This window comes from Sphingobacterium anhuiense (genome assembly GCF_042686355.1).
GTDB lineage: Bacteria > Bacteroidota > Bacteroidia > Sphingobacteriales > Sphingobacteriaceae > Sphingobacterium > Sphingobacterium anhuiense.
Window position 1 is genome coordinate 57,672 of the sequence record NZ_JBHUPE010000004.1, and the last position, 230,686, is coordinate 288,357.

Genomic DNA, 230,686 nt, shown 5'->3' on the forward strand with positions numbered 1-230,686 from the left:
GGTTTCTTTGCTTTAACAATTTCACGTTGGTTTGCAACGATTCCTACTGCCCATCCGTCAATACGGGCAAGACCACAGACAATCGTTTTGCCATAATCCTGTTTATATTCTTCAAAAGTACCTTCGTCAACTAAAGCTTCTAAAAGCTTGTGCATGGAATACGGTTTTGTGCGATCTAAAGGCAATATTTCTGCAATTTCGGAGCTCTGACGTAAAGGCGCCTTGGCTTCTTTACGATTAAATCCTGCTTTTGGATGCGCACCAAGTTTATCCATAACACCTTTTATAGCATCAAGACAGCTAGCTTCATCTGGAAATTTATTGTCTGTAACGCCAGAAATAACAGAATGTGTGCTTGCGCCTCCTAATGTTTCGGCATCAACAGTCTCACCGATAGCAGATTTGACCAGATAGGGGCCAGCTAAAAATACAGAGCCAGTTCCTTCGACGATAAATGCATAGTCGGACATGATCGGTAGATAGGCACCTCCCGCAACACAACTACCCATTATAGCGGCTATTTGAGGTATGCCCATAGAGGACATTTTAGCATTATTTCTAAAAATGCGTCCAAAATGCTCTTTATCAGGGAATATTTGATCCTGCATCGGTAAAAAGACACCTGCAGAATCGACCAGGTATATGATGGGAATTTTGTTCTCCATAGCAATTTCTTGCGCACGTAGATTTTTCTTGCAGCTAATGGGGAACCATGCACCAGCCTTTACAGTTGCATCATTAGAGACAATGACGCATAATTCGTCTTTAACATACCCTAGAACACAGACAACACCTGCATTTGGACAACCGCCTTCTTCGGGGTACATATTGTCTCCCGCAAACTGGGCAATTTCAACATAAGCTTTGTGATCATCTAGGAGGTATTCGACACGCTCCCATGCGGTGAGCTTTCCTTTGGCTTTTAATTTTTTGATTTTATCTTCGCCACCTCCCAAGCGAAGTGCTGCTCTTTTTAGTTCTAACTCTACAATTAGTTCATTCATGTTATAATTGGATTTTAAGCATGTCAAATTCAGAATTTGATAATATGAGATAAATTTAACATTATATTTTGAGTTTCTCTAAAAAAAGATGTTATAATTTTGTTATTATTGTAAATAACAGAATTCCAATTATAAATTAAAGATTACATTTATGTTTATTGAAAATGAACAACAAATGATGATGATTCGCCAAAGTGCTAGAGACTTTGCTGAAACTCATATTCGTCCCTACATCATGGAGTGGGATGAAGCACAAACATTTCCTGCACCTTTATTTAAGAAGCTCGGCGAGCATGGCTTTATGGGCATTATTGTACCGGAAGCTTATGGTGGATCTGGCTTTGGATACCAGGAATATATAACCGTTTTGGACGAGATTTCCAAAGTTTGTGGTTCCATAGGACTTTCGGTAGCGGCACATAATTCATTGTGTACAAATCATATATTGAGTTTCGCAAATGAAAGTCAGAAGCAAAAATATCTACCAAAATTGGCAACAGGAGAATGGCTGGGAGCTTGGGGTTTAACAGAAACGGGTTCGGGGTCTGATGCTGGAGGATTAGCGACTGTTGCGGTTCGCGACGGTGATTATTTTGTGCTGAATGGTTCTAAAAACTTCATCACACATGCCATTAGCTCGGACGTAGCTGTTGTACTTGCCCGTACCGGTGAGAAAGGTGACAAAAAGGGTGTTACTGCTTTTATTGTCGAGAAGGGGACGGAAGGTTTTTCTGCAGGTAAAAAGGAAAATAAATTAGGGATGCGTGCTTCAGAGACCGCATGTTTGTTTTTCGATAATTGTCGTATTCATCAGGATCAGATGGTCGGTGAAGAGGGGCAGGGTTTTGTTCAGGCATTGAAACTATTGGATGGTGGCCGTATTTCTATCGCTGCTTTATCATTGGGTATTGCTCGTGGTGCTTATGAATGTGCGTTAAAGTATGCAAACGAAAGAGAACAGTTCAATCAGAAGATCTTTGAATTTCAGGCGGTTGGATTTAAGCTTGCAGAGATGGCTACAGAAATTCAGGCAGCAGAGCTGCTGACCCGTCAAGCGGGATTTATGAAAGATCGTGGTGAACGCATTTCTAAAATAGGAGCAATGGCAAAGCTATACGCTTCAGAAACGGCAGTTTCGGTTTCTAATGAATCTGTTCAGATTTTTGGAGGATATGGCTTTACAAAAGATTATCCTGCTGAAAAGTTCTTTAGAGACGCAAAATTATGTACAATCGGGGAAGGTACGTCGAGTATACAGAAGATGGTTATTTCTCGGGAAATTCAAAAAGATGCCTAAAAAAGAAGATATAATTTTGGTAGAATGTCCCAGGGATGCCATTCAAGGGATATCACATGTGATTCCAACGGAAAAAAAAGTTAAGTATTTGAACATGTTGCTTGAAAGCGAACTGTTTGACTGGCTTGACTGTGGATCGTTTGTTTCTCCAAAAGCTGTTCCGCAATTGGCGGATACTGAAGAAGTGCTTCGTCAGCTGAATACGTCCGGTAAAACGAAGCTGCTTGGGATCATTGCTAATGAACAAGGTGCTCTACGAGCTGTGAAATCGGATAATCTCACTTATTTGGGATATCCTTTTTCCATCTCTGAGGTTTTTCAGCAACGAAATACAAATGCTTCTATCGTTGATTCATTTGAACGTCTGAAAGGTATTGTGGAAATTGCACATCAACACAAAAAAGAAATGGTGGTGTATATATCCATGGCTTTTGGAAATCCATTTGGTGATTTTTGGAGTAATGAGCTCGTGCTTGATTGGATGGACAAGATTGCTGCCCTAGGGGTGGTGGAATTCTCTTTGGCCGACACAACTTCTGAAGCAACATTGCCACAGATAACACAACTTTTTGAACAGGCATTACAACGGTTTGCAACCTTAAATATTGGTGCACATTTTCATTCTCCTAAGGCAAGTAGTCTAGATAAAATCAATGCCGCTTACCTTGCTGGATGTCGAAAATTTGATGGTGCTATTTTAGGATACGGAGGCTGTCCGTTTGCCGAAGATGAGTTGGTAGGGAATATTCCGACGGAAGATTTGATATATTATTTTGAGCGAAATGGGCAGGATAAAATATTGACCTTTGGTGGTGAATTTATTAATTTAATAGCATAAAGTCAGAAGTTTATGAGTGGTCATTTGAATTATAAGTTTATTAAAGTGAAACAGGCCGATCATGTTTTTCATTTGACCTTGGCCCGTCCTGAAAAACGAAATGCTTTTACACCGTTGATGATCGATGAGATCTATCATGCCATACAAATGGCAGATTCAGATCCGGATGTTAGGGTGCTTATTCTCGACGCGGAAGGTCCTGTATTTTGTGCGGGCATGGATTTGAAAGCTTTTGAAAATCCAGATGTTTCGGAGCTGGCAAAGACGGTTCCACATGTTGATTTGTCTTTGGGAGAAGTCATGTCACAATTGAATAAACCTTCGATCGCAGTGCTCGAAGGAAATGTGGTTGCGGGAGGTTTTTTAATGATTCTGGAATGCACCTATGTTATTGCGAAGTCGACCGTTCAGTTCTCTTTACCAGAAGTGCAGTTAGGATTGTTTCCTTTTCAGGTTTTGGCGGGTCTGCTTAAGCATTTGCCCCATAACAAAGCAATGGATCTATGCATTCGTCCAGAGCTGATTTCGGCTCAAGAAATGAAAAATATGGGTTTAGTTTTTGAACTGATGGATCAGAAGCCCGATATGTTGTCCGATTTGATCAATAAGCTGACTTCTGTTGCGCCATTAGCAGTTAAGATGGGCTTTGAGTCGGCGAGGCAATTAGAAGGGCTTAGAAAGGCTGATCAGTATGCTTTTCTTCTTGAGCAGTTGCAAAAGCTGAGGACAAGCCATGATTTTAAAGAAGGAATGGCCGCACGTATAGAAAAAAGACCTCCAAATTGGAAAGGCGAATAGTTGTTTTTAAAACATTCTGAAGCTAGGTCTACTCGTTAAAGGTGAAAATTCCCACGGGATAGAAGTAAAGATAATGCATATAGCCCAAGCAGTGTAGATAAATATCGTTTTGAATTTAGCTACACTGCTTTGTTGTTTACGAGCCTTTATATATCCAATGGTAAACACTAAAATGCCAATAGTCATCATGGTGATGTGTTCCATTCCAAAAAAACGTACCTGACGCAGTTTGATGGATTCATTAAAATTTTCGATAAAATACTGTACGATCGGACTTTCAAAATAGAGTGTTAATCCTACTATAAACTGTATGTAAAGTAAGATTAACGTTACTATCCGAAGCATATAATCATACGGTTTCATGTGATACTTTTTTTTCCAGCCCATATAGGCACGCACTAATAATGCGGTGAGACAAACGACGATCATCCATCTGCTAGCCGAATGTAGGGCAAGAAAAAAATTGTAAAGCATGCTTTTTCTATTTTAAGATCGAAAATTCAATAAATGACGAATTGTTGTGATCATGAAAAATACGATGCGTTGCTTTCCTGTAGTCGCTTGCTTTGGCTTCATAATCTTCAAAAAACTGCTGTGGATTACGTTCTGCAATTGGAAACCACGTATTTTGTACCTGAATCATGATGCGGTGTCCTTTTTTGAACGTATGCGCTACATCTGGCATGCTATAGTTAACCGCCGTAACAAAGCCGGGTTGCATAGGTTCTGCCTTCTCAAATCCATTCCGATATTTTCCTGCCATAATTTCACCGCGGACCAGCATTTGGTAGCCATCCATTACTTTATTGTTGGAAGATGGGCTGTTTGCAGGGTAGACATCAATTAGTTTTACGACATAATCTGCGTCTGTTCCAGAGGTTGATACTTTTAGGAAGTTTTTAACGGGGCCAACTATTGTGATATCTTCGTTTAAAGGTTCTGTTTGATAAACCATAACATCGGGTCTAGATGAGGCGAAACGCTGGTCGTCGATCATGTACTCACGTGTCCTGCTCTCCATAACACCACCTTGATAAGGCACAGGTTTGTTAGGATCACTAACATATTCATCCCAAGAATCTGTACGTCCTACTTTTTCAAACCCAAGTTTGCCTTGAGGTTGTAGGTAGAGTTTTTTGTCCTCTACATCTTTTGGAGGCCATTTATCAAATGATTTCCATTGGTTGCTTCCTGTTACAAAGATATTCGCTTCTGCACCTTTAAAATCACCTTTCCCTTTCAGATAATAATTGAAAAAGGGTAGTTCAAATTTTTCCTGATACGTCACACTTGTTTTCTGGTCAAATTGAATATCACCAAAAGAGCTACCGTCACCACGCACCCAGCCTCCGTGAAACCAGGGGCCAGCCACGAGGATCGAATTATTCTTTGGGTTTTGTTTTTCGATCGCTTTGTAAGTTTCAAATGTTCCGTAGGCATCTTCGGCATCAAAAAAGCCTCCAACTACCATAACGGCTGGTTTAACATCGGTTAAATGCGGTAATATCTCTCTATCTTTCCAGAATTGATCATAATGAGGGTGTGCGAAAACATCATTCCAAAACTTGACGGAATCGGCAAAGTAGGTATCTTTCAAATCTTTGGCTGTTCCTGCGTTCATGTAAAACTGATAAACATCTTTCGAAGGATACTGAAAGGTCTTAGGCGCTTGATCTGGGGTAATGGGTTTAGGTCTAGGAATACCGAAGCTGGACATGAATTTAAATGCATCTCCTGTGAAAAGTACGCCATTATGATGAAAGTCATCGCCCAGGTACCAGTTTGTTACCGGAGCTTGAGGTGATACTGCTTTTAATGATGGATGTGTTTTCGTAAGACTTACTGTGGAATAAAATCCTGGATAAGAAATGCCGTACATACCTGCTTTACCATTGTAGTTCTTTAGGTTTTTGCTAAGCCATTCTAGTAAGTCATAGGTATCCGTACTTTCATCAATATCTTTTTTTCCTTTTTTTAAGTTTGTCGGTCTAATGTCTTCAAAGGTTCCTTCGCTCATCCATTTGCCCCGTACATCTTGGTAAACAAAGATATAACCTTCTAAAGTCATTGCCGGGAAATTCCCTAACGTCTCTTTGTATTTATCTTCACCATAAGGGCTTACGGTATAAGGGGTGCGGTTTAATAAAACAGGATATTGCTGGTTTTTGTCTTTTGGTGTGTAGATCGTGGTAAATAATTTGACCCCATCACGCATCGGAACTGAAATTTCCTTTTTATCATAATTCTTTTTAACATAGTCTGTTTCGAGGATTGCCTGAGCTTTTACTTGAAATGAAAAGGTTGTTGCAAGCGCTGAAAAAGCTAAAAATACTTTGTTCATGGTATTAGATTAATTTTACGATAGGACAAGATAAGAAAAATGAATAAAGACTGGATTAAAAAAAGGCCAGATTAAATATCATGATTTAATTTGGCCTTTTTTAATAACAGTTATCTGTTCTAGAGAGAGGAAAGGAATACCCTAGCTTCTCAATATTCTAATCTTTTTGCCTTTAATTTTACCGAGGTTAGAATGTTTAAGTATGGTGCTAACTAAAGAGCGTTTGACAGCAACGAAAGATTCTCTGTCTTTAACTTCAATAATACCGACATCACTTTTTTCTATTCCCTCGAGGTTAAGTAAAAAACCAACGAGATCAATTTTGTTGACTTTATCTTTTTTACCTGCTGAAAAGTATAGGGTAGCGAAATCAGAGTTTTCAGGTAGCTTATATTCACCATCGATTTCTTCGATTGCGATATCATCCGCCACATAGGGATAATCTTCGTCAGGTTTTAAGATGATAAAGACTTTTCCTTTTGCTTGCATACGTGCTGTTCTACCATTTCTATGTGTGAAATCATCTTCACGGTAAGGTAACTGGTAATGGATAATGGCATCGATCTCAGGGATATCAAGTCCTCGGGCAGCGAGGTCGGTCGTGATCAAGATATGATTGCTATTGTTTCTAAATTTCAAGAGTGCCAGCTCGCGATCACTTTGTTCCAGTCCGCCGTGGAATACATCATGTATGATATCACGGTTTTGTAGCAATTCGCTGATGTGGTCAACAGCATCGCGGTGATTACAAAAGATAAGTACTTTTTGATTACCTATTTTGCATAGCAATTGAAACAGCGCTTCTAATTTTTTATGGATTGGAGCGACAATCTTTTTTATCGTTAACGCTGGTGCACTTTGTATGTGACTTAGAAAATTAACCTCTGTTGCTGTAGAAATGCCTGTGAAATCAGGTATTTCTTTCATTGCGGTAGCCGATGTTAAGATGCTTGTCTCTAAGTTAGTTAAGTAGTCAATTATAAAAGACATTTGATCCTGAAAACCTAATTCCAATGATTTATCAAATTCATCCAAAACCAGCGTCTTGATTTGTGTCGGATCAAAGTGGTTCCCTTCAAGATGATAAACAATACGACCTGGTGTACCAATGAGGATAGCAGGAGGATTCTTTAAATTGTTTCTTTCAGTTTTGGTATCATGACCGCCATAGCAACAGGTGATTTTAAAACCGGTAGCGACTCTTTTTAATACGGATTCAATCTGCAAAGCCAATTCGCGGGTGGGTACAAGGATCAAAGATTGGACGTCAGCTACATCTTTGTTTAATGTTTTCATCAAAGCAAGTGCAAAAGCTAATGTTTTACCTGAACCGGTTGGTGAAAGTAAGATGAGATTTTCTTTTTCTTTGAATTTATCCATGACCTCATTCTGCATGTCATTCAGCGAAGAGATATGGAGTTTTTGTAATATGGCGTCTATTTGCATGTTGCAAAAGTACACAAAGTATTACATAAAAAAAGGTCTACTAAGAGTAGACCCGTTTTATATATGTGGATTCAATTATAATAAAAGAATTCCCTTATCCAGTAGGGATTGTTTTTCCTGTTCATCCCATATACTGACCTGAACTTCACCAATATGTGCTTTTTTTAGCATAAACATGCATACACGTGATTGTCCGATTCCACCACCGATGGCTTCTGGCAACTCATCATTTAACAACATTTTGTGGAATGATAATGCTGCACGTTCAGCATTATTTCTAATTTTAAGCTGTCGCTCTAACGCAGTTTTGTCTACACGTACACCCATAGAAGATAGTTCAAATGCAGTGTTTAAAATAGGATTCCAAACTAAGATATCCCCATTTAATCCATTTGTTCCACTTCCATTTTCAGTACTCCAGTCATCGTAATCTGCTGCACGTCCATCATGAGCTTCGCCATTCGATAAAATTCCACCTATACCATAGATAAATACAGCGCCATGCTCTTTTGCAATGGCATTTTCACGCTCTTTAGGTGTGAATGTTGGATATTTTTGCAACAATTCTTCTGAAGAAATAAAGGTAATCTCTTCAGGTAAAACAGATTTAATATCTGGGTATTGACGTTCTACTTGCTTTTCAGTGAAACGTAAAGCATCATATATTTTTAGAACGGTATCTTGTAGAAAAGAAAATGTCCGCTGTTCTGCGGAGATTGTTTTTTCCCAATCCCATTGATCTACATAGATAGAGTGAATCGGCGTATAGTCCTCATCAGGACGTAATGCGCGCATATCTGTCAATATGCCCTCTCCAACCTCAAGTTCAAGCTCTTTTAATCTTAAGCGCTTCCATTTTGCTAGTGAGTGAACAACAACAGCCTTACGTTCTTGTAGCGCTTTGATAGGGAAGGCTACTGGTCTTTCGATGCCATTTAAATCATCATTTATACCAGTACCATCAAGTACAACCAAAGGTGATGAGATAGGAATCAATCCTAAATTATTTCTAAGTTGTTGTGCAAAAGTATCCTTTACAAAACTAATAGCAACTTCAGTTTTTAATAACTTTCTTTTATCCATGAAATGTATATATATCAAAAAATAGCCTCTTAGTTATCTATTTTTTATTTGTATCTGTTAAGAATCTGTATAGAGTAATACTCAAAACAAATTCTGATTCCCTCAATTTTCCTCAAAAATAGCAATATTTCAGACATAACAAGGTATTGTTGGTAAATTTATTTCCAGATTGATATATTTTTGATGTGATGGCAAGAAATTGCCTGAATTGATGAGATCTTAAAAAATAAGGAGGTCGACATTTTGATATGGCGACCTCCAATATTTTTTATATGTTAGTTTTTTTAAACGGAGAAACTTTCACCGCAAGCACAAGTTCTTGTGGCATTTGGATTATGGAATTCAAATCCTTTACCATCTAATCCATCAGAATAGTCAAGCTCTGTTCCAGCTAGATATAAGAATGACTTGATATCTAAACATACTTTAACACCTTTATCTTCACAAAACTGATCACCTTTTTTTTCTTCGTTATCGAAATGCAGTTTATAGCTTAGGCCTGAACATCCTCCGCTTTCAACAGCAACACGCACAAAATAACTGCTGTCATATTTTTCAGTACTCATTATCTCTTCAATTCGAGATTTTGCTTTGTCTGTAACGGTTACCATATCGCTGAATAATTATATTAATATTGAATAGTACAAATTACGCTAACTTCTTTTTTATTTCCAATACAAATCTGACCCTAAATGTAATAATTAAGTAATAAGACCGGCTTGGAAGAGTTGCCAGATAGGAGAGTTTTGTCTAATTTTTGTCACGGCTTCTGTAATGAGTCTAGTGGTGGTTTCTACTTCTTCTTTTGTTGTCAATCTGCTTATACTGAATCGTACTGTTGCTAAGGCATCTTCTTTTGAAACCCCCATAGCAAGTAGTACGTGAGACGGGTCTCTGGTACCACTAACACATGCAGAACCGGAGGATAATGCTAATTGTGGACAATGGGTCATGAGCTCGCTCGCAAGTAAATGCTTGAAACAGATCGACGTGGTATTAGGTAAACGTGAAGCTGTCTTTGCATGAATATAAGTTGCAGGGATTTTACTTAATGCATTTTCTAAATATTCCCTCAATTGAATCGTATGCTCAAAATCTCTTTCATGATGCTGCATGTGGGTTATTGCTGATCCTAGACCAACAATATTGGGAACATTGTATGTACCTGCCCGAAAACCATTTTCTTGTCCTCCACCTGTAATCAGTGCACTGATTTGGATGGGTTTGGACTTGCGACGGATGAATAATGCGCCAATGCCTTTGGGGCCATGCATTTTGTGAGCACTTAAACACAATATGTCAATAGGGATCTGCCCAAGATCAAGCGGGATTTTGCCAATGTATTGTGTAGCATCACAAAAATATAAACAGTCTTTATCTTTGCATAACATCGCAATTTCCTGAATAGGGTGGATATATCCGGTTTCATTATTTGCGGCCATAATACAGACTAATATGGTCTGTGCCGTAATATGCTCTTCTAGAACACTTAAATCTATTTTTCCAGTGTGATCAACATCAAGGTAGGTAACGAAAGCCCCCTCTTTTTCTAATTGTAGCAGGGTTTCTAAAACAGCTTTGTGCTCTGTTTTGACCGTAATGATATGATTGCCTTTGGATTTATAATTTTTATAAATTCCTTTTAGTACTGTGTTAATGGATTCGGTTGCGCCTGAATTGAAAAAGATCTCTTTAGGTTGACAGTTAAGAGATCGGGCTACCTGTAGACGGGCTTTTTCTATTGCTCCGTTGGCTTCACGCCCCATGCTATGATACACACTGGAGGCATTTGCATAATTATGGATGAAATAGGGTACCATAGCATCCCATACTTCATCCATGATTTTAGTTGTTGCATTATTGTCGAGATAAATTAACTCCTTCATTTTATAAAGGTAAATATTATCTTGTTTATAAAGTCCTTGATGTGGGGTTGATTTCTTTTTGTTTGATATTCGGATTGTAATTCAATCCTGGACTCAACCAGTACATCAGTACCACTCTGGAATAACGGTAGTTGAAAGGACTCAATACAAAAACGGTTACAAGTGCCACAATGGAGTAAAGCCAAAAAGAACTGTCGTTTCCCGTTAGTATATAAGTTGCCACACAAGCTGTTATCATTTCAGCAACGGTAAATGCATAACTCACAAACATTGACACGTAGAAATATCCGGGTTCGCGTTCGTAGCGTAAACCACAATAATCACAATGTGTGTTCATTTTTTGTGTTTTAAAGCCATAAGTATTCCCTGTGAATATTTTTCCTTTACGACAGCGTGGACATAGTGCCTTGCTGGCGGCTTTAAATTCTGATAATTCGTAAGTAGTTTCCTTCTCTTTCATATCTAACTGTTGTTTTTTCTGAATTCATCGGGTGTTAATCCAGTAGCTTTTTTAAAAAATTTAGTAAAATAAGAGTTGTCATTAAAATTCAACTCGATGGCGATCTCATTAATATTGAGATTTTTATTGACCAATAATCGCTTTGCTTCAAGCAATACGCGTTCTCGTATTATTTCTCCTGCTGCACTTCCGATATAAGATTTACAGATGGCATTTAAATGATTAGGAGTAATAAATAGCTGTTCCGCATATGCTTTAGGTAATCTAATCTCTTTAAAATTCTTTTCCACTAAACGCTGGTAATTGTGGAATATGGTATAATTATAAGGATTACTCGTTTTCTCTGTTTTTGTACCATGCCAAGATTCAATCCAAAGCAATAACTGAAGTAAGCTCACCCGGATTAAATCACTAACAGTCGGATTTTTACTTGTCTGATAAAATGCCTCAAATATTTTTACAGCATCTTTTCGATTCGATTCGGGAATTGTAAATACAATCTGATCATTCTGACCACTTAAAAATGAGAAACGATTTAAATAATCTGTTCGTAATAAGAAAGATTGAAAATATTCCGGATCAAAGTTTACTACAAACCCTTCCTCATCACCGTTGAAATTCCAAGTATGAACTTGGCCAGGGGCCATAAAGTAGATTTGATATGCTTCTATTTCATGTTTTTCAAAATCGATCAGGTGATTGCCGGAACCTTTTGTAAAGAGCACAAAATGGTAGAAATTGTGTTTATGCGGAAATACCATATTGTGATGCATCGCGATGTAATCAGCAAGATGATCGACAAATAAGAGGCTGCTCGAATCATTATTGATGGAGCAGTTATCTAATACGGGTATGGTACTTTTCTTTATCACAGTACAAATTTACTTCAAAAATCACATTTGCAACTGATTTAATTATCGATTTTATGGTGTTTTTCAACGATTGATAATTTTATTGTCAATTCGTGACTCAATTGTTATATTTATGAGAAACAAAAACAGATAACAAATGAATAGATTAGAAAGCAGTCTGGATACGTTACTAGAAGTTGTACTTTTAAAGACACCAAGTATTATTACAGGGATTATTATATTAATCGTTGGAAGCTACATTGTCAAGTTTTTACTTGGCCTGATCAGTAGGAGATTTGAAAAGCGTAATGTTGACTTATCAATACGGGGATTTGCGATGAGTATCTTGCGTGTTGTATTTTACGCCCTATTATTCCTAACAGTCGCGAGTACTATGGGAATTGAAACAACTTCCTTTATTGCCGCTTTATCAGCGTTTGGTCTGGCAGCAGGTCTAGCATTGCAGGGCAGTTTAAGTAATTTTGCCGGCGGGGTACTGATTCTTTTATTTAGACCTTTCGAAGTTGGAGACTATGTGAGTAGCAGTAACGGTACATCAGGCACTGTGGAAAGGATTGATATTTTATATACGACGTTAATTGCTGGAGATGGTGTTCGTGTATTTAGTCCAAATGGTCCTTTAGCAAATTCTGTTATTCAAAATTTCACCAAAATTACCAATCGCCGTTTTGAGTATACGGTTGGTATTTCATATGATGCCAATATTAAGGAAGCGCGTGAGATTATTATGGACGTACTTCATAATGATTCACGTATTCTGAAAACTCCTCCAGTTGAGGTTTTTGTGAAAGGGTTGGGAGATAGTTCCGTTAATCTCACCATTCGTGCATGGACAAAAAAGGAAGATTTTTGGCCAGCGAACAATGAAAATCAAGAAGCTATTAAAAATGCTTTGGATAAACATAACATCAGTATTCCTTATCCACAGACCGAGATGCGTATTATTTCGGATCTAAAGGGAGGGCAGGACCGTATTATGAAATCTTAATCGAGTGATCGGACCAAAATAAAGTACCGATAAGCTAATATAGCTTGTTGGTACTTTTTTAGTTTTGAAGGATCTTTCTTTGCATATCGAGGTAAAATCAGTTTATTGATTTTATTGATCAATTTATATATTATTTTCATAAATTTCTCTATTTAAAATTTGAGGCATTTTGATGTGCTTATTAGCGGCGATCAAATTATGAGCTGCCATTAACGCCATATTATCCCTAGCTTCTGTTGTGGCAGATCCGATATGGGGCAATACTGCTACGTTAGGCAAGCTAAGCAGTGGATTGTCAAATGCCATAGGCTCAGGGTTAGTGACATCTAGACCAGCCCCCCACAGTTCTCCGCTTGTTAATGCCGTGTATAAATCTTCTTCTTGATGTAATCCCCCACGGGCTGTATTGATGAAAATAGCTGTGTTTTTCATTCTTTTGAAGGCTTCTTTATTAAATTTCCCTTTCGTCTCTGCTGTAAGATTCGAATGAACCGACAGCACATCACTTCGGGTTAATAATTCATCATAATTTACGTAAGTAGCATCCAAAAGTCGTTTTGCATTACTGTTTGGATGTCTATTGTAATAAATGATATCCATATTATAAGCAGCTTTGGCTTTCCTTGCGAGTTCAAAACCAATACGGCCTAATCCAAAAATTCCTAAAGTCTTTCCATCAAGCTCCACACCGAGATGTTCTGTTAATTCAAAATCTTTCCATTCGTTATTCATGATTTTTCGGTTCATGAAAAACGCTTTTCGCGACACTGCGAGCATTAATAGAAAAGCGATATCAGCAGTTGCATTGGATAACACATCAGGTGTATTGCTTACAGGAATACCATATTTGGTTGCGGCTTTAAGGTCAACACTGTCATATCCGGCACTCATCAATGCTATTCCCTTAAGATGACGACATGTTTCGAAAAATTTTTCATCTAGCAGATTATGTCCGGCGGCAAATAAATAATCTACCTGTTGACAGGCTTTAATTAAATCTGATTGAATAATATTTCCGGGTTCTGTGCGATAGGTGATGTCAAAACCAGCTTGCTGTAAACTATCAATCGCTTTTTGAGGAATTGTTCTGCAGATAAAAACTTTCATACGCTTAAAATCAATTTTCTATTATCAAACTTAGCTAAATTTGTTTTATTTATGATGTAATTATATATGTAAAACAAATCGATATCTCATTGGTTCATCATTATTTTATGGAGGCGATTAAAAAAATAGGGGACATATTATTCAATATGTCCCCTAAGTATTTGAATGTTTGCTTTATCTTATTTTTGAGAAAGTAGAAAATGGAAAATCGATAATCCAGTTGTCTCGATAGATTCGGCAGCATTGGAAAGTAAGACTACTGCTGTTTTTTTATCTGGTGCAATGGCTATGAATGAACTGCTGCCACCTGTACCACCTGTGTGATAACAGTAAGTAATATCATCCAATAAATCCATGTGCCAAGCTAGGCCAATATCTGTGCTAGGAGGAAGGAAATAAGTGAATTGACGCGTCAGTGCCATTGCATTTTCCAATTGCGTTTCCGGCATTTTGAACTGTTTCTGTGCGAAGGTCATTAAATCGGTAACAGTCGATTTTAGACCTCCTGCCGCACTAAAAATTTGAAAATCCCATGCTTTCGTTTCTTCTCCCTTGATGTTATAGACTTTTGGTAGATATTGTGTTTTAGGATTTAGAACATCAGTAGTCGATGTTAAGCCTAAAGGTTTTGCGATTATTTCCTGAATTTCCGTGTTGTAACTTTTTTTATGAAGAGATGTCAATATATCTCCTAATAATGCATAGCCAAGATTACTATATTCATATTTTTCTCCGCTTTCATTTTCGGCTTTGAAAGTAGTCAAATATTGATATAAATATTTTCTATCATAATTTTTATATGGGTTGTTGGGGTCAAAACCTTTTGTTTTCTCCAGATTATCTGGTAACCGAGGCAAACCGGAAGTATGATTTGCGAGGGCTTTAAACGTTATTTTTTGTAAGCTTGGATTTATTTTTAATGAATCGGGTAAGAAATCAATGATTTTCTGATCTAAGCTTAAAGTTCCATTTTGAACGAAATCCGCTAATAATGTAGCCGTGAAGATTTTGGACAGTGAACCTATTTCATAAAGGGTACTGCTTGTGGGTAGGATTTTATTTCCTTTTTCAGTTTCACCGTAAAAGTAGGTGTTTAACTGTCCATTTTTTATGATACCAATTGCTAAAGATTGTGTATTCCCCTTTTTGGTATAAATATTGGCCGCAGAATCAATGAAAAAATCAACTTTATTTTCGACAACGGTATTTGTTAATACAGGTGCCTGTTTCTCTGCAACAGGTTTGGTAACGGGTTGAAAACCTAAAGTGTGGTAATGCAATGTGCTATCCACACCGAAGGGAACCTGAAAGGATTTATCGGTGAAATCTACACGATACTGACTTACTCCATTACTGAAGTTTATTTTTTCAGCATGTTTGATCCTACCTAACGGATAAATTTCATTTTCCAGTAAGTTTTTTAAAGAAGAATAAGGTACTGCTCTCTTAAAATCTTCATTCGCCAGTTTATAAATGGAATCTGTCTGTTGTGAATTGATAAAAAATTCTATTTTATTATAGAACGTGTGATTAATTTGTTCTTGATTAGAATTTTGAGCAACAGCAGTCAATGAGCTACTGAGTAAAAGTGCAGCAATAAAATTTTTCATAATGATTATACTGCTACAAATTTACATAAACTTTATTTATATGCCAATCATTTGTTTTAATCTGGCGTATCCAGATTTACTAATGTTCAGCTTCTCACCAGTTATTAAAATTGCGACGAAGCTATCTTTTTCCCACGGTTCAATGCGTGCCAACTGATCGATCTTGATGATGTAAGAACGGTGTATTCTAACGAATGTTTGTTCATCTAGATGTTTTTCAAAGAAAGCCATTGTTTTATTTTTCAAATATAGGCCGTCTGCAGTATGGATTTTAACATAATCATCATAGGCTTCCAGGTATTTGATTTGTGGAACAGGTATAATTTTAATCTGTGTTCCTGTTTTTACAACGATGCGGTCTAGTTTTGATTCCTCTTGATGAATGACTGCTTCATAATTAGGTGCTGGTTCTGCATTTGGTTTTGAAAAACTTAATTTAAACTTCTCGAATGCTTGCTTAAATCTGTTCGGTGAAATTGGTTTCATCAAATAGTCAATCGCATTTTTTTCAAAAGCTTTGAGTGCATAGTCATCAAATGCTGTTGTAAAGATTACTGCGGGTGGGTTTTCGACTAATTCCAACATTTCGAAGCCTGTTAATTTAGGCATTTGAACATCTAGAAAGAGTAGGTCTGGTTGGTGTTGCTGTATTGCTTTTACTCCTTCAAATCCATCTCCACATTCTGCAACAATAGAAACTAACGGATCTTTGCTCAGGTACTCTACTAAGATAGAACGCGCTAGAGGTTCATCATCTATAAGGATAACTTTAATCATATTGCGGGATTTTGATACTGCTTGTAAATATATTTTGTTCGGTTTGTGTCGTTAGTAGGTCATTTCTTCCAAAAAGAAGAAATAAGCGCCGTTGGATACTGGTAAGTCCAAAGCCTGTTCCTTTAGATTGCACGGATTCACCTGGCTCAAAGGGATTTTCTATCGAAACATGTAATGTTTTATTATCTAAGAAACATTTAATGCTGATGGTTACATTTTCTGTTACATTGTATAGGCCATGTTTAATAGCGTTTTCAACTAGCGGTTGTAAAATCATCGCCGGTATTTTGGTCGACAAAACATCTTGATCATGATCAATGTGGATATTGAGTCGGTGACCGAATCTTACTTTTTCAATATCTAAGTATAGTTCAAGATGATTTAATTCCTCTTGGAGTACGATCAACTGGTTATTTTCTTTTCGGAGTGTACCCCTTAAAAAATCTGACAATTGAAAGGTCATATTGCGGGCCTCATCTGGCTTACTACCTATTAAAGCAATGATGGAATTGAGACTGTTAAAAAGGAAATGAGGCTGTAATTGCTGTCTAAGGTTGTACAATTCTGCTTCGCGCAGTTGATTTTCCGAATCTTGCTTTCTTTTGATGTTAGAAATATATTCTTCCTGTATATTCCATACAATAATGAAAATTGCTACAGATGTTAAGATTAAAAAATTAACAATATAGCGATAAGGAATAATAAGGTCATAGATTTTTAAATGCTCCTTCGGAAGATAATATTGAACGACCAGTCGGCTTCCAAGAATGCTTATGCCGCTCATAATGAAGCCTATAATAAGCACCTTCCAGATTTGGTTAGGTTTAGGTATATAGTAATTGAGCGTGGTGGAAATTGCATAGCAACAGAGCATCATCATTAAACTGTTGATAATGGAGTCCTTGATTGTTATTTCGCTGGGAAACCCGGACCTATACATTAAAGCATATTGCATGACAAAGTAGCCAAGCAATATGCTTAAACAAATGATTAAAATCAGTTTATTTTTATTCTGCAATAAAAGTTTATCCTTCATGTCTAGGCATTTCTAATGGTTAAATTTCCAAAAAGACAAGTACCTGTGATATATAATTTTTTAGCTGGATCTCTTGTTAGACCCACATTGAAACGTCGGTCATCAACATCACCGAATACGGATGATACATTAGAGTAAACAGTCCAATTAGCTGGAACAATAATTTTAGCACTTCCAAACATTTGGAAAGCATCAATAACGGCAATGTCGGTTATATCAGCCTGTGTTAGATCAATGGATACGCTACCGAACATACATGCTATGTTACCACCTCTGAAATTTTTAGATAGAATAAATTTTTTGAGGCTTGCAAAGATGGAATTGACATTTAAAACATCTTCAAAGCTATTTTCAGTCTGTGCATAATATGGAGTGGCAAAGGCCTGCTCATTAGGCAGACCTTGATTGCTATTTGTATTGCTGTTGGCGTTTCCGCTTGTCTCGTCATTTTCAGCTACTGTTTGTTGATCATTTTCAGTTGCCGGATCGATAACACGCTTATCCCAGTCAAAGTCTGCGGGAGGCTTTGGAGGACCACTCGGGTTGATAGGCATGGGAGGCATAGGAGGTAAACCTTTTTTTCTTCCCATGATAAAATATGCTCCTAATCCAATAATCAAGATCGGGAATATAATTCCGCCAAAATCGGTGTGCATGATTCTTCTAGCTAGAAATGCCAGACCAACCGCAATTAAGATGATAGAAGATTTTTTTTGAAAATTAGAATTGACACCTATTACAAGACCGATAATAATCAAAATCATATACCAGCCAAATATCCATGAAGGGAAGAAGAAGTCTAAATCTAAATTTTTTAATAGTAATAGAATACCGATGAGTATGATGATACCACCTATGATATTTTTACTGTTGTTGCTTTTTGGTACGAATGGCTCTTTTTCCATGACTTTTAAAATTTATACTTCAAAGGTATAGCTGTTATATCTTCTTGAGTAATTGAAATAGGTAATCGATCAATAATATTCGGTAAATGTAATAAAATCCTCGGTGAAAAAATATCGTTGATGAGCGATAGATGACATTTATCGATCAAATCTAAAAATCAAGTTCGTTAAAAGAGCTTAATATAGGTTCAAAATTTATTTTTTTTGAATAATATTTGGAAGTTACATGCTAAATATTATATATTTATCAAAGATTAAGATAACTTAAACTTAAATAATAACCAATGGGAGATTTTGAAAACAAAGAGCGAGAAGAGGTTTTTTCAAAAAAAGTGAGAGCGGGTAAACGTACCTATTTTTTTGATGTAAAGGCTACACGGTCTAACGATTACTACATTACCATCACTGAAAGCAAGAAACGTTTTGAAGACGGCCAGTTTATTAAACACAAAATATTCTTGTATAAAGAAGACTTTGAAAAATTTGCAGAGGGCTTGACTGATGTTGTTGAATACATTAAATCGAATCAGGAAGTTCTTGAAAAACGCTACGAGCCTAATTTTGATGACCCAGCATATGCTAGTGAATCATCTAAGGATGATTTTTCTTTCTAAGATTTTATAAATTATTTAAAGGCTGTAATACTCTTACAGCCTTTTTTATTTTTTACTTAACATGAAGACGGTAGCGATAATGCAGAAAGTTCCTATCCAATCCCACAAGGAAAAGGGAACATGAAGCCAAGATACGGCCAAAAGTGTTGCAGAAAGAGGCTCAGCTGATGCTAACAGACTCGCTTTCTGCCCACCGATTAATTTTACGGAAGTCAGATAGAAGTAAAATGGAAATACAGTTCCGAAAAGAATAATGAGTGCCGTAAATAAATAAGTTTTAGTATCCCAAACGCCCTGAATATCCCAAGGTGCTTTCATGAAACTGAAGGCAATACCACCACAAAGGAGAAACCAGCCAATCACTACAGAGGATTTATGTTTTGATAGTAATGTCATCGGCATTAAAGTGTAGATGGCTAATGCGACCGCAGAGGCTAAGCCAAAAAACAGCGCGGTATTGGATATGGCGAGGGTATTGATGTTACCATTTGTAACTAATAGAAAAGTTCCAATTATTGCCAGAATAATAGCAAATAATTCTAAAAGGCTGGGTAATCTTTTATGCTTAAAAGCTAAATAGATAGCGATTATGATTGGACCAGCATATTGTAGCACAGTAGCGGTAGCGGCATTCGAATGCTTAATGGCCGCAAAATAAGTATATTGTACAGCTAGCATACCAAAAATGCTAAAGGCAAGTAGTTGTAAACTGTCAATTTTAGTTTTCCAAATTTTAAATATAGGCGCTCTTTCGCTAGTTTTTGCAAAGCTTAGTAAGCAGATGCCGGATAGTAACATACGAACTGTAATCAACCATTCAACATTTATTTCCCTTTTTTGAAATAGAAATTGTGCTAATGTCCCAGATACTCCCCATAGGATAGCCGCTGCAATTGCTAAAGAAAAGCCTTTATAAATCGTACTTTTTTTTGTGGGCATAAAGGTAAATAGAAGTGAAATATGGATGTTGTTCGAATGAAGTCGGCTACGGGAGCGCTACATATTCATTATACTTAACATTTAAGTAGCAAGTTTATAGGTATGAGATACACTGCTTTCATATTCCTGGTATGAAAGCAGTTGTTGTATAGTAATAAGTTATGATGAAATATTGAATCTTTAATCAATAGATTTGTTATCGTATTGTTGTATACGCTGAAAGTGATTATCTAAGTGCTGGCGCATCGCATTTCTGAAAACTTCAGGAGTTCCTACCTTTAATATGTCCACCAAGCCACGGTGAGATATAAAATTCTTTGAATTTGACTTTTCAATGAGCATGCCACTCGAATGTACGAATTTAAAGACTGGTAAAAGAAGATTTTGAAAATCTTTAAGCATGATATTCCCACTGATCTCATATAATTTACCATGGAATGCAACTTCTGTTTCAATATCGAATATGCTGTTGTCATTATCATTTGATTCTTTAGCAACAATTACTTCTAATTCTTGAATATCTGCAGGGGTAATTCTTTGATAAAGTAAATCTGCCATTCCAAGCTCCAATATCAATCTCATTTCAAATAAATCACGCAGTGTCTTATCATCCATGATCGTTGGGTAAAGCGATTTTTTCATCGGACTGATCAGATCCGGACTGGTTAATACAGCACCTCTATGTTTTTTAGATTCTACTAAGCCTACTAGTCTTAAACGTAACATTGCTTCTCGGATCACAGTGCGGCTTACTCCTAAAGTTTCCGCTAATTCTAATTCCTTGGGAAGTGCATCGCCTATTTTTAATCCCTGACTAATGAATAAATTGATGATTTCTTTCTCCACTTTATCAACGAGTGAAGAGGTATCAATGGTGTTAACAAAATTGATCAATGTTGGATTTGTACTCATAAAAGTGCATTTATACGCCTAAAAACAAATATACATATAAATTTTTACAAGTATGTTGTACATAATATTAATTTAATGTTGTTTTTTACAAATTAAATTATATAAATTTGCTTTATGTAATACTTAATAATAACCAATATGTATTCAAACCGAAAATTAAAACATTTATTACTCTGGTCTATGCTAGCAGGAAATCTAGCTGTACTCCATGCGCAGGATCGAAACATTCAAGGTAAAGTCAGAGATGCCGTTACAGGAGAAGTTTTGGGAAATGTAACTATTAACGTGAAGGGAAGTAAGCAATCTTTACAAACAAAAGCTGATGGTTCCTTTATTTTACCGACTAATCCGAATGCGATCCTGGTCATTACTTCTACAGGATACAAACCTCAGGAAGTAAAAGTTGGACAGGCAGAATCCTTGGAAATTAAATTAGAATCTTCCAATCAACAAATTGATGAGGTTGTTGTTGTGGGCTATGGAAAGATGAAAAAATCCAATTTGACGGGCTCCGTAAGTCGATTGGATAAGAAAGTTTTAGAAACGGGTGTTCGATCCAATCCAGCTTCTGCATTAGCGGGAACAATTCCAGGTATTAGAGTACAGCAAACTTCAGGTAGGCCTGGTGCGGTGCCATCAGTAACGCTAAGAGGGGGGACTACATATGCTGGCGGTGGGAATCCATTAGTAATTGTTGATGGTTTAATTCGAAGCGGATTTAATGATATTAATCAAAATGATATAGAATCTATTGATGTTCTAAAAGATGCATCGGCTACAGCTATTTACGGAGCAAGAGCGGCAAATGGGGTGGTATTAATCACTACTAAAAAAGGAAAAGAAGGCGTATCTAATGTTACACTTCAATCTAAAGTTGGTATTAATACTTTAAACTCTCCATTTAAGTTTTTAAATGCACGAGATTATATAAATTGGAGTCGAAAAGGAGTTCAATTGTCAGGGCAGTATCAACCTAGCCAATTAGATCAATTAACGAAAGTTCTCCCATTTGGTACTGGTAATTTGTATAAAGATGCAAATGGAAACATTTTAGATGGAAATGTAACAAGTAATGCAGTTTGGAGCACAATGTTCTTAGATGATACAAATAGAGAGCTATTGCAGCAAGGCTGGCAGACAATGATTGATCCAGTTACGGGTAAAGAATTAATTTTTAAAGATTTCGATTACGCGGATTATGCATTACGTGATTTCAGCTTAACTCAAGACTATAATATTGCCGTTCAAGGTGGGAATGATAAGGGGAAGTATTATGGAAGTGTTGGCAAATATAATGAAAAGGGAATGCCAATCAGTAGTTTTTATGATCGGACAACCTTTGTATTAAATGGTGATTATAAAATTAAGCCGTGGTTACAGTCCTTTTCAGGAGTCAATTTTGCTTATACAAAATGGCGTGATGCTATTAATGGTGAAGGTAATTACATGACCCGTGCATTAGGAGCGCCTCCAACTATGCGCGGTGTTAATGCCAATGGAGAATTGCTTGTTGGAAAAGATTGGCAAGATGGTAATCCAGTTGTAAATGATGATAAGTTTATTCGGAAAAATATTAATCAAAAGCTTACATTATCACAGGCTTTTACCGTCAATTTTTTAGAAAATTTAAGCTTAAGAGTTAGTGGTAATTGGTTTTTTAATCAGTCAACAGCAGAATCATTTAATAAGGATTATTTAGCAAGTCCGGGAAATTATGTACGCACACGTAATTCATCTGCTTCCTATGATAAGATCTATAACCAAACTTATAATGCCGTATTAAACTACAATACGAACATTCGTGAGGATCATCATATTGATGCGATGATCGGTTGGGAATTTTTTGATGCATATAATAATGGTTTTTCCGCTTCAGGAACAGGAGCGCCAACAGATGATTTTATGGATTTGGGTTTAACAAGCCCAGAAGCAAATAAGAGAGCGATTGACTCGTATCATGATCGCCAACGTATAACTTCCTATTTTGGACGTGTCAATTATGATTATAAGGAAAAATATCTGATGACTTTGACAGCAAGACGCGATGGTTATTCTACTCTCCTTAATAATCGATGGGGAACTTTTCCTGGAATATCACTAGGCTGGGCTTTACATAAAGAAGATTTTTTAAAGGATTATTTAGGTGCTGATCATACTGTGAATTCATTAAAACTGCGTGCAAGTTATGGTGCAAACGGAAATGTTAGTGGAATAGGTTCATATACCTTACAAGGTTCTTATGGAACTAGTAAATATGATGGTCAGGTAGGATACACGATGTCAACTTTATCTATCCCTAACTTGAAATGGGAAAGTTTAATGACTAAAGAAGTTGGTTTAGAAACTAGACTATTCAATAAATTAGATCTTACGGTCGCTTATTATCATCGTACGACAAAAGATAAAATAGCTAACCTAACATTACCTGCTTCTGCTGGATTCACAACTATTACAACCAACAATGGTGATATGCAAAACCAAGGAGTGGAAGTTGATTTAAATTATCAATTACTCCGAAAGTCTAATTGGGATGTAAATGTTAGTTGGAACACCGCTTATAATAAAAACAAAATATTAAAATTACCATATAATGGTGTTGAAAATAATAGACAGGGCGGTTTGCAGGTGTATGATTCAAAAACTAAGGAATTGATCTGGGTTGGTGGTTTTCAAGAAGGACAAGATCCAAATGTCGCATATGCTTATGAAGCTACAGGTATTATTCGTACCCAGCAGGATCTAGATAATTATGCTTTACAACTAAAGGATTTGATCGGAGCAAGAACACTTGTTCATCCAGATGTATTTAATGCGCTACCAGCCGATCAGAAAGGACTATATTACCCATTAGCTCTAGGTGATGTTATGTGGAAAGATGTAAATGGTGATGGTATTATTAATTCTTATGATCGTGTTTATATGGGAAATACAGTTCCTAAATGGACTGGAGGTTTCGGGCTTTCTGTACGCTGGAAAGATCTTAGTTTAAATAGCCGTTTTGATTATGCCTTAGGTTATGTTGCCTATGATGGACCAAGGGCTTGGTTTCTAGGAATGATGCAAGGAACATTTAATACGACAACAGACGTATTTAATACTTGGACTCCGGAAAATCCCAATGCTCAGTACCCTTCTTATTACTGGGCAGATCAATTATTTAAAAATAATACAAGTCGGGAAAGTAGCATGTTTTACAATAAGGGAAACTATCTGGCATTTCGCGAATTAACCCTTGGATATAGATTACCTAAAACCTTAGCAAATAAGATAAAAATGGAAGATTTAAATGTTTCTTTAACAGGACAAAACCTTCATTACTGGACAAAAAACACTTTATTTTCAGCAGAAAGCGGTAGTGTCGGACAGGGAGGCGGAGGATATCCATTACCCCGAACATTTATATTAGGTTTACAATTAACATTTTAATGCAAAGCGATGAAAAATATATTTATTTATTTACTAATAGCATCCTCATTTCTTTCCTCTTGTAAAGAAATGGAATTAGATCTGGCCCCAGAAGATTATTTTGCTAGTGGATCATTTTGGAAAAATAACGATCAAGTTGCTGGGGCAATGCTGGGCCTTCATGGACAGTTGAGGGGACAACAACAAACGCTATGGAGTTTAGGTGAACTTCGTGGTGGAACTTTGAGAAATGGTACTGCAGATATTGGTACCTCTTCATTAAATTCTGCTAATATAATAATTCAGGACATTCGTGAAAGTTCACCTGGATTTAGTGCTTGGGCTGGTCTTTATGGACCTTTATTTCAAGTTAATAATTTCATTTACCAGGTAGAAAAAGCCGATTATCTTACTGAAGCACAAAAAGGCTACTATTTGGGACAGGCATATGGACTTAGAGCTTTCTATTATTTTTACTTATTCAGAACTTACGGACGTGTGCCACTGGTTACTGAACCTCAAGCAGCAGTTAATACACCTAGTTCAGCGGAAGAAGCGTACAAAGCTCGAACAGAAACAGAGCTAGAAACAATGGCTTTTATTAAATCAGAAATTGATAAATCTGAAAAATCATTTGGAATTGTTTATGATACAAAAAATCAAAAAGCACAGTGGTCTTTAGCTGCCACTAAAATGTTGAAAACAGAGGTGTACTTATGGACAGCTAAAGTTGATTTAGATGGTAAGGCTCCTCAGAATGTTAAAGCCGATCTCGATATTGCTAAAAGTGCAGTTGAAGATGTAATACCGCGATATTCTTTACAGAATAATTTTTCAAACGTATTTCAATCTGCTAGTATTCCGGCTATGAAAGGTAATTCTGAAATTATTTTTACGCTACGTTACATGAATCAGGAAGCTACCAATTTCTTTAATAATTTTATATATGCAGCTTCTGATGACATTTCGGGATATGTTGACGAAAATGGCATGGCTATACCGAAAGATCCACTACAGGCAGGCTCTACTGGTATCATCCGTTATCAATATAAAATTGATTTGTATAAATTATTTGAGAAAAATGATACTAGGGCAAATGCTACGTTTATAAATTTTAATAAAGGTAGTACCTCTGCAACATTCTTGCGAAAATTTTTAGGGACCTTAATTGACGGGGTACGTAATTATTCAGATGATTATCCTATTTATAGACTTGCGGACGCTTATTTACTTTTAGCTGAAATAAAAAATAAATTAGGTCAAGATCCAACTGATGAAATTATGAAAGTAAGAAATCGTGCATATAATGGAAAAGCGCCATTATTTGTAAATGGAACTTTTGAAAGTAATGAACTTGCCATTTATTACGAGCGTACTAAAGAATTTGTTTCGGAAGGACATCAATGGTTTGATTTGCGTCGCATGCAAGATGCTAGTGGCAAGCCTCTTGTGTTTCGCCGTGATTTGCCTTTAGTTGGTGTTTTGGATAATACTGAAAGTCAGAAACATAAACTTTTATGGCCTATAGATTTAGGGACGTTATCAGCAGATCCGAAATTAACTGGACAACAAAATCCCGGTTATTCCGGAACCTAACCACAAAAATTCTACTCCATAATGGAGTAGAATTTCACTTTAGAAAAATCTAATTATTATATATGATCACAAAAAAAATAGATGGCTTAATTGCCGCCCCTTTCACGCCATTTGACGAGAATGGAGCATTAAATTTAGCACAAATACCAAATTATTACCAGTCTTTAAAAAATAATAAGATTACGGGAGGCTTTATCTGTGGATCAACAGGTGAAGGAGTTTCATTAACTTTTCAAGAAAAAGTCGATGTCTTAAAAGCATGGACCAGGTTAACAAAAAACGATCCTGATTTTAGTTTAATGATACTCTTAGGCGGTACCAACATTAAAGAATGCCGAGAGTTGGCCACAATAGCTGAAGCAGAAGGCGTAGACGCTATTTCATTTACAGCACCATTTTATTTCAAGCCTGCAAATGTGGATCAGCTTGCTAAATGTTGTGCTGCTGTTGCTGAAGCAGCTCCCAATACGGCATTTTATTATTATCATATACCGGTGTTGACAGGTGGTAATTTTCCAATGATTGATTTACTGAAAGCAGTAGACGGCAAAATTCCGAATTTTGTAGGAATTAAGTATACGCATGAAGACTTTATGGATTTTCTATCGTGTATAAACTATAAAGATCGAAAGTACGATATGCTGTGGGGTAGAGATGAGAATATGCTATCTGCTCTAGTATTAGGAGCGAGGGGAGCGGTTGGGAGTACTTACAATTATGCAGCACCATTATATTATGACCTGATCAAAGCATTTGATGATGGTGATTTTGACAGAGCAAATGCTCTTCAGCAACAGTCTATTGATATGATTACCCTGCTTGGAAAATATGGCGGTATTTCAGTAGGTAAGGCATATATGAAACAGATTGGATTAGATTGTGGAGAGTTTCGACTACCAGTCAAAAATATGACTGCAGAGCAATATGAATCATTCAAATCTGATGTTGAAAAATTGAATTTTAGTTCTTTCTGTTCAAAATAGATTTTAACAGCAATTAAGTGGAAACAAATAATTATTTCCTAAATTTTTGCGAAAATCGACATCAAATTTAAAAGAAAAGAGCCCTTTTCCATTTGCTTTTTACAGATGAAAAGGGGCTCTTAGCTGTCTATTTATTGCAGTTTATTTGACAGGAACGAGACTGATTGAACTAATCTCAGGTAGTGAATTTCCCGTAATTTCAAGCGCTTTTAGTTCCACTTTTAAGGCGGTGTCTCCAAGGGCCTGTTGTGAAATTTCAAATGTTCCTGTTTCAACATCTACAAATTGGCTACCTTTGGTTGCCTTGAGTTGATAAGATAAGTTGTTCGTTCCGAGACTTAGCGAAATAGTTCCTGATTTTTGCTCGTGCGGAAGATAATTAACAACTATCTTATAGGTGCCAGGGCGTTGTATTTTTACATCCCAAGCCACCTGATCGGATTTTTTAGACCAGTCGCCAATTGCATTTGGACGATTCGGATCATGAGTCGTTGCGCCAATAAGTTTAATTCCTCCAGTACCGATTAATTTAGCATTGTTAGCCGTTAAGATTATTCTACCATCTTTTTGAGTTAATATCTGTTGCTGTATTACTTGAGGAGTTCCTTTGATTTCTGCAACGATAACCATTGGCATCTGTCCTTTAAAGTCCGCAGGTAATTGGATTGTTTTTCCCGAAGCAGATTTTGATATCTTTAATGATTTTTTGGAACTTCCTAATAAATAGGCTTTATGAATAGCACTAGCTAATGGTACTTCTATATTGCCATTTGATGGAATATCGAATACATGGAAATATAGTTTACCATCTTTTTGAGTACAATAGCCCCAATCTAATCCTTGAAACGGACTTGCAGTGGTTCCATATATGGATTCATTATTTACTTTCATCCATTGACCGATGTCCTTAAGTAGTTTGACGGCTTTCTCTGGAATAGCACCTTCACCATCCGGACCAACATTGAGTAGGAAATTTCCACCTTTACTTACTGTTTCGATAAATAGACGCATTGTTTTATCAAATGATTTCCAATTCTGGTCATGTGCACTATAGCCATAGCTTTCATTCATCGTGTGGCTCACTTCCCAGTCCATTCCCGGAAGACCTGTAGGTGGTATATATTTTTCGGGAGTTCCAATATCTCCATTTTTATTTTCAAGACCATCCCAGAAACGGTTATTGACAATAATTTGAGGCTGCCATTTAATTAAGTCAGTAAGAATACGTTTTGTACCCCAGCTCTCTCCCTGATGATTTTTACTGCTAAAGTCAAGCCATAGTACATCTAAACCTCCATAATTATTCGCAAGCTCTTTCACCTGCCCATATAAATAATCTTTATAGACTTCATGATTGGGCTTATAGCCAGTAGGGTTGGGGTTCAAATAGGAAAGACCTTCATAAGAGTCCGGATGTTGCCAATCCAATAACGAATAGTAAGCACCTGCTTTCAGACCTTTAGCACGAAATGCTTTAACGACTTCTCCATAAAGATCTCGTCCTTTAGGTGAAATATTAGTACTTCCTGTGATGTCATTTTTTAATGAATAAGGTTGCTGACTATTAAAAATTGAGAATCCTTCGTGGTGACGTGAGGTTATAATAACATATTTCATACCTGCTTCTTCTGCAAGCGATGCCCAGGCAGAGGCATCAAATTTTGAAGCTGTGAATTTTGGTTTTAAGACTTCGGAATACGGCTTGCTCGGTACTTTTGCCCATGCTTGAATCCATTCGGCATAATGTTGTGGATATTGTTTTCCTTCCCAGCTACCTCCAGCAGCACTATAAAGTCCCCAATGGATGAAAAGTCCAAATCGGGCCTCTCTGAACCACTCCATCCGACTGTCTTTTGTCTCCTCCCATCCAGATACTCCTTCGTATGGAACAGATTGCGCATTACTCGATAATACTGCTGTCGATAATAATCCTAAAAGAGCAATTTTCTTAATTATTTTCATTTAGTTTTTATGGTTTATGTTGATATTATCTATTTACTATAGAATACCCTTTAACTTTTATTCTTTATCAGTTCCAAAGAAAGCGAATTATTTTTTATTTGAAAACTTTGGAATATGAATGTTACCATAATTATTTAGAACATATTATTCGTTGTGAATGATACTAATCATTGGAAGAAATAGATTTAATTGGTGCGCTAAATCTACCAACTTCCATTTCTTTTCGATAGGTTCTCGGATTTTTATTCATAATTTCTTTAAAAAACTTATTGAAGTTTGTTAAATTTTGATAACCGCTAGCATAACATACCTCTGAAATATTCAGATTCTTGTCTTCCAGCAATTTGCAGGCATGTCCTATGCGTGTTTCATTTACGAATTTAGAAAACGATTTTTGAGTGTGTTTTTTGAAGAACCTGCAGAAAGCATTTGAGTTCATATTTAAGAGGCTAGCCGCTTCCTGCAACGAAACGGTTTCTCTAAAGTTTTGCATTACGTAAACATAAATAATGTTTATCCGTTTATTATCCTTTTCGCTGTAAACAGGTTTATATGTCCCTGATGATAAATGATCATATTCGGTACTTTGATGCAATAGTGCGATAAGATTTAAGAAACCGGTTATTTTTGAAAAAGAATCTTTATGGACTAGATCCCGCATGAGTGTCATTGCATTTTTTAATGTATTCCCATAAAAACGTAAACCATCTTTAGTCTTATCAATAAATTTTTGCATGGCTTGAATTGTCGATTGATCATCGGTCAATTGAATAAGAAAGTCAGCTGGAAAGTAAATGACAAGAGCTTTAGCACGCTCATGGTAATCTGGCTTTAAAAATGCGTCATCATTATGCCAAATATGTGGAATGTTAGGCCCGATTAATACCATATCTCCTGCACTAAATGAGTCAATATGATTACCAACAATACGTTTGCCGTAACTTTCTTCGATAAGGACTAGTTCGCATAGTTCATGAAAGTGCAAAGGATTACTAAAAAAAGCTTCGTCCACATGTTTGATATGTATTGTTTTCTTCGGAAGTGGACTGATTTCTATTAATTTAGCTTTCATTCGTCTAGATAATTGGCTTGTAACCTACGAATATATAAATTTCGGTATAATAAAACAATTTTTGATCTTTTGTGATCTTCCGTCGCTTTTTAGGGATATATAGTTGTAAAAGATGAACTGCTGATGTCGATGTATGCTAATTAGCATTACAACAATGTGATTGATGAACGACTCCCATAAGCTAGGTTATCAAATCGTGAATAGTAAAATTTTTGATATTGTAGATGGTCGCTAGTTTTAAAGGAAAAATTCTCCATGATAGCCATATCATTTCAAGTTATAAAGAGCATCATAAATTAAACATAGGATTATTATGACGCTGAAAGAAACAAATAAATTACACAAAAAAAGTATTAACGTCAATATACTGTCATTATTTGTTAATGAGGTTGTATTTTATGAGGTTGAAGATCCTTAATTTTATTTTTTATAAATGAAGAAGAACTTCTGTTAGCAAGATACATTATAAAACCTTTGTATTATTTTATAAACCTAATAAGCGAATACAACTAATTGGCTTTGTTTAAAATCGCTGTACAGCGACTGAAAATAAAAGCTTAGCAGTTATTAATCGTATTAAACATGAAAAAGAAAGTCGTCGTCGTATCCCTCTTATTGAGTGCCATTGTGGTCGTCGGATTGTTTACCTTTAAGAAGGAAGATCCTGTTGATTTTAGTGCTGAAGTGAAACCTATCCTTAATAAGCATTGCATTACTTGCCATGGTGGCGTAAAGAAAAATGGAGGTTTTAGTTTGCTTTTCGAAAATGAGGCATTTGCTAAGGCAGAGTCTGGTAAGCCGGCTATAATCGCAGGCGATGCAGATCATAGTGAATTTATTAAACGTTTGACCATTGATGATCCCGAATTAAGAATGCCATACAATGCGCCACGATTGAGTGATGATGAAATCGACATCTTGAAAAGATGGATCAATGAGGGGGCGAAATGGGGCAAGCACTGGGCTTATACTTTGCCTGAAAAAGTTGAAGTACCTAAACCATTTTCTTTTGCTGGTTTATTTGGAATGAATCCATCGGGTATATCCAATAATATCGATTATTTCGTTCAGGATAAAATGAAAGAGAAAGACCTGTCTTTTTCAAAAGAGGCAGATAAGGAGACCTTATTGAGACGATTGTATCTAGATGTGGTCGGTATTCCACCAAGTTTAACCGAATTGCAATCATTTGTAAATGATACGAGGGGAAATGCTTATGAGTTGAGAGTTGATAGTTTACTAGCTTCACAACAGTATGGTGAAAAGTGGGCTAGTTGGTGGCTGGACTTAGCCCGTTATGCCGATACTAAAGGTTATGAAAAGGATGGGTCAAGACAAATATGGCCTTATCGCGATTGGCTCATTAAAGCTTTTAATAAAGATATGCCTTTCGACGAATTTACGGTACAGCAATTAGCGGGTGATTTATTACCTGATCCAACTAAAGATCAACTTATTGCAACTGCTTTTCACAGAAATACAATGAATAATGATGAAGGAGGGACAGACAGTGAAGAGTTTCGTGTGGCCTCTGTTCTAGATCGGGTCAATACAACTTATCAGGTTTGGTTAAGTACAACTTTTGAGTGTGTACAGTGTCACAGCCATACTTACGATCCATTTAAATTTGAAGAGTATTATAAATCTGTTGCTTTTTTTAACAATACACGAGATGAAGATACCCAAGGTGATCATCCAAGGTTGCGGTTTTATAAGGCCGAAGATGAAAGTAGAGTGGATAGTATCAAATCCTGGTTGACTCAGAAAGGGAATCAAAAGCTGATTCGTTCTACAGACTTATTCTTGCATACCTTGGAACCAAAAATTCATGCACATTATAGTGATCAGGTTGAAAACGGCGCTTTGTATGATACTAAATGGCTCGGAATACGTTCAGGAGGAAGTGCTCGATTGAAACACATCACCTTGCAGGGTAAAAAGCAATTTTATATTAATTATTGGACATCATTAAATGGAGGTGCCATAGAGGTAAGAAAGGGCAGTAAAACAGGCCCCTTACTGACGACAGTACAATTGCCTAGTACTTCAGGAAGACAAGTTATTCAAGCAGATCTGAAAGAAGATACCGGAGTTCATGACCTTTATTTGATATTTAAGAATACAACAGCAGCAAAAGATCAGCCGATTTGTATGATTGAGTGGTTCGCATTGCGCGAAGGTTTTCCAGTATCTGCAGACCCGGAGTCCCAGCGTATGCAAAATAACTTTATGCAACTGATTAATGCAAATCCTGAAAGTGTACCTGTGATGATTGAAAACCCTGCAGAAATGCATCGTAAAACACATGTTTTTGAGAGAGGAAATAGATTGGCATTAGGTAAAGAGGTGCAGCCTGCAGTTCCTGAAACATTAAATCCTTTTCCAAAGGGAGCTCCTAACAATAGATTGGGATTTGCTAAATGGATTGTAAGTAAAGATAATCCTTTGACAGCACGTACTTTGGTAAATAGAATTTGGGCGCAACTATTTGGACGCGGGCTGGTGGAACCATTAGGAGATATGGGGACGCAAAGTACACCATCTATGCATATTGATTTATTGGATTACTTAGCGCTAGATCTCATGCAAAATAAAAAGTGGAGTATGAAAGCACTTATTAAGGATATTGTTATGTCTTCCACCTATAAGCAATCATCGAGTTTAAATCAAGGAGATGTGGAGAAAGATCCTGCCAATATATTTCTAGCGAGAGGACCTCGATTTAGACTTTCGGCAGAGCAGATTCGGGATCAGACATTAGCCGTAAGTGGGCTCCTAAGTTCTAAAATGTATGGACCTTCGGTGATGCCCTATCAGCCCGATGGTGTATGGATGACGGTATATAGTGGTGAATCTTGGGCAACAAGCACAGGTGAAGACCAATTTAGAAGGGGATTATATACATTTTTGAAGCGAACAAGTCCTTATCCTTCATTTATCTCTTTTGATGCATCGAGTCGAGAGGTCTGTTTGGTTGATCGGATCAGAACAAATACTCCATTACAAGCACTAACCACGTTGAATGATCCCGTTTATCTGGAGGCTGCTAAACATCTTTCGACGCTGATGCAGAAAGAAGGAGCAGGAGATTCTAAAAAAATAATTTCTTATGGTTATAAGAAACTGATGTTAAAAAATCCGAGTGCAGAAAAAGTGGTTGCACTGGAAAAATTATATAAAGAAGCATTACAAAATTTTAATAAAAAACCAGCAGAGGCAGCTAAGTTCATGGCTGTTGATGCGAGTGATTTAAAAGATCCATCTTTAACATCAAAGGCTGCCTACATGGTGGTAGCCAATGCTTTATTAAATCTGGATGAATTTCTTACAAAATCTTAAACGACATGAAAGATCTCGATAAATTATTTCGTGAATTGCAACAGCAGAAATTGCAGGCGGTAACGCGCAGACATTTTTTGAAGGATTGCGTGGCAGGTGTTGGAAGCATAGCATTAGCAAGTTTTTTAGCAAGTTGTGGAGGAAACTCCAGTGGATCTGGAGCTATAGATTTAAATGCATTGAATCCACTTGTACCAAAATCACCTCATTTTCCTGGAAAAGCAAAAAGTGTCATTTACTTGCATATGGCAGGAGCTCCTTCACAATTGGAACTTTTTGACTATAAGCCAGTGTTGCAGACATTACATAATCAACCTTGTCCTGAGTCACTATTAGCAGGTAAAACCTTTGCATTTATCAGAGGTACTCCTAAAATGCTAGGACCTCAAGCGACTTTCAAACAGTATGGGCAAAGTGGAGCTTGGGTTTCTGATCATCTACCGCATTTTAGTAAAGTTGTGGACGATGTCAGCTTTTTAAAGGCTGTACATACAGACCAGTTTAATCATGGTCCTGCACAGATGTTTATGCAAACGGGTAGTGCGAGATTGGGTAGACCTAGTATTGGATCTTGGGTAACTTATGGTTTAGGATCAGAAAATAGCAACTTGCCAGGTTTTGTGGTATTGACTTCAGGTGGAAAGACTCCCGATGCCGGAAAAAGTGTTTGGGGATCTGGATTCTTACCTTCAGTATATCAGGGTGTGCAATGCCGTTCGAAAGGTGATCCTGTTCTATATCTTGCCGATCCGGAAGGCATGAGCAGAGACTTAAAGAGACATGCTATCGATGCGATTAATGAAGTCAACAAGGACGAATATAATACCTATAAAGATCCTGAAACATTATCTCGAATAGCCCAATATGAGATGGCTTACAAAATGCAGGTAGCAGTTCCTGAGGTTATGGACATCAGTCAAGAACCAGCGCATATTCATGAATTATATGGTACGGAACCGGGTAAAGAGTCTTTTGCGAATAATTGTTTATTAGCACGAAAACTGGTTGAACAAGGAGTCCGTTATGTACAGTTGTTTGATTGGGGATGGGATAGCCATGGAACTAATGCTTCCGATTCTATTGATTATGGTTTCCGTAACAAATGTAGGGAAATCGACAGACCTATGACCGCATTGATTATGGATCTTAAACAACGTGGATTGTTGGACGAAACGCTTGTGGTTTGGGGAGGAGAATTCGGACGAACTCCAATGCAGGAAAATAGAGACAATAGCGATATGCCCTTTTTAGGACGTGATCATCATACTGATGCCTATACGATCTGGATGGCAGGAGGCGGTGTCAAGAAAGGGGTGACCTATGGAGAGACAGATGAAATCGGGTTTACCGGTGTAAGCGGAAGATCGTCCGTTCATGATGTACATGCGACAATGCTTCATTTGCTCGGTTTCGATCATGAAAAATTTACTTATGAATTTCAGGGCCGACCATTCCGTTTAACGGATGTTGAAGGTAACCTGATTAGTGCAGTTGTTTAATAAATAATTGGAATGAAATATATATACAGCATTATGCTTTTTATTTTATGGGCTCTACCAAATCAAGCTCAAGTGAATAATAATTTAAAAATAAAGTTCTATTGTACCAATTGGGGTATGTCAGAGTCATGGGACAGCTACTGTGCTCGAGTAAGTCAGGCTGGATTTGATGGTTTAGAGACTTGGCTTCCAGCGGCAGGAGAAGAGCGTACAGCCATGTTTAATGCTTTAAAAAAGCATAACCTCTCCTTGGGGTTATTAAGTGGAGGTGGCGGTGCCAGTTTTGATCAGTATCTGGCTTCCTTTATAAAAAATGTTGAGGATGCCGCGCAGCAAAAACCGGATTATATTAATTGTCATACTGGAAAAGAGTATTATACGTTTGAACAAAATAAAGCTCTAATTGATGCTGCTGAAGCCATTTCTAAAAAAACGGGTATCCCAGTTAGACATGAAACACATCGTGGCCGATTTAGCTTTGCCGCACATATTACAAAAAAGTATTTGGAAGAGATTCCGCATTTGCGTTTAACATTAGATATATCACATTGGTGTAATGTTCATGAGTCCATGTTGTCAGATCAAAAAGAAGCTGTTCAATTGGCGCTTCTAAAAACTGGACACATACACGCTCGGGTTGGTCATCCGCAAGGACCACAGGTTAATGATCCCGCAGCTCCAGAATGGAAATCTATTTTGGATCAGCATTTGGCATGGTGGGATGAAATTGTACGTATTCACAAAGAAAGTAAAGCAAAAGTCCTAACCATAACAACTGAATTTGGTCCCGCTGGATATTTACCAACTTTACCTTATACGCAACAGCCTGTAGCTGATCAATGGAGTATCAATGTCTTTATGTTAAATCTTTTAAAGACACGCTATAAATCATGATGTTGTTTTTTGAAGAGTTAATGAATTTTACAGGAAGATGGCACCCAGTTATGGTACATCTTCCCATTGGAATGTTAGTTATTGCCTGTATCTTGGCACTTTTCTCAAGAAAGGAAAATTATAAGAATATAGGTCCAGCAATATCATTATCCTTATTGTTTGGTAGTGTGGCGGCTATATTCGCTTGTTTTACAGGATATCTGTTGTCGTTACAAGGCGGTTACGAGCAAGATACTTTGAATTTCCATCAGTGGTTAGGACTTGCAGTTGCTGCTATTAGTCTTTTTTTATATTTTTTATATAAGGAAGGTGTTCGTAATTCCTTTATTGAAAAGTTTAAATCTAAGCGTGTTGCAATATTGTTTTTGATGTTTATTCTTATCGGTATTACTGGTCACTTTGGAGGTACTTTAACACATGGGAAAGGGTATTTTAAAGATGCACTTCCTACAGCGATTAAAACAGCTGTGGGGATAGAGGATGCATCTGAAGAACCTGTTTTACTGACTAATGCGCAACAAGCGCAGGTATATTCAGGAATTATTCAACCCATTCTTAAACAGCGGTGTCAAAGTTGTCACGGCGAGAAAAAGCAAGAAGGTGGTTTTGCTCTTCATGATCAAGCACATTTATTGAAAGGTGGTGATGGCGGGACAGTACTTGTTGCAAATGATTTAGAAAAAAGTGAATTATATGCGCGATTGATATTGCCAGAGGGGCATAAAAAAAGAATGCCTCCCAAAGGCCGTAAGCCAATTACTGCAGAACAAATTAAGTTGATCGGATGGTGGGTGAAAGAAGGTGCTGATTTTGCTAAAAAATCGAGTGACTTGGCGCAGACAGCAGAAATAAAAGAAATTTTAGGGAAGTTAGAAAAGGGAAGTGAACCGACTTCTCCATTTGAAGAATTACCGGAGGCAAAAAAGCTACCAGCTGATTTTGTACAGCAGTTACAAGCAAAAGGAATTAAGGTTTTGCCTATTGCAAGTACTAGTGAATATGTAACCATCAACGCAATTAACTATCCTGAATTTAAGGATCAAGATTTAAAAGATCTTTTAAAGATTAAAGATAACATTGTACAGTTGAAATTAGGAAATACCGCTATAACTGATCAAAGCCTCAAGATGATGGCCGAATTTCCAAACTTAATGAAGTTACATTTAGAAAATACAAAAATTACAGATTTAGGACTTGAACATCTGAATGGACATCCAGCTTTATCCTATCTAAATTTATTTGCAGTGCCAGTTACAGATAAAGGGTTAGAAAAGCTCAATAAAATGCCCAAATTGAAACAGATTTATGCCTATCAGACAAAAGCGACATTAGTAAGTGTTGAAAATTTGAGGAAGATATCAAAACAAGTTCTGATCGACACAGGATCTTATCAGTTACCATTTCTAGCTTCTGATACCGTTCGTTACTAACAACGATAGATCAATTTCGCTGATTGTTGGTATGTCCGTATAGCGCACATTTTAATGTTGTTTCTTGAGAATGATATCTTAAGAAACAACATTATTTTGTTTAATGCTGTTCTAGGAATCATCTTAATAATGAGTTTTTATGATTATATAATACATTGTTACTGGGTATTTTGAAGGATGATATGTATACAGGATATATCTTTTTAACTCCGCTTTAATATCAGCTTTTCGATTGTAGTACCATCTTCATTTCCTTTAAAATAGCTTTCAAAATTAAATTTTTCGAGTAGTTTTCTTGAAGCGATATTTTCTGGGTGAATGACAGCAATTACATCATTTTCTTTATTGACGGTCGACGCTTGGGATAACAGATATTCACAAATTTTAGTTCCTAGACCTTGTCTCCAATGCTCTTTTCGTACTAAATAACCGATTTCAAAAATATGGATGTTTCTTTTGTAGAAGACTAGTTTACAATCACCAATGATTTGACCAGTAGCTGTATCCAATACTTGGAAATAACCAAGAGCATTATGCTGTTGGCCTAGATCTAAGATAAATGCAAATCTTCTCTTAGCATCTGTTTCAGATAGACCTTTTCCGGTGATGTATTGCATCAGGTCATCTTCTTTAACAAGATTAAGATAGTCTGAAAAGTCTTCTTCGGTATATTTTTTAAAAGTTAGCTGGGTGGTCATATGATGTGTAAATATAAAGGTTTTTAAAATTAGTGCTATTACCTGGAAGTTTTAACTCCATTATAAGATCTACGCCAGAACAATGATTTTTTACTTTCTTTAAGTTGCTCTATACAAGATTTAAGTTATGTTATTTAATAAAAAAATACTAAATTGATAATGCATTTTCATGTATTTTACTTATTAAAATTGCCCCAAAAAGTTAGAAACTTTTTGGGGCAAATCCGAAATCAATGACTTAAAGTTAATTAAATTAATATCCGGGGTTTTGTTCCAGCATGTTATTTCCTGCAATGGCTTGATTTGGAATAGGAAAACGATTCAGATGACTGCTATTAGAAGGCGAGTGATCCCACCAATTTTCTGTTGTGAAGGCTTTCCATCTGATGAGATCGGTTCTTCTTCGCCCTTCTCCTATAAATTCAATACTCCATTCATCTAAAAAACGATATTTATCTATATTAGCGGTGGTGACCGGATTTAAATCGATGTTGTCTTTAAAATTTCTTTTTCTAACATTATTGATTAGGGAAACAGCTTTAGTTTTATCTCCGACACGGAACTCACATTCGGCTAACATATAATAGATTTCGGCCAATCGGATTACAGGCATATCAGCACCCCATCTTAATGTATTATTGGCTAGATTTGGAATAGGAACTTTTACCAAACGAATTCCGGTGTTTTCCTCACCCTCCGACATTTTTGACGGGAGTTGCGCGACAGAGCTATATTTCTTTCCCTGACCTACTTCTGAGAATCGTGCCACCTGATCTACAAAATTTAAGGGCTGTTTATTATATTCTTCACCGCCAAGAATGGCTTTTCCATCTGGAGATAGATGTGGCCCCACGATGAACATACCTTCATAGTTTTCAGTGCCTAAATAACGATAAGGGCTCTTTCGAAAGTCCCCTGCGCTAAAAGTTTCAAATGGCGATCCTAGTTTAAAATCACTACTATAAAGTGTACCATCTGGTTTTCTAGAAGGAGTGAGGTGAGCACCATTATTCCCGCCCATATCTTGGCTAAAATACTCTCTTGTATTGTAATGGTAGAAATCTGCATAAAACCAATTGTACTCTAGCATTTTAAATTCAGAAGGCATAGACCATATAATCTCAGGAGAATTGTTGTTTTTGAACCCATGAACACCATTCCATGTTGGATCCAGTTGATAATCACCATATTCTTTATTGATTAGCGCTTGACTTAATTGTCTACTTTCCTCATACATCGGTTTACCAATATAGGCTTCTGCATTAAAATACAATTGAGCAAGCATTGCCGCAACAGCCGCTTTTCGAATTGCCCCTTCTTCTTTGTCACCAGTTTTTTTTGCAGGTAAATTATTAAGTGCTGCTTTCAATAATTTTTCAATATGTAAAAACAGCTCTTGGTCGGTATTACGAGGAAGTGATTCTTGATCTAGTGATTCAAAAATGGGCATTCCGCCAAAATAGTCCAGTCCTCTCAAATAGAAATATGAGATTAAAGCATCGAGCTGAGCCATATCAGCTTGTTGCTGGTCCGCACTTAAAGCAAATTTTGTATAATCCAATTTAGAAAGATCATTTTTGGTATCCAGAGCAAGGGCAACCCCCATCAGGGTTCCACGCCATGTTCCCCAAATCCAACCGTCGTCTGCAGTCCATTTGTGATAATGATAGCGTTCATTTTCTCCGCCATTATACCAATGCCTGCCCTTAGTTGTGATCGCAAAGTTGTCGGCAGTATATTCCTGTAATCTCCAGCGATCTTCTCCGAGGTACCACTTAGCATGGGTAAAAGGTCTAAAAAGGGCCGCTTTGATATCTTTCTCACTTTTGTAAAATGTTTCAGGAGTTACAGAGCTATAAAATTCCTGATCTAATTTGGTACAAGCCTGAAAGAGTAGCCCTGCAGATAGTGTTAGTATCGATATGTATTTTTTCATAATCTTATTTTTAAAAATTTACTTGTAAACCCATCATAAAAGTTCGTGTTTTTGGATAGACATTTCTTTCTTCAAAACCAGGTTCAAGTCCATTGATGTTTACTTCGGGATCTAACCCGGTATAATTTGTGAATACAAATAGATCTCTAGCGGTAGCATAAATACGGAGTGATTTTATAGGTTTGATCAGATTTGCATTGAAAGAGTAACCGATATTAAGTGCGTCGACTTTTAAGAATGTTCCTTTTTCAAGCCAGTAATCACTCAATTCTTTTTCACCTTTGATATTTTTGTGTTTATCGTAGGCTTCTGCCAGGACATTCTGGCCTTTCACATTTGGTAAGCTATAGTACATATTGATCATGTTAAAGACATCATGGCCAATCCAGCTGCGCATATAGATACTTGCATCCCAGTTTTTATAAGTGAACTGGTTGTTCCATGATAATTGCAGCTTAGGGATGGCATTTCCAACGAAGGCTTTATCACCAACCGTTTTACTACGTTCCCGAACATCAAATGTATTTCCATCTTTATCGTATAATTGCCAATAACCATCATCTGTAAAGCCTGCAAATTTCCATAGATAAAACCGACCGATTTCTTCTCCGGGGAATAGTCTTACTGCAGATCCTGGAGAACCTGGTGCCGGAAAATCTTTTCGATCAGTAAATGTTTGGCTGCCCCAAAGTGTATTAAGCGTGCTTTTATTATGAGAAGCAATAATACCAGTGCTATAAGTAAAGTTCTCATTAGAGACTGCTTTGAAATTTAATTCAAATTCGTAACCTGTGTTTTGCATGCTTCCAACATTCATCGTTGTTTTGTCATGAATTGCCGGAGGCTGGGAGACGCTGATATCATAAATAAGATCATCTATTTTACGTTTATAGAAGTCAATTCTTCCGTTCAGTTTATTTTCTAGAATTGAAAAATCTAAACCCAGATTATACTCTTTTTTTACTTCCCACTTGATGTCAGGGTTTTGATTGTGCATGACTCCATATGTCCTGAACCAATTTCCATCTTGTAAGAACCAGGTATCAGCACTGTACATGCGACTTGCTACTTTAGCATCAAAACCTTCATTTCCGGTTTCACCATATCCTGCCCGTAATTTTAAATCGTTGATTAAAGTAACATCTCTTAAAAATGGCTCTTGAGATACGCGCCATCCTGCAGACAGACCAGGAAAGAAACCCCATCTATTCTTTGGAGCAAACTTACTTGAGCCTTCATAACGTGCTGTCGCAGTAAGAATATACCGATCCAAATAAGAATAATTGACACGTCCAAAAAAAGCTGCTAATTTTACCCAAGGATTGCGCCATGAACCCATACCAGCTCTTCCTTCGACTAAATAACTTCCTGTTCCCATATCATTTTCTTTAATGCCATCTACAGGGAAATCTGAGTTATTGGCTGAAAATCCTTGCCCATTAAAATCTTGATAACTGTAACCTGCTACTGCGTTGACAGTATGGTTATCCCATCGATTGTTGTAATTAAATGTCCATTCAAATACTCTGTCATTATATTTATTATAATATTGTGAGGCGTTTCCATCTACACCATCCTGTCTTGATAATCGATGTTGGGCAGATCGATAATATGAACCATGCTCTGAATTGTTTTTTACTCCAATTGTTGCGCTAGTGGTTAAATGTTCTGTTAAATTAAGTTTTAATGTACTATTGGCTAAGAGATATTTAAATTGTTTTAAATCTGACCGAAGTTTGACTTCAGCAACAGGATTCCAATAATCATATCCACCCACAAGTACATTAAATCCGCTAACATCATTTACATCATAAGGAGTTTCTGTTGGATTGAGTACCATTGCCATATTGAAAATATCATTATTGCTTCCAAAAGCTTTTGCTTCATTGTAGCTAACATTGGTGTTTAATTCAGCAAACCCGTCAAAAAATTTAAAGGAAGAATTGATACGTCCACCGATTTCTTTCCTTTTAGAGGTAATGGCCATACCGGTAGCATCTCGTTTTGTAAAAGTAGTGTATACATTGGCGTTTTCAGATCCACCACTAATGTTGACCACTTGTCTATGGCTAAATGGATTGTTATTTGTCACTTCATCATACCAATCTGTTTTGTGTCCAAGGTCATTACCAAGGCCATATTCGATAAATTTATCAGCAGAAAGGACTTCTGGTTTTTTTCGGACTGTTTCGAGGAAATATTCTGACGTAAAATTAACTTGTGCTTTTCCGATTTGTGGTCTTTTTGTTGTAATTAGAATAACTCCTCCGGAAGCTCTGGTTCCATATATTGCAGCGGCTGAAGCGTCTCGAAGTACGTTAATTGATTCAATGTCTTCTTTAGCAACCGAGTTGATATCACCTCCCGGTACACCATCAATCACAACTAAAGGACCTTGTGATGCATTTACTGAATTAACGCCTCGAAGTTGTAAGGAAATTCCGGCATTGGGATCAGTCCCATTGGTCGAGATAATACTTAGTCCTGGAACTTTTCCCTGTATCGAAAGTAAGGGCGAGACTGCACCTGCGATCATGTCTTTTTGTTTGATAGTAGATACAGCACTTGTGAGCTCTTTTTTATCGATCGTTCCATAACCGACTACAACAGCTTCCTCTAGGCTTTGTGCTACCGATATCAGCTGAATCTTTAGGTTGCTTTCGCCATTGTACGGAACTTCTTGTGTTGTAAATCCAATCATCTTGATTGAGATCACGTCATTTTTTTTGACATTATTCAATTTGAAAGATCCATTCTGGTCCGAGGCGGTACTGTTAGAAGTACCTTTTACATGAACAGTGGCTCCTGCCAAAGGATTGCCTGATTCATCAGTGATACTACCGTTAAGTACTGCCTGTACTTCATTACTGTAGTTGGTCATGGGCGATGCATGAGATGTAATCGCGTAGAAATTGGTACTAAACAGTAATAATTTGGTAGCTACTTTAAAATTGTTAATTTTAAATTTCATAAGCTAAAAGGTTTGTAAGAGATATTTAGGGTTATTATTAGTGATTATAATATGTTGGATCGATCAGAAGTTGATGTAATGCGGCATCGCAATAATAATAGCTTATTAAGCACATAATAATTATCATACTTGGTTTGGTTATAGACATTAAATTGAGAAATTTTTAAACCTTAAACCTTATGTTGAGACATTTTGATATTATTCTGAGACAATTTGATGATTAATTTTCTTTTTATGAAAATTAATTAGTGATATTGGAAAGGAGTGGAGCGTTCATCATTAGCAGTTGAAGTATTGGAGAACAAGTAGCTAAAATCGAATGTTTACTGTTGAAGTTTTTTTCAAAAACCGTTTTTTATCAGATGATATTAATAGTTGAGGTGTTAGGCAACTGTGATTGTGCAATTCTTTGATTAAATTTTCCTTGAGGTATCCATTTTGAAAAATCTATTTTTATCCAATAGATAGGCAATACCGGTACCCGCGATATAACCGAATAGATCTGACCAGAGAAAACCTTGCCCAAAAACAAGACGAAGAACTGGGTTGTTTCTGATATAAATAAAGAAGGGAGTTTGTATTAATTGCATGCATTCTATCGAAAAGCAGAAAACTAGAGTGAGTATAATTGAAAATGGGAGTGGACGCGTAAAAAATAGAAAACGAAAGATCCAATATACCATTATAGCGTATAACACGTCGCCTGTTATTGCAGGAACAAAATCAATTCTTCTAGAAACCAAACCAAGTATTATGGTGATAGCTACTAAACCAACGTAGGTTGTTCTTTTATTTTTACTGTTTTTTATCATGTATTAGCAACATTTCAAAATTTCATAAAACACTTTTAAAATATATTCTTTTAAAGCTGATGTTTTATAAATAGCGATCTAGCGAAAATAACTAAATATTTCGGGAAGCTGGTGGTAATTTATGCCAAGTGATTATTAATGCATACAGAATATAGTCTAATATTAATTTTTCATTACCTAATTTAGCGGATAGTAATTCAACTCGACATGGATGATTTTTTGAAACAGATAAATGCCTATTATTCACTATCTGAAGAAACAGCAGATGCTCTGAAGGCAATCTGCAAAATACACTCTTTTAAAAAGAATGATTTAATTTTAAGAGCGGGAGATATGGCACGTTATTATTATTTTGTTCGTAAAGGTTTGCTGGGTTATTATACTATTAATGAGAGTGGTGACACAATTTTTAAACTTTTCTTTGAAGAGAATAGCTTTGTAGCTTCCACAGCCGCAATTATTGAACATAAGCCAAGTTTATTCCACATCATAGCGTTAGAAGATTGTGAAGTAATTATGTACCCTGCTCAAGTTTTTCGTGAATTGCTGATCAAATATCACGATCTTGCATTGTTTCATATTCATTATTTAGAGAAAAATTGGGTTGTAAAAAAAGAGCCTTTGGAAATCGACCTGAAATGGGATACAGCAAAAATACGTTATATCAAGCTTTATGAAAATCAGAAATTGTTTAAAAGACTTAAGCAACATCATATTGCCTCCTATCTTGGTATTACGCCAACACAACTCAGTCGAATACGAAAAGAATTAAATTTTTAATCCCTCAACATATGTAAATGTTTTTCATCTTTTGAAACTTGACTTTTGTCTTGAATTAAAACAATAAGAAGATGAAAAAAATTGCAATGATGTGCTTTATTTTTACATTAATACTTCCTGTTTTTGGACAACACATAGTCCATGAACATGTTTATAGTGCGAAAATGAACAAGAAAATTCCAGTGGTCATTATCACACCTGATATACTAGCGGGGAAAAGCTATAAATCTGTTTATATTTTGCACGGTTATAGTGGCAATTCCGAAAGAACTCATCAGCAAGATATTCCAGATCTTGTAGCAAAGTCGGAACTTTACCAAACTATTTTTATTTTACCTGATGCTAATTTTAACAGCTGGTATGTCGATAGTCCCATCGACATAGGATCACAATATCAAACTTTTATAGGAGATGAATTAGTAAACTATGTAGACGCACATTATCCAGTCTTTGCTCATAGAGAAAGTAGAGGAATTCTCGGTTGGAGTATGGGTGGCTATGGCGCTATGAATATTGGTGTTACCTATTCAAAATCATTCTCATTAGTAGGCAGTTCATGTGGAGCATTGGATTTTACTCGATTTGGAGAAGCTTATCATGGATACCAAGTTGATCAAGTATTGGGTCAATACGAACAGTTAGATCGAGCATTTCTGACATCCAGTAAGATTGCAAAAATGCAAACTGCAGATCAGTTTTATATTTTGGACTGCGGTATTCAGGACGAGCAGATGATCGGTATGAATCGTGACTTTCATGATCAGCTGATAAAGGCTAATGTGGATCATATTTACCAGGAATCAAATGGTCGTCACGATACCGCTTATTGGAGCAGATCGCTTTCCAATCAATTGGCTTTATTTAATAACTACTTTTATTATGAAAAACTTTAAAGCAGTTATTTATGTACTTGCAGGTGCCATTAGCTACGGATTATTGGCGACTATCGTTAAATATGCGAATGGTTTGGGTATAGGGACAAGTGCCCTTACATTTTGGCAATTTTTTATTGGATTTATATTTCTATTATTTCTCGACCTGATCTGGAAAAAAAGAAGGGGGGAAAAGAAGGTTACTGTATCTTTCAGATCAAAGTCAAGATTGGTATTTTGGGGAACATCACTTGGACTTACAACCACATTATACTACCTTTCGATCCAGTATGTTCCTGTATCTGTAGGAATTATTCTTCTCATGCAGTCTATCTGGATTAGCCTTATTGTGGAGATTGTCGTCCATAAAAAACGACCGACTAAAGCTAAAATAATCGGTGTGATCATTGTTTTAATTGGTACAGTGCTTGCAACAAATATTTTTGAAACTGAATTTAATCTCAGCGTAAAAGGTCTTCTATTGGGGTTAGGAGCCGGAGCTTCATATACTTTGTCGCTCTTTGCTTCAAGTTCAGTCGCTTTGGATGTACCCAGTCATTTACGAAGTAAATATCTTGTCCTTGGTGGATTAATTTTAGTTATCTTATTCTGGAATATTCGGATAGTGGAACAAATGAGCGCGGTCAGTTTATATTGGGGAATTGTGATTGCAATTTTTGGAACTATTCTGCCACCACTTCTTTTCACCAAAGGTATTCCGCAAGTTGGAATTTCATTAGGTAATATCTTTGCCAGCTTGGAGATTCCTGTATCGATACTGTCGGCAGTAATCATATTAAATGAGTCAGTTCATATAATACAGTGGGGTGGAATTATATTGATTCTGTTTGCTATTGTATTAATCAATAAACAAGAAAAGCCTCGATAGAGGCTTTTCTTGTTATATCACGAGATTTTAAATAAAATCTATTATAAATAATATAAATAGGTAAGAATCTTAGAACGAATATTGTTTCGTTAAGTTCGCACCATCTCCTGTTAGTGTAGGATTTTCAGTTACTTTAACTTTACCATCTACTTCTATTTTATAGTCTACAGATAAAGGTGCGCCATAATTGATTATTTGTACACCGCCTGAAAATGCGCGAATCGGTTCTGTCGTTTCAATAATGTATGTTTTAGTAGCACCAGTGAAATCAGTATCGCCTAATCCAATAGCCGATTCACCTGTTTTCACGACACCATTAACTTTCCAGACATCTGTTTTTCCACCGGGATTTCCTCCTGCCACAGCAATCGAAACAAAATCCTGATCAGCGTTTACATTGTTAAGGGTTACTGTGATTTTATAGTGACTTCCCTTTTGTTCTGGTATTGTATTATCATCATCTTTGCTACAGCCTATTGTCAACATGCTAAATGTCAGTGCTGACAAAATCCCTAAAAGTGCTATTTTTACATTTACTTTTTTCATAATTACTAATTTTATCTATTTTGTGATAGCAAATTTCCATAGATTGGGTTATTTGAACAATCATCTTAAACCATGATTTAATTTCTAATGGTTTACCATGATTTTTATAGCAAATAAAAGATCAACTCTTTTTATGCAGATATTTGTCATTTAATTACAAAACCCATGTTAAAGCGATACTTTTTATCAATCATATTTTCGATTTTTATTTTTGCATATTATGCGAAAGCACAACAGCTCATCCCGTTGGATGAAGAGGCTTATGTAAGGCAAATTAATGATCAGATTAATCGTGGTAATAGCGATAGTACACGCCTCTACAACTATTTACTGCTTTCAGAATACTGGGCGCCAACAGACGCTTTAAAAAGCAAGCAGGCATTGGATGCAGTATTGCACGATAAGAATAAAAATGTTTTAAGTATGGGGCTTTTAAATTATTATGAGGCAGTGTATGAAACAAATCAAGGTGATAAAATTAAAGCTAAAAAATTGTACAATGATGCGATATCTATACTTGAAAAAGAATCAAAGAATAAGGGTACCTTAATCAAATCTTGGTATAACTATGCATACATGCAAGTGGAGGACAAAGGTTATGATTTTTTGGTCAAGACTTTGACTGAAAAATGCATACCCTTAAGTGAAAAAAGTAGAAATACAGAACTTTTAGCTTATTGCAATACCCAATTAGGTTTAACTTTTATGTCTGTTGGCCAGCTTAATACTGCTGAAGAATTTCAAAAAAAGGCGCTGGAGCAACTCCTTAATATTCCTGAAAAAAATACAGTTCATCTTATTACTTATCTCAATCTTGTTAGTAATTACTGTTATAAACCCGATAGTAAAACAGCAAAAATCTATCTGGACAAGGCAACAACACTTATTAAAAAATATCCCAACACACAGCATGCGGCTAATTATTATTACCAGGTGGCCATGTATCATACAACAAAACAGGAATTTACTCCAGCTTTGGAAAATCTAAGTAAGGGTATTGCATTGGCAAAAATAAAAAAGCAAGTAAAGATGTTGCAGATGTTAAATTTTAGGAAGTATAATGTTTATCTGATGCAAAAAGATTATGTGAAAGCTAAATCGCTGATGGAGGATATTTTAGATGAGGATATCTTGACGAAAGAAGGCATCAATCGTAAGATAATAATTACCCAATTGGCTACGGTTAATGAATTAATGGGCGACTATAAACAAGCTTATCAATGGTTAAAAAAGTCAAGCGCATTAAGCGATAGTCTGCAACAAAAAAAATTACTGGAGAAAATGAATGCGTTGGAAATCTCACATCAAACTTCAGTAAAGCAACAAACCATTAATCGTTTAGAGCAGGAAAAAAAGGAAAATGAGCTCTTAGCTAGAAATAAGAATCTACGTGCTATACTATTAGGCATTGCTCTTGGCTTAAGTTTGGTTATTGCATTCTTAGCCTATCTCAATTATACGAAACAAAGGAAATTGAATGAACAAATCAGTTTGAGTCATCAGCAACAGTTGTTACGTATTGAGAACAAAAGAAAATATGATGCAACACAAGCTCTTTTACAAGGAGAAGAGCAGGAGCGTCAGCGTATTGCCCAGGATCTACATGATAGTATGGGAGGAATGCTGGCCAACATCAGAATGTCCATCTCAAAGGATGGGATAGGGAATATGAATGAAACAAATGATATCGTCCAAAAACTAGATAGGTCTATTTCGGAAATGCGTCGTATTTCTAGAAATTTGATGCCTGAGACCTTAAAAAATCTAGGCCTTGAAACTGCATTATCAGAGCTTTGTGAATCCATGAGTTATAAAAATTTACACATTCAGTTTGAAGCTTTTGATTTATCGGAAAATATTCCTTTTGAGACTCAGCTCGCTCTTTATCGAATTACACAAGAAAGTATAAGCAATGTCATCAAATATGCACAGGCGAATAATGTAATTGTTCAGATCAGTCAGAATGACAATCTTTTGAACCTTACCATTGAAGACTATGGAATTGGATTCGATAAAAATCAAATTACAAAAGGATTAGGATTAAAGAACATTGAAAACCGTGTACAATTGATTAATGGAACGGTAGATATTACTTCTGCAAAAGGGGAAGGGACTACAATAAATGTCGAATGTTATGTCTAGTAAAAATACGTTAAATCTGGCAATAGTTGATGATCACCCGATGATTGTGGAGGGACTAAGATCTTTACTTCAAAATGAAAATAAATTTCAAGTGTTTTCATTTACAAAAGGTGCCGCTATATTGGATTTTATTCAGGAAAATACAGTCGATATTATATTATTGGATATTATTTTAAGTGATGGAAATGGATTGGACTTTTGTAAAAATATTAAACAAAAATCTCCACATTCTATTGTGCTTGGTATAAGCAATCAGGCCGAACGCAGTATTATCTTCCGGTTTTTAGAAAATGGTGGTAATGGTTATATCTTAAAAAATGCTGATTCAGAAGAAATCGTTGCGTGCATCGAAAAAGCATTGGGCGGTGAGATTGCTTTAAGTAAAGAAGTACAGCAGATTATGTTAAGGCCTTCGCTCAATACTTTCGAAATACCACGACTGACAAAGAGAGAACAGCAGATTTTAAAATCTGTAGCTGAAGGACTTACGTCAGCAGAAATAGCTGAGAAGTTATTCATTTCCATCATTACTGTAGAAACTCACCGCAGAAATCTACTGAAAAAATTTCAGGCAAAAAATATGATCGAATTAGTAAGGCTTGCTACAGAGAATAAATTGATCTAATCTAAATTATTTCGACAATTTCTTATCCTTAACTCATTTCATCTAACCAAACGACAACTATATTTAGCCTGTAAAAAGTACTATCAATATATGCATGATCTTATATTTTTTTTTAACTTTGACAATACAACTAATCAATTTTAGTAAACATAAATTCCATTGATGATGAGTCGCATATATCCTAGTTGCCTTTTAGCTATATTTTCAATTATATTTCTATTTGTTTCTTGTAAAAAATCAGATGTCAAACAGGAGCTCTTAAGTAATGGTCTATCCATTATCGCGACTGATGGCCACGTTGCGATTAGTGGCTATCGATCCTTTGTTGGTGAAGTTAGTACAGTCTATTGGTTAGATGATCTAAAGACAGATGCGACTACATTTATTAAAAATATCCCGAATGGAACTTTTTATCGTAAAGCTATTGATGATAAATCTAGAATAAATTTTGAATATAAAAATAAGTCAGGGGTAAAGGAATCCTATCAGATGGACCAAGGTAGTTTCCTCTTAGATACCGTTATGTATTATTATAAGAACAATGTGAAGGTAAAGATGAATAGTGATAGTGTGGGGGTCCTACGGACTATGACAATGTATAATGATAAACCATTGTTTGCAGGTATGTATGGAAAGGTTTCTGGAAATTTCGGAGGAAGCTCATTAGCTATAGGTAAACCTTTTTATTGGAATGGTGTATCTGCGCCAGAAGAATTACCGTTGCCGAGCAAAGGAGTATTTAAAGAAGTAACGACAATTTTTCAAGGTAGTGCAAATACAGTTTATATAGGTGGTAATTGTGGTTTTCCGGTCTATTGGAAAAATAAAGAACTTGTTGTATTGGATGAACGTTATGGTGAAGTTCTGCAGATTACACAATCGAACAATGATATCTATGCTGTTGGATTAATTAATAAACATCAATCAAACAGTACTGGTCATACTGCTTGTTATTGGAAAAACGGCGTTCTTCACGAATTAGAAGATAATGCTCAAGCTTCAGGAATTTTTATTAACGGTGAAGATGTTTATGTAACAGGCTCAACAGGAGACGTTCCTGTAAATTATAAGCCATGTTATTGGAAAAATGGTGTTCGTGTTGATCTGCCTACATCATAATTTTAACCTTACATTTTTTTTCTCTTTGGATTTGCTGTGATTAAATTTGAATATCTAAAAATAAGTGTAATTTAGGTCTTAAAATTATAACCCAATGCAATATTCAATACATTCTATTTTATTGCTTCTTTCTCTTTCAAGTACATGTCTATTGGCGCAGACTAAAGAAGAGCTTAAGAAAAAATATGAAAACAGTGATCTTCACAAGGAAACGGAGAAAAAAATGAGAAATTCTAGAGCCTATCCCGATAGTGTGATTCTAGCACCTCTTCATTTTACAAACTCTTTCGTTACTTTAGATAGCGCTGTAAATGACTTTCAATCTTTCAGTATCGATGTAGAAATATTGAATGACATTCCTAATGATTATGCGTTTTATATTTCACCTTTCAACATCAGCTTAAATGGTATGCCTATATATGGGGGCATCCAAACCCATTCTGATGGTTTTAGTGTGAAAGATAACTCCTATCAGCAAATAGGCCGAGGCGGGATCTTTTCGCGTTGGTATGAACGAAGTAAGGAAGCTACTCGCTCCAAAGGATATTACAATAGTAGTGATGGCGAAGGTGATTTCATCAGTGTTCGAAATAAACTTAATTGGAATAAAGGAAAATATCGCCTGAAACTTTCAAAAGCTGATTACGTTCCTGGAAAAGCAGTTGCAGAACACTATAATCCTAAAGATCTATATTTCGCCTGGGGCGATATGGAACATACGTGGGTGACCTACACGGTTGAAAATTTGGAAACTAAAAAAATTGATACCATAGGTTCCATGGCTTTTCCTGGCAAGAAGTTAGTGATGGGCAAAAGTATCATATACTTTACAGAGCAGTATCATAAAGCGTTTGATTTTGCTAGCCAAGATCGTAAACTTGGAAAGGGTTATCTCCGATATAAAGATATCCCGGTCATTGATATGACTTTAAGTAATTTGAGGATAAATGATAAAGAGTTTATTCCAAAGGAAATAAAAACTCATCATAACAGAACACATCATCCAGATCAGGATCAGATCAAAATGCCAATGCCGGTTCTGTCGACAGATAGCTATAATCCAACAACTGGAGTATTGACTTATCGGATCGGTGAGTTGGTGAAGTGGTAAATAATCAGTAAATAGTAATGTCTATAGGGCCATGGAATGTTCTGGTCTTATAGACATTACTATTTATGGCTTTATTACTTTTTAAATAGATTTTTAAAAAATGAACCTAATGTGTCTTTTCGTTGTTTATCAAGACCTAAGATTTTCAGATCTATCTCGATATTATTTTCTTCTGTATATGCATACCATTTTGCAAATTGAACTTCATTAGCATATTCTGAAGCAGGTCTATAATAATATAATAATTGGTTTACAGCATGATGGTAAACACCTATCTGCATTGCTTTTTCGTAATAGCTGATTGCTTTTTTTAGATTAATTTTTAATCCACCTAGACCACGTTCATACATAATTGCATAGTAAATAGGTGAAAATTCTTCATCGTAATCTTTTTTTAATAGCGGTAAAACTTTTTTATAATCTTCTTTTGTAAAATATATGTCGGCTAGTTTATCCGAATTGAAATAATATAATTTCTGGGCTTTTAAATAATAATCTAAGGCCTTGTCTTCATCTTTTTCTACCCAGTGGCCGTGGTAATAAAGATCTCCCAAATTAGCCCATCCTAATCCATTACCCAATTCTCCAGCTTTAGTATATGCGTTTACAGCTTTATCAATATCTTTCTCACAGCCCAGGCCATTTTGATAGTGATATCCTAAATTGTTCCAGGCATTCTTTTCGCCTAATTTTGCAGCTTTTTCATATAAGTCAAGACCTAAAGCTAGGTTGGCATGAACTTGATCTTCGGTATCGGTATAAATCATGGCTAATTCGGTCATCATTTGTGAATGCTTTCGTTGGGTACCTATTTTTAAAACTTCAATTGCCTCTTCTATTTTGTTGTTTTTTAAAAGATCAAGACCTAAGTCGTACAAGCTTTGATTATCGAAATAGTGAAAGTAATTTGCACCTGTTTGAGATTTCCAACCGGTGTAATATTTTAAGAAAAAAGCTAAGTCTTTACCCCTTAAATTCTCTTTTCGGTTATAGCATTTACCCATCTCCTCAGGTGTAATTTTTCTGATTTTCATCAGTTTGTCAAGACAAAACAATTCTTCTTTCTGATAGAGGAAAAGCTCATCGTTATGATGGTCAATTACTTCTGAAACATACTCGTAAATTGGACTTAATTGATTGGTCTGTCCATCCCAATATTGCATTCCCTCTTGTAAGTGCACTCTTAAAAAGTGTTTTTCAAGCTGTTCGATTTTAAGATATGAAGCATTGGGCTCAAGTAACCATCGGTTGTTAAAGGCATCAAAAATTCCATTACCAATTTCGGTATATAATATGTAGATATCTTTAAAGAAGTTTGCCAGATAATCAATTTCAATTTTTTGAATATTAACATCATCTTTTAGATAATTTTGATTTATTGGATTATAAATAAACCATTTTTTAGTCTTGCGGTAAACAAAAGTCTGGTAGTTCGACAGTGTGATTACCTGATCTATTTCTGTATCTAGAATTTCTCCGTCAGATTTGACAACTTCAATTTTCTTGTGAAATTTGTTTGCTTTTACATAGAAAAAGTTATGGGGCAGTACATGTAATACATCTTCGAGATAATCGCCAATATGGACCCCTCTATTATTAAAATACTTACGCTTTGAAGTTCCTGCAATTTTTATAAAGAAAAGTTCACTCCCGTCAAAATCAAAAGGAGTTTCACTATCTTGATTGATGACGTTTTCATTTTTATGATTGATTAACGTGTATGTTCTACCTGTTTTTGCATTAAAATAATTCCCATATAGATGTGTTAACTCCTCATAAATAGGTGGAATAAGCAATTGATGATCTACCATATTTATAAGCCCAACCTTAGCATCAGAAGTTACACAACCAACTAGATGCTTAAATTCGTAATCGTAATCTGAAACTAGTCCGTAATAAATTTCAAAAACATGAGATGCATCATCATAAGTTGGTAGAACTATTTCAGTTCCTTTTGTGTCTAGGTAACCAAATTTGTTGTTTTTTTGAATAACTGCAATTCCATCCTCAAATTCAGATATTTCATCATAGTAGGCAGGAGTAATGATATTACCTTTTATATCTTTTAATCCTTTTACATCATTTTCTATAAACACTTCAGCATAATCGTATTTATAAACATCTTCATTCCAATATCCTAATCCGTAGTTTATCCAATCTGTTTTCAGAGCCTCAAGAAAATTTTGATAACCTGATGCTTTCAATATACTATCGAGCGGTTTTAAGCTTTGAGATTTTGTTGCCTTTAGGTAACTTTTATTTTTTTGTTGGATTTCAGTAACCCAATCTTTGGCTTGTTCTGATTTTCTCTCCTCATTCATATTGAAGACATCCGTACCATCGATCAAGAACGTATCATAGGGTAAATTTTCTAACAAATCAAATAGCTGATTGACGGGTTCGTAATACGCCTTTTTATAGTGCAATTGGTATTCATCGGCCAATAGCGTGTAGAATTGCCTTAATAACACAATTCCCGCTTCTCGGTTTGCATATAATAGTTTTCCTTTTGCTCTGATTTCAGAAGCAAAAAGAGGTAATAAAAGAGGGGGTATTTCATAGTTCCATTCTCCCAGATAATAGGGATAGGTTTCACCAGATTGGGAGTCGATATTATAGATATAAATGCGATGTGCCATTTTTATAATTGTATTAAGATCCTGATCAAAGATAAAAAGATTAGTTTCTTAAAACATTCGCTGAAATTGGGGATTTTTAAGGAATGATATCCGCGTACAAGTTATATTTACTGTTTAATTTATTTATATGAACTTTTGAATCCAGTAATTAATTAATTTTATTTATGATGAGGCCATAATAAAATTAATGGAAATCGTACTTTGTGGATAAAAATCTGTTATATTTTTTTGCTATTTTGAGATTGTCGAAATAGTAATAGGATAATTCCAATGCCTAAAATCATTGTAATTGAATAGGCAATGAGTGCGTTAGATTCTGCCTGTTGTTCAAATCCTAAAGGTACAGTTTCATGGAATAAACCGGTATTGTTTTTATATCCCATTAACCAATGAGCGGTATTCCATCCAAAATGGAGTCCTAATGGTAAGACGATATTTTTTGTTTTTAAAGAAGCTAAACCGAACAAAATTGATCCCAATCCAGGGCCAAATATTGCCATTTTTAAATTAGTGCCTGTTAAAATATGTTCTCCGATAAAAACTAATGTAACAATTGATAGGGCTAGCCATGCTCTTAAATTGTCGCGCAATCGCCATAAAAGGTATGTTCTAAAAGCGAGCTCTTCACGACAGGATACAAAAAAATATAAAAATATATTAGCGGTAAGAAGTTTGTAATTAAAAGATCGTGATTTTTCGAATGTAACATCAGTAAAATATGTCAGTAGTGCTGTCATCGTCATTACCATCATAACACTTAGCAAAATACCTATTCCAAATTCAGTTATACTTTTCTGATTATATTGGATTCCGATTTTTGTTAAACTAGTTTTATCCCAGTAAGTAAAGAGGTAAGCAATTATGAAGGTAAGTGTAGCGGCAAGTCCTAGTGAAAATAGGTCAGGGTTGGTGCTATTTTTTGTTACACCAGAAGCTAGGGCAAATACAATGAGCGTAAAAAGATAGAAAATTATAATCTTAAAATATATTATAGCTCTTTTCATCAGTCGAATCATTTTTATGCGATGAATTTAATGAAAAATTTAAATAGATTTTGAAACAAATACCTAGTCAAATCTTTGGCAGCTAAAACATAATTGATGTTTTAATAAAATTTTAACTTTCCAATGCTTTTAAAAATACTGGATCTATAGGAGATATGCTCGACGCAAAATAATGGCTCAAGTTGCCGTTTTCATTGACTATGTATTTGCTGAAATTCCAATCAGGTACATGCTCATTCCATCCATTTTGGGAAGCTTGTGTTAGCCATTGAAATATAGGGTGCTGTTCACTAGATTTGAGCACTACGGCTTTTTTTGTAACGGGAAAGGTGACTCCGAAATTTACCTGACAGAACTGCTCGATATCTTTGTCTGTGCCTTTTTCCTGCTCGCCAAAATCATTAGCTGGAAAGGCGATGATCGCGATGCGGTCGCCCATTTTCTGATATAGCGCTTGTAATTCCTCATATTGACGGGTATAACCGCAATCAGAAGCGGTATTGACAAGGATCACTTTCTTTCCCTTAAAGTCTGAGAAGTCTATAGTCATACCATTGCTTTTCACTGCTGTTAACTGGTAAAAAGACTGTGGTGCTGTTTTGCCAGAAGGCGCATGCAATATTGTTCCCATTTTTCCGGATCTGGAAATTTTTTTGATTAGGGGATATAAAGTATGTAGTATTTTTTGTTTGAAATTCATAGTAGTGTAGCGTTGATGAAAAGTAAAAGATATTTATGTTAATAACTAGAAATAACGCGATGTAAATTACTTTTCTAAATATTGTAAAAAGTACTAAGTTACAAATTTTGATAAGCTTTTGCTTACCTATACATTCAACTTTAAATTAATGACGGATAAAATTCTTTTAACATACTAGGGAATTTATTAAAACAGGTTGTGAATGCCTTTTTGATATATTTTATTTTATGACAAACAAAAAAGTGTGATTATTTATTTATAAAGATGTTATTTGAATTTTGTAAAACAAATATAATGGTATGGAAAGGAATGATATAACAATTGTCTTGGTACATGGAGCCTGGGGAGATGGATCACATTGGAGTAAAGTAACTAAAATCTTATATGAGGCAGGATATAAGGTTAGAAGCGTGCAGAATCCTTTAACCTCCATGGCCGCTGATATTGAAAGAACGATCGATCTTATTGATAAAGAAGAAGGTAAGGTGCTACTTGTTGGACATTCTTATGGTGGCGCTGTGATTTCGGGAGCGGGGCATCATGAAAAAGTGGTTGGATTGGTCTATATCGCTGCATTTGCTCCTGATAAAGGGGAGAGCCTCGGTGGTATCTTTACTCGTCGGGAACAGCCAAGTGGTGCTGCTAATATTGTCCCCGATGCGAAGGGTTTTCTTTGGATCAAGTATGACAAGTATCATGAGAGTTTTTCACAAGATCTTGATCCTATAGAATCAATGGTAATGGCTTTATCTCAGAAACCTACTCATGGCAGTATTTTTGGCGCTGAGGCTGATGAACCCGCTTGGAAAGTAAAACCGAGTTGGTATCAGATTTCCAATAACGATCATATGATTCCACCTGAAACACAAAAGGAAATGGCCGAAAGGATAAAGGCAAAAGAGGTAATTGGTCTTGATGCCAGCCATGCTTCTATGGCTTCCCATCCTAAAGAGATTGCTGATTTCATCATAAAGGCAGTACAAGCTTTGTAAATTTTAAGTAAATACTGTTTAGAGTTATCTGTAAACCATTGAGATATAAGTAACTTAATTTAGAATGGAAACAAGACCAGAAGTTTTAACTTCTGGTCTTGTTTGTTTAAAAATGCATGTATTAGAGCGAGTCATTGGATACATTTTATTTCTAAGGGATAATAATCTTATAAAACTTATAATTTTGATAGTTCGTTATTTATTAAAATAAGTTCCTCTGCAGTAAAATTGATATCCATTGCCTGTGCATTGGCTATCGATTGTGACGCATTTCTGGCGCCTGCCAATACCACAGTGATGCCTGGTTGCAATGTTGTCCAGCGAAGGACCAATTGTGCTACGGTAACTCCCTTGTTTTGTGCAACAGGGGCAAGTGTTGCGATCAGGCTTTTTACTTTTTCGAGATCAAACTGTGAGAAATAACCGTTGCGGTGGTCATCTTGTTTTAAGGTGTTTTCTGTGAAGTATTTTCCGGTCAGTAGTCCTCTTTCCATCGGGCTGTAGGCGATAATGCCGGTTTGGTTTTCCAATGCATAAGGCACTAGATCCTGTTCAATACTGCGGTTGAGCATGCTGTATGAAACCTGATTGCTGGCTAGGGTAAGTGTTGCCGATGCTTCTTTTAATTGATCAACGCTGTAGTTACAAACGCCCGCTGCACGGATTTTTCCTTGCTGGATCAGAACTTCTAAAGCCTCCATCGTCTCGCTGATAGCAGTAGTCGAGTCCGGCCAATGGATCTGCAACAGATCGATGTAGTCGGTACCCAAACGTTTCAAACTTTCTTCCAGCTCTTTAATGATATTGGCTTTAGATGCAAATTTATATACCGGTATTGTTTTACCGTTCTCTGATGCATCAAAGAAAAATTCACCTTTTCCCTGGTTACTTCCATCCCAGACCAAACCAAATTTGGTCAGTAACTGTATTTTTGATCGGTCTTTTCCTTTAATGGCTTCGCCGATCATTTCTTCACTGAGACCAAATCCATAGAAAGGTGCAGTATCAATACTTGTCACACCGTGATCAAGTGATGCATGTACGGAAGCAATGGAGTCTTTTTTTTCATTTCCGCCCCACATATTGCCTCCAATGGCAAATGATCCATACGTGATGGCCGATAATTCTAATGCTGTATTTCCTAATTTTCTATATTCCATTGTGCGGTTGTTTTTAAATTAATGTTGTTGCAAGAATGATTGGTTTTTCCTGAAGCTTATCTGCTACAAGTTCACCAAATGCCTGGATGTAGGGTTGCTGATTGTGCGCATCTAAACCTTGCTGGCTCTTCCATATTTCATAAAAGGTGAACAGGTTGCTGTCATCGATTCCTTGATGCAGGCTATATAGTTCGCATGCATCCTCTTTTCGGGTTTGCTCTACCATATGCTGCAGTACGGAAAGAACTGCTGCTCTATGTTCATCTTTTGTTTTAATGATAGCTGTTAAATGTATTTTCATGATACTAATGCTTCTGTTAGTTGTGGGGTAAATACTTTGTCAAGGTGTTTTTGGTAGGCTTCCATATCACGTAATATGTCTGCGTTTTTTTCCACATCATGGAAATGAAAGCTTTCTAATTTTTCAAGGGATGCAAATGCATTCATACGATGAAAACCAAATAAAGGACCGTCATCTACACTGGTTTGATTGAAAAACTCTCCGGGTAAAGTGAAGGCAGTCTTTGGCGCATTCCAGCTGCTGGTCACCATATATTTGCGACCCTGCAACATACCACCAGTTCCGTAGTTGATGTTCGGGTTTTCAGAGCGGCGTCCGTCACTGTGGTATATTCCTGTACGGTGCCCTGCAGTAAACACTTCGTCAATATATTTTTTAAAAGCATTTGGAACCTGGAACCACCACATCGGGGTGTGGTAGATAATATAATCTGCCCAAACAAATTTCTGAACTTCTTCGTCATGATCATAACCGTTTGCAACATGGGTTACTTTGATTTCTACGGAGTCAAATTTTTCAAAAAAAGCGATTGTATTTTCCGTTACTGTTTTATTGAACCGTCCGCTTGAATGCGCGAATGATTGTCCGGCGTTGATAATTAATATATTTTTCATATGTAAATGAATTTTCTTTTAATGGGCATATGGAATATCCAGATTATTTTTATTGCTGTTAGGCTATCGTGGATATTTCATTTTGCTTTATTTTAAATTTACTGTTACAAAGGTATCGGGGTTTTTGTTATTACAGAAATAGTATAAATTATAATTAAGTATTATATTTATGATACTTGTATTTTCACATTATACCGTACATGATTTACCAAACTTAATATAGACGATTATATAGGAATTAGGGGGGGGAGCATTAATGAACTTTTTTAATATTCTGAAAAATAACGGTTTATGTTCTAGTGAAAATGACCGATACTAGCATTTATAATCTTTTTATTGTTATAGACGTATTATTTTTATGATACTTTTTGTATTTTTACATCATATTTTTGATACTATGGTTAATTTAGAATGGTACCGTACGTTTAAAGCGATCTATAAGACAGGGACATTAACAGGTGCTGCGGAAATCTTATTTATTTCGCAACCTGGTGTTAGTTTGCATCTAAGTTCGCTGGAAACCTATGTTGGAAATAAGTTGTTTGACCGTACAGGTCGTAAAATGATACCAACAGAACATGGAAAAGTATTATTCAATGCGTTGGTCGAGCCTTTAACAAAACTCGAGGAGGTGGAGAAAAACTTTCAGCGGTCAACAGAGAAACATATCCCGACAATAAGTGTAGGTATGTGTTTTGAAACTTTTCAGATTACTTTAGAACAGTATGTCTCGACACTTCCTTTTAATCTGATTATCAGTTTTGGAGAGTATCCTGAGATGCTTGATCAACTGGACAAAGGTATTTTAGATTTGATCATCACCCCTAAAAAGGGAGTGTCTGCCAATATTGAACATGAGCCGTTTTCATATGAAAAAATCGTGCTGGTAGGGGGAAAGGAGGTCGATACTGAGGCTTTTAAAGAGGTCCTGAAAACAAAAAATAAAGGTTTTATTGAGGAGTGGCTGAAGCAACAGAAGTGGTATGGCACAACTGGTGATATGGAACATCTTTTTAATTTTTGGAACTTAAATTTTGGTAAAAAACCAGATTTTAGACCTAATTATATTGTCCCCAATCTGAATTCTATCGTACGTTGTTTGAGTGCAGGTGGAGGTCTGGCTGTTGTGCCTGATTTTTTATGTAATACTGAGATTGATAACGGGCAGATCCAACTGGTGTGGGAAGGAGATAAAAAACTCAAAAATACATTATATTTTGGTTGTCGAAAAAAGACGCTCCATCAGGAAGAAATTGATCATATTAAAACCTTGTTTAGAAAAGTAATGGCCCGATAATTTTAAGCGTATTTTATGGAAACTAATAAAATAAAATGGGGAATAATAGGCTGTGGTGATGTAACGGAAAAAAAGAGCGGACCTGCATTTAATAAAGTACCGGGTAGTGAGCTGCTTGCTGTTATGCGTAGAGATGCTGATAAAGCTGCTGATTATGCGCATAGGCATGGAGTTCCTTTTTGGTATACTGATGTTGAGGGGATATTGAACAATCCCGAAATTAATGCCATCTATATTGCTACTCCACCATCTTCGCATCTGGAATACGCGCTTTTAGCATTGAAGCACGGTAAACATGTGTATGTTGAAAAGCCTGTAGCGCTTAATGCGGATGAAGCGAAGATTTTGGCAGATGCTGTGCAGAAATATGGAGGTAAACTGGTGGTCGCTCATTATCGCAGACAGCTTCCGCTATTTTTAGAAATTAAAGAAATGATCAATAATGGTCTTATTGGTAATGTCCGGATGGTGGAGTTGCGTCTTTGGCAGAGCCGTTCTCCGGCTTTAGTCACTAAGGGAGCTGCTGATTGGCGGACCGATCCGGCGGTATCTGGTGGTGGTTATTTCTTTGATCTTGCGCCACATCAATTGGATCTGATGATCTATTTTTTTGGCATGCCTTTGTCTTATCATGGTTTTAGCCTAATTCAATTTGCTGATAGTGCTGTTGCTGACCAAACAAGAGGCACAGTCGTATTTGATAAGCAGATCGTTTTTAATGGAAGCTGGTCTTTTAATGTAGCATCGTCGGATAACGTGGATTGCTGCGAAATAGTTGGAGAAACGGGGAGCTTAACATTTTCAATTTTTAGTAATAAAGTTGTTTTGAAAAATGAAAGTGGAGAGGAGGAATTTTCATTTGATCATCCCGAAAATATACAGCTACCTATGATTGCAAGCACAGTTAATTTCTTTAAGGATATGGGATCTAATCCAAGTTCCATTGAAGAAGCGGTAACGTTAATGCAGATTATTGATGCTTTTGCTACTGTGAAATAATGGCGGTATTGATTTAAAAAATAAGGGTTGTTCAATAATTGAACAACCCTTATTTTTTAATGTTTTTGTCTATTACAAAATAGACTGACATATTTTAAGCGACCTCTAGTGTTGCTTGAATTGTCTTCGTAATCGCATCCAATAATACTTCCTTATATGCCATGAAATGGATCTGACGATCTACTTCTTCAGATACTTTTAAAGCTGTCTTAGCTGTCTTTACAGCTTGCAGTTCATTTAAATAAAGATCGTTAAATGTTGCGGTATCTTTATTTTTTAGTATTCTTATCGTGTGTGAATATTGTTCAAATATATCCGTGATGACAGCTAAATTTGCACTATCAAAATGTTGAAGTTCATTTGTTTTTTCAGAAAGCTTCTCAAGCTTTTTTCTTTCTTTTGCGTAACCCATAATCCTGCGAAGTTACAGATTTTTCTACAGCTATTTGCAAATGATGTGGAATACTCCAGAAGAGGTTTATTCCATTGGGCAGCTACCACGTTGTAGGTGGTACGGTTCTAGCAACCAAATAAGGTTGATGTTGATACAATAGTATATTGTTTTACAGGATAGGCAAAGGAATAAAAGTAGAGTATTTATAAACTTTATGTTACAATAGCTGATCCATTTTGATTTTTTATGGGTAGCATATGACTCTCTTTAAGCCTACCAATTTTTTCATTTTGCTAGTATATGCATGCAGATTCATAATCATATAATAAGTTCATATTCTATTGTTTAGCTCATTTGTGCGCAAGTCTTTTATTGCTATATTTATAATGAATATACCTTATTTATTGTTATTTTAATAATTTAAATGCTAATTTTTTTAAATTGTTTGTGTATTTAGTGGTGTATGTTAAAAATATTTTATTTATTTGTTTTTGCGTATTCATTTGGAATCATGCACACTAACATATATTAACGAACTAAATTAAATGAAAAATTCTAAACTATTTCATGTTTTAGCCTTTTCTATGGTATTTGGATTTGGTGGTCTCAACCAATCGATCGCCAGTACGCTGTCTGAATATCAAAGCAACCAAGTTAAGATTTCTGGAGTTGTTAAAGATGCGACTGGTCCGATCTCAGGAGCATCTATTGCTGTAAAGGGCACATCGATCGCCACTTTTACGGATGCTTCAGGTCGATTTACTTTAGCGACTATTCCTGCAGGATCAAAAATTGTGATCAGCTATGTCGGCTATGCATCTAAAGAAATTGAATGGAAGGGCGAAAGTACCTTGAATGTGCAACTGGAGTCCACATCAAATGATCTGGATGAAGTTGTTGTCGTTGCTTACGGTACCGCTAAAAAATCAACCTTTACAGGATCTGCCTCGGTGGTGAAATCGGATCAGCTGGAGAAAATATCAGGATCGGGATTTGCAGAGGCATTGCAGGGGATGAGCCCAGGTGTTAATGTGGTGAATAATGAAGGTAACCCGGGCGGTGATACCCGTATTCAAATTCGTGGTATCAGTTCTATGTCGGGTAATTCTAATCCGCTATATGTGGTGGATGGTATGCCTTATGATGGACAACTGAATTCAATATCGCCTTCGGATATTGAGTCGGTTACAGTATTGAAAGATGCTGCAGCATCATCATTGTACGGTTCGCGCGCAGCAAATGGTGTGGTCGTGGTGACAACTAAAAAGGGAAAAACAGCTAAACCGCAATTGAATTTTAGATCGGCATGGGGTACTTCGGACAATGCAGTCAAAAATCCGACAAAAGCTTCTCCGCAGGAACAGTTACTGAATACCTGGGAGGCGATGTACAATGATCAGTTCTATAAATATAACTTAACATCGGACAAAGCTGGAGATTGGGCTTCGGACAATGTTCTGAGCAAACTGCTTAAACAGGTGACCAATTCGAAGGGGGAGGCCACTTATGTTTCTCCTTTTCAGCATATTAATGAAGACTATGTGTTGCATGATGGTAAGGGTAATCCCTATATCAATCCAAACTTGAAAATGATCTGGAATGAAGAAGATTATGATGTGTATAAGGCTGTTTTTTCTAGAAAACTAAGACAGGATTATGGCATGGATGTGTCGGGAACTGCTGGTGATGGAAAGACAAATTATTTTCTGTCTTCTTCGTACCTAGATGATAAAGGATATGCTTCCAATCAATATTTTAAACGTTATGGCTTCCGTGCGAATGTGACGACACAAATCAATAAATGGTTACAGGTGGGTGGAAATGTTTCTTACAGTGGGTCTAGACAGAATATTTCTGGTGCAGCACGTGCTTTAGTGTTTACGACATCGATGTATTCGCCTTATTTACGTAATCGCGATAATACAGATTGGGTTTACTCCGAAAAAACAGGTAAACGCATGTACGATTATGGCGATTATGTAAATAATTTCTTTGGAGCCAATGTGTTACAGAATAATGGCGATTATTGGAATAATGACAATGATGAAGATTTCAATAATTTTATGCGTACGATGATGGCATCTCGTTTCTTTGCTCAGGTTACCTTGCCTTATAACTTGAGTTTCAAAACGAGCCTCAGTATTGACGATAACAGTTCTAAAAACTTTTTGTACGGATCTGCAGTTCATGGAGCAGGGCAACTAGCTCCGTATGGTGTCACGGTGCTTACTAATGGTGGAAATGCGACTCGCTCGAATACGAACACAAAATCAGTGACGTTTAACAATATCTTAAGCTGGAATCAGGATTTTGGTAATCATAATTTTTCGGCATTGGCCGGTCAGGAATCGTATACCAACAACAGTCTTTACGACTATGGTTATGGTGAAGGCATTATGCAATTGGGGCAATATGAATTAAGTTCGACAACAAAGAATTGGCAGGTTAAATCCAACAAAGATCGTTTTGCTCTACTATCTTACTTCGGAAAGTTAGATTACAATTATAATAGTAAATACTATTTATCGGGTTCATTCCGTCGTGATGGATCTTCCCGTTTTCATCCGGATAACCGCTGGGGGAATTTCTTTTCCGCAGGCCTTTCCTGGCAGATCGCTAAAGAAGATTTCTTAAAGGATGTGAGCTGGTTGGATAACTTATCCTTCCGATCTAGTTATGGTACTACCGGTAATGATAAGTTAAGCCGTAGAGGTGATAATGGCGTTGGAGGTGGTGATATTTACTATGCTTACCAGGGTGTATATGAAGCAAGTGATCTTTATGGTCAAGCTGGTTTAAAACCATCAGCATTTCCTACGCCTGCTTTGATCTGGGAGAAGAACAAGCAATTTAATGCGGCATTTGATTTTGGTATTCTCAAAAACATCTACGGTACCATTGAGTATTACTCCCGTACTGCTTCCGATTTGCTTTACTACAAAGAGTTTCCACTGTCAGCACAGGTCGGTAATGCGAATGGTTTGAATACAAACTTAGGTGATCTGAAAAATTCGGGTTTTGAATTCTCATTGGGTGCTGATGCGATCCGTAATGAAAACTTTAGATGGAAAATTGATGCGAATCTTTCGACGTTGAAAAATGAGATCACTTATTTGCCAGGAGGTGAATTTACGTACAACAACCGTGGTGCTGGTTATAAACTTTCGGAGGGATATTCCTTGTATGAATTTTATATGGTGAAAAATGCAGGTGTTAATCCTGAAACAGGAAACATGCGTTACTGGATACGTGATGGTGAAAACTGGAAGATGACGGAAAACTATGACAAGGATGTGACTTCGAATGATTATCAACGTATAGGGTCTGCTCTGCCTAAGGTGTATGGTTCTTTGACCAATGCGTTTAATTATAAAGGATTGGATATGTCCTTCATGTTGTACTATTCGCTAGGTTCTAAAATGTTTGATTATGCTTATGTGGAGCGTACAGCAGTACGTGGTGGTGTTGGTGTGATCCAGGATCTCATAGAAGACCATTGGCGCAAACCTGGTGATCAGGCTTTATTACCTAAATTTTCGAATGATGACTATGCCAGTACCCGGAAAAATTCTGATTTCTATGTGTTTGATAACGATTATTTAAGACTTCGAAATGTTTCCTTAGGTTATACATTACCAACAGCTACAATGGCGAGACTGGGTCTGTCAAAAGTGCGCCTGTATATTTCTGGAGACAACTTACTAACGTTTGGATCCGCTAAGAATCACTATTCTGATCCGGAGACGGCTTTATCTGGTAATAATTATAATGGTTCTGCAGATAAAGATAATGGAATCCAGGGATCAAGAAGAGTCTATATGGCTGGTTTACAAGTGTCATTTTAAGAAAGAATAGAAAATGAAAAATATCGTTAAAAGTTTACAATATATTGCATTAGGAACGGTTGTTTTAATGCAAACAGGCTGTAAGGATTTCCTTGATGCTAATTCTTCAACAGCGACTTCGGAGAATGTTGTTTTATCAAGTGCTTCTCAATTGGAGCGTGTATTGACTGCTACTTATAGACAATTGTATTTCAATGATCAAGGAATGGATCGGGTATATGCTGGTTTACCGGGTTTGCAGATGTATGTTGATTTAGGGGGGGCTGATATTGTGAGTCATACCAATATGGGAGGCAATCAGGTAACAGCATATACCTATGAACCGCAAAAAACACAGACGACAGGTCTATCTAATGGAATTTGGACGATGATGTATAAAATCATCAATCAAACAAATATCATTATTGAAGCGTTGCCTGCCGCGCAAGGGGAAGAGACATTAAAAAACCAGATTATGGGTCAGGCAAAAGCGATTCGTGGTCTTTGTTATTTCCATCTGATTCAAAATTATCAGCAAACTTATATGTTAGCTAAGCAAAAACCAGGTGTTATTTTACGCTTGAGCCCTAAGGAAAGTGAAAATTTACCTCGTGCTACTGTAGAACAGACTTATGCGCAAATCGTCAAAGATCTGACGGATGCAAAATCGTTATTAGCTAATTATACACAGCCTAATAAATGGACCATTGATAAGTATGTGGTTTCTGGTCAGTTGGCACGTGTGTATTCGGTGATGAACAATTGGCAAGGTGCTTATCAAGAGGCGAAAACTGCTTATACAAATTATAGTCAATTGATGACCAAGACACAGTATCAGTCTGGATTTGATGATGTGATTACAAACAATTATGCTGAGGTGATGTGGGCAGTTCCATTTACAACGACTAATAACCTAGGTGGAGGAACACAATTTAACTTCTGGTATAACCAGGATGAAAGCTATGGCGAAGGTTATACGGATGGGCCTATTTACTCATTTTTGGATTTCTTTGCTGATGGTCAATATGAAAAACTGTTTGAAAAAACGGAAGATCGTTACCAATTTTGGAAACGTACTAAAAATGCTTCTAAAGAATGGTCGACAAAATGGGCGTATAATAAGTACAAACATTATGGTGATGCGAATGGTGCTAAACAGGGAAATACGAGACCTGAGGTTTCTTTAATGCGTGGATCTGAGATGTTATTGATCATGGCTGAGGCTTCAACTCAATTAAATAATGGTGAGGGTTTAGGTTATTTAAATAGATTGCAAACGGCTCGTGGAGTTAAAGGCTTGACAGTTGCTGCTTCTGGAACTCCATTGCTAGAGGCTATTTATGTGGAAAGACGTAAGGAACTGTTATGTGAGGGAGTTACTGGAATTTATGATTTATTGCGTTTGCAAAAACCACTTGTCCGTATTCGGGAAACGGCAACTTATGTAGAGGGGCACTACACTTGGGGAGTGACGAACTTGAACGGTTATGTTGCAAGCAGTCCAGCACCAACTGGAACTTTTCCTTCGAATGACTACCGTATGCTCTGTCAAATTCCACAATTGGAAATTGCCAATAATACGGCACTCTCAGAGGCCGATCAAAATCCTTATTCTGGAACAAACTAAGTAGTCTGTATCCTGCAAAAAAAGTTTTACAGGTACAAGCTATAAATATGAATATAAAATGGCCGAGTGTAATTCACTCGGCCATTTTTATTTTTTTACTGATTAAAGACGTCTTATCCAGATATTGCGGAAGTCAACAAGATCGCCATGGTCTTGCAATACGATTGGTCCTGGACCGTGAACTAATGTTTTTGGTAATCCGATGTACTCCGTAGTTCCTTCGATCTGCGTATTGTATTGTACCACAACACCATTGTGTAAAACGGTTACGATGCCTTTTTTGATTAATACACCATCGGCATTAAATCGTGGAGCGGTATACAAGACGTCGTAAGTATGCCATTGTCCAGCTGGTTTGGTTGCTGTGACCAAGGGTGGCTGTTGTTTATAGATCGATCCTGCTTGTCCATTTACATAGGTTGGGTTATTATTGTTGTCTAAGACCTGTAATTCATATTGACCCTGCAAAAAGATACCGCTGTTTCCTCTTCCTTGTCCTTCACCTTTGATGACTTCCGGACTTTTCCATTCGACATGAAGCTGGAAATCTTCAAAGTTTTCTTTTGTCTGGATATTCCCTGTTTTTGGGGTGGACGTTAAAACGTTATTTTGTACTTTCCAGGGTGCCTGCTCTTTTACGTTATTGGAACTTACCCATTGGTTCAGATTGGAGCCGTCAAAAAGAACGATCGCATCAGAAGGGGCTTTGTTCTCAGTAGTTGTCACCGTACGCAGTACTGGAGTATAAAACTCGGTATCCTGCGGTTGAAATTTCGTTTGGGCATAACTTAAAGAACCAATTAGGCTCATGCTGAGGACACAGCAAGATATATAAATTTTGTTCATTTTGTAATAGATTGATTTCACGTAAATATAAGTATTCAATGTTAAAATCTGACATGCTTTTATGTAAGACTATTGTGATTGAAGTTCAGAGTGATTGAAAATGACCATAGAAAAGAGGGTGTAACTCATGTTTTAAAGTTGGGACAAAAGGTTGTCCGCCAAAACTAACAAAATGATGCATTTAAGCGTTATAATTATAAAAGGAAACACTTTATCGTCACCTAGTTTTTCATTCAGTCAGGATAGAGCCCTTCGAGGGTTTCATGTACATCAATAACTAAAAACATGGATACACTAAAGCAATATCACGAAAAACGTAATTTTAAAAGTACAGAAGAGCCTAAAGGTAAGTTAAAGATTAAACGTGATAAAAAATTGCGCTTTGTTGTACAAAGACATCATGCCAGCAGATTGCATTATGATTTTAGATTGGAAGTTGCCGGTGTACTAAAAAGTTGGGCTGTACCAAAGGGACCATCATTGTTTCCTGCCGATAAGCGATTGGCTGTTCAAGTTGAAGATCATCCCGTCAATTACGCAAATTTTGAAGGAGCAATTCCGGAAGGTAATTATGGTGCTGGTACCGTAAGTGTTTTTGATAAAGGGTATTATGAGCCTTTAAATGGACCAGATGAAGATGCTTTTTTAAGTAATTTAGCGGATGGGTCTATTAAGTTTGTCCTACATGGAGATAAGCTCAAAGGAGAATTTGCTCTTGTCAGAATAAAAGGCGATCAAGAAGGTAAGTCGTGGTTACTCATTAAACATAAAGATGAATATGCAACCGAAGTATCCTATAATGCTGAAGATGCAGTTCCTGAAAAAATAAAAAAAGAAGGATTAGAATATAAAAAAGTAGGAGCAAAGAAGAAGTCAAAACGAATAGCTAAGCCATCGAATAATAGTGAACCAGAGCTGACTGAGCTGTCGCCAATGTTGGCGAAGCTAACCGATGCTATGCCCGAAGGGAATGATTGGTTATTTGAAAAGAAATTTGATGGTTTTCGCATTATTGCTGTAAAAGAGGATGAACATATTTTTCTTTATTCCCGAAATGGAAAAAATATGAATAAACTATTTCCTTCCATTGTGAAGGAGCTAATGGCTTTAAATAGGAATGTTTGGTTAGATGGGGAAGTGGTGATAGAAGATCGCACAGGTAAATCGTATTTTCAGATGTTGGCAACAGGCGAACCATTGGGTAGTTCCTATCAACTGCATTATTATATCTTTGATATTTTGAAATTGGATGAAAATGACTTAAGTCAATACCCTTTATCTGAGCGAAAAGAACTATTGACTTTGTTTTTTAAAGGATTCAAAAGTCAAATGATTGAGTTGGTTACCTCACTAAAAGGGACGCCTATGTCCATTTATCGTCAAGCGGAACGAAAGGGGTGGGAAGGAGTCATTGCCAAAGATCTTACCAGTCTTTATCATGGTGGAAAACGAAGCAATCAATGGCTTAAGATTAAAATTCGACAAAGCCAGGAAGCTGTTATTTGCGGTTTTACAAAACCGCAGGGAAACCGTTCTTCTTTTGGAGCTCTCGTTTTGGGTTGCTATGACAATTCGGAGTTAACCTATCTAGGTAACTGTGGTACTGGATTTAGTGATGAGTTGTTGGAAATATTAATGGATAAATTGAAAAGGCTTATAATAAGCAAGAAGCCGTTTCCTCAAGATGTATCTGTTGCGAAGGAAAAGGAAGTGACTTGGGTGAAGCCGGATCTCGTCTGCGAAGTTTATTATTCAGAGTGGACAATGGACCATCATTTACGTCACCCGGTTTTCAAGGGGTTACGTACAGATAAAAAAGCTAAGGAGATCGTCATGGAAGAGGTCAGAAATGAAAGGGTAAAAGAGAAGATAATTTCTATAAGCCGCCATCATGTAAAACTAACTAATCTTGATAAAATATATTGGCCAGATGAAGGATATGTGAAAGGTGAAATGCTCGAATATTATGAACAATATGGTGATTTACTATTGCCTTACTTAAAAGATAAGCCAATTTCACTTCATCGTTTTCCTAATGGAATAGGAGCTGATAGTTTTTTTCAAAAGGATGTCGATTTAAAACAAATTCCAGATTGGGTAAAGACCGTGCCCATATATGCTGAAAGTACGGATAAAAATATCGATTATATGGTGTGCAATAATAGAGCAACCCTCTTGTTTATTGCAAATCTCGGCTCTATTGAGATAAATCCATGGCTATCGACGTATAAAAAGATTGAAAATCCGGATTTTGCAGTTCTGGATATTGATCCAAATGGAGCAGATTTTGATTCGGTAATTGAAATAGGGCTGACTGCTCATCGAATTTTTCAACAAGTTGGAGTTGCAGATTATATTAAAACATCTGGTTCGACAGGATTACATATCTACTTGTATGTCAAACAACGGTATACTTATGAGGTTGTACGCGATTTTATCCAGCTCATCGGAGAAATGATTCATGAGGAGCATCCTGATACAACAAGCCTTATCCGGGATCCTAAGAAAAGAAAGGGTTTAATCTATCTTGATTTTTTACAAAATAGAAGAGGACAGACCATCGCAGCTCCATATTCTATACGTCCTAAACCTGGTGCTACTATCAGCACGCCTTTACATTGGGAGGAAGTAAAGAAAGGTTTGGACATCAGACAATTTAATTTAAAAACTATAACGGAGCGATTGAAGAAAGTGGAGGATCCATGGAAAACCTTTTTCGACACACCTAGTAATATTAAAGAAGCTTTAGCGAACTTATAACTATTGTCAAAGCGTGAACACTTAATTGATATTTGAATATTTTCAGATTTATAAATACCAATTTTTGTCTTACTTTTAGTAAATTGTATAGAGAAGTAGACGGTTTATTTGTTGAATAGCAATACCATAAAGAAATTTAACCATTTATGTGAAAAATTATGATCTTTCATTGGGGTTAAATACCCGCTCTTGCGTATAAATTCAATGGTTGAATACACATTTCTAATTGTTTGAAAATAGTGTTGATGATTTAACTTGTGGTTTAGGGGGTATTAATACTCTTTTTTTTGAAAAAATATTAAAGGATATAGCACAGCGATTGCTTTAATGTTATCAACAATGCATGAATATTAAAATGATCCATGCTAGATAAAATTAGATTAAGTGTTAACAAAAGATGTGCGCAAGTACAGCAATAAAAAACTATCCTTTATGACAAAGACAGAATTTAACACCCAAGTGATCGAGCAAACAAATGAGCTCAAAGTTTTTGCAAAGCGTTTTACAAATGATTATGACGAGGTCAATGATCTTTTGCAAGATACCATGTTAAAAGCAGTAAGCTATTTCCGTAATTTTCAAGAAGGATCTAATTTAAAAGCATGGCTTTATACCATCATGCGCAATACTTTTATTAATAATTATAGACGTACAACTAAAAGTCGTTCTTTTATTACCACAGAAGAAGAGATCAGTACTTCGCATTTGCAATATTCTTCGGTAAGAAATGGTGGAGAAGACAAATTCGTGATGGAAGATATTCAGAAAGCATTGGGAGAATTGGATGAAGGGTTCTACATACCTTTTACTATGCTGTACGAAGGATATAAATATAATGAAATTGCTGAACATCTTAACCTTCCTATTGGTACAGTGAAAACTCGTATCCATATTGCAAGAAAAAGACTAAAGGGAACTTTATCAACATATAAAAATTAAACAGGATTAATTTCCATTTTGTGAAAAGAAGGGCATTCCTTGGGTTTAGACCTTAGGAAGCCTTTCTTTTTTTGTTTTCAACTTTCCTGTTTGTATTTTTTATAATGGTATTTTCCTATTCCATAAAAGGAACATTTTTATGGATTTTGGGTTATTATAGAGGAAGCAGGCTATAAAAATTGTATATGAAGAATTTATTTAATGAAAAACATCGCTTGGGTTTAGGTGGCGTGGCTATAGGAACTGGTTTTGAAGTATTATCAGATAAGCAGTCATATGATATATTGCAAAAGGCATGGGATCTGGGTATTCGATACTATGATACGTCTCCCTGGTATGGCCTAACAAAAAGTGAAGCGCGATTTGGAGAGTTTTTAAAAGATCAAGATAGGTCTGACTATATCCTCTCTTCAAAAATAGGTCGATTATTTGATCCAGTGATACCCGAAGCTGTTCCGCCTACCATGTGGAAGGCACCCTTTCCTTTTGATTTCGAACATGACTATACAGCAGATGGAACTAAGCGTTCTATTGACGATAGCTTACTGCGGATGGGCGTTGATCATCTGGATATTGTATTTGTACATGATTTGTCCGAAGATCAGGTTGGTGACCGCTATGACTATTACTTTAAACAAGCAGCAGATGGCGCATTTAAAGTATTATCCGACTACCGTGACCAAGGTATAATAAAAGGCTGGGGACTTGGTGTCAATAAAATTGAACCTATTTTGGACTGTCTCGCAGTAGCGGACCCTGATATCTGTCTGTCTGCCACTCAATATTCAATATTAGAACATGAAGATGCTGTCGACCGCCTTCTACCTGCTGTGCAAAAAAGGGGAGTAAAGCTTGTTTCTGGTGCTGGATATAATTCAGGATTTATTGCTGGGAGGAACCGATATAATTACAAATCTTTTATACCAAAAGGCATGGTTGAAAAACGTGAGCGTATCGCACAAATAGGAGCTTCTCATGGCGTAGGAATTATCCCTATTGCCCTTCAATTTGTGCTTGCAAGTGAGGATTTCGTTTCAATCATACCTGGTGCTAGTACTACAGATCAAGTACGATCCAATGTTGAGGCATTGAATATCGTAATTCCCCCTCAACTTTGGGAGGAATTAAAAAATGAAGGTTTAATTTATAACAATGCTCCTGTGCCACAAATTTAGTGTTACAGAGATACTGTGTTACAGATAAATGATAAAAAATGATTTCTAGGCGTTTAACAAAGTGATCAGGACTATGGAAAATAAAAAAAAAGGATTTATAAGTAAATACATAAACATATTTAAATCGACAGTATCGGGATTTATGAATGAAGATTGTCTTAAATACAGTGCCTCACTTTCGTATTACACTATATTTTCAATCGGTCCGATTCTCGTGCTTATGATTTCCCTTGCAGGGATCTTTTTTGGAGAGGATGCGATTCAAGGGAAAGTGTTTTCAGAAATGAGAGGTTTGGTTGGTCCAAGCGCCGCGAGACAAATTCAGGAAGTGATCAGCAATCTGAAACTGTCAGGTAAATCAAATTTTGCATTGATTGCTAGTATCATCACCTTGGTAATTGGAGCTACGACTGTATTTGGAGATATTCAAAATTCCATTAATAGGATATGGCATGTTCGGGCAAAACCAAAACGAGGCTGGCTCAAGTTGATTACGGATCGATTGCTATCTTCCTCTCTGGTTGTTGGACTTGGATTTTTATTAATGGTCACATTGGTTGTCAATGGTATCATTCTAGCTTTTACAGATCGATTGCAGGTGTATTTCCCTGATATAACAGTTTTCTTTATGAATGCAGTTAATTTTGCATTAAGCTTTGGAATTATATTTATTTTATTCGGAATCATATTCAGAACATTGCCTGATGTTAAGATCGAATGGAAGACTGTACGCACGGGAGCTCTTTTTACAGCCTTATTATTTATTATCGGTAGGTATGCCATTGGATTATATTTAGAATCTTCCGGAACTGAGTCAACCTATGGTGCTGCAGGTGCACTTGTATTAGTATTATTATGGGTATACTATACTGCTGCCATCTTGTATTTTGGTGCTGTCTACACACGTGAAAATGCCATTGCAAACGGTATACCGATTAAACCTGCTGACTATGCGGTTTATGTAGAAGAAAAGGAGCGTGAGCGTGTGGTGGAAGAAATTCCCGCTAAACCCGCTGATCAAGGGGTGTCTTAATATAATATTGTTAGATGATTATCAGTTTTTTATGTTGTTATTTTGATTTTCATGAATAGGAGGTGTATGTATTTTTTGATAATACTATTTCGAAAAGGTTAAGATTAATGATAAGTTTGTTGTTATCAATGCTATTTTCTTTTCGATCTGCGGTAAAGATATCTGGCAGTTGAATTACTTTTCAATTAATAAATATAAATGATGATAAAGACATCTTTAATGGTATGTGTTATGATGATGGGAATTTCTGTATCGGCACAGCGGAAGGGTTATCTTCCGCAGGGAGAAAATCAAGAAAGATATAAAGAAATCAGTGGACGGTACGGGAGTAATGACGGCATCTGTCTTTTTGAAGATGGTACTTTTATGCTTTATGGCTATGCTACAGCAGTTTTTGGGCATTATGGTTTTGAAAAGGACTACTTACTTTTTTATACGGATAAACAAGATCTATTTGAGATCTATGCCCACCAAGATCCATCTCTAGGCGCGGGAACGAAAATGGCTTTTGTAGGTTTTGAAGATGGAAATACCTATGTCAAGTTTGATAAAGACAGTGTAAAGCAAGTGTTTAATGACGATGCGAACTGCTTTAGTAGCCCATTTGTATATGAAAAAAATACTTTTCCGAGAAGTATTAGTTTATATGCCGCAGAAAATAGTGAGGACGATTCTCTAGCTTTATGGAATTATCAGAATGATAAAGGCTTTAATAATTTTGTGCTCGTACACAATAAAGCCCGACGGGAATATGAAGATTTTTCCGGAGCGTTATATAAGAATGAAGATAATCAATTGGTGATCCAGCTTTCTAATTATGGAGGGGAAGACGGTTATAAGAAACAGGAAAGTGATCATGAATGGAACGATATCATGATGATGAAAAATGAATATCTTACATCGTTTAAATCACGCGATTTTATGCTTGTTAATAAGCATTATGGCACTTTTGAAAGGGATCTTTCTACCTATCGTCTGGACAAATCTACTAACCAGTATATGCGGCAGGATGACCCGGATAATGATGCCTATTATGAAGATAATGTGTATCAGGATGATCGTATCTTGAGTCAGTTTCTTAAACAGAATCTTGTGGATAGGGTTATGAAGGGACGAGAAGAATTAGTATTTTCCGATTCAACTATCTTCTTCAGTAGCTGTACTGAGATCGAAAAGTCATATCGTTATAAAGGAAAAGTATTGAAGAAGGTCGATGATGAAGAGCTTAAGGAGGTTGTGGCACCTCTTATCATGACATTGCCGGTCGAACAAACTGATACAGGGAATGAGAAAAATAGTAAAAAGATCCATAAATAATATAAACCTTCATAGACGATGTAATCCTTCTCTTTGTCCTAGATAGATCAATGTGTACATGGAATCATTTCTTTTTAATTGAGGCTATGCGCTAAAAATTCAGGTTGTTGCTTATATACTTTGATACCATACATTGATGATATTTTGAAGTCAATTGATAATGAGTAAAAAAAATAATTCTATCAGTATTTCGAAAAAAAAGTTTGGAAAGAATAATAGTGCCATGGCATTAATTTTTGTCATTATGTTTTCTCTTCTAGGAATCATTGGCATTTTAATAGATTGGAAAAGTGGACTTTCCGGACTTGCTTTAGTAACTGTACTATATCTTGTTCATAGCTTCGTCAAGTTCAACTATTTTCTCTACTTTATTGGCTTGTCCTTTGTTGCTATATATCTGTTGAGTGAATGGCAGGATATTGAATTTTTACAGATCGTCCTTTCTTCGATTTTTCTAACTTTTTTATTTTTCATAAAATCGAGTTATCAAACTTATAAGGCACTTGATAGTTTTGAAATTTTCTATCTGGATAGCAGAGAGCTACATTGTTTATCAACGGAGAATGATGCAGATTATAAAGGCTATGCACTAGATCCTAGAAGTTATTTAAAGAAGTATGCTGCAGAAAAAATTAGCGCTATCTCTTTCAAAAGAAAAGATATGACCATTGCAATAGATGATCTATTGATACGACCTAGAGCGCTAACAACAATTGATCTAGAACAGATTTACGATTTTGTAAAAATTAATTATCCAAATCTTTTAAATAGAGACGAGTTTATTAAACAAAATCTAAGTAAAGAAAATCAATATTACATTCATAAGATTTATGTTTTTAGTCCTATCCTCGTTTTGGCACTTGTTATCTATTTTTTCGGAAATAATGGTAAAGATCATATCCTAACGCTTTGCTGTTTAATACTAATGGTTATTCTGCCAGTTGTCATTAGTAAATATTTAGCAAGAGTATGAAGTGTACTTTTTATTATTAATATTTTCATAGCTAAATCATATACTAGTTTTTTCGTTTAAAATAATCGAACACGGATTGTAAGATCTCTTAAGCGAATTGTAAACCCATCACAATATTGTCGATGTTTAAGGTATTTTTGTAATAGTAACAATTGAACATCATCGAGATTGCTAATGGTGTCATTTTCAAATTATATAAATGAACTATTTATTATTATTTTTCTTTACGATTTTATCTGCCTGTACCAATAATACGATACAAAAGCAGGACATGCGAAAATCTAAAATAGTGCAATTGCCAGGACATTATAATGTGCAGGATAATGCATGGGAAAACAGCGATCCCAATTATGATGCTTATTCTTCATTTGGAGAAGATCTTTATGCCACATTCAGTAAGTTGGATAAAGATGGAAATAGTTTGGGTCTGGGTCTTATTGATAAGAGTGGGAAAGTTATTATACAGCCTATTTACAGCAGTGTAACGATGCGCATTAGGACGGAAAATGATTTTTTCGTCGTTAGTGATTCCCTCAATAATTATGGTATAGTCAATAGCGAGGGGGTTGAAATTGTAAAGCCTCAATTTGATGATATCTATTTTGGGAATAATGCGGCCGATTCGATGGATACAAAATTTGGATTGATAAAAGTCAGTAAAAATGATAAGAAGGGCTACATCAATGCCACTGGTCGAATTATTGTTCCGGTAAAATATGATGATTTATTTATGATGGGGAAGAATGGCTTCATCATGTTTCAAGTTTTGATTCCTATAGGTAATGGTAACAATACTGCTAAATGGGGAATTATGGATTTTGATCAAAAAATAATTAGCCCACCTCGTTTTTCTTATCCAAGTCGTTTTGAAAATGGTAGCGTAACACTTGTATCAGAAGGTATAGAATATGATGTCAATGAAAATGGAATAATTAAAAAAAAATAATGAACACCTTTTTTTAAGCCTTATTATGTATAATAATAACGCTGCGAAAATCTGTTTATTAAAGCTATTGAAAAATGAAAGATTTTTTTAAAAATAAAATAACGATCTTTTTTACGTTAAGTGCATTATCGATTTTGATCGGAATTTTAATTGCGATTGTATTAGCTACGGGGGTTTCTGCTCCAGATAAGTTAGCCGCGATGTACATTTTTTTTGGACTGATTCCTGTTTTGCTCATCATTGTGATTGACAGAATCTGTGTTTGGAAATTTGGAACAAGAAAAGTAAATAAAATTCAGCTTTATATCCTGATCTGTTTTATTGGTCTGTTTGTAATCAATTGGATAAGACTACGATTGGAGGTGTAAAAACCTAAGTAATATAAATAATTAAAACATAAGATAAATTTAAATGAAAAGTAAGAAAACCAAAATGATTCTTTTAGGAACAGTAGCTGTATTAATCGTATTGCTTATTGCTAGTAATTTTATATATATCACGCCAAATGAAACATTGCTCTATAAAGCGCAGCAATATGTAACCTATTCAAAAGCTGATTGGGAAAATTATGAAGAAAATAAAAGAATATTAGCAAATAATCCAACAGACGGTAATATTCAAACTGAGGTAGCTGCGGTAGTTTCTCCTGATGATATTTACTCGTTAGATACGAGCCGTGTGGCACCTGAAGTTGTTGCAAGTGAACTTGAAAAGATTAAAAAAGCAAATTTTGATCGTCTTGTTGAAGCTAAAATTAGACCTGATCATGAAGATGCACAGGCTGCGTTGATCCGCCATACTGATGGCCGATTAACGGACGTCATTATTAATCAAAAGATCAATATAAAAGTTGGTAAGTGTTACGATAACCCAAATACAGATGGCAATTACAATTGTGTAAGCTGTATGATTTTGTTATATAATAGAGATAAGAAAGATTGGCAGGAAGCACCTGATGGAGATAATTTTCTTAAGCCCGCGTATGATTTTTATCAGCCGTCAAAAGGCGATATTTGGGAAGCTAAAGATCTGACGATGCGTATTCCATTTGATTATGATCTGTACAAAAAGTTTGAAGGTAAAGAATAAATTTTTGAGCTCAATAATTGGAATGTAGTGCCATGATAGTCATGGCACTACGTGTCGTGATTGTCCACTTCATTTGGATTTGGCGGAAGCGGATTCGTGTCTTTTTTTGGTGGTGTACCGGTATTGCTTTTCACTTTGTTCTGAGATAAATCATTAGATTTCTCTTTGGGAATTTTTGCTATTGTTTTTAGAGCTTTATTTTTCATATAAACAAATCATTGTGGTAGTTTCATTATGAAGATAGTCTTTTATTGCTGTGAAATATGTTCGTAATGTTGTTTTGCTGAACAGTGTCATTGAAACAAATTGTTGAAGTTTTCGATGCTGTGCATAGCTCATTCAGTAACTGAAATTGTTTCTTTCCTACATTTGCCCAAGACATTTGTTTTCCATATTCTAAAGCATTGTTTCTGTAATAGTGCATTTTCTCAGGTTGATCTAAAAGATCATTGACAACTGACGAAAGTGCATGTGCGTCATTAAAAGGAAAGAATAACCCACGGTCATCTGCTAAGAGGTCTTTAGCATACCAATATGGAGTCGAAATACAGGCCGCTCCAGCGCCCAGTGCAAATGACAGTGTTCCACTGCTGATTTGGTTTTCATTTGGGTAAGGAGTGACATAAATATCGCAAGCGCTTAAATATTCCTTTAATAGTTTTTCGGATGCAAATTGATTGACAAATTGCACTTTATGACCAATATTAAGGGCCATCACCATATCCATCAAATCATGCCTGTACGCGTCACCTTCATGCTTTAAAACATTTGGATGTGTTGAACCTAATATGATATAAACGAAGTCGTCATCCTCAATTTCAGAAACTGCCTGAATCGCTGTTTCAAAACCTTTACTTTTACCTAAAAAGCCGAAACTGAGCATGACTTTTTTATTTTGAAATCCTAATTTTCTCTTCGCCATCTCTTGGTCGCAATCGAAGTTTGGAACACCGTGTGGTATTAGACTTACCTGATTACGATCAATTTGATATATTGTCTCTAGCATATTGATGGCACGACTCGTCATAACCGTGATTTTACTGCTATACTGCGCTAGTTCACGGAGGATACGGTATTCATTATGATGGGGATGTTCCAGCACGGTATGTAAGTTGGTAAGAACGGGTACATTTAAGTGTTGAAGTAAGTCAATAATGTAGCTCCCTGTTTCTCCGCCAAATATTCCGTACTCGTGTTGGATGATACAGGCATCAAATGCATTGTTGATGACATCGGCCGCCTGAATATAACTATCTAAATTTTCTTTCTCTATGATATAAGTTACTTCTTCAGGAAACACATATTCCGAACCATCAGATACCGCAAATATGTGATGATCATTCGCTAAAGATCGTGGCAGGGAGTGATATAGATCATGTGAAAACGTTGCAATTCCGCACTGCCTAGGTGGGTAAGTTCCAATAATAGCTATTTTCATTTTTTAGTATAAATTAAATCCACAAGAATTATTGAATGATATGGAATATTTCTGTACATTCTTCTTGTATTAAGAACAGGGTAAACGCTGTTAAGTTCAATTCGAATCGAATCCGGTGATGTAAACAGGCATTTATTCTTATAAACAGGTATAAATTACTGTTATCACCGAGGTTGTCTCTTTATTTGTCAGTAACTCATAGAATTATCGTTTAAATAATTCCTTTTTATTGTTCATAATTGGAAAATATCGCTTTTTGCAAAGTAATATTTTTGGACCAATATAGTTTGCTTTGTGTCTAGGTGTCATTATTAAAAAATAAAATACTATTTTTAAACTTTATCATTCGAATACCTGTGTTTACACGATTGTTGTTTACAGACGAATTGAACTAAACTGCTATGATTTTAATTGTTGACGATCAAGAAGCGAATATTTATTCACTTAAGAAATTACTCGAATCTCAAAATTTTTCAGTTGATACTGCGCTATCTGGAGAAGAGGCACTAAAAAAGGTTTTAAAGAATAATTATGCATTGATTATCTTGGATGTTCAGATGCCGGGAATTGATGGTTTTGAAGTTGCAGAAACGTTATCTGGTTTTAATAAAACTAAGGATGTTCCGATTATTTTTTTATCTGCTGTCAATAAGGATAAAAAGTTTATTACTAAAGGTTATGCATCAGGTGGTATAGATTATGTTACCAAGCCTATTGATCCAGATATTTTAATGCTGAAAGTGAAAACATTTTCTCGTTTATATGAGCAGACAGTGGCTTTGAATGATATGCAGCAGATACTACGATTGGAAATTGAAGAGCGAAAAAAAGCGCAGCAGGAGTTAAAAGAACAAGTTGAAAATTTGCATTCGACATTAGAGTCACTGCCACAGCTGGCTTTTACGGCAAATGGAGATGGTGAAATAGAATTTGTGAACAGTAAATGGCTATCCTATGCAACATCAAATAAATTTCCTGCAACGCATGCTGATGATCCGGATATACATGTATCTTGGGCAGAAGCATTAATTGCTGAAACACCAATAGAACTTGAAGTACGTATTAAAGAATTAAAAGCAGAGCTGTTCAGATTTCATTTATTACGAATCATTCCCATTAAAGAAAAGAATAATCAGGTTAAGTGGGTCGGTACCTTTACGGATATTGATGATCAAAAACAGATGGAAAAGAAAAAGGATGAGTTTTTAAGTATAGCCAGTCATGAATTGAAAACCCCATTAACAAGTATTAAGGCATATGCCCAGTTATTGGAGCGAACAATTAATACTGCTAAAGACGTCACAGCAGTCAAATATATCAATAGGGTACAAAGCCAGGTCACCAAACTTAGCGGACTTATTACAGATTTGTTGGACATCTCAAAAATTGAAAACGGGAAATTGAAGATTACAAAAAAGAATTTTGATTTTGAAAACTTACTAACAAATGCTATTGATATTATTTATCAAACCCATGAAAATAATACCGTTACTATTGAGAGGGAAGGTGATCGAATAGAAGAGCTCTTTTTAGGTGATGAAGTTCGTATCGAACAGGTTTTGATCAATTATTTGACAAATGCCATTAAATATGCGCCAAATACTGATCGGATCATTGTACGTACAGAAAAAGAGGATGATCAATTAATCGTTAGTGTTAAGGACTATGGAATCGGTATTCCTGAACATAAGCAAAAGAATATATTTGGTAAATTTTATCGGGTAGAAGAATCATCTGTGCGATTTCAGGGACTTGGTATAGGCCTTTATATCTGTTCGGAGATTATTAAACAACATAATGGTACTGTAGGTATCCAAAGTGAATTGGGTCAGGGATCTACTTTTTATTTTACTCTACCTTTAAATTAGTAAGAAAATGTCTAAACCATTTTTAAGAAATTTACAGATTGGCTTTGGTTTTTCCTTGGTTCTGTTATTGGCAAGTTCTACTGCATCTTATATAAGTATTAAAGAGCAGATCAATAACCGTACAAAAGTTGATCATAGTCGGCGCGTTATTGCATCAGCAAATAAAATCTTAAATGATTTGCAAAATGCCGAGACCGGTCAGCGGGGGTTCCATCTTACCGGAAAGGAAACTTTTTTAGAACCGTATATTAATAGTCAAAAATCTTTACCTCAAGCACTAATCTTGACAAGGGAACTTGTGACTGATAATCCTAAACAAAGTCAAGTAGCGGATAGTCTATCCTCTTTAGTAAACTCAAGGCTTGGGATTTTAGCTAATCTCATTACAATAAAAAGACAGGGGGGAGACGTCTCTTTAGCACAATTGGAAGAGGGTAAGCAATACATGGATAGTTGCCGTGCTATTATTGCCAGGTTTATTGATGCTGAAGAGGTTCTACTCAATAGAAGATCTGATGAACTTAATAAATCGTCGTTCTATACCTCAATTTTTGTCGTTATTGCGGCTATTGTTTCGCTATTGATCACCATAGTTTTTTATCTACGTATTCGGGAAGATTTTATCAAGCGAGAAGAGTTACAGAAATCACTGAAAGATAAAGATGAAGAAATTAGCCGTAGGCTAAAAATTACGCAAAGGATTGCAAATAAGATTGCAGGAGGAGACTATACCGTGAATGTGAATGATACGGAGCAAGATGATCTAGGGATTCTCGGCGGTTCGTTGAATCAGATGGCTGATGCTTTAAAACGATCATTTGATGACCTAAATAACAATGAATGGCGACAAACAGGGTTAGCTCAACTTAATGAAACTCTTGTTGGAAATAAAACAGAACAAATCTTAATATCAGATGCTTTAGATCAACTTATCACCTACGGTAATTGTACCAATGGTGCATTTTACCTGTGGGAGCAAAATCGTATAGTACTTAAAAATGCATATGGTTTAGAAGACCGTATGGTAAAATATTTTACTCCGGGAGAAGGTATGATTGGTCAGGTTTTTAAGGAAGGAAAGGTTAAACGGTTTGAAAATCTATCGAACAGTGATTATGTCGTGAGTTTTGCCAGTGGTCAGATTCGTATCGATCATGTGCTCTTATTACCTGTTTTTGCGGATTATAATTGTATTGGTGTTATTGAATTGGGATCTATCAATCCTGTTGAAAATGTAAAATTACCTTATTTCATAGAAGCAACCCGAAATATCGGGATTGCAATAGCTGCGGCTAAAAGCCGTGATCAAGTACAGCAACTTCTTGAAGAAACGCAAACGCAAACGGAAGAATTACAAGCACAACATGCTGAATTGGAGAATTTAAATACTGAACTTGAAGCGCAGACTCAAAAATTACAATCTTCGGAGGAAGAATTGCGGGTGCAACAGGAAGAATTAGTACAGTCGAATCACGAATTAGAAGAACGGTCCAAATCTCTTGAAGAAAAAAACCATCTTATCGCCGAGCGTAATTTAGAGATACAGCGCAAAGCTGAAGAACTGGCACTGAGCACAAAATATAAATCGGAATTTTTGGCGAATATGTCGCATGAACTTAGAACACCGCTTAATTCTATCCTTCTCTTATCCAGGTTGATGTCAGAGGACACTGATGGTAATTTGAATGATGATCAAATTGAATCAGCAAAAGTTATTCAGAGTTCAGGAACAAGTTTATTAAGTTTAATAGATGAAATCCTAGATCTTTCTAAGATCGAATCTGGTAAAATGGAACTGGATTATCAAGATGTAAAATTACACGATATAACGCATGATTTGCAGAATCTGTTTTTACCATTAATCAAGGAAAAATCGCTTTCTTTTGATATATCTATTGATTCGAATATTTCTCATACGATAGAGACAGATCGTTTAAGACTGGATCAGGTTTTAAGAAATCTGTTATCAAATGCGGTTAAATTTACATCTGAGGGTAAGATTAGTTTATCAATTTCTGAAGATAAAAACCATCCGGAGAATTTGATTTTTGAGGTTAAGGATACTGGAATTGGTATAGCTGAAGACAAGCAGAGAATTATCTTTGAAGCATTTCAGCAAGCTGATGGTTCAACACGGAGAAAATTTGGCGGTACTGGATTAGGACTGTCTATCAGCCGGGAGATAGCCCGCCTCCTTGGTGGTAAGATTTTATTGACTAGTAAAGAGGGCGAGGGTAGTGTCTTTAAATTAATTATTCCGAAAAGGAAAACTGCTGACATAATAAAACCGACGTCTGAGCGATTGATCGATATCATTGCTTCCGATATAGATGAAATGAAGAGTATTGTTGGTGAATCAGTTTCCCCAAATGTCGTTTATACTATTCCTGAAGAGGTCGAAGATGATCGCGATCATATTGTAAAAGGAGATAAAGTTATTCTTATTGTGGAGGATGATACTGCATTTGCGAAGGCTTTGCTCAAGTATACACATAAACAGAACTATAAAGGGGTAGTTGTGGTCAGAGGAGATATTGCGGCAGAATTTGCTGCTCGCTATTTGCCCTTAGCTATTTTGCTAGATATTCAGTTGCCTATAAAAGATGGCTGGCAGGTTATGGATGAAATAAAAAGCAATCCACTTACTAGGCACATACCTGTTCACATCATGTCTTCGCTTCAGGTCAAAAGAGAGAGTCTACTCAAAGGTGCAATAGATTTTATTAATAAGCCGGTTGCCGTTGAGCAGATCGGGGTTATGTTTAAAAAAATAGAGGATGCGCTAACGCGTTACCCGCGAAAGGTTCTGATTGTTGAAGAGAATCCAAAGCATGCTTCAGCACTTTCTTATTTTTTGAGCAATTTTAATATTACTGCTGAAATTAAGACAAATGTTGATGAAAGTGTTCAGGCATTAAGTTCGGATGGCGCAAATTGTGTAATTCTAGACATGGGGGTGCCCGATAAGATTGGTTATGAAACTTTAGAAGCAATCAAAAATAATAAGGGTTTGGAAAATCTTCCTATTATTATTTTTACAGGAAAAAATCTGTCACATGCGGAGGAGGTCAAAATTAAACAATATGCAGATTCCATTGTTATTAAAACTGCCCATTCTTATCAGAGAATTTTAGATGAGGTAGGACTTTTTCTTCACCTAGTTGAAGAAAATACTGCTGACGTACAGAAAAGAAAAGTGAATAAGTTGGGTTCTTTGAGTGAGGTATTAACAGGAAAGAAGGTTTTGATCGCAGATGATGATGTAAGGAACATATTTTCATTGTCAAAAGCATTAGAAAAGTATCAAATGAATGTTATATCAGCTACAAATGGGAAGGAAGCTTTGGTACAGCTTGAAAATAATCCCGATGTATCTATCGTTCTGATGGACATGATGATGCCAGAAATGGATGGTTATGAGACGATCAGGCTAATGCGAAATAATCCGAAATATTCAAAACTGCCTATTATGGCTGTTACTGCAAAAGCAATGACTGGTGATCGGGAAAAGTGTATTGTAGCAGGTGCATCTGACTATATATCTAAGCCAGTTGACACCGATCAACTGCTATCTCTACTCCGCGTATGGTTATATGATAATTAAGAGCATAAAATAGGTGATGAAGAAAGCTAAGTTAGTATTGATTATCGATGATGATAATCGCAACATCTTCGCATTGCGATTGGCTTTAAAGTCGCGAGGATATCAATCACTTTCCTGTAACAGTGCCCAAGAAGGGTTGGAGTTATTGGATAAGAATAGCGACATTGAGATTGTTTTAATGGATATGATGATGCCCGATATGGATGGTTATGAGGCTATTCAGGTGATTGGGGCATCCAAGACTTATGGTCATATTCCAGTAATTGCTGTAACAGCTCAAGCCATGCAGGGAGACCGTGAGAAATGTTTGGAGGCGGGGGCTCGTGCTTATGTGCCAAAACCAATAGATTTAGATCTCTTAATCCGTATAATTGAACAGAATAGTTAGATGTGGGAACCTAGTATTATAAAAAATGAGGATATCGAGCTACTTTTGACAGATGTGGCAGAACGGTATGGTTATGATTTTACGCAATATAGTAAAGCTTCATTGAAAAGACGGTTAAATCGACTGTGTCTTATCGATAAATTTACAAGCTTTGCAGAACTGAGATATCGGGTAATAAGTGATCCCGAATACCTGCAACGTTTTGTTGAGGAAATTACCGTCAACGTCACCGAAATGTTTCGTGATCCAAATTTTTATAAGGCTTTACGCGAAGATGTTTTTCCCCGATTAGGTACCTATCCTTTTATACGGATTTGGGTAGCGGGGTGTTCTACTGGAGAGGAAGCCTATTCAATTGCAATTTTGCTCAAGGAGGCTAATTTGTATCATAAATCATTGATTTATGCGACAGATATTAATCCAGGAGTCTTAGAGCGGGCGAGCAGTGGGATGTTTCCCATCAGTCAAATGCAACAATATTCGGAGAATTATATACAGTCTGGAGGTTTAGAGGATTTTTCTAAATATTATGCCGCTAATTATGATTCTGTAAAGTTTAACGGTGATTTAAAAGATAAAATCATCTTTTCAACACACAATCTAGTATCGGATACCTCTTTCAATGCATTTCAGCTAATTCTTTGCCGGAATGTGCTGATTTATTTTGACAAGGATTTACAGAATAGTGTTTTTGATTTATTTGATGAAAGCTTAGATACGCTAGGATATCTGGCATTGGGGTCTAAGGAAACTATTCGTTTTTCTAATTTGGAGAAAAAATATAAACAAATTAACGATGAACGAATCTGGAGGAAAACACGTTCATCATAATTTTCGTTTTAAATGAGTAATTCAATATTCGTAATCGGAGGTTCAGCAGGAAGTATTAAAGTATTACTAGAGGTATTGCCTCAACTTGATATGGGTTTATCATTTCCTATTGTTATCATTTTGCACCGTAAATCTTATCCTGGATCTGTACTCAATAAATTATTAGCCAATAGCAGTAAATTGCCGGTTATGGAGGTGGAGGATAAGATGACTATTTTGCCAGGGAGTATTTATATCGTTCCACCTGACTATCATATGCTGTTTGAAAATCAAACTCAGGTATCCTTAGACTTTTCAGAAAAATTAAATTTTTCACGTCCTTCTATTGATATTACATTTCGATCAGCTGCAGAAACCTTTAAGGAACATGCGGTTGCAGTGCTATTATCGGGAGCAAACGCTGATGGCGTAAATGGATTGAAAGAAATTAAAAAATATGGTGGAACTATTTTGGTGCAAGATCCAGAGACAGCAGAAATAGATTATATGCCTAAGCAAGCTCTATTGGCTATGGAGGTAGACCAGGTATTAAAACCGACCGAAATTGCGTCTTATATCAATCAATTGCGTATTTGACGCAACTAATCTTGCATTAGTTTTTTATTATATTAGCGCCTTATTAACGTTTTCCCATACTTTGATTTACGATGAAAGATAAGACTATATTGCTCTTTGATGATGATGTGAACATCTTGGAAGTTTGCACCATTATTTTAGAAAATTATGGATATCAGGTGGCGACATCTGAGACATCACATGATATTATTGAAAAAGTAACGGCTGTTAAACCTGATGTTATTTTAATGGATAACTGGATTCCTGAGATTGGTGGCATCAAAGCTACTCAACTTGTAAAACAGCATCCAGATTTCAATCATATTCCTGTTATATATGTATCTGCTAATAATGATATTCAGCTCTTAGCAGAAGAAGCGGGTGCAGACAGTTATCTCGAGAAGCCATTTAACTTGGATGATCTTGAAAATGCTGTTAAATCTATGTTGAACTTATCGAAATCAGATTTAAATGTTTAGATGAATTGATTATTGTATATGCATTAAAAAAGGATCCTGAACAGGATCCTTTTTTAATTTAGTTCTATATTTTTATACTTCAATTATTATAGTTCATCAGCATTTATCTCCTGCAATTTGGAAAGCCCTAATTTAAATGTTAATTTATGATTGCGGAACAAGAAACTCCAGTACGTTTTCTCTTACTTCCAATATTGCAACATTCTTGAGCGGCAGTACCAGTTCGTCATCTATATGCATGTAGGTACTCTCACAATCAATGGTAAGCTGTTTAGCTTCAAATGTTTTATAGTCAAATGTAACTTCTTCTCCGTTTAATCTTTTCTTAATAAAAGCAGCGAAATCTGATCTTTGTGTCTCATCTACATATACGACATTGAAAAGACCATCATCTGTCACCGCTTCTGGTGATAATATTAAATTGGGGCCAACAGATTGGATGTTCATCACTTCCAGTAATAAACATTTACCTTCGTAGATTTTATCATCCGCTTTTATCCAATATTTTTCAGCTTTGGCAGTTTTAATAATTTCATGCAGGACTTCTAAAGCTAATTTTAACTCATCTTTGGCATTTTCAACTTTACTTTTATCAACCGATTCCATTTTCTGGATTAAGTGTGGAAAAACACCGTATCCTGCTCCCTCCAAGAAAAAATCTGTAGAATCTGCATTTTTAATGACACCTACATCAAAACGTTGCCGTTTCGTATTTTTCCAATTTTTAATATGATCTAGGTTTTTTTTAGTACTGTCAATACCCAATGCTATAGATAGGTTATTGGCAGTACCCATCGGTAATATGGTAATAGGGATCTTTTTCTCAAGAGAATTTCTTTTAACCAATTCCTTAGCGACTCCTCTTACGGTCCCATCGCCACCGGCTACTACGGCAAAATCTGCTTGATCTATTTGATGAATCCATTGATCTCCATTTTTTACCGAAAAGTATACACAAGCATAACCTTCTTGCTCAATTAACGCTATTAAATCAGATTTCAGATGATCCTCATCGCCTGCTCCGGGATTGTGTAATAAAATTGCTTGTTCCATAGATTTAATTTATATAACAACATTTGGCTTATCCATTTGTTGTTATTTATATAAAATATTTATTTGCAGAAACGATAGAGACTATGAGAATTTTAATTACAAATGACGACGGTATTTACAGTCCAGGAATTGCCGCGCTGGCCAAAGTGGCTAGGAAATTTGGCCAGGTGAAGTTAGTGGCACCAGATGTTGAGCAATCTTCCATGGGACATGCAGTCACGCATTCTAGACCGTTGAGTTATAAAAAATCTCCCATCATATTTGATGATGTGGAAGCTTATCGGGTAAACGGAACTCCAGCAGACTGTGTGGCTATGGGGACTCATCTATGGAACGATGTTGATGTGGTTCTATCTGGTATTAACATGGGGCCAAATCTAGGTAATTCGATGTGGCATTCAGGAACTTTGGCTGCTGCAAAGCAGGCCGTTTTGTTTGGTATTAAGGGCATTGCACTGAGTACACCCGTGGGAAAAACAGAACCTGATTTTGAAGCATTAGAACCTTTTGTAGAAAAAACATTAGCGCTTCTTTTAGAGGACAAAGAATTGGCTCTCTATAACGTTAATTTTCCAGAAAAGCCAAAAGATATCGTTTGGACGAGACAGTCTGTACGTCTATATGATGGTACAATAATACCAGGAACTGATCCATTGGGGCGTAAGCACTATTGGTTTACGGTATCTCCACTTGAACCAGCTGATGAAGGTACGGACAGATGGGCTGTGGAGAATGATATGGTGTCTATAACTCCACTGAGATTAGACTTGACTGATGAAGCAACGCTATTGAAAAAGCTAGGAGCAAATAGGTGATATTTATGATAAATTGCTATAATTCTATAAATGCTAATTTCAATTAAATATACAAATGAAAAATTTAAATATTGCTTTAATACTGATCATCAATGCTTTTTTCTTTTCGTCTTGTCGCGATCGGACAAAAGCTAGTTCCGATGTAATTAAGACTCAAGATACAGTTCATCAGCAACTGAAAGGACTTCCTCTTGATAATCTTCATCGAAGTAGAACTGGGGACTCAACTGTTGATGTTAATGACAGTAAATCAGGTCTTCCTCTCAATAATCTTGAGCGCGATGATGCTACAGATACCGTCGGTCATTTATAAGTTTAGGCTTAAAGGAACTTTGATTTATAGTATACCCAGTTTAATCAGCCTCATCTCTGAGGGTACGAATCTGATCGTGTGCCTTTTTTTGCTTTTCTGCATGATTTCGAATTATGGTGACAATAGCAATAGGAAGATCTGGAGCCTCTTTTAAAGCTCTTTCATATGCTTTTTTACTAGCGTCTTCACCGCGCTCACATTCTTCGAGAATCTGTTTACGATCATGACCGCTTAGTGTTGCTTTGAGATCTAACCAGAAGCGATGCAATTTACCAGAAATTCGTGGCGGTACTATTGGAGTTTCGCCATCGACTACGGTAAATGGAGCAAGTTCGGAGTTAAACAAGATGGTTTCTTGGATATAACCTTCGAATAGGGAGCGTAAGTCATTATCACGGTTCGATTTTAGGTTTTCTAAAGCTAGCGTGTAGCCTTCGATTCTGTCGTTGTTAATCTGAATCAAATCTATTAGAATTCCTGCAGCAACAGTATCTGTATACATAATTTATTTTTTAGAAATATAACTACTGTAGAAACAAACTGTTCCTGCAAAAAGTTTTTCGACACCATCTCCGCGAGTTTATGTTCTTTTCTAAAACAAAAATTCAAGTTGCTGTCATTTCATACATTAGAAAGTAAATATAAATCTTTAACAAAAAGGGTCTAATGAAAAAATAGACCCTTTATCTGTGCGTTCAGTTGTTTCTTATTTCCTTATTAACGATACAACACATTAAGAGAAATATATCAGTCTTAATAGTTTAATGATAATCCGAATCCCCACCCCATATCACTATCATAATGCGTACGTATACCCATATTTTTATTGATCACATACGTAAGGTCACCCATATATTCTAGATCTGTGTTAACCATAAAACCTCCTCTTAATCTGGGTGAAATAGGAATGTCTTCTCTCATCAATTGTAGGCGTACTATTCCGTCATGATAAACTTCAGCTTGAAAATTTACAAGCATCGGAAGTGTATACATAAATCCGGCACTGACAGCTCTTCTGACATCTTTTTTATTAACTTGGCCAAAGATGTTTTTTTCATGCTCATCTTCGCCCATTCTCCTATATCTCCAATCGAAACCTACAAATGGCATCAACCATTGCATTTTTCCGATGTACCGTCCAAGATGGGTCTCTACTTCATATCCATGCATATCATTGTAGCCTAATCGCCACTCTGTTCCTAATGACCATCTTGCATTTTGAATCATTGCACTACCGTCATTACCATTTGTTGCGAAATCATTCTGCGCCATGAAGTGGGCCATATTACTTTCTTTCTGTAAGGCTTTATAGGCCTTTTCTTTATTTGGAAGTAAGGGGTTTTTATAATCTCCAACTTCAAAAACCCTGTTCATACCCGCCATCATGTGGTATAAAATATGGCAATGAAAAAACCAGTCTCCCTCTTCGTTAGCTAAAAATTCAATGGTGTCGACTTCCATTGGCATGATATCAATAACATTTTTAAGAGGTGCATTTTCTTTTTTACCATTAAGTACTCTAAAATCAAACCCATGTAGATGTATTGGGTGCCTCATCATGGAGTTATTGTATAGTGTGATGCGTAATACTTCACCTTTCTTTACAGGAATTTTATCACTTTCAGCCAGCACTTTATTGTCCATACTCCAGACATATCTGTTCATATTTCCGGTTAGGGTAAATTTAAGATCTCTTACCGGTGCATCTTTTGGGAGTGTAGTATTATAAGGAGATTTGAGCATGGCATAATTTAGCGTTACAATATCTCCTATAGCATTGGCATTATATCGATCTTTATCCTCGGTCATTTTATGTGAACCATGTTGACTATGATCTTCTTTTTTTGTCTTATCACCAGATATTTCAGGATACATGACTACGTTCATATCCATTTGGTTTAGGCTCATTTTCATGCCCATATCATCCAGATCCCCGTTCATTTTCATCATGTCATTCATCATCTTCATTCCTTCAAAATATTTAAGTCTTGGCAGGGGAGATATGAGCTGTTTTTTTCCGTTTCCTACAAAGTAGCTTGTTGATTTTGTTCTATCTTCTGTCGTCGCCATGAATTCATACGAAATGCCTTCATTAGGGATTGTGAGTACTATATCGTAGGTTTCAGATACTGCAATCATTAATCGGTCTACTTGTACAGGCTCTACATCGTTACCATCATTTGCAACTACGGTTATTTTACCTCCTGCATAGCGAAGCCAAAAATAGGATGATGCACCACCATTTGATACGCGAAGGCGAACCTTATCTCCAGCTTTCAAAGTTTTACTCTCGATTTTTTGCAATTCTGAGAACTCGTTGCCATTCATTAAAACCTTGTCGTAATACACATCACTTACATCCATAGCCATCATACGTTTCCATTCATTTTTGACTTTAGTTTTAAAGTGACCTTCTTTGATAGCTTCGGTATACGATTGGGTTGCACCTTTTTTGATGGCGGCCCAATCATTTGCATTGTGCAACATGCGATGTATGTTATCCGGATTTAGGTCAGTCCATTCACTTAATATAATGGGTATAGTAGGTAAATCGTCAATTCCTTTTCTGAAAGTTTTATCATCGCTTCTTTTTTTCATGATGAAACTGCCGTACATGCCGATCTGCTCCTGTAAGCCGGAATGGGAGTGGTACCAGTGTGTACCATGTTGGATAATAGGAAAGCGATAGGTATATGTGGTATTGGGTTTTATCGGCTCTTGAGTAAGATAAGGTACTCCATCCTCTTTATTAGGCAAAAATATGCCGTGCCAGTGTAAGGATGTATTTTCTTTTAGCTCATTATGGACCACAATTTCAGCAGTATCACCCTCTGTAAATGTAAGGGTGGGCATAGGAATTTGTCCGTTAACCGAAATTGCCCGTTTTTCTTTCCCTGTAAAATTGACAATCGTATCTCGAACATACAGGTCATATTTGACAACTTTTTGTGCAAACGCAGTTGTTGCACAAATGAGCATAATCAATGTCTGTAATGCTTTTATAGATACATGCTTAGCTATATACATTGTTTATTTATTTTTTAGTGGAAGTTATTCCTAGTTTTAACCAGTGAATAAGTATTTTTGTTTTTTCTGCATTTAATAGTTACATATAGCGTATAGGAATATGATATACGGTGTCTATGTTATTTTAGAATTGTATTTATTAATTCAACGTTTCCACTGTGCTACCACAAGTCAACATATTAGAACCAAAGTATGGGTTTTTGATGGCACTATCTTTACTTAACCAATGTGCACCTTTTCCCGCGTTAAACATGGGACAGTGCTGATAGTAAATGGGACTTTCCAATTTAGATGTTTTTGCTAGATCATAAATTGTTTTGGAAACGTTTGCAAATAGTTCACGTTGTTTTGCAACCGATTTAGATTTGGAAATATTTTCGACATTAACAGTTAAGCCATTAACTCCTTTCATCCATACCTGATGCTCTTCTGAAGATAGTGTATTCATATCTACTGCTTTGACTGCAGCAAGGAATGCCGTTGCTCGGGTGGAGGTAGCCGTCGCGTCAGTCTGTATTAAAGCATCTTTAACTAAAAAATAGCTGTTAAGAACAGTCTGTATTTGATTTTTGTTTGTGGTAGCAGTATGCGTTGCATGATTTGACACCTCGTTGTGATCTTTCAACTGTACGGCATCAGTTTTTGTACCAGTCTTTAATTCTCTTGTATATTGACAACACTCGGGAAGTTTCATATATACATCTGCGGGAGCTAGAAAATCTTCGCTGTCATAACCTGCTAAGGCAATACGTTTTAAGATTTCTTCTCTACTTGTTTTTTGAGCATCATAATTTATTACTGCTTTCTTTGTATCCACATCCCATTCCACCTGAGCGAGATTTTTACTATTTCCTGCTTTTTCTATGGTTGCTTTGCACATGTCACATTCACCATATATATTGACGGTTTCAGTTTTGGTATTATTAATTTGGGCATACGTATTTATGGATGATAATAATACAGTGATTACTATCAATATTTTTGATATTGATTTCATGATTTTAATAATTAAAATAAATTAAAGCTTTCCAAAAGCTAACTCTAGCTTTTGATATGACGTACTTTGGGCATTAAGAGCCCTTTTTAACCTATTTTGGGAGGTAGCCAGATGCTTGAAAATTCTGAGTAATAATTATTTTGCTGAAATCCGAATTTTTGTTTGGCAACAAAAGAAAACTCTTTCAGATTTATATCAAATGGAATGGTTAAGAAAACAGAACAAGAAGAAGAGAGGCATCTGCACGTGACATGGTCGCACTTGCTATGGTTGCAGTCTCCGTGATCAGCTTTCTTAGAAGCATTTTCTGAACAGGAATTATTTGTTTTTGAATGTGTGGACTGATGTTCTTGTGCGGAGGAAGCCTGCTGTGTGTTGGTATGATCCATATCACAGGAATACCCCGTACTTGGCAGGAATAAAAAGCCAAGACAGAATAATAAGATTATACCAATATGAGTCTTCAAATTCTTCAATATGACAAATTTATAAATTAATTGTATTATTTAGTGATATAATGGTAATATTTATTTACTACAATCCTGAAGTACTCACTTTAGACCCATATAAATGAATTATCGAGAAATTTATAATTTAATGTTAACATTGCCTTTTAATTTTTCTTTGAGATCACTGATATAGGAGCTACTTATTGGAATTATATGATCAGCGATTAAAACAAGATGTCTTTCGACTTTTTCAACCAGCTTTAGATTGATGATATATGACCTGTGTACTTGTAAGAACTGATGTGTTGGCAATAATTCTAGCGCTTCTTTTACGGTCATACGAACTAAAATACTTTTACCTCTTAAGATGTATTTTATATAATTGCCTGTTGCTTCTACGAATAAAATTTGATCAAAATCAATCCGCACCATATTAATTCCATCTTTAACAAAGATATGATTTACAGTAGAAACTGGTTGTTTTTGTTCGTTTGCTTTATTACAGGCTTTTAAAAATCTGGGAAATGAAAATGGTTTTAGTAAATAGTCAATTGCTTCTAGTTCAAACCCTGTTACGGCATGTTCTGAGTACGCTGTTGTGAATATTAACATCGGTTTTTTACTTAGGCTATTGAAAAAATCGATGCCTGAAATATCAGGCATCTTTACATCGAGAAACAAAAGATCAATTTGTTTTCTCCTCAAGTATTCTAAAGCATCAAATGCATTTGAAAATTTTGCTTCCAAAGTAATATAAGGGACTTTCTGTGCATAGCGATCGACAATATCCAATGCAATTGGTTCGTCATCTATTGCAATAGCTGTTATCATATTTATATTATAATCGATTTAAAGTTAATATACATAAAAAGACCTTAGGAATAAGCGTGCGTACTACTTTTTCCAATTTTCAAAGTCAGAAATGTGAAAAATTCAATTGGAGTTTCTTCAATATGCAATTCATAGTTGCCTTGGTATAGTAAATTTAATCGATGTTTGACATTATCTAAGCCTAACCCAGATTTGTTGCTTTCGGGATCGCGTTCGTTCAATCTATGAATGCTGTTGTAAACACTCAGTTTTAATACGTCTTTGTGTATATTTAAATGAATACGGATCCATGACGGCTTGTTAAGACTTATACCATGCTTAAAAGCATTCTCTATAAATGGAATTAAGAGCATAGGGGCAATAGCATGCGATTCGAGTACTTCAGGAATCTCATAAGTAATCTTAATCATTTCCACTGGCGCGGTTCTTAATGTTTGTAGATCGATGTATTCTTTTAGATATTCTATTTCTCTAGCCAATAGTATCGAATCTTGTTGATTTTCGTGTAACATAAAGCGCATCATATCTCCTAATTTTTGTATGCCTTCAGCAGTCCGCTCTGCATTTTCCTGAAGGGCAATCCCATATATCGTATTCATTACATTAAAAAGGAAATGGGGATTAATCTGAGCTTGTAAAAGTTTAAGATCTGATTCAGTCTGCCCAAGTTCATTACGAAGATTAACAAGTTGTCTAGATTGCTTACGCTGATTGAAATATAGGATGTAGGTCAATGGAATGATCATAATACTTATTAATACACCTGTGAGAATAATCTCATTGTGCAATCTCGCTCCTGAAGCTATCTTGATTATGGAGGCAAAAGGGATATAGGTTAAAATAGCGCTGATGATGGTAAATATGGTATACAGTGCGCGGTTTAATTTGCCGGATTCTAAATGTTCTAGTAGCAAATATTGCTGTAGAGCATATAGGCAGTATCCATAAGGAATTGCTAAAGTCAGATAAGCTAAATAACTGGAAAGGCCAAAAGATATAAAGGTTAGTAGAGCTCCTGAGATAACTACTATAAATGCCTCTTTTGCTATTTTTCTAATAAGAGTTTCTTTTTTATGAGAGAAGTAATAAAACCAAGTTTTTATACCTTCATAGGCAAATAAAGTTATGAAAGTAAACAATGAAATAGGAAAAGAAGGTGAATCAAAAAAATTATCTTTCCATGAATTATGGTTGATGTTAATATTGGAATAGCACCATGTAAGTGTGGACCATGACAGTATGAAAAGTAGTATTGTAGCACCAATTCCCCAATCTGTTTTACCTCTACCAAACAGGTAGGGCCGTAGATAACAAATAAAGATATTGTGGTCAAAAAGATGGTAAGACCGATGATTTGATAGACCATTGCATGGCTTTGTTCGTTAGCGGTTCGTGTATATATCAAGAGCATTAAAAATAGATATATACTTGTTAGTATGATAAATTCAATTCTTCGCAGATTCATTTTTTTTTGATTTTAAGGTTATTTATTTTGCCACTTCGTGATTATATCTTCAACACCAAGTTGAATAGCTTCTAGCTTGCCATCTGAATTAAAGATATAAACAGTTGGAATTGCCTGGCTTCCCATTGCTATTTTAAATTTGCTATAATAACCAGTCAGGTCACTGGTATATGCCAAATGATCGTTAAATTTAGCATTAATGTTTTTCAATGTATTTATATTTTCTGTATTGTAAAATAGATAAATCTTAGCCCGGCTAGAGAATTGTGCATCTTTAGCCAGTTTGTTCAATTCAGATCTATTGGATTCTCCCATGCAGTCACTCATTCCTGATCCATTATAGATAATGATATTTGTGATATTCTTTTGTAATCTTATAGGTAAATTTGCCGTATCGACTATCATCAGATGCTCTGGCCATAAATCTCCGATTTTTATCTGATCAATTTTAAGATGGTCTTGAATTGCTTTAAATGCTGAAGTTTTTCTTACTCTTAAGGAGGTGCTTTCTAAAACATTTTTGAGTTCAGTTTTTGTAAACTGTGCTCGGGTCATAAATATACGTTCTATTCCACCAATACTATTCTTGAACGAAATCGCTAATTCTTTGTTTTTACGATTTGTTTCATCTAGATTAGCAATAAGGTCTACTTTTCTTTTTTGTCTATCAGCAATATTTCTAACAATACTATCCATACGTTTTTCATATTCATTCCATAAGATACTATCCTTTTTTACGTAATCACGATCTAGATTCTTATGATTTTGCGCAGTCGCATGAAGATGATTTAGGATAATTACATATACGAGAAATACCATTATTAATTTCGTTTTCATATATTCTTTTATTAATTGACAATACAAGAATATCAACCTTTTATCAGTTGTCAAATTATATGTGACGAATGGGTTTATTTATGGGATAGATTCGATTCTGATCTTCATTTGTTGAACAATATATCTATGTAAAACAACTTTGTTATTTAAGTGTTTAGTCATAAACAACTGATCTGCAATGGTTAGTGTTTGTGTGTTAAATAAATTAAGTTGAACCGCCTAAAGATCACGTTATGCAGTTTGCTACTCTGACCAGATCCATCCTGTTAGACCTGCAGTCTAAAGGGTACAATATTTTAACATCTAAGAACAGGATTGATGATGAGAATCCTACTTGGTATCCGATTAGTGTACCCAATGTATGGGATTACCTGCTGCAACTAGATGGTAAAACAAAGGTATTGAGTTTTCAGGAACCGGCTGTGCTTGTTATTGAGGACGCTTTATTAAATGTGGAAGATGAACAGCTTGATGGGGAAGTATTTATTGAAGATGATCATTACTTAAGACTTAATCAACGGCTTCACATCTATAATCAATATTATCAATTTGTAGCCAATCCGGAAGTCTATGATTTTTCATTCGACCCGCAAAGATTGATTATCCGCAATTATGCCCTACATACTGGGGATCATAGCATGTATCTGGATTACCTTCAATTACATTACCCAGAACATGCTGCTGTAGGAATGAAAGATTTAGAGTCTTTGACCCGATCTTTAATCTGTCTTGATGCTACTCAAGCACATAAGTGGTTTATGATGCACAATGTCGCAGTCGTAGAATCTGATATTTGGGTCTGTGATGAAGATGCTATTTTAAAAGTATTGGCTGTTCGGGGAGATGATCATACCTGGCATATTTCTGGTGATACTGACGAATTAATCTACAATCTTATTGCGCCACAAGATGTCTTGCCTATGCATGATCTGTTTTGGATTGATACAAGGGTAAGATAGGGGATATTATGCTATCAAAAAAAAAGGATCGATTGTGTGTCGATCCTTTTTTTTTGATATGCTATAGTTATTTATTCAATTCCTCCACCCAATGCACGATAAAGATCTGTTGAAGCATCAAATTGTTCTTTTTGAATCGAAATGGCCTCTAGATCATTTTGAAGGGAGTTATTCTGTGCAGTGATAACTTCAAGATATGTCGCCATTCCACTTCTATACAGCAACATTGCATCACTAACAGCCTTTTGCAATGCCGTTTTTTTCTGTTCTATCAGTGTAATGCGTTGACTTGCGTACTCTCTTTTTGCTAAAGCATCAGATACCTCACTCACCGCAGTCATGACTGCCAGACGAAATTGTTCGGCAGATTTTTCCTGTTCGATTTTTGCTATTTCATAAGCTGTTTTTAACTTCTTATTTTGAAAAATAGGTTGGGTAATGTTACCAGCAATATTCTTTACTAATGAACCCGGTAAATCAAACCAATTTTCAAATTGGAATGAATTTGTTCCAATAGAAGGAGTTAATCTCAAAGAAGGATACATCTGAGCCTTTGCAAGACCAGTACCTGCGTTAGCAACTACCACAGCATATTCTGCAGCTCTAACATCAGGACGTCTACTGAGCATATCGGCAGGAACACCTATTGGAAAGCTTTCCACAAAGGGTGTCGTATCCATTGTATTTGCTCGTGATATGCTATCTGGAAAAGACCCACAAAGAATACTCAGTACATTCTCTTGTAGTGCGATGTTTTGCTTAGCAAGGGGTACCAATAATTCAGCAGTTTTCTTCTGGGCTTCAGCTTGATCCACCGCCAGTGAATTGGTTTGCGCAGACTCGAACTGAAGTTTTATGATGTGCAAAGTCGTATCGCTCAAAGCAATGTTTCGCGAAGCAACTTTAAGTTGCTCATCCAAAGTAATCAAATTGTAATAAGCCTGTGCGACTTGACTTACAATACGTGTTCGCAATGCTGATAAATTTTCACGTTGCATGAAGAAGCTTGCTCTTGCAGATTCTTTTTGCAACGCAACTTTCCCCCATATATCCGCTTCCCACGAAATATTAAGAGAAGCAGAATAATCGTCCATGTGTTGATTTCCTGTAAACTGCTCACTCAAAGAACCGTTCAAAGAGCTTTTTGATAAATAGTTCCTTGCCGCAGATATCGAAAGATCAGCTGTAGGAAGAAGTCCCAGTTTTGCCTGTTTATAGGAAAGATCCAGTTGACGAAGACTCATCATAGCGATCGATATATCCTTGTTCTTATCAAGTGCCTTATCGATCAAAGCCGTCAAATGAGTATCTTTAAAGAAGGTTTTATAGGGCAGACTAATGGTATCACCTGTCACCGCAATCGTATTCCTATAATGTTGTGGGGTCTCCAACTCTGGACGACTATACTTTTTGTTTACAGAGCAGGATGACAATAAAGTTGCCATTCCAACACCGTAAATTATATTATTTATAGATAATGCCATTATTCAACGCTTTGAATTTTTTGATTTTTATTTTTACCCGATACCTTTTCCTGCAGATATTGAAAGAGAATATAAAGGATCGGTATGACAAATACACCCAATATGACGCCTGAAAGCATCCCTATTGCAGCACCTGTACTGATCGATCTATTACCCATTGCAGATCCACCCGTAGCAAACATTAATGGAATCATACCAGCAATAAAAGCTAGAGATGTCATGATGATAGGACGTAATCTTGATTTTGCACCCTCAATAGCAGACTCTACAATAGAATAACCTGCAGCTCGACGTTGTACGGCAAATTCGATGATTAAGATTGCATTTTTAGCTAATAGCCCCACAAGCATAATTAATCCTACTTGTACATAAATATTATTATCCAATCCTATAGCTTTAATTGAAGCAAATGCACCAATAATACCTGTTGGAATAGATAGCAATACTGCTAGTGGTAAAAGGTAACTTTCATACTGCGCCGCTAATAAAAAGTAAACGAATAGGAGACACAACGATAAAATAATTAACGTTTGATTTCCTGCTGACTTTTCTTCTAAACTTAAGCCAGTCCATTCGTAACCGTAGTCTGAAGGCAATTTGCTCAATACATTTTTTTCCAGATTATCCATGATTTCACCATTACTGGCGCCGGGTAGGGGCACTACACTAATGGTCAACGCATTAAATAAGTTGTATCTGCTTAAGGATTCAGGACCATATGCTTTATGTAGAGTAACAAGTGATTTCACAGGAACCATTTGATTTTGGTCATTACGGACAAATATTTCATTAAAGGAATTTTCGTCTGTTCTGAATATTCCATCAGCTTTCACATTGACACGGTAGAATTTACCAAATCGTGTAAAGTTCATGGACTGATCACCTGCGAAATAGGTCTGGATTACGTTCATCATATTACTAATTTCGACACCCATTTGTTGTGCTTTATCCTCATCGACCTCAAGTTCAAGTTGTGGGAAATCTGTACGGAATGTTGTGTAAGCAAATTGCACCCCTGGTTGTTGCATAATTTTCCCAATAACCTCATCGGACATCTTTTTCAGTTTTTCTGGCGATTTTCCACTTTTATCCTGTAATACGATTTCGGCACCGCTTGTAACCCCATATCCGTCTATTGGAGGGCTTCTAAAGGCCATTATAGTAGCTTCTTTAACCGTTGCAAACTTTGTTGTTAGATTTCCTAAAATCACGTCAATATCTTTCTCCGCACCACGATCTTTCTTATCTTTCAACTTGATAAAACCCATAGCATATGCTGGACTCGCACTATTTGATAAAATATTGAAGCCTGTAATAATGGTACTATTCTGTACAGACTCTTCTTTCTCTAACATATCATCTATACGTGAGGCAGCTGCAGTTGTCCGATCTAAGGCGGTACCCGGAGGCATACTTAAACTGAAGATGATAAATGAATCATCTTCCATCGGAACAAAGCTTTTTGGTGTACTGATCATCATCCAACCAGCTAGTGCAGTAATTAGAGCAACTAAACCTGCACCAATCCACTTTTTAACAATTAAGAACCGTAATCCTTTGATATATTTACCTGTTAAATTCTCAAATCCAGCATTAAATGCGGTAAAGAATCGTTTTCCAAATCCTTTCTTTTCCGTTTCTCCATGATGACCCTCGGCATGATTATTTTTCAATAATAAGGCACATAGGGCAGGAGTAAGGGTTAACGCATTGACCGCCGATATAATAATTGCAATCGCCAATGTATAGGCAAACTGCTTATAAAAAATACCTGCAGAACCTGTCATAAATCCGATCGGTATAAATACCGCAGACATGACTAAAGTAATCGATACAACTGCACCCGTGATCTCACCCATTGCACTATGGGTTGCCTCTTTTCCGGTCATGTTTGTGCCTTCCATTTTACTATGGACTGCCTCGACGACCACGATGGCATCATCGACGACAATACCGATTGCAAGTACAAGTGCAAAGAGTGTCAATACGTTTATTGTAAAACCAAAAGCAAGCAGAAAGAAAAATGTTCCTATGATCGCTACAGGTACAGCAATTGCAGGTATAATGGTCGATCTAAAGTCCTGTAAAAATAAGAATACGACGATAAATACCAGAATAAATGCTTCAATCAAAGTAGATTTCACCTGGCCTGTTGCTTCGTCCAAACGCTCTTTTGTACTCATCAGACTGGTGTAATCTACCCCTGGAGGAAAGTTTTTGGAAGCACTCTTTAATACATCGCGTACACCGATTTCGATATCATTTGCATTAGATCCCGTAGTTTGCAGAATTGCAACAGTAACGGAGTTTTTACCACTCATAGTTGTATTTCCACTATAACTAAGAGAACCAAATTCTATACGAGCTACATCTTTTAAGCGTACCAAAAGCTCACCATCACGTTTAACAACTATATTTTCATATTCATGAGGTTGGCTCTTTTTACCTTTATAACGCATTACGTACTCCAGTGCCGCATTCGATTCTTCACCCAATTTACCGGGTGCCACCTCTAAACTTTGAGTGCCGATGGCTCTACTTACATCTGCAGGCTCTAAACCATAAGATGCCATTTTCTGCGGATTGAGCCATACACGCATTGAATAGTCCTTTAAACCAAAAACTTGTGCCTGACCTACACCAGGTACACGTTTAATTTGTGGTATAACATTGATGTTGACATAGTTTTGAAGAAACAACTCATCATATTTTTCATTATCTTCCGTATACACGTTGAAGATCATGATCATACTGTTCTGTTGCTTTGAGGTCGTAAGCCCCATCCGGATTACTTCTTCTGGAAGTATCGGCGTTGCTTGTTGCACTCTGTTTTGTACGTTTACAGCAGCCTGGTCTGGATTGACACCTTGTTTGAAGATAATGGAAATGGAAAAAGAACCATCATTACTTGCAGTAGACTTGATATACTGCATGTTTTCCACACCATTGATCTGCTCTTCCAGTGGTGTTACCACTGAGCGGATCACGGCCTCACTGTTCCCACCAGGATAACTCCCCGAAACCATTACGGTAGGTGGAGATATATCTGGAAATCTTGTTACAGGAAGTCTTAATAATCCTATAACGCCCAATATTAAGAGCACAACCGAAATAACGGTGGCCATTACTGGTCTATCTATAATCTTTTTTAACATGTTGATACTCGTCTAAAAATTAATTTTTCAATGAGTCTTGACTAATTACTTTAGGCTGAACTGCAATACCTTCTGTTAATTGGTCAATACTATTTACGGCTATTTTATCGCCTGCTTTTACGCCTGATTTAATGATATAATCTGCACCAGTTCTACCATTTATTTCAATAGCTTTCATTGCTACTTTATTGCTGTCAGCGAGCACATAGACAAAAAATTTGTCTTGAATATCTTTCACTGCTGCCATAGGCAACTTGATTGCACTGTTCAGACTTTTAGTTAAAACCACGCGTGCAGCACCACCTGAGCGTAAAATCTTATCTGGATTTGAAAATATTGCTTTTAGTGATATCGTACCGGTGTTACGATCAATGTTACCGCTTGCTATTTCAACCTGACCTTTTTGATTATAGCGGTTACCGTCTGCCATGATAATTTCTACTGTATTCATTCCAGCATCAGTTTTTCGATCATTCATAAAAGCAATGAATTTTGCTTCATTAAGGTTGAAGTAGACAAATACCTGATCGATTTCAGATAGACTTGTCAATGGATTGACATCAGAAGGTGTGACCAAATTTCCGACCCTACTCGGAATACGGCCGATGTATCCACTTACTGGTGCTTTGATAATTGCGAAAGCGGCGTTTAACTGTGAAGAGCTCACTGCCGACTTAGCTTGTGCCACCTGAGCAGTTGCTGCATCATATTGCGCTTGAGCAGTTTTTAACTGTAGATCTGAAACAACCTTTCCCTGAACTAGCGGTCTTATTTTTTCTAATTCAATCTGTGCATTTGCCTGTGCAGCTAGTGCCGATTGTAACGAAGCTTTACTGTTGTTCACCTGTTCATTAAAAACATCACTTTTAATTTTAAAAAGTGATTGCCCTTTTTGTACATATTGTCCTTCCTTTACATATGTTACTTCGAGGTAACCAGAAACTTGTGCTCTAATATCGACATTGACTGTCCCCTCTATTGTACCGGGATAAGTTTCTACGATCGTAGTAGGAGATTCTTTTAATTCAATGAAATCAGCAGGAACAGCTTGTTGTTCATACGATCCATCTTGTTTTTGTCCCCCACATGAAATGAATAATAAACCGAAAGCAAATACGGCTATATATAGATTGAAATTGTTTCTTGCTTTGAATTCTTGCTTTACCATTTTTTTATGATTAAAATTTCAAATACAAATAACAGAAGATTAGATTGTTTAATAAAGAAATAATTGACTGAACTGGTAAAAATAGCTTCTGAAGCGAAATAGTTATCTACTGAATCATCACCATGTAAATTGATAAGTATAGTCGATCGTTTTTATTTTGATACGATAAAAGGATTCGCGTTATGACATGGTGGCACAATATGAAAAAGAGCAGTGTTAATATGATTTTACAAAAACTAATACGGATGAGTAGATTTTGTTAATCTGTTTTAAATCTGTCTCAGATTTAACAAAAAAACTTCAGGAACCATATCTTTGTAGATCAAGTTCCTGAAGTTAATTAAGCACCCTCTTAGGCTGGAGTTGGTTTTTTGTTTATTTATTTATTCTAATGAGACATTTTCATCTCCTTCTTGATATGGAGCATAAATTAGTAAGAAAGTCAGCATTTCATCTTTTGCTGTCATATTACCAGTTGAATATACTTGCTTGGGAGGGGAGTTTGGATTTTGCGGATTGTTTGCAGTATTGTCATAAGTACCAACAATATTAATAGTCGATCCAGCAGGTATCTTAACGAGCTTTTTCATACGATACATTTCCTGCCATTCAAAATTCCAATTTGGGATATGAATTAATGGAATGGTATCATTCTGTGCTGTAACAGCAAAAGCAAGAAAGTCTTTTCCAAGGTAATGCATATGCGGCCATACGTATAATAAAGATTGATCCTCAGGAGTTCTGATTTTTAATGAAAAAGTAGAAACTTGATTCGGAGGTATAACAAATCTGGGGTAGATATCCCTTTCTCCAATCCCACCAGAACCTAAGCTAATAATTCTAACCTGCCTTTTAGCTGGTTTTTTCTTAAAATATAGATTCACGCCTACTACAGACTGTTCGTCAGTGGCAGTAGCAGAATAGTGGACTGTAAAAACCACGACTCCTCTTTTTGGAAGTGTCCAGCCAAAATCTTGTGGATAATATTCAACAGAAGCACCAGGAACCCATCCGGTATAAAATATAGGATTAGTCTGATAGGGCTCATATTGCATAAGCTTTTTTAAGTCTGTTTCCTCAGCATTGTCAATATATGGATCTCCTGCCTTAAGATCCATTGATATATCAGGAATGGAAGTGAACATGTAATTTACGTGGTGGACAACCTTTTTGTTGTTACTATAAAATTCGACACCTTCAATGGTATTTTCCTCCAACATTTCAAACGGAACCCTAAACAGCACGAAGCGCTCTTTGTTATTCCCTTTTACAATAAACGGTTTGTCGATTTTTAAGGTTAAGTCCGGCTTACGGTCTGTTAATAATGGCGCAGATGCAGCGACTTGTCGTTTAACTTTGTTTTTTCCTTCAGGAGCTCCTGAGTCTATCCATTTAATTATCATTTCCTTTTCAGTTGATGATAATTGGCGGTTGTTTGCAAAGTCTTGATAATGCGGATTTGGCATCCAGGGTGGCATGAAGCTGGTTTGAATTACTTCTTTCACCATTTTAGATCGTTTCTTGAAGTCTTGGTAGGTTTCCAATGGAAAAGGAGCCTCACCATCGGTACTCTTGTGGCAGACGGCACACTTGCTTATTAAAATTTGTTTAACATCTTGATAGGTTTGAGCATGCGTTTGCTGTACTGTTAAAGTAGCAAGCAGTATTAGACCTAATAAATAAAGGAGAGTGGATTTCATTGTTCGATATAGCATCCTATTGGTTTAACATAACGAGTTTCTACCGCGGTGTTGTTCAGTAATCCCTCTATTGCATTTTCTAAATAATTAACTGTTGCCTGCTGTTTTGTTTTTCCTAGTTTTATAGCCCAATCATCTATCGCGCCATGATACACAATTTTTCCATATGAGTCGATGAGAAAAACTTCTGGTGTAACAGTCGCTTTTAAAGTCGTAATAAGTTTTAATTTTTCATCCTTGATTAAGGGGTAGTTGATCTTATATTTAATTTTAAAGTTTTCAAACTGACCTACACTTTCTTCAGATCCAGGAAATACACCAAAAAACTTGATTTTGTTTCCAAATTTAGTGAAGAGAGAAGCTATCGTCAATGTATACTTTTGGCTTAGTGGACATTCTGGAGCATAAAAAATATAAACGTGAGGTATAGCGCTTAAAGCGGTATATATGAACTGCTTATTGTCAATGGTTACGCCTGTTGGAATCGACTTGTAATCGATCTGACTTGGTTGTGCCTGGCTGTTTAGACATCCTAAAAGTAAAATAAGTGCTATGCCGATATTCTTCACTTTATTAGTTTTTAAATGGTCTTGTTTTCAAATTATGAATATAGACAAAATTGCTTATATCCAACGTAAATTTTAAATACATTGGATATAAGCAATTAGTCATTTACTTATTATTGTCTAGGTATTATTTCATATCCCACCACACTCTTCCAGTTATCTCATTAGGATTACGGAATTCAGGATCTTTCATCATTTCATCAATTGCATTGTTCACATTTTGTGCATTCAAATCCGTGACTGAAGGACGAGTAATTGAAAACCGTCGTGGCATCTCAAGAGTTACACCTGAACTGATAAATTCCTCTGATTTCATAATATTTCCTGTTAACGAAGGGTAACCAGTACGTTTAATAAGGGCCCATGCTTCGCTGTTATTTTTGAAATAATTGATGTACTGTTGTACGCAGATTTGTTCAAGGGCATTAGCTGGGGTAAATACGACACCCGGTTTTGCTTTATATGCAGTTATTTCTTCTGGAGTCAATGCTTGGTAACCCGTTATTTTTGCAATTGAGGCTGCTTTATCATGCTCAGCTAATGCTGCATCAATGCCTTTGTAGTACCAATTCTGTGCATCTGCTGGTGTGCCGTAAATACCACGTTGAGCAAGTTCAGCACGCATGAATAATACATCTGAAAGGTTAATCAGCGGATATGTCATATTTCCATTGTTTGGTGTGCTATTGAAATAGCTTGGACGGATAGATGACGGTAATCTAACCCCAGTTACGTCTATATTATTAAACTTATAGGATATAGCCGCAAAATATGGTGCCTTAGTTGCGTCCTGTGAGGCGTCCGGACTAACATACTGTCCACGGTAAAGCTGACCATCCCAAGCAAAAGAAGCTGGAATTTTTCCCTGTTCCTGTGCCGCCTCAAAACGTTCTTTTGTAAAGTGTGATGGTTCATAGTAAATCCTTATGCGTGGATCACTTGTTTTCCACATAAAATCGACCATATTTTTCGATCCTGACACAGGACGTTGATTAGCTGGATTGTCATCACCTCCGGTACGTCCGTTTCCTGCAATGAACCTCCATGATTCAGCATCACTGCTAATAACACCAACATTATCTCCTAATACCTCTGCTGCAATGGTGCGTAATTTGGTCGGATTTCGTTTCATTAAACGCATCGCCATTTTGAGACGTAAGCTGTTTGCTGCTTTAATCCATTTGGTAGCATCACCGTCATAATAGATGTCGTAACCAGTAAGAGGGGTTTGGGTAACAGTTGTTGGAGCTTTAAGTCTTTCAACTGCAGATTTTAGCTGTTGATCCAAGATATCATACAGTTGTTCTTGTGTATCATATTTAGGTGTCAGTAAAGGTGGTGTTGTGTAACGCGCCCTAAATGCTTCTGAATAGGCCATGCTCCCATAGACATCTGAAGTATACCATGCAAAGTATGCCAATGGAATATCCGCAATGGCATTAAGATGTACATAAGATGCTTGCTTTTCAGCAGGTAATTTTTTAATAATTTCCTTAATGTCTACAAGACGATTCCCTACACCGTTATAAAACATGCCCCATCGAGCACCAATATTACCCGAGGCTTGATAGGAGCCCTCTGCATTTCCAGATCCAATAGAAAAGGTTTGTGACCAGTAGTAGATACCTAGATAAAGGTCATAATAACGTTCATTTCCATGGATAGCCAAGAGGCCAGTAGGTAATTCATATTCCGGGGGTATAGTTAATATTGCATCAGGGTCTGTGTTTAAATCAGCAAATTTATCCCTGCTGCAGCCAGCTGATAGTACAAAGACTAAAAGAATGGCCCATATATTGATTTTATTTTTCATTTCTGTAAATTTTAATTCAAAGATCATCCTATTAGAAACTTCCGTTTATACTAAAGCCGAAACGACGAACATATGGCATTGCCGAGCCTTCATTCATAGCACCCGACCCGCTGTCACTGACGCTATATGGATTAAAATTATCTGGTGCGCTGTTGTACAAGAAGAAAAGATCATTTGCATAAACACCAACACGCAACCCATTCATTTTTAGTTTTTTTGCGACAGTAGCTGGCAAATCATAATTTAAACCAACTTGCTGTACCGAAACCCATGAAGATGTATACATAGAACGTTCACGAATACCTCGGAACCAGGAATGTGAATTAGCATAATAAGCTAAGGCACTCGCAGGACGCACATAACCCGCATCAATAGCTTCTTGATGAGACATTCCAGATAGATCTACGGTTTTGCCTCCGACAGTTATAGCACTACCTTGTTTATAGACCCCATCGTAAACAATCCCATCTGTTCTTTGAACTCCAGCTGCTGTCGTATAAGGTACACCACCAAATTCAGCTGAACGTCCAGGAAGCGTACTTTCTAATGTTCCTAACCATGAACCTAAGTCTTTGGTCGAGGAATAGACCATGCCGCCAAATTTAGCATCTAAAGCGACAACCAATTGTACTGTTTTGTAATTGAAAGTATTGCGCCAGTTACCTAAAAATTTTGGAAGGATAGAACCTAATACAGGAGACTTATCTAGGCCTTCAGTATAGTTAGCGGCGCGTTCATATAATGTTGAAGCGCCACTTATTAGCAATACCTTCTGACCATTGAGTGGACTTTCAATAGGGTTTCGAGTACCGTCGACTGCTTGGTATCTTGCATATCCATAAGGAGCGATTACAGTTCCGTAATCACCACCTACTTTTGCAATAGCTTGATAGCCATCGCCTCCGCCGACTCCTAAGTATTCTAGCCCAAATGGCAGAGATAAAATAGTATTTCGATTTCGCGTATAGTTAAAACGAGTGTCCCATGAAAAGTTCTCTGTTTTGATAGGTGTGCCGTACAGAGATAATTCAATTCCTCGGTTTCGGATTACCCCACCATTGAGAAGAGCTGCGGTAACACCCGATGTTATTGGTGTTCCAAATGGAATAATTTGGTTTTTAGAGTCCTGAGAGTAGAAAGATATATCAGTACCTAAGCGATTATTCAGCATTCGGACTTCTAACCCAGCTTCATATTTTGCTGTTCGTTCCGGAATTAAGAATTGATTAGGAAGAGTGTTACTTGAATAGGCATAGTTAAGTACGGAAAGTCCTGCATAAGATAAATATGGACTTCCTCCAGAATATGCACCTGTATTTGTCGTGTAAGCATTTGTACCATTTCCAGCTTCCACATAAGAAATCCTTAGAGCCCCATAGCTAAATAAAGGTGAAAGTTTCTCCTTAAAGGTTTCGTTAAATTTCCAAATCGCGTCTACTCCTGGATAAAAATAAGAGTAGGTTCCATGCCCGTCATTATAAACTAGTGACGAGTTCCAGTCATTACGGCCATAAACGTTTAATGTCAGTTCATCGCGGTAATCGATGGAAGCTTGGTAAAATAATGAGCCTAAATTTCTTTTTTGGGGTTTATATTCACCTCCTTTGATAGGATTTCGTGAATTGCTAAGGCGATATATATCAGGATAAATTGCGCCATCGGTATTCGCAAATTGACCTTTGGATGTGAAACTGTAATATTCACCTCCCCCTAACACCATAAGATTAAAATCATTGAATTTTTTCGTGTAGTTCAATGTACCTCTAAACTGCGAAGTAAAGCGATTACTTGTGTTAGTCGCGTAGTAAGGGTTTGCATACGCGGAGTCACGTCCTCGAGTCTTATTTTCAAAGTTGCTACCGATGTAATTGATGTTAGCAAATCCTTGAAACTTCCAATTATCAGTAAAAGGAATCTGTACATCAACTACTCCTCTGAAATTATCGTCTTCAGAAACCCGATTGTTTTCGTATAAATTATATAAAACACTCGTGAATCCGGTTTGATCTGCCTCATTCCAACCACCGATTGGTGCAATATAATTGTTCTTCCAATATTTGGTGTCATAATATCGAGGTATACCAGAAGCAAAGTTCATTAAGATACTGCCTGCATCTGTATTTCCAGAGAGTAATGCGTTTCCTCCGCCTACGTCGGCAGGGTTTTTAGCTTTACTTTTGACATAACTTACATTTGCATCCACAATTATTTTACCTAAAACACGTTGCGTACCGCGAAAGTTTACACTATTTCTCTTGAAATCATTATTTGGGGTAATCCCTTTTGAAGAGTTATTCGAATAAGATAATCGGAAAGAGCCTTGGGGATTCCCGCCAGTTATGCTTACTGAAGTATTAGTGCTTGGTGCTACACGGTAAGCATCAAGCATGTTGTTTGGATTTGCTGAGAAAACAATTTCGCGACCATCATTGTCCAATACCGTTTGGCCTTGAAATCGTGGTCCAAAATTATATCCGGGAGCAGCAACCTGAAGCTTACCATCGGCTGTTTTTATAAAATCAAGATCACTACTGGTAGTTCCCGGACCAAAATGATTTTGAAAGTCTAGGGTTTTATACGCTTGATCCCATTGTGTATTTTGGGTAACGGATACACCTAATCCCTTTTGAGCAAATCCACTTTTAGTGGTGATTACAATAACACCATTTTGTGCACGGCTTCCATAAAGAGCTGTTACAGCCCCACCTCTTAGTACTGTAATGTTTTCGATATCATCTGGATTAAGATCTTTCAAGATATTGCCAAAATCCTGGTTACCGCCACGGTTTGGTAAAACCATATCTGTATCCATCAGAATATTGTCAATTACCACTAAAGGTTGATTATTGTATGGATCCAAAGAAGCACTACCACGTATACGGAAAACTGGTGTTGCTTGAGGACCACCAACGCCTGGTTGCACTTGAAGTCCGGGTACCATGCCTTGCAGTGCCGCAATTGGATTAATTGCGCCAGTTCGACGGATATCGTCTCCAGAAATTGTTGTGACGGCAGATCCGATCTGACTTCTCTTGCGTTGTGTGAAACCGGTTACAATGACTTCTTCTAAGGAACCCTCTTCAGGTTTAATAGTCATGTTGATGATTTTACTATCGCCAACTGATACTTCTTGTGCGACGTAACCAATAATGGTAAAACGTAGTGTTTCGCCTTTTTGAGCTTGGATGGTATAGCTACCATCTTCTTTTGACTGGGTGGCTCGCGAAGTACCTTTCACGGTAATGGTTACTCCTGAAACTGGTCCAGTGGCACTCGTCACTTTCCCAGTGAGAGCTTGTTGTGCTTGCAGATTGGATATCGAAATGAGGGATACCGAAACCGCCATACAACAGGAGGTGTAGAGTTTTTTCATGTTACTGTAGGTTAAAAAATAGGGGTTAGTAATTTTTGATAAAATAACATAAAAATGTTACAAGTTGCAAATCTTTTTAAAAAAAAAATTAAAGTTTCTTGAAGAAATAAAACATTATTAATAAATCAATAAAAGTAACTATTGAGATGGATCATATCTATTTTTAAAATACAACATGTTGATTATGTAGTGTTTATTGAGAATTATTCAATGTGATAATTAGAATGATTCAATTATTTTTTAACTGAAATTTATTTTTAAAAACAATAAACTACTGCTGTTTTTTCAATATTCAATGAAATTGTTCTAATTAATGACATATATGAAATTGTAATCTATAGAACAAGTATATATCCGAGGGGTATAAATTTTATCTTTAAAGAGAAAATTAAAAAGTGTCTAAAATTACTCTTAAATTTTTAAAAACTATCCATTATTGGAATTGTTGGATGATGTTTATATGGAGACATTTCTTAATAAAATATATCGTGGAATAACTATAAGAATGAATGTTTATATTTTATATCTTTGTTATGCTTTAGGGGTATTCTAAAAAAGAATTGAGAGAGTCCCTTTGAACCTGATACGGCTAATACCGACGTAGGGAAAAGCAATGCAGTACACTTGTGCTGTTTTGTAGGTGGTTTTTCTCCTAAGGCATTCAATCTTTTATAAAATGAAATGAATATGGAGAAAACACTTTGGAAGCATATCCAACAAGTAAGAGCGCAATCGCCACTCGTACATAACATTACTAATTTTGTCGTCATGAATAATACTGCCAATGCCTTGTTGGCTGTTGGTGCTTCACCCATTATGGCGCATGCTAAATCTGAAGTAGTCGAGATGGTCACGATCAGCGATTCACTTGTTATTAACATAGGAACGTTAGACGAAGTGTGGTCTGAATCTATGTTATTGGCTGCAAATACTGCTTCTCAATTAGGAAAACCTTGGATTTTAGATCCTGTTGGAGCGGGGGCGACATCTTATCGCGATCATATTCTAAAAGAATTGCTTCGTGAAAAACCCACTGTCATAAGAGGTAATGCATCTGAAATTATCGCACTAAACAAATCTAATCTTATAAAGACGAAAGGGGTGGATAGTACTTCTCAAAGCGGTGAAGCAGTTTTAGCAGCATTGGATCTTCATCAACATTATGGTTCCGTTGTTTGTATTTCTGGCGAAACTGATATCGTGATTTCTGGGAGTCAGGAGATTCATCTAAAAAATGGACATCTTTTGATGACAAAAGTAACCGGTTTAGGCTGTTCTGCAACTGCGCTTATTGGCGCATTTATGGCTGTAATCACCAATAAAACAGAGGCTGTAACTGCTGCAATGGCTCTAATTGGAGTAGCGGGAGAATTAGCTGAGAAGGAAAGTAATGGGCCGGGTAGTTTGCAAGTTAAACTTCTTGATAAACTATATAATATCACTGAGGCTGAATTTAATAATACATTAAAATTTGGCATATTATGAATTTAGATACATCTTTTCCTTATCAGCTATACCTCGTAATTTCAGAGCAGGATTGCCGTGGGAAAAATTTCCTTCACGTAGCAGAGAAAGCAATTCTGGGTGGTGTCGATGTCATACAGCTTAGAGAAAAAAATCTAACATCTGACCTATACTTAGCTAAAGCTAAACAATTGAAAGAGATTACTGACAAATACACAATTCCGCTAATCATCAATGATAATCTTGAAGTGGCTCAAGAATTAAATGCGGCTGGTATTCACGTAGGTAATCGTGATATATCTCCTAGTAATATTAGGCAAGTCTGGAACAGTCCAAGACCTCTGGTCGGTTATTCGATTGAAAATCTTGAACAGTTAAAAAATCCGCAAATTCCATTATCCGATTACCTGGGTATCAGCCCTGTATTTAATACTGAAACGAAAAAAGACACTATCACAGAATGGGGTTTAAAGGGTATTGTAGAGATTCGTCAACGTACAGACAAACCGCTGGTTGCTATCGGCAATATTCACATACAAAATGCGCGTCGTGTTATACAAGCAGGTGCCGATTGTTTAGCTGTAGTATCTGCGATATGTGGAAGTGAAGATCCGGAAAAAGCAGCTTATGAACTTAAAAATGAAATTTTGAAATGAAAAAATACCGTTATCCAAGTACGCTGACGATCGCAGGTTTCGATGGCAGTGGGGGAGCCGGAATCCAAGCCGATATCAAAACTTTTTCAGCATTAGGATGCTATGCTACTTCCGTATTGACAGCACTGCCTGTACAAAATACGATGGGTGTGCGCAAGATTTATCCCATAGCGCTGGAAGCTGTAGCAGATCAGATTGAATCTATTATGGACGATGTCTTTCCTGATGCCATAAAGATAGGAATGGTGCATACACCACAATTGGTTATTACGATCGCACAGACGCTTCAGAAATATAAAAAAGTACCCCTTGTATTTGATCCTGTTATGGTTGCTACCAGTGGCCACAAACTTATTGAGGAAGAAACTATTACGGCAATGATCGACCTACTATTTCCTTTAGCAGATTTGATTACACCTAATATGGATGAAGCAGGTATACTGGCCAAGGTGACAGTAGAAACATTAGAAGATATGTACGCTGCAGGGGAAAGAATTCTTGCATTAGGTTGTGAGCGTGTCTTGGTAAAGGGTGGGCATCTGGAACAAGATACGCTTCAATCTATATTATTTGATAAGAATAGCCAACCGGAAATATTTAAAAGTAAAAAAATTAAAACGAAGAATACCCATGGTTCCGGTTGTACACTATCATCTGCAATAGCCGCTTATCTGGCACAGGGGAATACAATATCTGAAGCCGTTTCTTTAGCACAAAATTATGTTTTTAATGCAATAGAGCAAGGGTCAGATGTACAATTAGGGATGGGCAACGGTCCTTTAAATCATTTTTTTAATCCTCAAAAACAAATTAAATATGAATTGGTCTGAACAGGTTTGGAATAGTATTTCAGATGAATATCAGTGTATATTAGACATGCCTTTTATAAAGGAACTTACGACAGGAAATTTGCCGAAAGAAAAATTTCAATTTTACATGGCTCAAGATTCGCTTTATCTTGAACATTTTGGTCGAGCATTAGCCCTTATTGGTGCTCGGGCACATGATGTTCAAGATGCGCTATCCTATATGCGTTTTGGAGAAAATGCAATTGTTGTCGAAAATGCCTTGCACGACTCTTATTTTAAAGATTTTGGTGTTACCGAGAAAGGTGATATTCAGCCTGTTTGCCATCATTATGTGCATTACCTAAAAAGTACAGCAGCGCTAGATCCTATAGAGGTTGGGATGGCTGCAACTTTACCTTGTTTTTGGATATATAAAGAAGTGGGAGAATATATTGCTAGACAAGAAAAAATACTTGATAATCCGTACCAAAAATGGATTGATACATACGGAGGAGAAGATTTTGCTATTTCTGTACGGCAAGCAATTGCTATGTGCGATCAAGTAGCCGCAAATACGACTGATGCTATTCGTAGTAAGATGAGTGAAGCATTTGTTTTAGCATCTAGACTGGAGTATCAATTTTGGGAAGCCGCTTACGATCAAAAGGTCTGGAATTAACGTGTTGATAAAAATGAGCAAACGTTTGTTCTTGTTTAGCATTTGTATACATCTTAAAATTTAATTAGTTTGCTTCATGTTGTGAAAATATATTTTGTGATTACTTATTAAATTTTCTTGTTTAAAAAGTAATCACATCCTTATGGTAAATCTGAATTGAAAAAATAAGTTATATAAATATGAGCTTTAAGAATAAAACTTTAGCGTCAGCACTTCTTGTCGGAGCGCTATGGAGTGTACAAACGGCAAAGGCACAGACACCTGCCTTTGAAATGGTGAATTTTCAAGAAATGGCGGATCCAACGAAAGATGCATTGTCTGACTGGTCCACGGTTAAAAAGGGCTTACATAGTTCGTTTGTAACAATAGATAAGCGTTATCCTAAATCCCTGGTTCCTGATTTAGAGAAGAAGTCTAGCGATGCTATAGTCGGATGGCGTGGAGAAAGGGTTTCATCACAAGTGTTATTATGGACGAAAGAGGCTGCGCCGGATGTCAAGGTGACTATATCAGATTTCAAAGGTACAAAGGGGGCTAAAATGTCTTCAAATGTTGCTTCAGCACGTTTCGTTCGCTATGTAATGACTGATGAATTTGCTGCTGGCTGTGGATATCGGAAGAAAGAGGATTTTGCTTCTTCATTATCACCAGATATGTTAGATGATCTAACAGCATTCGATCTTGAAGCTAGCAAAGCACGTCCTGTTTGGCTGACGGTGAAGATCCCGAGTGATGCTACCCCTGGAGAATATCAAGCAAACGTGCGCATCGAGAGTAAAGGAAAGATTACTGACCAATTAACATTGAAAGTTACTGTTTTAGAAAATATATTGCCAAAGCCTAGTGAATGGGTCTTCCATCTGGATCAATGGCAACATCCGTCGGCTGTAGCACGTGTGCATGGATTAGAAATGTGGAGTGATGCCCATTTTGAAGCGATGAAACCAGTTATGAAAATGTTAGCCGATGCAGGACAGAAAGTGATCACTGCAACCATGAATAAAGATCCATGGAATGTACAGACTTATGATCCATATGCTGACATGATTGTTTGGAACAAAAATGCAGACGGTACTTGGGCTTACGATTATAAAGTATTTGACCGTTGGGTTCAGTTTATGATGGACTTAGGCATTAAAAAGATGATTAATATCTATTCGATTGTTCCATGGAATAATGAAATACATTATCGCGATGTAGCAAAAAATGAAGTTGTCAATGTTGTTGCAAAACCAGGAACACCTGCATTTGAGGAATTATGGACCCCTTTCTTAAAAGACCTTGTAAAACATTTGGATTCAAAAGGTTGGTTGGGAATTACAAATATCGCCATGGACGAACGTACAAAAGAAGAAGTAGATGGTGCTTTGTCTCTTTTAAAAAAGGTGGCACCAATTTTAGGTGTTTCTTATGCGGATAATCAGAAAACCTATCAGCGCTATCCTGACAGTAAAGATATTAGTATTGCCGCAAATCATCCCTTTTCTCATGAAGATCTGCTCGATCGTAAAAAAAGAGGTTTGATCACTACTTTTTATGTGTACTGTGGGAATAATTTTCCAAATCAATTTACGTTTTCAGATCCTGCAGAGTCTGCTTACATGGGATGGTATGCTGAAGCTGCTGATTTTGATGGATTATTGCATTGGGCATTCAACTCATGGGTAGAAAACCCGATTTTAGATTCCCGATTCCGTACCTGGCCAGCAGGTGATACCTATATTGTGTATCCAAATGGGCGAAGCTCGATCCGTTATGAAAGAACACTCGAAGGTGTTCAGGATTATGAAAAAGTGCAAATCGTCAAGAAAGCGCTTAAGGAGAAGGGATTGACTGAGGATTTGAAGCGTTTCGAAGCTGCGATCCAGAAGTTAAATAGTGCAGAAAGAACTAAAGTTTGGAATTCAAATCTAAACGAAGCTAAGGCCCTATTGAATGAGCTATCGATTAAGATAACGAACTAATTGTAAATTCATATTAGCACTTGTTTTTGCGACTGCTATAATCATTATTTGTAACCCTCCGGAATAAAAGTTTCGGAGGGTTTTTTTTTATTTTTATAATTTCTAGAACTTGGAGATAGTATGATTATAAGAGAATAATGACTCTAATTATCATAGAGTTAGATTTATGGGATATTGCTTTCCAATAATAACTTGTAATTACAAAAGTTATGATGTAGTTCAGAACAGACATTCATGTATTCAAAGCTGTAGGTACTCTATTCACTTTGATCATTTTAATTAGGGATGTTAGTTTCAAAGGGAACATATAAGAAAAGAACCAATGAAGACTTCAATAAAAATAGGTTTAGTAACATTTTTAGTTATACTGTCATTTTGTACTATGGCTGACGGAAGACCTGTGAAAAGGAGCATAAACTTTTCAATGGCAAAGCTAGCTATCCATCATTACATTGATGTCATGACTGAGGGACAATCTCAAGGGATAGAAGAATTATTTTCTTCTGATTTTTGTCAACGCGTGCAAGGTTTAAAATATCCAAATCATAGCCGTTCAGAACTTATTAGTTTTTTGAAAAAGCAGAGTGGAGAGAAGATGAACTGTCAAACGACACTTCAAATTATTGATGAATGTGCACATTATATGATTGCTAAAGTTATCATGAAATTTGAGTCTTTTACGAAGACTGATCTGATTACCTTAATTAATGAAGATGGAAATTGGAAAGTTATAGCTTCTATTCATACTTATCAATAGAATTTTAGTTCAAATCAATTCTGGGGGTAGTTGATTGCTTCAATACATATCTAGCGAAACCCCCATAAGTATCATATGTTTATAAAGTAAAAAGCCCCGTCGTGAGATGCGGCTTTTATTGTTATTTTCAACTATGCCATTTTCATGGCATATAGTTTTAGTAATTATGTTATTGAATTGATCTTATAGATAATGTAGAGTTATTTACTACAGTAAGCTAACTCGTACAAGTGAATTTTCAATCATTAATTTTTGTTAATAAGATCGAAGACAACTCTTATATGTCGCTATCAAAGCCTCAGCTACTAATTTAGGATCCTGTTGATGTATACCATGACTGTACCGTGGTAATAAGATTAATTTACTGTTACGGTTATTTTTTATCATTTCCGCGTAGTGCTCTATACGAAGGTGATCGAGTGCTTTCCACCAAGGAATTAAGTTGATACCCAATTGCAACTCTTCATTCATTTTAGTTTCGTATTGTTCTATATGCTTATTGTATGCAATCATTACGGTAACCGGAATATCAGGTAGTGGTGGTAAAGAAGTATAATTTTTGAAAAAATTGGGGGTACTTTCATCCAACTCTCTCTTCAATTCATGTCGGAAACCTCTTGATATAGTAGGGTCTTTTAGGATATTTTGAAGGTTTATACTCAAAAGTTCCTGATACCCTGTTCTACTACCTGTTTTGGACTTTACTTCATCATCCTCTTCTTTGGTCAACATAAAATCTGTTGGATCTATGAAAAATAGACCGGCTATTTCTTCAGGATATTTTGAAGCGAACAAACGAATAAATGGTCCACCTATCGAGTGCCCAACTAGGAGGTAGGGTGGACTTATTTTTAAAGTAGTCAATAAATCGTGAAGTCTTTTTATGACATCCGCATCGCTTCTTATTGTACTATCCAATTCAGATTCACCAATTCCGTTTCTATCGTAAACGATACCTGCAAAATTATTCTGAATAAATGGAAATAAACTTCCATTACTTCCTCCAGAAGAACCAAGTCCACTCTCAAATACAACAATCGGTTCACCGGTTTTTCTACCTTCAAGTCCAAATGTGCTATAAGCCATATTTTTATTGTTAATGGATATTAATTTTCGCTCAGAGACTTGAGGATAAACAAAGGAGATCGTAAAAGATGTAATAAAGATTAAAATGATCATTAATTTCATGCTTCTATATTTAAAGTATGGTGCTATTCTTTTTTTATATTAATTAACTCAATATCAAATGATTATTTTATTTTTTTAAGCGGTATTCGGTAAATGCGCCCATATTAGCGGTAAGTGTCGGTATTGATTCCGTAAACGAAAGAAATGATCTAACCATTAATATAGATAATAAGTGAAAGATTCTTAATTTTTATTGCTAAAATTTCAGATATTTAATGGTTACCATTTTTAATCAAAAATAAGCATGACATTAAGCACTTTATATCCTGAAAGCAGGTCAGGTAAAGAAATTATTTTAACATCTTCATTGGTAGGTATTTCATTTTACATACTCTTGATTGTATATCAACCTTTTGGTACAAGTCAATTTGAACATACCTCTAAATATTTATTACTAGCTCCTTATGCAATTATTACCACATTTTCGTTTTACATTGTCAACTTCTTATCTATGCAATGGAAAAAGAAATGGACAACAGGTCGAGAAATTTTAAAGATTTTTTTAATTTTATTTCTGATTTCAATATTTGCATACTTCTACAATACTTTATTCTTAAGTAAAGTGCAGCTCTCATTTGAAAATTTTTTGTACATGTTTGCATATTCCGCGGCAATAGGAACTCCAGTTTCATGTATTTATATCTTGGCAAGGTATATTTATCTAAGCAATGAAAGCCAATGTAATGAAGAGGGAGAAAATTATGAAAAAGAAAATATTACAGAAACATATCGTCATTTCGATATAGAAAGTAATTTAAAACTATGTGTCGTTTCCGAATATTCTAATTTTTACAAGGAAATAGCTGTCGAGGATTTTGTTTTTGCAGAAGCTGCTGATAATTATTGTGTTCTTCATTTTTATGAAAATGATATCCTTAAAAATGAAATAATTCGAATTTCTCTGACTAAATTATTGAGCCAGATTCAGTGTGATACCATACGAAAAGTGCACCGTTCATTGATTGTGAATCTCAAAAAGGTCACGAAATTCAAAGGAAATACTTCTGGATATAGAATAACATTAAAGAATATAAATAGAGAATTAACGGTGTCAAGAAACTACGTTAGTTCGGTTATTCCTCTTTTAAAAGAGTTTGCCGTTCGTCCCTAATTGTTGTTAGCCGCCACTTTGTTTTGCTACGGTATTTTAGGTCTTTTATCTTCGTGATTATAAAAAAATAACAGCTATGGACAGATTAAGGTTTTATTTAGTTTTCATTATTGGATTTGTAATTTACTTTTACATCGACACCAATTTCTTTGCTTTAATATTAAAGCAAATATTCGTAATAACGCATTCAAAAGCCTTGGGACATGTTGCCACATATAGTATAACCTTAATACCTTTATTTATAACTGTCGCGGCTCTTCACAAAGACTATCGAAACATTCCTGAAAGACTGGGGATATCCAAAGGTATATGGACAGGTACTTTATTTGCTTTAATAACCACATTACCCATGTTAATCGGTTTTATTGCGAAATTTCCTTTAAACAAGGAACTATCTTTTGATACAATTATCGTTAATACAATCTCATCTGCTTTTTTTGAAGAAGTTATCTATCGAGCCTTTCTCTTTGGACAATTATACAGGTACACACGACTAGGTTTTTTTCCTTCTGTATTTATAGGTTCATTGTTATTTGGTTCCGCACATTTGTATCAGGGAAATGATATAAACGAATTAATCGGAATATTTGTAATGACATTTTCAGGCTCAGTTTTATTCGCCTGGATTTATGCGGAATGGAAATTCAATTTATGGACTGCTATTTTTTTACATTGCTTCATGAATTTATACTGGCTTATTTTTGATGTTGATACCAATGTTTTAGGAGGAACTTATTCGAACTTTTTTAGATTTTCAACCATTTTCATCGCGATCTTTTGCACAGTTATTTATAAAATAAATAAACAGTTTTCTTTCGAAATTAATAGAAAAACGTGGTGGATGAAACGTAGCGCTTAATGTTTTTTCATAATTAAAAATGAGTTATGATAAATCACAATTTAGTAAATGTATTGCAGTTTTTTAATTTGATAGTTTAAATTAAAGAGAGGTCTATTTTGGTCGCAGCTAGTTCTCATGAATGAATAGAGGGTATTTTTTATTGAACGAATCCTTTATATATTAGCAGAAAAAATATAATAAAAATACCAAAACATATGGAAAAATGAAGTTTTTCACTTTGAAAATAGAAACGATTGGGAAGATCTAGGCCAAGGAGTTAAAAGACAAATTGCAGTTCATAATCAAGTTATGATGCTCACTAAAGTTAAATTTGAAGAAGGCGCTAGGGGCGAATTGCATCAACATCCTCATACACAAATTTCATACGTTAAATCGGGTGTATTTCATTATACTATTGGTGATGTTGTACATGTCATGAAAGAGGGGGATAGTTGCATCATTCCTGGAAATATAGTACATGGTTGTGAGTGCATATCTGCAGGTGAACTTATCGATTCTTTTAATCCTCCACGAGAAGATTTCCTACTGCAATGAATTTAATTAATCAACTATGCTTTTGAATTTCATCATGATTCACTGTCTTATTTAAGTTTTTTCGACCAATAAATGTACCATTCCCCATTAAAAAATTTATTGCTTTTTCAACATTCCTGTTGATACTTTCTTCAGTTTTTAAGAATGAAATATATTTTATAATTTCTAATTTTAAGGATGGTGTAAGCTCATTGAACTTTTTTTCTGCAACCGAATTATTTTGTAGTGCCTGCATCAATTTAGGGTGGGGCGTTATGATTCTTGTTTCTGTATCGATCTGTATTGTAATTTGTAAAAGTTCACCAATTCTTTGGGGTGAATTTTTTAGTATCTTTGTGTTTATGTAAAGACGCCATTCTCCTTTATATCTTAACAATGTCTGTGTGTAATCGATGTTATTTACACGACCCTTTACCGGAATTTTTCCTTTTTCTTTTTTTGCTCTTTTCAAGATTTCAGATAAAGTTTCCTGGGGCAAATACACGAAGGGATTAATTCCTATGATCTCTAATTTAGCTTCAAATGAAAGCAATTGTTTAGTTTCATTAGTCATGATTTATTGTAAATTATATCGTAAGAACAAAAATCTATTCTTTTATTTACGTTTTAATCTAGATTCTTCTAGATCAAGTGTATATTCTAGATCTTTAATAATACTGCTATCGTAGTGCTTTTCTTGTCGTAATTTGTATAATCCATTTCTTCTAACAGCTACGATCTCTAACATGATCTTATTGTAAAGACTTCTTACAGCAGTCAATTGCGCTCGCCTATCTTCCAGCTTAGCATTTTCAGATACCGTAATACTTCTTATTAATTGTTCTCTGATTCTTGCAATAGTTTCATATTCTTCCATTTCTTTGCTGTAATGGCTATCCAGATAAGCAATCGAGTCTTTTGCCAATTGGACCCTGATTTCATCAATCTGATTTTCGAGTGGTTCTTCTAAATCAATTTCATCCATCTTGATTATTTTTATGAGAATAGGAAGGGTCAATCCTTGAAAAACTAATGTAATTAGGATAACAACGAAGGTGATAAATAGAATTAAATTACGGTGGGGGAAAGGATCTCCATTATTTAAAGTTAATGGTATCGCTAATGCTGATGCAAGAGAAACTACGCCTCTCATGCCTGCCCAACCTACTACAAGCGGTAATTTCCAGCCTGGACTTTTCTCTTTTGTTCTGATCTTTTTAGATAAGAACCGAGGTAAATATTCTGAAAGATATACCAGAATAATCCGTAGTACAATAACAATGGCACTAATAATAAGGGCATAATTTATGGCTTCTTCTTGTGAATATTGGCCTAGTCCTGCTACAATAACAGGTAACTCTAAACCAATTAAAATAAATACGAACCCGTTTAGTAAGAAACCTAGGGTAGCCCAGACCTCTTTTGTTTGGATACGTGTATGATAATTTAAATAATCGCCTGAACGGAATGATAAAAATAATCCACCGCTCACAACAGCAAGTACACCCGACCAATGAAAATGCTCAGCAACAAGATACATGATGTATGGGGCGATTAATGTGATCGGAGTCGAAATACTTGAAGATTTTGCAACATAGCGTAGAAATAAATACAAGATATGTGCTACTGCTAAACCTACAACAACACCCATAATTGATAATACAACAAATTCCGAAGCCGCCTTTTGAAATACAAATTGACCAGTAAGGATCACCGCTAGGGCAAACCTAAATACGGTCAGAGAGGCTGCATCGTTCACCAAGCTTTCTCCCTCTAACAATGTTAATCCCCGCTTAGGAATTTGCACACCTTTTAATACTGATGTAGCGGCAACAGCATCAGGTGGAGAAATAATACCGCCCAATAAAAATCCAAGCGCCAAAGTAAACCCCGGAATAATATTTACGGAAAAGTAGGCGATAGCAATAGATGTAAAAAACACTAAACCAAAGCCTAAGCTCATAATGGATCTGCGCCATTTCTTCAAACTATCCCAATTGGTGTACCAGGCAGCTTCAAATAGCAGTGGAGGTAAAAACACTAAAAATACCAAATCAGGATTGATACTGATCACGGGCATGCCTGGAATTAGCGAGATGCCTAAACCTCCAATAACCAATAAAATGGGATACGAAATTTTGATCCTTTGACTTACTACAAATAGCATCGCCATGACAAAAAATAGCGATAAAACTAATAGGACATTCTCCTCTACCATAAGTTCTTTTTAATAATTCTTAATGCACAATTGTATCCAGGTTATAAAGGTAAAACATTTCGTTTTATTGTATCTATTTAGACGCCTAAAAATAAACTGTATTTATATTTTGTTATAAAAGCGGGAGCTAGATTCCGCTATTAATAATTTATTTGATCCTGTTGAACACCTACAATTCTGAATTATTCGAATTTTATAAAGGATGTTAGAACTATGAAATTCTTTGATTCGCTATTTTAATGACGTTTTATTTAGTTAGATTGTTTTCGCCAATTAGTATGCTATTGTTTTTGAAATATTTCATAATTAAATTTCAAAACATTTAAATTCCATAAGGTTAGCGTTTGTGTTGCAGTCAATTGTTTATCAGCCTCGCTTATGATTAATTCATCACGGAATGAACGGATATATTTTGACCAATGCTCACCTTTAGAATCTTTTAGCAAAAAATAAAAACCTGCATCACCAAAACGTTGACCAGACGAATTTAATACTAATTCACCATTTACGCCAACTTTAGGAGCCATAATAACGGTGGCATTACCATGAGGTAATGGGAAAATAGCTTTTACACAATACCGGCCACTTGGCAATTGACAGATCCCATATGCTCCAGAATATATTCCTTTGCCAGTTGATGCGATTTTTCTGAGCCAGAATATATATTTAATTTGGTTCGTTTTGGCATCCAAAAGTCTTACTATTTCGCTTGTAATAGATTCCGAATTATGCATATCATAGATTGGGATATTTAATTGATTTAACCTATTACTGAATAATTTTTTTAACAGAAATCCAAAAACTTTAAAAAAAGAATTCCATTTTACTGAAACATTTAGATCATAATGTCCTGTTCGTTCATAAAAATCAATCACTTTAGCTGATAATCGGGCGTATTCATGCGGAGAAAAATGAAGTTGGCTCATTGTTGGTATCAATCCATGCATTTCGGATGGAGTATCAATTACTAGATTTTCTAGCTTAGCAAGTTTATCGATATAGTTCTTATCAATTGCTTCCAAATTACCAAATGGACCCATTAACCAGTTATCATTTTTTGAGTCAATTTTTCGACCGAATAGAATTACCCATTGTTGTGTAATCCAATCTTGAATCTTTTGCATCGGATGAGCGAAACTTATTTTGATCATAGAAGAGGTATGAGGTTATTACGTCCATTCCATTCACCAAATTCGGATAAAGGTTTAAATCGCAAAGTTGTAAATTCAAAGTGAAAATCTTTCCGGTTTCTTTCCTTCATTGCATTGACATGTCTTTTCGGAGAATGAACATTACTATGCCCTAAAACCATATCAGTCATTTCTTTTTGGGATCTCCAAATTGAAAATGTAGAAACGGTTCTCGGGTGTCTTATTGATGCCAAAGAAAAGGAAGTGCCAGGATGATCACGGACCAGTTTTTCTACAGGTCTGCCCCAGCGTATAAATCTTGGAATTTCAAATAATTTCATACGAGCTAAGGTTACTGCTACAACGGGGCTATCCAGAGGTTCGTATTCAATTGTTAATTCCGGAATCTGGAATTCAGTTATTTTTCCCCATTGCCTCAGAAAAATTAATCGTGTGTGCCATCCTGTCGACAATACTTTCCCAAATTTGTTTTCGATTAAGAATTGGTCAACCGATGCTTCATCGTTCCACTGTGCGAATACAGCAACCTGTTTAGAAAAAAGCCGAGAAGTAGAGGTTATGGCTGAGCCTAATGTCATGGCTGTCATACATTCCATATGAATTAATCCCGAATTATGAAATGGCTTAGGAGGGAATAAAATGGCTTTTAAAGCCCATAAATAAGTTGTCTTTACTAGATGGTATGTAAATATGCTCATATCCAAAAATAAGTTTAATTTATCATATTCCTGATGAGTATATATGTATGAGAGAAGATACTGAAAACCTTTCTCGCTGTCTGTGTTTGGGTCATCTTCTGTAAGAACTAAGTTAGCGTTCAAAAATTAATTGTAGCTAAGAATCGATAGGAAAACCAAAAAGGGTTTAATCGTTCGAATTCAACATTGTTTCAGTAATTTTTTAGTAATTTAGTCATAACCAAAGCAAAAAAATATAAACGGACATAAGTAATAATTTTTGAATGATTGTGCTTTTTAACAAATCTTAAATGGAAACTGAAAATAACTATATTGAAATAAATAAGCATTCATGGAATAATAGAACTGATACACATTTAAAATCAGAGTTCTACAATCTTGAAGGATTTTTAAAAGGAGCAAGCTCGCTCAATCCCATAGAATTAGAAATACTCGGAGATATTAAAGGGAAAAGTATTCTACATCTGCAATGTCATTTTGGGCAAGATACCATTTCATTAGGTCGACTTGGTGCGAAAGTTACAGGTGTTGATTTATCTGACAAAGCTATTGAAAGTGCAAAAAGAATTGCTTTAGAAACAGATTCAGATGCCCAGTTTATTTGCTGTGATTTGTACGATTTAGAAAATCATTTAGATAAGCAGTTTGATATTGTTTTTACAAGTTATGGTACCATAACATGGTTGCCTGATTTAGAGAAATGGGCAGCATTAATTTCACATTTTTTGAAGCCAGAAGGAAAATTTATTTTTGTTGAGTTCCATCCAGTTGTTTGGATGTTCGATGATAATTTTGATAAAATTGGCTATAATTATTTTAATGTGGCTCCAATTATAGAAATAGAAAACGGAACTTATGCAGACAAAGGTGCCGCTATTTCTCAGTCTTATGTAACTTGGAATCATAGTATGAGTGAGGTTGTGCGCAGTCTGCTCAATCACCAAATGGAAATCGTGGATTTTCAGGAATACGATTATTCGCCTTATGATGTTTTCAATAACATGATTGAGTTTGAAACTAAAAAATACCGTATTAAGCATTTGGACAATAAAATACCGATGATTTATTCTATCGTCGCAACAAAGAAAAGCAAACTTTAATTAACTTTTTCCCGTTATTCTTTTAATGTTTAGTTTAAAAGAATAGCTTTCATATATTCTCTAAATGGAAATACCTGGTTATTACTGTTTGAGAGTCCTGTTAACTTGTGATTATTAGCAGTAATTTCCGTTTGTAAAACCTAATTTATGATCTTTTAAGCCTTTTTCGATATTATAATATTTTAGCTATTATTAGTCTTCGAATAGCAGTTGTCTGAACCTGCTAGGAGCAACTGCTGTCCCCGGTAATGATTCATTCACTTATGTAGTTTAAATTATACTTTTACAATCCCTTTATCAAGCATTTCTAACATTACGGGTGAAGCATTTTTAAATGTGGGTATCTGTTCTGTAAGACTTCCTGCATTTTTTTTATTGATTTTAAATGTTAGATCCATTTCGGTATTGAAAAGTAAAGCAGTTATAAAAGGATTCTTAAGGTATGAACTTAAAACAGTAAAAGCTTCATCAAACGTGTGAAAGCTCTCAATTTCTTCTGTTTTGTATCGCAGTGTTAAGGCAAGTTTATACCCTCCGGTTTCTAAAATATGAAGTCGGACATAAATATTTTTAAGTTCAGTATCTCCAATTGTTTTGGCTAAGGTAAGTTTTGCAAAAGTTCCTTGATTGATACTTAATTTTACTTGTTCATAAAATTCAACAAAAACAGTTTGATATGGCATCTTTATTTAAAATTAAACTACAAAATTACACTTAGTAGATGATAAGTAGCCCATTTTTTTTCAAAAAGACAATATATTTAAAATTAGACTCTTCAATTTAGTTCTCCAATTCAAAAATTAGGAACGTAAAAATGTTTAATTTGTGATAAGGTCATGCGTTAAATTAAAATATTTCGTGTCGCTATTTCTATTAATGGTGGATCTTACTAATTGCCATATAAATAGTATATGATTGTTGATCGTACATGTCTCTTTTATACGGATCTAGATCAGTGGTTTAGACAAGCTAAAGCTATGACTAGACAGGCGAAAGTTACAAATGAAGCTAATGTCCTAATATTATTCCAAAACAACCAGGGCTTTTCAAAGATAGCTCTCATTTTCTGTACTGATTCTTCCGATGCTTTTGAGATATCAAATAGTTCTATTTGATTATTTAATGGCACATTCCGTATAGCTGTAATGCCGAATACACCGATTATATAACTTATACATGAAAAAAATATCAGAAAAAATTTAGGCGAATGAATATCGAAATATATGATCGAAGATATAACAAGTGAAAACAAAGTGCCAAAAAAGCTAATATAAAAAATTGGATTTAATACTTCTTTGTTAATACTTTGCATCGTTGTGAGGTATTCTTTGTTATTTAGTTTGGCAAGTCCCAGATTTACTGAAAATGTATATGCAAAAAAGAAGCCCGACATGAGACCAGAGAGGATAGTTGTCACTGCTAATAATTCTTGTGTTTTCATAAATGAGCTGAATTTGTTTAGATAATGTGTTTCTTATTGCAGTTTGATTTTGAGTAAGTTATGTTTGAATATATCCATTATAATTTGATTTCAAAAATTGAACCGGCAATTTCATGTCATTCCCAACTTTGATCGGATGGAAAATTTGAGATTTGTCTCATCATAGCGTGATTTAATATCGAATCGGGATCTTTACTTCTGCAGTTATTATTTTGCGAGTTATTATTAATAATTAAAAGGGCCAACTTTCGTTAGCCCCTTTATGCTCTCAGTTTAAGAGCAGAGTGATTTATTTGTTCTTGTCGTTCTTTTTTAGTTACCCATAATTTGAAAAATAGCGAAGCTGACGTTAAGATAATTCCCTTAAATAAACTCTGTTGAATGGTTTTTTTGTAGCTTTTAATTTCAATGTCATAGGGTTTATTGGCAGTAAATAATTTCTTTAAATATTTAGGTTAGAAATTAACGATTGTCTTAAAATAACTTAAAACCCAAAGTCAAATTCATTCATGTATTACTATTTGCACTTTTACTTACGAAAGAAATATAAGACTGCGATTAATACCATTAATGTAGCGGAAAATAAAAATGCGACTTCAAGATTGAATTGATGAGCAATTAATCCTAAGATAGCAGGCCCCATAAGTTGACCTGCATACCCCATTGTTGTTATTGCTGGAATACTTACAGATGTAGGGACTGTCGGTATTCTGCCAGCCTCACTAAAAAACAAGGGGACAAGATTTGCAGAACCTATTCCTAACAATAGAAAGCCGAAAAGAACGAAAGGCATCCAGATTGAATAAATAGCTATTATCAACCCTAGAGCTGCTAGCAGGCTACCGCCAATGACCATTGTTTTTGCATTTAATTTTTCAACCAAACGATCCCCCATTAATCGCATGCTAGCCATAGCAATAGAGAAAGTGGCATATCCAGCTCCGGTAAATTCGACATCAATATCTTTGATATCTTTTAAAAATACAGCACTCCAGTCTAGCATAGCGCCTTCTGAGAGAAAGCTGGCAAAACATAGTAGACCAAAAAAAAGTACTGTTCTATTAAAAATCAGTTTTTTTGAACTATGTTCTAGCTGTTTTTCTGGTTTATGTATAATCTGAGATTTTTGTTCTGTAGCATGATCAAATAAAGATTTGAATTGACTAAGTACAATTAAACACAACAGGAGTGCTATTGAAATTGCTGCTATTTGAGGAATCAATCCCATTTTAATTAAAAATCCTAAACCAAGGGATCCAAATAGGCCTCCCAAACTGAAAAGACCATGCAATGAAGACATAATCGGACGATTATATTTGTTTTGAACTAGTATACCATGAGAATTCATCGCAACATCTATGGCGCCAATACTGGCACCAAAAATAAATATACACAATGCCATTAGTGAAGCAGATGAAATAATCAGCAGTAGAGGAAGTGTAAGAGCAATGATTGCTGTTGTACATAGAATCACAATTTTATTACCATAGCGTTTTGATAAAAGACCTGTTATTGGCATCATAATTACGGCGCCCAAGCCAAGAAATAAAAGTAATAATCCTAATTCGGCCTCGTTAATATCCAATCTTTCCTTTACATATGGTACCATTGGTGCCCAGCTTGAAATTGCTAATCCACACACTAAAAAAATGAATTGGGTTGCTCTTTTTGCTTTTTTTGTTTGATTTTCTATCATTATTATTTTTCTAAATGAATTTTCTAATACTTAATATTGTTTTGCAAACATATGCAAATTTATATAAATTTGCATATGTTTGCAAAACAATTAAACAATAATAAGATGAACATGAAAATTGAACACATTGGAATTTGGGTAGATGACTTGGAAAAAATGCGCAACTTTTACCTGACTTATTTCAACTTAGAATGTAGTGAGAAATATAAGAATTTAAAAAATGGCTTCACATCATATTTTCTCAAGTTTGGTACTTGCGTTACGCGCTTAGAACTTATGAACAGACCCGATATTCTTGATGAACCGTCAAAAAGAGGTTTTAACAAAGGAATTGCACATTTTGCTATTTCAATAGGGGGAACTGAGGCTGTTGATCTGTTGACAGAAAGGTTCCGAAATGACGGTTTTACAATTGCAAGTGAGCCGCGTACTACAGGTGACGGATATTATGAGAGTGTTGTGCTGGATCCGGAGGGGAATTATTTAGAAATTTCGGCTTAAAGATAGTAATAATGATAAAAGCTGTAATTTTTGATATCGGAGGTGTTCTTTTAGATTGGAATCCTCGATATGTATATCGGGATATATTTTCTCAAAGTGATCAAATGGAGTGGTTCTTAGAAAATGTCTGTTCTACAGATTGGAATTTGCAACAAGATAAGGGAAGATCATTTGATGAAGGAATGTATAAGCTGAAAAAGCAGTATCCCCAATTTGAAAATGAAATCGATGTATTCTGGAAACGATGGCCGGAGATGCTAAAAGGTGAAATTAATGGTACTGTTGCTATTCTACAGGAGTTAAAAAAACATTATGAAGTCTATGCTTTAACGAACTGGTCTTCCGAAACGTTCCCATTGGTTAAAAATCGATTTGACTTTATTGCAGGTTTTGATGGCATTGTTGTTTCTGGTGAAGAAGGGTTTATTAAACCAGATGAAAAGCTTTATAAAATTTTGTTGCAAAAATACAATTTGCTGGCAACAGAATGCATTTTTATCGATGATAACATTGAAAATGTAAAGGCCTCAGTAAAGCTTGGATTTGCTGCCATACATTTTACAAATTCAATAGCATTAAAGTTGGAATTGCAAAAAGTGAGGATTCAGGGCTTTGTTTAAGTTTATAATATATTAATTGCAATTTTTTGCGAATTAAAATTTAAATGCATAATATTGCAAATTAAGTTGTATTAGAAATAATAGAAAATCCTGTAGGCAAATCTTTATATCAGTAAGTAGCTATGTTAAAAGAAAAACGATTTGAATTTATATTAAATCAACTAGAAAGTGAGGAGATGGTCAGCTATGAATCATTAGCAGAAAAGCTCGATGTTTCCGAAGATACTGTCAGAAGAGATATTGATCATTTGTATAAAATAGGTCTTTTATCTAAAGTGCGTGGTGGTGCAATTCAACGTTCTAAAAATCCGCTTACTTTCGAAGATCGAAACAGCTATTTAAAGAGAGAGAAGGATGTTATTGCTCTCAAGGCACAGCAGTTTATAAAAGAAGAAATGACTCTTTTTATGGATGGAGGAACAACAATATGTGCTATTGTTAATTACCTGCCTGCGGATATTCATCTTAGAATTATAACAAGCAATGCCATGCTTATTCCAATTCTAGAAAATTATCCCAATATTGAACTGGTTTTGTTGGGCGGGAAATACCATAAACAAACAGCAAGCACGGTAGGGCAGACAACTTGTAATGAGGCAAGAAGTTACATTGCAGATCTGTATTTCATGGGGACATGTGGGGTTGATTCGAAATTTGGTATATCAGCAGTAGTTAAAGAAGATGCAGAAGTTAAGTTAGCAATGCTGGCATCAGCAAAGAAAGTAGTAGCTCTTGCAAATCAGGATCGTTTAAGAGTTACAGAATCTTTTAAAGTATGTGATGTAGAACAAATTGATGTATTGATTACCAATTTAGCCACTACAGATAAGAGCTTAGACGAATTTAGGCACCAACCGATAACATTGGTTTAAGACAAAAAAAAATAAAACTTAATATATGAAACTTAAATTTTTAACCTGTTCACTTCTTTTAGCTGTGACGGGTATGGGTACTACTTTCAATAATGTACAGGCGCAAGAACAAATAAGAACAAAAGAAATAGGTTTACAGTTATATTCTGTTAGAAGTATGATTGGAAGTCACGTACAGCCAGATACGTATAATGCTGATTATTTCTCAGTTTTACAAAAATTGGCTAAAATGGGTTATACATCCGTTGAGTCTGCAGGATATAAGGACGGTATGTTTTATAATACCACACCGCAAGTATTCAAAAAAAATGTAGAAAAAGCAGGCATGAAAGTTCTTTCTTCACATGCGTCAAGAACTTTAACGCAAGAGGAATTAGCTTCAGGCGATTTTTCCAAAGCCTTAACATGGTGGAAAGAGACTATCATTGCACACAAAGCAGCAGGAATTAAATATATCGTTACCCCATGGTTAGATTTACCAAAGACAATAAAAGATCTTGATACTGAATGTCAGTATCTCAATGAGATTGGTCAACTTTGCCGTGAATATGGTATTAAGTACGGATATCATAATCATGCCCATGAGTTTGAAAAGGTAGAAGGAAAAGTGGTTATGCTTGATTACATGATTGAACATACTAAACCTGAAAATGTCTTTTTTGAAATGGATGTATATTGGACGATCATTGGAAAAGCAAGTCCTGTAGATTATTTTAAAAAATATCCTGGAAGATATGCTACTTTGCATATTAAAGATCACCGTGAGATTGGTCAGAGTGGGATGGTAGGTTTTGATGCGATATTTGCTAATACCGATATTGCAGGTGTTGAGAATATATTTGTAGAGCTTGAAGAGACAACTGCAGATCTAGAAGTTGGACTAAAACAAAGTATAGATTATCTACTTAAAGCACCATTTGTAAAGAAAACATATCAAAAATAATTCTATCTGTGATTATATCATAAATAAAGCCTTGTTTCAATAAAATGGAACAAGGCTTTGTCTTTCTTAAACAGCCTAAAACTTAATTTTATCTATTTATGATTTACGATTAGCTAGTCTTCCATTTTGTAAGGATAGATTTCTCAGTACAGCGTATCAACGTTGACTTTTTGAGTTAAGATGATGCAAACAAAAAATAGTATCCAATAGAACAAATCCTTAAAAGAGTATTTTTGGCGGGTATCGTACTTTACCAGAAAGAAAAGATTGAGTTTATTCAACAGTAAATTTAGCTTCTCTAGGGTGACACTCAAACACAAATATAATTTTTTACAAAATCTATTATTAGAAAACTTAGTAAATTAAAGAGTCATGATACCATTTTTGAAACCAGTATTTTTTCATTTTAATAATAGTAATGAAAATTATTAAACAAAATAGGCTTAAATTATGTTCTTAGATTGAAATATAGTATGAGAAAAGTATCGAATAATGCATTTATTTTAAAACAACTTGTCGATTATTAATCTATTGTCCCAATTTATGAGTTAGAAATCAAGTTTGAGAATTAGTGTTAAAAAAGAAATAATAAATTTTATAATTATGAAAAAGTTCATTTTACAAATTTGCACGATAGTGCTTATTTTTTCCAGCTGTGCAACCAGCAGTATGATTACAGGATCTTGGCGTGATCCCGCTGTCGATCTGAAGAAGTATAGTAGAATATTTGTGGCAGTTATGACAGATAATGTTCCTGCTCGTCAGAAAGTGGAAGATGAAATTGCTTCATCACTCACTTCACTAGGTTTAACGAGTGTAAAGAGTATAGATGTTTTTCCGCCTAATCTTGCAAGTATGGAACCCAAGCGTTCAGATCTAGCTATGCAGAAAGTAGCCGGAACAAATAGTGAAGCCATATTGACCATTGCTCTGATTGATTCTAAGTCAGAATCCAGATACATTCCAAATGTTTCTGTTTATCCTGTGAACACCTTTGGCTATTATAGAACATTTGGTGGTTATTATGATTTTTGGTACGGTAACCTTTATAACAATGGCTACTATACTACAGAGAAAACTTATTACATCGAAACAAATTTATACGATGTGAGCACAGGGAAACTCGTCTGGTCGACTCAATCTGAGAGTTATAATCCAGGTTCTTTGGATAGTTTTTTAGCGGGATATAAAAAGGCAATGGCCAAGCAGTTAAAGAAAGATAATTTAATCTCAAATTAGTACACGAGAAAGATTACAGGGCATGTGACTGAGGCCGAAGAAGCTTTTGACTGAGGCCGAAGAAGCTTTCTTGAACAGGAATTTTAAGTTTATAAATTAAAGATGGTTTGTGGAATTTTTAAATCTATTTGAAACAAACGAATAAAGTCTTTAAGATAGTAGGCTTAAGAGATTTTATGTGCAGCTCTTCTCAACTAACTGTAGAGCATTTATGAAGCTTTAATTAAGCGTAGATAAAGCATGTTTGGCTATGTATGGTATAGGAATGTGGTAAGAGCGTGGTAAGTGCGTTGTAAGTGTGTTAAACAGGCTGTTTTTACACTGTATCTATGCTTTATCTACGCTTTACGTACGCTTATGCCATGCTTTATAACTACATAACAGGTTTACGAGTATAATAATTCCTTGAATTTTATGAATTAGTGAGGGAGGACTTTTGCAATTAAGTATAATTATGTTATAAAAACAGCTCTATCAAAATTGTGCTAACATCCTACTATTAGATAACCAAAGGTGCTTATCATTAACCCGCAAATAGCTAGTATGATGCGTTGAAAGTCCATCAGATGGTCGTACCGTAATTAAGTACTATTTTACATCTGTTGACGGTACTTGTTAAATTACTTTTTTCGTTAATGATCTGATTTAATTGGTGCTCAAGAGTCTCTTCGAAAGTTTTCTTGACAGAACATTCGATACACCGACCACAGGTAGAGAAGTAACTTTATGAACGAATTAAACCTAAAGAATAAATAAAAAAAAATGTGTGATTTTTTTTTATTTATCTGATGATTATAATTATATTGACATAACCTTTCATAAAATTGCACACGATTAACTTGTTGTGCTACAAAGCCTCCAAACCTGGAGGCTTTGCTGTTTTTTATCCTTTCAATATATAATAAGTGGGGCAATATATATGAAATATGCTATTGGTTGAGGATTTGTTGTCTGCAATAAATGCTCAACTAATGAAATTTGCAAACTAATGGAAGTTGATTAATAATCTTAAAAACTCGGATGCATAAGCCTTTACTTGTTACAAATAGGGTAAATTGTTGAATTTTCTGTATAGATCAAATAGCAGTGAACGAGGATTAGATAGCTTTCAAGATTCAACTCATTCACTTAAAGTACATGGAAATCTTTAGCAAATGCAGGTTTTGATAAAAATTGTCAATGTTGAGTAAAATCTATATATGTGTCGTTGAAAATTATATTGTGCACAATGTAATTTTATTAAGTTTGTACTGTTTAATAGTAGAGGCAAAAATCTTTGCCGATATAGAATTTAAAGTCTATTGTCAGGGATTGGTCGAATTGAAAAAAGAGTAAAAATTTAAATATATAGTAATGAAAAATTTGTATACAATAGGTGCCAAAGCTACTGGCGGTAGAAATGGGCAGGTTAAAAGTGAAAATAATGTGTTGGATCTTGAGGTGCGTATGCCGAAAGCCTTGGGAGGAGCTAATGACGATTATGCTAATCCTGAAATGCTGTTTGCTGCAGGATATGCAGCTTGTTTTGACAGTGCACTGAATTTAGTGATTAAACAGTCAAAAGTGCAGACAGGGGAGACCACTGTTACGGCAAAAGTGAGTATAGGGCAATTGGAAAACGGTGGTTTCGGATTAGCAGCTGAACTTCAAGCCAACATCCCGGGTATCTCATTGGAAGAAGCGCAAGCATTAACAGAAAAAGCACATCAAGTATGTCCTTACTCTAACGCTACTCGAGGAAATATCGAAGTTAAGATAAGTGTTTCAAATCAATAAGATATCCCTCCAGCTTTCACTATAATGAAATTAAAGTGGAAGCTGGAGGTTATTTGTTTTAAATAAGATTTATCTGTTTAAAATTTCTCTATATACTGCTAAATAGTTCTGACACATTCTTTCCTTGGAAAAGTGATCCTCCACTTTTTTCCGACATGCTTCTCGGTTGATGAAACCGATATTTTTAACCATTTCAATTGCCTCGTCGATGTTTTCAGCGAGATATCCATCTTGTTCATGATCGATCAGTTCGGGCATACTGCCTTTGTTAAAAGCTACAACCGGTGTGCCGGAAGCCATCGATTCGACGACCGATAAACCAAAAGGTTCGCTAAAATTTATAGGATGTAGCAGTACACTGGCGTTCGAGAGTAATTCATTGCGTCTTTCCGGACCAACTGAACCAATATATTCAATTTTACCGGGTTTTAAATGGGGTTGGATATGCTGTCTGAAGTAATTTTCATCTTGAATTATACCAGCCATGATTAGACGTTTTCCCAAGGCTTGGGCTATTGCAATAGCTTCTTTAGCTCCCTTATCATGATGGATTCTGCCGTAAAACAATAAGTAATCCTGAGGTTTGTCGTTAAATGTAAATTGTCCAAGGTCAATTCCGTGGTAAACGGTAGCAATATAGTCCAATTCTTCCGCACGATCGGCATTGCTAATGGATACATAATGTCCGTCTTTATTGTGTTTTTTATATACAGGTAGAATACTTCGGGACGAAAAACCATGGATCGTGCTTACGACTGGTGTCTTCACCAATCTGGAATAGGAAAGGGGGAGGAAATCAAATTGATTGTGTATAATGTCAAACTCGCGCGCATTTTCGAAGCACTCAGAAATATGCAAAGATTCCCATACTTTGGCATTGATATCGCGGTCTTCTTCATATCCTAAAGGACAGACTGCCTGTAAACGTGCTGTGGTAATTGAATTACCAGTCGCAAATAATGTGACTTCGATACCTAATTTTACAAGTTCTTCAGTAAGTAATGAGGTAATCTGTTCCCATGGACCGTAGTGAACAGGAGGTGTTCGCCAAGCGATTGGCGAAAGCATTGCAATCTTCATACCTCTACAACATACGATACCTGCATTTGTTATTAATATTCGTTTTTGTCTAAGCCTGATTTATAAATACGATCGATTTGAAATGCACTATTTGAAGATGTCTTTGGGTTGGCAAATCGTTCTGATTTGAAAAAGGGGGTGTCCTAAATTGTTGGAAACCCCCTTTTATCATTCATGACCTATTTTTATAGGTGTTTTCAACATTAATAAAGCTTCAAAGTTTGCTTCCGATCTGGGCCTACAGATAAAAATTTAATGGGAATTTGCAGTTCTTTTTCCAAGAAATTAATATATGCTTTGAGCTTCAGTGGAATGTCGGAAACATCGGTGACTGTGCTGATATCTTGATGCCACCCGTCTATTTTCTTAAGTATAGGAGTTGCTTGTTGAGTAATTAGCTCATAAGGCATATAATCGATCACTTTACCATGATGGCGATAATGGGTGCAAGCAAAGATGTGATCTAAACCACTGAGAACATCTGCCTTTGTCATCACCAATTGAGTCACACCATTCAGCATTAGGGCATATTTTAGTGCAGGTAAATCGATCCATCCAGTACGGCGGGAACGACCGCTTACTGCACCAAATTCTTTGCCTGTCTGACGGATCTGCTCTCCTGTTTCATTGGCCAACTCTGTTGGAAAGGGACCACCGCCAACACGGGTGCTGTATGCTTTAAAGATACCGATCACCTCACCGATTTTGTTTGGAGCAATTCCTAAACCTATACAAGCACCTGCTGTTGTGGTATTGGATGAGGTAACAAAAGGGTAGGATCCGAAATCAATATCAAGCAAGCTTCCCTGTGCACCTTCGGCTAAAACCCTTTTCCCTTCCTGAAGATACTGATTGACCAGATGTTCCGAATCCACCAGAGGATAATGCTTCAAGTGTTCAATTGCATCAAAAAAAGCAGTTTCATTTTGAATCGTATTCACTTCTAACTGATAAAATGAAGCAAGCATTGCTTTATGCTTTGTTACCAATTTTTGATAACGTTTTTTAAAATCTGGGAGCAAAATATCGCCTACTCGGAGTCCTTTGCGTCCTGTTTTGTCCATATACACCGGACCAATACCCTTTAAAGTAGATCCTATTTTGTTCGTGTCTAGATTTTGTTCGGATGCCGCATCAAGCAAAAGATGTGATGGTAAGATTAGATGTGCTTTTTTTGAAATCAGTAGATTACCTTTTTTCAATAAGTCGTGGCCGGCTTTTTTAAGCATATCCAGTTCTTTGATTAAACTGATCGGATCCAGAACAACTCCATTTCCGATCAGGTTCATGGTATGATCGAAAAATATGCCCGAAGGAATCGTATTTAATACAAATTTTTTACCGTCAAATTCTAACGTATGACCTGCATTGGGGCCACCCTGAAAACGCGCTATGAGATCATAATCTGTACTTAACACATCAACAATTTTCCCTTTACCTTCGTCGCCCCATTGGAGGCCTAATAATACATCAACTTGCATAATCGTATGTTCAAATATTTAATACGACAAAGTTCGGGAGAAAGGGGCAGGCTACACTTGCCAATTGGCAATAAAACCTTTAGCTAATGGTTTTTCGGATGCGGCTAAGCGATGTTGCTGTAATGCCTAAATAGGAAGCGAGCATCAGTTGTGGAATCCGGTTGGCTAATCCAGGGTAATGCGCTAAGAAATGTAAATAGCGTGTTTGTGCATTCTGCACCAACATATTGCTGCTTGCCCTCATTTTATTTTCGAGGACATAAGAGGTGATTTTGGAAAAGATGTCTGACCAGCCGGGAATGGTGGCGGCTAGCTCCATAAAATCTTTTTTAGAGAAAACGAGCAGTTTACAGTCGGTTACGGCTTCGATATATTCTGCTGAAGGTAACTCATCAATGAAACTGATTGTATCGGCAACGAAGCGATTTTCGTAAACGAAATAACGAGTGAAGCTATCTCCTGCTTTATTGTAATAACAGATTCTGAAAACTCCTTGGGTGACGTAGCCTATATCTCTTGCCACTTTACCCGCTTCAGAAAAAAAATCTCCTTTATTGACCTGTCTATGCTGTGCTTTAGCTGATATTAAAGCACATTGATTCTTGTTGAGTTGTCCAAATTTGAGCAGATAATTGATCAAGTCTTCCATTTTTCAAAAATAAGATTATGCAATTGATTTTAAGTTGTCAATTGGCAAGATTTTACGTGAAATTTTAATTCTACAATCTTTCATGAATAATGCAATTTACACAGCTTTAAAGGTGTAATTGCACTTTATAACTTTGCTATGTTAGAGTTCTGCAAAGCATAAAATCTGAAAATTTGGGAAGTAAATGCTTCTGATATTGTAATTTAAGATTATTGCCGATTTTCGTTTGTTATTTATTTAAAAGGAGAACTATTTTTGTTATTTTCACAATCTCAATGAACACATCTATTTACTATATAATTTAAAGGCATGGAGCAATACCCGGTCCCGGAAAATGAATTGGAGCGTATCCGCCAATTAAAATCTTATGAGCTATTGGGATTGGGGAAAGACCCTGATCTTGATGTGTTTGCGCAGGCAGCCTGTCTCATAACAGATTGTCCAGCGGCACTTATTGCCATGATGGAGGAAGATACGCAGCGGATCCAGAGCTGTGTTGGTATGGAGTTGGATACTGTTGAAAGACGTAATACGGTATGTCAGTACACAATTATGAGTAAAGATGTACTTGTCATCGAAGATACTTTTGAGGATCCAAGATCGGCCACCAATCCTTTGATCAGAGAGGGAAATATTCGTTTTTATGCGGGAGTACCTTTATTGGATGACGAAGGGCATGCACTTGGTACGATCTGTGTCATCGGGTTTGAGCCTAAGTCATTATCTCTTAAACAGGTAGATTCTTTAGGACAGCTTGGGAAAGCTGTAACCAAAATTCTCTTAGGGAAAAAGAGAAAGGTCCAGGCAGGATATTTTGAGGAAGTATTTCATATTACCAATAATATGATCTGCGTATTGGACGACCAATATCGGATAAAAGAACTGAATCCTGCTTTTTCTGAGGCACTTAAAATTGAAAAGTCTAAGGTGTTAGGAGCCTCTTTTTTTACATTATTGGATAATCATGATGAAAGTTTTCAGCAGCGTCTGAAAAATCTGGCAAATATTACCGAAGGTATACAATATACTACAGTAACATCGCAGGATGGAGGTAGTGATGTTGTGATTGAATGGTACTTCAAGTATGATGCAGCAACGTTAGAAATTTTCGGATTTGGGAGAAATGTTACCAGTGAACGGGAGGAGCAATTAAAGTTAGCTGTTTCTGAACGGAAGTTTCGCAATTTTTTCGAGAATGCCATCGGTTTAATGAGTATGCACGACATGGAAGGTAATATTCTTGCTGTAAATGAAAAAGGCCGTAATCTTTTAAAGTATTCTGAGGAGGAAGCAAAGCATCTCAATCTGAAGCAACTTGTACCTACACATCACCTGCAGGCTTTCGATGATTATCTCAAACGTATTCTTCAAAATGGGGAGGATTCAGGTATGATGATTCTAAAATCGAAGGATGGCGAAAAGATCTATTGGCTTTATCATAACATGCTCGAGCTGGATCCGGAAGGGAAACCTTATGTGGTTAGTACTGCACTTAATATGACGGAACGGATACAGCTTGAAAATGACCTCCTGCATACGAAGCAGATTTTGGAGCAGACGAATACTGTTGCACAAGTCGGTGGATGGGAGGTTAATCTGGATTTGCATCAGGTTTTTTGGTCCGATTCAACAAAATTGATTCATGGAGTAGGTAAAGATTTTGTTCCTAACTTTGATCATGCCGTCGGATTTTTTGATGAAGACAGTCAGGTTAAGTTAACCGGTATTTTTGAGGAAGCAACGCAACATGGCTGTTCATTTGATGTTGAACTGCGATTGAGACAGCAAGAAGGTGAAATCATTTGGGTACGTGTTAAAGGAATTCCCGAGTTCGATAACGGAACCTGTAAGCGTGTTTTCGGTATTATACAAAATATTGATACGAGTAAAAACCTTTACCTGGAATTGGAACGTAAAGAAGCGATGCTAAGAGCATTTGTGGATTATGTTCCGGCTTCTGTAGCGATGTTTGATCGGGATTTTCGTTATGTATCCGTCAGCCATCAATGGATGGAAGACTTCCATAAAGATATGGATAATATTCTAGATCAGAATCTGTTTGATGTCTTTCCTAATATACCGGAAAATAGAAAAAATATTTACTATGATGCTCTTGAGGGTAAATCTTATAAAAATGTCGATGAATTGATTGATGTTGATGACTATGAGGAACCACAGCACTTTAATTGGGAAGTAAGACCTTGGAATTTGTCTGATGGTAGTGTTGGCGGTATTATTATTTTTACTCAAAATATCACCGAATCTGTTGCTGTAAATTTAGAATTGAAGAAAGCAAAAGAACTTGCGGACTTAGCGAGTAAAGCAAAGTCTGAATTTTTAGCTAATATGAGCCATGAGATCCGAACCCCTTTGAACGGTGTGATCGGATTTTCGGATCTGCTGCTCAAAACACCGTTGAACGATGTACAGAAGCAATACCTCAACTATATTAACGAGTCGGGAAGCAGTTTATTGAATATTATCAATGACATCCTTGATTTTTCAAAGATTGAATCTGGAAAATTGGAACTGTATATCGATAAATTCAATGTATATGATTTGGCACATCAGGTAATCAATGTTGTACTTTACCAAGCACAGCGCAAAGATGTCGAACTCTTATTAAATATTGAGCAGGGATTACCTGCTTCTATCTGGGTAGATGAGGCACGCATCAAGCAAATCTTGATCAATCTCTTGGGAAATGCCGTTAAATTTACGGAAAAGGGAGAGATCGAACTTAAGATCGAAAAGCGCAGCAGTGACGAAAGCAAAATTAAATTACGTTTTTCTGTTCGTGATACTGGTATCGGTATTCCGGTAGAAAAACAGCAACGTATTTTTGATGCCTTTACCCAAGAAGACAGCTCTGTGAGCAAACGTTATGGAGGCACCGGTTTAGGACTCACCATTTCCAATAATTTATTGAAATACATGGGAAGTAAACTTTGTCTGGAGAGTGAACTGAATAAAGGATCTGATTTTTACTTTGATCTGGAAATCGCTTATGAAGAAGGTGGCATCGAAGAGGATGAGGAACTGCCTTTAAAACGCGTTCTTATTGTAGATGACAATGCCAATAACCGTACGATTATACAGCATATGCTGACTTATAGAGGAGTTGATTCAGTACTTGCAGAGAATGGTCTGGCGGCTTTACAATTACTGATGAGCGGTGAAAGGTTTGATGTTATTTTAATGGATTATCACATGCCTATTCTCTCCGGATTGGAGACGATAGAAAAAATAAAGGAATTGTTTTATAAACAGGAGGAAAGTATTCCACTCATTGTATTGCATACATCGTCGGAGGAGCATGAGGTTATTTCTGCTTTCAGGCAACAAGAACGCTCCTATTGTTTGCTTAAGCCTATTCGATCCGACGAACTTTATCTTACTTTACGTAAAGCTATACAGCAAAGTAAGGCTGATGTTAATCATTTGGGACAGGATAGTGATAGTGGAACAACGGTTTACCAACAACAGGCTAGGGTTCTTTTAGCCGATGACAATTCTGTAAATATGGCGCTCAATCTGCGTATGATGGCGACTATTATGCCTAATGCTGAACTGATAGAGGTTACTAATGGAGGGGATGCAATCGAAAAATGCCTACATTCAAAGTTTGACCTTATCTTAATGGATGTGCAGATGCCTGGTGTAGATGGTATCGAAGCGACCAAACAAATAAGGCTATTAACAGGTTATGCTGCTATACCTATTATTGGTATTACTGCTGGAAATGTCCGTGGAGAAAGAGAAAAATGTTTAGAGGCCGGTATGTCTGAGTTTCTTCCTAAGCCGATAAGGCAACATGATCTGTACACGGTATTGCAGCAATTTGTTCAAAAACAGGTACTTGAACAAAAAGAAGAGGCTGTGGTTGATGATCATCTAGATATGGATGCACTTAAGGAGCAGATTGGAGACGATGTTAGTTTTAAATCTTTTTTCTTAGATCTTGTGATCAAAGAGATTAAGCAAGCATGGTTTCAATTGGAAAATGTCAGGGAATCGGAAGATATTGAACGAATGAAAGTGATCCTCCATAAATTGCGGGGAACAGCGTCTACTGCGGGGCTTAAAAAACTGAGCATGCTGACATCTAATCTGGAAAAAGAACTATCATCCAGTAACCCCGGATTGGATTTGTTGAATGATATAAAGCAAGAAATTGAAATAGGATTACAGTTAATAACGAACCTTTTAAACGAAAAGTAACATGTTGATTTTAATAGCGGAAGACGACGAACTGATTTTACGAACAATAGAACATAAATTAATTAAAGAGGGGCATACTGTCATTTTAACACGCAATGGAAAGGAAGCTATTGAAAAGATCAGTGAGTTGGATCTTGATCTTGTTGTGACCGATATCATGATGCCATTTGCATCGGGTATTGAGATTTTGTCTGCCATGCACACAATAGGAAAAAAAATACCTGTCATTGTGCTTTCTAGCATGGGACAGGAGGAAGTTGTGACAGATGCATTTGATTTAGGGGCATCAGATTTTATGGTCAAACCTTTTAGTCCAAATGAACTGCTGCTGCGGATCAAACGTCTGACAGGTAAATAAAGGTTACTATGTTTCAAAAAATAACACTTCACGAACTGGTATTGGCCATAATTATTGTATTTGTGCTGGTATTGCTATTGATTATTGCGGTATTGTTTTATAGTTTTTATAAATACCGTGTTTTATCTAATAGACAAGTCTGGACACAGATCATTGAAAATAAGATTACTGAATCTATAGTGTTGGGACAGAATTTTGTTGAAAACGATGAATCCTTTGATATGCATCTGCGGGAACCAGCGTTCAGAAGTGTTTTTTTAGATCTTTTAGTGGCTTCAGAACGCAAATTTTCTGGTGTTGCCCGAGAAGAGATTACACATTTATTTTATAAGTTTAGTCTTGAGGATGAGGCCTGGCGTAATCTAATTAAAAAGAAAGCATATCACATAGCAGGAGGGATTCAGGAGCTGACCGCAATGCGTGTTTTACGTGCATTACCTACCTTTACATCCTTGCTCGAGCACCGGGAGAAACAGGTATATTTAGAAGCACAGTATGGAATAGTCAGTTTTAAAGGAGCTGAAGGTTTAAGTTTTTTAGATAACCTGAAGCATCCTCTTTCTGAGTGGCAACAGCTTCGTTTACTAAATTCTATTATTGATATTCCCGATCCGAAAATTGTCAATATTACTTTATGGTTGCGAAGTGAAAATACATCTGTGGTTATTTTTACGCTGCGTTTAATGCGTAAATTCCAGATGTTGTCTTATTATAATGAAGTGCTAGAATTACTAGCGCATAATGATACTGCTGTAAAGCTACAGGTAGTGCGTACACTGGAGGCTTTTGAAAATAATAATACGATGGAGCAATTGGTGAGCGCTTTTCCAGAAGAAACATTAGCCGTTCAGATTGAGATCCTAAAAGCAATGAAGGTGTCCAAGAGTCTGGAATGTGATGCGTTTTTGAAAAAACAGTTGTGGGAGCATCCAGCAGTTGCGATCAAAATCTGGTCCGCGGAAGTGTTGGTTAATTTAGGGGAGCGTCAGTATTTACGGGATATGGCTTTGGATGAGAACACGCCGGATGAGTTTAAACATATTATTAACCACGCATTGCAGGAAAAAGTATGCTAGAATTTTCACATATTGTTTACGAAGTAGTGATCTGGATATTTCTTGTATATTCGGCCGCTATATTTTTGATCTCTGGGTGGGTGGGTATCTATGCCTATGGTGCAGTAATACGTTATAAGCATGATAATTCCTATACTGATTATAATCTCATTGCAACCAATGTCAATGCACCTCGTTTTAGCTTAATCGCCCCGGCCTATAATGAAGGTATGACCGTCGTTGAAAATGTACGATCGTTATTATCTCTCTACTACCATAACCTAGAAATTATTATTGTTAATGATGGAAGTCGTGATGATTCTATGGAAAAGCTTATTGAAGCTTATGCATTAGAATCTGTTCCGTTTTTTATACAAGGTGATCTAGAAACCAAAGAGATCCGCGGTATTTATAAAAGTAAAAATGCCGCTTTCAAAAAGCTGATTGTCGTTGATAAAGAGAATGGCGGGAAAGCAGATGCGCTGAATGTGGGGGTAAATATATCTTCTGGCGATTATATCGTCTGCATCGATGTGGACTGTATACTAGAGCAGGATGCACTTTTAAAACTTGCAAAACCTTTCCTAGAGCAGACTGATAAAAGGGTCATTGCTTGTGGTGGCGTCATCCGTTTAGCTAATAACTGCCGTATAGAAAATGGTAAAGTAGTTGACGTTAACCTTCCTAAATCTTGGCTTGGACGTACACAGGCTTTGGAATATATTCGTGCTTTTGTATTGGGAAGAATGGCTTGGTCCCGAGCTTCTGGTCTTATCTTGATTTCAGGGGCTTTTGGGGCTTTTGATAAGCAGATTGTACTAGCCTGTGGTGGATATGACAGTAAAACTGTAGGTGAAGATATGGAACTGGTGGTACGCATGCGCCGTTATATGGAAGAACAGAAACTTCCTTATGAAGTGGTCAACATACCGGATCCATTATGTTGGACTGAGGTGCCTGAGTCTAAGGAGATTTTGAAAAAGCAGCGGAATCGCTGGATGAGAGGTACCATGGAAACACTTTGGAAGCACCGTAAGCTTATGTTCAACTCGAAGTACGGACGGTTAGGAATGGTCAGTATGCCCTATTGGTTTTTCTTTGAATTCCTTGGTCCTGTAATTGAATTTTCAGGATATATTATTTTTCTGATTTTTCTTTTTCTCGGTATTATAAACTGGCCATTTTTCTTTGCACTCTTTGCGCTGGTTATTTCATCGGGGATCTTATATTCTATTTACGCTATTTTGGTCGACTTGGTGAGTCACCAGGTGTACACCAAGAAGCAAGATCTTTCCAAATTGATTGTTACAGCTATTTTGGAACCTTTTTATTTCCATCCAATTGTAGTCGGTGCAGGTGTTCGCGGTGTGGTGGATTATTTTCGTAAACAGCATAGCTGGGGCGATATGAAACGTCAGGGTTTTCAGCAAGGGGCTGAAGATATTCCATTTTTTAAACGGATTGGTTTACAGTTGCGTATTGGATTGAAAAATTATGGTGCTGTAAGCCTTGTATTTTTAGTGTTGTATATGCTTTCTGTCGCTGTAGAATGGTGGTGGTATAGCAGGCAATTTCCACAATTAGGTCAATCAAATGGTTTAATACCACTTCTTTTGAATAATCTCATTTTCGCTTTTCAGATACTAAGTGGTTGCGGTCTTGTGTATCTGATAGTACAGCTTGTTCATCTTTCAGTAGCCAGGATATTATCCATCGTGTTATTGTCTTTTGTCGTGGTAATGCAATATATTTTATTTTTATATTTTGCAGAATCACGCAATTTGTTGGGAGCGGATATGTTTTATTATAATACTGCCGAGATGATGCAAATTTTGGAAGCGAGTGGTATGCTGAGTTTTACCAATATCGCTTTATTAATCTTGCTCGTCGCATGTGCCTATATTCCTTTTTGGATAGCGTCGAAAAAAACGATTAACAGCACCTATGTAGGCCTAAGTATGCTATTTTTAGGAGTTATTGTAAGTTTTATTCCTGTAGACCGCTTTAAAATTTTTAAGATATCTGGTGATGAGTTTGCTCAAAATGCTGCCCGTAGTAAATGGCGTTATTTTCTAAATTCTAATGTCACCAATTATATCGAAGAACATCCGGGAATGTTGGGATTTGGAGCAGAAAAAGAGCCGTCAGGGGAAAACCAAAGCTATCCTTTTCTTCGAAATGAAGATACAAAGGACATATTAGGTACCTACTTTCAAAAAAGTTCATCTGTCCCAAATTTGGTCATTATTGTGGTCGAAGGATTAGGGCATGCCTATAGTTCTCCTTCAGGGTATATCGGAAATTTTACACCTTTTATAGATTCTTTATCGAAGAAGTCCTTGTATTGGGAGAATAATTTAAGTTCTTCAGGCAGAACTTTTTCTGTTTTGCCGACATTGACAGGATCGTTGCCCTTTGCTTCGCATGGTTTCTTAGAACAGGATACTCTACCGGCACATTTTAACCTGTTCAATATCTTAAAAGCAAATGGATTCAATACAGGTTTTTTCTATGGCGGTAATTCAAAGTTTGATTTCATGGAAAAATTCATGACTTACAGTAAAGTGGATACTTTGGTCGATCAGTGGTCTTATGCCGAACCATATAAAAAGCTTCCCGAAAAAGGGGGAGAAAGTTGGGGGTATGAGGATCAAGCTGTATTCGCAAAAATGTTGGAGGTACAGAAAGTGCAGCAGACACCTTACTTTCATCTTTTGTTAACGCTCTCTACCCACAATCCTTTTCTAATCAATAATGCTGCTTTTTATGAAAAACTTTTTGATAAGCGGTTAGCTCTGGGCGATCTGACACCTGATCGCAAAAAATGGGCTTTGCAAAACCGGAAGCAACTGGTGTCTGTATTGAACTTGGACGATGCATTGCAACAGTTTTTCAGGGATTATCAAAAGCGGGCAGATTTCGCTAATACGATCTTTATTATAACCGGTGATCACGCTATGCCTGAGATTCCTTTAGAAAGTAAAATTGATCGCTATCATGTTCCATTAATGATTTATTCACCATTACTAAAGGCGGCACATACTTTCCGTCATAAGGTAAGCCACTTTGATGTGACACCTTCTCTGCTTGCTTTTTATCGTAATAATTATCAGGTGAATACCCCAGGACAGGTAACCTGGATAGGCCGTGGTCTGGAGATCGGAGCTTCTGCTAAAGGAAATGGAGCAGCGATGATGCAAAGTAAGAATCAGTTGATTGACTTTGTCTATGGTGACTACCATATTTCGGATGGCCAGTTGTATAAATTAGATGCAACACTTAATGAGGAACCTCTTTCTGAGGGTTCGGAGCGTGATCTGCTCATCAAGCGTTTCGAACTGTTTAAGCGTCAGAATAAGCAATTCTATACTAAGAAACAGCTACTGCCTGACAGTATTTTTAAGAATTATTTTAAGCAAACGATATCAAAACCCTAAAAGGTTTTGATATAGCCCACTGTGATATCGATTTGATTACCCTTCTCATTAGGTCTAAACTCTTGATTGAAGTACGTAGAAGAAATGGAAAACAGATTTGTACGGTTGACCGAAAAGTTATATTCTGCTCCGATCTTGAATGTTTTAAGCTTATAAATGGACTGGTCTAGGAGATTATTTCGGTTTTCTTCAGGACTAATTCCTGTTCCGATTAGAAATCCTAAATAGTCATTTGCTCCTTTGGTATAGTATCGAACTGTACCTGCGTATGATTGTGATATATTTTCATTGCTTGGGGTCAGATACGTTTTTAGGTTGAACCAGAAATTCTGATAATATTTGCCTATTGATGCTGTATACATCCAGATGTTATCACTGAAATATAGCTGTCTGTATCCGACTTCACCCTCAAAGCTGTGCGGTAAATTTGCATATAAAGAAACACCAGTTCTGTATTTAGGAAATATACCTACATTGTTGGAATAGCCCCCAGCCACATAGAGATAAAACATTTTAGATAATCTTGGATAAGCCTCTACTTCAAATTGTAGTCCATTGTCAGCAAATTTATTCGCATAGTTTGTTCTGAAGATTACTGATCCTAGTGGGGTAGCTCTTTTATAACTAAGTGCTACAATATGCCAGTTATCGTCAAATTGTTTGTCAAAGTGAACAAAGTTATAATTAAGCCCGATAGCATTTTTAGCTGTATACTCCTGGATACTTTTTGCTAAAGCTCTTGCTTCAGCATTTTTAGGATTTAATTTTAGTAGGTTATTTACTGATTTTTCAGCACTTTCATACGCATTATTACTGTAATCTATTTTTGTCCTCAAAAGGAGAAGATCTTCTGAGGTCGGGTGAAAAGAAAGACCTTTATCCACCAAGTTTATTGCTTTGGCCGCTTGATCGTTCCAGTACTCTAAAGAAGCATAGGCTATGTACAAATCTTCATCTTGCACATTTTGACTTTCTAATTTGGAAAATATGGTACGGGCACTATCTATTTTATCAGACCAAGTGTATAGACGTCCTAAAAAGATACTGATATCCGTATATTCGGGAGCCTGTTTCAAAGCCTGTTTACTGATTTTTATCGCTTCCGCATAATTTTTTTGATCAAAAGCCTCTGTTCGTGCTTTAACAAAAAGTTCATCGGCAGTCAGCGTTGTTTCCTGGCCAAAGGAAGCAAACGGAAATCCAAATAAGCAAAGCGATAAATAAACAAATTTATTCATTTCCAATAGATTGTTTTATGTAATATGGTCGATCTTAATAAGCTATAAAGTTAATGAAATTTGTTTGAGATTGAACTGGCAAAATAATTTTATCATCATGCATATAAATCGTCGTAGGTCTTCTTTAAAACAAATTGACAAAGTTGATAAAGACTGGATAGACTTCCTTTGGTATTTCTTCTTACTTAATAACATTTTAAGACAGTCTTGAGGAGAAACTTGTGGATTAAGACTATTATATAATTAATTTAATGATCGGTATTCGGAGGGAGACATGCCTACTTTTTGCTTGAACAGACGAGTGAAATGCTGGGGATAATTGAAACCTAATTCATAGGCAATTTCACTGATTGATTTTTCGTGATCAAAAATTCTTTCTTTGGCGAAATCGATAACCTTAGTTTGGATATATTCCTGTGCAGTAATACCAGTTTCGCTCTTGATGATATCGCCGAAGTAATTTGGAGATAGGTTCAATTCTGAAGCACAGTAAGCTACCGTCGGTAGTCCGATCTTTTGAGATTTATCTTCGGTAAAATAAGCGTTTAATATATCTTCGAATTTTTCCAGTATACCCTTGTTGGAATGGTCCCTGGTTACAAACTGTCTGTCATAGAATCGGGTACAGTAGTTTAAAAATAATTCAATATTGGATGTAATCAATGTTCTGCTGTGCTTGTCAATGCTTTGTTCCATTTCATATTGGATTTTGGTAAAGCAATCTAAAACAATATGCCGCTCTTTTTCGGAAAGATGTAAAGCCTCGTTTACATCATATGAGAAGAAGTTATATTCATGGATTTTCTTTCCCAATGAAGTTCCTTTGATCAGGTCTGGATGAAATAAGAGTGCCCACCCTGAGGGTTGAAAGGTTGTGATATTAGGTTGTACGCCCAATACTTGTCCTGGAGCAATAAAAACCAATGTTCCTTCCTGAAAATCATAATTGTTGCGACCGTATTTCAATTCGCCACATTTTAATTCTTTCAGAAAGATGGCATAAAGACCAAAGTTAAAAGTCTGTGCAGGCATCGGTTTTGTTTTCGATAAGTCGATTACTGTAATTAAGGGATGCAAGGTTTCTATGCCACGCATTTTATTGTAGGCATCAATACTGTCTATTTTGATGATTTCTTCCATAACTCTTTTTTTATAATTCAATATTAAGCAATTACAGCATAGGTCGGGATAGGCTTAGGCTATTAACAGTAATAATGGTAAGCATTGCCGTAATCTGTATAAGCAAGAATCAACTGAACCTAACGAATTTTGTCCTGTTATTTAACAAATGATGATTGGCTAATGAATTTAAACAAATTAAATGGGTAAAGAAAATGAAAAAGCGAGTTTTAGGAAATAGCGGACTTGAAGTGTCAGCAATAGGGATGGGCTGTATGAATCTGAGTTTTGGTACTGGAAAGGCAGTTAGCATACGGGAAGGTGTTCGTGTGATACGTGGAGCTTTTGAGAAAGGAATCACATTTTTTGATACAGCGGAGGCTTACGGACCTTTTACAAATGAAGAATTGGTGGGTGAGGCGTTGATCCCTATTCGCAAGGAAGTCGTTATCGCAACGAAGTTTGGTATGATCTCGGAAGAAGGTGGCTTGAACAGTCGACCTGAACACATACGTAAAGTTGCAGAAGCTTCGCTTAAGCGATTAAGGACAGATTATATTGATTTATTTTATCAACATCGGGTTGATCCGAATGTTCCGATTGAAGATGTCGCCGGTACGGTGGGAGATTTAATTGCGGAGGGGAAGGTAAAGCATTTTGGACTTTCTGAGGTGGGTGCATCTACTATCAGAAAGGCACACGCTATTCAACCGGTCACTGCTGTTCAAAACCAGTATTCGATCTGGACACGTGAGCCGGAACAATATGTGCTACCGCTTTGTGAGGAATTGGGAATTGGTTTTGTGCCGTGGGCCCCTTTGGGTACTGGTTTTTTGACCGGTACGATAACAGCAGAAACTACTTTTGATCCTGAAACTGATCTGCGAGCGAGCTTTCCCAGATTTACCAAAGTAGCGATGCAGGCGAATATGCCTTTAATCAAAATGTTAAATGCATTGGCACTAAAAAAAGGAATATCAACGGTGCAGCTCGCATTAGCTTGGTTGCTTAGTAAAAACCGTCTTATTGTTCCTATCCCGGGAATGGATAAGCTCGACTACATTGATGATAATATTCAGGCGCCCAACGTCATGATGACAGCCGAGGATCTGATCGAAATAGAGGTTGCCCTGACAAGGATCTCCATTCAAGGTGAGCGCCTATCTGCTGAATTGCTCGCGATCTCGGAAGAATAGGATGATTCATGCAATCGTAGAACATGTTGAGTGTCTGATGGGAGCCTTAAAGCATGTAATCTGTAATAATGGTAAGTTAAACAGTAATTTGTATCCTATAATGCTACATATTTGTGCCGATTTTTGAATAAGTGCAAGAACGTGGATTCTTTAGAGCTTGAATCGACTTTTGGGATTTTTTAAATAGTAAAGAATAAACTTAAATGATATGGAACAGAATAATCGAAGAGACTTCTTAAAAAAGGGAGCGTTTATCGGAACGAGCTTATTGGCAACTTCTTCTTTAGGACTTGTAGGATGTAATCGTTCATCCGAAAAAGAAAACCATAGTGACAAAAGTAAGATGAATCTTTCATCAGAAAAAAGGACTTTGGGTAGAGGGAAGCAAAGTCTTGAAGTATCGGCTTTGGGATTAGGTTGCATGGGTATGAGTTATCATCGGAGTTTTATTCCCGATCGAAAGGCAATGATCGACTTATTGAGACGCTCTCCAGAATTGGGATTGAATTTTTACGATACAGCAGAAGCTTATGGTCCTCTGTTCAATGAGGAACTGGTTGGGGAGGCATTGGCTCCGTTTCGTAAGGATATCATCATAGCTACTAAATTTGGTTTTAAAAATGGTAAACCGTCTGAAGGTCTCGATAGTCATCCAGATCGTATTAAAGCAGTTGTCGAACATTCATTGAAAAGCTTAAAAACAGATTACATCGATTTATTGTACCAACATCGTGTTGATCCTAATATCCCTATTGAAGAAGTCGCTGGTGCAGTTAAAGATCTCATAGCAACAGGCAAGGTGAGGCATTTTGGAATGAGTGAGGCGAATGTGGACAATATAAGAAAAGCCCATGCTGTGCAACCGCTAACAGCTTTGCAGAGTGAATATTCTTTATTTACACGTGAACCGGAAAAGGATGTGATTCCGCTATGTGAAGAATTGGGGATTGGTTTTGTACCGTATAGTCCGCTAAGTCGTGGGATGATTACGGGATACTTAAATGAGCGTTCAATATATGATCCTAATAATGATAACAGGCCTTCATTGCCGCGGTATCAACCTGAAAATGTAATTGCGAATTGGAAATTGATTGACACTCTTAAAGAATTTGGAGATCTCCGTGGATTAACCGTTGCACAGGTGGCACTGTCATGGCTCTTAGCGCAGAAATCTTTTATCGTACCGATTCCAGGGACAACTAAATTAGCCCATTTGCAGGAGAATCTTTGGGCTGCAGTTTATGCATTTTCCGCTTCAGATTTGACTAGTTTGACGGCAAAGCTAAATGAGATTACAATTGTCGGCGACCGCTTAACAGGGTTATCTGCTGAGCAAGTAAAGAAGTAAGATGGTTATCATTATAATTGGTTGATTGGTAGGCTCCCAGAAGAAATTCTTGGAGCTTTTCTATTTTTAAAGGAGATATGGAATTTTAATCTAATTGCCATATATTCCGTATTGAAATTGCTTACGGAAAAAATCATTGATTTGAAGGCGGATGAGGAGAAGTAAAAATATGAACCCTGAGACTGGTTATTGAGTCTCAGGATATCATCATGCAAGGTAAAGTATTGCCAGTTATAGACATAATTGTCTCAATTTTTATTGATTTTTGAGGATACGAATTTCAAGAATTTTGTGGCTTCTATTCTGGTCTGCTCCTTTGATTTTTATGTTTAATTGTTTTTCTGCTTCTAGACCCTGTGTCAATGTGAAACGTGCTGTTTTGATATCAGATGTTGCTGTTGCTGGCATTAATTTTCCAACGATAACATCGTTTACCATGATTTCTGTCGTTCTTGGACCTTCTTCCGTTAGATATTTGATATAGATGTCTGCATTTTTGCCATCTTGCTTTTTTAAGATATAACTGAACCAGCCGTCTGCTTCACGCCAACGGGTATCGTCAAATACACCTGCATGACTATTCAGCTGTTGAATAAAATGATCAGATTCCGGTTGTTGCTCCCCGCAGACAACTTTATCCATGGTTAGGGTGTTTAAACGGAGACTCTCTTGTTCATCGCGTTGCATTTTTTCCTGTGTACCAGCAAGCTCTTGTTCCGTCGCTTGCGGCCAATAGATGATATAGCGGCTATCGTGAATCTTGTAAAATGGTTCTAGCTCCATGGTTAGTTCTTCTTTTCCTAGTCGAAGTCCGGATAACGAAAAGTGTAAAGGTTTTGATGCGATGGGCTTCACTAAATTAGGGATGGTACTTGCTTCACTGCTCAGTATCGGTAAATCACGTAAAGGTATCTGCACCCCTTTTGCCACGTGCCCCATACGGCTGTCGTCGGCCAGTAAATCCGGTAATGGCTCAGTCGCAGTACGTGCCCCTAAGACAATGGGACCATAGAGTACGCTATAATAGTTACTGTGATCAGGCAATTGTTCTGTATGGATACCCATAGGGAGCTCAATTTCGACGCGATCAGCTTTTTTCCATGTCCGCTTGATGGTGATGAAGTCCGTTTCTCTAGGATTGGTCTTTTGTACTTTTCCATTGATCCTGACCACTGGTTCTTTCTTTAACCACGCTGGTCTGCGGATATGCAACGTAAAGTTCGCTGCGTGGTTTTTCGGATGAATACGTAATGTGGTATTTGCTTGTTCAGGAAAATTATTTTCCTGAACAATTTCGACTCCTTGTTCTTGCCAGTTTAAACGAGAAGGAATAAAGAGGTTGACAAAAAGGTCAGCCTCCTTGTACGCGTAGATCATCTCTCCATATTTGGCATGATTTTCCATTCCCGATCCAACGCAGCACCACATGCTGGTATGGGGCTGTGAATAGACCCGGTAATGGCCAGGACGAATTTGTGTGAAATAGACAAAACCTCCATGTTCAGGATGTTGACTGGAAAGGATATGGTTATATAAACTTCTTTCGTAATAATCCAGATATCGACCTTGCGGATCGGTCTGATATAACATTTTTGTTAAACGGAGCATATTATAAGTATTACAGGTTTCAGGTCCTTCAATACTGTGTACCATCTTCGAGAAATCATCTGTAGGATTAAAATGTTCACTAACACTATTACCACCAAAGGAGATAGAACGTTGCGTCACGACACTTTCCCAGAAATAGCGAACAGCATCTTCCCATGTTTCATCCTGCGCAAGATCAGCGATTCTTTTGAATCCTAGTACTTTTGGGATTTGTGTGTTGGCATGTTGACCGGTTAGTTTATCCTGGTGTTTGATCAATGGATCTAGCACATCATGATGGCTAAACTGACGCGCAAGTGTTAGATAGTCAGTATTTTGTGTGATGGCAGCAACATCTGCAAAGATTTCATTAAGACCCCCATGTTCACTGCGCAACATATCCTGAATCTCCTTCTCAGACAATTGTTGCACAAGGGCAATAGCCCAATCAGTCATTTTGATCAACATGTCCTTAGCTTCTGGAGTGCCGGTAAGGAGGTAGACATCTCGTAAACCGGCATAGGTTTTATGAATATTATATAAAGGGACCCATTTACCATTCAACGTGAATCCGCCGGCTTGGATATTCCCCTTTTTGATTTCCTCCCAGATGGTTTTTCCGCCGGGAACACCACCGATGTATCCATTACCATTAGCATCTTGGCAGTTTTTCAAATTGGACAGCATATAATCCAATCTTTTTTTGATTTGTATGTCATCTGTTGAAGCATACATATGTGCTAGAGCGGAAAGGTAATGACCACCTATATGACCATCTAATCCTGTGTTTTCCCAATTGGTATAAGATTCTTTTTTTTGTGGTAAACCTGCTTCGCGAAGAAAAGGAGCGAGTAAACGATCTGCATCAAGTGTTAATAAATATGTTAAATCTAGATCCTCAGCATGTTTGAATTCACCCGGAAGTAAACGGACATCTTTCAGTTCAAAATAGCTTATTTGAGGTTTCGTTTGAGCAGCTAGTGTGCTCGTAAAGATAACCGCGTAAGTAGCATAGGAAAGGATATGTTGTAGCTTCATAAAAGTTCAGGTGGAGGTAATGATTTTGTAATAGAGTGTTAAATGTTATTTATACATTTATTTAGCTAGGCAAAAAAAATGGCTCTTGTACGTGAGCGCATTTGACTAACCATTTAAGGACCAACTCGGTAAGTAGCTTAAAAATGACATGATCTTTTCTTTATAAATATCTTTGTTTAAACGGAAGTAGAAGGCTCCTTTTTTCGAATTTTCTTTGTCTTTTTCCTTAAGTTTAATGATCAGTTCTGAAGACAGGAGCTTACGACTAAAATTGCGGGTATCCAGTTCGGTATCATAGACACCTTCGTAAAGTGCAACAATTTGTGGAATGGTGAATTTTTCAGGCAAGAGCTCAAACAGAATGGGGTAGAGAGCAGCTTTCATGCGCAATTTTTGTTTTGCTTTCTCGATCATCTGAGGGTGGTCGAAAATCAATTCCGGTTGTTCTTTGAGCGGAAACCAGCGCGCTTCAAACTCCTCACTAATAATATGCTTATATTGGTGGGTATCAATCAATGCAAAATGTGCAATGCTGACAACTCGGCCATATTTTTCACGGTCAGGATCTCCAAAGATACCGCAGTCTTCCATATAGACATCTTCTAAACCTGTTAGTTTTTTTAAGATACGGGAAGCCGCCTGCTGTGGATTTTCATCAGGTTGAACAAATCCTCCCATTAAGCTCCATTTATTTCGTTCGGGCTCGAACCCACGTTTTATCAGCAAAATTTCTAGTGATTCGCCATTAAAGCCAAAAATAATACAGTCCACAGCTAATAATAAGCTTGGTTCGTTCTTGTAAAAATCCATAATTGATTAATCTCGTTTTATAATTAATTAAAGATACAAAATGTCTCGTATCTGTTATAATATCTAACATGTTTAAGAAAATAATATATTTTCTGTCTTTTTTATACGATTGCGTGATAAAAAAGGTCATATTTTATTTCTATCGCAATACAAATCAACGAAAAAAAAAATTAAAATTTCATTATTTAAAAAAATAAATGTTAATTTGACATTAATTACTAGAGACGCTGAATCGCATGATGGATTCGTGAACGTGTTTTAATATGTAATTGATTATAAATCAATATTATAAACCAAATCAATCAATAAATGAATAAAGCTTATGTGATCGGCTTAGATTACGGGAGTGATTCCGTTCGATCGGTTTTAGTAGATGCGGCAAATGGCGAAGAAGTTTCTAGCGCTGTATTCTATTATCCGAGATGGAGCAGCGGTAAATTTTGTGATCCGATGACGAATCAGTTTCGTCAGCATCCGTTAGACTATATAGAGGGACTGGAATCAACGATACGAGAATGCCTTCAAAAGGCCGATAATGATGAGATTGTCAAAGCGGTAAAAGCAATTTCTGTCGATACAACTGGCTCTACACCGATAGCTGTTGATAAACAGGGAATACCGCTCGCTTTGTCCGATCGTTTTGCAGACAATCCCAACGCGATGTTTGTGCTTTGGAAAGACCATACAGCAGTTCAAGAAGCGAAGGAAATTAATGCGCATGCACAAAAATACGATACGGATTACTTAAAATATGTTGGTGGAATATATTCGTCAGAATGGTTTTGGGCAAAATTGCTTCATATACTGCGTGATGATCAGGATGTTCGCAAGGCACTATATACCTGGGTGGAGCACTGTGACTACATTCCGTTCTTATTGACAGGAGGAAAACGTGCTCAGGATATCAAACGTAGTGTATGTGCGGCAGGGCATAAATCTTTATGGGCTGCTGATTTTGGTGGTCTTCCACCGAATCATTTTTTTGCAGAACTGGATCCGTATTTAGATGGTATGGTTGATCGTTTATTTACCGAAACGTATACTGCTGCCGAATCTGCTGGAACGCTCTCGGAAGAATGGGCAGACCGACTGGGACTTTCCACTGATGTAGTTGTTGGTGTTGGTGCTTTTGATTGCCATATGGGTGCTGTAGGTGGACAGATCGAACCGTATTATTTAAGTAAAGTGATGGGAACTTCTACCTGTGATATGTTGGTAGCTCCGCAAGATGAGGTGGGCAACACATTGGTAAAGGGTATCTGTGGTCAGGTCAATGGTTCGATTATCCCGGGTATGATGGGTATGGAAGCTGGCCAGTCGGCTTTTGGTGATGCTTATGCTTGGTTTAGACAAGTGTTATCATGGCCAGTTACTAATTTAATTGCGCAGTCAAACGATTTTTCGGCCGCAGATAAAACAAAAATCGCGAACCTTATTGATACACAATTAATCCCTGAATTAAGTCGAAAGGCTGAAGCATTACCGGTCACAGCATCTTCTGAATTGGCAATAGATTGGTTTAATGGCCGTCGTACACCTGATGCTGATCAAACTTTAAAAGGCGCTTTAATGGGGCTTCATCTTGGTACAGATGCGGTACGTATCTTTCGATCAATTGTCGAAGCTACTTGTTTCGGAGCAAAAAGTATAGTAGATCGTTTTGTAGAACAAGGGATTCCAGTCAAGGGATTAATTGGTTTGGGTGGAGTAGCAAAAAAATCTCCATATATCATGCAGACCATGGCTGATGTGATGAATATGCCTATCCGTATTCATAAATCTGAACAGACTTGCGCTATAGGGGCGGCTATGTTTGCGGCTACTGCGGCTGGTATTTATGCTAAGGTTGAAGATGCTATGGAAGCGATGGGGCAGGGTTTCGAAAAAACTTACGAACCTCGTGCTGAGATGGTCGCCATCTATGCCAAACGATACCAGCACTACCTTAAGCTCGGTACATTTATCGAAGAAACTAAACACTAAGCGAAAAGTGTCGTAACGCCTTACTAATTGTTACCGCTCTTCATGATTTTTTAATTTTTTGAATTTGAAATAATGATATATACATCTATAAAAGAAGAAGCTTATCAATGTAATATGCAGTTGCCTCAATTGGGACTGGTACTTTTTACTTTTGGTAATGTAAGTGTTGCGGATCGTGACAAGGCTGTATTTGCCATTAAACCCAGTGGAGTGTCTTATGATCAATTAACACCGGATCATATGGTTATTGTTGATTTTGAGGGTCGTGTGGTTGAAGGTAAGCTGAGGCCATCATCAGATACGAAAACACATGCTGTACTTTATAAGCATTGGGAAGGTGTGGGTGGTATTACACATACGCATTCAACTTATGCCACTGCTTGGGCACAGAGCCAGCGTGATATTCCCATTTTTGGAACGACTCACGCCGATCACTTAACTTCCGATATTCCTTGTGCGGCACCTATGGAAGATGATATGATAGCTGGTAATTATGAATACGAAACAGGATTTCAGATAATCAATCATTTTAATGAACATAAGCTCGATTACAAGGAAGTGGAGATGATTTTAGTTGGTAACCATGCACCTTTTACATGGGGGAAAACGGGAGATAAATCGGTATACAACAGCGCTGTTTTGGAAACAGTAGCAAAAATGGCTTTGCTTACGGAGCAGATCAATCCGAAGGCTCCACGTCTAAAGGATGCATTGATCAAAAAACATTATGAACGTAAGCATGGTGGTGCTGCGTATTATGGTCAAGAATAAAAATACCTAATAATCAAAAATAAACGAATAAAATTGAAAGGAGATTGGATCTAAAGCCAATCAAAAATTATTAACTATGAATATCGATTTAAATAAATTGGAAGTTTGGTTCGTTACTGGGAGCCAGGATTTATATGGTGAAGAGACACTAAAACAAGTGGCGGTACATGCTGAAGAAGTGGCACAATACTTTTCGGCACATAGGGAGATCCCTGTACAGGTAGTATACAAACCCATTGTCAAAAATAGTGAAGAAATATACAGTACTTTAACTGCTGCTAATACTGCTGCAAACTGTATCGGTGTGATTACATGGATGCATACATTCTCACCCGCGAAAATGTGGATTAGAGGATTGCAGGCTTTACAGAAACCTTTACTTCATTTGCATACTCAGTATAACCGTGATATCCCTTGGAGTACGATGGACATGGATTTTATGAATCTAAACCAAAGTGCACATGGTGATCGTGAATTTGGTCATATTGTGACTCGTTTGAATATTGGTAGAAAAGTAGTAACTGGTCACTGGAAAGATGAGGAGGTCATTGCACGCATAAATGTGTGGGTACGTGCAGCAGCTGCTTGGCATGACTGGCAAGGAGCAAAATTTGTTCGTTTTGGTGACAATATGCGTTACGTGGCGGTTACTGATGGTGATAAAGTGTCTGCAGAGGCAGAATTTGGATTTTCAGTGAATACTTATGCCATTGGCGATCTTGTTGCTGTGGTCGATGCGGTAACGGAATCTGAAATCAATATGTTGTTAGCGGATTACGAGGCGACTTACGATTTAGCGCCAAATGTAGTGGAAGGTGGGGAGCAGCGTCAAAGTTTAGTTGAAGCTGCCCGTATTGAACTTGGGTTAAGGAAGTTTTTAGTATCGGGAAACTACAAAGGTTTTACTGATACTTTTGAAGATTTGCATGGACTTGTACAGCTACCGGGATTAGCCGTGCAGCGATTGATGGCAGAAGGATATGGATTTGCTGGTGAAGGTGATTGGAAAACACCAGCTTTAGTGCGTGCATGTAAAGTAATGGGTGCTGGTTTGCCGGGTACTACGGCATTTATGGAAGACTACACATATCATTTTGATCCTGCGAATGAAATGGTACTAGGTTCGCATATGCTTGAGGTGGATCCTGCTTTAGCAGCTGATAAGCCTCGAATAGAAGTACATCCGTTGGGAATTGGCGGTAAGGCCGATCCTGCGCGTTTGGTGTTTGATGGCTTAAGTGGTCCTGCTTTGAATGCTTCACTGATTGATTTAGGAACTCGTTTTCGCTTGATCGTCAATAAAGTGGTGGGTGTCGATGTGAAAGAGGAGTTGCCTAAATTGCCGGTGGCACGGGTTCTATGGAAACCCCTTCCGGATATGAAAACTGCTTGTAGTGCATGGATCTATGCTGGTGGTGCTCATCATACTGCTTATAGTTTAAGTTTAACACCTGAATATCTGGAAGATTTTGCCCGTATTGCTGGACTGGAGTATGTCGCTATTGATGAAAATACGACGTTGACGCATCTGGAAAACCAATTGAAGTGGAATGAACTCTATTTTTTAATGAAGAAATAAACGAAATTGTCCTTCTGTTTTTTTGCAGAGGGACTTCATCATAAGCAAGTCGCAACACTATGGATAAATTTGCAACGGTAGATTACATCATCTTTGTCGTCTACTTTATTATTGTAGCCGGATATGGCTTCTGGATTTACAGCAGAAAAACAGCAGCCAATAATAGCAGTAAAGACTATTTCTTGGCAGAGGGTTCATTGACCTGGTGGGCTATTGGGGCATCATTAATTGCATCCAATATATCTGCCGAACAATTTATTGGCATGAGTGGTAACGGATTTGAGGTCGGTATTGCCGTTGCGGCTTACGAACTCATTGCTGCTGTAGCATTAATTATTGTGGCCGTGTGGTTTATACCTGTTTATCTGAAGAATAAAATCTTTACGATGCCACAGTTTTTAAACAATCGATACAATGAAACGACCAGTCTGATTATGGCTGTTTTCTGGCTTTTCTTATATGTGTTTGTCAACTTAACGTCGATCTTATACCTCGGCGCAATCGCTATATCGAGTATGGCCGGTGGGGGTGATAGTTTTCACTTGATCATGGTGGCACTGGCTGTATTTGCTGTGATTATTACACTAGGTGGTATGCGTGTCATCGGTTTTACCGATGTCATCCAAGTGGTAGTCTTGATTATCGGCGGTATCGCTACTACTTATGTTGCATTAACATTGGTGAGTGAACACTTTGGTCTAGGCAAGGACGTATTGGCTGGTTTCAACAAGCTAATGGAAGATTCGCCTAAGCACTTTGAAATGATCGTGGATAAACCTGGAGTCGGCGCGACACAAGAGGAGATCAATAAATATTTGATGTTGCCCGGAATAGGCATGTACCTGGCAGGTATCTGGATTGTGAATTTGAATTACTGGGGCTGTAATCAATACATCACCCAACGTGCATTGGGAGCGGATCTAAAAACTGCGCGTATGGGTATTTTATTTGCAGGCTTATTAAAACTGTTAATGCCGCTAATCGTGATGTTGCCTGGTATAGCAGCATATGTACTTTATAAAAATGGAGCATTGCAAGAAGAGATGGCTCCAGGAGGGGTATTTCATGCTGATAATGCTTATTCTGCCATTCTCGGACATCTGCCAAATGGCATGAAGGGTTTAGCACTTGCGGCACTAACGGCTGCTATCGTTGCCGGTTTAGCAGGTAAAGCAAATAGTATTGCGACTATTTATACGTTGGATATCTACAAAAAATACATCAATGCAGGTGCTTCGGAATCGAAAATGGTATGGGTAGGTAAAATCACGATCGTCATTTCTATCCTTGTGGCTGTCCTATTTACCTGGAATGATACATTAGGAATTGGTGGTGCTGGAGGATTCACTTTCATCCAAAAATACACGGGCTTTATTAGTCCTGGTGTATTTGCAATGTTCTTATTGGGAATGTTCTGGAAACGTACCACAGGTCCTGCTGCAATCACGGGATTGATTTCGGGATTTGGTTTATCGATATTTTTCAATGAGTTTGCAACAAAGGTATTTGGTCCTGAAACTTGGCTGTACACAGCCTACATCAATAAAAGCGGCAACTACGAAATTCCATTTCAGATCTGTATGGGACTAGCTTTTGCTTTTACCTTGGCCATGATGATCGGTGTTAGTTTATTGGGTCCAAAAGAGAATCCAAAAGCATTTGTTCTGGACAAAAAGATGTTCAAAGTAGAGCCCTCGATTTTGGTATTGATTGTGGTAACACTCTTATTAGTAACAGCTATATATGTGCGTTTTTGGTAGATGTAATAATGATTAATCAATTGTAAATCATAACAATATGAATAGTAAAATTATAAATGGTATTTTATTGACCTCCGTATTGGCTTGTGGTTGCCAACAGAGCTCGAATAAACAGCATACGAATGAAACGACAGATTCTGTGGATAAGTCTTTTGATACGGTTATCGATAGTAAAGATGTCAAATTGTATACATTAACGAATGGCAAGCTTAAAGCTGCGCTGACAAATTATGGTGCAAGGTTAGTGAACTTACAGGTTCCTGATAAAGCCGGCAACTTGACAGATGTGATCCTTGGTTATGACAGTGCTGCAGCGTATAAAGCTAATGCAAGTAATTTTTATGGGGCTATCGTAGGTCGTTATGGAAATAGAATCGGGGATGCAACTTTCACTTTACAGGGAGTTAAATACGAACTGGAGAAGAATGACGGAAAAAACTCCCTGCATGGGGGTACTCATGGTGTTTACAATCAAGTATGGGATGTCGCGAACAGTTCAGATTCATCCATTACCTTCACGTATCTTTCTCCTGATGGAGAGGCGGGTTATCCTGGTGAAGTGAAAATGCAAGTAACCTATACATTAAGTCATGCCGGCGGACTGGTAATGGATTACCAAGCGACTACGGATAAAGAAACGGTATTAAACCTCACAAACCACGCTTATTTTAATTTAAGTGGTGCAGGATCTGCAACAATATTGGACCATGAATTGCAAATCGATGCGGAAGCAATTACGGAAGTTGATGATACTTTGATACCAACAGGAAAAAGTATTCAAGTGGAGGGAACACCATTTGATTTTCGTAAAGCATTTGTCATCGGTGAGCGCATTGAAACAGAAGATGCACAGCTGAAGATCGGAAAAGGCTATGACCATAACTTTGAATTGCGTAAAGCGTCTGGTTTTAGAAAGGTTGCTTCTGTGTATGCTCCGAAAACGGGAATAGAAATGCAAGTATTAACGACAGAACCGGGTTTACAGTTTTATAGTGGCAATTTCATGAAGGACACTGATCCTAAAGGGAAAGGTGGTTTGGTATATCCGTTCCGTTCTGCATTTTGTTTAGAAACACAGCATTATCCGGATGCACCTAACCATCCAGCATTTGCTTCTACGGTGTTGAAACCAGAACAAACTTATAGCACGAAATCGGAATATAGATTTATTATAAGATAATATAGGATGAAAAAAATTGAGCTATTACTAGCAGCTATGATGGCTGGATCTACGGCATTATTTGCACAAACCCCTATAAGTTTTAAAGTGGACCTTGACCAATCTGCTGGAAAGATGTCACGAGACATGTGGGGAGTGTTTTTTGAAGATATTAACATGGGTGCCGATGGTGGAATATATGCTGAATTAGTTAAAAACCGATCTTTCGAGTTTAACGAACCTTGGATGGGATGGAAAAAACTGACTAAAGAACCAGAAGGCACTTTTCTAATTACAAACAACAGTAAACGAAAAGGAAATCCGCGCTCATTGAAGATTCATAATCCAAAGGGTGTCCAGCTTGGGGTGCAAAATGAAGGTTTCCGAGGTATGGGAATTAAGAAAGGGGAGCAGTATGAATTTTCACTTCTTTTTAAAGAAGCTTCTAGCGGAATGCGTATTCGTGTCGAATTGTTAAATGAAGAGGATAAAGTGATTGGATCAAGTGAGTTAACATTGGCTAGTGGAAGTGATTGGCAAAGTGGGGCATCAAAATTTACGGCTTTAGAGACTGTTGCTAAAGGTAAGTTGAATGTCTGGATCGAAGGAGCGGGCGATGTGGAAGTGGATATGATTTCTCTTTTCCCAATGGATACCTGGAAAAATAGATCTAAAGGCTTACGTAAGGATATGGTGCAGCTATTGGCAGATATGAAACCTGGATTTATCCGTTTTCCTGGAGGTTGTATAGTGGAAGGTAGGGATCTAGCGAGTCGGTTCCAATGGAAAAAAACAGTAGGTCCGATCGAGGAACGTGAATTGATCATTAACCGTTGGAATACTGAATTTAAGCACAGACCGGCACCGGATTATTTTCAAACTTTTGGATTGGGATTTTATGAATATTTCTTAATGGCTGAAGATATTGGCGCTAAGGCAGTGCCCATCTTAAACTGTGGGATGGCATGTCAGTTTAATACGGCAGAGCTTGTTCCAATGGATGAGTTGGACACATATGTTCAGGATGCTTTGGATCTGATTGAATTTGCCAATGGGGCTGTGACGACTACTTGGGGTAAACTTCGTTCAGACATGGGGCATCCGGCTCCTTTCAACCTGGAAATGTTGGGTGTAGGGAATGAAAATTGGGGACCTCAGTATGTAGAGCGTTTAGCTGCATTTAAAAAGGTTTTAAATGAGAAGCATCCTGAAATCGCCATTATAGCAAGCTCAGGAACAGATCCCGATGGCGAGCGTTTTGCTTATCTGGATGAACAATTACGGGAGATGAAGATTGATATTATTGATGAACATTATTATAGACCGCCATCATGGTTTTTGTCAAGTGTATCTCGTTATGATGATTATGACCGTAACGGTCCTAAAGTGTTTGCCGGTGAATATGCTTCACACACTACGCGACCAAACGGTCCTGGTCGGAGTACTTGGGAAGCAGCTCTATCAGAAGCAGCATTCTTAACTGGACTCGAGCGAAATGCTGATGTTGTGCAAATGGCATCGTATGCACCATTATTTGGCCATGTGGATGGCTGGCAATGGACTCCAGATTTGATTTGGGTGGATAATTTAAATGCATATGGAACACCAAGTTATCAGGTGCAGAAATTGTATTCCACCAATACTGGTACGGATATCGTACCCGTTAAATGGAATGGAGCTGCTGTCGCAGGTAAAGATAGTTTATTCGCATCGTCTGTTTACGACAGTATCACGAAGGAATTGATTATCAAATTTGTGAATTATAATAGTAAACCGGTACAGGTTAACTTTGATATCAACTCGAAGAAAAAACTTAAACAAAATGCTATGAAAACGACATTGGCAAATGGGGACTTGAGTATATCAACAAGTTTTGAAGAACCATTGAAAATACAGCCCAAAGTGGAACAAGTTAATTATAAAGGGAAAAAGATAGCAGATACGTTTGCACCATACTCTTTGACAGTCATTAAGCTGGCTGTCCAATAAAATAAGTTTTTTACAATGATACGGTCATGGGTCGCAATGCAGTGCAAAATCACCATGAACTAAACGAAGCTTTGTCTTAGACAAAGCAGTTATATGATTAAGCCTGAAGCCTTCACCTAGGCGTCAGGTTATAAATATACTCGTGATCGTATCATTTTGTTGACTCCATTATTATTTGTCTGCGGAGATGTGCTGAGCATGATGCAGCCGGTGAGGGGAGATATGATCTGAAGTTCTACTTGGTGCCATTTGGAAAAGTGATTACAATTATTCTGGTCTTTAAAGCCGTTCGAAACAGTACATCTTGGTTTTGTAGGTACTGTAGGCGGACATCATTTGAAATGGATGCGATCTAGAAAAAGGCATTACATCAAAATAACCTATAAACCGAAAGGTGAAGCAGGCATATGGTTGTGTTGGCGCTTTTAGGTTGATGTAAGTTATCTATTTCGGATTATTTCAAGGTATTTTTAGTAGCGATATGGGCTTTAAGGTGTAGGTGAAGCAGTCAATCTTGATAGGGTGCAGACTGTTATACTAATGTCACTTTAATTTCTATTTGGCACCATCTAGGACTCTTCATTTCACGATAAAAATGAAAGGTGTACAACACCATTGTTTAAATTCATAACTCAATTATTGATTCATAAAAGATCGCATAATTGAGTTGTGTTATTACAAATAAATAACTCATATTAATTTTTATTCTGATGAAAAAACAGCTTATTTATATATGCTTATTGTTTTTCTTTCTTGTACGACATACAGCCGTGTATGCTAATGAACCGGATTCGGTTTATATTTTTGCCTATAGCTCTGGAAAGAACGATCACCATAATGGTTTGCATTTTGCATGGAGCCTGGATAAGAAGAAATGGAACAACATTGGCGCTGAAGTAAGTTTCTTAAGGTCTGACTATGGTCGATGGGGATCGGAAAAGAAGATGATTGATCCTTTTTTGTTTTTATCTCCAACGGGAACTTGGCATTGTGTCTGGAGTTTGAATAAAGAAGATGGTGCTTTTGCACACAGTGCATCGCGCGATTTGATACAGTGGGAGAGCCAGTCTTACCCTTTAGTATTTGCAGGAGGTAACTGCCTCAGTCCTGTAATTGATTACAACAAAACGACAGGTATCTACCAGGTCGTCTGGAAGACGGATCGGAATGTTCAAGGATATTACGCTGTAGAAACAAAGGATTTTAAAATATTTTCAGCAAATAAGAAAGTAATGGTTACGCAAAACAGCAAAGTTGAGGTACGTCTAGTGGATGGAATCTACACAGGGACTGTTCATAAAGTTGCGTGGCAAACACTTGAAAATCTGCTCAAAAAACAGCAATTGGATACTTACAAAGGAAAGTTGAACAGTGAACGGATGGCCGATGATGGGTATCGCTTTGCTACATTGCCGGCTCTGAATGGAAAACTAAAATTAGATGAACATATTGCTGAACGTAAGATTAGTGATTTGCTTATTGGAGCATTTTTTGAAGATATCAATTATGCCGCTGATGGCGGATTATATGCAGAATTGATCCAGAATAGGGGATTTGAATACTCTGCTATGGACCGAAAAGAATGGAACAGTATGACTGCCTGGAGTACGACGAATAGTGAAACGATTCTTTCGATTGATACGTTATCTCCGATACACAAAAATAATCGCCACTATGTGAGCATGCATGCTAAAAATGGAGGAGGAATCGTTAATGAGGGATTTGATGGTATTTCTATACAGAAAGGTGAACATTATAAATTTTCGATATATGCTCGAACAAAATCTGGGCAATTTGGGCAATTGATCATTCGATTAGTAGATGTGAAGGGGAATACTATTGGCGAAACGAAAACAAAAAAAATATCTAAAAAATGGGAACAGTACAAATTGGAAATGATCGGCAACGCAACCGTTTCAGATGCTCGATTGGTGATTGCTTACTCAACCGATGGTGTAATCGATATGGACATGGTCTCGTTATTTCCTAAAAATACTTTCCGGAATAGAGATAACGGACTTAGAGCAGATCTTGCTACGACTATTGCTGACATGAAACCTCGGTTTGTGCGTTTTCCAGGTGGTTGTGTCGCTCATGGAGATGGTATCGATAATATCTACCATTGGAAAAATACGATAGGACCTGTGGAGCAACGCAAGCCACAGCGTAATCTCTGGGGGTATCATCAATCATTTGGCTTAGGATATTTTGAATATTTTCAATTTTGTGAAGATTTAGGTGCAGAACCAGTGCCTGTTGTGGCGGCAGGCGTACCATGCCAAAATTCAGGACATCATGGTCACGAACTTGGTGGGCAGCAGTGTGGCATTCCGATGGAAGATATGGGCGATTATATTCAAGATATTTTGGATTTAATAGAATATGCTAATGGTGATAGTAAAACTTTTTGGGGTAAGAAACGTGCTGAAGCGGGACATGTTGCTCCTTTTAACTTGAAATACATCGGTATTGGGAATGAAGATCTGATTACTGATATATTCAAAGAACGCTTTACTATGATCTACCAAGCCGTAAAAGAGAAATATCCTGATGTTAAAGTTATTGGAACAGCGGGTCCTTTTTACGAAGGATCGGATTATGTGGAAGGGTGGGATTTAGCAACAAAATTGGAGGTTCCTTTAATTGATGAACATTACTACAATCCTCCGGGATGGTTTATCCATAATCAGGACTTTTACGATCGTTATGACCGTAATAAGGCTAAGGTATATCTTGGAGAGTATGCTGCGCATCTTCCTGATCGTGCCAGTACAATTGAAACAGCATTGGCAGAGGCATTGCACTTGTGTAACGTGGAGCGGAATGCCGATGTCGTTATGATGACTTCTTATGCACCCCTATTGGCAAAAGAAGGAAATACGCAGTGGTCTCCAGATCTGATTTATTTCGATAATACGACAGTGAAACCTACTGTGGGTTACTACATCCAACAGGCATTTGGACAACATGCTGGCGATACCTATCTTTTTAGTGATTTACAGTTGTCTAATCATGATGAAACGGTTCGCAAACGAGTTGGAAAATCAATCGTACGCGACGCTAAATCGGGTGACATCATCGTGAAACTGGTGAATTTGTTGCCTGTTGAAATTGACCTTGAACTTGATCTTTCGACTATTGGTGTTGTAAATCAACAAGTGAATGCAACTGTTATTTCAGGAAAACCAACAGATCAGACAGCTAGACCTGTTGCAGTAACACTTCAATTAGACAGATGCAAATTGTCTCCTTATTCGTTCACCGTTTTTCGCATACCTGCTCAAAAATAAGTAATAACATGAAAAAGATACAAATTATAATCCGATTGCCATTGATATTGATGGCGGTATTGATTAAAATCACAGTATTCGGACAACACAGTACAGCTTCAAAATCTGAAGCAGTAGCTTATCTGTTTGCTTATTTTTCTGACAATAGTCCAGACGGCGAACAAGTCCGTTATGCAATAAGCAAAGACGGTTTAAATTATCAGCCCTTAAATGAGGGGAAACCAGTTATTGCATCTGATAGCATTGCTTTAAAAAAAGGTATTCGCGATCCCCATATCACGCGTTCTGAAGATGGAAAAACGTTCTATATGGTGCTGACAGATATGCGTTCAAGTGAAGGTTGGCAGAGCAATGATGGTATTATCTTGATGAAAAGTACCGATCTAATCCATTGGGAACATCAAGCGATTGATTTCCCAACGCGGTTTCCTGATCTCGAAGGATTTGCTCAGGATAATTTACATGCGGTTTGGGCCCCGCAAACCATTTGGGACAATGACAAACAACAATACATGATCTATTACTCTATCGGTAGACACGATTGGGAGTATGCTGTAGGAGATAAAAAACAGCCCTATTTTAAGATCTATTACTCGTATGCAAATTCTGATTTTACGGATATCAGTACACCGGAATTGTTATTTGACTTTGGAACAGCAGCTATTGATGGTGATATTGTGTTCGATAAACAGAAAAAGGAGTACGTCTTATTTTTTAAGGATGAGGGATTATCTACAGTGAATAATGGTTTACAGACAAAGAGTGGGGTGATGCGTGCAACAAGTAAAAATGTGACCGGACCCTATCATACCGAATATCGTCATCTCAATCCGGATCAGCATAAACCTGTTGAAGGTTCCAGTGTATTTAAGTTGATCGATTCGGATGATTACATATTAATGTATGACTGTTACACGGAGGGCTATTATCAGTTTTGTAAAAGTTCAGACCTATCGCATTTTACTTTTGTTCAAAATACACCATTGCTCGGTAAGTTTACTCCCAGACATGGTTCCGTTATGTCTATAACCAGTAGCGAGCTGCAAAAACTGACTGATAAATTTGGAATTCATTCTGGATTTTAGAAGGCATGACTTAATCGTATTGTTAAAAATACAAAAAAATTGAATACGATTTTTACCTATTTTACAAGTTTTTAAGTATTTGCGTTGTTGTTTTTTTGTGTGGATAATGCCCTTACTGAATATAAAAAAATAAATGTTTGTTTTACATTTATTTTTTTATATTTGTTTTACAATTATAACCAATATAGTTTTTTCACCTTCAATTAGCGACTATGGATTCCTAATACTATGCTTGAATTTTTTATCAAGGATAAAAAAATTTGTCACATTTTTTTAAGTGTATGTTTAACATTTAATAATAATGGTTTTTACATTTCATTTTTTTACTGGTTCTGATGCTTATGTCATTTGATCTTGCTCATGAACTCTTTTACCTGATCAGAATTTTAAAAAAGTGAAACCAGTTATCGAAAACGACTAAATTATGAAAAACAAAAAAATTCTTTTTTTATATGTCTTTATGTGGTTACTACCCTTATTGACATATGCACAAACTAAAATTACGGGGCAGGTAATAAATAAGGACAAAGAGCCGATAGTAGGCGCGAGCGTACTTGTTGAAGGAATGTCCAATTTAATAACAAGTACAGATTATGATGGTCGTTTCCAATTGAATGATGGAAAAGGCTTCTTACTGATTACCTATGTTGGATACAAGACGCAGCGTGTTGCGATCGGTAATGAAACCAAATTTTTCATTACACTGGAAACGAGTGATCAATCGCTGGAAGAGGTGGTGGTGGTTGGTTATGGAACGCAGTCTAAACGTAATATTACAGGAGCCGTGAGTAATATTAAATCGGAAGATATTGTTCGTTCTTCTTCAACAACCGCAGCGGGTGCACTAGCGGGTAAGGTGCAGGGTATTTCTGTGCGTGGAAAGGATGCTCGTCCAGGAAGAGGAGCAGCTCTTGAGATCCGTAACATGGGTAATCCACTTTATGTCATCGATGGAATAGCTTATGGTGGTCAAACAGGTACGGACTGGGTAGGAACTCAAAATGGTTCTGGTGCGGATATCTTTAATGCCCTAAATCTGGAGGATATTGAAAGCATATCCATCTTGAAGGATGCCGCAGCCGCTGTATATGGATTCAGAGCATCTGGTGGGGTGGTTTTAATCACCACTAAAAAAGGAAATAAAGGTGAAAAGGCAAAAATCAATATCAATGGATACCAAGGATGGCAGAATTTAACACGTTTTCCTGATCTGGCAAATGCGGCGCAATATACACGTGGGTTAGTGGAAGCTGCCCAAAATGAGGGAAAAGATCCGAATGCGGTCTATACCCCCGTTGAGCTTGCAAAATGGCAAATGGGGACAGATCCTGGTTATAAAAGCTATGATTATTACGATATGATTATACGTAAGAATATTCCGCAACGTAACATCAGTGCCAATGTAACGGGAGGTAGTGATAAGTCTAATTATTTTCTCTCGATAGGTCATCTTACTCAAGATGCCATGATTAAGGATTTTAATTATAAAAGGACCAATCTACAGGCTAATATGGAAGCCCGAGTTCTGGAAGGTTTGACAGTAGGGACACAAATTTCAGGAAGACATGAGGGAACCCAAGATGTTGGTTTACCAGGGGGAGATGGCTACTTTTCATCGATTTTGGCCATGTTCAAAAACAGACCTACGGTGTCACCTTATGTAAATGATAATCCCGATTATCCAACACACACCAATGATTTTGCGTACAATCCCGCTGTTTTTGACCGCGATATTGCGGGGTATAAAGATAATAGATACTTAGCTGGAAATGTAAATTTATTTGCGTCATATAAAACTAAATTTGGTCTTTCTGCGAAAGGAACTGTTTCTTATAATTACACGAATAATAAGTTCGACGGATTTCAATATACCTATGATGTATACCGTTTTGAAGATAATGAGTATAAAGCTACTGGAGGAAGCCGTTCGGGATGGCGCTATGATACCAATCGGGATATTGTTTCCCGTTTTGCGCAGTTCTTAGTGGATTATAATAAGCAAATCGGTGATCATGCGTTCTCCGGTACACTCGGGTACGAACGTTCCGATTGGGAGAGAACGATGAAAACGCTGGGAGCAAATCCATCGAATAATTATATTCCGTTGCTACGTCTTTCTGAATTAAATGAACTTGGGGACAACTGGGATTATCAAGCTCGTGCCGGATATATCGGTCGGTTGAACTATAATTATAAAGGAAAATATTTACTTGAATTACTGGGACGATACGATGGTTCGTATTTGTATTATAAAGATCGCCGCTGGGGATTTTTTCCTGGTGCTTCTCTTGGATGGCGGATTTCCGATGAAAACTTCTTTAAACCACTAAAAGGAGTCGTTAATGACTTGAAGATCCGTGCATCTATCGGACAGACCGGTCTGGAAGAAGGCGTAGGTATGCACGGCTACTTAGCGGGTTATAATTGGGCTTCGGGCGATGCCGTACTGGACGGGAATTACGTACCCGGTTTACAGCCTCGAGGTTTGCCGGTAAGGAAACTTTCCTGGGTGAAAAATACCAATTATAACATTGGTGTAGACGTGGGGATGTTGGACAATAAATTGACAATGACGGCAGATGCCTTTAAGATTATCCGAACTGGATTTCCAGGAAAGAAATACGATGTTCTACTTCCGGTAGAAATTGGATATGACCTTCCTAATGAAAATTTGGGTAAAAATGGATACTACGGTGCTGAAGGTATCATTACCTATACCGATAAGATCGGGGAATTGAACTATGTGGTGAGTGCTAATCTTACTTACTCACGCTTTAAGAATCTGGAATCATATAAACCAAGGTTCAGCAATTCGTGGAATGAATACCGGAGTTCGGCCGAAGACCGTTGGGGTGGTGTATGGTGGGGTTATCAAGTGGTTGGACGTTTCCAATCGGAAGACGAAATTCGCAATCATCCGATCAACAACGATGGCGCCAATAATCGTACGCAACTGCCGGGAGATTTTATCTATAAAGACGTTAATGGTGATGGTGTTATCAACGGTATGGACGAACGTCCTATTGGTTATCCAACAGGTTGGGCTCCAATTATGTCATTCGGTGGAAGGATAGGCTTGAACTGGAAAGGTATCGACATGAATGTTGATTTTTCTGGGGGTGCGGTACAGTCCTGGTTTCAGGATTACGAACTGCGTAATGCCTTTCACGGAGGCGGTAATTCTCCTGCCTATCTTTTGGAAGATCGCTGGCATCGTGCCGATCCTTATGATTCAAATAGTGAATGGATTGCAGGTTATTATCCGGCACTTCGAAATGGAAATTCGGGTCCCAATAGCAGAAACAGTGACTTTTGGTTAACCAATGTCCGTTATTTAAGAATCAGAAATCTAGAGCTTGGTTACAACTTTTCTACTGGTTTAGTGAAAAAAATCAAAGCAGAGAAAATTCGTATCTACGCCAATGGATCTAATCTATTTTCTTTTGATAACGTGAAAAGATTTCAGATCGATCCAGAGATCGAAGCAGCGGCAGCCGTAGTATATCCGCAGCAGCGCGTATTTATGGTTGGGTTTAATGTTACATTTTAAAGAAAATCAAGAATGAAAAAGCTATATACATGTTTGGCTCTGTTTGTATGCCTTGGATTTGGGGGGTGTAAACACGACGAATGGTTTGATCGGGATTCCAAAAGCATGATCACAGATGATCAGCTTTGGAACGATCCAAAATTGCTGACTTCTCTACTGGCAAATTATTATAATCGCTTACCAACTCTTCATGGTGTTTTTAACACGGGTGGTATGACTGAACTGGATGATGCCATGTGGTCCGGGCACCGTGATCAGAATTGGCGTAATGATTTTCAATTTGGCGATGATTACGGCCGTTATTGGGATTATGGGTTAATTCGTGATATCAACCTTTCATTAGAAAACGTAGAAACATTAAGTACCAAGTTAACTGAAGTAACAAAGAAGCAATATTTGGCGGAACTGCGATTTATTCGGGCACTGGTTTATTTTGAAATGGTAAAACGTATGGGAGGAGTTCCTTTGGTGACGACGCAACTTATCTATGATTTTAGCGGTGATCCCACGCCACTTCAAGTGCCTCGGGCTAAAGAGCATGAGATTTACGATTTTATATTCCAGGAAATGGAAGCAATAAAAGAGGATCTCGCAGGTAATAGTACGAGTAAGACAAGAGCCAATAAATATACGGTTCTTGCTTTGGAAAGTAGAGCAATGTTGTATGCGGCATCCTTAGCTAAATACAATGGTTTGATGACAGAACCTATTGTTACAGCGGGCGGTGAAGTAGGAATCCCAGCAGCTATGGCCAATGATTATTATCGTAAATCATTAGCAGCTTCAAAAGAGTTGATGAGCGGTCCTTATCGTCTGTTTAATGAAAATCCGGATAAGGGTGCTAATTTCTATGAAATGCTGAACAAAAAAACAGGATCTGAAGTGATTTTTGCAAAGGATTTTGCAGTTGGTCTTAAAACCCATCGCTTTACCTATGATAATATTGTGAAGAGCCTGACAGAAGATAACGAGTCCTCATCTACCATTTCTCCTTCGCTCAGCTTGGTCGAGAGTTTCGACTACCTTGATGGACGAAAAGGTACACTTCAAGATCGTGATGCGAATGGAAATTACATTACTTATACTGGTATTGATGATATTTTTAATAATAAGGATGCTCGTCTATATGGTACTGTGGTTTATCCAGGAAGTTCTTTCCGAAATAGTGGTGTGAGCATACAGGCAGGTGTTGCTACATGGCAAAACGGAACTTACCAGCTTACAACAGCTCCAGAATTGGGACAACAATTGGGAAATCAACTTGGGGAAGCAAATGCAGGTGGGTTGTGGACTGGTTTTGATGGGCCGAAGGATGATGCACAGGATGTGAGTAATACGGGATTTTACATTCGTAAATTTGTGAGTGATGCTCCTGCTGCTAGTGCCAGAGGGACATCTGCTGCTAATTGGTGGCCTTGGTTCCGTCTTGGCGAAGTCTACCTCAATGCTGCTGAAGCAACATTTGAACTTGGACAAATCGGTGAAGCGACTCAATATATCAATACTTTACGTGAGCGTGCTGGGTTTCCAGCTAACAGTGTCACCACATTAACCATGGATGTCATTCGTAATGAACGTAGGGTAGAACTTGCTTTTGAAGATCACCGCTTTTTCGACTTGAAAAGATGGCGTTTAGCGCATACGGTATGGAATGGATCTGAAAATGATCCGAATGCTGTGGTGCGCGGTCTGTATGGTTATCGTGTGGTACGTCCGGGACATGTGGACCATGGTAAATTTATCTATGCACGCATCAAACCTAGTCGTTTCCGCAAAGCTCGTTTTTTCCGTTTAGCAAATTATTATTCCTCTATTGAGCAAAGAGTACTGGACAATAATCCAAAAATTGTTAGAAATCCATTACAATAATCTACTGAGTCATGAAAATAAAATTTTTAACAGTACTAACTGCTACACTAGGTCTTTTAGTAGTTGGTTGTGAATATGATAATTTTGAAGCACCTAAAGATTCGTTAACCGGAAAAGTGGTTTTTGAGGGCAAACCTGTCGGTGTAAGGAATAACGGTCCAGAACTGGAGTTATGGCAGGACGGTTATCCTTTAAAATCATTGATTCCGGTCTATATTAATCAAGCAGGTGAGTTTTCTGCCAGCCTATTTAAAGGTAAGTATAAATTAGTCCGAAAAGGAAATTCACCCTGGTTACGGCAATCGACCGACACAATTGTCGTAAATGTGGATGGAAATACCATTCTTGATGTACCCGTTACCCCTTATTTTTCTGTGGGAAATGAAAGTTTTCAGGCAACAAACGGTCAAATAGCGGCAAACTTTATCATCAGAAAGACCGCTGAGTCTTCCAATCTGGATCAAGTAAAGGTTTTCTTACGTAAATCTATGTTGACCGATCATGTTGTCTTTGATCAGGAGATTAAAATTGATCTTAACAACATCGTGATAGGAACGGAAACACGTGTTTCCGCTCAGTTGTCTTCAGGATTGAAAGATCAGGATTATATTTTTGCGCGTGTGGGTGTGAAGTCTTCCTCGTCGGAAGAGTATACTTACACTCCGGTACAAAAGATAGTCCTCAAGTAATTTATGCAATCCTATTTGTAAATTCGTAAAAAGCATGCTCAACCTTATTCTATTAACCTCATAACTTAAACTTTACATGAAGAAAAGAAAATGGCCGTTAGCCACAATCTTAATTACTTTTTTTGCCATTAATATGATCGGTCAGGCCAGAGGTCAGGAATATAAATTCGGTCCTGCCGAAAAGGATTTTGTCGGTTACCTATTTGCTTATTTTAAAGGCAATTCGGTAGCAGATGAATCCGTTTGTTTTGCTGTTAGTACCGATGGTTATACCTATCGCGCATTGAACCAAAATCAGCCTATCTTGGATTCAAAGCTTATTAGTACAACGGGTGGCGTACGCGATCCGCATATTTTGCGGGGGGAGGACGGTCAGTCTTTCTATATGGTGCTGACCGATATGACCTCATCAAAAGGTTGGGACTCTAATCGTGCTTTGATATTGTTAAAATCGAATGATCTTATTCATTGGGAACATCGCGTAATTAATATTCAAGATCGATTTAAAGGTCATGAAAATTTGAAGCGCGTTTGGGCTCCACAGACCATATATGACCCCGCTGTTAATAAATATATGGTTTACTGGTCGATGAAGCATGGCGATGGTGCTGATATCATTTATTATGCTTACGCTAATAGCGACTTTACTGATTTTGAAGCAGAACCTAAGGTCTTGTTTGTTCCTAAAAATGGGAAATCTTGTATAGATGGCGATATCATCAATAAGAATGGACTATTTTATATGTTTTACAAAACTGAAGGACACGGTAATGGTCTTAGATTAGCTTTAACCGATTCTCTTACTTCTGGAAAATGGATCGAACAGCCTGGTTATAAACAACAGACTACTGACGCTGTTGAAGGTTCGAGTGTGTTTAAACTTAATCAATCAGATCGATACATTTTAATGTATGATGTGTATGGGAAGGGTAAGTATCAGTTCTGTGAATCGGATGATTTGGATCGTTTCAAGGTGATTGATCATGAGGTTAACATGGATTTTCATCCCCGACACGGTTCTATTATTCCATTGTCAAGAAGTGAATTTAAAACAGTGACAGATCGTTGGGGTACACCAAAGGGCATCACAGTGCCAAACCGAAAAAATCCGGTATTGGATGGGTTCTATGCAGATCCAGATGTGCTGTATTCCAATAAAACGAAAAAGTATTATATCTATCCGACGAGTGATGGATTTGATGGCTGGGGAGGTTATTACTTTAAGACATTTTCTTCTGATGATCTGAAATCGTGGAAAGATGAAGGCGTTATTTTAGATTTGAAAAAAGAAGTGCCTTGGGGAACTCGTAATGCGTGGGCTCCAACCATAACGGAAAAAAAGGCCAAGGGAGATTATAAATATTATTACTATTTCACAGCCGCGCAAAAGATAGGCGTTGCTGTTGCTGATTTGCCTACAGGTCCATTTAAGGATTCTGGAAAACCCTTGATCGATTTTAAACCTGATGGTATTAAAGGCGGACAGGAAATTGATCCAGCAGTTTTTAACGATCCGAAATCTGGTAAAAGTTATTTGTATTGGGGCAATGGTTATCTCGCTGTTGCGGAATTGAAAAAGGATATGGTATCGATCAAACAACATACAATGAAAACCTTAAAGATTGATGGTACATTTCGTGAGGGTGTTTATGTCATTTACCGAAATGGAACTTATTATTTCTTCTGGTCTGAGGATGATACCCGAAGTGAGAACTATCGGGTACGTTATGGTACTTCATCATCACCAATGGGAGAGATCCATATCCCAGAGAATAATATTGTTCTTGAGAAAGATCCTGCACAAGGAATTTATGGTACAGGACACAATTCTGTATTGCAAATACCCGGTACCGATGAATGGTATATCGTCTATCACCGATTTAATTATCCTAATGGTATACATATGGGCGATGCAGCAGGTTACAATCGGGAAGTATGTATGGATAAGCTGGAATTTAAAGCAGATGGAACTATTAAAAAAGTAATTCCTACACACGAGTAAGGTTTGCTTTCTTTATAATTTTTTATACAAAAAAAACTTACACTATAATGAAAAGTTTACTTATCGTCACTGTACTTAGCTTGAGCTCACTGTTGGTTTTTGCGCAAAATCTGACTATTTCTGGACCTGATAAACGATTAGTGGTCAATATCTCTTTGGAAAAGGGCAAGCTTTATTATGATGTCCAATTAGATGGAAAGGTGATGCTTGAAAGATCTGCACTCGGATTAAAAGGACGTCATGTTGATCTATCGACTAATTTGAAACTAGTTGATCAGATCACTAACCAAGTTGATGTGCGGTATGAGGAGGATAAAATAAAGCGAAAACAGGTACATTACCAGGCAAATGAGCTGATCTGTAAATTAGAAAATAGCGATAAACAAGCTTTACATGTGGTGTTTCGGGTGAGTAATCATGATATTGCTTTTCGGTACCATGTGCCACAGGTCGGTGAAGCTGCCAATCTATATATTGAAGAGGAATTGAGTGCATTTAAATTCCCGAATCTGACGACCACCTTTTTGACTCCTCAAGCACCACCCATGTCTGGTTGGATGAAAACGAAACCAAGTTATGAAGAGGAGTATACGGTGGATGCGCAATTGGGAGTTCCTTCTAAGTATGGATACGGTTATACCTTTCCAGGATTATTCCGTGTTGGTGACCGTGGCTGGGTACTCGTTTCTGAAACTGGAGTAGGAGCACTATACTGTGGATCTAAGTTGAGTGAAGGAAGCGAAGACGGACAATATAAGGTCGCATTTCCGGAGAGCGGGGAAAACAACGGGATCGGTAGTGCGCAACCTGCAATTGCTTTACCGGGCAATTCACCGTGGCGCACATTGACTGTTGGTAGTACGTTAAAACCCATTGTAGAGACTACCATCTCATTTGATGTGGTTGAGCCTGTGTACAAGGCATCAAAACAATATTCTTATGGACGTTCAACTTGGAGCTGGCTGGAGTGGCAGGATGGCAGTATTAATTTTGAAGATCAGAAAAAATTTGTAGATCTCTCTGCAGTTATGGGCTATGAATTTGTTTTGGTCGATAATTGGTGGGATAGCAAAATCGGACGCGATAAAATTGAAGCCTTGATTGGCTATGGAAAAGACAAAGGTGTCGGCATCTGTTTATGGTACAATTCCAACGGTTTTTGGAATGATGCGCCACAAACACCTAAAAATAGGATGAATACAGCTGTCGCTCGAAAAAAGGAGATGGCTTGGATGCAAAGTGTCGGTATAAAAGGTATCAAGGTTGACTTTTTTGGTGGTGACAAACAGGAGACCATGAAACTCTATGAAGATATTTTATCGGATGCGAATGATTATGGTCTATCGGTTATTTTTCACGGCTGTACTCTGCCAAGGGGATGGGAACGTATGTACCCCAATTTTGTGGGGAGCGAGGCTGTACTTGCTTCAGAGAACTTGATCTTTACGCAGCATGCGAATGATAATGAAGCTTTTAATGCGAGTTTACATCCCTTTATTCGGAATGCTGTAGGATCAATGGATTTCGGTCCCGTTCTACTCAATAAAAAGCATAATCGTGAAAACAACGGTGGGATGATCCGAAAGACAACTGAAACATTTCAATTGGCTACAGCCGTTCTGTTTCAGACACCGGTTCAGAATTTTGGAATTACACCGAACAATCTGACGGAGATGCCTAAACATGTTATTGATTTTATGAAAGCAGTACCCACGACGTGGGATGAAACGGTCTTGATAGATGGATATCCGGGAAAGTATGTGGTATTAGCCCGAAGACATGCTGACCGTTGGTACATCGCAGGTATCAATGCAGAGAAAAAGGAAAAAGAGTTAACGATTCATTTACCGATGCTTTCGGGAGAAAAGTGGGAATTGTACACCGATAATAAAGATAGAACAGCACAATACAAGGAAATACCTATGCAAAAAAATAAGTTGGTAAAAGTGACTCTTCAGGCAGACGGTGGGTTTCTGATCGTTGGAGAGTAACATATTTTTATTGAAGAAGTTCGGTTTAAAATGCAGAAAATATTAAAACATATCCGCTTAATTATCCCAGTTTTACTGCTGGGATCAAGATCTTTATTTGCACAGCCTGGATTTGGGAGCGCTGAAAAAATTAATACAGACTGGCTGTTTCATCTGGGAGATCTGGATGGTGCAAAGATAAATGCACAAGCCAATCAAAATTGGCGATCGGTGCAGCTTCCACATGATTGGAGTGTGAAGTATCCGTTAAGTCCAAATCTCGCAAGCGCTACCGGTTATCTGCCGGGAGGAATCGGCTGGTATCAAAAGAAATTGCTGATACCGATTGCAGATCAAGGAAAAAAAATATACCTGTATTTTGAGGGTGTTTACAATCATAGTGAGGTATTTATCAATGGAAAATCAGTTGGTAAGCGCCCAAATGGCTATATTTCTTTTTCTTATGATATCTCACCGTTCGTCAACTTTGGTCAGGAAAATACCATTGCAGTGAAAGTGGATCATAGCCACAGCGCTGATTCGAGATGGTATACCGGATCTGGGATCTATCGCGACGTTTGGTTTGTTAAAGCGAATCCTATTCATTTAGAACAATGGGGGGTATATGCTTATCCTGAAATTAATGGAAATCAAGGAACTTTAAATGTCGAAGTCGCACTTGCTAATGAAACAAGCCGGTCAACCGCTGTAGCGGTCATCCAGCAGTTGATCGATGCATCTGGGAATGTGGTGGCTAAGCATGCTAAGAAGATTACTGTAGCCGCAAATGGCCATCTGACAATTCCAATGAAAATGGGAGTTAAAAATCCAAAACTATGGAGTCTGGAACAGCCAAATCGTTATATTTTAAAAACCTTAGTGCTACAAGATGGTCAGGAGATTGATCGATCGGAAATAAAAACGGGCTTCCGAAGCTTAAAGTTCGACCCTGATCAAGGTTTTGCGTTAAATGGTAAGTGGACAAAATTAAAGGGCGTGTGTATCCATCATGATGCTGGTGTATTGGGCGCTGAAGTTTATCCTGAAGTATGGAGACGTAGATTGATGACCTTAAAGTCATTAGGTGTCAATGCGATCCGTACCAGTCATAATCCACAAGCAAACTCATTATATGATCTCTGTGATGAACTCGGTCTTATGGTGATGAATGAAGCGTATGATGAATGGGAATATCCGAAGCGTAAATGGCTTTCGGGTTGGAATGTTGGAACACCGGGATTTGAGGGGTCCTATCAATTTTTTAAAGAATGGGGCGAGCGTGATCTTGCAGATATAGTAAAGAGAGACCGGAATCATATTTCAATTTTTGCTTGGAGTATCGGGAATGAAGTTGACTATCCCAATGATCCTTATTCACATCCGATACTTGCAGGGGAGCAAGGCAGTGGTTTTACACAGCCGATCTTTGGGGGATATAAAAAAGATGCTCCAGATGCAATGCGCTTGGGTGATATCGCCAAGCGTTTAGCCGCTGTGGTCCGGAAATATGATAGGAGCAGACCTGTTACCGGCGGATTGGCAGGAGTTGCCATGTCCAACGAAACCGAATATCCGGATGCTCTGGATATCACTGGATATAATTACACGGAGAGTCGTTATCAAGAAGATCATATTCGCTATCCGAAACGAGTAATATTTGGTAGCGAAAATAGACATGATCTGGCCGCGTGGAAAGCTGTCCGAGACAATAATTATATTTTTGGTCAGTTTCTCTGGACAGGAATCGATTACCTCGGTGAATCAGGTCGTTGGCCATCCCGTGGTTTTTATTCTGGGATGTTGGATTTCGCAGGTTTTATTAAACCAAGGGGATATTTTCGACAAGCATTATGGTCAGAAACACCGATGGCCTATCTAGGTACTTATGCCATGAAAGGTGAGGTTGGCAAAACTGATGTGTGGTCGGATCTCGAAGCTGAAAGGGGGCAACGGAAAAATGAAGCTCCATCAATGGATGCTTGGCCAATATGGAACTATAGGGAAGGTCAATTGATACGTGTTGTGTGCTATACGAATACCGCTTTTGCAAGATTAGAACTGAACGGTAAAGTTGTCGGTGATATCAAACCGTATAATGATGAACAGGGTATTGTTTATTGGGATATCCCTTATGCAGATGGTAGATTGGAAGCTATTGGATTTGACAAAGAAAAAAAGGAGCTGGTACGTCAAGTTCTAGAAACATCCGGACGTTCTCATGCCTTAGCGATCATTTCAGACTCTTCCGTCTCGGCAACAGCAGGCGAGGTGATCCAAGTGGAACTGCAAGTGGTAGACAAAAACAACAAACCTGTTGTGCTGGCAGATGATGAGGTTACCTGTAGGATCGTGGGTGCCGCTAGGCTTTTGGGACTGGAGGCTGGAAATAACAGCGATATGACAGACTATACCGATAATAAGCAACGCTTGTATCATGGCAAAATGATTGCTTACATTCAATTGAATCCGGGGCAAGGTGATGTTGCCGTACAGTTTTCAGCACCATGGCTTGAAAATACTTCGTTGCTCATTCAGCGTAAGGAGAATAGGTAGTATTATTTACTTGGAGTCAAGAATGGTAAGGCTGTCTCATCATAAAATGAGACAGCCTTTCTTGTTAAAAACAATTTTAGAAAGATCGTTGGTGCTCGATAGGTTGATCTTCATAATTGTGTTTTTTCCAAATAAAATTCACGAAATAGTTTCTTTGGTTGTAGACTAAGATTTACTCAATTTTCTACGTAACATGGAGCGGACGCGCTTGTGGTTTATCTTGTCGCGGTATGGTTTACGCACAAATCCCTATACTTATTTTATTTCACCGTACCGCAATGCAAAGGAATTCTATGGGTTTTTCATTACGACAGTAGGAAAAATAAGACCCACGAGATGATTTCGAACAGATTCAACTAAAAATTAGACTTCCCCTAGCTGGATAGGCTGTCTGCCAGAAATTCTTTTGGTTTTGACGGGCGACTAAATAGTACTGCCGTTTTACATGTTACCTAATTATTATTTCTTAATAATAAAATCATGTTTCTTTTAAGGCATGTTACGTAGAGATAGCTTTCAGCCTTCACGTGTTGTCAATAAACCGTAGCGCAATATGAACTATCCGAAGTGCAAATGTATTCCGCTTTACAGAAATATGGGATGGCGGTTGTACGGAATCAATCTGCCATAGCGCATTGTTTTATCGCCGTGGCGCAAAATGATTAAGCTACAGCGTGAATACAAGCAGCCATACTGCTATAAGAGTTGGAAGGGATGGGAAGTCAATCTGCCATAGCGCATTGTTTTATCGCCATGACGCAAAATGATTTCTCAAGATTACAGTGTGGCAATGCCTTTTCTGTATTGTCGTCAGTCAAAATCATAAAAAGAACATTGTGGAATGCAGAACCTGGTTCTATTTTGGTTATTGAGTGATACGCTTTCTATGAAAAAAAAGAATATTTGGGATGATAGTCTCTTTTATTTTTATCCCGCTATATCTTTATGTTTCAATAATGATACAAAGAAATTATTTGTTACATTTTCTGTGTTTTTCGGCTTGTAGTACTCCTAAGCGTGTGTTTTTATATTATTCGGAGGTTTTTTTGAAAAGGGTTTTTTATAAAATAGCATTGTTTTAAAAATGTAATTGCTTGATAATTTGTTATATTGCAACGTAGACGCAACCAAGCTTAATCAAGATTGAGCGATAACCTAAATGACAAAATGATGAAAATTGTAACGAAAAGAACGTGGGTTCTTTTTATTATCGTGGCTGCCGTGGCAGTTGGCGTTATTCTTTTTCTAGTACGATCAAAGCAACCAACCTTACCTTTAAAAAAAGGAGCGCATATTGTTCTTATTGGCAATAATTTGGGATCTCGGATGATGAATTATGGGCATTTTGAAACAGAGCTTCAGTTACGTTATCCAGATTCAAACCTCTATATCAGAAACATGTGCGATGGGGGCAACATGCCTGGTTTTAGGCCTCATGCGAGCCGGAAATCGCCTTGGGCTTTTCCTGGAGCAGAAAATTTTCAAACGGATCTTGCTCAACCCTCAGGAAGTGAAGGTTTTTTTGAGACTGAGGATCAATGGCTGGCTCGTTTAAAAGCTGATATCATCATCGCTTTCTTCGGCTATAACGAATCGTTTGAAGGCGCTGAGGGTTTGGAAAATTATAAGTCGGAGCTGGATGCTTTTATTAAACATACGATTAAACAACAGTATAACGGTACATCTCCGGTGAAACTGGCATTAGTTTCTCCGATTGCTTTTGAAAACCTCTCTAAGCAGTATGATCTCCCTGACGGGAAGCAAGAGAATCGGAATTTGTCTTTATATGCTGCTGCAATGAAAGAGATCGCAGCGAAGAATAACGTACACTTTGTCGATGTGTATAACCCTACAGAGCGCTGGTATTTCTGGACAAAAGAGCCCCTAACAATAGATGGATCGCAGCTTACAGATGCTGGCTATGCGCGTTTTGCGCCTTTGTTGGCAGACCTAATTTTTGGGAAGGCTGATGTTAAAAATGAAGATAACCGTGATCTTGTACGTCATGCTGTTCTTGAAAAAAATTGGATGTGGCATAACGATATTAAAATTCCGAATGGGGTACATGCTTATGGTAGAAGATATGATCCATTTGGGCCTGATAATTACCCTGCTGAAATTAAGAAAATCCGAGAAATGACTGCGATCAGAGATACGGCAATCTGGCTGGCTGCGCATGGAAAGAAAATGGATGTGGCGGCAGCGGATAAAAAGACAACCCCTGTACCTGAAGTAAAAACAAACTATGATCCTGGAAAGAATGGCAATTTGGCTTATCTGTACGGTGATGATGCTTTAGCAACCCTGAAAGTTGCCCCAGGTTTTAAGATTGATCTTTTTGCTTCAGAAAAGGAATTTCCAGATTTGGCTAATCCTTGTCAAATTACGTTTGATAATAAAGGTCGTTTATGGGTTGCTACAATGCCTAGTTACCCTCACTATAAACCAGGAGACTCGAAACCCAATGACAAGTTGATTATACTCGAAGATACTGATCAGGATGGTAAAGCAGATAAGCAGACCGTTTTTGCGGATGGACTACATCTTCCTGTAGGCTTCGAAATTACGGCTGACGGTGTTTATCTGTCTCAAGGAACTAATTTTATGCTTTTAAAAGATACGGATGGCGATGATCGGGCTGATGTCAGAGAGATTTTATTGAGTGGTTTTGATGATCACGATACCCATCATAATATTCATGCCTTTACGGTCGATCCTTCGGGAGCAATCATTATGGGAGAAGGAGTATTTTTACATTCTAATATAGAAACTTCTTATGGGCCTGTTCGTGGTACGAATGGTGGTTTTTACCGTTATAGTCCACAACGTCGCTATTTGGAACGGATGGCGCAGCCTAATGTACCCAACCCCTGGGGTATAGCTTTTGATGAATGGGGGCAAAATTTTTATGCTGAAACCTCCGGACCTGATGTCAGCTGGATGCTGCCCGTGACTATAAAACCTAAATATGGTGTAGCAACGACCAAATCCCGAAATCTGGTACAGGATGAACATCGGGTGCGTCCCACTTCTGGTCTTGAGTTTGTTTCAAGCCGCCATTTCCCCGATTCTCTACAAGGTGATTTCTTGATCAACAATACCATCGGCTTTTTAGGAACGAAAGAACACCGGTTGAATGATGATGGGACGGGTTACAAAAGTACACATCGACAGGACTTATTGCAGAGTTCAGATAAAAATTTTAGGCCTGTTGATCTGGAATTTGCTCCGGATGGGTCTTTATATATTGCGGATTGGCACAATATCTTAATCGGGCATATGCAGCATAATGCCCGTGATCCGTTGCGCGATCATGTACACGGACGTATTTATCGGATCACTTACCCGTCAAGACCACTTTTAAAACCGGCTCAAATTGCTGGAGCATCTATTTCTCAATTGCTTGATAATCTGAAATTACCGGAATACCGTACCCGTTATCGTACCCGTGCTGAACTCCGGGGGCGGAAATCCTCAGAAGTACTGCCACAATTAAAAAACTGGGTAGCGAAATTGGATAAAAGTAATCCGAAATATGCGCATCAGCTGGTTGAAGCATTATGGGTAAGCTGGGGTTTGAATCAGGTTGATCAAGAGTTATTGAGTAAGGTGTTGAAATCGGATGATTATCATGCTCGGGCTGCAGCAGTAAGGGTATTGCGCTATACGGGGCATCAGGTAAAAGATCAGGAAAAGTTGCTGATGCAGGCCGCATCTGATCCGCACGGCCGTGTACGTCTTGAGGTGCTTACTGCCGCATCTTGGATGCCAAGGGAGAAAGGCATGCCGATCATGCTGGCAATAGCTAAAAAGGGTGTTGATGATTGGATCGAACCTGCCTATACAATGGCTGTTGCTAATTTGACAGGGAGGGAGGAATTGAAGGATAGTCCAGATAAAGTCAAAACGTCTCTTACCGGCATGGAACGTGATCAGTATATTAAAGGTAAGGCACTTTTTGCAAAAGAAGGATTTTGTATCACCTGTCATCAAGCTGATGGCAATGGTTTACCGATGTCTGGTTTTCCACCTCTTCATGGAACGAAATGGGTGACAGGTAGCCAAGATCGTTTAATTAAAGTAGTACTTAAAGGTTTACATGGGCCAATGGAAGTCAATGGAACAAAATTTCCGGGTCAGGTACCGATGACACCCTTTGAAGGAATGCTCAGTGATGAGGAAGTGGCCGCAGTATTAACATATGTGCGCAATTCCTTTGGGAACAAAGCACCTGCAGTTTCTAAAGAAAAAGTAAAAGCAGTCAGGGCAGCTTCAGAAAGCAAAAAGGGGTTTTATGCTCCAGCGGAATTGTTGCAGGAGTTTCCATTAGAAAAGTAATGTTACAAACTTATTTGATACTAAGGGTTAAGTAGTGTTATACTACTTAACCTTTTTTATATCGCCGATACCCTTAAGCTTGCCTCTGTAGGGCACTCAAATTATAGACACTTCTACTTTCTGGTTTTTCGTCCCGTAAAAGCGCCAGTACATTGCTGATGGTATAGACGCACATGTGTCTATAGGTCGTAGCAGTAAGGCTACCGGAGTGCGGAGTAATGAGTGTATGTCGATGATCGACAAGTGCGTTCGGATGCTTTGGAGGTTCTTCTGGTAATACATCGGCAGCAAAACCTGCAAGGCTGTTTGTATTTAGTGCCTTTACAAGTGCTTCATGATCGATCAATGCTCCTCGGGCTGTGTTAATGAGTAAAGCCGTAGTTTTCATCAGATTGAGCTCCTGCGCACCCAATAAGGTTCCGATAACAGTAGTATAGGGGAGATGGAGACTGACAATATCGGCCTGTTGCAGGAGTTCTGTTTGTGTAACCTGTCGATAAGGAACATCTTTGGTAGATCGGCTTGAATATATGACGTTCATACCAAATGCATCAGCTAGTTTAGCCACACGTTGACCTATATTGCCCAGACCGATAATACCAAGGGTCTTTCCATGGAGCTCATCTCCGTTATATTGGTTACGCCAGTTCCAGTTGTTATTTTTTACTTGCTGAATGGACTCGTACAGGTTGCGTGTGAGCATAAGCATGAGGGCTAGTGTATGTTCTGCAATTGTTGAAGCATTGGATGCAGGAGCATGTATGATGCTGATATTGCGAGCAGTTGCTTCATGTACATCAATATTATCAAGTCCTACGCCACATCGGGCGACCGCCTGTAGGGCGGGACAAGCATCCAATAGTGCCTTGTTGATCTGACCCTTTCCACGGGTAATGATGGCGTTTATGGTGTATTTGTCAATTGCTTTCTGCAATGAAATACTGTCGTAGCCTGTCAGTACATTAACTTGATCTTGCAGCATGACTAAGGCTTCTTCAGCTATAGTTTCCAGTAATAAAACGTTTTTTTTGATTGTCATATGATGGGATTCTGCAGTACTCTTTATTGGCGTTTATTTATGATATAAGGTAGCTTCATCAGATTTGTATCCCCTGAAATCATTTCTATTGGAAATATAGATATCTTCCTCATAGAGATCGTCTTCTAGAATAAGTGGATCAATTTCACTGCCCGGTGCGGATGATATTTCGACGAGATTGCCTGCTGGGTCACGTAGAAAAAGCTGCATGGCACCATCTGGTAATTTTCTTACTTTCCCCCAGGGTGTAATATCGATCAGCTGGAGTTCTTTCATACGAAAAAAAATCTTGTTAAAATCATCTACTTGAACGCAAATATGTCCGCGAAATGAAGGCGTATCTTCCCATTCCGAGAGATGAAGCTGTTGCTCATCATTAAATTTAAAAAACATCACAGGGTAATCAAATCTAAAGGCAGCAAGGGGTTCCAGACCCAGTTCGTTTTGATAAAATGCTGCTGCCTTTTCAAGATTATCTACGATAAGTGTAACGTGGTTGATTTTGATTGCCCGTGCCATATCTATTGATTTATTTTGTTAGTTAGATTTTCTGTTTAAACTCATGAATAAAATTCCAGTTGGGTGTTAGTCCCAGCCCTGGTGCTACTGGTGCCGCGATGACGCCATCAGTAACTGTAATCTGCTCTTGGACCAGATCATACATCATAGGATTGCCTCCAAGTGAAAACTCAATGATTGTTGCGGCTTGGGATGCAAATGCGACATGGAGCCCTGCCATAAATGAGAAAGCAGAACCCCAACAGTGCGGAGCAAGTTCTAATTGATAAACACTTGCAAGGTGTCCTACGCGCATGGTTTCGGAAATACCGCCAATAATCGCTGCATCGGGCTGTAAAACATCTAGCGCTCTGACTTCAAGTAAATCGCGGATGTCAAAGCTTGTAAATTCACTTTCTCCTGCAGCTATGGGAATTGCAGTGGAAGCGCGGACTTCTGCTGTACCGTGTCTATTGTCAGGATTAATGGGTTCTTCAAACCAGTACAAATTACAATCTTCTACTCCTCGACAAAACTGTTTTGCTTCAGGTACGCTAAAGGTACCGTGTGCATCTGTCATGAGCTTAATGTGAGGACCGAGTGCTTTTCTTGCGGCTTTGACACGGTCAATACTGTTTTGAACAGTTTGATCCATGATACCGACACGCATTTTTACGGCATTAAATCCTTTAGCGACATAACTATTGAGCTGCTCGCCTATGTGATCAACGGGAGCCCAGCCACCACTGGCATACGCAGGCATTTGTTCGCGACAGGCTCCGCCAAGAAGGTCCATAACAGGTACTCCCAACGCTTTACCTTTTAAATCCCACAGAGCGGTGTCGATACCGCTCATTGCGGCTACAGTCAATCCTCTTCGACCAAGGATGGGGAATCTTCGACCTCTCGTAAGTGCATAATGATCGCGTGTGCCGTTGTACATCTCCTCCCAAAGACGGTTTATATTTTTTGCATTTTTACCAATTAAAATGGGTTTTAATTCATTTTCAATACAACTTACTATGGATGCGCACACTCCAGATGATCCGACAGCTGCTTTGGCCTCTCCGAAACCTTGAAGACCATCTTCAGTGGTAACGACCACGAGTGTCATGTCGAAATTGGTTAGCAGACCGTAATCTGAAAAATGCTGTTTTTCTTTTGGTATGGGACATCGAAGCCAGAATGCTTCTACGTTTGTTATCTTCATTGTTACTATTTCTAATAGGGTAAATAATGCTATTTACCAAAATTTAATATTGGTTACTCCTTAGTCTGTGATATCAAGTTCGATGAGTTATTCAATTGCATTGTTGCTGGTGTTGCGAAAAACTCATTTTATATCTTTGACTCCTGTTCGGATGTTGTAGCCTAAAACATTTTTTATGACAGCTACTTAATAAGTTTGGACAAAGTCTCGAATGATTTCTGAGTGAGCATTGTATAAAACTCTTCTGAAACTGACGCACTGCCATGGTCTTCAAGAAATTTCTTTTGTTCCGGAGAGAGGTTTTCGGGATGCTCATCAATAGAATTGGGGTAAGGGTTTGCAGGAGTGCGGTCCAAAGCTGAACAAAATTCTACAGACAGCACTTCGTTATAACCAATCTGATCGAGTGTTTCAAGTATTTTACTCCAATTCAGCGTGCCCATTCCCGGAGCCATCCTATTGTTGTCGGCAACATGGAAACCAACAAGTTTTCCTTTGGCTCGTTTGATTGCTTCATAGAGATCATCTTCTTCGATGTTCATATGAAAGGTGTCAAGGCACACACCGCAATCGGGACCTACGGCCGCAGCAAGTGCTAATGCTTGATCACCTCTGTTAACGAAATAGGTTTCAAATCTATTGATTGGTTCAATACCGATCAATATGCCTGATGACTGTGTGTATTGATATACGTCTTGTAGCGAGTCAACGGCCCATTGCCATTCTTCTTCGGGTCTGCCATCGGGTATGATTTTACCCACCGTACCGGGCACCACAGAGATCATGTGACCATCGAGTTCCTTAACCATGCGCGCCACATCTTTGACATATTGTATGGATTTGGAGCGCTGAGCTTCATCTTTAGCCAGTAAATTTCGATCTCCTAACATCAATGTGACAGAGCCCCAGCAGGATAATCCATATTGTTTTAAAAGTTTTCTGACCTCTTTCGTGTCATAATGTTCTGGACTGCCAGCAATTTCAATTTTAGTATAGCCTAAACTGGAGGCTCTGCGAATTGTTGTTTCTATTGTTTCGGATCGCATCCAGTTATGTATTGATAATTCCATAGGGTATATAATGTTTCGGATAAAATATATCGTGTGTATTGATGCTCTTATTGTCTGTACGGAACATTGATATTTATTTTTCCTGCCCATTTTTTTGGCACAGGTTTTCCTAACGTCCAATGTATGGCATTAATCAGTAACCGTTGAAAACTTGCTACAATAAAATCATCGGGATGACCGAGTGTCGTGGTGAAAACTTTTCCTCCGGCGGCGGTTTGCCAGGTCCAAGCCACAGGGTTTTCAACTGCTTTTTTATCTGGATCTACAGCTTTCCCCATTAATAACCAAGTTGATCCTTTTGAAGGATAATCGGGTACTACATGATACAACCAGGAGCGTACATGAAAGTTTGGATCTACTCCTGTTAAGATCGGATTTTTACTTTGTGCGGGAATAATGGATACATCGGTACTGGAATTATGACCGTAATGGGTATGACCACCTTTTCCCCATCCCGGAGGACCTCCTAAAGCAAATTCACCAAAAGCATTCCATTTTTCCAAGGGATGTCCACTGGGATAATTAAAAGCATGTGTGCTGGTTCTGAAGCCAATAACCGGCTTTCCGGATTTTAAATAATCATCGATATGTTTAACTTGATCGGCAGGTAATCGTCTCCAACGAAGGTAGAAAATAGCAAGATCGGCATCTTTTAGTGCTTCTAGTCCCGGGATATTTTCTTCTGAATTATAGTCAGGACTTGCTTTTAGCACCAAAGTTCGCATGCCATAGTTTTTTTCCAGTTCGGCTGCTATCATAGGCAGGGTTTCTTCGCCACTGTATTCGTGGTCACCCGTTACAAATACAACTAGAGGTTTTTTGACTGTTTTCTTTTTGCTTTGACCAGCAGATGGAGATACATTTGATAGCAATATGCCTATTGTAATTAAACATATAATGCTTTTTAGATGCTTCATTATGGTTTTATAATTAGGTTTAATTGTATAAACGAGGAACAAATAGTACTGTAGAAACCAGTTTGTTATGCCGTTCGGTTTAACTCAAATATATAAATAAAATAAACGTAAAACAAGATAAAACGACCGGAAATGTTGTACATTAAATACGGTCATGTATGGTCAACTATGAATTGGTTTTTTAAGTATATGACGTTTTATATGAAACGATGATCAGCTATATCTTAGCTTTAAATTGGTAAAATGTAAGGACTATTGATAGCTATAGTCTTTTCGTTTTCTTCAACTTTTTAATTCACTACACTGCTATAGGTACCACTTCTTTCTTGTTTTTCATGTAAAGGTATAATCCTCCAAAAGCAAAGATCAATAGGATAGGAAGTATTAACGTGATCTGTAATACTTCGGGGCCAGCTAGGTTTTTAGCTGTTGTGTATGCCAAAGCTTCTGCCGTTCCTTCTGTTGCTGAACTATACAGATCGAGATTGGAGCCAACGGGAAGATGCTTGATTATTAATCCGTCATAATAGCTGCCCATGATCATCGTATAGATGGAAACGGCAAACATGCCAGCTCCACCGATAAGATTTAAACCCAAAGCTCCAGATTGTGGAATATTTTCGGCAACAAAACCGATCATAGTTGGCCAGAAGTAACACACACCGATACCAAAAATAATTGCTGCAAAGAAAACAGCGTTACCTGTAAAGCTACCAAGCATATATAGACCTGCTGCTGCAAAGATTGCTGAAAAAAGGAGCACACCTTGGGGTGCAAGTTTTTGAACAATTGGTTTTGCGAACGCGCGGCCTATTACCATAATTCCAGTGGTAATCGTAAGTAATAAAATGGCGTTGTCGGTTACATTTTTAAGCAGTAAACTAATCCATTGACCGGTAAATAGTTCTGTAATAGCAGTCATAAACATACATAGAAACAGGAATAAAAATAAAGGAGAGCCTACTGCTTTGTACATGTCTGTAGTGGAATATCCTGAGGATACCCGTTCTGTAACGGGGAAATCAAGCTTTGAAAAAATATAGCCATAAATAACTGTTGGAATTAACATTATCCCAACTTGGAACTGCCATCCGATGCCCAGATGGACAAATAGCGTGACCAATAAAGTACCTATCACAACACCTCCTGGAAACCAGAGATGGAAATAGTTGAGTCTTGTTGTCTTTTCTTGCGGATATAGTGCGGCCACTAATGGATTACAAGCGGCTTCAACCGTACCATTTGCAATGCCAATTAATAATGTGGAGAAGAAAAGACTCCAATAGCCTTGTGCAAAGATGGTCAATAGAATACCTGCTAAATGAAAAAGGAAAGCCATCACCAGAAGGCGTTTCATCCCGATGATGTCAACAATAAAACCACCGATAACGATGGCAAGTGGAAATCCCCAAAAAGCTGTAGCTGTGATGGTTCCCAACTGTGTCGCATTTAATTGAAAATCAATGCCGAGTTGATCCATCATACCCGCACGGATACCGAAAGAAAGCGAAGTGACTAAAAGAGCGAGACAACTTGCCCAAAATAGTTTAGATGTTTGAATTTGATGCATATAGTTAGGTTAAATTGATTAGTTTAAAAGTATTTCATCCATAAATATCCAAGCTGGTTGTCCTTTTCCGGCGTGCCATTCTGGTAGTTTTTTGAAGTTTTTACCTACAATTTTGATGCAGGAGATTGGTTGCGATTTAAATTTTACTTCCATCTTGATAAATGCATCTGCTTCATCTTTTTGGGGCATTGGATTTTTTACACGTTGCAATAAGCGCATGTTTTTTTCGTTAGTACCACCCCATACTTCAAGTTCCTGTGGGGGAAGGATATGTGTCGGGATTTTTTTCATCATGTTGACCGATATAGATTTGAGGGGTAGCTGTTTTTTGAAAAATAGCATTAATGCCATGTTTTCATTGTAACCGATCCATTTGCCATTCTGGATGTCAAAGCTGCCGAGTTGTAAATCTGTCAATGTCTTCGGTCCGTCACCTTTATATTTTTCACTTGGCGCTACTATAAATGCAATGCTGTCGGGGCTGTAGCGACTTTGATAAAAGTTAAAAGTCAAGACATCACTACCATACCATCCGGTTTTATATGCTTTAGTTTTTAATGTAACGGACTCTTTAATTTCAATTTCTTTGTCGTAAAGAGGTGACTTTAAACTATCGGGTTCAGTTCCATCGGTTGTATACCTGATCTCTACACCGTTGATGGGATGTTTAATCTGTAATGGTATTCTATTTTTGAAAATAGAAACGGTTGTACTTAAATGTGGCTGGTTTAGCTTTATGGGACTCTTTCCGTCGTCTTTAAAGCCTGTAATAATGCGAATTCCTTTTCCTAATTGTTTCAATTGGCCAATTTCATTTTCCTTTATATCAGTTCGCCATAATGATAGCTCTTTTAGGTTTTTCATAGCAACAAGTTGCTTCACGGTATTGAAATTTACTGCTGTACCAGATAGTGATAGGGTATTTAACTGTTTTAATGGAAGTAAATGCTTCAGTCCGTCGCCTTTAATAGCTGTGAAGTTGAGATTCAGTTTGCGTAAATTTTCAAATGTGCTGATCGTTTTTAGGTCTTCGTCTTGCACAGGTAATCCATTTAAGTTGAGAGATACAATCTGTCTTTTTATTTCTGTCAATTCTTTTAGCGCTTCTGGTTTGTAAATCGTTTTGTTATAGATATTAACAGACAAAGCGGGGGAGCCTTTATCGAGGATGGAAATAACCCGATAATCATTATTTAGTTTTTTGACCGTTGCCTCTGATGCCGCTGCAAAATCATATTGTTGTGCCATTGAAGGTGATGGGCCTAAAGTTGTAGAAGCCAGTATGCGTAAAGAATCTTGCTGAGGTAAATCGATTACTTTTTTATCCAATTGCGCATTTCCTTTTATCCAGAGGGTAAGTATAGCTATTTCTGTGGCAGTAAGCTCGGGCTTTCCTTTTGGGGGCATTCGTTTTTCATCTTCAATTGGAAGATGCAGACGTTGCAATAATAAACTGATTTGGGGATTGCCGGGAACAAATAGTTTTCCATTTTTGCCACCTTTTAGCATAGATGCTGCGTCAGTGAGGTTTAAGCTTCCTTTTGCTTTTTCCATATTGTGGCAACTGGCGCATTTGGCTGTAAAAATAGGTAGAATCACGTCTTGATAGATCATCGCTTGCTCTATTGAGACTTTTTCTGGGGCGGGTGTGACAGGAGCGAGCACGAAATTTTCGCCATGGGTCAATATGGCTCCATAATGCCCCGTAAGAAGAAGTGAAATAATGGTGAGCACGGCAAACATCTTTGAAAGTGGAGAATTGTACCATGATTTTTCCCGTATCCAATAAATGAAAGAAGATATAAAGACAAGACTTACGCCGGTCCATTTGTGCCACTGTAAAGTACTTCCGCTGTAACCATCTTCTTGTGATAGTAATAAACCCATAATGACCGTTACTGTTGCCAAGAAAATACCACTTAGCAGTAGTCCCGATGTAAATTTGTGATATAGGGTTAATGTTGCATAGGATTTATTGTAACGAAAAATTTCAAGTAGCATCGCCAATAGCAATAGCACAATTGGAAAATGTAGTAGCATGGGATGCATTCTTCCAAATGATTGAAGCCATAGTGGTACCGAGATCTGTTTTCCAAATATTAATAAAAAGATGATAAAAATATTTAGCGCAAATAGTGCATGTTCTGTAAATCCTTTGAAGGTAATTTTCATATAAAAATTAGACTCGTGTAAATTTATAGGGATATACTTTTCCTGATGCCCATTGTGCTACGTAGATATTTTCGTCGTCATCGATGCAAACATCATGTGGGTTATGTAATATTTGTAATTCTTGGGCCATGGGCTGTAAGGTGCCATTGCTATATACTGGGACGGTACCTCCAATATTGGATATTACCTTATTGTTTTTGTCTAGAATCGTGACGAAACCACTGTCTGCTTTATTGAGATCAGGAGATCTTAAAACAGCAGCATAAAGATTTTCATTTTTTATGACTGGTCGACAGACACATGCTCCTGGCAATGCGATGACTTCTAGGAGATTGCCGTTCATATCAAAACGTTTAAAGCAGTTGCGTGTACGGTCAGTAGCCAGTAAGGTCGGATTTCCACTTCTTTTATCTACGCAAACCCCATGAGCATTGTCCAAATGTTTTACTTCTTTTCCTCTTCCTCCAAAGTAGCCCTGTAGCTTCCCGTCAGCATTATAATGAAAGACATATTGCAAGCCATAACCATCGGCAATATAGAAATCGCCATTGTCTGCAACAGCGACTTCAGTCGGTACAAATTCTTCCTTTTTTTGATATAACCCGGTTTCCATCGGACAATCGATGGTTTTTAATATCTTGCCATCTAATGTGGTTTTAAAAACCTGATGTCTATCGGTATCTGTAATAAATAGCGATTCTTGTTTGCCTTCATTGGCGATGGTCAATCCATGTGCACCTGGAAAATCATGGCCCCAGGAGTTTAATAATTTACCCGATTCGTTATAAATTAATATATTATTTTTAGTTTCATTGGTTAATAGTATAATACGTCCTTTTTTATCTTGGACCATTTCATGGCAGTCATTTACTGGGTTTTTGAGCGGATTTAATTGTCCCCATTTGTTATCAAGTGTGTAGCGCATGTTATGATGTCCGTATATTGGACCTTTTGGTTTGGCCATGAGGTCCTTCATAATGAAGAAACTTGCAGATAAGGTTGCTGTATTTTTGATAAATGATCTTCTTTCCATAAAAAATAAGGTTATACTAAAATGTCATTGATTACTTTTCCTGCTACATCGGTTAATCTATAACGTCTGCCTAGATGTTTATAGGTGAGTTTTTCATGGTTTAATCCGAGCTGATGTAGGATTGTGGCATGAAAGTCATGCACATGAACAGGATCTTTGATGATATTATATCCTAGTTCATCGGATTCACCGTATACGATTCCCGGTTTGACTCCACCACCTGCCATCCATATACTGAAGCAACGGGGATGGTGATCACGGCCATAATTATCTTTGGTCATGGCGCCTTGACTGTAATTGGTCCGTCCAAATTCTCCTCCCCAGATGACGAGTGTTTCATCCAATAGACCTCTTTGTTTGAGATCTGTAATTAATGCTGCCGATGCTTGGTCTACATCTTTTGCCTGACCTGCCATTTCTGTGGGTAAGTTACCATGTTGATCCCATCCTTGATGATAAAGTTGAACAAAACGAACTCCGTTTTCACTAAGTTTTCTGGCAAGTAGGCAATTGGCCGCAAAAGTACCGGGATTAAGGCAGTCTGCGCCATACAGTTTGATGATATCATCGGGTTCTTTAGAAAGATCGGTGACTTCTGGAACTGCAGTTTGCATACGATAGGCCATTTCATATTGCTGTACTTTGGCATTGATCTCTGGATCACCAAATTCCTGATAGGAGAGATCATTCATTTCGGCTAATTGATCAAGCATTTTTCTACGTTCGAAGCGATTTAAGCCATCAGGGTCTTTTAGATAAAGTACCGGATCTTCACCACTGCTGAACTGTACGCCCTGATGGGTCGAGTCTAGAAAACCGTTGCTCCATAATTTGGAGTAAACACCCTGACCATTACCCTTTCCCCTTGATAATAATACGGTGTACGCCGGGAGGTTTTTATTTTCACTTCCTAGACCATAACTAAGCCAAGCACCCATACTGGGTCTGTTTCCTTGTTGTGCACCACTTTGAAAAAATGTCAGTGCGGGATCATGATTGATCGCTTCTGTGAACATAGATTTAATGATGCAAATATCATCAACGACTTTTGCTGTATGTGGGAATAAATCGCTGATCCATGCACGCGATTCCCCATATTGCTTGAAATCATAATAAGAACCTACTAACGGAAAGGACGCCTGATTGGCAGTCATACCTGTAAGCCTTTGTGCTCCCCGTATGGATTCAGGAAGCTCTTGGCCCATCATTTCTCTGAGTTTGGGTTTATAATCGAAAGATTCGAGTTGTGATGGAGCCCCATTCTGAAAGAGATAAATTACACGCTTTGCTTTAGGAGCAAAATCTGGAATACCCGAGGGAAGTCCTGCTTGCTCAAAGCCTCCTTCAAATAGATCGGGAATGAGCAAAGACCCTAATGCTACACTGCCTAAGCCTAAACTTAGCTTTGAAAGGAATCGACGTCTATTGAAATTAAGACCATGTTCTAAAATATTTTTGTCCATAATTTAGGATTTTGTAATGGTTTCTTCTAAATTGTATATAATGGTAATTACGCCCATTAACGCAGCAAGTTGTGTCTTATTGACTTTCTGATCTATAGGAAACTCTCCGACGGCCAAGACTTTATCAGCATTTGCTTTTTGTTTGAATGCATTTAACTGGTCGGCATAATAAGTTGTTAATCGTTTTATTTCTTGTTCCTTGGGTTTACGGCAGACTATGCGACGAAATGCGGTTATTATTTTGGTCTCCGGAGTTCCTTTGTCTTGTAGTAAGCGAGCGGCCAGTACTCGAGAAGCTTCAAGTACGGTTGGATCATTCAACATCGCAAGTGCTTGAAGAGGAGTGTTGGTATTAAGCCGCTTAACTTCACACTGATCTCTATTACTGGCATCGAAAATGGCCATCACCGGAGGTGGTACCGTTCTTTTTATGAATGTATATAAACCTCTTCTGTATAAACTCGCCTGGTGGTCTTGTCGGTATGAGGCTAATAATCCACGACCTGATGTGGCTGCTTCCCATAACCCTGCCGGTTGATAGGGTTTGACACTTGGACCACCGATGGTTGGAACCAATAATCCGCTACTAGATAAGACGACATCACGGACATGTTCTGCCGGAATACGGTAACGGGGAGCGCGAGCGAGAAATATATTGTCCGGGTCAATGCTAAATTTATCAGGATCTATAACCGCAGATTGTCTATATGTTGCTGAGAGGACGATCTGCTTAACCAGCCGCTTAATGTTCCAACCGTTATTCATAAAATCAACTGCTAGCCAATCTAATAATTCTGGATGTGAAGGTAATTCTCCCTGCATTCCAAAATCTCCTGATGTTTTGACCAGGCCTCTTCCAAAATATTCCTGCCATACCTGATTAACAAATACACGGGAGGTCAATGGATTTTGTTTATCAAATAACCATTGTGTTAAACCAAGTCTGTTTTTAGGGTATTTTTCACTAAATCCCAATACTGACTTAGGGGTGCTTGCCTGTACGACTTCTCCGTGGGCATCATACACACCTCTGTTGAGTACGTAGGTTTTACGGAGGGTGTCTTGATCACCCATCACAGATACGATCAACTTATTGGTATCTTGTTTGTTGACAAACTTTAGGATGTCTTGGACATCAGCATTACTGATTTCCATGAATGGTTTTTTAGCGAATGTCTCCGGCCCACCAACCGTTGATTCGAGTCCCACTTCTTTGACATTATTGAAGAAAGCGGTCATTTGAAAATATTCTTTTTGTGAGAAGGGATCATATTTATGATCATGACACTGTGCACACTCTAAGGTGATTCCTAAGATTGCTTTTCCAAGTGTATTTGTTCGATCTTTTACATACTCTACACGGTATTCTTCATCGATTACACCACCTTCTTCTGTTATTTTATGGTTTCGGTTAAAAGCTGTTGCTAAAAGCTGTTCTTTAGAGGATTGAGGCATCAGGTCGCCCGCGAGTTGCCAGCTGATAAATTTATTATAAGGAGTATTGTTGTTAAAAGCGTGAATAACCCAGTCTCTCCATGGCCACTGGCTACGGTAATTGTCGTCTTGGTAACCGTGCGAATCTGCATATCTGGAAACATCCATCCAGTGTAAAGCCATTCGTTCTCCATAAGCAGGGCTTGCCAGTAGGGTTTCTATTACCTTTTCGTAGGCATTGGGACTGTTGTCTGCCATAAATTTATCCATCATCTGCAGTGATGGAGGTAGCCCCGTAATATCCAAACTAACTCTTCTAAGTAATCGTTCTTTGTCGGCTTCGGGATTTGGTGCTATTTTTTTATGTTCCAGTTTATCAAGTACAAAATAATCGATTTCATTTTTTACCCATGTTGTGTTTTTTACTTTGGGAACCGCAGGCTTTTTGGGTGCTGTGAAGGCCCAATGTTTTTCATATTTAGCACCTTGTTTGATCCACTTCTCAATAATAGCGATTTCTGTTGCGGTTAAAGTGAGGTTTGTAGCTATGGGTGGCATTATATAAGATGTGTCTTTTGATGAGATTCTCAAAAATACTTCAGAATTTTTTGGTTCAAATGGTACAATACCGTGCGCTGCGGCATTACTCTTTAATGCTTTATAGGCTTCTTCAGGTATATCGAGGCGTAAATCTGCATCGCGTTTATTTGCATCGGGACCATGACAGGCAAAGCATTTATCGGAAAGAATAGGTCTGACATGAAAATTATAGCTGATACTGTCAGGTATAGGTTCTTCACTCATCTGATTTGATGACGGTCTATGGCATGCCTGTATCATATATATACAAGCGAAGATCACGAGCATAGAATAAATAGGTCTTCGATACATATTTACGAGTTGTTAGTACTTGCGTGTGATACGCAATTGGTTTGCTTGTTTATAATTGGTGACTTTTATAAATCACTGGTTTAATCAAATTTAATCAGATGAAACTGGAGAATCTGACTCAATATTACCCCAAACTAATGTTATATGAACATTCTTGTGAGATCGTGTTGCAATAATGCGTTCAAACTTACTTAAAGCCCATCTTTAGGTTTGTAACTTATTTGTTGAAATTTATTTAGGTTAATATTTGCCTGTTTTCTATTAATATAATGAATTAATTACATGCTGTTTAGCGGTATCTTTATTTTTATTAGTTTGTTTAATCAATCAAAACCATCATTTACTTTGTAGAGGCTGTGAAAAATTGTCTTTCAGAAATGAAAATAAACCTGGGGTAAAATAGTATCTGTTGAAAATTAAAAGTAGAAATATTATCAATACATCAAAAAATATTAAACCAATAAAATGAATAGAAAACTACGAATGGGAATGGTCGGTGGAGGCAAGGATGCTTTCATCGGTGCGATACATCGAATTGCGGCTCATATGGACGGATTAGTGGAGGTCGTTTGTGGAGCTTTAAGTATTAATCCTGAAATAGCTAAGGAGAGCGGAAAAGCGTTATTTCTTCCTGAAAACCGAACTTATCTCAATTTTGAAGAAATGATTGAGAAGGAGCGGCAATTACCTGCTGATGAACGTATGGATTTTGTGACAATCGTGACACCTAATTTTGCGCATTTCGCCCCTGCTATGTTGGCATTGGATAATGGCTTCCATGTCGTTATTGAAAAACCGATAACTTTTAGTCTAGACGAAGCTCTACAGTTGAAAAAGAAGGTAGAAGAAACAGGCTTGCTTCTGATGTTGACACATACTTATTCTGGATACCCTATGGTAAAGCAGGCTAAGCAGATGGTTGAAGATAATGCTTTTGGTAAAATCCGTAAAATATATGTGGAATATCCGCAAGGATGGCTAAGTACGCTCACCGAACGTGAAGGTAATGCAGGTGCCGCTTGGCGAACTGACCCGACAAAATCAGGGAAAAGTGGAGCTATGGGTGATATCGGTACCCATGCAGCACATTTAGCGGAGTATATTTCTGGTTTGAAAATATCACATCTTTGTGCAGATCTGAATACGATGGTAGAGGGACGAAGATTGGAAGATGATGGAAATGTTTTGTTGAAATTTGACAATGGTGCCGCTGGTGTACTTATGGCTTCTCAGGTCGCTGCAGGTGAAGAAAATGCATTAAAGATTCGTATATATGGTGAAAAAGGCGGAATTGAATGGGCTCAGATGGAGCCCAACACTTTACTTGTAAAATGGCATACAGAACCCACCCAAACGTATCGGGCAGGAACAAATGGTTTTCTTTCTGATATTGCGAAATTTAATTGCAGAACACCTGCCGGACATCCGGAGGGATATCTTGAAGCGTTCGCAAATTTGTATCGTAGTTTCTCGTTGACTTTATCGGCGCGATTGGATGGTGAGAATCCTTCAGGTTTATTAGATTTTCCTTCAGTCGATGAGGGTATCAGAGGAATGGCTTTTATTGATACGGTTATTAAAAGTGGTGATAGTAATGAAAAATGGACTGTTTTTGAAATAAATAATTAGAAAATGCAAACACTTAAAGGACCTGGTATATTTTTAGCGCAATTTTTGGGAGAAAATCCTCCATTTGATAATTTAGAATCCATTTGTCAGTGGGCGCAAAAGATTGGATTTAAAGGCGTGCAGATACCAACTTGGGCAACGTCTTATTTTGACCTGCAACTTGCTGCTGAAAGCAAGGATTATGCACAAGAGATAAAAGGGATTGTCAATAGCTATGGACTCGAAGTAACAGAGTTGAGTACACATCTTCAAGGACAATTGGTTGCAGTACATCCGGTATATGATGATCAGTTTGATGGTTTTGCTCCCGAAAAGTATCATAAAAATCCTAAGGCAAGAACAGAATGGGCAGTAGAGCAGGTGAAATATGCTGCTAAAGCTTCTCAGCATATGGGTTTAGATGCCGTTGCGACCTTCAGTGGTGCTCTTTTATGGCATACGGTTTATCCTTGGCCTCAGCGTCCTAATGGATTAGTTGAAACCGGTTTTAATGAATTGGCAAAGCGTTGGCTTCCAATCTTAAATGTTTACGAGGATTACGGGATTGATCTTTGTTATGAAATCCATCCTGGAGAAGATTTACATGATGGGGTAAGTTATGAGCGTTTTCTTGAAAAGGTAAATAACCATGCGAGGGCCTGTTTATTGTATGATCCTTCGCATTTTGTTTTACAAGCAATGGATTACCTGTCTTATATCGATCATTATCATGAGCGTATTAAGATGTTTCATGTCAAAGATGCCGAGTTTAATCCAACAGGTAAGCAGGGTGTATACGGCGGATATTCCAATTGGATAGACCGCGCAGGCCGTTTCCGGTCGCTTGGTGATGGACAGGTAGATTTTAAGTCGATATTCAGTAAACTGGCAGCTTATGATTATAAAGGATGGGCTGTGATGGAGTGGGAATGTGCACTGAAACATCCTGAGGATGGTGCAATAGAAGGTGCTAAATTTATTGCCGATCACATCATTCACGTAACAGATAAGGCTTTTGACGATTTTGCTTCAACAGGGAGTGATGAAGCTTACAATAGAAAATTGATTGGATTGGGTTAGTTTATTTTTATTCATAAATCTTTAATAAGGGGTGTCTATTAAAAATAATAGACACCCCTTATTCGTATTCCTTAAATTGTTTTTACGTGTCGATGTGTAATATTATCGTCGCATTTTTGGAATGATAGTCAAATGATGATTAAATTTAGAAGATCGATGCCAATTGGATTAATTTATGAGAAAAATGCAAATAAAGAATTTTTATGATTACTATCAGCCTGATCGTTGTGAACCGTTAATTCATGCTTCGGAGAACGGGGCCGTGCAGATGAAAGGTCTTAGTCGATTTGATTATCCAGGACAGGAATTACCGGATGCTATTTTGCCGGGAATTTATAGTATGGGTTATTGGGATGCTAAAACTGATCAGAACTGGGGGTTGGACTGGCATCGGAATGAAGGAATAGAATTTTCGTTTATGGAGTCTGGTAGTTTATATTTTTCTACTGAAAGTGAGACTGTTCATCTTCACCCCGGTAGCTTAACCATAACTAAACCGTGGCAATTACATAAGGTCGGTAATCCGATCGTAACGATAGGTAAGCAATACTGGATTATTATTGATGTTGGTGTGAGGCAACCTCATCAAGAATGGAAGTGGCCTGACTGGATCATTCTTTCAAAAGAAGATTTAGAATATCTGACCAAGATCTTACGTGAGAATGATGTCAGGGTTTGGCAATCGGATAAGAAAATACAAGAATGTTTTATCGAGATAGGGAAGTGTCTGGATCATGCGGAAATAGAAATTCCGCAATCTAGGCTTAATATTTTAATCAACAGCTTATTGCTGGAGATCTTAAGTCTCTTTAAAAAGGGAGATATTGAGTTTGACCAATCGTTAACACACAATCTAAGAACTGTTGAAATCTTTTTAAACCATTTGCGTACCGATTTTGAAAAATCATGGACACTTGAAGATATGGCAGAACACTGTGGACTTGGAAAAACGAGTCTCTCAAAGTATTGTAAGCATTTAACAAATATGACTCCTGTTAATTATTTAATTAATATCAGATTGGAGGCCGCAGCAAAAATGCTGATTGATCAAGAGGAGGAGCACGTCACCAACCTTTGTTATTCCTGTGGTTTTACTAGTTCTCAATATTTTGCTACTGCCTTTAAAAAAAGATTCAAATGTAGTCCGAGCGAGTATCGTATCAGATTTAATAATGGATATATGGGAAAGATTGCTTAAATTCTGATTTCTATTTATGAAAGCGGAATTGTGGTTTTTAATGGATGAAAATATGTTCATTATTTAACAACGGTATATATTAAACATGTCGCATATTTTTTAGTGCTATTTTTAGCGTTGTCAATACATTTTTTTATTCTTTAGTTTAGTGGCGCTATAAGTCGATAGAAATTATAAAGAGTAAAAATGTGCAACGTGTGATTGTAAATAGGGAATTTAATCACCAACTAAACCACCAATAAGATCAATTAATATGAAAGTACTTCCATTTACTTTGCTTATACCTGATGGTAAGAGTATGCTATCGGAAAGGGTTGAATTGCCACATTTTTATCAGCATATGCATCATCATAATGAATATGAAATTACTTGGGTAGAACAGGGTGAAGGAACTTTGCTAGTTGGAAATAATATGCATAGTTTTCGTTCAGGAGATATTTTTCTTATTGGAGCAAATGTCCCACATGTATTTAAATCTAATCCGGAGTATTTTAAAATGAAAGATCGGTTAAAAATTAAAGCATGTTCATTATATTTTAATCTTTCGGGGATATTATCGGGTTTATTCCAATTGCCAGAGATGTATGTGTTACGTTCGTTTTTAAATCAGAATAAGCAAGGTTTTCAGATACCAGGCAGGTATACAGTCGATATTGCAAATCTAATGCTCCGACTTCATAATGCTAGTGGTGTGGATGTACTGTTACAGTTACTTGTCTTATTGAACCAATTGAAAGAAATGTCACCTCATTTATTACCATTAAGCAACGATGTGTATTCGTCTGATCTTAATGCGAATGAAGGAGTTCGGTTTGATGCTATTATCAATTATATCATGCAAAACTTTAATAGTCAGATTACTTTAGAGGATGTTGCAAATGAGGCACATATGACACCTCAGGCTTTCTGCCGTTATTTTAAAAAACATACCGGAAATACTTTTGTTACCTTTCTTAATGAGATCAGAATTAATGATGCCTGCAAAAGCTTATTGACAGGAAAACATAAGGACCGTATATCTGGCGTTGCATATCAAGTGGGATTTAATAGCTTGACAAATTTTAACCGGGCTTTTAAAAGTGTGGTTGGGCAATCACCAAAAGCTTATATAAATGCCTATCATCATGTTAGCAAAGGAAGTTCTCTGACAACTGTCTAATTTTTTTCTTTAGATTTGGATGGCAGTGCAATGATCCATTTTACTTAAATAATGTATAATAGAATATGCTTAGGGCTACGGAAATTAAATTTCCGATCAGATAATAGTCATTATAAGCCGCTTCTTTTTTGATGTTTTCAGGAGTGTCTTCTTTATCCGCGCGTTTAAGTCTTGTTCCTAATTTTAAAGCGCCAAAGAGTGTGAGCACATGTGGAAAACCTTGACATAAACTATAAGTCATAAATAAACGTTCCAAAATACCTTTTACTGTAGATTTAGGATCAAACTTTTTGTTGTTGACCGATTTAGGCGTGAAAAGCCAAAATAGAAGACTAAGAAGGACTTCTGAAAAAAGAATGATTATTATTTTATAAACGAAGTGCATGGGGCAGTTTACTTATTGATTTTAAAATTGTTTTAGTTGCTTCATAAGATGAAATATTTAAAGTTTTCTCACGTTTCCAAATCTGAGATCTTGTTTTATTTATTTTTTCAGCAACAATCTTATAATCATTAAATTTAATAAATGCAGAGATTAAATTATAATCTTTCTCGGGATTCCATTTGTCAATGATATTTTCGAAGATAAGAAATGTATTGTTTAGAAGAGAGTCTAAATTAATATCTCCGATCTGTATGTAAAATCTTTGAGAATTGGTCTTCATACTGTTGAGTTTGTATCGTGCATCGCGTAATCCTTCACCTAACATTTCATAGGCAATTCTCTTATTAATGTTGGTTTCAATATCACCGTAAATAAGCACGTAGCGTAATTGAAAATCAAACCCTTGTATGATAATTTCTTCTTCTAGTGCGATAATGATATTTAATGCTGTTTCTAAATCCTTTGTTAGTCCCTGAAATTCATCGCCAAGTGTGATGGTAAGCGGAGATAATAGACTGTTTTCATAATCATGATTGATTTTGCTTACTGTTTCTTTAAAGTTTTGCATCAACAATGCTTGATTTTTTTGACCGCTTCCAATCACATCGCTCATCAATATAAAGTGTTTCATGATAAATGATTTTTATTACTTTATGTCAAATATAATGAAACAAAGTGTTTTATTTCATTAAAAATGAAATTACAAAAAACATGGAAGCATTTTTTTAATAGCTCTTGACTATAACTGATTAGTATTTTGAAATGTTTATGAGTTTTCTTTAAGTAGATTTTCTAATACTGTTGTTAGATGTTCTATTTTGATATGACCATTCACAATCCGATTGGTTCTCATATCGACTAGAATATAACGAGGGTATGACACTATGCCGGCTTCAACTTGGAAAGCCGGGTATTGCTTTGAATCTAACCAATAATTGATAAAGTTAAAATTGTGGTTTTGTAAATATAATCTCCAATCCTGCATTTTACTGTCCATCGATATGCTTATAAACTTTAATTGACTTTGATCTGCATATGCTTTTGATATTCTTGAGAATTCGGGATGTTGCTGTCTACAAGGGCCACATGCAGTGTGCCAAAAATCAATAACTAGATAGTTTGAATTACCACTAACTTCTTTTAGACTTTCAACCTTATTATTTTGCGATGTTAATGTGATTAAAGGAAATAGAGCGTTTTTCTTATCACTATAGGTTAAAATCATGTTGTCATAGGCATTATAGAGTAAAGTTGCTTTTTTACTTCCAATAGTTGCAGTATCGATGCGTAAAACCGTGTTTAAAATTTGTTCTCGATTTTTGTATACATGCCCCGAATTTACATAGTAAAACGAGGGGTTAGCTATCATAGATAATAACATCTCATAGGATACCAATGATTGAGGATAATTATTCAAAATAACTAAATATTGCGCTAGTTTGTTACGATCCCATTCTTCTTGACGGCTATTATCAGTTTGTAATAGCGGATCGCCAAATTCCCTATTTATTGCTACGATTTTTTGCATCTCCTCATTTAAAATCGAATTTTTAACATATACAATTTTTGTGTCATTATCGATACTGCAGTTTATATTTTTACGATCAATAATTACGGAGATTAAATCTCTATTGGGATTAATGTCCCCATTGCTAAAAGCTATATTTAATGCATTAAAATCTTTATAAATCGAATCAGAAACGATAAAAGTTTCTGAACCCGAAATATCTTTCGTTATTTCTTTTTTTAGTTTAAAGCTAAAATGCTTATTGACAATTTGCTGCTGATCTAATTTGCTACCTTCATATAACCGATAAATATATTTCGGAATAGGATTTTTTCCATAAATATTGCCATAAATGGTCACTTCTTGTGCTTGCGCAGTTAACTGACAAAAAATAATTAACAAGATAATTTTAACTATTCGTATCATATATTAATAGAATTTTAGATTGGTTTATAATGATATATTTTTTATCTCTAAATGAATATAAAGATTAAATTCCACTCTATCTCATTAATGGGGAAATTTAGTTATTTAATTTATTTGTAGATCTAGTGAGTGAAATGTTTAAATAAAGCATTTTTAATAAGAATGCCAATCAATCATCTCTGTTAAAATATATTGTTAATTGCGTTAATCCTTTTATATTTATGCCTGTCGAACATAGACACAATCAATCCTTTTTTATGTTAAAGAAATCTTATTTAATTGCTGTTTTTTTGCTTTGCTTTTGCCTTGTTCATGGTCAAAATCGTAGTAGTCGAGGAGGAAATGTAACTGTATTTTCGGATCGGGAAGCCTTCTATTTATATATCAATGGGATTCAATATAACGAACTGCCCACGAAACAAATCAGAGTGGAGCGTATGAAAGACCATAGCTACGATATTCAGATTGATTTTGTCGGAAGAGAAAAATCGACACTTTTAAAAAGGGGTATTTCAATGGTTAATGAAGAAGGTTCTTTTTTGGATTTGACTTATTTGGCTAATACCTCCAGAAGTAACAGAACCCGTAGTTTGACTTTGTATGCTTTGTTTCCTGCTGAAGAGGATATGCCTGACTCGCGAACAGCACAGGTATTTGTTTACGGTAGACCTAAGCAAATCATGGAGGGAGAGTTTGATCCAGGATCTGGCCGTGATGATTATTATGGAGAACAAATGACGAATGCAGAGTTTAATGCTTTTTTGAAAACGATAGATCAAGCTGGATTCGATAATGATAAATTGAAAATAGCTGGTATGACTGCTCCTCAGGTTGCATTTTCAGTGAATCAAATCAAAGAGATTCTTAAGAAGTTTTCTTGGGATGAGGGTAAGATTGCTTTTGCAAAAATGGCCTATCCTAATTGTCCGGAAAAAAGAAACTACATAACAATAACTGATCAACTGGCTTTTGGAGATAGTAAAAATAAATTGATGGATTTTATAAAAAATCAGCCTGTCGATCGTGATTATCTGGAGAGAATGACTGAGGTTGAGCTGAATGATCTGATTAAAGCAATGCGGCAGAATGGATTTGATGACGACAAACTTAAAGTACTTGGAACTGTAAGCGGAAAGGTCGCTTTCCCTGTTGCTTCGATTAAAAGAATTCTCAAAGAATTAAGTTGGGATCAGGGAAAGCTATCTGCAGCACAAAAGCTGTATCCGAATTGTATAGATAAACGGAATTATGCAACCTTGATAGGAGAGTTTACTTTCTTGGATTACAAAGATAAATTCACAGCATTTGTGAGAAATCAAAAATAAGTAAAGCTCTAATCAAATAAGGATCGCTATATATACAATATACAGCGATCTTTCTTTTTTGAGACTTAAGGATGCTCAGTCACAGAGATCGATTCAATAGGCAATTTACTTTCAAGCCATTGTAAGATTTCGATATATACCTTTTCTTTGATCGATTCATTGAGAAGTTCATGACGCATCATGGGATGCAGGTGGTATTTTACATCCTGATTACCATGGTCCATAAGGTCTTCAGCGGTCTTAATAACACCTTTTCCAAAATTACCTATAGGATCTTCTTCACCGCTTTCTAAGAGAAATGGAAGTTGATTTGGAATACCATCCGTCCAGTTTGGACCGGAACCACGATTGGCAACATATGCGGTCGCATAAAAAGCGTTGTTCGAAAATGGAATTCCACATAGTGTATCAGCTAAAAAATGGTCTCGGTTTTCTTTTGCTAAACTCAACCAGTTGCTGTTTTTTTGGTTGGGCTCGTCTTTAAATTTTTTATTATTAAATGCTCCAAATGAATGATTGATAAAACTCGATCGGGTTTTAGGAAACATTTTGTTCAATAAAGCGAGTAGTCTTTCTCCCACAACTGCGGCTTTATCCATTGTGCCTGTACCGATGAGTACGGCGCCGTGGAATAGATCACCAATTTCTTGTAAAACACAACGGGTAATAAAAGAACCCATAGAATGTCCTATAATAAAATGTGGTAGATCGGGATACTGTTTTGAAATTAGTCTTGCCATCTCAATACCATCATCTACTAATCGGACTCCCGGATTTTCACGTTGTATAAATCCTAATGCATCTTTATTTTTAACGGAGCGGCCATGTCCAAGATGATCATAGGTCATTACTACAAAACCGTTTGTTGCGAGAAATCTTGCGAAATCATCATAACGTCCACTATGTTCCTGCATACCGTGCAATATGAGTATTGTTGCTTTGGCTTTTTTCTCTGTGGGGAAGTAAAGAGTTTTAAAGATGTCGTGCGTACCGCCTATGGTATCTGTAATCTCGTGGAAACTGGATTCAAGATGTATCATGCTTAATAAATCAATTGGGGTAAATCCTAAAAATATCTATTTGAAATGTTTGATGCTTGATCTTTAATCCAAAATTATGGCCTGTTGATGCACAAACAATAAACAAATGTAAGATAAGTCTTTTTTACTTAATTCTAGAAATTGTCTTTTATAGATTATTTGGAATGTTGCTGAAATTATGATTTATTGATAAGACGTTTCTTATTGTTAAGATAGCCTACATTTTTTATTCAAAATTTCTTTTTGTAAAATACGGTCATTTATGCGAGACTTGCTTTCAGCTTAGCGAGTAGGTCGCTGGCTTTCGTATTGTCTATACTAATTTTTCTGATTGTTGCTCTTTTTCCTTTATCTTTTTGTTTGATTATTTTTAGCAGATCTTCAGTATATTCATTTTTGTATTTACTAATGTCAAATGGTTTGCTATGTTGCTTTATGAGTTGAAGTGCCATATCCATCTCATTCTTCTGAATTTTGATTGTAGTTGGTAACTTCAAATCAGAGATAGCCCTAATTTCTTGTTCGTATCGGATTTTATTAAGCAATAATGTACCCTTGTAGGGTCTGACTATGGCAAGGTGTTCAACATTGCGCATGACGAATGATCCAAGTCCAGCAGTTTTACTTTTTTCAAGTGCTTTTGTAAGTAATTGATAAGCTTTTTCCCCACCTTTCTGCGGTTCTAAATAATAAGGAGTGTCAAAATAAATACTATCTACTTCGTTGAGTTGTACAAAAGCATGTAAGCCAATAATCTTTGTTTTTTCTGGACTCGCTTCTTCAAAGTCGGCATCTTCCAAGATGACATAATGATCTTTAAGAAAATATCCTTTTACAATATTTTCCCAAACCACTTCTTTTCCGGTTTTTTCGTTTACTCTTTTAAATTTAATATTAGCTTGGTCTTTACGATCGAGCATATCCAGATCTAGATTACTACTTTCAGTAGCACTATATAATTTAATTGGAATATTAACAAGCCCAAATCCTATAGCTCCCGTCCATATAGCGCGCATAGTGAATGAATTTTACTGTTTACAACTAGGAATTAAATTCTTTAAAAGTTTATCTCCAGTTTATAGGGAACAAGTCTGTTTTAGTCTCCTTAATACTTGATCGATGTATTCCGGAAATTGCGTTAAGGCTTCTCTTAAGTGTCGTTCACCTTCTATGAATCCTTCTCTTCGTGCAATTTCTAGCGCGGAAAGGTATACTTTTTCAAGATAACCATCTGGCATTTGTACAGAATCTAAATCAGTGTTGCTCATAGCTTTAAAATTAAATATTGATGTTTTTCTTTGTTGACTGATTTGGTATAGCTTTAAATTAATGATAATTGCTATCCTTAATATATAACATATTGATATGTAAATAGTTTTAATTTAATATGTTATTTTTAAATTGTTTTGAGGATTATTCTCATGTAAAAGTTTTATTAAACTCAAGATGGTATTTATAGAAATTTGCAATTATTTATCTTCTAAATGTCGCGGAAATAATACGTAATAATTTGTACAGTATCGGTGTGTATATATGGAGATTTTGAGCAGTATAAGGGACTGACTGAATAATGGAATGGCAGGTAAAAGCATAATCGATAAGAATCGGTTTAGGCTGTTTCGACAAATGAAAAAGAGTTGAACAATGCTTATACCGTGCATAATCTTCTGCGTTCCTTTTTAAGAAATTTAGATTTACTATTCCCTTCATTTATGATGGAAAAAATTAAAAAAAGTAAAGTACAGCCCCTAAAGAAAGCAGGGAAATGATGACCCAAAGTATTATTCCTTGAAGTAACGGTTTTATCCCCATTTCGATAATGAGTTTACGGCTTAGTCCACAACCTATTACGAAAAGTGTTAGTGTTAAACCTGTTTTTGCAAAAGAAGTGAAGATATGCTGATAGTTATGGATACTTGGTATATAGCTATTTGCCAACATGGCTACTACAAAAAGTCCTATAAACCACGGAATTTTTACTTTTGGACCATTGGTTTTAAACAAATAAGCTGCTAAAAAAGCAACAGGTATGATCCATAATGCTCTACCTAATTTAGCTGTTGTTGCTATTGCTAATGCTTCAGGACCATATTTATTGGCAGCGCCAACTACCGAGCTGGTGTCATGAATAGCGATAGCACTCCATATTCCGAATTGAAGTTGCGAAAGATCAAGCGCATTTCCAACTGCAGGAAATATAAACAGTGCTGCAGCATTAAGGGTGAATATAGTCCCTAATGCAATAGAAAGTTGTTTTTCTTGTACTCTGATAACAGGGGAAATAGCCGCTATTGCGCTTCCTCCACAAATAGCTGTGCCGACAGCTATTAGGAAAGATGTTTTATTTTCTATTTTCAAAAGTTTACCAAGGAGATAACCAAAAATTAATGTGAATGAGAGGAAGGTCAACGTTAATAGAAAACTTGTTTTTCCTGTTTCTAACGCTTTGTCTATTTGCATACCAAATCCTAAGCCAACAACGGAAGCCTGTAATAAAATATGCGTTGCTTTTTGATTAAGATGGAGATAGGGATGCCCAACTGTTTGGGCAATAACTATCCCTAATAGGAGCGCTATAGGAGGTGAGATGAGTGCTGGTATACAGCAAGTGATAGCTATCGTTACAAATATAATTTGTCGGATACGATTATTCCTTATAACTACTATTTTGTCCTTAATTTCCATCTCTATCCTTTCGTTACTAGTCCTGTTTTGATTTGTGTTTTTGACTGATACAAATGTCGTGAACACAAAATTTTGATAGAAATGGTGATTTGTTATTGGGTATTACCTATGGTTATGATTTCTTATTCTTATTTGTTATAGGTTTATTAGTGGAAAAGTTGAGAATTTAGTTTACACTATGTTACTTTTAAAAAAGTGCTTTAGCTGACTTGGCTTTAATTGTAAGGGAAGAGTTTTAGAATAAATCGCTTTTAACTTCGTCTGAAGTGTCGGATTTGATAAAATGGAATAATGAGGTGTCAAAGCTATACGGTATCAAATGAATTCCTCAGAATTATTTCATTGGTCTGATGGAAAGATTGTTGCTATCAATGTTAAAAGAGAGTTTTTATTTAAGAAATTAAAACAATATTTGAAGGAAAATAATTTTAATTATTATTGGAGCTTCGTTGTCGGTCAGAAGTTTTACTTCTGACCTTTTTTATGCATTTGATTTATGGCTAATCTCTAAAGTCATTGTTTTTATTTATTGTTTTTACAGTAGGTTATATTAACCTATTTAGAATGTAGAGATATTCTCATGCATTTAAAAATAGATTTTTTGAGCTTTTAACATTTAGTAGCAGATTCTTAAATACTTCCATTACGAATTGAATATACTATTTACATTGATAATTTATTAGGGTTTGCTGCCTGTATCATTAAGCACCACTTTTTTTAAAACTACAGATAACAAAGATGTCTTAAGTAGTTAATTTTTATTTTGTTTTTTTTGACTATCATGTAAGATTGCTGTGTTCATGTTTAATATTTGATTTTTAAATAAAAAATTAATAAATTTATATAACCAATAAAATCAAAGCTTATGCGAAAGTTATTTCAAAATAATCTTGGACTAAGATCTATAGTACTGTACATTTTGATATGTATACTCGTTGTAGCTATCAGTGTTGTTTTTCTTCAATATCATAAACTCATAATTGTAAATGCTTTAGATAAAGCTTCTATAAATGGGACTTATATTCTTTACTCTTTGCTTGTAATAAGTTCATTAACTCTTGTAACGACATTTTTTGTTTCTCCCATATTCTTTTTTGAATATCTACAAAAGGAAAATGTTGATTATGCTTTGGTGAAATTGTTACCCTATTTGCCTATGGTTAGTGTATTTGGTGTATATTTTCTTTTATTTAGACCTGGCTATAATGATTTTACTAGTGAGGATAAGTGGGGTTTGGTAGATACTGTTTATGTGATATTGTCTGGAGTGACTGTATTAATTGCTGGTGTTATTGTTTTACATTTTATAAAAGGTTTTCAGTCTATTTTTAAAAATGCGATGGTTTTTGCCTATAACAAAAGTTATGGTAAAGCTGGAGATCAGTTTCGTTTAGATGATTTTAGAAAGCTTCCAATAAAAGAAAATGAAGAGCCAAAGTATGAGGAAAATCCAAATGACGAACTGATTAAAAGGGTTGAGAAGTTAATTAGTTCTACAGAAGAGCTGGAAGTTGAACCCATTGGAGATGTTAATTTTAATATCGTAATTTATGTTTACGGTGATGGTTTTGATTACTGTTTATTAGATTCCGGACTGGATATTCCGTTTATCTTTGGTGATGAAAATCCGGAAATAGTATTAGCAGAGTGTCACTTTTTACATATTAATATAGCTTTATATTTTAGGGTAGATCAAGTGTATATTTTTAATTTTGAAGATAATTATGTTGTTTTAAATCCCGCCATTGATCGAAATTTACATAATATTAGAAGTAAGCGTGTGAATGAAAAACTAAATAGTTATCGTGTTAAAGGTAAACCTTCTGGTTATTTTCATATACATCCAAGTCTAGGTCATGAACTTCGTGCAATTGTAGATGGGTATGCAAATAAGCGTTTCAATCACTAATATTTGCCGTTCAATTTTATCGGATACTTATTTTTCTTTCTTAGTATGAGTTTTAAAATAGCTATTGTTCTTTTTGTCATAAATTTTATGATATAAAAATAATCATCAACATATAATAAATCAATTGTTTCTTCTAATAAATTACGATTGATATAGTTTTTCATTATTGTACTGGGGGAGAGGTTTGATAGGATTTTATTTTTATATTTTTTAGGAGTTATGAGTTTAGTTCACTAACTTCATTATTGAAAAAAATGATTTATTGAACCAATATTCTGAAGCAAATATGCTTTTGGGATAGACCTAAACTTGCTCTAATGATCTTGACCGTCATTGTATTAAGCTTGTTTTTGCTAATTGTTCTTATTACACAGGCAAAAATAAATGCTTTTCTATCTTTTTTAATAGTTTCTGTTATTTCTGGAATTTTGCTGGGCATGCCTTTGGATAGTCTTATTCTCGCTATTGAAAAAGGTATTGGCTCAGTAATGGGAAGCCTCATGTTAATTTTGGTACTAGGTGCTATGCTTGGGAAAATTGTTGCAGATAGTGGAGCCGCCGAGCGTATAGCGGCAGTCATGGTGCAATTAATGGGAGAGAAGTATATCCAATGGGGTTTGATGCTAACTGGTTTTATAGTCGGAATCCCTCTTTTTTATGGAGTAGGATTTGTCCTGTTAGTGCCACTGATATTTTCAATATCCTATCGCTATAAACTTCCTGCCGTATATATAGGTCTTCCTATGCTCGCTGCATTATCAGTGACACATGGATTCATACCCCCGCATCCTTCTCCTGTGGCACTAGTGGCATTATTTCATGCCGATATGGGAGTAACATTGATTTACGGGCTGCTAATTGCAACTCCTGCAATAATTATAGGAGGTCCTATTTTTGGAATGACACTACGAAATATAAGACCAAAGCACGAGCTGTTTTTTAAACCAGTTGGTACTGAAGTAGGTAGTGATTATCGTGTGCCCAGTGCATGGATTAGTTTTTTAGCCTCGCTATTTCCAGTTTTTTTATTGATTATAGGTACAGTTCTTCCTTATGTAATTGATACGGATAATGAAAAATTATTGTCTTGGATGAAATTTATTTCAAATCCAACCCTCGTTATGTTACTGGCTATTTTATTTGCAGGATATAGCTTGGGCATAAAACAGGGACGAAGTATCAAGTCAATTATGGAGATCTTTGATGGAGCTGTGAGAGATATAGCAATGATTTTATTTATTATTGCAGGCTCAGGTGTATTCAAACAAGTAATGGAAGATAGTGGGGTCAGTTTGGCACTCGCTAATTATTTACAGACCTTACCCATTCATCCATTGGTTTTAGCGTGGTTGATAACTGCTGTAATACGAGGATGTATCGGTTCTGCAACAGTGGCTGCGTTAACAGCGGCTGGTGTGTTATTGCCATTAGCTACAGGTGGGCATATTCATCCAAGTTTGATGGTTCTCGCAATTGGAGCAGGCAGTTTGATGTTTTCACATGTTAACGATGCTGGTTTTTGGCTATTTAAAGAATACTTTGGGTTGAGTGTAAAGGATACGCTTCTATCATGGTCAATCATGGAAGCTATTGTATCTGTTGTCGGTTTACTTGCTGTCCTAGCGTTGGATATGATCATTACTTAAAATTTAATTACCTTAAATAATTATTTGAATAACATAAAATATATAACATATTATGAATTATAATGCAGACGAACAATTTGAAAAATTAGGTTTAACATTACCTCCGGCACCTGCACCTAAGGGTGTTTATAAACCTTTTGTAATTGATGGTAAATATCTCTATTTATCTGGTCATGGGCCTGTACAAGATGATGCATCATTAATTATCGGTAGAATAGGTGCAAGCCTTAATCCTGAGGAAGGTAAACTTGCCGCAAGACAGGTTGGATTAACAATGCTTTCTACTATAAAAACTAATCTAGGTAGCCTTAATCGTATAAAACGTGTAATCAAGGTGTTGGGAATGGTCAATTGTACTTCTGATTTTGAAGCACATCCAGCTATTATTAATGGTTGCAGTGAATTGTTTGCTGCTGTTTGGGGAACTGAGAATGGAATCGGAACGCGTAGTGCGGTTGGATTTGGATCACTTCCGGATAATATTCCTGTAGAAATAGAAGCTTTGTTTGAATTACATGAAACAATATGATTAAGCATTGGTATGAATTAAATGATGTTTCTGAAGTAGACTCTCCCGCACTCTTGGTTTATGAAGAGCGGGTTGTCGATAATATTCAAAAAGCTATTGAGATGGTAGGGGGCGATTGTAGCCGGATTCGCCCACATGTCAAAACAAATAAATCGACAGATGTCTGTATTGCTTTAAGGAAGGCGGGTATAAATCAATTTAAATGTGCTACTATTGCTGAAGCTGAAATTCTGGGAGATGTGGGAGCTAAAGACGTCCTATTGGCTTATCAGCCAACAGGACCTAAGATTGAACGTCTGATTAAACTCAAAAAACATTATGGTAAAACCAATTATTCGTGCTTAATCGATCATAATGAGAGCGCTAGGGCATTAAATAGGGCATGTGTTTTAGCAGACTGCTCTATGGATGTGTATATTGATGTCAATATTGGGATGAATAGGACAGGGGTAGCATTGGAAGAGGTCGAGAAGTTAGCCGTAACCATACTGTCACTTCCAGGGCTTCGTTTAATGGGGGTACATGGATATGATGGTCATATCCATGACTCCGATCTCAAAATCAGAGAAGAACAAAGTGCTATATCATATGCATTATTAAGTAAAGCACATTTATTATTAAACCAATTATGTAGCTCAATATCAAGGATGATTATCGGAGGTTCACCTTCTTTTACTTTTCACGCAGATAGAACTGATGTGATTTGTAGTCCAGGGACGTTTGTATTTTGGGACTATGGTTATGGAGAAACTCTAAAAGAGCAACCTTTTGATTATGCGGCATTACTGTTAACCCGTGTTATAAGTATTGTTGATCAGCATCATATTTGTTTGGATTTGGGATATAAAGCTGTCGCAAGTGAATCAGCTTTACCGCGTGTCAAATTTTTAGATCAATCCGATCTTGAAGTCGTAAGCCAAAGTGAAGAACATATGGTCGTAAAGGTTCCAAATGCACAAGTATATGAAATAGGTGCAGCTTTCTATGCTGTTCCAAAGCATATATGTCCAACTGTGGCACTGTACGAAAAATTGGTGGTCATCACTGATGGAGAGGTCGATAATTATTGGTATGTTACTGCTAGAGATAGAAAGATTAATTTCTAAAGGATGAAAAAACAAAGATTGATTTTTGATGCGCATTTAGATCTTAGTATGAATGCAATGGAATGGAATCGGGATTTAAGACTTCCGATTGCTGAACTAAATAGTAGAGAGCAGGGGATGGACGATAAACCTGATCGTGGAAATGCAACAGTCTCTTTTGGTGAACTGAAAAGGGGGAATATTGGCCTAGTTGTCGCTACTCAAATTGCAAGATACGTGGAGAAGGGAAGTTCTTTGCCTGGTTGGTATTCTCCAGAACAAGCTTGGGCACAAACACAAGGGCAATTAGCTTGGTATAGAGCAATGGAAAAGGATGGGCACATGCGCATGATCAAAACGAAAACTGATCTGGAAGAGCATATCATTCTTTGGAATGATGAGACCAATGAATCAAATAAACCAATCGGTTTTCTGCTAAGTTTAGAGGGAGCTGATTCTTTAATTGATTTATCTTATCTCGAATATGCTTATGAGCAGGGATTACGTGCGGTTGGGCCAGCTCATTATGGGCCAGGAAGGTATGCGAATGGTACGGACTCAAATGGGAGACTAAATGCAAAGGGAATAGCGTTATTAAGGGAGATGGAACGCCTTAATGTTATTTTAGATGCAACTCATCTTAATGATGATGCTTTTTGGGATGCTATGGATGGATTTAATGGTCCAATATGGGCTAGTCACAACAACTGTCGCGCACTTGTCGACCATAACAGACAATTTAGCGATGATATGATCAAAATTTTAATTTCGAAAAAAGCAGTAATTGGGGTGGCATTAGATGCCTGGATGATGGTTCCCAGATGGGTAAGAGGCGTATCTGACCCTAAGACAATGAATTGTTCATTAGAGGTTATGGCCAATCATATTGACCATATCTGTCAATTGGCCGGTAATACAAATCATGTCGGTGTAGGAAGTGATCTTGACGGCGCTTTTGGTAAAGAACAATGTCCATATGACCTGAAAACTATTGCTGATATGCAGTTGGTTTTTGATATATTGTCACAAAGGGGATATAGTGAGGATGCTTTAGATAAAATAGCACATTCGAATTGGATTAATTTTTTGCGAAATTGCTTATAAATGGTCCGTTTTTAGCGAATACGTGTTCTATACTTATCATACAATCGTTATAATTTGAATGATATTTCTCTGCAGAAGGTACTTCTAAATAATTAAAAATAAGATTTTTATAACTGTTAATAATCTTTTGTGCTTAAATTGTATAACAATGTGATCATTGATGTGTTTTATAAAAAGAATTTATTAGTCACTTTTATTGTTGATATTTATGTATAAACCCGTTCAAGTTAATCGGAAAGATATTTATTTTAGGCCAGATACCAAACGTGTCCTTGCTCGTTTTTTTTCATTAGGTGATGAACGTTCCATTAAAGTAATTCATCGGGTGCTACAATTATCGGATGAAAAACAAAAGGAAGTTTTTGGACAGGTTTTACGAAGTTATTCTCAGCGGCACCGCAGTATTGTGAAGGTGTTTGAGCGTAATTTTGATCGCATAAGACATCTATTGGAAAGATTAGAAATGCCGACGGATAAAATATCGATGACAGCTAAATTATTAATTGGTTCTTACTTTACGATGGAATATTCCATCGAATCGGCAGCTTTATTTAATCCATCTATTGTTGAGCATCCAGATCAGAGCGAGCTTTATAAAGGGGAAAAAAGGGTTATTATCAGTTTTAGAGCAACCGGTGAGGGACATGTATCTTCGATCGTATTCCGCTCTGGTTATATTGATACGGAGAATAATATTCATCTAGATGTTGTGGGAACATTGTTGGACAAGCCTATCAATATTAAAAATCATCGGTATAATAAAAATAGCTTCATTTCTAAATTGGTTGAGTTGCATCCAAAAGATGCGACGGCTATGCAAAAGCTTAGCGAAAATCTAACAGAAACATTTACATATGAGGAGTTGAAGAGATATGTGGAGGGAATACGTGCTGAAATAGAGCATACAGAGGATAATGATAGTATATTGAAGCAAGCGATATGGCTCGCTTCATCGCATTATGAGATGACTTTCTCTTTGGATACTTCAATATCTGAAAGGGTTATTTTTCCAATTTCTGATACTGAAAAAAGGGGGATTGAAGATGCGAGATTTGTTCGTTTTATAACACCTAAGGGAGAGGTTATCTATTATGCAACTTATACTGCATATGACGGATTTAGTATTTTACCAAAACTATTGACAACTAAGGATTTTTATCATTTTACAGTCAAGCCCATCCATGGAGAAATTGCAAATAAAGGTGCTGCGATTTTTCCGCGAAAGATCAAAGGGAAATATGCTATGCTATGTCGTATTGATGGTGAAAATAATTATATCGCCTATTCCGATTATATCAACATTTGGAATGAAGCCATTCATTTAGTGCAAGAACCTGAAAGTCCTTATGAGTTTATACAGATCGGAAACTGCGGTTCCCCAATTGAAACCGCAGCCGGATGGTTAATTATTACACATTCTGTTGGCCCTATGCGCGAGTATTCAATTGGGGCTTCATTATTAGATTTGGAAAATCCGCATATAGAAATAGGACGCCTTAGTCTCCCTATTTTAACTCCTAATGATATGGAAAGAGAAGGGTATGTCCCAAATGTTGTCTATTCATGTGGAGCTATTGTTCATAATGATCAGTTAATTATGCCTTACGCCATGTCGGACTATGCCTCGACTTATGCGACCATTAACTTGAATGAGTTGATTCAGGCTATTCTTCAACCTGAAATTTGATTTTTAAAGACTTATAAACAGTTAAGTAGGCTATAAAATAACATAACGTGCTTTCTGCTCCTTGATTGCGGTTAATGCCATAAGTTTCTAACCCATCACAGCATCCTTTGGTGCTGTGATCATATAGCGGGAGCTTAAGGTCATTTTCGCCTAAAAACCATTCAAAAGATCGAATCATTTTTTCAAAATATTCTTCATTTTTAGTGATTTCAAATACCTCCCTAAATAAAAGTACTGTGGCTGTAACATCAATGGGCTGTTGCCCGAATTTGCTTATATTTTGATTTTGTTTTGCCCATTTTTGATTGCCAATAATAGATAAAAACCCATTTTGCATAATGATATTTTCAAGAAAATAAAAGCTTGAAAATCCTATTTTTCTTAGTTTATCATCATTTAAATATTTGGTTGACATGAGTATTGCCAGTGGGATAATCGCATTGTCATATGCCAGAACGGGTTCAAACCATTTCCACTCATCATCAGCACTGGAATCATATTCATGTACTAATTTAAAAGCCAGTTTACGGAGTAACTCTGTGACTCTTTCATCATTTGGCTGTTGTTTTAGATATTCAGCAATACCCATCATCGTATAAGCGATAGCACGTATGGATTTTAAATTTTCAAAGTGTGGCATAGCTTTAAAAAACATATTTGATCCTAACTGATAGAAGTCAACAAAAGGTGCTGTATTAAATAGATATCCCAACGCCCATATAGCCCTACCAAAAGAATCTTCAGATCCGACTTCTTCTAAAAATTCATTCTGAAAATTCATGAAGTTATGAAATAATCCGTCCTCTCTTTGAGCATAGTAAATGTAATTAAGATAGGTCGAGATTCTCTTTCTAGTATCCTTTTCTCCAAAGGCTTCATATTGCATCAGGCTAACCAAAAGTGCTCTCGCGTTGTCATCCAAACAGTATCCTTCTCGATAGTTGGGTGTTGCAAATGTGGCATGTTGAATAATTCCTACATAATTTGTCAATCGATCAAGATGATCCCATCTGAATTTTGGAAAACGCTCTAACATCGTTATTTTTATATCGGTGTCGAGATTTACTTGTGTAGAGGAGAGCTTTTGGAGTAACTTGACATAAGATCCGCCTAATTTGTTCCAGGTCATTTTTTCACCATGATGGCGAGCCCTACTTCTAAGTTCTTCTAGTTTTTTAGGGTTATCAAATAGGTCAATGAGAATATTCTTTAATTCTTTATGATTTTTAAAATCAAATAAAATGCCTCTTCCATCTGCCAATAAATCTTTCGCATGCCAATAGGGAGTAGATATTACAGCCGCTCCAGCCCCTACAGCAAATGATAATGTTCCACTCGTAATCTGAGCTTCATTAATATAGGGAGTAATATAGATGTCACATGCTGTTAAGTAGGTGGTTAGGGTTTCGTTACTGACAAAATCATTGACAAAAATGATGTTGTTTTCCAAGCCCATTTGTTTTATTAAGGCAGTTAGATACTCCCGATATTCTTCGCCAGATTCCAATAAAACGTTTGGATGCGTTTTTCCTACAATAAGGTAAACAGTATTAGGATATTCCTGTACGACCTTTGGAAGTGCATGTATAACTGTTTCAATTCCTTTGTTACGAGCTATAAAACCAAAAGTAAGGATGATGCGTCTATCTGTCAACTGTAGTTTTTCTTTTGCATCGTTCTGTTGGTAATCAAAGGCTGGAACTCCATGAGGTATTAAACGTATTTTGTTTTCATGTACATGATATATTTTTTGGAGAAGTCCAATTGCATAGGAACTCATGACTACTATGATAGAAGCTCTTTTTGCAATTTCAATCAATATTGCTCTTTCATCAATATTTGGTTTTTCTAATATAGTATGTAAGTTGACTAATAAGGGCATATGAAGTAAATTGATCAAAGAGAGTATGTAAACACCGCTATTGCCTCCAAAAATACCATATTCATGTTCCAGCACTACACAATCATATTTATTCTCGTTAATAAAATTGGCCGCTTGGATATAATCTAATTGCTGTTGGGGGTTAATTTCGAAAACAACTTCCTCATTATAAGAATAAGGTCGGTCTGAAAGAGCAATAATATGTTGGGTAATAGTTGAATCCTGATGGTCTATGGATTGTAGTAAATCATTGGTAAAAGTTGCTATTCCACATTGTTTTGGCAAATAAGTACTGATGTAGGCTATTTTCATGTTGAATTCTTAAATTTTTTAAATAATTAAATGATTTGATATGCCTGATTTTTTAGTTCAGCTATTTTTGATGAATTTACCTTATTTATGTTTCATGACTGAAACAGGTTGATATAATGGTATTCGGTGATCATTGTTATTTTTAATGAGTTTATTAAGAATGATCGTATTTATTTTTTAAGGAATGTACATGGTGTTAAAAAAATTATTTATATATGTATTTGATCCTCAAGCTAGGCACGATAGCTTTTCATGGCTGTTGTGCCTAGCTTAAGAGCTATTGAAAGTATAGGTTCTGAATAAATATTAGTGAATTGCCCATATTCAACATACTAAACAATTAGAAATTAGAAAAGTTGAATGTTTTTGAATTGTTGAAGGTACTTCTTTTTAAATCAACAATAGAAATTTCTTTTTACCGTACTGTTAAATATTTGTTAATCGAATCAAATTATCCAGCGCATGAAAACAATTTCACTTCCCAAGTGTTATATCTATAGTATTTACTTTAAAAAAGGAGATTTTATTATGAGCGAATTAACATGGAAAGGTCGTTGGAACGAACTAAAAGGTAAAGTGAAACAACAATATGCTGATCTAACGGATGACGATCTATTGTACGCCGAGGGAAAAGAAGATGAATTATTAGGTAAACTTCAAAAGAAAACCGGAAAAACTAAGGAAGAGGTAGAAGATTGGTTAGATAAATTGAAATAGTAAATTTTAGTTTTATATAGCATAAAAAATGGTTAAGTACGATAAGTGCTTAACCATTTTTTTTTGTCTCCAATAATTTATTATTACAACAGTTCCTGATTCATCTTTTAATAGATTAATTTTTTAAAAAATAATACATTTCAATTGTTTGTTGTGAAAAAAAAATGATCTGAAAATCAGTAGTTTGCGCATTATTTTTTGGTATTTTCCCTTATTTGTGAAAAAAAAATTTTAGCTTTGTGAAGCCCATCCCAAAAGGGCATGTTTTTCATAGGTAGATGAAAAGGTCGCGTTAAGTCTAACACGACCTTTTTTTATTTCCATCCAAAGATTTGTTATAAATAATAAGCGCATGTTTATTTATCAATAGTTTTGAAAATTGTTTATTCAACATATCTAATTTTACCCAATATTTTTTTGATAACAATATTAGTCCTGTATATTTGCTTTTAGAGAAATGAGATGAATAGGTTAAACAGAAAAAGCCTCACTAAAAGTAAGGCTTTCTAAGCAGTGCTCCCAACTGGGCTCGAACCAGTGACCAAAAGATTATGAGTCTTCTACTCTAACCAACTGAGCTATAGGAGCAGTTATTATATTTTGTCAAAATGTAAGGTTTACCGCGTTTTGACGATGCAAATATTGATATTTGTATTGATATTTCAAAATAAAAAGATGAAAAAAATTAAAAATATTATCCTAGATTATGGAGATGTGGTCTTTATGATCGACTTTCTGAGGATGGAGTCTGCCTTTAGTGAGTTGGGAATCAAAAATGTACGAGATTATTATGGTCACCGAGCACAAACAAAACTTTTTGATGATTTTGAACAAGGAAAAATTCCCGCAAAAGCATTTCGGGATGGAATTCGTGAAATTTCCGGTATATATTCTTTGACGGATACACAAATAGATACTGCATGGAATGCCATGTTAATTGGTGTGACGGATGGAAATCATGAATTATTGCTCGATCTTAAAAATGAATATCGCTTATTTTTATTGAGCAATAATAACGAAATTCATTATGGTTGGATTATGGATTATTTAAAAAATAATTTTGACCTCGATGATAATACAGCTTTTTTTGAAAAAGACTATTATTCACATTTAATGGGTATGCGTAAACCCAATGTTGAGATTTTCCAATTTGTATTAAAGGAAAATGGTTTGATCCCCGATGAGACGGTTTTTATAGATGACAGTCCACAGCATTTAAAGACTGCGAGTGAATTGGGATTAAAAACTTATTTGCTCACTAAACCTGATACCTTATATGATTTAATCTATCGTGAAGGCTTATTGAAAAAATAGTGAAATTCTTTTTGTATATATCAATCATAATTGTACCTTTGCATCACTTTAAAAATTAAAAGGCTACGAAAGGAGGTATATACAGAGCATGATTATCGTAAATGTAAAAGAAGGAGAATCTTTAGATAGAGCATTAAAACGTTTCAAGAAGAAATTCGAAAAAACAGGAGTTTTAAGAGAGCTACGTTCTCGTCAAGCTTATGAAAAGAGATCTGTAACTCGTCGTATTCAAGTTAAGAAAGCGATCTACAAACAAGGATTAAACCAAGAGGTTTCAATCTAAGGTTTCTAAAAAGATATAAAAAAGGGAAAAGTTTACTTTTCCCTTTTTTTATGCGCTTTAATTCGGTAAATTAGTTACAAATAGAATGGATTATGTATATAAAAGAGTTTGAACGGTATCTTCAATATGAAAGGCGCTATTCTAAACACACTTTAATAGCTTATTTACATGAAATTAGTCTGTTTTTAGTGTTTCTAGAGAATGAACATCTTCCATTCGAAGAGGTTGGCCATCGTGATATGCGTCATTATTTCGCCATGATGACAGAAGCGAATAAATCGGCTACGACAGTGAATCGAAGCATCTCGGCATTACGGACTTATTATAAGTTCTTACAGCGAGAAGATATTGTGAAAGATAATCCGATACAAGTGAAAGCTCTGAAAATGCCTAAGAAGTTACCAGTGGTAGTGGAGAAGGATAAATTGATGTTGTTGCTGGACCATTTAGAAGAGAACGTGCATGATTTTGAAAGTCGTCGAAATAAATTGGTGATGGAACTTTTATTTGGTACAGGTATTCGACTTGCAGAATTATTACAAATTCAGGATAGAGATATTGATTATTATAACAAAAATATTCTTATATTCGGTAAAAGGAGTAAGGAAAGGTTAGTTCCTATTAATGGGACATTAATAAAAGAGCTACAGCTTTATTTACACGCTAAAAGTTTATACATTGAAAATAATAAATCAAGTTTCTTAATCGTTACTAAAGAGGGAAAACCGGCCTACGAGAAATTGATCTATAGAATTGTGCATAAATGTCTGTCGATGGTTTCTTCACAACAGAAGAGAAGTCCGCATATTTTGCGACATACTTTCGCGACAGCATTATTGGACAATGGTGCAGATCTTAATGCAATAAAGGAGCTCCTCGGGCATGCGGGGCTTGCGGCAACACAAGTCTACACGCATAATTCTGCGGAGCGGTTAAAGTCTATTTATAAACAAGCTCATCCAAAAGCTTAAAAAAAGGAGGAAAAATGAACATTACTGTGCAATCAATTAAATTTAATGCTGATCAAAAGCTAATTGAGTTTATCCAAAGAAAAACAGGTAAATTGAATCAGTTTTTAGACTCAATCATTGGTGGAGAATGCTATTTACGTTTAGAAAATGTAGATGATGAATCTAATAAGGTATCGGAAATTAAAATAAATATACCAGGGAGTCAACTTTTTGCAAAAGGACAAGCTAAGAGTTTTGAAGAAGCAACTGATATTGCAGTAGAATCCTTAAGGAGACAGATTAATAAACATAAGACCAAAACTAAAACACAGGCCAGTAATCATAAAGAGATCTTGACGACTGAAGAAGAAGAATATTAGTATATAATAGTTTAATAAATGAAAGACTAATCATTATGATTAGTCTTTTTTTTGTAAAAAGGAGTTAACAATGTGCATCTGGGCTTCTTTTTATGCTAAAGACAACTATTTATAATTGTTCAAAATAATTTAAAACTTACTTGGATTGATTATAAATAATGATTATTTTTGCTTCATCATAATGAATTAAGAAATGTCAAACAAAATCTGTCCATTAACAAATGTAGAAGAGGTCTTTAAAACTGAAACTGGTGCCATATATCAGTGTAGTCGTAAAAACTGCTATTGGATGGAATTTGCGGGTTCAACGACATCTTTTTCGGTGTCAGACTTTTTTAAATTTAAGAAATCAATAGATAATATTGATGTCGAGAAAATGCTAACAGACACTGCACGTTCTGCAGATTTTACATTGGTAATGCCTTTTCGAACAGAACGTTGCTTTCTCCTGGCAGTTCAAGATGTTTTGAATTTAAGAGATCTGTTAGATGGAGCTAAATTTATGATCGAATTAAATAGTATTGTTAAGGCTTGTTTACGTAGTTCTCAGATTACTGTTTTAGCTTAATATCCCATTCTTTGTAATTATACTGATTCTAAACAGTTTAACCTGCTTTCCGCTAATTTAGACTGAATTCGTATTGCAAATTTTTTATACAAAAATCTGTAATGTCCCCTATATTTGTAGTGTTCAAGTAAGTCAAGTATTTGAAACTTGATTATTATAATTAGTATTAAAACTTACAGATATGAAAGATTTATTAAAATTAAAATCTTCTTTAACAGAAGAGATCGAAAATATATTAAATGCTCAAATTAAAGTTGAAGCACATTCTTCTTCACTATACTTAGCGATGTCATCTTGGTGTGATGATCAAGGTTTGGAGAACGCAGCAGATTTTTTTGCAAAACAGTCCAATGAAGAGCGTGAGCATATGTTGAAAATCTTCAATTATATTAACAATAGAGGCGGTCGTGCTATTTCACCAGAAGTAACAGGTATTCCTTCAGATTTTGATTCATTCCGAGGGATTTTCGAATCAGCATTGGAACAAGAGATGTTCGTTACTGAACAATTTAACAACATCGCAGACAAATGTATGAAAGCTAAAGATTACGTAACATTTAACTTTTTACAATGGTTCTTAGCAGAGCAAGTTGAAGAAGAATTTGTTGCAAGAAGAATCTTAGAATTATTTGATGTAATTGGAGAAGATGGTACTGGACGTTGGGAAATTGATAAACACTTACTTAAAGTTACTTTTGCTGGTGAATAATTAATTTATTCTTATAAATAAAATGAAAGGCGACTTATTTCAAATAAGCCGCCTTTTTTATATACAACTATTCATTATTTTGCGTTATGGTTGTGTAAATTATTATGTATATTGAGATACAAATAGAATAAGTTGTTTTGATGTCGGATAAATTCGAAATATCAGGAAATACGCATAGAGTCATCTTTCTTATCGTCTTCTTTTTTGTTGTGGGTAATGCACAAGCCCAACTCCAGAAAAAGGAGGTGTACGGATTTGTTGTGGATATCGATGGCCAACCGCTTGCTGGCGTCAATGTGCGTCTAACAACTTCTTTGGATACCGTCATGGCCATTTCTTCCAAAACAGGTTTCTATAAGTTTTATCAAATTAAAGGAAGTAATATTCGTTTAAATTACAGTTCTTTAGGCTTACAGATTGTCGATCGGTCCTACCCTCAGTATAATACAACAGATCGTGTTATTGCGGAGACTGTTGTTTTAAAACCACAGGTTTCAGTGCTGAAAGAAATTGTTATTAAGAAATATAAACCAATCGTCTTTAAAGAGGATACGGTTCAATTTAATATGGGAGCTTTCCAGTTTGATCGACGAACACTGCTGGAGGATGCGCTTAAACAATTGCCGAACTTCCAGGTTTCTCGTGATGGCTCTGTATATGCTTTTGGTAAACCGATTACTTCTGTACAAGTAGATGGTAAAAAATTCTTTGGAGGAGATGTGCTTACCGCTACTCGAAATCTCCCTGCAGATTTTATTAAAAATATTCAGGTTATAGATTTTTTTGGAGATGAAGCAAATGCTAAGGGAACAAAAACGGGTGAGTCTGAGAAAATTCTAAATATTGTTTTGAAAGATGACAAGAAAAAAATAAGTTTTGGACAGGTTACAGGTGGTTTAGGTGATCAAGAACGATACCTCGCGAGTGCAGGCCTCAATAAATTCAATGATGGTCAAGAATTATCTTTTGTAGGATCTGTTAACAATACAAATACAAATCTTTTTTCTTTCGGTTCTCCAAATGGAGGAGGTTCTAGGGATCGTGTAATGGGTGAATTGGCAGACTTTGCCGACCCTACTGATGGTTTTAATGCTGTCGGGTCCTTGGGAACAAGTTTTTCCACTAATTTGAATGATAAAATTAGTGCTTTTGGACGTTACAGCTATACAAATACAAAGAATACGACGAGGGGGAACTCCTATCTACAATCTGTATATGGTAATAATATTATAACCAACCAAGAGGATTATGTGACAAAGACTGTTGATAATGCACATCATATGAATTGGGGGTTTGATATAAAATTATCTGATACAGATCTTTTAAAAATATCTCCAACTTTTTCATGGAATAAATCGAAAGGTAATGAATCTAGAGATCGATATATTAAGAATAGACAGATCACAAACGATGGGGAATATGCTTCTGACAACAGTAGTACGAGTCCAAATGCTGAAGTAGACATCTTATATGCCAAAAGTTTTAAGAAGCCAGGACGGAAATTAGTGTACAATTTACATCTGGGATATAATTCAGTCGATAAAAAAGAGGATATAGTTGACCGGAATAAGATTATAGATAGTGCGTTTAATCAAGTGCAAATTAAGGATAGTTTCTTAAATCAATTTGTGAAAAGTGAAAACAAAAATCAAGATATTAAAAGTTCGCTATCTATCATCGAGCCAGTGGACAAGGGCGGAGTACTAGAATTGAATTATGACTTTAGTTACACCTCAATTGATGCAAGGCGGTTAGTTCATGAACGAAATAATGAATTAGTAGATTTTGGTCGAGTTGATTCTCTTAGTTTAAGTTACGATTATGCTTTTTCATCTAATAGAGTTGGCATGAAATATCAACAGGATATATTCAATAAATTTAAATATAATATCGGATTTGCGGTTCAACCAACAGAACTTAAAGGTTTTTCTAAAGATAAATCAATTCAAACATCTTACAGTAATGTAAATCTCATACCAGCAGCGGGGGTCAAATGGAAATTTAATGAGAATTCTGATTTGTCAATTGATTACTTAGGTAAAAATAATCAACCTAATTTCTATCAGATTCAGCCGATATTGGATAATACAAATTCACAAAATATTATACAAGGAAATCCAGAATTACAAGCAGAATTCGCTAATCGTATCCTGGCTAAATATCGAAAATCAATTGTAAAAAAGGGACAATATTTTGAAAGTAGTATTGCTTACAATTTTATTTCAAATAAAATTGTCTCTAATCGGACTACTATTCCTAATTCAACAATACAAAAAACTACCTTCTTAAATACCTCAGGTTATTATGATGTCAAGGCATATTACTTATTTACTGCAGCTCTGTTTAACGATAATATACAGATGAGTTTGAATGGCAATGCTGATTTTTATAATAATGTCACATACATTAATGACGTTCGTAATGACGGTGGACATTTTTTATATTCGCAGTCTCTGCAATTCAGGTACATGTTTAATGATGTATTTGAAGCTGAACTTAATGGAAATTACGCATTAAATAAAGCTACCTATAAACGACCTTATAATGATCAAATTGTGGCGCATACCGGTGTCCTTGGTTTGGGATCAAAATATTATGTGAGCGCGCATGGATCTTTTGGTGTAGAGGTATCGCAAAGGTTAAATTCGGGATATTCATCATCATCATGGACAAATATAAATCCCACAATTATTAATGCATATTTTGAATATACTTTTATGCGTAATAATTTAGCAATGTTACGGATTCAGGGCTTTGATTTACTAAATCAAAATTCAGGTATTACCAGAGATGTAATAGGAAATGATATATTTGACGTTCAAAATGAAAGGTTATCTCGCTATTTTATGGTCTCTTTAAATTTCCGTTTACAAAAATATCCAAAAAAATCATAATGAAAGCAGTTGTTATAACAAAATTTGGTGGACCTGAAGTTTTGAAGATAAAAGAGGTGGATACACCAACTTGTACTGGGCATCAAGTGTTGATTGCTGTAAAAGCAGCAGGTATGAATAGGCCGGATGTGTTTCAACGGAAGGGAAATTATGCGGCCCCTGAAGGTGCCCCCGC

180 protein-coding genes, 1 tRNA gene and 1 riboswitch (2 of these 182 only partly in view) are annotated in these 230,686 nt (G+C 36.8%); of the genes, 99 read left to right on the forward strand and 82 right to left on the reverse strand.

Annotated elements, in window-relative coordinates; genetic code table 11:
* A protein-coding gene (locus ACFS6I_RS05895) for an acyl-CoA carboxylase subunit beta (protein ID WP_380918791.1) crosses the window boundary here: on the reverse strand, positions 1–1,004 show its 5' portion. 604 nt of this gene lie to the left of the window's left edge; only the first 1,004 of its 1,608 coding nucleotides appear in the window; it begins with the start codon at positions 1,002–1,004; its stop codon lies off the left edge, out of view.
* 151 nt (positions 1,005–1,155) lie between these two features.
* Between ACFS6I_RS05895 and ACFS6I_RS05900 the strand changes: the two genes are divergently transcribed.
* From ACFS6I_RS05900 to ACFS6I_RS05910, 3 genes are read left to right on the forward strand one after another with little or no spacing between them, the layout of a single operon-like run.
* Positions 1,156–2,301, forward strand: coding sequence for an acyl-CoA dehydrogenase family protein (locus ACFS6I_RS05900; RefSeq protein WP_380918793.1), 1,146 nt, complete (start codon positions 1,156–1,158; stop codon positions 2,299–2,301).
* A complete protein-coding gene (locus ACFS6I_RS05905; RefSeq protein WP_380918795.1) occupies positions 2,294–3,139 on the forward strand; it encodes a hydroxymethylglutaryl-CoA lyase in 846 nt (281 codons plus the stop codon). The genes ACFS6I_RS05900 and ACFS6I_RS05905 overlap by 8 nt, the downstream gene beginning before the upstream one ends.
* 12 nt (positions 3,140–3,151) lie before the next feature.
* Complete coding sequence (locus tag ACFS6I_RS05910) at positions 3,152–3,937, forward strand: enoyl-CoA hydratase/isomerase family protein (protein ID WP_380918797.1); 786 nt, start codon at positions 3,152–3,154, stop codon at positions 3,935–3,937.
* Positions 3,938–3,943: 6 nt separating this feature from the next.
* Here ACFS6I_RS05910 and ACFS6I_RS05915 read toward each other — a convergent pair whose 3' ends face one another.
* From ACFS6I_RS05915 to ACFS6I_RS05950, 8 genes are all read right to left on the reverse strand, one after another.
* Positions 3,944–4,411 (reverse strand): hypothetical protein, encoded by a 468-nt coding sequence (locus tag ACFS6I_RS05915; protein WP_380918799.1) that lies wholly within the window; start codon positions 4,409–4,411, stop codon positions 3,944–3,946.
* Between the two features lie 7 nt (positions 4,412–4,418).
* Positions 4,419–6,278: a CocE/NonD family hydrolase gene (locus tag ACFS6I_RS05920; RefSeq protein WP_380918801.1), complete on the reverse strand. Its 1,860-nt coding sequence runs from the start codon at positions 6,276–6,278 to the stop codon at positions 4,419–4,421.
* 141 nt (positions 6,279–6,419) lie between these two features.
* Positions 6,420–7,724, reverse strand: coding sequence for a DEAD/DEAH box helicase (locus ACFS6I_RS05925; RefSeq protein WP_380918802.1), 1,305 nt, complete (start codon positions 7,722–7,724; stop codon positions 6,420–6,422).
* A 75-nt stretch (positions 7,725–7,799) separates the two neighbouring features.
* Positions 7,800–8,807, reverse strand: a complete 1,008-nt coding sequence (gene asnA, locus ACFS6I_RS05930) for an aspartate--ammonia ligase (protein WP_380918804.1) — start codon at positions 8,805–8,807, stop codon at positions 7,800–7,802.
* Positions 8,808–9,091: 284 nt separating this feature from the next.
* Entirely contained in the window at positions 9,092–9,418 is a 327-nt protein-coding gene (locus ACFS6I_RS05935) for a HesB/IscA family protein (protein WP_021189141.1), read from the reverse strand.
* Positions 9,419–9,508: 90 nt separating this feature from the next.
* A complete protein-coding gene (locus tag ACFS6I_RS05940) occupies positions 9,509–10,693 on the reverse strand; it encodes a cysteine desulfurase family protein (protein WP_380918807.1) in 1,185 nt (394 codons plus the stop codon).
* Positions 10,694–10,718: 25 nt separating this feature from the next.
* Positions 10,719–11,153 (reverse strand): DUF983 domain-containing protein, encoded by a 435-nt coding sequence (locus ACFS6I_RS05945; protein WP_168126953.1) that lies wholly within the window; start codon positions 11,151–11,153, stop codon positions 10,719–10,721.
* A 2-nt stretch (positions 11,154–11,155) separates the two neighbouring features.
* Positions 11,156–12,025, reverse strand: a complete 870-nt coding sequence (locus tag ACFS6I_RS05950; RefSeq protein WP_380918809.1) for an AraC family transcriptional regulator — start codon at positions 12,023–12,025, stop codon at positions 11,156–11,158.
* Positions 12,026–12,161: 136 nt separating this feature from the next.
* On the opposite strand from ACFS6I_RS05950, the gene ACFS6I_RS05955 reads away from it, so the two are divergent.
* The gene (locus ACFS6I_RS05955; RefSeq protein ID WP_168126952.1) at positions 12,162–13,013 is read left to right on the forward strand and encodes a mechanosensitive ion channel family protein; all 852 of its coding nucleotides are present in this window, start codon (positions 12,162–12,164) and stop codon (positions 13,011–13,013) included.
* 123 nt (positions 13,014–13,136) lie between these two features.
* On the opposite strand, the gene ACFS6I_RS05960 is transcribed toward ACFS6I_RS05955, so the two are convergent.
* The 5 genes from ACFS6I_RS05960 to ACFS6I_RS05980 form a co-directional block, all read right to left on the reverse strand.
* Positions 13,137–14,120, reverse strand: coding sequence for a 2-hydroxyacid dehydrogenase (locus ACFS6I_RS05960; RefSeq protein ID WP_380918812.1), 984 nt, complete (start codon positions 14,118–14,120; stop codon positions 13,137–13,139).
* A 179-nt stretch (positions 14,121–14,299) separates the two neighbouring features.
* Entirely contained in the window at positions 14,300–15,730 is a 1,431-nt protein-coding gene (locus tag ACFS6I_RS05965; protein ID WP_380918814.1) for a serine hydrolase, read from the reverse strand.
* 36 nt (positions 15,731–15,766) lie between these two features.
* On the reverse strand, positions 15,767–16,507 hold the full coding sequence (locus tag ACFS6I_RS05970) for a LytR/AlgR family response regulator transcription factor (protein WP_132842306.1): 741 nt from the start codon (positions 16,505–16,507) through the stop codon (positions 15,767–15,769).
* On the reverse strand, positions 16,500–17,543 hold the full coding sequence (locus ACFS6I_RS05975; RefSeq protein ID WP_132842307.1) for a sensor histidine kinase: 1,044 nt from the start codon (positions 17,541–17,543) through the stop codon (positions 16,500–16,502). Before ACFS6I_RS05975 ends, ACFS6I_RS05970 begins: the two co-directional genes overlap by 8 nt.
* Before the next feature lie 2 nt (positions 17,544–17,545).
* Positions 17,546–18,448, reverse strand: coding sequence for a LiaF transmembrane domain-containing protein (locus ACFS6I_RS05980; RefSeq protein ID WP_380918816.1), 903 nt, complete (start codon positions 18,446–18,448; stop codon positions 17,546–17,548).
* A 284-nt stretch (positions 18,449–18,732) separates the two neighbouring features.
* Between ACFS6I_RS05980 and ACFS6I_RS05985 the strand changes: the two genes are divergently transcribed.
* Complete coding sequence (locus tag ACFS6I_RS05985) at positions 18,733–19,062, forward strand: DUF3276 family protein (protein WP_132842311.1); 330 nt, start codon at positions 18,733–18,735, stop codon at positions 19,060–19,062.
* A gap of 45 nt (positions 19,063–19,107) precedes the next feature.
* Here the strand turns inward: ACFS6I_RS05985 and ACFS6I_RS05990 are convergent, their stop codons facing one another.
* Together ACFS6I_RS05990 and ACFS6I_RS05995 are read right to left on the reverse strand one after the other, a co-directional pair.
* A complete protein-coding gene (locus ACFS6I_RS05990; RefSeq protein WP_380918818.1) occupies positions 19,108–20,001 on the reverse strand; it encodes a DMT family transporter in 894 nt (297 codons plus the stop codon).
* A gap of 180 nt (positions 20,002–20,181) precedes the next feature.
* Positions 20,182–20,913, reverse strand: a complete 732-nt coding sequence (locus tag ACFS6I_RS05995) for a FadR/GntR family transcriptional regulator (RefSeq protein ID WP_380918820.1) — start codon at positions 20,911–20,913, stop codon at positions 20,182–20,184.
* A gap of 138 nt (positions 20,914–21,051) precedes the next feature.
* Between ACFS6I_RS05995 and ACFS6I_RS06000 the strand changes: the two genes are divergently transcribed.
* The 3 genes from ACFS6I_RS06000 (at position 21,052) to ACFS6I_RS06010 (ending at position 26,897) form a co-directional block, all read left to right on the forward strand.
* Complete coding sequence (locus ACFS6I_RS06000; protein ID WP_380918822.1) at positions 21,052–24,339, forward strand: SusC/RagA family TonB-linked outer membrane protein; 3,288 nt, start codon at positions 21,052–21,054, stop codon at positions 24,337–24,339.
* A 9-nt stretch (positions 24,340–24,348) separates the two neighbouring features.
* Positions 24,349–25,914, forward strand: a complete 1,566-nt coding sequence (locus tag ACFS6I_RS06005; RefSeq protein ID WP_380918824.1) for a RagB/SusD family nutrient uptake outer membrane protein — start codon at positions 24,349–24,351, stop codon at positions 25,912–25,914.
* A 62-nt stretch (positions 25,915–25,976) separates the two neighbouring features.
* A complete protein-coding gene (locus ACFS6I_RS06010) occupies positions 25,977–26,897 on the forward strand; it encodes a dihydrodipicolinate synthase family protein (protein WP_380918826.1) in 921 nt (306 codons plus the stop codon).
* 141 nt (positions 26,898–27,038) lie between these two features.
* On the opposite strand, the gene ACFS6I_RS06015 is transcribed toward ACFS6I_RS06010, so the two are convergent.
* The gene (locus ACFS6I_RS06015) at positions 27,039–28,859 is read right to left on the reverse strand and encodes an alpha-L-fucosidase (RefSeq protein ID WP_380918828.1); all 1,821 of its coding nucleotides are present in this window, start codon (positions 28,857–28,859) and stop codon (positions 27,039–27,041) included.
* A gap of 163 nt (positions 28,860–29,022) precedes the next feature.
* The gene (locus ACFS6I_RS06020) at positions 29,023–29,931 is read right to left on the reverse strand and encodes an AraC family transcriptional regulator (protein WP_380918830.1); all 909 of its coding nucleotides are present in this window, start codon (positions 29,929–29,931) and stop codon (positions 29,023–29,025) included.
* 582 nt (positions 29,932–30,513) lie between these two features.
* Between ACFS6I_RS06020 and ACFS6I_RS06025 the strand changes: the two genes are divergently transcribed.
* From ACFS6I_RS06025 to ACFS6I_RS06040, 4 genes are read left to right on the forward strand one after another with little or no spacing between them, the layout of a single operon-like run.
* Complete coding sequence (locus ACFS6I_RS06025; RefSeq protein WP_380918832.1) at positions 30,514–33,270, forward strand: DUF1553 domain-containing protein; 2,757 nt, start codon at positions 30,514–30,516, stop codon at positions 33,268–33,270.
* Between the two features lie 5 nt (positions 33,271–33,275).
* The gene (locus tag ACFS6I_RS06030) at positions 33,276–34,769 is read left to right on the forward strand and encodes a DUF1501 domain-containing protein (RefSeq protein ID WP_132773005.1); all 1,494 of its coding nucleotides are present in this window, start codon (positions 33,276–33,278) and stop codon (positions 34,767–34,769) included.
* 12 nt (positions 34,770–34,781) lie between these two features.
* Positions 34,782–35,663 carry a sugar phosphate isomerase/epimerase family protein gene (locus tag ACFS6I_RS06035; RefSeq protein ID WP_380918834.1) on the forward strand — a complete coding sequence of 294 codons (882 nt, stop codon included), beginning with the start codon at positions 34,782–34,784 and terminating at the stop codon, positions 35,661–35,663.
* Positions 35,660–37,093 carry a c-type cytochrome domain-containing protein gene (locus tag ACFS6I_RS06040; RefSeq protein WP_380918836.1) on the forward strand — a complete coding sequence of 478 codons (1,434 nt, stop codon included), beginning with the start codon at positions 35,660–35,662 and terminating at the stop codon, positions 37,091–37,093. Before ACFS6I_RS06035 ends, ACFS6I_RS06040 begins: the two co-directional genes overlap by 4 nt.
* Before the next feature lie 203 nt (positions 37,094–37,296).
* Here ACFS6I_RS06040 and ACFS6I_RS06045 read toward each other — a convergent pair whose 3' ends face one another.
* From ACFS6I_RS06045 to ACFS6I_RS06060, 4 genes are all read right to left on the reverse strand, one after another.
* Positions 37,297–37,791 carry a GNAT family N-acetyltransferase gene (locus ACFS6I_RS06045; RefSeq protein ID WP_380918838.1) on the reverse strand — a complete coding sequence of 165 codons (495 nt, stop codon included), beginning with the start codon at positions 37,789–37,791 and terminating at the stop codon, positions 37,297–37,299.
* A gap of 253 nt (positions 37,792–38,044) precedes the next feature.
* Entirely contained in the window at positions 38,045–39,727 is a 1,683-nt protein-coding gene (locus ACFS6I_RS06050; RefSeq protein ID WP_380918840.1) for a RagB/SusD family nutrient uptake outer membrane protein, read from the reverse strand.
* Positions 39,728–39,737: 10 nt separating this feature from the next.
* Entirely contained in the window at positions 39,738–42,698 is a 2,961-nt protein-coding gene (locus ACFS6I_RS06055; RefSeq protein ID WP_380918842.1) for a SusC/RagA family TonB-linked outer membrane protein, read from the reverse strand.
* Positions 42,699–43,111: 413 nt separating this feature from the next.
* Entirely contained in the window at positions 43,112–43,510 is a 399-nt protein-coding gene (locus tag ACFS6I_RS06060) for a ribosomal maturation YjgA family protein (protein WP_208698561.1), read from the reverse strand.
* A 207-nt stretch (positions 43,511–43,717) separates the two neighbouring features.
* Here ACFS6I_RS06060 and ACFS6I_RS06065 point away from each other — a divergent pair, with 207 nt between their 5' ends.
* The 3 genes from ACFS6I_RS06065 to ACFS6I_RS06075 all read left to right on the forward strand — a co-directional run bounded on the left by ACFS6I_RS06065 (position 43,718) and on the right by ACFS6I_RS06075 (position 46,051).
* Entirely contained in the window at positions 43,718–44,290 is a 573-nt protein-coding gene (locus ACFS6I_RS06065; RefSeq protein ID WP_380918844.1) for a Crp/Fnr family transcriptional regulator, read from the forward strand.
* Between the two features lie 71 nt (positions 44,291–44,361).
* Entirely contained in the window at positions 44,362–45,183 is an 822-nt protein-coding gene (locus ACFS6I_RS06070; RefSeq protein ID WP_380918846.1) for an alpha/beta hydrolase, read from the forward strand.
* Positions 45,170–46,051, forward strand: coding sequence for a DMT family transporter (locus ACFS6I_RS06075; RefSeq protein WP_380918848.1), 882 nt, complete (start codon positions 45,170–45,172; stop codon positions 46,049–46,051). Before ACFS6I_RS06070 ends, ACFS6I_RS06075 begins: the two co-directional genes overlap by 14 nt.
* Positions 46,052–46,120: 69 nt before the next feature.
* Here the strand turns inward: ACFS6I_RS06075 and ACFS6I_RS06080 are convergent, their stop codons facing one another.
* Positions 46,121–46,597 (reverse strand): hypothetical protein, encoded by a 477-nt coding sequence (locus ACFS6I_RS06080; RefSeq protein ID WP_380918850.1) that lies wholly within the window; start codon positions 46,595–46,597, stop codon positions 46,121–46,123.
* A gap of 165 nt (positions 46,598–46,762) precedes the next feature.
* On the opposite strand from ACFS6I_RS06080, the gene ACFS6I_RS06085 reads away from it, so the two are divergent.
* From ACFS6I_RS06085 to ACFS6I_RS06100, 4 genes are all read left to right on the forward strand, one after another.
* On the forward strand, positions 46,763–48,739 hold the full coding sequence (locus tag ACFS6I_RS06085; protein WP_380918852.1) for a tetratricopeptide repeat-containing sensor histidine kinase: 1,977 nt from the start codon (positions 46,763–46,765) through the stop codon (positions 48,737–48,739).
* A complete protein-coding gene (locus tag ACFS6I_RS06090) occupies positions 48,732–49,364 on the forward strand; it encodes a response regulator (RefSeq protein ID WP_380918854.1) in 633 nt (210 codons plus the stop codon). The genes ACFS6I_RS06085 and ACFS6I_RS06090 overlap by 8 nt, the downstream gene beginning before the upstream one ends.
* A gap of 162 nt (positions 49,365–49,526) precedes the next feature.
* Positions 49,527–50,483, forward strand: a complete 957-nt coding sequence (locus ACFS6I_RS06095) for a hypothetical protein (RefSeq protein WP_380918856.1) — start codon at positions 49,527–49,529, stop codon at positions 50,481–50,483.
* 94 nt (positions 50,484–50,577) lie between these two features.
* Positions 50,578–51,594 (forward strand): hypothetical protein, encoded by a 1,017-nt coding sequence (locus tag ACFS6I_RS06100; RefSeq protein WP_380918858.1) that lies wholly within the window; start codon positions 50,578–50,580, stop codon positions 51,592–51,594.
* Between the two features lie 74 nt (positions 51,595–51,668).
* On the opposite strand, the gene ACFS6I_RS06105 is transcribed toward ACFS6I_RS06100, so the two are convergent.
* From ACFS6I_RS06105 to ACFS6I_RS06115, 3 genes are all read right to left on the reverse strand, one after another.
* Positions 51,669–54,233, reverse strand: coding sequence for an SEL1-like repeat protein (locus tag ACFS6I_RS06105; RefSeq protein WP_380918859.1), 2,565 nt, complete (start codon positions 54,231–54,233; stop codon positions 51,669–51,671).
* A 218-nt stretch (positions 54,234–54,451) separates the two neighbouring features.
* Positions 54,452–55,237, reverse strand: coding sequence for a CPBP family intramembrane glutamic endopeptidase (locus ACFS6I_RS06110; protein WP_380918861.1), 786 nt, complete (start codon positions 55,235–55,237; stop codon positions 54,452–54,454).
* A 112-nt stretch (positions 55,238–55,349) separates the two neighbouring features.
* Complete coding sequence (locus ACFS6I_RS06115; protein ID WP_380918863.1) at positions 55,350–55,868, reverse strand: glutathione peroxidase; 519 nt, start codon at positions 55,866–55,868, stop codon at positions 55,350–55,352.
* A 368-nt stretch (positions 55,869–56,236) separates the two neighbouring features.
* On the opposite strand from ACFS6I_RS06115, the gene ACFS6I_RS06120 reads away from it, so the two are divergent.
* Entirely contained in the window at positions 56,237–56,929 is a 693-nt protein-coding gene (locus ACFS6I_RS06120) for an alpha/beta hydrolase (protein WP_380918865.1), read from the forward strand.
* A gap of 176 nt (positions 56,930–57,105) precedes the next feature.
* On the opposite strand, the gene ACFS6I_RS06125 is transcribed toward ACFS6I_RS06120, so the two are convergent.
* The 3 genes from ACFS6I_RS06125 to ACFS6I_RS06135 are packed head-to-tail and all read right to left on the reverse strand — an operon-like array spanning position 57,106 to position 59,004.
* On the reverse strand, positions 57,106–58,089 hold the full coding sequence (locus tag ACFS6I_RS06125) for an aldo/keto reductase (RefSeq protein WP_380918867.1): 984 nt from the start codon (positions 58,087–58,089) through the stop codon (positions 57,106–57,108).
* Positions 58,090–58,102: 13 nt separating this feature from the next.
* Positions 58,103–58,390: a putative quinol monooxygenase gene (locus tag ACFS6I_RS06130; RefSeq protein WP_168126932.1), complete on the reverse strand. Its 288-nt coding sequence runs from the start codon at positions 58,388–58,390 to the stop codon at positions 58,103–58,105.
* Positions 58,387–59,004 (reverse strand): NAD(P)H-dependent oxidoreductase, encoded by a 618-nt coding sequence (locus ACFS6I_RS06135; RefSeq protein ID WP_380918869.1) that lies wholly within the window; start codon positions 59,002–59,004, stop codon positions 58,387–58,389. The genes ACFS6I_RS06130 and ACFS6I_RS06135 overlap by 4 nt, the downstream gene beginning before the upstream one ends.
* A 397-nt stretch (positions 59,005–59,401) precedes the next feature.
* Here ACFS6I_RS06135 and ACFS6I_RS06140 point away from each other — a divergent pair, with 397 nt between their 5' ends.
* Both ACFS6I_RS06140 and ACFS6I_RS06145 read left to right on the forward strand, forming a co-directional pair.
* On the forward strand, positions 59,402–60,301 hold the full coding sequence (locus ACFS6I_RS06140; RefSeq protein ID WP_380918871.1) for a LysR family transcriptional regulator: 900 nt from the start codon (positions 59,402–59,404) through the stop codon (positions 60,299–60,301).
* A gap of 15 nt (positions 60,302–60,316) precedes the next feature.
* Positions 60,317–61,300: a Gfo/Idh/MocA family protein gene (locus ACFS6I_RS06145; RefSeq protein WP_380918873.1), complete on the forward strand. Its 984-nt coding sequence runs from the start codon at positions 60,317–60,319 to the stop codon at positions 61,298–61,300.
* Positions 61,301–61,394: 94 nt separating this feature from the next.
* Here ACFS6I_RS06145 and ACFS6I_RS06150 read toward each other — a convergent pair whose 3' ends face one another.
* On the reverse strand, positions 61,395–61,712 hold the full coding sequence (locus ACFS6I_RS06150; RefSeq protein ID WP_132842363.1) for a hypothetical protein: 318 nt from the start codon (positions 61,710–61,712) through the stop codon (positions 61,395–61,397).
* A gap of 527 nt (positions 61,713–62,239) precedes the next feature.
* On the opposite strand from ACFS6I_RS06150, the gene ACFS6I_RS06155 reads away from it, so the two are divergent.
* Positions 62,240–65,539, forward strand: a complete 3,300-nt coding sequence (locus ACFS6I_RS06155) for a SusC/RagA family TonB-linked outer membrane protein (protein ID WP_380918875.1) — start codon at positions 62,240–62,242, stop codon at positions 65,537–65,539.
* 13 nt (positions 65,540–65,552) lie between these two features.
* Positions 65,553–67,145, forward strand: coding sequence for a RagB/SusD family nutrient uptake outer membrane protein (locus ACFS6I_RS06160; RefSeq protein ID WP_380918877.1), 1,593 nt, complete (start codon positions 65,553–65,555; stop codon positions 67,143–67,145).
* A gap of 102 nt (positions 67,146–67,247) precedes the next feature.
* On the opposite strand, the gene ACFS6I_RS06165 is transcribed toward ACFS6I_RS06160, so the two are convergent.
* Positions 67,248–67,991: a 3-keto-disaccharide hydrolase gene (locus ACFS6I_RS06165; protein WP_132773803.1), complete on the reverse strand. Its 744-nt coding sequence runs from the start codon at positions 67,989–67,991 to the stop codon at positions 67,248–67,250.
* Between the two features lie 285 nt (positions 67,992–68,276).
* Here ACFS6I_RS06165 and ligD point away from each other — a divergent pair, with 285 nt between their 5' ends.
* From ligD to ACFS6I_RS06210, 9 genes are all read left to right on the forward strand, one after another.
* Positions 68,277–70,751, forward strand: a complete 2,475-nt coding sequence (gene ligD / locus ACFS6I_RS06170; protein ID WP_380918879.1) for a DNA ligase D — start codon at positions 68,277–68,279, stop codon at positions 70,749–70,751.
* A gap of 432 nt (positions 70,752–71,183) precedes the next feature.
* A complete protein-coding gene (locus ACFS6I_RS06175; RefSeq protein ID WP_168126926.1) occupies positions 71,184–71,690 on the forward strand; it encodes an RNA polymerase sigma factor in 507 nt (168 codons plus the stop codon).
* A gap of 185 nt (positions 71,691–71,875) precedes the next feature.
* The gene (locus ACFS6I_RS06180; protein WP_380918881.1) at positions 71,876–72,865 is read left to right on the forward strand and encodes an aldo/keto reductase; all 990 of its coding nucleotides are present in this window, start codon (positions 71,876–71,878) and stop codon (positions 72,863–72,865) included.
* A gap of 73 nt (positions 72,866–72,938) precedes the next feature.
* Positions 72,939–73,898 carry a YihY/virulence factor BrkB family protein gene (locus tag ACFS6I_RS06185; RefSeq protein ID WP_168126924.1) on the forward strand — a complete coding sequence of 320 codons (960 nt, stop codon included), beginning with the start codon at positions 72,939–72,941 and terminating at the stop codon, positions 73,896–73,898.
* A gap of 198 nt (positions 73,899–74,096) precedes the next feature.
* Positions 74,097–75,215, forward strand: coding sequence for a hypothetical protein (locus tag ACFS6I_RS06190; protein ID WP_380918883.1), 1,119 nt, complete (start codon positions 74,097–74,099; stop codon positions 75,213–75,215).
* A gap of 160 nt (positions 75,216–75,375) precedes the next feature.
* Positions 75,376–76,188, forward strand: coding sequence for a hypothetical protein (locus ACFS6I_RS06195; RefSeq protein WP_380918885.1), 813 nt, complete (start codon positions 75,376–75,378; stop codon positions 76,186–76,188).
* A gap of 199 nt (positions 76,189–76,387) precedes the next feature.
* The gene (locus tag ACFS6I_RS06200) at positions 76,388–77,134 is read left to right on the forward strand and encodes a WG repeat-containing protein (protein WP_380918887.1); all 747 of its coding nucleotides are present in this window, start codon (positions 76,388–76,390) and stop codon (positions 77,132–77,134) included.
* A gap of 74 nt (positions 77,135–77,208) precedes the next feature.
* Positions 77,209–77,502 carry a hypothetical protein gene (locus tag ACFS6I_RS06205; RefSeq protein WP_380918889.1) on the forward strand — a complete coding sequence of 98 codons (294 nt, stop codon included), beginning with the start codon at positions 77,209–77,211 and terminating at the stop codon, positions 77,500–77,502.
* Positions 77,503–77,545: 43 nt separating this feature from the next.
* Positions 77,546–78,223 carry a hypothetical protein gene (locus tag ACFS6I_RS06210; RefSeq protein ID WP_380918890.1) on the forward strand — a complete coding sequence of 226 codons (678 nt, stop codon included), beginning with the start codon at positions 77,546–77,548 and terminating at the stop codon, positions 78,221–78,223.
* A gap of 47 nt (positions 78,224–78,270) precedes the next feature.
* Here ACFS6I_RS06210 and ACFS6I_RS06215 read toward each other — a convergent pair whose 3' ends face one another.
* Both ACFS6I_RS06215 and ACFS6I_RS06220 read right to left on the reverse strand, forming a co-directional pair.
* On the reverse strand, positions 78,271–78,429 hold the full coding sequence (locus tag ACFS6I_RS06215) for a hypothetical protein (RefSeq protein ID WP_165902415.1): 159 nt from the start codon (positions 78,427–78,429) through the stop codon (positions 78,271–78,273).
* A gap of 26 nt (positions 78,430–78,455) precedes the next feature.
* Positions 78,456–79,661, reverse strand: a complete 1,206-nt coding sequence (locus ACFS6I_RS06220) for a glycosyltransferase family 4 protein (RefSeq protein ID WP_380918892.1) — start codon at positions 79,659–79,661, stop codon at positions 78,456–78,458.
* A gap of 401 nt (positions 79,662–80,062) precedes the next feature.
* On the opposite strand from ACFS6I_RS06220, the gene ACFS6I_RS06225 reads away from it, so the two are divergent.
* The 6 genes from ACFS6I_RS06225 (at position 80,063) to ACFS6I_RS06250 (ending at position 87,386) form a co-directional block, all read left to right on the forward strand.
* Positions 80,063–81,529 (forward strand): ATP-binding response regulator, encoded by a 1,467-nt coding sequence (locus ACFS6I_RS06225; protein ID WP_132842385.1) that lies wholly within the window; start codon positions 80,063–80,065, stop codon positions 81,527–81,529.
* A gap of 7 nt (positions 81,530–81,536) precedes the next feature.
* The gene (locus ACFS6I_RS06230) at positions 81,537–85,133 is read left to right on the forward strand and encodes a response regulator (protein WP_380918894.1); all 3,597 of its coding nucleotides are present in this window, start codon (positions 81,537–81,539) and stop codon (positions 85,131–85,133) included.
* Positions 85,134–85,149: 16 nt separating this feature from the next.
* Positions 85,150–85,521 carry a response regulator gene (locus tag ACFS6I_RS06235; RefSeq protein WP_183912197.1) on the forward strand — a complete coding sequence of 124 codons (372 nt, stop codon included), beginning with the start codon at positions 85,150–85,152 and terminating at the stop codon, positions 85,519–85,521.
* Positions 85,522–86,352 carry a CheR family methyltransferase gene (locus ACFS6I_RS06240; protein WP_380918896.1) on the forward strand — a complete coding sequence of 277 codons (831 nt, stop codon included), beginning with the start codon at positions 85,522–85,524 and terminating at the stop codon, positions 86,350–86,352.
* A 12-nt stretch (positions 86,353–86,364) separates the two neighbouring features.
* Complete coding sequence (locus ACFS6I_RS06245) at positions 86,365–86,928, forward strand: chemotaxis protein CheB (RefSeq protein ID WP_346581223.1); 564 nt, start codon at positions 86,365–86,367, stop codon at positions 86,926–86,928.
* 71 nt (positions 86,929–86,999) lie between these two features.
* The gene (locus ACFS6I_RS06250) at positions 87,000–87,386 is read left to right on the forward strand and encodes a response regulator (RefSeq protein WP_132842392.1); all 387 of its coding nucleotides are present in this window, start codon (positions 87,000–87,002) and stop codon (positions 87,384–87,386) included.
* Between the two features lie 144 nt (positions 87,387–87,530).
* On the opposite strand, the gene ACFS6I_RS06255 is transcribed toward ACFS6I_RS06250, so the two are convergent.
* A complete protein-coding gene (locus ACFS6I_RS06255; RefSeq protein ID WP_346581224.1) occupies positions 87,531–88,439 on the reverse strand; it encodes a diacylglycerol/lipid kinase family protein in 909 nt (302 codons plus the stop codon).
* Positions 88,440–88,522: 83 nt separating this feature from the next.
* Here ACFS6I_RS06255 and surE point away from each other — a divergent pair, with 83 nt between their 5' ends.
* Both surE and ACFS6I_RS06265 read left to right on the forward strand, forming a co-directional pair.
* Positions 88,523–89,254, forward strand: coding sequence for a 5'/3'-nucleotidase SurE (surE, locus tag ACFS6I_RS06260; protein ID WP_183912201.1), 732 nt, complete (start codon positions 88,523–88,525; stop codon positions 89,252–89,254).
* 55 nt (positions 89,255–89,309) lie between these two features.
* Complete coding sequence (locus ACFS6I_RS06265; RefSeq protein WP_183912203.1) at positions 89,310–89,567, forward strand: hypothetical protein; 258 nt, start codon at positions 89,310–89,312, stop codon at positions 89,565–89,567.
* 40 nt (positions 89,568–89,607) lie between these two features.
* Here ACFS6I_RS06265 and ACFS6I_RS06270 read toward each other — a convergent pair whose 3' ends face one another.
* The 7 genes from ACFS6I_RS06270 to ACFS6I_RS06300 form a co-directional block, all read right to left on the reverse strand.
* A complete protein-coding gene (locus ACFS6I_RS06270; RefSeq protein WP_380918900.1) occupies positions 89,608–90,069 on the reverse strand; it encodes a ferritin-like domain-containing protein in 462 nt (153 codons plus the stop codon).
* A gap of 251 nt (positions 90,070–90,320) precedes the next feature.
* Positions 90,321–92,594, reverse strand: a complete 2,274-nt coding sequence (locus ACFS6I_RS06275; RefSeq protein WP_380918902.1) for a multicopper oxidase family protein — start codon at positions 92,592–92,594, stop codon at positions 90,321–90,323.
* Between the two features lie 139 nt (positions 92,595–92,733).
* Entirely contained in the window at positions 92,734–93,591 is an 858-nt protein-coding gene (locus ACFS6I_RS06280; protein WP_346581226.1) for a DUF3347 domain-containing protein, read from the reverse strand.
* A gap of 86 nt (positions 93,592–93,677) precedes the next feature.
* Positions 93,678–94,067 carry a hypothetical protein gene (locus ACFS6I_RS06285; RefSeq protein ID WP_183912211.1) on the reverse strand — a complete coding sequence of 130 codons (390 nt, stop codon included), beginning with the start codon at positions 94,065–94,067 and terminating at the stop codon, positions 93,678–93,680.
* A gap of 111 nt (positions 94,068–94,178) precedes the next feature.
* Positions 94,179–94,871, reverse strand: coding sequence for a LytR/AlgR family response regulator transcription factor (locus ACFS6I_RS06290; RefSeq protein ID WP_132842400.1), 693 nt, complete (start codon positions 94,869–94,871; stop codon positions 94,179–94,181).
* 44 nt (positions 94,872–94,915) lie between these two features.
* Positions 94,916–96,010, reverse strand: coding sequence for a sensor histidine kinase (locus ACFS6I_RS06295; protein WP_380918905.1), 1,095 nt, complete (start codon positions 96,008–96,010; stop codon positions 94,916–94,918).
* A 344-nt stretch (positions 96,011–96,354) separates the two neighbouring features.
* Positions 96,355–97,173 carry a hypothetical protein gene (locus ACFS6I_RS06300; RefSeq protein ID WP_380918907.1) on the reverse strand — a complete coding sequence of 273 codons (819 nt, stop codon included), beginning with the start codon at positions 97,171–97,173 and terminating at the stop codon, positions 96,355–96,357.
* Between the two features lie 233 nt (positions 97,174–97,406).
* Here ACFS6I_RS06300 and ACFS6I_RS06305 point away from each other — a divergent pair, with 233 nt between their 5' ends.
* Positions 97,407–98,132, forward strand: coding sequence for a hypothetical protein (locus ACFS6I_RS06305; protein ID WP_380918909.1), 726 nt, complete (start codon positions 97,407–97,409; stop codon positions 98,130–98,132).
* Between the two features lie 71 nt (positions 98,133–98,203).
* On the opposite strand, the gene ACFS6I_RS06310 is transcribed toward ACFS6I_RS06305, so the two are convergent.
* From ACFS6I_RS06310 to ACFS6I_RS06340, 7 genes are all read right to left on the reverse strand, one after another.
* Positions 98,204–99,616, reverse strand: coding sequence for an efflux transporter outer membrane subunit (locus ACFS6I_RS06310; protein WP_380918911.1), 1,413 nt, complete (start codon positions 99,614–99,616; stop codon positions 98,204–98,206).
* Entirely contained in the window at positions 99,616–102,771 is a 3,156-nt protein-coding gene (locus ACFS6I_RS06315; RefSeq protein WP_380918913.1) for an efflux RND transporter permease subunit, read from the reverse strand. Before ACFS6I_RS06315 ends, ACFS6I_RS06310 begins: the two co-directional genes overlap by 1 nt.
* A 19-nt stretch (positions 102,772–102,790) precedes the next feature.
* Positions 102,791–103,939 carry an efflux RND transporter periplasmic adaptor subunit gene (locus ACFS6I_RS06320; protein WP_380918915.1) on the reverse strand — a complete coding sequence of 383 codons (1,149 nt, stop codon included), beginning with the start codon at positions 103,937–103,939 and terminating at the stop codon, positions 102,791–102,793.
* A gap of 383 nt (positions 103,940–104,322) precedes the next feature.
* Positions 104,323–105,639: a cytochrome c gene (locus ACFS6I_RS06325; protein WP_380918917.1), complete on the reverse strand. Its 1,317-nt coding sequence runs from the start codon at positions 105,637–105,639 to the stop codon at positions 104,323–104,325.
* Entirely contained in the window at positions 105,636–106,208 is a 573-nt protein-coding gene (locus tag ACFS6I_RS06330) for a redoxin domain-containing protein (RefSeq protein ID WP_380918919.1), read from the reverse strand. Before ACFS6I_RS06330 ends, ACFS6I_RS06325 begins: the two co-directional genes overlap by 4 nt.
* 124 nt (positions 106,209–106,332) lie before the next feature.
* Entirely contained in the window at positions 106,333–108,018 is a 1,686-nt protein-coding gene (locus tag ACFS6I_RS06335) for a SusD/RagB family nutrient-binding outer membrane lipoprotein (protein WP_380918921.1), read from the reverse strand.
* A gap of 31 nt (positions 108,019–108,049) precedes the next feature.
* Positions 108,050–111,391 carry a SusC/RagA family TonB-linked outer membrane protein gene (locus tag ACFS6I_RS06340; RefSeq protein WP_380918923.1) on the reverse strand — a complete coding sequence of 1,114 codons (3,342 nt, stop codon included), beginning with the start codon at positions 111,389–111,391 and terminating at the stop codon, positions 108,050–108,052.
* Between the two features lie 530 nt (positions 111,392–111,921).
* A riboswitch (TPP riboswitch) is annotated at positions 111,922–112,015 on the forward strand.
* 63 nt (positions 112,016–112,078) lie between these two features.
* Here ACFS6I_RS06340 and thiM point away from each other — a divergent pair.
* The 6 genes from thiM (at position 112,079) to ACFS6I_RS06370 (ending at position 117,699) form a co-directional block, all read left to right on the forward strand.
* Positions 112,079–112,876: a hydroxyethylthiazole kinase gene (gene thiM, locus ACFS6I_RS06345; RefSeq protein ID WP_380918925.1), complete on the forward strand. Its 798-nt coding sequence runs from the start codon at positions 112,079–112,081 to the stop codon at positions 112,874–112,876.
* Entirely contained in the window at positions 112,873–113,511 is a 639-nt protein-coding gene (gene thiE / locus ACFS6I_RS06350) for a thiamine phosphate synthase (RefSeq protein WP_380918927.1), read from the forward strand. The genes thiM and thiE overlap by 4 nt, the downstream gene beginning before the upstream one ends.
* On the forward strand, positions 113,508–114,341 hold the full coding sequence (gene thiD, locus ACFS6I_RS06355) for a bifunctional hydroxymethylpyrimidine kinase/phosphomethylpyrimidine kinase (protein WP_380918929.1): 834 nt from the start codon (positions 113,508–113,510) through the stop codon (positions 114,339–114,341). Before thiE ends, thiD begins: the two co-directional genes overlap by 4 nt.
* Positions 114,328–114,978 (forward strand): thiaminase II, encoded by a 651-nt coding sequence (gene tenA, locus ACFS6I_RS06360; protein WP_380918931.1) that lies wholly within the window; start codon positions 114,328–114,330, stop codon positions 114,976–114,978. The genes thiD and tenA overlap by 14 nt, the downstream gene beginning before the upstream one ends.
* A gap of 179 nt (positions 114,979–115,157) precedes the next feature.
* Entirely contained in the window at positions 115,158–116,942 is a 1,785-nt protein-coding gene (locus ACFS6I_RS06365) for a DUF4091 domain-containing protein (protein ID WP_380918933.1), read from the forward strand.
* 424 nt (positions 116,943–117,366) lie between these two features.
* Complete coding sequence (locus ACFS6I_RS06370; RefSeq protein WP_380918935.1) at positions 117,367–117,699, forward strand: nuclear transport factor 2 family protein; 333 nt, start codon at positions 117,367–117,369, stop codon at positions 117,697–117,699.
* Positions 117,700–117,954: 255 nt separating this feature from the next.
* Here ACFS6I_RS06370 and ACFS6I_RS06375 read toward each other — a convergent pair whose 3' ends face one another.
* A complete protein-coding gene (locus ACFS6I_RS06375) occupies positions 117,955–118,887 on the reverse strand; it encodes an alpha/beta fold hydrolase (protein ID WP_380918937.1) in 933 nt (310 codons plus the stop codon).
* 244 nt (positions 118,888–119,131) lie between these two features.
* On the opposite strand from ACFS6I_RS06375, the gene ACFS6I_RS06380 reads away from it, so the two are divergent.
* From ACFS6I_RS06380 to ACFS6I_RS06390, 3 genes are all read left to right on the forward strand, one after another.
* A complete protein-coding gene (locus ACFS6I_RS06380) occupies positions 119,132–119,998 on the forward strand; it encodes a LytTR family transcriptional regulator DNA-binding domain-containing protein (RefSeq protein WP_380918939.1) in 867 nt (288 codons plus the stop codon).
* A gap of 76 nt (positions 119,999–120,074) precedes the next feature.
* Positions 120,075–120,857: a CPBP family intramembrane glutamic endopeptidase gene (locus tag ACFS6I_RS06385; RefSeq protein ID WP_380918941.1), complete on the forward strand. Its 783-nt coding sequence runs from the start codon at positions 120,075–120,077 to the stop codon at positions 120,855–120,857.
* 291 nt (positions 120,858–121,148) lie between these two features.
* Positions 121,149–121,394, forward strand: coding sequence for a cupin domain-containing protein (locus tag ACFS6I_RS06390; RefSeq protein WP_380918943.1), 246 nt, complete (start codon positions 121,149–121,151; stop codon positions 121,392–121,394).
* Positions 121,395–121,404: 10 nt separating this feature from the next.
* Here the strand turns inward: ACFS6I_RS06390 and ACFS6I_RS06395 are convergent, their stop codons facing one another.
* The 4 genes from ACFS6I_RS06395 to ACFS6I_RS06410 form a co-directional block, all read right to left on the reverse strand.
* Positions 121,405–121,947, reverse strand: coding sequence for a YdeI/OmpD-associated family protein (locus ACFS6I_RS06395; RefSeq protein ID WP_380918945.1), 543 nt, complete (start codon positions 121,945–121,947; stop codon positions 121,405–121,407).
* 42 nt (positions 121,948–121,989) lie between these two features.
* The gene (locus tag ACFS6I_RS06400; RefSeq protein WP_380918947.1) at positions 121,990–123,591 is read right to left on the reverse strand and encodes a Na+/H+ antiporter; all 1,602 of its coding nucleotides are present in this window, start codon (positions 123,589–123,591) and stop codon (positions 121,990–121,992) included.
* Positions 123,592–123,872: 281 nt separating this feature from the next.
* On the reverse strand, positions 123,873–124,742 hold the full coding sequence (locus ACFS6I_RS06405) for a hypothetical protein (protein ID WP_380918949.1): 870 nt from the start codon (positions 124,740–124,742) through the stop codon (positions 123,873–123,875).
* Positions 124,739–125,440 carry a hypothetical protein gene (locus ACFS6I_RS06410; protein WP_380918951.1) on the reverse strand — a complete coding sequence of 234 codons (702 nt, stop codon included), beginning with the start codon at positions 125,438–125,440 and terminating at the stop codon, positions 124,739–124,741. The genes ACFS6I_RS06405 and ACFS6I_RS06410 overlap by 4 nt, the downstream gene beginning before the upstream one ends.
* A 290-nt stretch (positions 125,441–125,730) precedes the next feature.
* Here ACFS6I_RS06410 and ACFS6I_RS06415 point away from each other — a divergent pair, with 290 nt between their 5' ends.
* On the forward strand, positions 125,731–126,540 hold the full coding sequence (locus ACFS6I_RS06415; RefSeq protein ID WP_380918953.1) for a class I SAM-dependent methyltransferase: 810 nt from the start codon (positions 125,731–125,733) through the stop codon (positions 126,538–126,540).
* Positions 126,541–126,815: 275 nt separating this feature from the next.
* Here ACFS6I_RS06415 and ACFS6I_RS06420 read toward each other — a convergent pair whose 3' ends face one another.
* The 3 genes from ACFS6I_RS06420 to ACFS6I_RS06430 form a co-directional block, all read right to left on the reverse strand.
* Positions 126,816–127,223 carry a hypothetical protein gene (locus ACFS6I_RS06420; protein ID WP_380918955.1) on the reverse strand — a complete coding sequence of 136 codons (408 nt, stop codon included), beginning with the start codon at positions 127,221–127,223 and terminating at the stop codon, positions 126,816–126,818.
* A gap of 269 nt (positions 127,224–127,492) precedes the next feature.
* On the reverse strand, positions 127,493–127,981 hold the full coding sequence (locus ACFS6I_RS06425) for an anthrone oxygenase family protein (protein WP_380918957.1): 489 nt from the start codon (positions 127,979–127,981) through the stop codon (positions 127,493–127,495).
* A 529-nt stretch (positions 127,982–128,510) separates the two neighbouring features.
* Positions 128,511–129,677 (reverse strand): MFS transporter, encoded by a 1,167-nt coding sequence (locus ACFS6I_RS06430; RefSeq protein ID WP_380918959.1) that lies wholly within the window; start codon positions 129,675–129,677, stop codon positions 128,511–128,513.
* A 111-nt stretch (positions 129,678–129,788) separates the two neighbouring features.
* On the opposite strand from ACFS6I_RS06430, the gene ACFS6I_RS06435 reads away from it, so the two are divergent.
* The 6 genes from ACFS6I_RS06435 to ACFS6I_RS06460 all read left to right on the forward strand — a co-directional run bounded on the left by ACFS6I_RS06435 (position 129,789) and on the right by ACFS6I_RS06460 (position 135,628).
* Entirely contained in the window at positions 129,789–130,178 is a 390-nt protein-coding gene (locus ACFS6I_RS06435) for a VOC family protein (protein WP_132842669.1), read from the forward strand.
* A gap of 11 nt (positions 130,179–130,189) precedes the next feature.
* Positions 130,190–130,798 carry an HAD family hydrolase gene (locus tag ACFS6I_RS06440; protein ID WP_380918961.1) on the forward strand — a complete coding sequence of 203 codons (609 nt, stop codon included), beginning with the start codon at positions 130,190–130,192 and terminating at the stop codon, positions 130,796–130,798.
* A gap of 122 nt (positions 130,799–130,920) precedes the next feature.
* Positions 130,921–131,670, forward strand: a complete 750-nt coding sequence (locus ACFS6I_RS06445) for a DeoR/GlpR family DNA-binding transcription regulator (protein ID WP_380918963.1) — start codon at positions 130,921–130,923, stop codon at positions 131,668–131,670.
* A gap of 25 nt (positions 131,671–131,695) precedes the next feature.
* Complete coding sequence (locus ACFS6I_RS06450) at positions 131,696–132,613, forward strand: sugar phosphate isomerase/epimerase family protein (RefSeq protein ID WP_380918965.1); 918 nt, start codon at positions 131,696–131,698, stop codon at positions 132,611–132,613.
* A gap of 603 nt (positions 132,614–133,216) precedes the next feature.
* A complete protein-coding gene (locus tag ACFS6I_RS06455; protein WP_380918967.1) occupies positions 133,217–133,852 on the forward strand; it encodes a hypothetical protein in 636 nt (211 codons plus the stop codon).
* Positions 133,853–135,205: 1,353 nt separating this feature from the next.
* Entirely contained in the window at positions 135,206–135,628 is a 423-nt protein-coding gene (locus ACFS6I_RS06460; protein ID WP_380918968.1) for an organic hydroperoxide resistance protein, read from the forward strand.
* Between the two features lie 69 nt (positions 135,629–135,697).
* Here the strand turns inward: ACFS6I_RS06460 and ACFS6I_RS06465 are convergent, their stop codons facing one another.
* From ACFS6I_RS06465 to ACFS6I_RS06475, 3 genes are all read right to left on the reverse strand, one after another.
* A complete protein-coding gene (locus ACFS6I_RS06465; RefSeq protein ID WP_021188855.1) occupies positions 135,698–136,708 on the reverse strand; it encodes a glycosyltransferase family 4 protein in 1,011 nt (336 codons plus the stop codon).
* Between the two features lie 203 nt (positions 136,709–136,911).
* Positions 136,912–138,189, reverse strand: a complete 1,278-nt coding sequence (locus ACFS6I_RS06470; RefSeq protein WP_380918970.1) for an adenylosuccinate synthase — start codon at positions 138,187–138,189, stop codon at positions 136,912–136,914.
* 79 nt (positions 138,190–138,268) lie between these two features.
* Positions 138,269–138,838: a Crp/Fnr family transcriptional regulator gene (locus ACFS6I_RS06475; protein WP_168126894.1), complete on the reverse strand. Its 570-nt coding sequence runs from the start codon at positions 138,836–138,838 to the stop codon at positions 138,269–138,271.
* Positions 138,839–139,147: 309 nt separating this feature from the next.
* Between ACFS6I_RS06475 and ACFS6I_RS06480 the strand changes: the two genes are divergently transcribed.
* Genes ACFS6I_RS06480 through ACFS6I_RS06495 form a run of 4 tightly spaced genes read left to right on the forward strand, consistent with a single transcriptional unit; the run spans position 139,148 to position 147,909 of the window.
* A complete protein-coding gene (locus ACFS6I_RS06480) occupies positions 139,148–143,059 on the forward strand; it encodes a response regulator (RefSeq protein WP_380918973.1) in 3,912 nt (1,303 codons plus the stop codon).
* A gap of 1 nt (position 143,060) precedes the next feature.
* Positions 143,061–143,417, forward strand: coding sequence for a response regulator transcription factor (locus ACFS6I_RS06485; RefSeq protein WP_132773900.1), 357 nt, complete (start codon positions 143,061–143,063; stop codon positions 143,415–143,417).
* Between the two features lie 8 nt (positions 143,418–143,425).
* Positions 143,426–144,493, forward strand: coding sequence for a hypothetical protein (locus tag ACFS6I_RS06490; RefSeq protein ID WP_380918975.1), 1,068 nt, complete (start codon positions 143,426–143,428; stop codon positions 144,491–144,493).
* Positions 144,487–147,909: a sulfatase-like hydrolase/transferase gene (locus tag ACFS6I_RS06495; protein WP_380918977.1), complete on the forward strand. Its 3,423-nt coding sequence runs from the start codon at positions 144,487–144,489 to the stop codon at positions 147,907–147,909. Before ACFS6I_RS06490 ends, ACFS6I_RS06495 begins: the two co-directional genes overlap by 7 nt.
* Here ACFS6I_RS06495 and ACFS6I_RS06500 read toward each other — a convergent pair.
* Complete coding sequence (locus ACFS6I_RS06500; protein WP_183912288.1) at positions 147,906–149,147, reverse strand: YaiO family outer membrane beta-barrel protein; 1,242 nt, start codon at positions 149,145–149,147, stop codon at positions 147,906–147,908. The two genes, ACFS6I_RS06495 and ACFS6I_RS06500, sit on opposite strands and share 4 nt — an antisense overlap.
* Before the next feature lie 243 nt (positions 149,148–149,390).
* On the reverse strand, positions 149,391–150,287 hold the full coding sequence (locus tag ACFS6I_RS06505; protein WP_132842448.1) for a helix-turn-helix domain-containing protein: 897 nt from the start codon (positions 150,285–150,287) through the stop codon (positions 149,391–149,393).
* 194 nt (positions 150,288–150,481) lie between these two features.
* On the opposite strand from ACFS6I_RS06505, the gene ACFS6I_RS06510 reads away from it, so the two are divergent.
* Together ACFS6I_RS06510 and ACFS6I_RS06515 are read left to right on the forward strand one after the other, a co-directional pair.
* Entirely contained in the window at positions 150,482–151,462 is a 981-nt protein-coding gene (locus ACFS6I_RS06510) for an aldo/keto reductase (protein WP_380918980.1), read from the forward strand.
* Positions 151,463–151,670: 208 nt separating this feature from the next.
* Entirely contained in the window at positions 151,671–152,810 is a 1,140-nt protein-coding gene (locus ACFS6I_RS06515; RefSeq protein WP_380918982.1) for an aldo/keto reductase, read from the forward strand.
* Positions 152,811–153,065: 255 nt separating this feature from the next.
* Here the strand turns inward: ACFS6I_RS06515 and ACFS6I_RS06520 are convergent, their stop codons facing one another.
* Positions 153,066–155,435 (reverse strand): beta-L-arabinofuranosidase domain-containing protein, encoded by a 2,370-nt coding sequence (locus ACFS6I_RS06520; protein WP_380918984.1) that lies wholly within the window; start codon positions 155,433–155,435, stop codon positions 153,066–153,068.
* Between the two features lie 105 nt (positions 155,436–155,540).
* Positions 155,541–156,245: an NUDIX hydrolase gene (locus ACFS6I_RS06525; protein WP_132842453.1), complete on the reverse strand. Its 705-nt coding sequence runs from the start codon at positions 156,243–156,245 to the stop codon at positions 155,541–155,543.
* Positions 156,246–156,554: 309 nt separating this feature from the next.
* On the opposite strand from ACFS6I_RS06525, the gene ACFS6I_RS06530 reads away from it, so the two are divergent.
* The 15 genes from ACFS6I_RS06530 to ACFS6I_RS06600 all read left to right on the forward strand — a co-directional run bounded on the left by ACFS6I_RS06530 (position 156,555) and on the right by ACFS6I_RS06600 (position 186,832).
* Positions 156,555–158,228, forward strand: a complete 1,674-nt coding sequence (locus tag ACFS6I_RS06530; protein WP_380918986.1) for a ribulokinase — start codon at positions 156,555–156,557, stop codon at positions 158,226–158,228.
* 72 nt (positions 158,229–158,300) lie between these two features.
* Entirely contained in the window at positions 158,301–158,999 is a 699-nt protein-coding gene (locus ACFS6I_RS06535; RefSeq protein WP_380918988.1) for an L-ribulose-5-phosphate 4-epimerase, read from the forward strand.
* Between the two features lie 76 nt (positions 159,000–159,075).
* Entirely contained in the window at positions 159,076–160,578 is a 1,503-nt protein-coding gene (gene araA / locus ACFS6I_RS06540) for an L-arabinose isomerase (RefSeq protein WP_380918990.1), read from the forward strand.
* Positions 160,579–160,637: 59 nt separating this feature from the next.
* On the forward strand, positions 160,638–162,338 hold the full coding sequence (locus ACFS6I_RS06545; protein WP_183912304.1) for a sodium:solute symporter family transporter: 1,701 nt from the start codon (positions 160,638–160,640) through the stop codon (positions 162,336–162,338).
* 37 nt (positions 162,339–162,375) lie between these two features.
* Positions 162,376–163,518, forward strand: coding sequence for an aldose epimerase family protein (locus ACFS6I_RS06550; RefSeq protein WP_380918992.1), 1,143 nt, complete (start codon positions 162,376–162,378; stop codon positions 163,516–163,518).
* Positions 163,519–163,524: 6 nt separating this feature from the next.
* Positions 163,525–165,486 carry an alpha-L-arabinofuranosidase C-terminal domain-containing protein gene (locus tag ACFS6I_RS06555; RefSeq protein WP_380918994.1) on the forward strand — a complete coding sequence of 654 codons (1,962 nt, stop codon included), beginning with the start codon at positions 163,525–163,527 and terminating at the stop codon, positions 165,484–165,486.
* A 710-nt stretch (positions 165,487–166,196) separates the two neighbouring features.
* Entirely contained in the window at positions 166,197–168,776 is a 2,580-nt protein-coding gene (locus ACFS6I_RS06560; protein WP_380918996.1) for an alpha-L-arabinofuranosidase C-terminal domain-containing protein, read from the forward strand.
* Positions 168,777–168,784: 8 nt separating this feature from the next.
* A complete protein-coding gene (locus tag ACFS6I_RS06565) occupies positions 168,785–169,861 on the forward strand; it encodes a glycoside hydrolase family 43 protein (RefSeq protein ID WP_380918998.1) in 1,077 nt (358 codons plus the stop codon).
* Between the two features lie 424 nt (positions 169,862–170,285).
* Entirely contained in the window at positions 170,286–173,411 is a 3,126-nt protein-coding gene (locus ACFS6I_RS06570) for a SusC/RagA family TonB-linked outer membrane protein (protein WP_380919000.1), read from the forward strand.
* Positions 173,412–173,423: 12 nt separating this feature from the next.
* Positions 173,424–175,280 (forward strand): RagB/SusD family nutrient uptake outer membrane protein, encoded by a 1,857-nt coding sequence (locus tag ACFS6I_RS06575; RefSeq protein WP_380919002.1) that lies wholly within the window; start codon positions 173,424–173,426, stop codon positions 175,278–175,280.
* Between the two features lie 11 nt (positions 175,281–175,291).
* On the forward strand, positions 175,292–175,969 hold the full coding sequence (locus ACFS6I_RS06580) for a DUF3823 domain-containing protein (protein WP_132842467.1): 678 nt from the start codon (positions 175,292–175,294) through the stop codon (positions 175,967–175,969).
* Between the two features lie 76 nt (positions 175,970–176,045).
* Positions 176,046–177,971, forward strand: a complete 1,926-nt coding sequence (locus ACFS6I_RS06585; RefSeq protein ID WP_380919004.1) for a family 43 glycosylhydrolase — start codon at positions 176,046–176,048, stop codon at positions 177,969–177,971.
* 47 nt (positions 177,972–178,018) lie between these two features.
* Entirely contained in the window at positions 178,019–179,962 is a 1,944-nt protein-coding gene (locus ACFS6I_RS06590; protein WP_380919006.1) for a glycoside hydrolase family 97 protein, read from the forward strand.
* A gap of 30 nt (positions 179,963–179,992) precedes the next feature.
* On the forward strand, positions 179,993–182,494 hold the full coding sequence (locus ACFS6I_RS06595) for a sugar-binding domain-containing protein (protein ID WP_380919008.1): 2,502 nt from the start codon (positions 179,993–179,995) through the stop codon (positions 182,492–182,494).
* A gap of 1,167 nt (positions 182,495–183,661) precedes the next feature.
* Positions 183,662–186,832: a PVC-type heme-binding CxxCH protein gene (locus tag ACFS6I_RS06600; RefSeq protein WP_380919010.1), complete on the forward strand. Its 3,171-nt coding sequence runs from the start codon at positions 183,662–183,664 to the stop codon at positions 186,830–186,832.
* Positions 186,833–186,905: 73 nt separating this feature from the next.
* On the opposite strand, the gene ACFS6I_RS06605 is transcribed toward ACFS6I_RS06600, so the two are convergent.
* From ACFS6I_RS06605 to ACFS6I_RS06650, 10 genes are all read right to left on the reverse strand, one after another.
* Complete coding sequence (locus tag ACFS6I_RS06605; protein WP_380919012.1) at positions 186,906–187,871, reverse strand: 2-hydroxyacid dehydrogenase; 966 nt, start codon at positions 187,869–187,871, stop codon at positions 186,906–186,908.
* 33 nt (positions 187,872–187,904) lie between these two features.
* The gene (locus tag ACFS6I_RS06610; RefSeq protein ID WP_380919014.1) at positions 187,905–188,390 is read right to left on the reverse strand and encodes a VOC family protein; all 486 of its coding nucleotides are present in this window, start codon (positions 188,388–188,390) and stop codon (positions 187,905–187,907) included.
* 22 nt (positions 188,391–188,412) lie between these two features.
* Positions 188,413–189,579: a mandelate racemase/muconate lactonizing enzyme family protein gene (locus ACFS6I_RS06615; protein ID WP_380919016.1), complete on the reverse strand. Its 1,167-nt coding sequence runs from the start codon at positions 189,577–189,579 to the stop codon at positions 188,413–188,415.
* A gap of 182 nt (positions 189,580–189,761) precedes the next feature.
* Positions 189,762–190,649 (reverse strand): sugar phosphate isomerase/epimerase family protein, encoded by an 888-nt coding sequence (locus ACFS6I_RS06620; RefSeq protein ID WP_380919018.1) that lies wholly within the window; start codon positions 190,647–190,649, stop codon positions 189,762–189,764.
* 47 nt (positions 190,650–190,696) lie between these two features.
* On the reverse strand, positions 190,697–191,566 hold the full coding sequence (locus tag ACFS6I_RS06625; RefSeq protein WP_380919020.1) for a ThuA domain-containing protein: 870 nt from the start codon (positions 191,564–191,566) through the stop codon (positions 190,697–190,699).
* A gap of 298 nt (positions 191,567–191,864) precedes the next feature.
* Positions 191,865–193,136 (reverse strand): MFS transporter, encoded by a 1,272-nt coding sequence (locus ACFS6I_RS06630; protein ID WP_380919022.1) that lies wholly within the window; start codon positions 193,134–193,136, stop codon positions 191,865–191,867.
* An 18-nt stretch (positions 193,137–193,154) separates the two neighbouring features.
* Positions 193,155–195,308, reverse strand: a complete 2,154-nt coding sequence (locus ACFS6I_RS06635) for an FN3 associated domain-containing protein (protein ID WP_380919024.1) — start codon at positions 195,306–195,308, stop codon at positions 193,155–193,157.
* Positions 195,309–195,315: 7 nt separating this feature from the next.
* Complete coding sequence (locus ACFS6I_RS06640; protein ID WP_380919025.1) at positions 195,316–196,341, reverse strand: hypothetical protein; 1,026 nt, start codon at positions 196,339–196,341, stop codon at positions 195,316–195,318.
* An 11-nt stretch (positions 196,342–196,352) separates the two neighbouring features.
* Entirely contained in the window at positions 196,353–197,804 is a 1,452-nt protein-coding gene (locus ACFS6I_RS06645; RefSeq protein ID WP_380919027.1) for a DUF1501 domain-containing protein, read from the reverse strand.
* Positions 197,805–197,807: 3 nt separating this feature from the next.
* The gene (locus ACFS6I_RS06650; RefSeq protein WP_380919029.1) at positions 197,808–200,042 is read right to left on the reverse strand and encodes a PSD1 and planctomycete cytochrome C domain-containing protein; all 2,235 of its coding nucleotides are present in this window, start codon (positions 200,040–200,042) and stop codon (positions 197,808–197,810) included.
* A 552-nt stretch (positions 200,043–200,594) separates the two neighbouring features.
* On the opposite strand from ACFS6I_RS06650, the gene ACFS6I_RS06655 reads away from it, so the two are divergent.
* The 4 genes from ACFS6I_RS06655 to ACFS6I_RS06670 all read left to right on the forward strand — a co-directional run bounded on the left by ACFS6I_RS06655 (position 200,595) and on the right by ACFS6I_RS06670 (position 205,174).
* Positions 200,595–201,758: a Gfo/Idh/MocA family protein gene (locus tag ACFS6I_RS06655; protein ID WP_380919031.1), complete on the forward strand. Its 1,164-nt coding sequence runs from the start codon at positions 200,595–200,597 to the stop codon at positions 201,756–201,758.
* A gap of 3 nt (positions 201,759–201,761) precedes the next feature.
* Positions 201,762–202,817, forward strand: a complete 1,056-nt coding sequence (locus ACFS6I_RS06660) for a sugar phosphate isomerase/epimerase family protein (RefSeq protein ID WP_132842492.1) — start codon at positions 201,762–201,764, stop codon at positions 202,815–202,817.
* 184 nt (positions 202,818–203,001) lie between these two features.
* Positions 203,002–204,015 carry a helix-turn-helix domain-containing protein gene (locus ACFS6I_RS06665; protein WP_380919033.1) on the forward strand — a complete coding sequence of 338 codons (1,014 nt, stop codon included), beginning with the start codon at positions 203,002–203,004 and terminating at the stop codon, positions 204,013–204,015.
* 253 nt (positions 204,016–204,268) lie between these two features.
* The gene (locus ACFS6I_RS06670) at positions 204,269–205,174 is read left to right on the forward strand and encodes an AraC family transcriptional regulator (protein ID WP_380919035.1); all 906 of its coding nucleotides are present in this window, start codon (positions 204,269–204,271) and stop codon (positions 205,172–205,174) included.
* 40 nt (positions 205,175–205,214) lie between these two features.
* On the opposite strand, the gene ACFS6I_RS06675 is transcribed toward ACFS6I_RS06670, so the two are convergent.
* The 3 genes from ACFS6I_RS06675 to ACFS6I_RS06685 form a co-directional block, all read right to left on the reverse strand.
* The gene (locus ACFS6I_RS06675; protein ID WP_132773924.1) at positions 205,215–205,559 is read right to left on the reverse strand and encodes a hypothetical protein; all 345 of its coding nucleotides are present in this window, start codon (positions 205,557–205,559) and stop codon (positions 205,215–205,217) included.
* Positions 205,543–206,190 (reverse strand): SatD family protein, encoded by a 648-nt coding sequence (locus tag ACFS6I_RS06680; RefSeq protein WP_132773922.1) that lies wholly within the window; start codon positions 206,188–206,190, stop codon positions 205,543–205,545. The genes ACFS6I_RS06675 and ACFS6I_RS06680 overlap by 17 nt, the downstream gene beginning before the upstream one ends.
* A 135-nt stretch (positions 206,191–206,325) precedes the next feature.
* Positions 206,326–207,492 carry a TlpA family protein disulfide reductase gene (locus ACFS6I_RS06685; protein WP_380919037.1) on the reverse strand — a complete coding sequence of 389 codons (1,167 nt, stop codon included), beginning with the start codon at positions 207,490–207,492 and terminating at the stop codon, positions 206,326–206,328.
* Between the two features lie 257 nt (positions 207,493–207,749).
* Here ACFS6I_RS06685 and ACFS6I_RS06690 point away from each other — a divergent pair, with 257 nt between their 5' ends.
* Positions 207,750–208,817 carry a DUF4476 domain-containing protein gene (locus ACFS6I_RS06690; protein ID WP_380919039.1) on the forward strand — a complete coding sequence of 356 codons (1,068 nt, stop codon included), beginning with the start codon at positions 207,750–207,752 and terminating at the stop codon, positions 208,815–208,817.
* Positions 208,818–208,882: 65 nt separating this feature from the next.
* On the opposite strand, the gene ACFS6I_RS06695 is transcribed toward ACFS6I_RS06690, so the two are convergent.
* The 4 genes from ACFS6I_RS06695 to ACFS6I_RS06710 all read right to left on the reverse strand — a co-directional run bounded on the left by ACFS6I_RS06695 (position 208,883) and on the right by ACFS6I_RS06710 (position 212,542).
* Positions 208,883–209,857 (reverse strand): alpha/beta fold hydrolase, encoded by a 975-nt coding sequence (locus ACFS6I_RS06695; protein ID WP_380919041.1) that lies wholly within the window; start codon positions 209,855–209,857, stop codon positions 208,883–208,885.
* Between the two features lie 260 nt (positions 209,858–210,117).
* Positions 210,118–210,873, reverse strand: coding sequence for a non-homologous end joining protein Ku (gene ku, locus ACFS6I_RS06700; protein WP_183912360.1), 756 nt, complete (start codon positions 210,871–210,873; stop codon positions 210,118–210,120).
* Between the two features lie 60 nt (positions 210,874–210,933).
* Positions 210,934–211,125 (reverse strand): hypothetical protein, encoded by a 192-nt coding sequence (locus ACFS6I_RS06705; protein ID WP_183912362.1) that lies wholly within the window; start codon positions 211,123–211,125, stop codon positions 210,934–210,936.
* A gap of 457 nt (positions 211,126–211,582) precedes the next feature.
* Complete coding sequence (locus ACFS6I_RS06710) at positions 211,583–212,542, reverse strand: YeiH family protein (protein ID WP_380919043.1); 960 nt, start codon at positions 212,540–212,542, stop codon at positions 211,583–211,585.
* Positions 212,543–213,407: 865 nt separating this feature from the next.
* Here ACFS6I_RS06710 and ACFS6I_RS06715 point away from each other — a divergent pair.
* From ACFS6I_RS06715 to ACFS6I_RS06740, 6 genes are all read left to right on the forward strand, one after another.
* Entirely contained in the window at positions 213,408–214,451 is a 1,044-nt protein-coding gene (locus tag ACFS6I_RS06715; RefSeq protein ID WP_380919045.1) for a hypothetical protein, read from the forward strand.
* A 317-nt stretch (positions 214,452–214,768) separates the two neighbouring features.
* On the forward strand, positions 214,769–216,097 hold the full coding sequence (locus tag ACFS6I_RS06720; RefSeq protein WP_380919047.1) for a GntT/GntP/DsdX family permease: 1,329 nt from the start codon (positions 214,769–214,771) through the stop codon (positions 216,095–216,097).
* A 52-nt stretch (positions 216,098–216,149) separates the two neighbouring features.
* Entirely contained in the window at positions 216,150–216,626 is a 477-nt protein-coding gene (locus ACFS6I_RS06725) for a RidA family protein (protein WP_380919049.1), read from the forward strand.
* Positions 216,623–217,732, forward strand: a complete 1,110-nt coding sequence (locus ACFS6I_RS06730) for a D-TA family PLP-dependent enzyme (protein ID WP_380919051.1) — start codon at positions 216,623–216,625, stop codon at positions 217,730–217,732. Before ACFS6I_RS06725 ends, ACFS6I_RS06730 begins: the two co-directional genes overlap by 4 nt.
* Before the next feature lie 3 nt (positions 217,733–217,735).
* Positions 217,736–218,815 (forward strand): dipeptidase, encoded by a 1,080-nt coding sequence (locus ACFS6I_RS06735; RefSeq protein WP_380919053.1) that lies wholly within the window; start codon positions 217,736–217,738, stop codon positions 218,813–218,815.
* 208 nt (positions 218,816–219,023) lie between these two features.
* A complete protein-coding gene (locus tag ACFS6I_RS06740) occupies positions 219,024–220,502 on the forward strand; it encodes a glycoside hydrolase family 130 protein (protein ID WP_132773521.1) in 1,479 nt (492 codons plus the stop codon).
* On the opposite strand, the gene ACFS6I_RS06745 is transcribed toward ACFS6I_RS06740, so the two are convergent.
* Positions 220,480–222,696: a glycosyltransferase family 4 protein gene (locus tag ACFS6I_RS06745; RefSeq protein ID WP_380919055.1), complete on the reverse strand. Its 2,217-nt coding sequence runs from the start codon at positions 222,694–222,696 to the stop codon at positions 220,480–220,482. The genes ACFS6I_RS06740 and ACFS6I_RS06745 overlap by 23 nt on opposite strands.
* Before the next feature lie 528 nt (positions 222,697–223,224).
* On the opposite strand from ACFS6I_RS06745, the gene ACFS6I_RS06750 reads away from it, so the two are divergent.
* Positions 223,225–223,413, forward strand: coding sequence for a CsbD family protein (locus tag ACFS6I_RS06750; RefSeq protein WP_031289203.1), 189 nt, complete (start codon positions 223,225–223,227; stop codon positions 223,411–223,413).
* A gap of 514 nt (positions 223,414–223,927) precedes the next feature.
* Here ACFS6I_RS06750 and ACFS6I_RS06755 read toward each other — a convergent pair.
* Positions 223,928–224,001 (reverse strand) — tRNA-Ile (locus ACFS6I_RS06755).
* Positions 224,002–224,088: 87 nt separating this feature from the next.
* Here ACFS6I_RS06755 and ACFS6I_RS06760 point away from each other — a divergent pair.
* From ACFS6I_RS06760 to ACFS6I_RS06795, 8 genes are all read left to right on the forward strand, one after another.
* Positions 224,089–224,727, forward strand: coding sequence for an HAD family hydrolase (locus ACFS6I_RS06760; protein ID WP_380919057.1), 639 nt, complete (start codon positions 224,089–224,091; stop codon positions 224,725–224,727).
* Positions 224,728–224,815: 88 nt separating this feature from the next.
* A complete protein-coding gene (gene rpsU / locus ACFS6I_RS06765; protein ID WP_021190399.1) occupies positions 224,816–225,010 on the forward strand; it encodes a 30S ribosomal protein S21 in 195 nt (64 codons plus the stop codon).
* A gap of 92 nt (positions 225,011–225,102) precedes the next feature.
* Entirely contained in the window at positions 225,103–225,981 is an 879-nt protein-coding gene (locus ACFS6I_RS06770) for a tyrosine-type recombinase/integrase (RefSeq protein ID WP_021190398.1), read from the forward strand.
* Positions 225,982–225,995: 14 nt separating this feature from the next.
* Entirely contained in the window at positions 225,996–226,340 is a 345-nt protein-coding gene (gene hpf, locus ACFS6I_RS06775; RefSeq protein ID WP_132773528.1) for a ribosome hibernation-promoting factor, HPF/YfiA family, read from the forward strand.
* A gap of 193 nt (positions 226,341–226,533) precedes the next feature.
* On the forward strand, positions 226,534–226,908 hold the full coding sequence (locus ACFS6I_RS06780) for a DUF6686 family protein (RefSeq protein WP_021190396.1): 375 nt from the start codon (positions 226,534–226,536) through the stop codon (positions 226,906–226,908).
* 181 nt (positions 226,909–227,089) lie between these two features.
* Positions 227,090–227,617, forward strand: coding sequence for a ferritin (locus ACFS6I_RS06785; protein WP_021190395.1), 528 nt, complete (start codon positions 227,090–227,092; stop codon positions 227,615–227,617).
* A gap of 140 nt (positions 227,618–227,757) precedes the next feature.
* Entirely contained in the window at positions 227,758–230,511 is a 2,754-nt protein-coding gene (locus ACFS6I_RS06790) for an outer membrane beta-barrel protein (RefSeq protein WP_380919061.1), read from the forward strand.
* Positions 230,511–230,686, forward strand: partial view of an NAD(P)H-quinone oxidoreductase gene (locus ACFS6I_RS06795; protein WP_380919063.1) — the 5' end (the start) only. It continues 793 nt past the right edge of the window; 176 of the gene's 969 nt are visible here — the first part of the coding sequence; its start codon is at positions 230,511–230,513; the stop codon falls past the right edge of the window. Before ACFS6I_RS06790 ends, ACFS6I_RS06795 begins: the two co-directional genes overlap by 1 nt.

Coding starts and splice junctions, on each gene's coding strand:
- ACFS6I_RS05900 (WP_380918793.1), top strand. CDS start 1,156: ATGTTTATTGAAAATGAACAACAAATGATGATGATTCGCCAAAGTGCT.
- ACFS6I_RS05905 (WP_380918795.1), top strand. CDS start 2,294: ATGCCTAAAAAAGAAGATATAATTTTGGTAGAATGTCCCAGGGATGCC.
- ACFS6I_RS05910 (WP_380918797.1), top strand. CDS start 3,152: ATGAGTGGTCATTTGAATTATAAGTTTATTAAAGTGAAACAGGCCGAT.
- ACFS6I_RS05915 (WP_380918799.1), bottom strand. CDS start 4,411: ATGCTTTACAATTTTTTTCTTGCCCTACATTCGGCTAGCAGATGGATG.
- ACFS6I_RS05920 (WP_380918801.1), bottom strand. CDS start 6,278: ATGAACAAAGTATTTTTAGCTTTTTCAGCGCTTGCAACAACCTTTTCA.
- ACFS6I_RS05925 (WP_380918802.1), bottom strand. CDS start 7,724: ATGCAAATAGACGCCATATTACAAAAACTCCATATCTCTTCGCTGAAT.
- asnA (WP_380918804.1), bottom strand. CDS start 8,807: ATGGATAAAAGAAAGTTATTAAAAACTGAAGTTGCTATTAGTTTTGTA.
- ACFS6I_RS05935 (WP_021189141.1), bottom strand. CDS start 9,418: ATGGTAACCGTTACAGACAAAGCAAAATCTCGAATTGAAGAGATAATG.
- ACFS6I_RS05940 (WP_380918807.1), bottom strand. CDS start 10,693: ATGAAGGAGTTAATTTATCTCGACAATAATGCAACAACTAAAATCATG.
- ACFS6I_RS05945 (WP_168126953.1), bottom strand. CDS start 11,153: ATGAAAGAGAAGGAAACTACTTACGAATTATCAGAATTTAAAGCCGCC.
- ACFS6I_RS05955 (WP_168126952.1), top strand. CDS start 12,162: ATGAATAGATTAGAAAGCAGTCTGGATACGTTACTAGAAGTTGTACTT.
- ACFS6I_RS05960 (WP_380918812.1), bottom strand. CDS start 14,120: ATGAAAGTTTTTATCTGCAGAACAATTCCTCAAAAAGCGATTGATAGT.
- ACFS6I_RS05965 (WP_380918814.1), bottom strand. CDS start 15,730: ATGAAAAATTTTATTGCTGCACTTTTACTCAGTAGCTCATTGACTGCT.
- ACFS6I_RS05970 (WP_132842306.1), bottom strand. CDS start 16,507: ATGATTAAAGTTATCCTTATAGATGATGAACCTCTAGCGCGTTCTATC.
- ACFS6I_RS05975 (WP_132842307.1), bottom strand. CDS start 17,543: ATGAAGGATAAACTTTTATTGCAGAATAAAAATAAACTGATTTTAATC.
- ACFS6I_RS05980 (WP_380918816.1), bottom strand. CDS start 18,448: ATGGAAAAAGAGCCATTCGTACCAAAAAGCAACAACAGTAAAAATATC.
- ACFS6I_RS05985 (WP_132842311.1), top strand. CDS start 18,733: ATGGGAGATTTTGAAAACAAAGAGCGAGAAGAGGTTTTTTCAAAAAAA.
- ACFS6I_RS05990 (WP_380918818.1), bottom strand. CDS start 20,001: ATGCCCACAAAAAAAAGTACGATTTATAAAGGCTTTTCTTTAGCAATT.
- ACFS6I_RS05995 (WP_380918820.1), bottom strand. CDS start 20,913: ATGAGTACAAATCCAACATTGATCAATTTTGTTAACACCATTGATACC.
- ACFS6I_RS06000 (WP_380918822.1), top strand. CDS start 21,052: ATGTATTCAAACCGAAAATTAAAACATTTATTACTCTGGTCTATGCTA.
- ACFS6I_RS06005 (WP_380918824.1), top strand. CDS start 24,349: ATGAAAAATATATTTATTTATTTACTAATAGCATCCTCATTTCTTTCC.
- ACFS6I_RS06010 (WP_380918826.1), top strand. CDS start 25,977: ATGATCACAAAAAAAATAGATGGCTTAATTGCCGCCCCTTTCACGCCA.
- ACFS6I_RS06015 (WP_380918828.1), bottom strand. CDS start 28,859: ATGAAAATAATTAAGAAAATTGCTCTTTTAGGATTATTATCGACAGCA.
- ACFS6I_RS06020 (WP_380918830.1), bottom strand. CDS start 29,931: ATGAAAGCTAAATTAATAGAAATCAGTCCACTTCCGAAGAAAACAATA.
- ACFS6I_RS06025 (WP_380918832.1), top strand. CDS start 30,514: ATGAAAAAGAAAGTCGTCGTCGTATCCCTCTTATTGAGTGCCATTGTG.
- ACFS6I_RS06030 (WP_132773005.1), top strand. CDS start 33,276: ATGAAAGATCTCGATAAATTATTTCGTGAATTGCAACAGCAGAAATTG.
- ACFS6I_RS06035 (WP_380918834.1), top strand. CDS start 34,782: ATGAAATATATATACAGCATTATGCTTTTTATTTTATGGGCTCTACCA.
- ACFS6I_RS06040 (WP_380918836.1), top strand. CDS start 35,660: ATGATGTTGTTTTTTGAAGAGTTAATGAATTTTACAGGAAGATGGCAC.
- ACFS6I_RS06045 (WP_380918838.1), bottom strand. CDS start 37,791: ATGACCACCCAGCTAACTTTTAAAAAATATACCGAAGAAGACTTTTCA.
- ACFS6I_RS06050 (WP_380918840.1), bottom strand. CDS start 39,727: ATGAAAAAATACATATCGATACTAACACTATCTGCAGGGCTACTCTTT.
- ACFS6I_RS06055 (WP_380918842.1), bottom strand. CDS start 42,698: ATGAAATTTAAAATTAACAATTTTAAAGTAGCTACCAAATTATTACTG.
- ACFS6I_RS06060 (WP_208698561.1), bottom strand. CDS start 43,510: ATGATAAAAAACAGTAAAAATAAAAGAACAACCTACGTTGGTTTAGTA.
- ACFS6I_RS06065 (WP_380918844.1), top strand. CDS start 43,718: ATGGATGATTTTTTGAAACAGATAAATGCCTATTATTCACTATCTGAA.
- ACFS6I_RS06070 (WP_380918846.1), top strand. CDS start 44,362: ATGAAAAAAATTGCAATGATGTGCTTTATTTTTACATTAATACTTCCT.
- ACFS6I_RS06075 (WP_380918848.1), top strand. CDS start 45,170: ATGAAAAACTTTAAAGCAGTTATTTATGTACTTGCAGGTGCCATTAGC.
- ACFS6I_RS06080 (WP_380918850.1), bottom strand. CDS start 46,597: ATGAAAAAAGTAAATGTAAAAATAGCACTTTTAGGGATTTTGTCAGCA.
- ACFS6I_RS06085 (WP_380918852.1), top strand. CDS start 46,763: ATGTTAAAGCGATACTTTTTATCAATCATATTTTCGATTTTTATTTTT.
- ACFS6I_RS06090 (WP_380918854.1), top strand. CDS start 48,732: ATGTCTAGTAAAAATACGTTAAATCTGGCAATAGTTGATGATCACCCG.
- ACFS6I_RS06095 (WP_380918856.1), top strand. CDS start 49,527: ATGATGAGTCGCATATATCCTAGTTGCCTTTTAGCTATATTTTCAATT.
- ACFS6I_RS06100 (WP_380918858.1), top strand. CDS start 50,578: ATGCAATATTCAATACATTCTATTTTATTGCTTCTTTCTCTTTCAAGT.
- ACFS6I_RS06105 (WP_380918859.1), bottom strand. CDS start 54,233: ATGGCACATCGCATTTATATCTATAATATCGACTCCCAATCTGGTGAA.
- ACFS6I_RS06110 (WP_380918861.1), bottom strand. CDS start 55,237: ATGAAAAGAGCTATAATATATTTTAAGATTATAATTTTCTATCTTTTT.
- ACFS6I_RS06115 (WP_380918863.1), bottom strand. CDS start 55,868: ATGGGAACAATATTGCATGCGCCTTCTGGCAAAACAGCACCACAGTCT.
- ACFS6I_RS06120 (WP_380918865.1), top strand. CDS start 56,237: ATGGAAAGGAATGATATAACAATTGTCTTGGTACATGGAGCCTGGGGA.
- ACFS6I_RS06125 (WP_380918867.1), bottom strand. CDS start 58,089: ATGGAATATAGAAAATTAGGAAATACAGCATTAGAATTATCGGCCATC.
- ACFS6I_RS06130 (WP_168126932.1), bottom strand. CDS start 58,390: ATGAAAATACATTTAACAGCTATCATTAAAACAAAAGATGAACATAGA.
- ACFS6I_RS06135 (WP_380918869.1), bottom strand. CDS start 59,004: ATGAAAAATATATTAATTATCAACGCCGGACAATCATTCGCGCATTCA.
- ACFS6I_RS06140 (WP_380918871.1), top strand. CDS start 59,402: ATGGTTAATTTAGAATGGTACCGTACGTTTAAAGCGATCTATAAGACA.
- ACFS6I_RS06145 (WP_380918873.1), top strand. CDS start 60,317: ATGGAAACTAATAAAATAAAATGGGGAATAATAGGCTGTGGTGATGTA.
- ACFS6I_RS06150 (WP_132842363.1), bottom strand. CDS start 61,712: ATGGGTTACGCAAAAGAAAGAAAAAAGCTTGAGAAGCTTTCTGAAAAA.
- ACFS6I_RS06155 (WP_380918875.1), top strand. CDS start 62,240: ATGAAAAATTCTAAACTATTTCATGTTTTAGCCTTTTCTATGGTATTT.
- ACFS6I_RS06160 (WP_380918877.1), top strand. CDS start 65,553: ATGAAAAATATCGTTAAAAGTTTACAATATATTGCATTAGGAACGGTT.
- ACFS6I_RS06165 (WP_132773803.1), bottom strand. CDS start 67,991: ATGAACAAAATTTATATATCTTGCTGTGTCCTCAGCATGAGCCTAATT.
- ligD (WP_380918879.1), top strand. CDS start 68,277: ATGGATACACTAAAGCAATATCACGAAAAACGTAATTTTAAAAGTACA.
- ACFS6I_RS06175 (WP_168126926.1), top strand. CDS start 71,184: ATGACAAAGACAGAATTTAACACCCAAGTGATCGAGCAAACAAATGAG.
- ACFS6I_RS06180 (WP_380918881.1), top strand. CDS start 71,876: ATGAAGAATTTATTTAATGAAAAACATCGCTTGGGTTTAGGTGGCGTG.
- ACFS6I_RS06185 (WP_168126924.1), top strand. CDS start 72,939: ATGGAAAATAAAAAAAAAGGATTTATAAGTAAATACATAAACATATTT.
- ACFS6I_RS06190 (WP_380918883.1), top strand. CDS start 74,097: ATGATGATAAAGACATCTTTAATGGTATGTGTTATGATGATGGGAATT.
- ACFS6I_RS06195 (WP_380918885.1), top strand. CDS start 75,376: ATGAGTAAAAAAAATAATTCTATCAGTATTTCGAAAAAAAAGTTTGGA.
- ACFS6I_RS06200 (WP_380918887.1), top strand. CDS start 76,388: ATGAACTATTTATTATTATTTTTCTTTACGATTTTATCTGCCTGTACC.
- ACFS6I_RS06205 (WP_380918889.1), top strand. CDS start 77,209: ATGAAAGATTTTTTTAAAAATAAAATAACGATCTTTTTTACGTTAAGT.
- ACFS6I_RS06210 (WP_380918890.1), top strand. CDS start 77,546: ATGAAAAGTAAGAAAACCAAAATGATTCTTTTAGGAACAGTAGCTGTA.
- ACFS6I_RS06215 (WP_165902415.1), bottom strand. CDS start 78,429: ATGAAAAATAAAGCTCTAAAAACAATAGCAAAAATTCCCAAAGAGAAA.
- ACFS6I_RS06220 (WP_380918892.1), bottom strand. CDS start 79,661: ATGAAAATAGCTATTATTGGAACTTACCCACCTAGGCAGTGCGGAATT.
- ACFS6I_RS06225 (WP_132842385.1), top strand. CDS start 80,063: ATGATTTTAATTGTTGACGATCAAGAAGCGAATATTTATTCACTTAAG.
- ACFS6I_RS06230 (WP_380918894.1), top strand. CDS start 81,537: ATGTCTAAACCATTTTTAAGAAATTTACAGATTGGCTTTGGTTTTTCC.
- ACFS6I_RS06235 (WP_183912197.1), top strand. CDS start 85,150: ATGAAGAAAGCTAAGTTAGTATTGATTATCGATGATGATAATCGCAAC.
- ACFS6I_RS06240 (WP_380918896.1), top strand. CDS start 85,522: ATGTGGGAACCTAGTATTATAAAAAATGAGGATATCGAGCTACTTTTG.
- ACFS6I_RS06245 (WP_346581223.1), top strand. CDS start 86,365: ATGAGTAATTCAATATTCGTAATCGGAGGTTCAGCAGGAAGTATTAAA.
- ACFS6I_RS06250 (WP_132842392.1), top strand. CDS start 87,000: ATGAAAGATAAGACTATATTGCTCTTTGATGATGATGTGAACATCTTG.
- ACFS6I_RS06255 (WP_346581224.1), bottom strand. CDS start 88,439: ATGGAACAAGCAATTTTATTACACAATCCCGGAGCAGGCGATGAGGAT.
- surE (WP_183912201.1), top strand. CDS start 88,523: ATGAGAATTTTAATTACAAATGACGACGGTATTTACAGTCCAGGAATT.
- ACFS6I_RS06265 (WP_183912203.1), top strand. CDS start 89,310: ATGAAAAATTTAAATATTGCTTTAATACTGATCATCAATGCTTTTTTC.
- ACFS6I_RS06270 (WP_380918900.1), bottom strand. CDS start 90,069: ATGTATACAGATACTGTTGCTGCAGGAATTCTAATAGATTTGATTCAG.
- ACFS6I_RS06275 (WP_380918902.1), bottom strand. CDS start 92,594: ATGTATATAGCTAAGCATGTATCTATAAAAGCATTACAGACATTGATT.
- ACFS6I_RS06280 (WP_346581226.1), bottom strand. CDS start 93,591: ATGAAATCAATATCAAAAATATTGATAGTAATCACTGTATTATTATCA.
- ACFS6I_RS06290 (WP_132842400.1), bottom strand. CDS start 94,871: ATGATAACAGCTATTGCAATAGATGACGAACCAATTGCATTGGATATT.
- ACFS6I_RS06300 (WP_380918907.1), bottom strand. CDS start 97,173: ATGAAAACGAAATTAATAATGGTATTTCTCGTATATGTAATTATCCTA.
- ACFS6I_RS06305 (WP_380918909.1), top strand. CDS start 97,407: ATGCAGTTTGCTACTCTGACCAGATCCATCCTGTTAGACCTGCAGTCT.
- ACFS6I_RS06310 (WP_380918911.1), bottom strand. CDS start 99,616: ATGGCATTATCTATAAATAATATAATTTACGGTGTTGGAATGGCAACT.
- ACFS6I_RS06315 (WP_380918913.1), bottom strand. CDS start 102,771: ATGTTAAAAAAGATTATAGATAGACCAGTAATGGCCACCGTTATTTCG.
- ACFS6I_RS06320 (WP_380918915.1), bottom strand. CDS start 103,939: ATGGTAAAGCAAGAATTCAAAGCAAGAAACAATTTCAATCTATATATA.
- ACFS6I_RS06325 (WP_380918917.1), bottom strand. CDS start 105,639: ATGAAATCCACTCTCCTTTATTTATTAGGTCTAATACTGCTTGCTACT.
- ACFS6I_RS06335 (WP_380918921.1), bottom strand. CDS start 108,018: ATGAAAAATAAAATCAATATATGGGCCATTCTTTTAGTCTTTGTACTA.
- ACFS6I_RS06340 (WP_380918923.1), bottom strand. CDS start 111,391: ATGAAAAAACTCTACACCTCCTGTTGTATGGCGGTTTCGGTATCCCTC.
- thiM (WP_380918925.1), top strand. CDS start 112,079: ATGGAGAAAACACTTTGGAAGCATATCCAACAAGTAAGAGCGCAATCG.
- thiE (WP_380918927.1), top strand. CDS start 112,873: ATGAATTTAGATACATCTTTTCCTTATCAGCTATACCTCGTAATTTCA.
- thiD (WP_380918929.1), top strand. CDS start 113,508: ATGAAAAAATACCGTTATCCAAGTACGCTGACGATCGCAGGTTTCGAT.
- tenA (WP_380918931.1), top strand. CDS start 114,328: ATGAATTGGTCTGAACAGGTTTGGAATAGTATTTCAGATGAATATCAG.
- ACFS6I_RS06365 (WP_380918933.1), top strand. CDS start 115,158: ATGAGCTTTAAGAATAAAACTTTAGCGTCAGCACTTCTTGTCGGAGCG.
- ACFS6I_RS06370 (WP_380918935.1), top strand. CDS start 117,367: ATGGCAAAGCTAGCTATCCATCATTACATTGATGTCATGACTGAGGGA.
- ACFS6I_RS06375 (WP_380918937.1), bottom strand. CDS start 118,887: ATGAAATTAATGATCATTTTAATCTTTATTACATCTTTTACGATCTCC.
- ACFS6I_RS06380 (WP_380918939.1), top strand. CDS start 119,132: ATGACATTAAGCACTTTATATCCTGAAAGCAGGTCAGGTAAAGAAATT.
- ACFS6I_RS06385 (WP_380918941.1), top strand. CDS start 120,075: ATGGACAGATTAAGGTTTTATTTAGTTTTCATTATTGGATTTGTAATT.
- ACFS6I_RS06390 (WP_380918943.1), top strand. CDS start 121,149: ATGATGCTCACTAAAGTTAAATTTGAAGAAGGCGCTAGGGGCGAATTG.
- ACFS6I_RS06395 (WP_380918945.1), bottom strand. CDS start 121,947: ATGACTAATGAAACTAAACAATTGCTTTCATTTGAAGCTAAATTAGAG.
- ACFS6I_RS06400 (WP_380918947.1), bottom strand. CDS start 123,591: ATGGTAGAGGAGAATGTCCTATTAGTTTTATCGCTATTTTTTGTCATG.
- ACFS6I_RS06405 (WP_380918949.1), bottom strand. CDS start 124,742: ATGATCAAAATAAGTTTCGCTCATCCGATGCAAAAGATTCAAGATTGG.
- ACFS6I_RS06410 (WP_380918951.1), bottom strand. CDS start 125,440: ATGAGCATATTTACATACCATCTAGTAAAGACAACTTATTTATGGGCT.
- ACFS6I_RS06415 (WP_380918953.1), top strand. CDS start 125,731: ATGGAAACTGAAAATAACTATATTGAAATAAATAAGCATTCATGGAAT.
- ACFS6I_RS06420 (WP_380918955.1), bottom strand. CDS start 127,223: ATGCCATATCAAACTGTTTTTGTTGAATTTTATGAACAAGTAAAATTA.
- ACFS6I_RS06425 (WP_380918957.1), bottom strand. CDS start 127,981: ATGAAAACACAAGAATTATTAGCAGTGACAACTATCCTCTCTGGTCTC.
- ACFS6I_RS06430 (WP_380918959.1), bottom strand. CDS start 129,677: ATGATAGAAAATCAAACAAAAAAAGCAAAAAGAGCAACCCAATTCATT.
- ACFS6I_RS06435 (WP_132842669.1), top strand. CDS start 129,789: ATGAAAATTGAACACATTGGAATTTGGGTAGATGACTTGGAAAAAATG.
- ACFS6I_RS06440 (WP_380918961.1), top strand. CDS start 130,190: ATGATAAAAGCTGTAATTTTTGATATCGGAGGTGTTCTTTTAGATTGG.
- ACFS6I_RS06445 (WP_380918963.1), top strand. CDS start 130,921: ATGTTAAAAGAAAAACGATTTGAATTTATATTAAATCAACTAGAAAGT.
- ACFS6I_RS06450 (WP_380918965.1), top strand. CDS start 131,696: ATGAAACTTAAATTTTTAACCTGTTCACTTCTTTTAGCTGTGACGGGT.
- ACFS6I_RS06455 (WP_380918967.1), top strand. CDS start 133,217: ATGAAAAAGTTCATTTTACAAATTTGCACGATAGTGCTTATTTTTTCC.
- ACFS6I_RS06460 (WP_380918968.1), top strand. CDS start 135,206: ATGAAAAATTTGTATACAATAGGTGCCAAAGCTACTGGCGGTAGAAAT.
- ACFS6I_RS06465 (WP_021188855.1), bottom strand. CDS start 136,708: ATGAAGATTGCAATGCTTTCGCCAATCGCTTGGCGAACACCTCCTGTT.
- ACFS6I_RS06470 (WP_380918970.1), bottom strand. CDS start 138,189: ATGCAAGTTGATGTATTATTAGGCCTCCAATGGGGCGACGAAGGTAAA.
- ACFS6I_RS06475 (WP_168126894.1), bottom strand. CDS start 138,838: ATGGAAGACTTGATCAATTATCTGCTCAAATTTGGACAACTCAACAAG.
- ACFS6I_RS06480 (WP_380918973.1), top strand. CDS start 139,148: ATGGAGCAATACCCGGTCCCGGAAAATGAATTGGAGCGTATCCGCCAA.
- ACFS6I_RS06485 (WP_132773900.1), top strand. CDS start 143,061: ATGTTGATTTTAATAGCGGAAGACGACGAACTGATTTTACGAACAATA.
- ACFS6I_RS06490 (WP_380918975.1), top strand. CDS start 143,426: ATGTTTCAAAAAATAACACTTCACGAACTGGTATTGGCCATAATTATT.
- ACFS6I_RS06495 (WP_380918977.1), top strand. CDS start 144,487: ATGCTAGAATTTTCACATATTGTTTACGAAGTAGTGATCTGGATATTT.
- ACFS6I_RS06500 (WP_183912288.1), bottom strand. CDS start 149,147: ATGAATAAATTTGTTTATTTATCGCTTTGCTTATTTGGATTTCCGTTT.
- ACFS6I_RS06505 (WP_132842448.1), bottom strand. CDS start 150,287: ATGGAAGAAATCATCAAAATAGACAGTATTGATGCCTACAATAAAATG.
- ACFS6I_RS06510 (WP_380918980.1), top strand. CDS start 150,482: ATGAAAAAGCGAGTTTTAGGAAATAGCGGACTTGAAGTGTCAGCAATA.
- ACFS6I_RS06515 (WP_380918982.1), top strand. CDS start 151,671: ATGGAACAGAATAATCGAAGAGACTTCTTAAAAAAGGGAGCGTTTATC.
- ACFS6I_RS06520 (WP_380918984.1), bottom strand. CDS start 155,435: ATGAAGCTACAACATATCCTTTCCTATGCTACTTACGCGGTTATCTTT.
- ACFS6I_RS06525 (WP_132842453.1), bottom strand. CDS start 156,245: ATGGATTTTTACAAGAACGAACCAAGCTTATTATTAGCTGTGGACTGT.
- ACFS6I_RS06530 (WP_380918986.1), top strand. CDS start 156,555: ATGAATAAAGCTTATGTGATCGGCTTAGATTACGGGAGTGATTCCGTT.
- ACFS6I_RS06535 (WP_380918988.1), top strand. CDS start 158,301: ATGATATATACATCTATAAAAGAAGAAGCTTATCAATGTAATATGCAG.
- araA (WP_380918990.1), top strand. CDS start 159,076: ATGAATATCGATTTAAATAAATTGGAAGTTTGGTTCGTTACTGGGAGC.
- ACFS6I_RS06545 (WP_183912304.1), top strand. CDS start 160,638: ATGGATAAATTTGCAACGGTAGATTACATCATCTTTGTCGTCTACTTT.
- ACFS6I_RS06550 (WP_380918992.1), top strand. CDS start 162,376: ATGAATAGTAAAATTATAAATGGTATTTTATTGACCTCCGTATTGGCT.
- ACFS6I_RS06555 (WP_380918994.1), top strand. CDS start 163,525: ATGAAAAAAATTGAGCTATTACTAGCAGCTATGATGGCTGGATCTACG.
- ACFS6I_RS06560 (WP_380918996.1), top strand. CDS start 166,197: ATGAAAAAACAGCTTATTTATATATGCTTATTGTTTTTCTTTCTTGTA.
- ACFS6I_RS06565 (WP_380918998.1), top strand. CDS start 168,785: ATGAAAAAGATACAAATTATAATCCGATTGCCATTGATATTGATGGCG.
- ACFS6I_RS06570 (WP_380919000.1), top strand. CDS start 170,286: ATGAAAAACAAAAAAATTCTTTTTTTATATGTCTTTATGTGGTTACTA.
- ACFS6I_RS06575 (WP_380919002.1), top strand. CDS start 173,424: ATGAAAAAGCTATATACATGTTTGGCTCTGTTTGTATGCCTTGGATTT.
- ACFS6I_RS06580 (WP_132842467.1), top strand. CDS start 175,292: ATGAAAATAAAATTTTTAACAGTACTAACTGCTACACTAGGTCTTTTA.
- ACFS6I_RS06585 (WP_380919004.1), top strand. CDS start 176,046: ATGAAGAAAAGAAAATGGCCGTTAGCCACAATCTTAATTACTTTTTTT.
- ACFS6I_RS06590 (WP_380919006.1), top strand. CDS start 178,019: ATGAAAAGTTTACTTATCGTCACTGTACTTAGCTTGAGCTCACTGTTG.
- ACFS6I_RS06595 (WP_380919008.1), top strand. CDS start 179,993: ATGCAGAAAATATTAAAACATATCCGCTTAATTATCCCAGTTTTACTG.
- ACFS6I_RS06600 (WP_380919010.1), top strand. CDS start 183,662: ATGATGAAAATTGTAACGAAAAGAACGTGGGTTCTTTTTATTATCGTG.
- ACFS6I_RS06605 (WP_380919012.1), bottom strand. CDS start 187,871: ATGACAATCAAAAAAAACGTTTTATTACTGGAAACTATAGCTGAAGAA.
- ACFS6I_RS06610 (WP_380919014.1), bottom strand. CDS start 188,390: ATGGCACGGGCAATCAAAATCAACCACGTTACACTTATCGTAGATAAT.
- ACFS6I_RS06615 (WP_380919016.1), bottom strand. CDS start 189,579: ATGAAGATAACAAACGTAGAAGCATTCTGGCTTCGATGTCCCATACCA.
- ACFS6I_RS06620 (WP_380919018.1), bottom strand. CDS start 190,649: ATGGAATTATCAATACATAACTGGATGCGATCCGAAACAATAGAAACA.
- ACFS6I_RS06625 (WP_380919020.1), bottom strand. CDS start 191,566: ATGAAGCATCTAAAAAGCATTATATGTTTAATTACAATAGGCATATTG.
- ACFS6I_RS06630 (WP_380919022.1), bottom strand. CDS start 193,136: ATGCATCAAATTCAAACATCTAAACTATTTTGGGCAAGTTGTCTCGCT.
- ACFS6I_RS06635 (WP_380919024.1), bottom strand. CDS start 195,308: ATGAAAATTACCTTCAAAGGATTTACAGAACATGCACTATTTGCGCTA.
- ACFS6I_RS06640 (WP_380919025.1), bottom strand. CDS start 196,341: ATGGAAAGAAGATCATTTATCAAAAATACAGCAACCTTATCTGCAAGT.
- ACFS6I_RS06645 (WP_380919027.1), bottom strand. CDS start 197,804: ATGGACAAAAATATTTTAGAACATGGTCTTAATTTCAATAGACGTCGA.
- ACFS6I_RS06650 (WP_380919029.1), bottom strand. CDS start 200,042: ATGAGTGAAGAACCTATACCTGACAGTATCAGCTATAATTTTCATGTC.
- ACFS6I_RS06655 (WP_380919031.1), top strand. CDS start 200,595: ATGAATAGAAAACTACGAATGGGAATGGTCGGTGGAGGCAAGGATGCT.
- ACFS6I_RS06660 (WP_132842492.1), top strand. CDS start 201,762: ATGCAAACACTTAAAGGACCTGGTATATTTTTAGCGCAATTTTTGGGA.
- ACFS6I_RS06665 (WP_380919033.1), top strand. CDS start 203,002: ATGCAAATAAAGAATTTTTATGATTACTATCAGCCTGATCGTTGTGAA.
- ACFS6I_RS06670 (WP_380919035.1), top strand. CDS start 204,269: ATGAAAGTACTTCCATTTACTTTGCTTATACCTGATGGTAAGAGTATG.
- ACFS6I_RS06675 (WP_132773924.1), bottom strand. CDS start 205,559: ATGCACTTCGTTTATAAAATAATAATCATTCTTTTTTCAGAAGTCCTT.
- ACFS6I_RS06680 (WP_132773922.1), bottom strand. CDS start 206,190: ATGAAACACTTTATATTGATGAGCGATGTGATTGGAAGCGGTCAAAAA.
- ACFS6I_RS06685 (WP_380919037.1), bottom strand. CDS start 207,492: ATGATACGAATAGTTAAAATTATCTTGTTAATTATTTTTTGTCAGTTA.
- ACFS6I_RS06690 (WP_380919039.1), top strand. CDS start 207,750: ATGTTAAAGAAATCTTATTTAATTGCTGTTTTTTTGCTTTGCTTTTGC.
- ACFS6I_RS06695 (WP_380919041.1), bottom strand. CDS start 209,857: ATGATACATCTTGAATCCAGTTTCCACGAGATTACAGATACCATAGGC.
- ku (WP_183912360.1), bottom strand. CDS start 210,873: ATGCGCGCTATATGGACGGGAGCTATAGGATTTGGGCTTGTTAATATT.
- ACFS6I_RS06705 (WP_183912362.1), bottom strand. CDS start 211,125: ATGAGCAACACTGATTTAGATTCTGTACAAATGCCAGATGGTTATCTT.
- ACFS6I_RS06710 (WP_380919043.1), bottom strand. CDS start 212,542: ATGGAAATTAAGGACAAAATAGTAGTTATAAGGAATAATCGTATCCGA.
- ACFS6I_RS06715 (WP_380919045.1), top strand. CDS start 213,408: ATGCGAAAGTTATTTCAAAATAATCTTGGACTAAGATCTATAGTACTG.
- ACFS6I_RS06720 (WP_380919047.1), top strand. CDS start 214,769: ATGATCTTGACCGTCATTGTATTAAGCTTGTTTTTGCTAATTGTTCTT.
- ACFS6I_RS06725 (WP_380919049.1), top strand. CDS start 216,150: ATGAATTATAATGCAGACGAACAATTTGAAAAATTAGGTTTAACATTA.
- ACFS6I_RS06730 (WP_380919051.1), top strand. CDS start 216,623: ATGATTAAGCATTGGTATGAATTAAATGATGTTTCTGAAGTAGACTCT.
- ACFS6I_RS06735 (WP_380919053.1), top strand. CDS start 217,736: ATGAAAAAACAAAGATTGATTTTTGATGCGCATTTAGATCTTAGTATG.
- ACFS6I_RS06740 (WP_132773521.1), top strand. CDS start 219,024: ATGTATAAACCCGTTCAAGTTAATCGGAAAGATATTTATTTTAGGCCA.
- ACFS6I_RS06745 (WP_380919055.1), bottom strand. CDS start 222,696: ATGAAAATAGCCTACATCAGTACTTATTTGCCAAAACAATGTGGAATA.
- ACFS6I_RS06750 (WP_031289203.1), top strand. CDS start 223,225: ATGAGCGAATTAACATGGAAAGGTCGTTGGAACGAACTAAAAGGTAAA.
- ACFS6I_RS06760 (WP_380919057.1), top strand. CDS start 224,089: ATGAAAAAAATTAAAAATATTATCCTAGATTATGGAGATGTGGTCTTT.
- rpsU (WP_021190399.1), top strand. CDS start 224,816: ATGATTATCGTAAATGTAAAAGAAGGAGAATCTTTAGATAGAGCATTA.
- ACFS6I_RS06770 (WP_021190398.1), top strand. CDS start 225,103: ATGTATATAAAAGAGTTTGAACGGTATCTTCAATATGAAAGGCGCTAT.
- hpf (WP_132773528.1), top strand. CDS start 225,996: ATGAACATTACTGTGCAATCAATTAAATTTAATGCTGATCAAAAGCTA.
- ACFS6I_RS06780 (WP_021190396.1), top strand. CDS start 226,534: ATGTCAAACAAAATCTGTCCATTAACAAATGTAGAAGAGGTCTTTAAA.
- ACFS6I_RS06785 (WP_021190395.1), top strand. CDS start 227,090: ATGAAAGATTTATTAAAATTAAAATCTTCTTTAACAGAAGAGATCGAA.
- ACFS6I_RS06790 (WP_380919061.1), top strand. CDS start 227,758: ATGTCGGATAAATTCGAAATATCAGGAAATACGCATAGAGTCATCTTT.